The organism is Acinetobacter sp. YH12108 (assembly GCF_013419055.1).
Lineage (GTDB): Bacteria > Pseudomonadota > Gammaproteobacteria > Pseudomonadales > Moraxellaceae > Acinetobacter.
Window position 1 is genome coordinate 1 of sequence record NZ_VPAW01000002.1, and the last position, 230,686, is coordinate 230,686.

Below are 230,686 nucleotides of genomic sequence, written 5' to 3' on the forward strand. Positions count from 1 at the left end.
GCATTACTCACCCGTCCGCCGCTAGGAATCAGGTGCAAGCACCCTATCCCCGCTCGACTTGCATGTGTTAAGCCTGCCGCCAGCGTTCAATCTGAGCCATGATCAAACTCTTCAGTTAAAATCATTTCGAACTTTATAAGTAAAGTTCTTAAACTTGGCTCATCAATTTTCTGACTTAAATTTCGCTCAAATAAACTTCGAGTAATTCAAACCAATCAATCAATGAAAATAATTTCGATCAATCAACCAGTAAAAATCCACACAAGTTGTTCTTCATAATCTCTTAATGATCTCACTTAAAACCTCGTCAGTTTTAAGTTCCAACCCAATCACTTAACGTTTCGTTTCATGCATTGCGTTGGTGTGCTGCGTATTCTATACAGTTTCAGAACCAGTGCAAGAGCTTTTCTTAAAAATATTCAAAAAAGCGCATTGTACGTTTATTTTTTAATCTGAATTGCTATTTTTAGCAGTTTTAATGCTTTTTTCCAGTCATTTTCAGCCTAAAAGTTTAAGCAAATGTGAATTTCGACTGGTTTAGTTTTTATTAAAAGGGATCGTTGCATACGATCCCTTTTAATATTGAACAATAAATTTTAATTTGCCTGCTCGCCAAGCCAATTCATAAATTTTTGTCGTTCAGCTTTAGATGCCTGTTTCCACAACTGAATTAATTGCTGATCAAGCTGACCAACTGATACATTTTCCCGAACGTTTGCAGTAGCAACATTTGGTGTACTTGCAGTTTGAGTGTAGACCGCTGCCGGCTGATTTGTTGGAGTTATTACTTTATTCGTTGTCAAATCCACAGATTTTCCTAAAACGCTTTGCCCTAGTAATGGTTTCGCTGCATCTTTTGCTCCCGCCTGCTGAACCAGAAGCTGATTTTTTGCATCATATAAACCAATAATTGACTGATCTTTATATTTTTTCGCTTCATCAAAATTTTTAGGCGCGTTAATTAAAGCCAATTTATAAGCTTCACCATCTTTAAGTTCTGGAGTTTTTACAGTTACTACGCCAGATTTTAAAATGTCATGAGAATTGTCATTGTGCTGGAAAAATTCAGTATAGCGAACACTAATCGCATTCGTACCAGCATCCAGTTTATAAGTTTGATCTGAGCGTAATAGACCTGAACGTACTTCCTGATCATTCACTGCGATTATCTTGATTTCTTCAGGTACGGTTAATGTCACGGCTGAAAAAGCTGATGTGCTGCTCAATAATGCAACTACAGCTGCTGTGATACGTAAATCCATGTCACTCACTCATTCTGGTTAATATATAAAATTTTCATTGCACTATGCCGTGTATAAATGACAATTCTATGACAAATGCTTTGTCTCTACAGTACTTTACTCAGCATTTATCAGACTATCTATCTTCTGATTTCTGCTATATCACACATAAAAAAAGAAGTACTTAACAGTACTTCTTTCTCATCTCTAAATCGATTATGCAAAGGTCTTAAATCGTTCTGCATCATCCATAAAGGTTTTTTCACCCGGAGGCGCTTCGATTGAACCAAATACCAATTGAGCACGAAGCTTCCAGTTTGATGGAATACTAAAAGTTTGCGCTACTTCTTCATCAATGATCGGATTGTAGTGCTGTAGTGATGCGCCAATATTATGTTCAGCCAAAGCTGTCCAGGTTGCAAACTGCGCAATACCGCTAGCATGCTCTGACCAGATCGGGAAATTATCTGCATACAGCGCAAATTTTTCTTGCATTCCTTTAATGACATTCTGGTCTTCATAAAACAGTGCAGTTCCATAACCTGCCGCAAAACCATCTATTTTGCTATTGGTAGCCTCAAAAGCATCTGCTGACACCAGGTCGCGTAAAGTTTCACGCACAATATGCCAGAAAGTATCATGTGATTGACCAAACAAAATCACCACGCGTGAAGATTGCGAGTTAAAAGATGATGGACTATGTTTCACCGCCTCTTTAATGATGTTCTCAATTTCTGCCTGATCCAGGCTGACATTTTTCCCAATGGCATAAATACTACGGCGTTTTTTAATATGATCTAGGAATGCCATGATCTCACCTCGTTCTATTCTGATTATTTAAAACCGATAAGATCATCCTAAGCATTTTCACTGCCTAAAACAGTCTTATTTCGATAACAATGTGTTTTATTTATAGAACATTCTCAGAGATGTTAAGGTTGATCCTTTGTATCAGTCACCTTAGCACATACTAATTTCAAGAATCACAGGTCTTAGCTAAATACCTGGAAGCTGTCTGGGTTTACAGACTCAATTTTATCTTCTATTGCTTCTTCAATTGAACCGAAACAGAGCTGAGCACGTAGCAACCAGTTTTCATCAATCTTAAAATGCTCAGCTACAGGGTGATTGATCTGCGCATTATAATGTTGCAAAGAAGTACCTAGACCAGCATCTGCCAGCGCAGTCCACGCAGCAAACTGTACCATGCCAGAAGTCTGCTCTGACCACAGTGGAAAATCATCGGCACTAAATGGAATCTTTTTCTGTAATTGCTGAATGGCGCGCTGATCTTCATAGAATAAAATCGTGCCATAGGCATTTGCACATTGATCCAGCTTGATTCTAATCCCTTCATAGACCGATGCCGGCACATGCTGGCGTTGAATGTCTTTCACAATATTCCAGAATTGATGATGTGAATCGGCAAATAGCACGATAATGCGTGCACTTTGTGAATTATAGGCTGAAGGACAACTATGCACAGCTTCCTGAATCAGCTCGGTCAGATAAGCCTGACTGTAATGCACACGCTTACCTAGCTGATAGGTCCCACGGCACTTTTTTAATTTCTCAACAAAAGTGAATTCTAAATTTTCAACTGCTTTACTTTTTTTAGGAAATTTAAAATCCTTAGTCAGGTCAGTTGTTAATACCTGCCCAATTTTATTGAGTAATGCCATTTTCTACCCTCTACATATAGCCTGAACTTCAATCACCAGGAAAATCCCATACAATTATAATGGGTTTATTCAGGCAGGCAGGATTTGCTATTTTTTTATGCTGCTTTTTAGAGCATTCAAACTCCTTAAAAACAAAAAACTCCGCATTTAGCGGAGTTTATGTGACGCAAGTCGCATTAATTATTTTTCAGTTTCAAACAATGCAGCAACGAATGATTTTGCCGAGAATGGACGCAAGTCATCAATTTTCTCACCTACACCGATAAAGCGAATCGGTACATGGGTACGGCTGGCAATATTAAACAGCACACCACCTTTTGCAGTACCATCCAGCTTGGTAATGGTTAAACCCGTTAAACCTACTGCTTCATCAAACATTTCAACTTGATTAATGGCATTCTGTCCTGTACCGGCATCCACCACCAGCATCACTTCATGTGGCGCAGTCGCATCAATCTTCTGCATGACACGTTTAACCTTGGTCAATTCCTGCATCAGGTGACCTTTGTTATGCAAACGGCCTGCAGTATCTGCAATTAAAACATCCACACCTTTGGCACGTGCACTTTCGAAAGCATCAAAAATGACAGAAGCAGAGTCAGCACCATGACCTTGGGCTACGACGGCGATATTGTTGCGTTCACCCCAGATCTGTAACTGCTCAGTTGCAGCAGCACGGAAAGTATCACCCGCAGCCAGCATGACTTTTTTACCTTCGCCTTGCAGACGTTTTGCGAGCTTGCCAATGGTCGTGGTTTTACCTACACCATTTACACCCACGACCAGAATTACATATGGATTTTTGTTTGGATCGATATGCAGCGGTTTTACACGCGGAGCCAGCAGAGCGACCAGTTCTTCCTGAAGCGCTTTATACAGCGAGTGAGAATAAATCAGGTCACCGCGTGCAGTACGTTCAGTCAAATTGGCAATAATCGTTTTAGTCGCATCAACACCGATATCTGCAACCAAAAGCTGTTCTTCAACTTCTTCTAATAATTCATCGTCAATTTCTTTGCCACCAATCAGGATATTGACCATCCCATCGGCAAGATTTTTACGGGTTTTGGTTAAACCCTCTTTCATACGGCTAAAGAAACCGCCTTTTGTAGCAGGTTCTTCTTCCTGAGCTTCTGTCGCTACAGGTGCAGAAACCTCAGCAGTTGCGCTTGGTGTTTCTACAATTGGCACATTAACCGCAGGTAAACTCGGTAACGTGACATCATCATCTCCGATATCAGCATCAATCAAAAATTTGTTTTGCCCATTAGATTGCTGTTGCATGCCGAATCCTTGAAAAGCATTGCGTTAAAAAATTGAATTCTAGCATAACTTGCAGTGTTTTGAGCGGGCAATCCAATCCATGAATAAACAACCAAAAAATAACAGTGTTTGGTTGCTTTCAATACAAGATTTCTGAAAAATAATCCTAAATACAAATATCTATTCATTGGAAGACTTTGTGTCCCTATCTTTTTTTGCTATCTCCTCCTTATCCAGAATCATTAAACAACGGATTTCTCCAGCCGCTGTACTCCTCCTGAGTTTCGGTTTTAACCCCGTACATGCCGCAACCCAGAGTGAATTATCCCGCACTACCATCGAAACCTATTTAGGTAATGGCTTAAAAGTCATTATCCGGGAAGATCATCGCTCCCCGATGGTGATGACACAGATCTGGTATAAAGTCGGCAGTAGTGATGAGTCCGGCAATATTCTCGGTGTATCTCATGCTTTGGAACATATGATGTTTAAAGGCACAAGCAAGGTTCCCAATGATGAATTTACCCGGTTAAGCCGGATTTATGGCGGCAGTATTAATGCCGCAACCTTTACCAATTACACGAACTATTATCAGCTCTATCCCAAAGCCTATTTTCCGATGGCGCTAGAACTTGAATCTGACCGTATGAACAACCTGTTGTTACGCCAGCAAGATTTTGATCCGGAAATTAAAGTGGTAATGGAAGAACGGCGTCAGCGTACTGATGATAATCCGCGTGCCCAGGCATTTGAACGCTTTAGATGGATCAGTTATCCCACCAGTCACTATCGTCAGCCCGTGATTGGTCACATGAAAACGCTTAATAATATTCAGCTGAGTGATGTTAAAAAATGGTATCGAGACTGGTATAGCCCGAATAATGCCATTCTGGTGATTGTCGGTGATTTAGATGTGCAAGAAGCTCTGGTTCAGGTACAGAAATATTTCGGTGATATTCCGGCGCGTCCCACACCCTCACGTAATGATGTACTCGAGTTTGAGCGCTTAGGCTATCGTCATATGGAAATTGAGAGCAATGTTCAGGTGCCTAATCTGTATATGACCTGGAATGTGAAATCTCTAGCTACCGCCAAGAATCCTCAAGATGCCTATGCTCTAACCATTATTCGCAGCCTGCTGGATAGTGGGATTTCTTCTCGGTTGCAGGATCGTCTGGTTCGCGACCGCAAAGTGCTTACTTCTGTGAGTGTATCCTATGATCCTTATAACCGTGGAGATAGCCTGTTTGGTATTTCCGCACTTCCGGCTCCAGGCGTTAACCTGGCAGAAGCACAAACGGCCATCCAGAAAGAAATTGATTTATTAAAAACTGAAGCTATTTCTGAGTATGAACTGGCACGGATCAGCACACGCTTTATTTCAAATCTGATTTATAGTCAGGACAGTCTGAGCGGACAGGCCAAAATGATTGGAAACCTTGAAGTAAACGGATTGAGTTACCGCCTGATGGATGAACTGCCTCAGCATTATGACAGTGTCCGTGCAGAGGATATTCAGCGGGTTGCTAATGCCTATTTTGTCCGTGAAAATTTAAGTACGCTCTACCTTTTGCCTGAACAGAAAGCTCAATAATGGTTATTACAATGTCTAAAGTTCGCTCTCTTATCCTTTTAACCAGCTTAAGCCTCAGTTCAAGCCTTTGGGCAGAAAATTATTTAGATACCCAACCTGATCTGAATGATAATCCCAGTCAGCTACAAGCGATCCCTCTCCTGCAAAGTTTAAAAAATATTAATCAAAAGCAGGCATTCCAAGCACCTTTTATTCATGACTTGAACAATCGCTACAAAGTTCGTACCTTATTTGTTGAAACCCGTGATTTACCTATGGTCGATATTCAACTGACCTTTAATGCCGGATCAGCACGAGATCAGGAAATTGCTAAAGGTCTATTTGGTTTATCCAGCACAGCAGCCAAACTGATGCGTGAAGGAACAGATAAATATACGGCTGCACAGGTGGCTTCCGTCTTCGATGCCACGGGCGCACAATTTAGCGTACAGGCTTATCGCGATATGTTTGTCGTTCGCTTGCGAACTTTGTCAGATCCCAAGAAAATGGAACCTGCTTTGGCCATGATGATGGAAGTTCTCAAAAATGCCACATTCAAGCCTTCCAGCATTCAGCTAGCACTCAGCAATACTCAAGTAGGACAAAAACAGCTTCAGGAAAATCCAAGTAAGCTGATGGATATCCGGTTTTATCGAGCATTGTATGGTCAGCATCCTTATGCCGAACCCATTACCGGCACCATTGGCAGTACCAAAAAAATTACGGCTGATTTACTGAAAAAATTCCGCGACCAGTTTCTGGTGGCACAAAACATGAATATTGCCATTACCGGCAAACTCAGTCCTAAACAGGCACTGGAACTTTCTGAACGAATTGCAGGCAATTTGCCTCAAGGACAGAAAGCTGTTGCATTAGCTGAACCTGAAGAAAAATCGGGTTTTGATATCGTGCATTTGCCTTATAACTCATCCCAAGCGCATGTGACCTTCGGCCACTTAGGACCAAACCGTTTTACTGAAGATCGGCTTGCTCTAGAAGTGGCTAATCGCATGTTTGGTGGTAGCGGATTTAATGCAGTATTAATGCAGGAATTAAGGGTAAAACGCGGCTATACCTATGGTGCTTATAGCACATTCAGCTTTAGTCAAGCACCCGGTATATTTAGCTTCCGTTATTCGACTAGACAAGATCAATTACTGGATAGCATTCAGGTCGCACATCAGGCTTTTATCAACTTTGTAAATCAGCCGATTGATACTAAGCGACTGGAAGAAACCAAGGCCGGGATGTTAAGAGCATTTCCGAATAATTACAGCAGCAATGCCACAATCAATGCCCAGTTAGGCACAATGGGCTTTTATGCAGAGCAAGCCGACTATCTGTCACGCTATCCAGAACGTCTAGCCAAAATTACCGCTGCAGATGTGCAAAATGCCGTGCGCAAACATCTGCATCCAGAACGCTTGACACTGGTCGTGGTAAGCCAAGAACTAGATAAAGAAGCATTAAAACTACGATTGGAACAGAACCTGTTAGATCCTTCTACACCACTACCGAATACGATTCCAATACCTAAGGCATATCCACAGAAACCGGCGGAAGCTGACGAGCCCGTAGAGATTCCTGTTGATACGCCTGCATCAATTTAAGATATTGACCGCGATGGATGCGTTGCTGTTGCAGCAAAGTCTGAGCCATATCCTGTGTTTGGGGTAAGCTCTGCTGTTCTGCAAGTTGCTGAAGTAAATTAAATTGAGAAGTCGTCAGTGGACGATAAATGGCAAATGTAGCCAGACATAAAATTAATGCCACAATAAAAATAACAACCGCATTATAAATTTGTTCAAGCTTAATTTTATTCAGAAAATCGCTTAATTTTTTGCTATCTATAGCCATACACTACCTCAAGTTGCAGCTAGTGTATGGCTGGGCCCCATGAAGTTCAAGTCAAAGATTGAATGACCAGTATAAATACACATCTCGATATGAATATAAATCGATTAGGATTTCAACAATTCGTACACACTCCAGGCAATGACCATTGCCACCAGACCTAAGACCAGTAAAATTGCAAACTTGCTTAAGCCGGCTTCTGCTTCAGGTGGATGCAGTCGATCTTCATCTGCAATTCGGACCAATTCATCATTATAGTGACTATAAAACTCTGCACGCTGGGTTTCGTCCAGAGCGCGGGTAAAATCATAAACTTCTTTACGTTGAGCCAGACTGTAATCACCTAGATGGGTATATTTGTCATAAATTGCCTCATCCAGTTTTTTACGGTGTACATGCGCCAATTCTGTAATCTGACTGGCTGTTGGGGGCATATCAAAACTGAGCCCTTCAAGAGTTCTTTGCATCATGTTGTTCTCCTTTTCTTTTGTTCTATTGTTAAAATCTATACCAACCAAACTTCCAAGTGTGTATAGTTTGATCGTACAAACTATAAATTAAGTAAACAGGAAAGCTGATATAGTTGACTTTTCCATTATTCTGTAATATTAGTTTAATAATACTAAGTTATATTTGTATTTAGACTTAAAAGTCTATCCGAAATCATAATTAAAATTAAGGAGTTTTTATATTATGCAGAATATCTCTCAACATGATTTGGAACATCTGTATGCAGATGCAGTGAATACCATTCAATCGCAAATGAACTTTGTCGATGCAGTAAAACAATTAGAAGATGCTGCGCGCGCCGGTCACGGTAAAGCAGCTCTCTTTTTAGCTGAACTGTATTATCAGGGTTTTCGTGTAGAACGAGATTCACTCAAAGCACAATACTGGCAGAGCATGGCCACCATGCAAGCCTGAAGAAACGTCACCTCGGTGACGTTTTTTTATGCCATTTTTTCGAAATACTGCAATTAAGACATAATTTATTACGATTGCTTGCAAAGCTGAAACAGTAATTTCACTTGAACTTTCTAGAATAGAGCTGAACTCTAATAGCACTTTATTTTAACGACAATGCGAAAAATTATTCAATACGACCCGATTTGTAAAAACTTTCTTTTGAGGCTGACCATCCTCAAATCTATGATGTATTGCGGCGTTTTGTGGGGCGTCTATCATCAGGGTTGGGCGATGATGCGTGATCAGGAAGATTATATTTTTCCATTCTGGCTTAATTCTCTGGATGCCAAAAATTATGCCAAGGAACATTGGCCAGGTTATGTACCCCGTAGAATCAACCCGGAAGATTTCGAAAACAACTTGTTACCTACACTGTCCCGACTAGCCGTGACACCTACTTTATGTAGCGGCAATGGCACTAAACTAAAGTTATCCATTCCACAGATGCGTCACCTGTTTTTTTCACAACAAAGACTGCACTTTGCCTAAAAACATGTTATTTATAAAGACATAAAATAGACACCTAGAGATGTTCAGCTGGATACATACTCTAGGACTAATAATAATTAGATAAAAAGGACTCAATAGAATGACCAACGTAGCACAAGTGCTCGGTGATAAAGTACATCAGGCAGTTTATACCATCCGTCCAGACTCTACAGTTTTAGAAGCAATTAGCCTGATGGCAGAAAAAGGAATCGGGGCGCTGGTCGTTACCCACGAAGATAGTGTGGTCGGCATTTTGTCAGAGCGTGATTACACCCGTAAAATCGCATTGATGCAAAGAACCTCTTTTGATACCACGGTCAATGAAATTATGACACCTAAAGTCATAACCGTGACTTCTGCAACTTCTGTTGAAGACTGCTTAGCATTAATGACTGACCGCCATTTACGCCACTTACCTGTAGTTGAAAATGACAAACTGATTGGCCTGATTTCGATTGGTGACTTGGTCAAAGCTGCAATGGAAGATCAACGTAAGCTGATTGATCAGTTACAACAATATATTTCAGGCTAAAATTCTTTCTTAGTTGAATACGTAAATTAAGACTCAAACTCAAAATGTCATTACAAACAAATGACAATGCCATATCAAAACCAGATTAGATATAAAAAATCCCAGCCTTAAGACTGGGATTTTTTGATTATTAGATCAAATTAAAGACCGAGTTTCTCTGCGACATAGTCAGAGTCTTTATCACCACGACCTGAAAGATTCACTACAATCTTAGTCTCTTTAGGCAGTTTACCCGCTTCACGAATTGCCCAAGCCACTGCATGTGAACTTTCTAATGCTGGCACAATTCCCTCAACGCGTGACAGGGTCATAAAGGCATCCAGACACTCCTGATCTGTTGCTGTAGTGTATTCCACACGACCTAGATCTTTCAGCAGGCTGTGCTGTGGCCCTACGCCTGGATAATCCAGCCCAGAAGCAATCGAATGCACAGGTAAAGGCTCACCCTGCTCATCTTCGAGTACATAACAGGCCATACCATGCAACTGGCTTGGTTTACCCAAAGTCAGCGTTGCGGAATGCTTATCAGTATTTAAGCCATGACCTGCAGGCTCTACCCCCACCAGTTTCACGTCTGGATCATTCAGGAATGCCGTGAATGCCCCCATGGCATTTGAACCACCACCCACACATGCCACCACAAAGTCTGGGTTTGCACCGAAGCGTTCATTGGTTTGAACCTTGATTTCATCGCCAATAATGGACTGGAAATCACGCACCATCATTGGGAATGGATGCGGTCCTACCACCGAACCAATCGCATAGATATAGTTTTTCGGATCTTTCAAGTATTCTTCAAAAGCACTGTCGACTGCATCTTTAAGGGTCGCAGTACCACGCGTCACAGAAATCAGCTTAGCACCCAAGATTTTCATCTTTACGACGTTTGGATGTTCTTTTTCGATATCCACCTGGCCCATATGAATTTCACATGGAATACCCACCAAAGCACATGCAGTAGCCAATGCTACACCATGCTGACCTGCACCGGTTTCTGCAATGACTTTGGTTTTACCCATATATTTCGCCAGCAGTGCTTCACCCAGGCAGTGATTGATTTTATGTGCACCGGTATGATTCAGGTCTTCACGTTTTAAATAGATCTGTGCTCCACCTAACTGGTCAGAAAGGCGTTTAGCATGAAACAAAGGGCTAGGACGGCCGACATAGTTAGCAAACAGGTCTTTTAATTCATTTTGAAATTCTTCAGTTTGACGGATTTCCTGATAGGCAACATTGATGTCATCCATGGCCTGTTTTAGATCCGGTGGAATGAACTGACCGCCATATTGACCAAAGAAACCCTCTTCATTGGGCAACGCAATACCATTAATTTGATGAGCCATAATAATTCCTGAATATTGGAATAAGGTATAACAAGTGACTTTATACTAGAATAATTCGTTTTAAAGCACTAATAACTATAGATAAAGTCACTTATAGATAAATGGAATCAACGCGCCAGATATTTGGTCATATCCTCAATACCTTTTAAGGTCATTGGAAACATATGATCTTCAAAGATTTGCTTAATCAGGCCAATAGTATGCGTGTAATGCCAGTATTTTTCTTCTTCAGGATTGAGCCAAGCGGTTTTATCAAAATGCTGACGCAGACGCTGTAACCAGACCTGTCCTGCCTCATCATTCATATATTCGACCGAACCACCGACGGAGTTCAACTCATAGGGTGCCATGCTGGCATCACCCACTACAATCACCCGGTAATCCCGTCCATAGGTATTGAACAGATCCCAGGTATTCATGCGCGAGCTGGAACGACGGACATTATCTTTCCAGACATAGTCGTATAGACAATTATGGAAATAGAAATATTCCAGAGTCTTAAATTCGGTCTTAGCGGCGCTAAACAGTTTTTCACACTGAGCGATATGCGCATCCATTGATCCACCGATATCAAACAGCATTAGTACTTTAATACGGTTACGACGCTCCGGCACCAATTGCACATCCAGAATCCCCTGTTTGGCGGTTTCACGAATAGTACTATCAATGTCCAGTTCTTCAGCCGCACCCTGACGAGCGAACTTACGCAAACGGCGCAGTGCCATCTGCATCTGACGACTACCAAGAATCTGATCATCATCCAGATTACGGTATTGACGCTGTTCCCAGACTTTGACGGCGGAACGTTTACGCCCCGGCCCGCCAATGCGCACACCTTCAGGATGATCACCATAGGCACCAAATGGCGATGTGCCACCAGTACCAATCATCTTATTCCCGCCCTGATGTTTTTTATGCTGTTCGCGCAAGCGTTCTTCCAGCATTTTCATCAGTTCTTCCAGCGATCCGGCTTTTTTCAGTTCTTCACGCTGTTCAGGGGTTAAGTGCTTTTCCAGAAGTTCCAGATCAAACCAGTCTTTGGGTAGTTTAAGCACCTGATTCAGCAGTTCATCCAGATCAAAAGTCGCGATACCATCAAAGTAATCTTTCATGGCGCGATCGAACTTGTCGAAGTAGCGCTCATCTTTGACCATCACAGTTTTAGCAAGCTGATAGAACTCGCCCTGATCAGCAAAAACCACGCCTGCCGCCACCGCTTGATTCAGATCAATCAGCTCACGGGTGGAAACTGGTACGCCATATTTTCTGAGGGTATAAAACAATCGCACAAACATGCGTGTTTCTCCCTTAGCGACGCGACATAAAGGCTAGACGTTCAAGCAGTTGTACATCCTGCTCATTTTTGATCAGCGCGCCGTACAAAGGCGGAATCGCTTTGGACTTGTCGGTATTTCTTAAAATGTCTTCCGGCATATCATCTGCCATGAGTAGGCTTAGCCAGTCGATCAGTTCTGAAGTTGAAGGTGGTTTTTTCAAGCCTGGAATCTGACGTAACTTGAAGAAGACTTGCAGAGCTTCATTCACCAGCGTTGCTGAAATATTCTCAAAATGCACATCGATAATTTCACGCATGGTCGCTTCATCCGGAAACTCGATATAGTGGAAGAAACAACGGCGCAAAAAGGCATCTGGAAGTTCTTTATCGTTATTTGAAGTGATGATGACAATCGGACGCTGGGTCGCAGTAATGGTTTCACCCGTTTCATAAACAAAGAAAGACATCTTGTCGAGTTCATGCAACAAGTCATTTGGGAACTCGATGTCTGCTTTATCAATCTCATCAATCAGCAATACACAGCGTTCTTCACTGGTAAACGCTTCCCAGAGTTTACCCGGCTTGATGTAGTTCTTGATGTCATAAACGCGATCATCACCTAACTGACTATCACGCAAGCGTGATACTGCATCATATTCATACAGGCCCTGCTGTGCCTTGGTCGTTGATTTGATATGCCAGGTAATCAGCTTCAGTCCGAGGCTTTGTGCCACTTGTTCAGCCAACAGGGTTTTACCTGTACCCGGCTCACCTTTAACTAGCAAGGGTTTTTGCAAACTACGCGCAGCTTTCACAGCCAGTTTTAAACTGTCAGTGGCAATGTACTGATCCGTACCTGAGAATTGTTGAATATCAGCAGACATGATTGAACCTTATTTTTTTATTTACAGCGGTGAACTTTTCTTGTTTGACCCAAGACCCGTTTTACTGGATGCATAGGTCGACCAGCAATAGCCAATCACAGACCCGATACCAATGACAAATAAAATAAGTGACGCATTAATCCAAACGAGTTCATATTCCTTGGTCAGAATACCAAACAGCAGCCCGAAAATAGCAGGTGCAACTGAAGCATTACTGCCTTCAGAAACGGTTGGGGTTAATAGCACGGCAAAGGCTAACAACCATAAAAAACCGCCCATTGCCTTTGGCATGCGCTTGGTCACGCCATACCAGCAGGCTAACGCAATCAGACTGCCCAGCAGATACACTGCAAACGCAATACTCTGGTCAGGAATTGAGTCCAATACAGCTACAAAACCATTCATTTCACAACTCCTGAACTGAGCTTAAGCCCCACGAAGACCTTCTGGCGCTGGCGCATTCGGGTTAATCAAACCTTCTGGTGGCATTTGCAGGAAGAAACCACGAGTAGAAATTGAATCCATCACATGTAAAACATTGGCACGTGCCAGTTTACGCGATTCACTCAATTCAAGATGCATGACAAAAGTCGCACGACCAAAAGCAACACGTACCGGTTCAGCCAATACCTCTAGTGGTTCAAATGTTTCGGCTTCGTTCTCATCTGCAGGACGCGCCACATAAAGATACATTTCATCTTTTTTGCTAGATTTGTAGATAGACACTTGCATGTTTCAAACGACTTTTCTGAAAAAACAATCGCAAGGATACATCAAAAAAACGACAGAAACATTAGCCGCCTCCAATGCATCAGTCGTGATTTTGTATAATTGCTTTATCTTTAATCAATCCAGTAAAAATCACTCAACCACTTTCATCTGGGTCGACAGATAAGACTCATCCTGATGCAATACCTTAATTAGCGGCAGAGTTAATAACTCATAGCGCCAGCCGAGCAAGTAGTTTGGCAGATCCTGTTCATCCTTATGACATACCACATGCTGATATAAGGCATTCAGCCATTTCTTGCGCATCAGCACTTCTTTAGGTACAGAGATTTGATTGGATATATTCTGGATCATTGTTTCGACCTTCTCGCCAATCTCTCTGGATGAATGGCGGATTGGGCGTGCCAGACGTAATGGCCAGTCGGCTTGGTCAGGCAGGAATTTCAACAGATCCAAAATGGTCTTGCCATGTTCACGGACAATATTCGCCCGGATGTCTTTCATCTGACTGAGCTGGAAATTATTGCGCGGGAATTTCTCTACCAGATCAATCATGGTCGAGTTTTTCAGAATAAAACTACGCGGCTGATTCAACGCCTTGGCAATCTGCTCACGCCATACAGCCAGTTGTTGCAACTGCATTAATTGACGGCGTGAATGACGATAATTACCGACATCCTGATAAAGTAAGGCAGTCGGTGTTTCTTCACCAATTTCATGGGTCAAAAAACGGCAATCTTCAAGAGCGAAATCGAGCAGATATTTGCTTTCCAGATCTTGTTTGACTTTATCCGACAACTGCACCAGATAATGCACATCATTGGCTGCATACAGTAACTGTTCAGAACTTAAAGGTCGTGCCAGCCAGTTAGAGCGGGTCTGATCTTTTTCAATATCGACATCCAGCATCTGTTTCAAGGCATTCTGATAGCTGACCTGCAAACCATGTCCGAGGAATGACATGCCGACCTGTGTATCAAAGACATTGCTCAGGGCTTTTTTCTGGGTGTAATGATAAATCAGGTCAATATCTTCACTACAGGCATGGAAAATATTCTGTTGAGCATTAAAAATCTTTTTCAGAAATTCACTCAGATCCAGTGTTGTTCCATCCAGCAGGTAGACCTTGTTATTGACATTGATTTGAAAAACACCAAGTTTTGGCCACAAGGTGTCTACCTTAATGAATTCTGTATCCAAGCCATAGACCGGATTTTGATCCATAAGGTTCAGGACATGATTTAAGTCGTGCTGATGTTGAATAAATTGAAACATAAAGACTGAGTCTAAAATTAGATGCTCGATGAAGCTATATTACCCGATATATAGAATTTTTATATAAAAATGTGACAACCAAATCAAACTTTTTGTTCCATATTTTTCGAATATAGCTTATCTAGTAAAAATTTTATATTTTTACTAATATATTTTTTATATTATATATTAAGAGAATATAATTAATATTTCACTTAATTCGCATCCGGTTATGTACTGCCTGACTCAGAGTATGGCTATCTACATACTCCAATTCTCCACCTTGAGGCACCCCTTGAGCGATACGCGTCATTTGCACCGGTAAATGTTTACTGGCTTCAACCAGATAATGTGCGGTTGCTTGTCCTTCGACAGTCGCATTGGTGGCCAGAATCACTTCCTTGATCTGCCCCTGACTTAAGCGTTGCAGTAAATACGGAATACCGATTTCTTCAGGCCCGATTCCATCTAGAGGTGACAGATGACCGCCTAAAACATGATATTTTCCGCGAAAACTGCCGCTTTGCTCAATCGCCATAACATCTGCGGGTGACTCCACTACACAAAGCAGTTCATCATCACGCTCAAGTGAGGTACAGATATTACAGACTTCATCTTCCGTCAATGAATGGCAGATCGAGCATTCATGAATGTGATCGGTTGCTTCAGTTAAGGCATGTGCCAGACCGATCGCCCCTTCACGATTTTTCATGATTAAATGCAAAGCCATACGCTGGGCCGATTTCGGCCCAACGCTTGGCAAAATGCGTAATGCTTGAACCAGTTGATCAAAACGATCACTAAACATTGCGCATACTTCCTTAGAATAAACCAGCCAGACCAGGTGGTAAGCCCATACCTGAGTTTGCAGATTTCATTTTCTCTTCAGAGATCGCTTCTGCTTGACGCGCTGCATCATTCATCGCTGCTGCAATTAGATCTTCGATCATATCTGGATCGTCCTGTAACAGTTCAGGATTGATTTCGATACGTTTCACCACATTGCGGCAAGTCATGGTAACTTTCACCAGACCGCCACCAGCCTCAGCATGCACTTCAGTTTGCGCAAGCTCTTCTTTGGCTTTTTTCATGTTGTTTTCGACTTCTTTTTGCATGCGCTGTGCTTGCTGCATCAACATATTAATGTTCATAAAGATCTCCGAACATATATTTATAAAATTAGATTAGATCTAAACCGCGTGTAATGTCGCGAATAATATCATCAATCTCTTCCAAACCAACAGAAACGCGAATTAAACCTTCACGAATACCCGCTGCTGCTTTGGCTTCTGGAGACAATTTACCATGCGTGGTTGTTGCCGGATGAGTAATGGTTGATTTCACATCACCCAGATTACCGGTGATTGAAATGAACTGGGTATTGTCAATTACTTTCCAGGCACCTTCACGGCTACCTTTCACTTCGAAAGATACGATACCACCGAAACCGGTTTGTTGTTTTGCAGCCAGTTCATGACCGATATGCTCAGGCAAACCTGCATAGTAAACTTTTTCTACTTTCGGATGTGCATTTAAGAATTCTGCCAGTTTTTGTGCATTGGCAGAATGTTCACGCATACGTAAACGTAAAGTTTCTAGACCTTTCAGGAATACCCAGGCATTAAACGGGCTCATAGAAGGACCAGTGGTACGTACATAACCGAAGATTTCTTCAAGCAGTTTGTGGTTACCTACTACAGCGCCACCGAGTGCACGGCCTTGGCCATCCAGATATTTAGTCGCAGAATATACGACTAAGTCTGCACCAAATTTGAGTGGTTGTTGTAACACTGGTGTACAGAAGCTGTTGTCAATCGCGAGCAATGCATCATTGGCATGTGCAATATCTGCCAAAGCCTGAATATCTGCCACTTCAGCCAATGGGTTTGACGGAGATTCAACAAAGAGTAATTTGGTTTCTGGCTTGATGGCATTTTTCCATGCATCCAGATCCGTCAGATCGACAAACTCAACTGCGACACCAAATTTAGCCACGTATTTCTCGAATAAAGAAACTGTTGAACCAAATACGGCACGTGAACAGATGACATGATCGCCTGCTTTCAGGTAAGCCATCGCTACTGCCATAATCGCAGCCATACCAGAGCTGGTCGCAACAGCGCGTTCTGCGCCTTCTAAGGCAGCCAGACGCTTTTCAAACATGGCAACAGTTGGATTAGTAAAGCGAGAGTAAATATTACCCGGCTCCTGGCCTGAAAATTTCGCTGCGGCTTCAGCCGCATTTTCATAAACAAATGACGATGTTAGAAAAATCGGTTCACCATGCTCACCCTCGAAGCTGCGGGTGTGACCGGTACGGATGGCTAAAGTTTCTAATTGATAGTTAAAATCGTCTTGCTGGCTCATCACTTTACTTCAGCCCAAAGGCTGCCTTTTGTAAAAAATTGCCAACATTTTGAGCGTCTAAGCTATTTCAGGTCAAGGCATAATAAGCAATTATTGCTTAGACTTCGACCAATTCTCCTTTGTATACGGATAAATTATTTACATGATTCAGTTAAAACAAAATATTCAACGCCAGAAGAAAAAATTAAAACACCTGAATGCACGGTTATTTAACTCGTCTTCCCTGATTCTTTCGCAAAAAACGCCCTTTGAATATATTGCTGCGACTGAGTTCTGCAAAATTCGCTATTATGCAGCGCCTGAAAAAAAGTACCGTGAGCCGTTAGTCTTTGTTGCCCCTCTTGCGATTAATATGGATATTTATGATCTGTATCCTTACCGTTCACTAGTCAAGCATTTTCAGCATAGCGGTTTTGATGTCTATTTAGTGGAATGGAAACGTTTCCGTTATAAACACCGTCACTTGAATTTCCTGTCTTTTATCGACGGCGCGATTCCTCAGGCTATTGAACGAATCTGCTCGCATTCAGGCAGTCAGTTTATTTCCTTGCATGGCTGGAGTATGGCTGGAATTTTTGTCACACTTTATACTGCGCTACATTCCCCTGAACATGTTAAAAACCTGATTGTACTGGGTAGCCCGATTGACAGTTATGCATCCGGTCGCGTTGGCAAGCTTTTTAGCACCACCAACAAGCTCATTTCCAAAAATAAAACCCTGCAACAGGCGATTCATCAAGGATTGATTCCTAAGGAATATATTCATTCGCCCGGCATCATCAATGCATTGGGATTTAAGCTCCTTGATCCGATTGGCTGGTTTAAAAGCCAGAAGCAGTTTTTGATGAACCTGGAAAATGTTGAAGATGTCTATGAACATGCCACCATGGGCAATTTTTTGAACAAGATGATTGATTATCCGGGTGGAATCAATCAGGACATGGTGCTGCACTTATGGCTGCAAAATCCTTTAAAAAATGGCTCAATGACTTTAAACGGCCGAACGATTGACCTGAAAAATATTAACTGTTCCTTACTGGTCGGGGCTGGGAAAACCGATCAGATTGTTACGGAACAGTCAGCTAAACCTTTGATGGAATTGACAAGTAGTACCGATAAGACGTTTACTCTTATCCCGGGTGGTCATCTTGGACTGATGTCCAATCAGAAAACAGCCAATACATTCTGGCCGAAACTGACCACCTGGCTGGCACAACGCTCAACCCGGATAGATGCTTAATTCCGGAAGAGCCGGCAATTTTCAGGTATTTATTATTTTATTCAGAGGGTATGACATGATTCAGTCAGTGGCATTTATTGGTTTAGGCGCAATGGGTTATCGCATGGCAGCGCATTTACCCAAGCATTTTGAGACAGTTTATGTCTGGAACCGTACTTTTGCCAAGGCTGAAGAACATGCTGCTGAATATGGCACCCAAGCTGTCGCTTTAGAACAGGCAGTTCAGGCAGATATTATTTTTTCCTGCCTGCCGACCAGTGCCGATGTTGAAGCATTAGTCCAAGGCCTCAGCCTTAAAGCTGGCAGTATCTGGGTAGACTGTACCAGCGGTGTTCCTGACGCTGCCCGACGCTTAGAAGAAGCACTGGCTGAACAGGGTGTGATTTTCCTGGATGCGCCTGTGAGTGGCCAGACCATTGGTGCGGAAAATGGCACATTGACTGTGATGGTCGGCGGTAATGCGGAAGGCTTTGAAAAAGCCCTGCCAGCGATGCAGGCGTTTGGCAAATTGATCAAGCATGTGGGGACATCAGGTGCCGGCTTTGCGGTAAAAGCGGTAAATAATATGTTACTGGCTGTAAACCTGTGTGCAGCAGCAGAAGGCTTTACCACGCTGAAAGCGCACGGCGTTGACCTGAATGAAGCGCTGGATTGTATCAATGCATCAAGCGGTAAAAGCAATGTGACTGAAACCGTTTTACCACAGCGTGTTTTGAACCGTAGCTTCCCTGTTACCTTTGCCCTGCCTCTTTTAGCCAAAGATACAGGCATTGCACTTGATCTTGCGCGCGATGCCAAACTGGCAGTACCACTTCTCGCTTTAGGTCAAAGTCTGGTGCAAGCTGCTAGCAATCTGTCGGATAAAAATAGTGACTTTTCCAGTGCTGTAAAAATGTATGAATCATGGAGTAATATTACCATTGAGTAATATCTCGCCATTGAATAATAATAAACAAACCTAATATTGTGACTATAGACTAGCCACATGCAGTGATACCTGAGGAAACTCTTATGAATAAGTTATTTGTTGCAGCACTCGTCGGTTCTGCAACTTTGTTTGGGGCTTCAACATCGGTTCTTGCATCTGAACAGGAATGCAAAAAATTGAAAAATGACCATGATGTCATTTATGCATCAAAAGGTTTCTGTTTCAAGGATCCTGAAGCAAAAGCAAAGTTTAATGACAATTGCTACACAACCAAGCCAAAATTTTCAGAAAAAGAGCAGCAACGTCTTGACGCGATCAAAGAACGTCAGAAAGAATTGAACTGTAAATAATACAATTCAATTCTGCTCAAGGAATGCACTTATGACTTACGATGACCAAAATATTTTTGCACGAATTCTGCGTGATGAACTTCCAGCAATTAAAGTGTATGAAGATGACCGAGTTCTTGCATTTATGGACATCATGCCACAGGCCGATGGTCATACTTTGGTCATTCCTAAAACACCCGCAATTACCCTGCTTGACCTGGATCCTGAAGTTGCAGCCTATACCATTCAGGTGGTGCAAAAAATTGCCAAAGCGATTGAAAAAGGTTTAGGGGTAGATGGCATTGTACTGATGCAGCTCTCTGGCGCTGCGGCGGGTCAGACTGTTCCGCATGTCCATTTCCATCTGGTACCTACTTCTTTGCACAACCTTGGCAAACATGCTGCACAAATGGGTGATCAGGAAAAAATCAAGCAACTGGCAGAGAAAATTAAAGCTGCTCTTTAATTCATTCTTCGTCCTTAAAAATGGAGCTTCGGCTCCATTTTTTATGTCTTATTTTTCATTTTTTATCACCATTCATAAATACAGTATTCCTCTTAAATGACTTTATTAAAACCGCATTACTCATCTACTGGATCAGCGTTAACTAAAGCAAAAAAATCCTGCACAGAATCTTAAAAATTAAAATTGCTCCCTTTTTAGATTTCATAGATCTGCAATATTTCCTTAACCATACTGACTTATTCATCCTCAATACTGAGCACCAATACAGGATGGTAGCCAAGACCGAGCTACTGCATACACCTCAAAAGACCTAAAAAAGTCTGATTGGAGCTTTATATGAAAAAATCACTTTGCATTTTCGCAATTGGGGCAAGCGTTTTTACACCGCTCATGGCAGTCGCTGCTGATGTTAAAGTCTATGGCCGTGCACATGTGTCTTTAGATTATCTGGATGATGGCCAGGATTATAATGAAATTGGAATTTCCTCCAATGCATCACGCCTTGGATTTAAAGCTGAACAGACACTTGAAAATGGCATGACCGTATTTGGCCAGATTGAGCAGGAAATTAACTTTGCCAGTGGCTCTGCAAATGATGATGTCGAGTTTGCTACTCGTGATACCTTTGTCGGTTTAAAAGGTGAGTTCGGTCAGGCACGGATCGGCCGTTTCGACAGCCCATTTAAAGTGGCGCGCAGTCCAGTTAACTTCTTTGGAGATATGGTCGGCGATGTACGTAATGTGACCCGAGTAGGGAATCTACGTTTTGATGAACGTAATGCCAATAGCATTGAATATAAATCACCAAAATTCGGCAATGGATTTAATGTTCTGGGTGCACTTTCCCTACATGAAGCCAACAGCCCGGATGCATCTAAGGATGGTGAAAAAGATAAAGATAAGGCTTATGACCTTGCCCTTACCTACCAAAAAGATAAAGTTGATTTTGCAGCGGCATATGAACATTATGAAGAAGAAGCCAGTCGTGGTGAACGTGATGGTTTCCGGATTGCAGGTGCCTACAAAATCACGCCAGACTTGAAACTCGGTGGTCTGTATCAGTTCCTTCAGCATGACAATACCGAAGTCAATCCTGATGCTCAGGTCTTTGGCATCGCGGGTGAATATAAATTAGCAGCCAAGACCTCATTGCGTGGACAGGTCTTTCACCGTGATGTAGATGCCGATGATGCCAATGCTACTTTACTGGCGATTGGAATTGAACATCGTCTTGACCCAGCAGTCCGCATCTACAGCAATCTGGCCAGTGTATTAAATGATGAAAACTCAAATCTGACACCTTGGGCACAAGGCCGTAGCAATGCAGTGGCTGGCGCACGTGGTGAAGACAGCTTCGGACTATCGGTCGGTATGCGTTACGACTTCTGAAGCCCTCCCCAATTCCATATTAGAAAAGAGCCTGCCTGATGCGGGTTCTTTTTTATTTTTTAATTAATCCCGACTATTTTAATTAGAATAAAAACTGAATAAAAACCCCAGCAAAATAATCAGGATTAATATACTTGAAAAATAAATTCCAACCATTTTAATCAGATTAAAATAATCTATTGTTACAAAAAACAATCACAAATATTTAGAATAATTATCAAACTTTTAATTAAATATTATTAATATTTTCAATAACTTATAAATATATATTTATTTAAACTATTTGGTCTATTTATTTTTTAGTTACAATCGATTAATAATATATAACAAACCACATAATAGGCTTGTTCACATGAGCTTAGTTTCTAAAAATTTAAACCAAAAAACAGTAAGAGAGATTACTGCGATTTTAATTATCAAGATCATTCTACTTCTGGTAATTAAAAATATTTGGTTTGATGCGCCTACTATTCCAAAAGATTTTGACACTCAAGTCGCCGAGCGTATCGCCGGCAATCCTTCCCAAATCAAGGAGACACGTTGATGATTTCTGAAAGCGTGGTCGATCTTTCGCGGTTCCAGTTCGCTATGACCGCGATGTATCACTTTATTTTTGTTCCACTGACCTTAGGCCTGGCATTTCTGCTTGCCATTATGGAAACCACCTATGTGATTTCCGGCAAAGAAATTTACAAGGACATGACTAAGTTTTGGGGAAAACTGTTCGGGATTAACTTTGCCTTAGGGGTAACCACAGGCTTGACCATGGAGTTCCAGTTCGGAACCAACTGGGCATATTATTCGCATTATGTGGGTGATATTTTCGGTGCACCATTGGCTATTGAAGGTTTGATGGCCTTCTTCCTTGAATCTACTTTCATTGGTTTATTCTTCTTCGGTTGGGACCGTTTATCCAAAGTACAGCATCTGGGCGTGACCTGGTTAGTTGCACTGGGATCTAACATGTCTGCACTGTGGATTCTGGTTGCCAATGGCTGGATGCAAAACCCGGTTGGTTCAGCATTCAACTATGAAACCATGCGTATGGAAATGGTGGACTTTGCAGCACTGATCTTTAACCCGGTTGCACAGGTTAAATTCGTACATACTGTTTCTGCAGGTTATGTGACTGGTGCCATCTTCGTACTGGCGATTTCAAGTTACTATATGCTGAAAAAACGTGACTTGCCATTTGCACGCCGTTCATTTGCGATTGCTGCCATTTTCGGCTTAGCGTCAACTCTTTCTGTGATCCTGCTGGGCGATGAGTCTGGTTATGAAATTGGTGATGTACAGAAAACCAAACTGGCTGCGATTGAAGCAGAATGGGAAACTGAACCAGCACCTGCAGCATTTACTTTATTTGGCTTCCCAAATAAAGAAACCATGTCTACCGATTATGCTGTGAAAATTCCTTATGTTATGGGGATTATCGCTACACGTTCTGTAGATACGCCTGTTACCGGTATTAAAGACCTGCTGGTTGAACATGAAGGTCGTATCCGAAACGGTATGGTGGCTTATGAACAACTGGAAAAACTACGTGCTGGTGATCAGTCTCCTGAGCTGAAAGCTGCATTTGCAGAAACTCAAAAAGATTTGGGCTACGGTCTGCTTTTGAAAAAATATACTGCAAATGTTGTAGATGCTTCTGACGAGCAAATTAAGGCAGCAGCAAAAGATACTATTCCACATGTACCAAGCCTGTTCTGGGCATTTCGTGCCATGGTCGCTTCTGGCTTCCTGATGCTGGTTCTATTTGTTCTTGCAACTTTTGCGGTGGCTAAACGCAATGCAGAAAACAAACCTTGGTTATTAAAATTTGCATTATTTGCACTACCACTTCCATGGATTGCGGCACAAACTGGCTGGTTTGTTGCTGAAGTAGGTCGTCAACCTTGGACTATTGGTGAGGTTCTGCCTACACATTTATCGACTTCAAGCTTAAGCACAGGCGATGTATGGGGATCAATCATTGCATTAGCAGCGTTCTACACTGTCTTGCTGATTATTGAAATGTACCTGATGATTAAATTCTCACGCCTTGGCCCAAGTTCTCTACATACTGGTAAATACCACTTCGAGAAACTTGAAGCTGCAAAAAAGGCAAATGAGGAGGCTCAAGCATGATCGAATATGAATTACTCAAAATAATCTGGTGGGTACTGGTTGGCGTCTTGCTGATTGGTTTCGCCCTGACTGATGGCTTTGATATGGGCTCCATGGCGATCATGCCATTCGTGGGTCAGAATGATGAAGAACGTCGTGCGGCAATCAATACGATTGCCCCGCATTGGGATGGTAACCAGGTCTGGTTTATTACTGCGGGTGGTGCCCTGTTTGCTGCCTGGCCAATGGTTTATGCAACTGCCTTTTCTGGTATGTACTGGGCACTTCTGCTTGTTCTGTTTGCCTTATTCCTGCGTCCAGTAGGATTCGACTATCGCTCCAAACTGGAAAATACCAAATGGCGTAATGCCTGGGATTGGGGCCTAGCAGTTGGTGGTGCTGTGCCTGCACTGGTTTTCGGTGTCGCATTCGGCAATATGTTCCTGGGTGTTCCATTTACATTAGACGAAACAGTTCGTTCGACTTATTCTGGCAGCTTCTTTGCCCTGCTCAATCCATTTGCACTGGTATGTGGTGTTGTCAGCTTATCTATGCTGTGTGCACACGGTGGTGCATGGTTGATGCTACGTACAGATGGCGATTTACGTGAACGTTCTGCCAAAGCAACCAAAATCATGGGGATTGTTTATCTGGTAGCTTTCCTGGCAGTCGGTGCATGGTTATATTTCGGTGGTATCCAGGGTTATACCCTAGTGACTCCTTACGAAACTAACGGTATCGCTAATCCACTAGCAAAAGAAGTACTGACCAATGCCAACCCAGGCTGGATGAACAACTACAGCACTTATCCAATCACGATACTGGCACCAGTTGCAGGTATTTTAGGTGGCATTATTGTGGTATTGGCTGCATCTAAAGCCAAAGCAGGTTTGAGCTTCCTGGGTTCATCTTTAGCGGTGATCGGTGCAATTTTGACTGCCGGTTTTGCCCTATTCCCATTCCTGATGCCTTCAAGCATTAATCCGGTTGCAAGCTTAACCATGTGGGATGCGGTATCCAGCCAAAATACCTTAACTGTGATGACTGTGGCTGCATGCATTTTTGTTCCACTGATTCTGTGCTACACCACTTGGTGTTACTACAAGATGTGGGGCGTGATTACCAAAAAACATATTCAAGAGAATTCACACAGCCTGTACTAAGGCTGTGTCTTAGGAGATAAAATTATGTGGTATTTCGCATGGATTCTCGGCATTTTGATGGCCTGTTTCGCCGGTGTACTCAGTGCACTATATATTGAAAATCATCAAGACCTGGATGAGAAATAAGAGATGACAGACGCTGCAGTTGAACAAGTAAAGATAGAAAAAAAATCTAACCCTTTTGCAATGGTGATTTCTTGCCTATTGGCTTTTCCACTCGCAGCGGTGTTGCTGGTTCATCCTGCTGCAATGCTGGATGCCAACGGGGAATATAGCCACCGCGCCATGATGTTTATCATGATCGGCATTTCAGGCGGTTTTATTCACGGGGTTGGCTTTATCCCTCAGCACTGGTTCTGGAAATGGCTATTTAGTCCGTTTCTGGCTTGGCCGTTAATGCTATGGGGTTATTACACCTGGTTTCTTAATTAGGTATTAAACAGCCAAAAACAAAGCCCTCATTTGAGGGCTTTTTGTTCTTTATTTCTTTTGTGAAACACAGCCTGTTTCATAGGTAGTTCCCAAATCCTGAAGGGATTGAGTAAACTGATTATCCAGTGTACTCACAAACCGGAATTCATCCTGCGCTGTCGCAAGATGCAGATTCTGTTCTGATAGATACTTTAACTGCTTTAAACCGGTTGCATATTCACAGGCTTTAGCAATCATAAGTGCAGGATGCTCACGTCGGTCTACCGATGAGTTCAACACGGCAAGTTTTAGCTCTAACTCATCATATTTTTGTTTGGTTTGCGCCTTAAATTCAGCCTGACTCAGTGGTTTGGCCCAAGCTGAAACAGATAACCCGAAAATTCCAATGGTTATCATTAATTTATTCATTTTCCCTTCAACAATAAAAACTACATACGATTTATCTAAGTTCTTGAATATTTATAACATAAAGCTACTTTTAATAAATACGAGCAATAAAAAAGCCAGAACTACTCTGGCTTTGAAAACTTACTTCATTGAATTTTCTACCGATGAGTATGAATTGACATCACAATACCCATCCCTGCCAACATGGAAATTACGGCTGTACCACCATAACTCATCAATGGCAAAGGGTCACCCGTCACAGGTAAAATCCCACTGACCATGCCTGAGTTTAAAAATACAAAGAAGAAAAAAGTCAGTCCGATCGCACCGGCATACAAACGGCCAAAGTTATGAAAGCTATTCATACCAATAATCAAACAGCGAATAATAATGGCCGTAAACAGGCTGAATAGCAGAAACACCCCGATAAAGCCAAATTCTTCTGCATAAGTCGACATAATAAAGTCGGTATGATGTTCAGGCAGATAACCTAGATGAGACTGCGTACCTTGTGAGTAACCTTTTCCCATAATCCCGCCCGAACCGATGGCAATTTTGGACTGGATAATATTCCAGCCTGCGCCCAAAGCATCTGATTCTGGATCGAATAAAGTCAAAATCCGTTTCTTTTGATATTCCTGCAACAAGAACATCCACAGCAGCGGTACTGCAATAGCTAAAGCAGCAAAGGCTCCAGCAATTAAACGCCATGACATGCCACTTAAGAACAGTACAAAGATTCCGGGAATCACCAGACCAATATTTAAATCAGGTTGTAATGCCACCAGTACGAAAGGCACGCCTAAAATCACCAAGGCACCGACAATATCCAGAAACTTTGGAGGGAAAGGTTTACGGGCAAAGTACCAGGCCATCATCAGTGGCATGGCAAACTTCATTACCTCACTCGGCTGCATGCTCCCCACACCCGGCAACGTAATCCAGCGGGTTGCCCCCAGACGCTTTTCACCAATCACAAAGACCAGCAGTAGCATAAAGATACCGAACATATAAAAATATGGACTGGCAGCCTGATAGACCTTGGGTGGTACTTGGGCACAGATAAACATTACCACAAAACCCACACCAAAACTGATCGCCTGGCGAATCACCATCCCCGAATCTTCAGAGGTGGCACTGTAAACCACCATCAGACCCAAGATCGCATTTAAAATCAGGAAACAAAGCAGCCATGGATCAAGGTGCAACTTGGTCCATCGGGAGGCATTCTGGGGATTAATACTACGTCCATCGCGTGCGGACTGCCGCAAAAAACGATACTGCTGTGAAGGGATCATTAGCCCACGGATAGAAAATTCATGATGGCAAAATTATAAGTTAAAGTGCTCCGGAATAAATCGCCATTGACCGATTTATTCCATTTTTATTGCAATATATTTAGCGCTGGACAGCCAGAATCAACTTCGCCAGTTCCAGATCATCTGGATAGGTAATTTTAATATTATCGGAACGCCCCTGTACTACTTGGACGGGTTCATCTATATGTTCCAGTGCACTGGCTTCATCGGTAATGGTAGCACCATCTGCGAGTGCCTGCTGAATCGCACGCTTCAAAGTTCCAAGTTTCGCCATTTGTGGTGTTTGCGCCTGCCATAATGTCGAACGATCTACTGTCATTTCAATACCATGATCCTTTACGACACGTTTTAAGGTATCCCGTACCGGAATGGCCAGAATCGCAGCCTGATCAGTTTGAATTGCTGTATTGACCAGATCAATCAAAGAGCTCTGACTCACACAAGGACGGGCTGCATCATGCACCAATACCCAATCTTCTTCTGAAGCTATCTCAGATAAATATTCCAAGGCATTTAGTACAGAGTTGACGCGTTCTGCACCGCCCAAGCAAAAATGCGCTTTATCCAGACGAGAAAGTGGCAGAGTCTTGGCAACATCATCCTGTGCACCGATTGCAAGAACATAACCTGCTAATGGCAATTGATTCAGACGTGCGACCGTATGTTCAAGAACGGTCCGTTCCTGAATCATCTGGTATTGTTTAACTTCGGTTTTGGAAAATCGGCTACCGGAACCTGCAGCTGGTAAAATGACCCACAATTTATGGTGTTGTTGGAACATCAGCTGATTCATTGGTTCTCAGGTCTACTTTATTCGGATTAAGATAAATCGGTTTATATTGAGTACTAATAGTGCTCATTTGTACAAAGGTTTCATGCGGTTTGATCAAACCTAGATCGAGACGGGCATGTTCTTCGATGGCTTCAATACCATTCTTCAAATCATAAACTTCTGCAGCCAGAACGCGATTACGTTCTTTTAGCTCTTCATTCAATTCTACTTGTTGCTGGATTTTCTGGGTCAATGCCTGATGGTCATTATAACCACCCTCACCAAACCAGTATAAATATTGAAACCCTGCGATCAAAACGATCGCAAGGCCCAACAGTACTTTACTCATCAAGGAGTCGAATACATTTAACATTGACATGAGTCGCTTAGTTCAAACCTTTGAACTCAGCTTTACCGCGATATGCAGCTTGAGTCAATTCTTCGATACGAAGTAATTGGTTATATTTCGCTACACGGTCAGAACGGCAAAGTGAACCAGTCTTGATTTGACCTGCTGCTGTACCTACTGCAAGATCCGCAATAGTTGAATCTTCAGTTTCGCCTGAACGGTGAGAGATTACAGTAGAGTAACCATTTGCTTTCGCAAGGTAGATTGCATCTAAAGTTTCAGTCAATGTACCGATCTGGTTGTACTTGATCAGGATTGAGTTACCTACTTTCTCGTTGATACCGCGTTGAAGAATCTTAGGATTCGTAACGAACAGGTCATCACCCACCAACTGGATTTTATCGCCAAGGATAGAAGTCAGGTAAGACCAGCCTTCCCAGTCAGATTCGTCCAGACCATCTTCAATCGAGATGATAGGGTATTGATTTACCAGACCTGCAAGGTAGTCAGCAAACTGGTTGCTTGTGAACGATTTGTTGCCTTCACCAGCCAGGATATATTGACCATCTTTGTAGAATTCTGAAGATGCACAGTCAAGCGCAAGCATAATATCAGAACCAGCCTTGTAACCAGTTTGCTCGATTGCAGACAGGATCACAGTAATAGCTTCTTCGTTAGAACGAAGGTTTGGCGCAAAACCACCTTCATCACCAACTGCAGTGTTCAAACCTTGTTTCTTCAAAACTGATTTTAAAGAATGGAAGATTTCAGCACCAGCACGTAACGCTTCAGAGAACGAAGTGAAACCTACAGGCTCAATCATGAATTCCTGAATATCAACAGTGTTGTCTGCGTGAGCACCACCGTTCAGGATGTTCATCATTGGAACAGGCATAGTCAAAATCTTTTGACCACGAAGATCTGCGATATATTGGTAAAGCGGCGTTTTCTTTTCTTCAGCAGCAGCACGCGCAGCAGCAAGAGATACTGCCAAAGTTGCGTTTGCACCTAATTTTTCTTTGTTTTCAGTACCGTCTAAAGCGATCATCGTATTATCGATGTCTTTTTGTTCGAATACTGATTTACCCACTAACGCATCACGAATCAGAGTGTTTACGTTGTTAACCGCAGTTTTAACACCTTTACCTAGGTAACGTGCTTTATCGCCATCACGAAGTTCTAAAGCTTCACGAGAACCAGTTGAAGCACCAGATGGTGCACATGCACGGCCAACTACGCCAGATGCCAGGATAACGTCTGCTTCGATGGTTGGGTTACCACGAGAGTCCAAAATTTCACGTGCACGAATGTCAACGATTTGGCTCATGAACAATTCCTCAGTTGATTAATAACAGGATGCTTAAAACTGCATCAATGGGTATCTAATTTTTCAAATCCTTTCACTAGAGTATCCAGCTCTTTTAATTGAGCCAGGAATGGTTCTAGTTGAGATAAACGCAAGGCACAAGGACCATCACATTTTGCCACATCCGGATTTGGATGAGCTTCCAGGAACAAACCTGCAAGACCTGTTGCCATACCGGCACGCGCCAGTGTAGTAATCTGCGCACGACGACCACCGGCAGAGTCAGCACGACCGCCTGGAGTTTGTAATGCATGTGTTACATCAAAGAATACTGGCACGTTCATTTCTTTCATGATGTCGAAGCCCAGCATGTCTACAACCAGATTGTTGTAACCAAAAGCAGAACCACGCTCACAAAGAATCAGCTTGTCATTCCCTGCTTCCAGACACTTATGCAAAATGTGGCGCATTTCGTGCGGAGCAAGGAACTGGGCTTTCTTGATGTTGATAATGGCATCAGTTTTTGCCATCGCTTCAACCAGGTCAGTCTGACGACTTAAGAATGCAGGTAGCTGGATAATGTCAGCAACTTCTGCCACAGGAGCAGCCTGATACGGCTCATGTACATCAGTGATAATTGGCACATTAAAATGTTTTTTAATGTCAGCTAACCACTCGATTCCTTTTTCCAGGCCAGGCCCACGGAATGAGTTCAGGCTTGAACGGTTGGCTTTATCAAAACTTGCTTTAAAGACATATGGAATATCTAAACGTTTGCAGATATCAACATAAGTCTCTGCAATTTCAAAAGCTAAGTCTTTCGACTCAAGTACGTTCATGCCGCCGAATAGTACAAATGGCAAGTGGTTTGCCATTTGTATATCGCCTAAACGTACAATTTCTTGTGGTTTTAATTGTGACATTTAAACTTCCTAGTTGTGTCTTAAACTCGCATTATTTAGTTTTTTGGTACTGTTTTTTCGCAGCATCAATGAAACCGGCAAATAATGGATGTCCATCACGTGGCGAGCTGGTAAATTCCGGGTGGAATTGTACTGCAATAAACCAAGGATGTGCAGGAATTTCAACAGTTTCTACCAGGTGTTGCACTGGAGAATAACCAGAAATCTTCATGCCTTTTTCTTCCAGCACTGGGATATAACGGTTGTTCATCTCGTAACGGTGACGGTGACGTTCGATAATTTCATCCGAACCATACACTTCAGCAGTCTTGGTACCCGGTACCAGTTCAGACTTCTGTGCACCTAGACGCATGGTACCGCCAAGATCAGAATCTACTGAACGCTGTTGAACTTCACCGCGCTCATCTAACCATTCAGTGATCAGACCAATCAATGGAGATTTGGTTGAACGGTTGAATTCTGTTGAAGTCGCATCAGTGATACCCGCCACGTTACGTGCATATTCGATCACTGCAAGCTGCATACCTAAACAGATGCCTAAGAATGGCACACCGTTTTCACGTGCAAAACGAATCGCTTTCATTTTGCCTTCAGTACCACGTTCACCGAAACCGCCTGGTACCAGAATCGCATCCGCATCTTTCAATACTTCATTGACATCTTGGCTTTCAAGCTCTTCAGCATTGACATAGTCGATCTGAACTTTCACGCGGTTTTGAATACCGGCATGTAAAAGTGCTTCGTTCACAGACTTATAGGCATCTGGAAGTTCAACATATTTACCAACCATTGCCACACGAACGGTGTATTCAGGGTTCAGTAAAGCTTCTACCACATTATCCCAGTCAGACAGGTCTGCTTCTGGAAGATTGTCATAGCCGAAACGTTCACAGATGAGATCATCAACGTTCTGTTCATAGAAAGTACGTGGAATCTGGTAGATCGTACGTGCATCTTTACACACGACCACTGCACGCGCTTCTACGTTAGTGAACAAGGCAATTTTACGCGTCGTATCTGCATCAACATCATGTTCAGTACGGCAGATCAAAATGTCTGGTTGAATACCAATAGACAGAAGTTCTTTTACTGAGTGTTGAGTTGGTTTAGTTTTTAATTCTGCTGCAGACTTAATGTATGGGAGTAACGTTAAGTGCATCAGCATCGTACGTTTATGACCAAGTTCAACCATTAACTGACGTACAGATTCCATGAATGGGAGAGATTCAATGTCACCTACAGTACCGCCGATCTCAACGATCGCAACGTCATAACCTTCGCCAGCGCGAAGTACACGTTCTTTGATGTTGTCAGTAATGTGTGGAATAACTTGTACAGTACCACCCAGGTAGTCACCACGGCGTTCTTTATTCAGAACATCCTGGTAAACACGGCCTGATGTAAAGTTATTCAGTTTGGTCATTTTCGCACGACGCAAGAAACGTTCGTAGTAACCCAAGTCTAAGTCTGTTTCAGCACCGTCTTCTGTAACAAAAACTTCACCGTGCTGGAATGGGCTCATAGTCCCTGGATCGACATTAATGTATGGATCCATTTTTACCATGGTCACTTTTAAACCACGGGCTTCTAAAAGTGCAGCAACAGAAGCAGCTGAAATACCTTTACCTAGTGATGAAACAACACCACCAGTCACGAAAATAAAATGGGTCATTGGGTTTCTCGTACAATCGAGCCTAAATCGGCCTGCAATGTTGCGCAATTTTACTTTACCTTGTACCAATAAAGCAAAGTCAATCCGCATCAAATCAAAGAACAATAAACAATTGACTATTCTAACAGCAATTCCTGAAAAAAATTACAGTAAGTTCATATGATTTATATATTGCATTTTGCTGCTATAATAGGAACATTCACACCCTACACTATTCTGTTTGATGCAATGATGATGAAGAAACTTTTAATCTGTACCCTGATCCTGACTGGCCTTACACTGACTGGTTGTGTAAAAAAAGAAGCTCCAAAAGAAGAAGAACAAACCGAAGTTACTCCAGCATCTGAAGTGGTTGCTCCGGAACCTGTACAACTTGAGCCTGTTGAACCATTAGAATCAACACCAGTTGAACCGGTTGAAGAAGCACCAGCAGCACCGACTGTTGAAATCCAGCGCGAACAAACTGCGAATACTACGACTGAAATTCGCCGTGAAGTTAAAAAACCGGAACCTGCTCAATCAGAGCCTGCGCCTGCAGCTGAAACAAATTCAAGCACTGAGCAGCCTGCAAAACCTGCAGCAACACCAGCCGCTCCTAAAAACAACTCATCTTCTGCAAATAAGTCTGAAGATGATGCAGTTGCAGATGCAATTGCTGCTGCTATGCCAGCACTTGAAAACTAATATAATCCTTCATCAAAAAAACCCAGCTTATGCTGGGTTTTTTATGGTTTAAAAATCTCTTTCAAGCTGCCGTTAGAGTATCGGAAAGTTGCAGTAAATAATCTGCCATCAGACGAGTGGCCCATGATTCTGTCTGCATTAAGCCCTGATAAAAGCCACAATGGCTACCTTTTTTAGTGGTGACGACCACAATATTTGGCATGGCTCGAATGACATCCTTATACGGTTCCAGATTCTGGATATGACAGACCGGGTCATCTTCCGAATTCAAAATCATCAATGGAATTTTGACATTTTCAAATACATAAATTGGATTGGTGGCCTTGGTATAACTTTCATAATCTGAAAAGCCTGCCAGCTCATAGTAGCGCTGTTCAAATTCAGACAAGTCTTTCACCTCAAGCAATTGCTTCCATGAAGGATAAATCTGCCAGGTTTCCTGATAAGGATGGATAAAACGTTTGATCAGTTTTTTAGCCATGACTTTGCTATAAAACGGATGTACATAGGCAAAACCGGTTTCAGTGTTATAGCCTGGGCATAAAGCAAAGGCTGCTTTGAGTGGGGTTTGCTCGCCCTCTTCACCCAAGTAGCGAACCAACAGTCCTGTCCCCGCAGAGGAACCCACACCATAGAGATCGGATTGAGGAAACTTGTCCTGAATATAGAGCAACTGTTCACGCAGATCTTGGGTTGAACCAAACAAGTTCATTTTTGGCACAGGCATTGGCAGGTCAGCATGACCACGGCGCAAACACAGAGCAACACGCCAGCCTGTATATTTATGTAGGTCACGCACCAGCTCCCGCATGGATTCCGGAGAGCCGGTAATGGTATGCAATAGCACAATGGTAGGTGTACTTGGCGGTAAATCTAAACCATACCAGGCAATGCCAGTAATGCCGCCATCGGACATATTCAGCTGCTCAAGCACATCATATTGCAGCTTAATCGTGCGTTTTTTTATCAAGTCCAGATATAGAATGTGCGCATGCGCATTCGATAACCACGGTGTTGGACGATATTTCTGTTTTAAAAGTGGTAAACGTTCAATCACACCAGAAAATAAACCATTCGGATTATAATAAAGTGTTGGAAGATCGGCTCCGCTAAAGCGGTCCAGATATTCACTTGAAAGTTGACTCATTTTTTTAAGCCACATTTTCATCTGTATTCCCCTCTAGTTTTCTATCAGTGATGTACAAACTTCATGCCGACTTGAATCAATTTTAGGAAATTAAGTATTAGCCTGATAAGCCTGAATCCGCTGGCCCATTTCTATAGCTAAGGCTTCAAGTCCAGATTTTGGTCGTATCATTACTTCAAAATCAATGATCTGACCTTCATCATTGAACTGAATCATGTCGATTCCCTTAAGTTTCTTATCGCCGACATTGGCGGAGAACTCAAGTACAACATTGTTACCATCTTCACTAAGAAATTCGCGGTGATAACTAAAGTTTTCAAAGACCTGAATCACATTACTCAAGATAAAAAATACAACCTGTTTCCCGGGATAAGGATGAAAAGCCACGGGTGAGCGGAATACGACATCGTCCGCGAGGAGTTCATTCAATATGGACATGTCACGTGTTTCCAACATTTCATGCCAACGCATAATTGCAGTTTGGGTTGTTTGTAGTGTCATTATTATTTCCTTTTTGTTGTAAAGTCCCCCTTTGTTAAAGGGGGACTTAGGGTGATTCTGTTGTTTCAGAATAGAATCCTCTCCCTAACCCTCTCCTTTAACAAAGGAGAGGGAATGTTGCGAATCAACTTTCTTTCATGACAATTTCGTATGAAAGCAAAAACTGTCATCTTTTAAATTTTATCAATTAAATTACCGCAGCCAATTCAGCACCCTGACGGATCGCACGTTTAGCATCCAGCTCACCTGCTTCTTTCGCACCACCAATGAGATGCACGTTTTTACCGGCAGCTTTCAGTTCATCAAACATGGCAGTATAAGATTCCTGACCAGCACAGATAATGACATTATCTACGTCTAACACTGCAGGTTGATCATTTACCATCACATGCAGACCTTGATCATCAATTTTTTCATAGCTTGCACCAGCAATCATTTTGACATTACGATGCTTTAAGCCAGCACGGTGAATCCAGCCTGTGGTTTTACCCAGACTTGAACCGACAGAAGCTGCTTTACGCTGCAATAAATAAATTTCACGTTCAGGCTGTTCTACATTGGCGGTCTTGAGTCCACCAACATTTTCATAGTTAGTATCGATTCCCCATTCATCATAGAATTTTTCCGGATTGACACTACCACTTTCGGTCCCATGACTAAGCAGCTCAGCCGTATCAAAGCCAATACCCCCTGCACCAATAATCGCTACACGCTGGCCGACTGGTTTACGCTCTCTTAGTACCTCCAGATAAGACAACACTTTAGGATGATCAATTCCAGGAATATCGAGCTGACGCGGTGTCACCCCAGTGGCAACCACAATGTCATCAAATTCGGCTGAAATCAGCTGATCAAAGGTCGCGGTGCAATTTAATTTCAATTGAATACGGGGTTGCAACTCAATCTGACGTTTGAAATAACGTAAGGTTTCATAAAACTCTTCCTTACCTGGAATGGTCTTCGCAATATTAAATTGCCCACCAATCTGTGCTGAAGCTTCGAATACAGTGACATGATGACCACGACCTGCTGCATAGATGGCAAAGCTTAAACCCGCTGGTCCTGCACCAATCACTGCAATATTTTTCGCTACATTGGTTTCTTTAAAGATCAGTTCAGTTTCATAACACGCGCGTGGATTCACCAGACAGGTAGCAATTTTCATCGAGAAAATATGATCCAGACAGGCCTGATTACAACCGATACAGGTATTAATTTCATCACTACGGCCCTGTTCTGCTTTTAAGACAAACTCAGAGTCTGCCAGCATTGGACGTGCCATTGACACCATATCGGCATCGCCTGTAGCCAGGACATATTCTGCCATTTCCGGCGTATTAATACGGTTAGAGGTAATAAGAGGAATACTCACCTGACCTTTTAGCTTGCGCGTAACCCAAGTAAAGGCCGCACGTGGCACTTTGGTAGCAATGGTCGGAATACGCGCTTCATGCCAGCCAATACCGGTATTAATAATCGTCGCGCCCGCTTTCTCAATGGCTTTGGCCAGTTGGATTACTTCTTCTAGAGTTGAACCGCCTTCAACCAGATCCAGCATGGAAAGACGATAGATAATAATAAAATTCTCACCGACCATTTCACGGGTACGGCGTACAATTTCAATCGGGAAACGGATACGGTTTTCATAACTACCACCCCATTCATCATCACGATGATTGGTACGCGCTGCGATGAACTCATTGATCAGGTAACCTTCTGAACCCATGATTTCGACACCGTCATAACCGGCGTATTGAGCCAGTCTGGCACAGTTGGCAAAGTCATCAATGGTTTGCTGCACTTCAGCCGAGCTTAAGGCATGCGGTTTGACTGGATTAATCGGTGCCTGAATTGGAGACGGCGCGACATTTTCCGCCTGATAAGAATAACGGCCGGTATGCAGAATCTGCATGGCAATTTTCCCGCCAGCTTCATGTACGGCTTGAGTAATGATTTTATGCTTTTCAGCTTCTTCAATCGTGTCGAGCTTGGAACCGCCCTGAAAAGTGACGCCATGATCATTCGGTGAGATACCACCTGTCACAATTAATGCTACGCCACCCTTGGCGCGTTCTGCATAAAAGGCAGCCATCCGCTTATAACCACCTGGTGCTTCTTCTAAGCCCACATGCATAGAGCCCATCAAGACACGGTTTTTAAGCGTGGTAAAACCTAGGTCCAGTGGGGCAAGTAAATTCGGATATTTAGACATTTCAACTCCCTAGCGTGCAGATGTGCTGGCTATTTTTATTCAGGCTGACTGATTTATTTCCATCAAGCATCAGCCTTATGCAACTTGTTGCACTAATTTATAGTGCAGAATTGATTTTTATGCAACATGTTGCATAATAATCCCGAGTCACTTTTTTGAGACGTTTATGTCTTTATCACATGTTTTACTCACCAGCCTGATTGAGAAACCGAGTACCGGCATTGAGCTAGCACGCCGTTTTGACCGCTCCATGGGTTTCTTCTGGAATGCCACCCATCAGCAGATCTATCGTGAATTGAATGCCATGCTGCAAAAAGGCTGGATTTCGACCATAGAAGAGGAAGATTCTCATAGCCGTAAAAAAACCTATCAGGTAGAACGACTCGGCCGGGAAGAACTGGCTAACTGGATGCTGGAGCATAGTTCTCCTGCACAGCTTCGTGAAGAATTGATGGTTCGTCTGCGTGCAGAAGCCCAGCTTGGCGGCAACAACACCTTACCTGAACTGGAACGCCATCTAGAAATACATAAAGAAAAGCTTAAAACCTATCAGCATATTTTCGCCAAAGACTTTGCTCAAGCTGACGAAAATGACCGAACCCTGTATATTCATAAAATGATTCTGCAACTGGGTATTGATCAGGAACTGGGCTGGATTGCCTGGCTGGAACAGGTTATTCCCAGACTTAAACAATTCGATGTAGAAAAATTATAAATACGGAGATATGCATGCCCTTCTATACCATGGCAGATGGCGAACAGTTATTTGTACGTGAATACGGTCAGGGTCAACCTGTACTAGTCTTATCAGGTCTGGGCATGTTGAGCTGGCAATGGGCAGCTTTTCTCTATCCACATCAGAAAAATTTCCGCTTTATCATTCCTGAATGGCGCGGTTTTGGGGCGTCTAGTCACTGCAAAATCCCGCAAGACCTGGATGCGATTTCCAGTCACTGGCTTGATGTTCAGTCGGTGATCCAGCAGCTCAATTTAGATCAATTCATTGTAATTGCTTACTCTATGGGCGCAACCACTACCATGCATGGCTTGTGCTATGGAGATTTTTCCAAACACATAGCAGCTTATTTGCATATTGACCAAACACCGAAGATTCCGGTCGATAATGCCTGGGCATTTGGACTTTTTGGTCCACGCCATCAGGAATTTATTGAAATTTTGCAGCAGCTTTCAACATTACTTGCAGAACATCAGCATATTGAACTCATTCGGGATCTGGATAATTCAGTACGACAGCAAATTGCAGCATTATGGCTGCGCTTTATCCAGCTACAAAATGATCGTCCAGCCAGTTTGAAAGTATTTAAGTTCATCCTGAACCAACCTTGTCTGCAAAGCCTGCTCCTTCCTTCTAGCCGGGTGGATTATATGACGTGGTACATCAATAATTATTTATATCATCAGGAAGATTATCGTGAAGCTCTGGCGAAGCTTACTTGTACGGTGACTTTCTTTAGCGGTGTGCAGTCCAAACTCTATCCTGTTGAAGGTCAGCGCCTGATTGCTCAAAGCCTGCCTCAGGCTAAACAGGTACTTTTCACGAAATCTGGCCATACCCCCTTACTGACCGAACCACTCAAATTTGCCAGGGAGCTCGGTATCTTTCTGAAAGACAATTTACAGTCGAGTTCTTCAGCGGCCTAAAGATTCAGGAGAAGAAATCATGAAAAAACTGGTGGTGTTTTCAGGTGCTGGCATGAGTGCGGAAAGTGGGATCAACACCTTCCGTGATAGTGATGGGCTTTGGGAACAGTATCGTATAGAAGAAGTGGCTACACTGGAGGCTTGGGCTAAAAATCCGGAACTGGTGCAACGCTTTTATAATGCCCGACGTAAAAATATTCTGGAAGCACAGCCAAACGCAGCTCATCAACTCATTGCCGAACTTGAAGATGATTTTGATGTCCATGTGATTACCCAGAATATTGATGATCTGCATGAACGTGCTGGAAGCTCCAAGGTCATTCATCTGCATGGCAATATCCGCCTAGCCAAAACCTCAGGCCCGAATTGTCAGTACACCACCGAGTTTTATCCGATTGAAGGGACTAAATTAGATTTAACTAAACACTTCTGTAAGGAGGGCTATCCACTACGTCCACATGTAGTCTGGTTTGGCGAAGCAGTTCCTGCTTATGAAGAAGCACGAGATTGTGTACAGGATGCTGAGATTTTTGTGGTCATTGGGACTAGCTTACAAGTATATCCTGTTGCTGGTTTAATCCATGAGATTCCAGCTCACTGCACAGCTTATTATATTGATCCCAAAGCAGTTCAACAGCATTTACCCGTCCAGTTTCACAAGATTTCCCAAACGGCCACAGAAGGCATGAAGACCTTACTTAAATTACTTGAGTCCGAGATCTAGTCATCATTCAAAATTCGTATTCTATAGTTGACAGTATGCAACAATCATTTTTTAATCAGCCTATTGTTGCAGGAATGGAATTAAACGATGCTGACTGATCTGGATGATTTTTACTGTTTTGCGCAGGTCGTGGAACATGGCGGCTTTAGTGCAGCCGAACGTGCCACCGATATTCCCAAATCCAAGCTCAGCCGCCGTGTTTATAATCTGGAAGAACGCCTTGGTGTCCGCCTGATTCAGCGTAGTTCTCGCCATTTTGCAGTCACTGATATTGGCATGAATATCTATCGACATGCACAAGTGATGCTCAGTGCAGCACAGGCCGCCCATGATCTGGTGGATCATCTCAGTACTGAACCGCGTGGTACCATTAAAATCAGCCTGCCCGTCTCCATTGCCCAGAATGAAATGGCAAAAATCCTGCCGGATTTCCTGAAAAAATATCCTGAAATTAAAGTCCAGATGATGATCACCAATCGACGTGTGGACATTATTAATGAAGGTTTTGATCTGGCCTTACGGGTACGGACCAGCTTGGATGATGATCCGAATCTGGTAATTCGTCAGTTTGAAAAAATTGAACAGCATCTGTTTGCCAGTCAGGGCTATTTAAATGAATTTGGCGATCTTAAAACACCTGAACAGCTCTCTGAACATAAAATTTTAAGCATGGCTGAGGAACATACTGAACAGTTCCTGATATTGCAGAATGAGCAGCAGCAACAGAAGAAAATCCGGATCAACCCAACTGTAATGGGATCAGACCTGAATATGCTGGCACAGCTGGCAGCTTCAGGCTGTGGTATTACCTTACTGCCCGATAATGTCGTGCAGCAATATGTAGAACGTGGCGAACTGGTTCGGGTACTTTCAGACTGGAAAACCGCACATGGAATTTTTCATCTGGTTTATCCTTCCCGTCGTGGTCTGTTACCAGCTGTGCGGGTATTTATTGATTATCTGGTTGAACATCTGCATCTTGTATAAATAGACATATTTCAGGCAAAAAAATAGCTCATTCTTGGGGAAAAATGAGCTAATAAAAACGATTCACTACAGCATGAATTGAATGAAAGGAAACTACTACCGCCAAGCCAAATCTAATATACAGCAATCAGACATCTAACAAAGCAAACATCAACTAACTATAAATAGATTAAGAAGATTTGGCTGGCTAAACCACTTCTTCATGTAGTGTTTTGTAGGCTTTCGTCACCAAGAGCAAGCAAGCTGTAATTTATGTAAGCTACTGTATTTCAATGCATAACATGAAAAATAATTTAAATTTCCGGATATTCGCCAGTGCCTTCTGGCCACGGCGATAACAGCTCAAAACCTGTGTCGGTTACAACTACCATGTGTTCCCATTGAGCTGACCAGGATTTATCTGCAGTAACCACTGTCCAGCCGTCCTTCAGCTCTTTAACACGTGCTTTACCCATGTTGACCATAGGTTCAATGGTAAAGACCATGCCGGGTACCAGTTTGATGCCCTGACCTGGTTGCCCGTAATGCAGAATGTTTGGCTGTTCATGATAAATTTTACCAATCCCATGACCACAATATTCACGCACAATGGTGTAGCCTTCACGCTGTGCAACAGACTGGATTGCATAACCAATATCGCCTAGGGTTGCACCCGGTTTAACGGCATGAATCCCGGCAACCATAGCTTCATAAGTGGTTTCGACCAGACGTTTGGCTTCAGGAGTTGGTGTACCGACATAATACATCCGGCTGGTATCGCCAAAATAACCGTCTTTAATGATCGCAACGTCAATATTAATAATATCGCCGTCTTGCAAGACAGTATTCGGAGATGGAATACCATGACAAACCACTTCATTCGGTGAAATACAGGTGGTTTTGGTATAACCATAATAGCCAATATTAGCTGGCGTCACTTTTAGCGTATTAACAATAAAATCATGACAAAGGTCATCCAGATATTCAGTCGTGACACCCGGCTTGACATGCTCCCCGATCATTTCCAAAACCTGTGCAGCCAAACGCCCAGATATACGTAATTTTTCGATATCTTGTTCGGTTTTCAGAGTAATCGCTGGAGCTCGCATGGATCTATCCTCAAGGTGAATCGGGAAATTATAGTCCTTTTTCAGCCAAGATGCGCATTTGTTCGCTCTGCATGACAATTCTTAAAACTTGCTCTAGAGAATCTCAATGCTGCTTATTTATACAAACAATAAGCTTAAAATGATGAAATGGAACCTAAATGATTTATTTATTTAAAAATAAATTATAATTTTTTCAACTGAATATCAAAGATATATTTCTACCAAGCTTTTAAAGTTCATATTATCCGATCATCAAGATCAGTAAAATCAAGGCTTTCGGCATTAAATTAAACTCCAAAAATCATCATATATACACTAAAATCGCTTTCTTTTATTTATTTGTTCTCCCTCTATGACAAGTCTCCGTACAAGAGATATTGTGGCCTTAGGTTTTATGACCTTTGCACTGTTCATTGGTGCGGGCAACATTATCTTTCCACCGATTGTGGCTCAACAAGCCGGTGAGCATGTATGGTTAGCTGCCCTAGGTTTCCTGATTACGGCAGTTGGCCTACCTGTCATCACCATCGTGGCATTGTCACGTGTTGAAGGTTCCATCCAGATCTTAAGTTCTCCATTAGGTAAAGCTGCCAGTCTTTTACTGACTGTTGTGTGTTATCTGACGGTTGGACCTTTATTCGCGACACCACGTACCGCAACCGTTTCTTATGAAATCGGCTTCTCTTCATACTTTGGCAATGCACCTAGCAACCTGCTGATCTATAGTGTGATCTATTTTGCTGTAGTGACTCTGGTTTCCCTTTATCCAAATAAGATTCTGGATACGGTTGGATACTTCCTGTCTCCAGTAAAAATTATCGCATTGATTATTTTAGGCGGTGCTGCAGTGTTGATTCCTGCCGGCAAACCACCTGCTGCAGTGGGTAACTATGTTACAAGTCCGGTCACTGAAGGCATCGTTAATGGTTATCTGACCATGGATACCTTAGGCGCATTGGTCTTTGGTATTGTGATCGTGCGTGCGATTACTTCTCGTGGCGTAACGGATCGCAAGCTGATTACCAAATATGCAGTCAATGCAGCGATTATTTCTGGTATCGGTTTGACGCTGGTGTATCTCAGCCTGTTTAAACTAGGCCTAGGTAGTCACGATGTTGCCCCTAATGCTGCCAATGGTGCGATTATTCTGCATGCCTATGTACAACATGCTTTTGGTGATATGGGTGCTTATTTCCTTGCCACCATGATCTTTGTTGCCTGCATGGTGACTGCGATTGGTTTGACCTGCGCATGTGCTGAATATTTCTCGTCTATTACCAAACTGCCTTATAAAGCCTTTGTCTTTGTACTGGTCGGCTTCTCGCTGGTGATTTCAAATCTTGGTTTGACCAAACTAATTGCCGTTTCTGTGCCTGTATTGAGCGCGATTTATCCGCCTGCGATTGCAGTGATCCTGCTAAGCTTCTGCGGTTATTTCTTTAAAAAGCCTGCTCAAGTTGTTGCACCGACCACACTGGTTGCATTTATTTTCGGTATTTTTGATGGCCTTAAAGTTGCTGGCCTTGAATTACCTGAATTGCTACAGAACTTACCGCTTTCTGAACAAAATATGGCATGGCTGATTCCATCTCTTATTGTTCTTGTCATTGCCGCTGTGATTGACCGCATCAGAAATTAATCTTTCTAAGAGGTCATAAAAATCGTATTTTTACCCAAAATCCGGTTTTAGCGTGATCAATATCTGTCAGGTTTTACCCAAACCGGCATTTATTGTTTACACCCTAACCTTCTCATCATAGCCAAATTGTATTTTAGAAAGCTTTATAAACTTTTAATCAATTATTTTAATTAGCTTCTTTCTTACTTCCGTTTTCATTCTTTAGCAGAAGATCAATACAACTCTCTATTTTACTGTTTTTTAAACATATTGTTTCCTGATTAAACCAACTCACCTTCATCATTCTACATAGACTTACATTTTCTAGATTATCTCTACAAATCTTTGGCGTAGAATTTGCTTTTCCCTATGGTAGCAATGAATGATCGCTTGCACACTTCAGTCGAACTGCCCTCGCTGAAATGTTTAAGATGATGATTCGGATGCAATCATTGATAAGTACAGTAATACGACTAAAGAAGGCCTTTTTTAACTGTTAAAGTTCACTTAAATAGTTGCAAAGGTTGAAATTAAGAAGTACAACTGTATATTCAATTCAGACTAAATCAATAAGATTTACTCTTCAATAATACAAATAAACGGGAGGGATGGAGATGTTATCAGTACATTTCAAAAAGCAAGTCTTCATTGACGCTCTTAAGGCAAATACCAATCTGGTGACTTTCTTGAGCACCACGGTTGCGCTTATGCTGACCTTGATTGTGCATTGTTTAATTCAAGGCAATTTAAAATTTGAGTACGTCGGTTATGCCTTGATTGTCTCGGCAGCCTTTTTCTTATGGGCTGTGATCGACCAGAAATACCGATAATTTATTAATAAATTTATACCCCAGTGGATGATCTGGCCAGTCATCCATCTGGCAGAAAAGAAATAAATTGAGCTTAAAGCTCAAAAAATAAAATCAACTATTAAAAAATTAGAATAATCCGACCGCCGCCCCATAAAGAAGCACACTTGTTCCTCCTAATTCTGCAATAATTAAACCTAACATTGCCAAAGTCATAAGCACGCCCGGCAACTGAAATTTACCTAGTTGATGCGGTCGCTTAAACTGATTAGTGGTGTCTTTCAAAAACCCATGCAAGATATAAGCGCCAATCGAGAAACTGAAAAAGAGAACATTGATCAATACACAGATCAAATTAATCTGCGAAGATAGTGCTGAATAGTAAGCCAATACTGCCAGAATCAATGTCGCAGGGGCATAAAGCAGACTGCTGCGATGCGCAATATCCACATAATAATGCGCCCGTGAATTGACAGACTGGCGGATTTGCCAATACTTCCATACTCCGGTTAACATCCCCACCCATAAGAATATTCCACTAAAAATAATCGCGATCTTTACTGCCAGATCAAGTTCTATTCCCTGCATATTTTCTTTCCGTTTTTTATCATCGTACTGACTTTTTAGTCATTGTTTTAACAAGTTTCTTTGAAGAAGTCAGGTAAATTTAAGCATTCATTCTGATTCAAAAATATAGTGTAGCCCATGTCTGAATTCGAAACATTGACTCTAAAGTGCCAGGATGGCTATCAATTAAGTGCACGTTTTTATCCAGTCACTGAGACTGAAAGTAAGAAATCTCCCATATTAATCTGTCCTGCGACTGGCATTACCAAACAGTTTTATCATATTTTTAGCTGCTGGTTGCAAACTCAGGGTTATGCCGTAATGGTATTTGATTTTCGAGGTATTGGGGAATCTTTAAAAGGTTCGGTTAAACAGTCTAAAGCCAGTATTGTGCAATGGGGACAACTGGACATTCCGGCTGCGATAGATGCGCTATTAGCTAAAACTCAGGCAGCAAAGGTCATCTTACTTGGTCATAGTGCTGGTGGACAGCTGCTGGGTATTGTCCCAAACTATGTCAAAGTGGAAAAAGTCGTGGCAATTGCCGGATCGACGGGTCATATTAAAGGTTTAAGGGGCCGCACCAAATTACTAGCGCCAGTGATGTTCAATATCATTTTCCCATTGGCACGTATCACCAAAGGCTATGGCCCAACCCAAGCGATTGGTATGGGTGAAAACCTGCCAAAAGATGTGGCACGTGAATGGGCAGAATTTTGTAGTAAACCGGGTTATGTCATCAATGCGATTGGTAAAAAGATCTCACCGGCACATGACTATCATGCCCAGATCACCTGCCCGATCACATCAATCTGGGCTTCGGATGATGAAATCGCCACTCAAGCGAATGTCAAAGACTTGCTGCGCTTATATCCAAAAGCAGCAACAGAAATGATTGAACTAAAACCCCAAGAATATGATCATAAAGGGATTGGCCATATGCTGATGTTCAAGAAGTCACATCAAAACTTATGGCCAGTCATTGAGCAACAGTTATCTGCCTAAAGATGATTTAAATGGCTATTAATAGGTTAATGTGCTTTAATACGCTCAGTATGAGATGAGCCTCTTACAGTATGTGCCTCAGATGTGCATACGACTAGCCCCTAACCATGGGGCTTTTTAATGTCTATATGATTTTGAAGTCGTATTAAAATTTAACCGAAAAATGCAATGATACTCTGAATCACCACAGCATTCACAATATCAATAAAAAATGCACCACACAGCGGTACGATTAAAAAGGCTTTATGTGATGGACCATAGCTATTGGTGACCGCCTGAATATTGGCAATCGCAGTCGGGGTTGCTCCCATACCAAAACCACAATGCCCTGCTACCAATACGGCTGCATCGTAATTTTTTCCCATGATTCTAAAGGTCACAATTGCGGTAAATAAAATCAGTACCGCTGTCTGCGCAAACAAAATGGTAATGAGCGGGCCTGCCAAATCGGCCAGCAACCAGAGTTGCAGTGACAGTAAAGCCATAGATAAATACAGGGATAATGACGCGTTGCCAAATACATCAATGGCACGGTCGAAAATATCGACTTTCAGTACATGCTCCAGAAAGTTACGTACAATCACCCCTGTCCCTAAGGCCCAGACAAAGGTCGGTAGTTCAAACCATCTTCCCTGACTGATCTCTGTCATTTCATTCGCAACAAATATACATAGTGCAAACATCCCCAAAGTCGACACTGCATTACTGGCTGTAATCAGCCGGGTTTTCTTTGGATATTCGAAGGGTGCGGTGTTGATGCTAGTATCGAGTTGTTGTTCATTGGTCTCTTGCGCTACTGTCTCTGCCAATTGATTGCGTTTAATCAGGAATTTGGCAACCGGACCACCCACAAGCCCACCAATAATCAAACCAAAAGTAGCACTGGCCATACCAAGAACAATTGCCCCTTGGATTCCATATTGAGTTTCAAGCACTTCACCCCAAGCACCGGCAGTACCATGACCCCCTGTTAAAGTAACAGAACCAACAATCAAACCAATCAATGGATCAAGCCCAAGTGCTGTGGCTAAGCTCATGCCAACCGCATTTTGTACAACTACGAATAGAATGACGCAGACCAGAAAGATCAGAAGCGATTTCCCGCCTTCTTTGAGCTTGGTAAAGTCTGCACTTAAACCCACAGAGGTAAAGAACATCAGCATCAGAATGGTTTGAATTTCTGAGTCAAATGTGGCACTGATATTAAAAAATTTATAGAGAATAAAAGCTGTAATCGCTGCGATTAGACCACCGATTACAGGTTCAGGTAAGTTGTAGTTTCTAAAGAAGCCAATTTTACTAACAAGATAGCGCCCAATAAACAGAAAAAAAACCGCAATCACCAAGGTGCCAAAGGCATCGATTTCATAATTCATAATATTCCCTATTGGCTTTATTTTCATACAGTTTTAGGAAAATAGTATGAAAAATCAATTTTAGAAATGTTATGCAAGTTATTGTTTCTAGTAATTGTTTGATTTACAGCCTGAATAGAGACAATTAATGTGGTGGAATATCATAAACCCAGTTTTTCGCTTGCTGGTCTGTGGTGGTTTCACAGACATAGTAATCATGATCCCAAGCGTCTTGATGGAAGATTTCTTTTTTAGTGTAAGTTACTTGTTTGCCATTTTCGACACAGACAAAGCTGTCGCCTTGGTCTTTAACCTGAGTTCCATTTAAGAAACCGCCAATGCAGAGGAATCGAGATTGTTTGGGCTTTTATGACAACTTTCAATAATTTTTAATATTTGAATTGCATGATATATTTAGTAAATGTGCAATTTGTAGAAGTTTTTAAATATATGCTTATCTGAAAAATGATATTGCTTTACATCCTTCATAAAACCACATTAGTACTACTAGCATATTATTAAATGTATCTTGATAAAACGCATATTGGAAAATCTCAGGATTATCTCCTTTTCTTTTAATATTCTTAAATTTATTAAAATAGTAATCCTCCATTTGACCTTGTTGTTCTATCCAATTCTTATCAGGGATTGGTGAAAATAAAGGAGTTGAGTGTACTGAACCCTTATACCTCTTTCCAAATTCATAATAATAAAGTCCTAGAGCACAACATCTTAAAACTTCTTTCAATCTATCCCTATCTACAGTTAATTCCAAAGCTTCAAAAATATCTTCTGACTCTGAATCTTTTATTTTTACTGCTCTAGCTGTCGATATTAATTTTTCTTTTAGTTTAGATAGGCTTTGTTGCATAAAGCCAGCATGGAAGGCTTATTCAGCAATATAATTTCCAAATGAATAAGCCTGCTTCTAAAATCTACCGTACAACCAATTGGTCATCCTATAACCGAGCTTTAATCAACCGAGGTAATATTTCCATTTGGTTTGATCCAAAGACTCAGTGGTATGCACAATCACAAGGCAAGCAAGGTCGAAATCAAACCTACTCTGATACAGCGATTCAATGCTGCTTAATGATCAAATCGCTATTCCGACTCTCTTTACGCATGGTCACAGGTTTTGTTCAAAGCTTGATTAAACTCTCTGGATTAGATTGGACAGCTCCGGATTATTCCACCCTTTGTCGTAGACAAAAGCATATTGATATTGCGATTAGCTATCAAAAAAGTAGTAATGGGCTACATCTACTCGTAGATTCTACTGGCTTGAAGTTTATTGGTGAAGGTGAATGGAAATGCAAGAAACATGGGGCTGAATATCGTCGCCAATGGCGTAAGCTTCACATTGGTATAGATGCTAAAACCCTGCAAATACGTGCAGTACAACTCACCACAAATGATGTCAGTGACTCACAAGTACTCGAAGATTTACTTGCTCAAATTCCCTTGGATGAAAAAATTGATTCTGTTTATACAGATGGTGCTTATGACACAAAGCACTGCCGAGAAGTCATTTTAGATCGAGATGCATATGCGATCATTCCACCTAGGAAGAATGCAAAGCCTTGGAAAGATCAACAAGCGAGGTCTCTAGAGCGGAACGAATTATTAAAGACAGTCAAACGGCTAGGTAGGTCCCTTTGGAAAAAGTGGTCTGATTATCACCGTCGAAGTTTGGTGGAAACCAAAATGCATTGCATTAAATTATTAGGCGATAAATTAACAGCAAGGAGCTTTCCGAGTCAGGTAAATGAGATCCACGCACGCGTAGCGGTTTTGAATAAATTCACAGAATTAGGTCGCCCGCATACCCAAGTTGTCTCTTAAATTTGGATTACTTAGAGGAGTTCAGCCTTTCAAACCTTTATGCAACAAAGCCGTTTAGATATTCGATCCTTTCTACTCCAAGAACGCATTACCTTACTTTCAAAATTTAAAAGTCCATATTTACCTGTTTGAATTGTCATTGATAAAACATTCAACAGATATTCATCATCACCTGACTTCTTACAATTATGATCCACACATGAAGGTACTTTGATCAGTCCTTTTCTTAAATCTAAACTAATATCTTTTAAGTCTTTTTTTTCTGGAAATAAGCATTTTGGTGGCACGTGTTCTTTTGTTGTCGCCAAATTATCACACATATAGCAAGATTGATTATTCATATAAAAAAGCGTTCATAAGTCAGCCCTAATCATACTTCTTATTTAAATTATCTTTCAATTAAACAGTTAATTCTAAATCAATTTTTAGAGAAACTTTTTTCTGTATATCTTCTACAATCGCATTTGGTGCCACAGTAAACAATAACATTTCTAACAAATAAGGCTTACCACCTTGTCCATAGATTTCTTTAGAAAGCATTTTTATCAACTCACAATATTCATTATAAGCATTTTTATGACTACGGTATTTAGGGCTCTTTCCTGTCAGACGAAATATTGTTTGCATATCATATTTCATCAACTCACTATTTCGACTTTGTGGCTGACTAAACAGCTCCCACTCAGATGCATAATTAAATAGTAGCCAATTGAGTGAATAAATCACTCTTGAATCATAAATAACGTATTCACTGGGTTGAATGAAAGAAGCAACTTTAGAAAAAGATGAAATACGATCAAAAGATACTTTAGTAAGCGATTTTTCCTCAAGATCCTTTAAAAATTTCAAAATTTTGGCATCGTTCAGTTCATTACGTTTGAAAGAAGAAATCCCGCCCCACTCTTGAATTATCCAATAATAACCAGGTAAACAGTCACCTTTATTCAAGGCTTTATTGAAATGTTCTTTGAGATAAACATTTCTATCGAAGTTTGAGGATAAATAATCTGGAATTTGTATCGGGCAATTTTTGGGAATATCCCAATGATAATTTTTTATATCGTGTTGTGCTGATAATTCTTTTAAAATCGAAATAAGTTTGTACATCTTATAAATACTAAATAAAAAAATAAGGGCTGATAAATCAGCCCTTATTCTAAACTACTTTTTGATCAATTAAGCTAATTGAGCAGCAGCAATTTTCTTAGTATCGATGTCTTTAGCAGCATCTGTATACTCGTCCATCTTGTCGAAGTTCAAGTATTGATAGATGTCAGCAGACATGCTGTCGATTTGAGCAGCGTACTGTTGGTATTCTTCTGGAGAAGGTAATTTACCCAATACAGCAGCAACAGAAGCAAGCTCAGCAGATGCTAGGTAAACGTTAGCACCTTGACCTAGACGGTTCGGGAAGTTACGAGTAGATGTAGACACACAAGTTGTGTTTGGAGCTACACGTGCTTGGTTACCCATACACAGTGAACAGCCTGGCATTTCTGTACGAGCGCCAGCTTTACCATAAGTATTGTAGAAACCTTCTTCCATCAATTGGTGTTCATCCATACGAGTTGGAGGAGCCAACCATAGACGAGTAGATAAAGAACCACCAGGTACTTTGTCTAGAAGTTTACCAGCTGCACGGAAGTGACCGATGTTAGTCATACAAGAACCGATGAATACTTCATCAATTTTCACGCCTTGAACGTCAGAAAGAAGTTTCGCATCATCTGGGTCGTTCGGGCAGCAAAGAACTGGTTCTGTGATTGTAGAAAGGTCGATTTCATACACTTTAGTGTATTCAGCATCAGCATCAGCTTTAAGAAGTGATGGGTTAGCCAACCATTTTTCCATGTTCTCAACACGGCGCGCCATAGTACGAGCATCGCCATAGCCTTGTGAAATCATCCACTTCAGCATAGTGATGTTAGAACGTAGGTATTCAGCAACTTTCTCTTCAGAAAGCGTGATAGCACAACCTGCAGCAGAACGTTCAGCAGAAGCATCAGAAAGTTCGAATGCTTGCTCAACAGTCAGGTCAGTTTCCATTTCTGTCAGGTCGATCTCAAGGATACGGCCAGAGAAGATGTTTTTCTTACCTTTCTTCTCTACAGTCAGGTCACCTTCTTGGATCGCTACGTAAGGAATTGCATGTACTAGGTCACGTAGAGTGATACCAGGCTGCATTTTACCTTTGAACTTCACAAGAACAGACTCTGGCATATCAAGTGGCATAACACCAGTTGCTGCAGCGAACGCTACAAGACCAGAACCCGCCGGGAATGAAATACCAATTGGGAAACGAGTATGTGAGTCACCGCCAGTACCAACAGTATCTGGAAGAAGCATACGGTTTAACCAAGAGTGGATAATACCATCACCTGGACGTAGAGAAACACCACCACGGTTCATGATGAAATCAGGAAGCGTGTGTTGCATTTGAACGTCAACTGGTTTTGGATACGCAGCTGTGTGACAGAAAGATTGCATTACCAGATCAGCAGAGAAGCCTAGGCAAGCCAAGTCTTTCAATTCGTCACGAGTCATCGGACCAGTTGTATCTTGAGAACCAACTGTAGTCATACGTGGTTCACAGTAAGTACCTGGACGGATACCTTGACCTTCAGGAAGACCACAAGCGCGACCAACCATCTTCTGAGCAAGGGTGAAGCCTTTGCCAGTGTCAGCAGGTTGTACTGGAGTACGGAACAGAGTTGAAGGCTCAAGACCAAGCTCTTCACGTGCTTTAGTTGTCAAACCACGACCAATGATCAGGTTAATACGACCACCCGCACGAACTTCGTCTAGAAGTACTGGAGTTTTAAGGTCAGCTTCAGCGATTTGAGCGCCGTCTTTGAACGCAGTTACTTTAGCAGCAGCTTTGTCGATTTTAAGAGTGATTTCATCACCCATGTTCATGTTTGCTACGTCAATTTCAACTGGTAACGCACCAGCGTCTTCCATAGTGTTGAAGAAAATCGGAGCAATTTTAGAACCTAAGCAGTAACCGCCTTCTTTCTTGTTAGGAATGTGAGCGATTTCGTCACCGAAGAACCAAAGTACAGAGTTAGTTGCAGATTTACGAGAAGAACCTGTACCAACAACGTCACCTACGTAAGCAACTTTGTTGCCTTTCGCGATGAGGTCTTTAATTTGGTTTAATGGACCAACTTCACCAGGAACTTCTGGGTTGATGCCATCACGTTCGTTTTTCAGCATTGCATTTGCATGCAATGGAATATCTGGACGGCTCCAAGCGTCTTGTGCTGGAGACAAGTCATCAGTGTTAGTTTCGCCAGTTACTTTGAAAACTGTCAGTTTGATTTCTTCTGGAACGTCTGCACGGCTTGTGAACCATTCAGCGTCAGCCCATGATTGAAGAACAGCTTTTGCATTTGCATTACCTGCACGTGCTTTATCAGCTACGTCATGGAACGCATCAAATACAAGAAGCGTTTTTTTCAAAGCTTCAGCAGCAAGACCACCAAGCTCTGCGTCTTCTAGAAGTTCAACTAAAGGAGCAACGTTATAACCACCAAGCATAGTGCCCAGTAAGTAAACCGCACGTTCTTTAGAAACTAGTGGAGAAGTCGCTTCGCCTTTTGCCAATGCAGCTAAGAACGCAGCTTTTACGTATGCAGCTTGGTCAACACCCGCTGGAACACGGTTTTCAAGCAAGTCAACTAAGTATGCTTCTTCACCAGCTGGGGGATTTTTTAATAATTCAACTAATGCAGCAGTTTGAGCATCATCAAGTGGCTTCGGTGGGACTCCGAGTGCGGCACGTTCTTCAACGTGTTGGCGGTAAGCTTCTAGCACGGTGTTATTCCTCTTTTTTAAAAAATTACCTGTGAATTCCTGCTTTATAAAAGCTTCACAAATAATATGGACTCTAAAATTTTACTAAAATTCCAGTTAAAAGTTAATGCAAGTACAGTGTTTCTTTGTGATGCTCATTATTTTATAACTAAATGATGCTTATAAAGATCATTCAATAATCAAATCATCATCGCCTTGCATAATTTAAGTACAGATATGGCAACTTTTAACCAAATTCGACGCATAAAAAAGGCAACATCGATGTTGCCTGATTTACTTAGAAAAAGATACTCCACCTTAGTGGACTGTCGTCGAGTTCAAATATTGCTGAAAAGCGTCCCGACAACCCTCAAATTTTAATTCGCATTGATCTTCATAGGTCTGACTGTGGTTATTGCTGGCAAAGGAAATCTCGACCAGACAGCGTTTTTTATCCTGCTCCAAGATCTGCTTAATCACGACCTTGTCTCCTACACTCAGAACATAGCGTCCGCTACCGATAATAGCCAATCCTTTTTCATCTTCTAACAACAGATCTGAGTGATATAAATACTTCACGACGTCCATATTATTCTTCTCCTAAAGGCTTTGGAGTTAAATTCATTATTCAATATAAAGATAAGTATTTCTATATTTTAGATTTAGCAATTGTCACAAATTATATTTAATATTGCTTAGGCTATTTTTATTATTAGAAGAATATTCTTATATCTATAAAACGCCATTTATTTTTAATAAAAATTTCTTGATCGATTTTATCCAGCCCTAAAAAAACCGTTCCTTAGAACGGTTTGTAATCTGGCATTTTATCATGCGGTGTGGCGATACATTTTTCAGTAAACTCAGCGCGAACTTTCTCACGGGCTGCATCTACATCGGACTTAATTTCCTGTTCCGGAAGTGCATAGACTTCATCGATAATATTCAGGATAAAACCGCGAGTAATGTCATCATCAATCTTGTTGGCATGCTCAACAGCCTTTTCTTTCTCGATCGCATTCTGACGATCCAGCATAATGGTCCGTGCAGCATTCCCCACACTACGACAATAGCCATGCCACTGCTCTTCAGGGGTTAAAGGTTTTTTCTCTGCACAGCCGACCAGAGCAACCATCAGCGATAAAGCAAATAACTTTTTCATGAATTTCTCCTTCCGAGAGGCACTATAAGAGATCAGCACAGATTTGTCATTTAAAATGAAATTTCTACCTATTCTTATTGATACTACCTGCTCGAAAGTATCATTTCATATCTTAGCCACAGCTTGCCTGAACTACTTTCTTAGTGGCTGGATCTACAGTGACCGTCACGCGCTCTTCACGATAATCCATAGTGACAGGCTGGCCAGGTGCAACCATGCGTACCATTTGAGCTTTGGTTTTCTCTTTGATTTGTGCTTCAGTTAAATTGGATTGGCCCACCAGCGCAGCTGCCTGATCAGCAATACATTTAGACTGGTTTGCTCGGAAATATTCCCATTCTTCGACCACTTGCCCATTTTTTAAATGACAATAGCCCACTTGCCCATTAGTTTCATTACGGATTTCCAGCTTTCCACCCTGATTAATACAATAGGCACTCGCTGGATTGGCTGTTCCTAATGACGTAGAGTTTGAATCAGGCGACTGGGTTGTACTACAGCCAGCAAAAAGGATGGATGCAAACAATCCGGATAAACCAGATAAAATTATTTTTTTCATGAGCGGTATTCTTCTAAAGGAATTCACACTTAATTTAGCATATTCCATTTATAGCGTCAGATCTGAAAAGGCTTGAGTGTTTGTAATTCTGTAAAAGCGGCAGGATCATTTCTTAATATCATTAGGTTTAACCCCATTTAAGTTCTCACTATTTCCTATGATTTATATCAATCAATAATTAGCTTTTAAAAGTAATCTCTTTCTTAAACTAACTAAAATTTAGTTTTAGTTAACTATTGGAATGGCTTAAAGATGACAATGTCATTACATTATTATACAAAGTGTTTATTACCCTTCATCAACCAAGTATTATTCTAATATTTTGTTTTTAGAGTATTAAGTTAATTCTCGCCCAGTTTTTTATCCTAGTCTTCTTTATGCGCTGAGCTTAGTGTTTGTACTAGCAATCATATTGATTTAATATTTGATTGAATTTTAAACTTTATCTCGGCATGCAAGACGATCTCCAGCTTTCTTTAAAAGAATACCTTTCTACGGTTCAGGAAGTGGTTAAAATCACTTTCGATACACCGGTGTGGGTCAAAGCTGAGATTCGAAATTTAAATATCAAAGCTGGCCATTACTATCTGGAACTGGCAGAAAAAGATCCTGACAATGATCAGGTCATTGCCAGTTGCCGGGCCACCATCTGGAAATTTGCTGCACAGAAAATTGTGACGCAATTTGAACGTGAAAGTGGTATTGAGCTAAGCCGGGACCTTAAGGTTTTAATCAAAGTCAAAGCCAGCTTTGATCCGCAATATGGGTTTTCCCTAAATATTACAGAGATTGATTCTGGATATACCTTGGGTGATATAGCCCGACGTTATCAGCAGATTGTAGAGAGACTGACAACCGAAGGTCTGATTGATCGCAATAAAAATCTGCCTACACCTTTTGACCTCAACCGGATTCTGGTGATTGCTCCGGAAAAGGCTGCAGGTCTGGGCGATTTCAAGAAAGATGCTGATGCTTTACAAAAAGCTCAGGTATGCGAATTTATCTATCACAGTGCGACCTTTCAGGGAAATACGGCAGCGCAAAGCATCATGCAAAGCTTGGCACAAGCTTTAAAGCAGTGGGCACAAACTTATCATAACGCGCCTGACCTGATCGTGATCATTCGTGGCGGTGGTGCAGTCAATGATCTGGCTTATTTAAATGACTATGCATTGGCTGCCCTGCTCTGCAAACGTTCAGTTCCCGTCTGGGTTGGTATTGGTCATGAAAAAGACAGGACGATTCTGGATGAAATTGCTCATCGTTCTTTCGACACACCAAGTAAAGTGATTGCTGGAATTCGCAATCATGTCGTCGAGCTGACGCAAGAAGTTATAAATAACCTGCAAAGTATCCAGAGACTTTCTCAACAGCAAATTCAAGCTTATCAAAGCCAGAATGAGCAATATCTAAAGCTAATCCAGAATCTGGCCAATCACCAGATTATGAATGCCTTGCAACGTTTAGAGCAGCTCAAGTCCAACACCTCTAACCTTGCCCAGCAACAGACCCAACTGATTAACCAGCAGCTAGATGCCCTGATGCGGGAAACACTGCTGCAAAATCCCAAACATGTTTTGTCCAAAGGCTATGCCATTGTGCGCCAGCAAGAACATGTGGTTCGTTCAATCCATCAAATTGATGTCCAACAACCCGTTCAGGTTGAATTACACGATGGCCTATTTTCAGCACAACTTACGCAGGTAACTCCCCATGAGTCATGATACTTTGAGCTTTCAGGAAGGCTATGACATCTTGAAAAAGAATGCTGAATTACTTGAATCTCAGCAAGAACCAGATATTGATAATCTGATGAAAATCGTTGAAGAGTCTATGCAGGCGTATAAAGCCTGTAAATCTCGAGTGGAAGCTGTTCAGAATGCACTAAACGAGACCTTTAAGGATTAATTTTATTAAATACCTTAAATCAGTATAGCCTGATGATTTAAATGCTTAGGCTATTTTTAAATCTCTTGCCTATAAAAAGCCCTCATTTAGAGGGCTTTTTATTAGATTAGAATCTCCAGTTATAGAACAAGTCAATTGCACGCTCTAAAGACTGACTGGCTTCCAGATATAAACGCTGATTCATTTGATAACGTAAAGTCAGCTTGTTCACTGGGGTAAATACGCCAACCCCATAACGGATATATAAGTCTGGCGTAATATAACCGGTTACAGACACCTGAGTATCATCCCCGGTTCCCTGTGCATCCAGTGCCAGGCCGCTCAGGCCAAAGCTACGACCAATCTGGTTGGTCAAGGCACGCGTACCGCCCAAGCCCAGACTAATCCCTGCGGCTGCAATGGTGTTGTTTACATCAGATCTGAAACCTTCCGCCTGACTTAAACCTGAAGCCCCTTCATTGATACGACCAGTAATCAGGGCATTCAACGCTTCCTGTTCAGACAGACCAGCATCGTTATATACCTGAATGGCAGGACTTGAGGCTGTACCTATAACACGCACACCGACTGTGCTGCCCTGTATCGATTTATTAGCATCAATATCCAGGGTTGGATTCGATAATGGGCCATTGAAACGCGCAATCGCACGGTTCAGATCCAGACTTTGTCCATAGGCTTCAATTTTCACCCGTTGTGATACCCCGATCGCCCCATTGGCACGCATCGCAGATTCCAGACCACGTTGCGTCAGATTGACACGACCTAAGAGTGGTATACGGCTGTCAAAGCCCTGGAAGATCACCTGATTTCCTAACGACACTGCAACATCTGCGCGAATATCCCATGGACGTGCCGCTTTCAGAATGGCGAGCTGGTCATCTCCTTCACGTACAACACGAACATCAGAAGACAAGCCCACGACAGGTTCAGAGGCTTCAGGCATGGAAATCAGTGCACGAGGAACATCGACCTTGCCACTCAAGCTTAACTTTTTATTGAACGGATACATATCCAAGGTCAGGTCAGGCGTAACCACTGCAGTAATCAGCGGTGCCTGACGAATCAACAGATTTTCGCCCTGAAGTTTGAGCTGTACGCGTGGATCACCTTTCCAGTCTACAGAGCCGGTTAATTTACCAGCGCCACGGCCACTGTTAAATGCACCATTAATCGTCGCGGTATTTTGGCGGACTGATGAATAGAGCTGCACATTGGTCAGATTGACTGGCAATGAAATCATGCTGATCGCCCCGTCCTTAACCCGAATTTCACCTTCAAGTAATGGATCGGTTAACGTTCCGCTAATTTTACCTGCATAAGACAAAGTACCATCCAGATTACGCACATCCTGAATGAATGGCTTAAAGACCTTCAGCTGAACCTGGTTAAAGGCAATCTCGCCACGCATTGGTTTATTGTCACGATATGGATCAATAATCACATTGGCATAGCCAGTACCAATATCTGGTGTTTTCACATCCAGACGAATCTGTAGACCGGCAGCCACGCTTTTTGCGACCAGCCCCACTTCATCATATTTTAAGGTCGAGCCTAAATATTCCGGATCATCAGAAGATAAGCCGATCACCCCATTGCGGGTTACCAGACGTGCATCAATTTTCGGTTTAGCACCTTGTGCCCAAGCTGCCTTGGCATAACCATTCACTTTACCGGTTAATGCTATACCTTCTGGCAGGAAGGCACTAAAGTCAGCCAGATCCAGGTTACGGGTAATAAATGAAGCACTACCTCGAGTTTTATTCACTCGAATTGGCTGATCAAAGCAAAGTTGACTTTGCTGACTCATCCAGCAATGAGCGCCAACAAACAGATCCGACTGTGCAGTGTTATAAATTACAGCTGCATTTTGACGCTGAACCAGATGGGTACGCAGTGAGTCGAAATCACCGCGCTGGATCTGACCTAACCAGTTATTTTGTGCATTAAAACCACCTGCGAGCTGAACAAAAAATTTAGACAGCTTGTTTTCAGCCTGAACTTGCAGCACATGCGCGGCGCGCGTTCCAGCTAGTGAAACTTCACCGCGTACAATCTGTCTATTGCCACTACGCAACTGATCCATGGTTGCAGTCAATAAAGTCGGTGTGGTTTGTGAAGTCGGCAACTGGCCGCGTACCCGAATCTTGTCTACGCTAAACAGGTTCTTGAAGGCAAAATTATCCACTGCCAGATTCGCAGTTGCTTGTAAACGCGGTTGTGCCTGCATATTGATGTAGCCTTGTACCCGGCCTCTTAATCCTGGATAAAGCTCATATAATGCCGGTGCATTCACTTTAAGTTGCAGATTCTGTGCATTACCTGTGGCCTGGAGCTGGTTGCTGGCATAAGACAGGAACAGGTTATTGGCTTCAAACTGTTGCGGTACAAAACCACGCTGCTTGGAGTCAATCAATACAGCCAGATTACCCTTACCGCGTACCGGTTTATTATTCAACATACCGGCCAGATTTAAGCGTTGAATCTGGACACGCTTCACTGCATCTGACCAGACACCTTGGGTTTGCAGATTGCCAGACAATTCACCTTTAAGCTTGGCATTGAAATACTGAGGTTTAAAACGCACCAGAGAGGCATTTACATTCCAGCCAATACCATTTGCCAGATTCACCTGACCATTGGCATTAATTTTTCCAGCGACCCCATCATGACGCAGTTCCTTGATATTCAGCATATCAGGCGTACCCGACAAGCGTAGTTTTAACAATCCTTGACTGGCCTTGATCTGACTGGCACTTAATGCACCATCATAATTGACCGCATAACTTTTGAATCCGCCACCTGCTTTTTCATCATGGAACAACAAGGCAATATTACTATTACCTGTCAGATGAACGGTTTCATTTTGCGCAGCCAGTCGTCCGGTGAGATCTACACCGCTAAGATTAATAATTTGCTGATTCGGGCGTGCATAACCACGGGCTTTTATCCGACCATTCAAGCGGTCAATTGGTGAAGCTGCAGCCAGAGTTTGAGTATTCAGGTTCTGGGCATTTAATACTGCGGACCATTTGAGCTGACGTTTTTCTTCTGGCAGTTCAACCCGTGCATTACCTGTTAGACTGCCGGCCTGTCCATTTCCACTATATTTAAAACTTGGAACATTCAGAATATTATTTTTCAGGTTTAGTTGTGCCTGATACATTCCTGTCGGCAACAGCCCTTCTTCATGCTGAGCAACCTGAGTAGCGACATGGATATTCTGCTGGCCTTCGACCAGTACCAGATCAACATCGCCTGATTCACTTTTTAACCAGCCGATATAAGGCACAGCACGATCAATATTTTTCCAGGCCACATCCAGTAACATCGGTTGAGCTTTATTGTCTTTAACTGGCTTCTGATCCAGCTTGATATTCCAGGTTTCATAGCGGTCAAAATCCACCAGTCCTGTTAAATGCAGGCCATTTTCCAGGTTACCAGTAGAGGCAATATTACCGTCCAGACTTGGTGGCAGAAAGTCTTGCACCACCTGTGGAATTCGCTGATGTTTTGGATCAATCCCATTCATGCGACCTGTCAGATCCCAATCCACCTGATCAGCCCAGCCTACAGTACCTGCCAGGCTTACCGAACCTTTCATCAGCTGACCATTTAGATCAGTAATATTGAGCTGATTGACCAGATCGGTGTACATCACTGCGGTATATTGCCCATCCGGGATATTTTCACCTTCAATATCAGTGCGAACATTCAGATCCAGGCGCTTGGTATTCCCATTAAACTCAGCCACACCATCTTTCGTAAACAGTTTTTGCTCTGTCAGGATTGGCCAGTGATATTGCTTGAACTGGAGTTCACCACGCATGGGTACATTAGGACGCATCGGGTGCAGAACTGCCCAGCCTGTCAGCAAATCTGGCGTGTTGGTCGCGACCCCGGCCTGAATGGTATCCAGTGTGCCTCTAGCACATACTTGAATATCATGAATATTCAAGCTTTCTCTGAGTGAAGGCAGATTTAGAATACCGCGTGCATCTAGTGGATATTTACCTTCAAACTGCATTTTCCCAGTAGCTTCACGTACCGACAGATAGCCCATGTCCATGCGGGAATCTTCGAAATTCAGCTCGGTACCTGACCATAATGCTTCATTCAGTTCAATATTATAAAAATCAACTGCATTGGTCTGGGTTTTAATTACTAGGTGATCGAGAAGTAAATGATCAACCCGCAATACAAACGGTAAACGAATAGCATTGAACTTGAATGGCTCATCACTTGGCGGATTTTTATTAATAATCTGTAAATTCAGTACATCTGCTTCAGTCAGATGAATTTCTTTTTTGATAATTGCTCGCCAACCCAGCTTGACATCAGCACGATCAATTTTGACATCGACCGGTTTCAGGGTAACCAGAACATTTTTCAGGATAATCCCGCGCCACAGATTTCCGCCTTCATATTCGTAATGGATGATTTCCTGGCGCTGCATCACCTGATCGAGCAGGAATTTACTGCCTTTATCGGTAGAAAACAGGATCGCCAGTACAGACAGCAGAAAAATAAGAGAAAAAAGGACCGACAATAGAATACTTCTAAATATACGGCGCTTTTTCGGCACAACTTCAGGTTGTTGCTCTTGTTCTGGCTGTGGTTGGTTTTCGACCATGATCTACCCAAATAACTATTTTTTAATTAATAAATGTTTTATAACTGCGAGCCAATAAAGAAATGCAAACGAATCGGATAATTGTCATCCGACAGTCCGGTCGCCACATCTAAACGAATTGGGCCAATCGGTGAAGCCCAACGAATCCCCAGCCCCGCACCATATTCTGTCGGATTACTAAAATCCTCATTATAGGCATTTCCGGCATCCGCAAATACTGCAGCGCGCCAGCCCTCCCTGAACTGATAATTATACTCCAGTGAAGCCACACCCAAAGCCTGTCCGCCCACTTTAAAGCCTTCAATTTCCGGAGAAAGACTCTTATAGTCGAAACCACGGATACTTTGATCACCGCCACTAAAATAGCGCAGGTTATAAGGTACTTTGGCAAAATCTTCAGTAAAGATATAACCCAGATCCGCACGTCCAACAAACTGGTGATCGGCATTTTCACCCAGTGAATAGATAAAACGCCAGCCTGCATTCACAATCGCCATATCGGCATCAGACAATAGAGCTTCACTGCCCAATTCGACTTTATAGGTTTGCTTAAAGCCCTTGGTCGGGTTCACGCGGCGATCACTATCAGTACGGGAAACTTCATACCCCACCAGTAAAGACTGCTGTTCATCTTCAGTATTGAATCTGAATGCTTCCGGAATCTGGCTAAAATCAACCGAACCATCCTGCGTCAGACGATCCAGACGGTAACGTAGACCGTAGGTTTGTTGCCAATTAGCACGCGGATTTTTAATAATCCGGTCAGCACCAAGTACCGCGGATTCAATTAACAGGCCATCACCTTGGGCCACACCATCACGTTCTTCACGCTCATAACCACCCACGATACTGATATAGTCATTAAGTGGATGGTTGTATGGAATATTATAACGGCCATCAATTGACTGACGGATTTGTGACAATTCAAGGTTGGCATCAAATGAGTGACCACGCTTGTTTACGATCGCGCGGCGATATTGTCCACGTAAGCGTGTTCCGGTATCCGTACCATAACCCAGACCGACTTCGGCACTGTTAAGACGGTCTGCATTCAGTGTCACAATCACCGGAATTTTTTTCTCTTCACGAGCCTGAGCCTTTAAACGTTCTTCTTCGTCTTCTTTGGTCTGCTGCTGAACCCGCAAAGTTCTTAAGTTTGGATTTTCTGCATCACGACTACCGGCGAACTGATCTTCATCCACCACATCCTGTGTAACTTCCTGATCGGATGCCGGTGCAGCTTTCTTGGCTACACCTATTTCATCTTCTGAAAACTTCTGTTCTTCTATCAGACTCTGAATATCCGGTGCCAGTTCCAGCTCTCGATCAATAGGATCAGGACGAATCGCATCCACCAGCGTATAGTTAAAATAACGTGAGTTCGTCAGGTTGTTGGCCAGACTATTCACACGCCAGAAGGTGTAATCAGCACCATCTTCCCAAGTAACCAGACTTTCCAGTACATCACGATTTAGCGGAAATTCTTTTTCAGGATCACTCATCCTGAACTCTACATTACCCAGTTTATAACGCTCACCTGTTTCAAAGCGCAGGTTCACATCGGCTGTATTTTCGGGTTGGGCAATGCGCACATCATGCAAGCGCCAGTACGCATCAAAATAACCATTATTGCTGGCTGCGGTATTAATCCGGTCTTTGGTTTTTTCATAATCCCCATGGTTAAAGATATCACCTTCTTCCTGTTCCGGTAGAAGACTAATAACCTGGAACTGCGGCTGTTCCCCACCTGGCCCACTAAACTCAATATTATGGGTATTGATAATGACCGGCTCATTCGGAGTCACATAGACTCTAACCCGACTGTCAGATAATTTTTCAAATCTGAACTGGGCATTGTAATAACCTACAGCTTGGGCAGCCTGATTGGACAGATTACGGAGTTGCGGTAATGCAGATGAAAAATCTTCAAAGGATTCCTGGGTAAAGCTGGAAAGTTTAGCTTTTACATTATTTCTGAGATTCGTATAACCTTCTGACTGGGCTTTACGATTCAATCCGCCATTGCTTTGCGCAGTGCCATTTCCATTCACAATGACCACATCTGCACTGATCCGAGGCAAACTGGCGGTCATAATCTGGCGAGGTGGACGGATTTTATAAAACAGTCGTTTGAAAATATTCGGACGTTTGTCATTTTCAGGCGTTGTTGGTGCAGGCAATTCGGATAAGGTCGCACCCGACTCATTTCTTTGCACGATGATCTGACTATCGGCCTGAATGGACTGCATAAGCTGATCAACATTCACAGGTGCCTGATTGATTTCAACCAGTTCCTGCTGACTCATGTCATTGACTACGGTTTCAGTTTGCGCTGATTGGCGATAGGCTTGCGCTTCGCGTTTCGCTTCTTCTGCGACCTGATAAATCTCATTGGCCATGCTCTGGTCAATCGTTTGCACCGGCAGGTTTTCTAAATCATCAAACTCAATTGGCTGAAATTCACCCAGAGACGTTCCCATATTCTGCTGCTCTTGCAGCATTTGCATACTATCTACGGTCGAAGTTTCAGGTTCTAAGGCTTCTTCAACTTTTTCTGTCGCTTCAGCTTCGGTCGTAGCTACCCCTTGTCGAACGGCTTCCTGGGATAACTCTTCGATCATTTCTGCCTGAGAGAGTGCTACCGGAGTTTCCGTCTGCTCGGTCTGTGCCATGCCCTGATGCGATAACATCATGAAAAATATACTCATACATAGCCTAGCTCGGCCATGATACGGTACGAGAGGCCCCATACTACGATTCAGCATCGTTTGTTTAAATTTTCTCTTTGCGGGCATAGCAAACTCTAAACGAATACATTCTTTAATTGATTATTTGACCGAAAAAGATAAGCTAAAGAACTTAAATTATTGGGTTTTGCCTTTACATGGACGAAAGTATCTTACATGATTTTTCTCAATGTTTACGTATATCTCACATTTCTTAATAAATCTTAATGTAGCACGTCTTATATGAACAACAATGAACATTTGTTAGCGAGCCGCCGCTTTTTACCCATGTTCCTGACCCAGTTTTTTGGTGCACTGAATGATAATGTTTTTAAACAGGCATTATTACTGGTGATTACCTATGGTTGGATTCAGCAACAATCAGCCAGTATTAGCACACTAAATAACCTTGCCGCACTATTGTTCATTTTGCCTTATTTTATTTTCTCTGCGACGGCAGGCCAGATTGCAGACAAATATGAACGTTCCCAGCTGATTCGCTATTTAAAGATTTTTGAAATTGTGATCATGATTCTGGGGACTGTTGGTTTCCTACTCGGTCATTTATGGATTCTATTGTTCGCCCTGTTTTTAATGGGCACTCAATCCACTTTTTTCGGCCCGATTAAATATGCCATTTTGCCTGAAGTATTAAAACCGGATGAATTGATGTCAGGTAACGCACTATTTCAGTCAGGCACTTCATTAGCGATTTTATTCGGTATGATTCTGGGTGGTGCAGTCATTGCTGCTTCTACAGGCAATCTGATCTGGATCAGCCTGACGGTGTTAAGTATTGCCGTGGTTGGCTATCTCTCCAGTCGTTATATTCTGAAGCAGAGTATTCCAGCACCCGAAATCAATATTGACTGGAACTTTTTCCGGACCAGCTTTCAGACCATTAAATATGCTAAAAGTTTACCGCTGGTTTTTTTAATTCTGCTGGGTAACTCCTGGTACTGGTTTTATGGTGCGACTTATTTGACCCAGATTCCACAGCTTACCTTACAAAACCTGCATGCTTCTGAAAATGTTGCCAGTCTGCTTTTAACTTTTTTCTCTGTCGGAATCGGCTTAGGTTCTTATTTATGCCGTAGATTAGGCGGTACTGAGGTCAATATCAAAATGGTGCCGATTGGCGCCATTGGCCTTGTAGTCTTTGCCTTATATTTAGCCGCAAGTCTTGCCTTTGTACCGGAACGTACCGGTGCGTTACTTGGCCTAGCAGATGTATTCCAGCAAGGCTGGAGCTATTATCATGTGATGTTGGCGGTAACTTTACTGGGCATCAGTGGCGGTTTTTATATCGTGCCGCTGTATGCCATGATGCAAGCGCATTCTCCCCGCTCACATCGTGCACGTGTGGTTGCAGCAAATAACATCCTGAATGCCGTTTTCATGGTATCTTCTGCTATATTCTCGATTATTATTTTAAGCATTTTAGAGTTTGATCTTAAAATACTTTTCTGTATTACTGCAGTGTTGAGTGGTCTATTTACCTTATGGCTGCTCTATAGATTGAAACCGATGATCAAAACCGCAAAAGCCCCTTTGGAGGATTAATTCATGCGTCAATATACAGGTGTCGATAAGCTTATTCATTCTTTTGACCAGGCATTACGCAGTCTTGTTCCAGGAACGACTTCCTCACAACGGGAAAATCCAGCCAAACCGGTCGAAACCCAGCTTACCGTGAGTGATGCCCGTCATGTAGCTGGGTTAATGCGCGTAAATCATAGTGGTGAGGTTTGTGCCCAAGCGCTTTATCATGGACAGGCATTAACTGCGAAATTACCAAATGTACGTCGGGAAATGGAACAGGCGGCAATTGAAGAACAGGATCATCTGGCCTGGTGTGAAGACCGCTTACAAGAACTGGATAGCCATACCAGTTTACTCAATCCGGTCTGGTACGGCCTTTCCTTTGGGATGGGTGCAATTGCCGGCATTGCAGGTGACAAATACAGTCTGGGCTTTGTTGCAGAAACTGAACGCCAAGTGAGTATGCATTTACAGCATCATATTAATCAACTGCCCGCACAAGATGAACGCTCACGTCGCATTCTGGAACAGATGAATGAAGATGAACTGCATCACCGTGATACAGCTTTGGCTGCAGGCGGCGTAGATTTACCCCTTCCAGTCAAGATTGCCATGACCGGTATTTCCAAGTTAATGACTAAAACCAGTTATTATATTTAAGTATCAAATGAAGCCCTCTTTTTTGAGGGCTTTTTTTTATTCTCATGAATTCTTAAACAAGATGACTCATTGATTTTTTTGAGTGCAGGTCAATCAATTTAACCATCTATCCAATAGAATATCGGTTCACATTTTAATCAAACTCTATTCTTTTATTCAGCTGTTATAATCGAACCGGTTTCATCTCGTATTTATTAAAATTCTAGAACGATTGAGACAGGTATAACTATTAAATAGCTATGACCTATTTATCAAAAAAATAATGCTTTAAAGGTGACGTATGGAAATAGGTATTATTCTTGGCATTCTATTCGCAATTATTGTGTTGTTAGTTATTTTTTATAAAAAGAAAAAGTAAATAACAGTTTTTTGCCAAATACAGATCCCCTACTTAGATAAAACTGAAAAATTCATTAGATTAATTTCAGATACAGATTAAATTTTGACTTGTGGATATTGAAGACGGCGATCATATTCAAATGCAGGATGAGACCAGATGTCATGCATCGGGATTTTTACGTCTAGTGCAAGCGGTAATTTTTTGGGATTAAATTCCATCTGGCTTAAATCATTTCCCCATGCAATCAGGTCGACATCCAGGCTGATCTGATGCGATGGTCGAACCCGCCCTGAATCCGTTTCCATTTGCTTTAATAAATCTGTCATATCTTGAACAGAAACTTCACTGTATAGGAGGCAGGCCGCATTCCAGTAATCTGCTCCGATACTATCCCGACATGGAATGAGGTAAATTGGAGAAAACCGGACTTCCCCCAACTCACTGATCCGTTGCTGGGCAGCCTGAAAATGTTGCTGTGGATGACAATTACTCGCCAGTGCTAGGGCGAATATCGTTGCGGTGGCGTTCAAGACGTATCCCTACAGAATTGGCTTGCGCGATAATGGCAGGCTTACGGATCGTAATCATAATCGATTCTACACTTTCAAAGGTAGCAAAAAGCGCGTCTAGCACCAGTTTTGCTGCATGTTCGATCAATTTTGGCTGAGCTTCCCGAATCACCCGCGCTGAAATCTCACAGATTTCAGCATAATTCAAAGTATCTTCCAGTTCATCAGACTGTGCCGCTTGTTCTAAGTTGGTACGAATAGTTAGATCCAGCATTAAAGGCTGAATGATTTGACGCTCCCAATTAAAGCAGCCGACTACTGTATCGACCTTTAAGCCTTCAATAATAATTGCGTCCATTTTAAAACTCGGAATTTAACATTTACCAATAATCTCCCTAAATCCCTCTTTAATACAGAGGGACTTTCATCACTTTTATTTCTTCTGTAATGAAAGCCTCCCTTTGTGAAAGGGAGGTCGGGAGGGATTAAATTAATGCTTTAACAGCAAATTTGGATCCATAGTCTGAACCATCTGCAAACGCTGATCTGCATAGATGTCTGTATACGGCGCCAGAATTCGCATGAAACGGTCGAAATACAGCATTTGCTTAAACAATAAGGCAAAGTCACGTGGGAAACGGATGCCATGACGTTCACCGACTGCTACCATATCCATCATGATATCGTTGAGATCTGCAGGGCTTGAAGTTAATAGATCCTGAGGATCAGCTAACATCACACCACTAAATAAACGTTCAAGATCAGCCGCAAGCACTTTGGTATCAATCTCAACTGCAGTCATACCCATTTTCAGCATATTCTCTGCCATCAGGGTATAATTGGTATGCTGCAAGGCATCCATAAAGGCCATACACGCTGTCCAGACTTCTGGTTTAAGCTGGCCGACAATACCAAAATCAATAAAGCCCACACGACCATCTTCAAGCAGCATCAGATTACCCGCGTGTAAATCAGCATGGAAACTGTTACACATCATCAGGCTGCCAAACCAGGTGTTCATTGCAGTGATGAGAACCTGTGACGGGTCTTTAGCGACCTTTTTCACCACTTCAAAATCAGTCAGTGGCACGCCATATAAACGTTGCATGGTCAGCACACGACGTGTTGAATATTGATGATAAACCTTAGGAGCAGTTGCTGCCTTATTATTGGTGATATTCAGATAATTGACGAAATCATCCAGATTTTGTGCTTCCTCGATGAAGTCAACCTCACGCACCATTCGGGTTTTGATTTCTTCGACAATATCTGCCAATGACGCAAATTTTACTTTCGGCACTGCTTTTTCCAGCAGTTTGGTCGCCCAATGCAATACATTTAAATCGGTATATAGAATTGTTTCCACACCCGGCTTTTGTACTTTAATGACCACATCTTCACCAGAAACCAGCTTGGCCGCATGTACCTGTGCAATGGAAGCAGAAGCCAGTGGTGTTTCTTCAATTGAGGCAAAGATTTCATCCAAGTTTCGGCCAGAAAACTCTGATGCTAGCACTTCCTGGATATAGCTGAATGGCAAGGTCGGTGTTTGATCCAGACAGCCCTGAAACTCTTCCACATATTCACGCGGAAACAGCGACGGCGTACTGGCAATAAACTGACCGAGCTTGATATAGGTTGAGCCTAAAGACTCAAATGTTTCACGCATGAGTTTGGCATTACTTGGCTTTTCAGTGGCATATTTAATGCCGGCCTTCGCCGCAACTACTGCGGTTTCACCCATACGGGCAACCGAACGTATTCCATCTAACCAGATATTTTTTTTCATAATGTCTTAGGAAAAATTAATTACATGCAGTGTAGCAAAAAAATTAAATTTTGCAGGCCTATCTTGCCTGACAGACCGGGCAATCTGTATCTTTTTCGAAACTTAAAATGCGCTGTTTGAAACTCAGACCATCCCAGAGTAGAAGTTTCTGTCTAAGTGGCATTTTACCCAGGCCTAAATAAAGCAATGCATGATGAGCTTGCAAACTCGCCATCACATTCGGCGTAGTCGCCAAGACGCCTGAGTCTGCACAACGCAAACTGGTATCAGCCTGATGTTCAGGTGGAAACAGGCAGGCATAGCAAGCTGAATCCCCTTCCATCATGAACAGTTGCCCTTGCAAACCAATCGCAGAAGCACTGATTAAAGGCACATTCAGTTTTACACAGCTTTGATTGATCAGATAACGTGTCTCGAACTGATCACATCCATCCAGCACCAGATCTTGATGTTCAATGATACTTTCTGCATTTTCAGTTGTTAAAGCCTGATTAATATATTCAACCTGAACATTCGGATTAATCTGAGCCAGCCTTTTCGCGAGTATTTCTGCCTTATAAAAGCCTAAATCATTTGGCGTAAATGCCAGTTGTCGTTGTAAATTACTCATCTCGATGGTATCAGGATCAATCAGAGTAATTTTGCCTACACCCGCTCGTGCCAGAAGTTCTGCCAAGGCACAACCAATCCCGCCACACCCCACGATACAAATATTAGAAAATTTCAGCTTTTCCTGTGCTTCAATATCCCAACCATCCAGAAGAATCTGGCGACTATATAAGTGCAATTCAGCATCGGTGAGTTCAAACTCTGGGGATATGGCATCCATAGTCGATATAGACAACGTCGTTCCTTGTTTCGAAGATTTTTAAGAAGCATGTGCCAAAAAAAGTGCATTTACCGAAATTTCAATATGCTGATAAATCTCGAGCAAATTAACTTCTCTGCGCATAAACAGCAAATCAATAAATGGCTTAGCAATACTAGCGCCAAATAGCATATCAGTTAAATGCTCCGTATCAAGCTGATAGTGTCCTAATAAATATGTAATGATCATATTATGAATGCACTTAACTGATTTATATGCCACTTAATTTATTCACGTATTACATCTTCTGGCTAATCTCGTTCTTCTATTCTTTTATCACCCTGTAACTGAATTTCGATTGTTTAGCACTTCTGTAGCGGCTGCCTGCAATTCGGTAGGAAAATGTATCAGTTCAGTGAGACCCTCTGTATCCATTCCTAAATATGATTAAGCTGCTTAAGGAATAGTAATTATCCTCGCTTTCAAAAATAGTATGGAGCATATAGATGAACGAACAAAATCAGCATAATAATCGTGAAAAATTATGGGAACTAATCAAAGATGTGCGTTACACCATGATCAGCCATGTGACCGAAAGTCAGAAAATTCATTCTCAGCCGATGACCATGCTCAATTCTGAGCAAATGAATGAAGATCAGAATTTGTATTTCATCATGCGTGATACCAATGATCTGGTGAAAGCTGCCACTACTGGTCGTACTCAGATTGGTCTATCTTTTGCTAAACCTTCTGATGGTATTTATGTATCGATCAGCGCAAATGCACAGATCAGTACTGACCGTATTTTGATTGAAAAATTATGGAATCCATGGGCAGAAAACTGGTTTGAAGGTAAAGATGATCCTAGCGTGCGTGTACTGATTGCTGAAGCTGAAAGTGCAGAATACTGGAATGTCACCGATAACAAAGTAACGCAGCTATTTAAGGCATTAAAAGGTGGTGTGACTGGCGAAGCTGGGGAACCAGATGCTGAGCACAAAAAAGTTGATCTATAAGTAAATAAGAATTCCACCTTCAATTTAGCCTCTTAATAAGAGGCTAAATTTTTGATTTATTTTATTTAAAAGATGAATAGTATTACATTGTAATGACAATTATTTTCTCTGATAAATTCGAACATAAACAAATTAATCGTATAAAAAAGGCCGCAATTGCGACCTTTTCAATATATTTAAATGAATATATTAACTGACCTGTTTAATGCCTTGAATCTTAGCAATTTCCTGTTGTTTAAGCAGATTACGCTGAATTTTTCCACTAGAGGTTTTAGGTAAATCACTTACAAACTCAATCTCTTTCGGATAGGCATGTTTAGATAAACGGGAACGCACATAGTTTTGCAATTTCAGCATCAGTTCTTCACTAGCGGCATATTGTGATTTAAGCACTACAAAGGCTTTCACAATTTCGGTACGTTCCGGATCTGGTTTTCCAACCACAGCGGACTCGAGCACCTCTTCACACTCCAGCAAGGTACTCTCTACATCAAAAGGTCCAACTCGATAACCCGAAGTCGTAATGACATCATCCGCACGACCAATGAAATCTATTCCACCATGTTCATTCAGTTTTACGGTATCTCCTGTTAAATAGTACTGTCCCACAAAGGCTTTCCGATTATTACCGCCATAGCCTTCAAACCACATCAAAGGTGAGGCTGAGCAGTCCATGGCCAAAGTACCAATACCACCTTTTTCGACTTCCTGATGCTCTTTATTTAAAACTGCAAAACGATGTCCTGGAATGGCAAAGCCAGCAGAACCGATTTTCTTGTGATGCTCCAGCGCATGATGATTGGCAATCACCATTCCCAGTTCCGTCTGTCCATACTGGTCGTAGATATTGACGTCCATTTCATGATTAAACCATTGAATGACTTCAGGTGTTAATGGCTCACCTGCACTACTGACCACACGTAAACATGAGCTAATCTCAGCATCAAATTTTTCCTTAAAGCCATAGAACATCCGGAACGCGGTTGGAGAACCGGTCAGGTTATTTACCCGATATTTTTTAATGACTTCAACAGCATTGTCTACGCTAAAGGCACGTTCATCCAGAATGATGCTATGCCCCAAACTTAATGGACCTGCAATTCCATAATACAGACCATAAGCCCAACCCGGATCTGCCAGATTCCAGAAAGTATCTTCGTCACGTAAATCTACGGCGTGCAGCATATAGCCTTTAAATGCCAGTAAAGCTTTAAGTGGTACAGGCACTGATTTTGCAAGTCCCGTTGTACCCGAAGTAAACATCATCAGGAAAATGTCACTAAAACGCCCCTGAACCGGCTCAAACTCAGTTGGATATTGCTTCAGTTCAGTCCAGAAATCTGCATCCTGATTGATACTTTCAGGCGTTTGATGGACGGTTAAAATATGTGGAATATCTAGATCATTCAGTTTCGCACGCTGTTCCTGATTGGTAATAATGAGTCGGGTATGTGCGGTATTAATACGATGCTCGATTGCCTTGCTTTCAAAAGCGGTAAATAAAGGCTGATAAATCGCACCAATACGCCAGGTGGCTAGAATGGTAATTAATAATTCTGGGGTTCGTGGGAGCAGTCCGGCAATACAGTCTCCTGCTTGTAAACCCAGTGAGGTCATATAATGAGCCAATTGTCCTGAAGCCTCAGCCAATTGTTCAAAAGTCCAATATTGGGTCTTGCCATTTTTACCTTCCCAGATTAACGCGATCCGGTTTTGTCCCAGAAAACGTCCACAGCATTCTGTATAGGCATTGAGTGAATCTGGCGTTCCTGCCAGATGTTGTTGAACCATAGTGTCAAAATCAAATTCACGATACGCTTGTTCTAGTGTCTTCATCACGACAACCTCTATTCCGTTTATAAACAGACTTTATGTCTGTGTCCGTTGTATTTGTTGTTCTGTCTACCGTCTGCGAATTCCATTGCAATGCCGGTTTTATATAACATGCCCTATTGCTAGGACATGTTAGGTGTCACTCTACTGAGTCACTTTTCGCTTTATCAATAATTGACCATGTTTTATAGACCATCACAATTTCCATCTCCCTCAAATGAGCTGCAGGATTTGAACAGTCGGCTATTTCATGACTTTTAAACTTTGCTCACTTCCCGGGCAATGACCAGACGCTGAATATCTGATGCACCTTCATAAATCTGGCTCACTCTGACATCACGGTAAATACGTTCAACCGGGAAATCTGAGACATAGCCATAACCGCCATGAATCTGAATCGCATCCGAGCAGACTCGCTCTGCTATAGTCGAAGCAAACAGTTTAGCCATGGACGCTTCTTTTAAGCATGGTAATCCTGCATCTTTAAGCGTTGCTGCATGTAAGACCAGTTGTCTTGCTGCCTCAATCTGGGTGGCCATATCTGCGAGACGGAACGCTACTGCCTGATGCTGTACCAGCTCGACGCCAAAGGATTTACGTTCATTGGCATATTCAACAGCAGCATCCAGTGCAGCTCGTGCCATACCTACAGATTGTGCTGCGATCCCGATCCGGCCAGATTCCAGATTAGACAAGGCAATCTTGTAGCCTTCACCTTCTTTTCCGAGCAGGTTCTCAGCCGGAATCCGGCATTGATCAAAAATAATGGTCGCGGTATCGGAACAATGCTGCCCCATTTTTTCTTCCAGATTCGAGACGATATATCCTGGACTATCGGTAGGTACCAAGAAACATGAGATTCCTTTCTTGCCCGCAGATTTATCTGTCACTGCAAATACCAGTGCAATCTGGGCATGCTTACCGGTAGTAATAAACTGCTTGGTGCCATTTAATACCCATTCATCGCCATCACGTTCTGCCTTACATTCTAGTGCGCTGGCATCGGAACCGGCTTGAGGTTCCGTCAGGCAGAAACACCCCAACCATTCACCGGTCGCCAGTTTGGTCAGGTATTTCTGCTTTTGTTCCTCGGTACCATAACGCTGGGTAATCCCGCAAGGTAATGAATTCTGCACACTGACAATGGTCGAGATGGCTCCATCTCCAGCAGCGATTTCCTCAAGAGCCAGTACCAGCGACACATAGTCCAGGCCTGCTCCACCCCATTGTTCAGACACGGTCATACCGAGTGCACCGAGTGCACCGAGTTCTTTCAATTCTTGTGCTGGAAATTGAGCCGTTTTATCCCTTAGACCAGCGGTAGGTTTCAGTTTTTGCTGCGAATAGTTTCGCATCATCTCCTGAATCATTTTCTGTTCGTCATTTAAAAGCACTGCGTATATCCCTTACTTATCTTTTAATTTTCCATATAGAGTGAATAAACCTATCTACTCTGACTTTTGTATTTTGCTTCGTTGGCTCGAACTTATTTTGGAGCCATACGGATGGCGCCATCCAGACGAATCACTTCACCGTTCAGATAGCTATTTTCGAAGATATGACCTACTACCTGGGCAAACTCCTGAGGTTTGGCCAGACGTGGTGGAAATGGAACCATCTGCCCCAGAGCATCCTGTACATTTTGCGGCATGCCTTTCAGCATTGGGGTTTCCATAATGCCGGGTGCAATGGTCATGACACGAATCGCTTCACGTGCCAGCTCACGCGCGAGTGGCAGCGTCATCGCAACGACTGCACCTTTAGACGCAGAATAAGCTGTCTGACCAATCTGACCATCAAAGGCTGCAACTGAAGCCGTATTCACGATTACACCGCGCTCCTCTTCATCGGTTTGCAGCTCATACTTCGCGATTAAAGCCGCTGCAAAACGAAGCATATTGAATGTGCCACTTACATTGATATTCAACACTTTCTGGAACATCGCCAGTTCATGGATTCCATTGCGGCCCAGTACCTTGGCAGAAGGTGCAATACCAGCACAGTTCACCAAGCCATTGAGTTGGCCATACTGATTTTCAACATGATTAAAGAAAGCTTCAACCGCCTGCTCATCCGTTACATCCAGTTGAACAAATTCAGCCTGCTCACCCAGTTGCTGTTGTAAAGCATTGCCCTGTTCCTGGTTCATATCGACCAGAATCACTTTTGCACCCTGTTCTACCAGATGAGTCGCTGTGGCTGCACCCAGACCTGATGCACCACCAGTTACCACAATCACTTTTCCCTGAATTTTCATGTTAATGTCCTGTTCCTATTTTTATGACAAGCTACGACTTAATAGGCAGAGTAAACAGAGATTTTATTCTGTACAATTTCCAAATGTTGCATCTTGATTGATGCATTTGGACAATAAAAAAGGGATATCTGACTGGCTATGCAATTACCAGCCTTGGAATATAGTAAGGGAACCATTTCAATTGATCTGGTTCATGAAGCACTGCTGAATGCCAAAGCACAGCATTATGATATTGCTGCGATTCTAACTAAGGCCTCAATTCCCTTAGAGATTCTTCATTCCGCTAAAGCACGGGTGTCAGTGGCGCAGTATGCCGCGCTATGGACTGCACTTGCCGATAGCATGAATGACGAATTTTTTGGCATGGACAGCCATCCAATGCGCCGTGGCAGTTTCAAACTCTTGTCAAAAATGCTGTTACAGACCGATACGCTGGAAAAAGCTCTGCAGCAAATCCTGCAATTTTTTAATCTGATTCTGGATGATCTGCACAGCACACTGATGGTCGAAGAAAACTTTGCCTATATCGTGATCTATGATCAGAACCAGACCAAGCGCATGTTTAGTTATGCAACCTATCTAATGCTGATTCATACCCTGCTATGCTGGTTAAGCGGACAGCGGGTTTTACTTAATCAGATTCAACTGAAATGTGCCGCACCACTCGATGATTTTGATTATAAAGTCCGTTTTTGTGAGCAGATTGAATATCAGGCCAGTGAAAACTATATCCAGTTTGATGCAGCCTATTTGCAGCTCCCAGTAAAACAGGATCAAACCTCCTGGTATCAGTTTATTCAACAGACTCCGCATAACCTACTAGTTCGCTTTAAAAATCCTTATGCGCTAAGTGCACAGATCCGCAAACAGCTTTTAAAAGTACCTCCGGCTGAATGGCTTGAACTGAATGAGCTTGCTTTGAAAATGAATATGTCTGAAGCCACCATGCAACGGCGTCTTAAAAATGAAGGTGTGACTTATCAACAGCTCAAAAATGAGATTCGTCGTGATACAGCCATTGAACTATTAACCCGTACGGATCAAAGTTTGCAGGACATCAGTGATCAGCTTAACTTCCAGGAAGTCAGTGCTTTTCATCGTGCCTTTAAAAAATGGACAGGGGTTAGTCCAGGTGCCTATAGACAAAATATTACTAGATAATTTATATTTAATAAGACTTAAAAACGATTAAAATTTAGCATATAAATTTAAATTTATATTTTCTCAACAGTTATATTTTTCAAGGCTTACAGCCCAAAAATAGAAGACTGAACGGTCATCCATAATGCTTTGCATTCCCTATTAATATAGTTTATTTTTCAATCAATTTTTAGTGCTTCACTTTTGGCTGTACTCCCTTTCCCTCTTTCCTTGTTGAAGGTATTTTCCATGTTAAAGATGACTGATGTTCTTGGACAAAATCTTGTTCAAAACTTCGCCCAGGCTTTAGTTTCTTCGACCGATCTTAATGCAGAGCAATTGAATCAAGGCATCTTGAATGCGTCTGATTCTGCCCTCAAAGATGCTATTGTGCACTTCTTTAACCAGATTGATGCCACTGAAGCTGCGAAATCGCTTGAAATTCCGGCTGAGCGCATCGTTGCATTACAACAAGGTATTGCACTGAAAGATGAACAATATCTTGCTGATACTGCCAAAGTCGTGGCTCTTTGCCTGGCAATGGAAACTGGTAGCCTGGATCAAGTCGAGGTTTATGACTGTCTGCAAGACTACCCAATGTAAGCTATCCAGATTGATAAAATAGTGACTCAAAAAGCGATGCTAATGCATCGCTTTTTTTATGGCACTCGTTATTTATAAAACTTACTACTGCAAAGACGAATGATTAAAAAAACAGCTTATCAATTTACGCCATACCATTTTTAAAATTTTATCTAAGCAAAACCTTTCTATTCTTTATTTAATAAATTCAAATAAAAACAAATACCTATATTTAAAGCTGTTAATTATTTCATTTTTTGATTTGATTATCTTTTTTTCTTTTTTGTGTGCTTATCGATTTATCGATATGAATGTAAAAAATTTAATTCAAGTTTGATTTGATTATCTTTTTTTCTTTTTTGTGTGCTTATCGATTTATCGATATGAATGTAAAAAATTTAATTCAAGATTGAGATATTCATGAAAAAAACATTAAGAACTTCGGGTCTGACTTTACTCGGTCTTTCTATTTCTTTCTTTACCGGCTTGGCTAACGCAGCGATTCCATCTGAATTAAAATTGGATTATGCCTATTACGCACCGACCAGTCTGGTGGTTAAAGAACAGAAACTGCTAGAAAAAGCTTTGCCAAAAACCAAGATTAAATGGGTATTTAGCCAAGGCAGTAACCGCTCACTCGAATATCTAAATAGCGGTAGCACAGATTTTGCTTCTACTGCAGGTTTAGCGGCAGTGCTTAGCCGCGCCAATGGTAGCCCGATTAAAACAGTTTATATCCAGAGCCAGCCTGAATGGACAGCACTGGTCGTTAATAAAGATTCAAATATCAAATCTCTGAAAGATTTGAAAGGTAAAAAGATTGCTGCCACTAAAGGTACAGATCCTTTCTTATTTACTTTACAAGCCTTAGATACGATTGGTTTGGGCAAACGCGATGTAGAGCTCGTTCATTTACAGCATCCGGATGGTAAGACTGCGTTAGAGCGTAAACAGGTCGATGCCTGGGCAGGCCTTGATCCTTTAATGGCATCTGCGCAGGCACAGTCAGGTGCCAAATTACTGTATCGCAATGTCAGTTTTAATTCTTATAGCGTACTGAGCGTAAAAGACCAGTTTGCCAAATCCAGTCCGGAAGCGATTGAAGCAGTGATTAAAGCTTATGAACAGGCACGTCAATGGGCGAAAGCCAATCCCGACAAATTGGCTGAATTACTGGCACGTGAAGCCAAGCTTCCGATTGAAGTCGCCAAGCTTCAACTCAGCCGTACTAATCTGGATCAGAATATTCCAACCACCAAACATACCGGGGCATTACAAAAAGCTGGTCGTATCCTGACGGAAGAAGAACTGGTTCGTAAAGGAACCAATGTCAATCAGGTCGTGACTCAATTATTTGATGCCCGCTATGCTAAAAAGGTTGCAACTAAGTAATGGCTATACCGAAAAGCATCTCGGAACAGTTGAGCGTGGAAGAACAGCCAAAATCCGCTGTGCTACCACGCAGCATTTCGCTGATCAAAGCCCTCACCCTGCCTGTTATTTTTATCGTATTGGTAGAAATACTGGTCCGTAATGGCGTAATCGAACCTTATCTGTTGCCTGCACCGAGTAGCCTGTTTCAGTCCTTTACTGAACTGGCTGAGGGCGATTTATGGCAACACATCTGGACCAGTAGCTGGCGGGTTTTTCTTGGCTTTGGGATTGGTAGTGGATTGGGACTGATCTTTGCGATCCTGGTTGGGCTAAACAGACATGCAGAAGATTTTCTGGAACCAACGTTTTCTGCAATTAAATCCATTCCGAGTCTGGCTTGGATTCCGTTACTTTTACTTTGGTTAGGGATTGATGAATCTTCTAAAATCACCTTGATCGCAATTGGTGCCTTCTTCCCGACATATACCAATACTGTGGCAGCGATTCAGGGTGTGGATCGTAAACTGCTTGAAGTCGCGAAAGTCTATCGCCTGAAATACTGGCAACAGGTTCAGCAGATTGTATTGCCTGCTGCCTCACCGGGAATATTGACTGGCTTAAGGAATAGCCTGAGTTTATCCTGGATGTTTATGATTGCAGCTGAATTGATTGCTGCCACTCAAGGGATTGGTTATCTGCTCAGTGATGGTCGTGAAACTTCACGTCCGGATATTGTGATTATCCTGTTAGCAGTCCTAGGCAAAATCACCGATAGCATTATGAATTGTTCGAAACCCGCTTACTACGCTGGCGGGATGTGATTAAAAAGTCATAATTTATTGAATAAAAGAATTAAAAAAGCGACCTATCCAGGTCGCTTTTTTATTATATCAAGCTTTAAAAATTAATGTGGCCACTGACCTAAAGTTACCCGGTCATTTCCGCCATAATCTTTCACTGTACGGACCTGTTTATAGCCAGCTTGAGTAAACAGATGGCGGACCGCATCGCCCTGATCATAGCCGTGCTCAAGCACAACCCAGCCATTTACGGTTAGATGCTTTTTAGCTTGCTGAATAATCATCTCAATATCAGCCAGACCATTTTTGTCTGAAACCAGCGCACGTTCCGGCTCAGTCGCCAGATCAGGCATATGCTCATCGTCTGCATCAATATACGGTGGATTAGATACAATCGCATCAAAGAACTGCCGACCAAATGGTTTTAGCCAGGAACCAAGCACAAACTGCACCTGATCTAAATCATGCTGTTCCGCATTATATTTCGCAACTTCCAGTGTGGGTTCATAAATATCCGAAGCGGTAACAGACCAGTTAGGGCGCTCAGACGCCAGTGACAAGGCAATGGCACCGGTACCAGTTCCCAAGTCAACAACTCGTGCATCTTCCGGCAGGTCTAATTTCAGGACTGTTTCGACCAGCACTTCGGTATCCGGGCGTGGTACTAGCGTATCTTTAGTGACTTTTAGATCCAAAGTCCAGAACGGTTGTGAACCTGTGACATAGGCCAATGGCTCACCTGCAGCAATCCTCGCCAGGCTTTCGACATAGGCCTGTTCCTGTTCAGGCGTTAACTGCTGGTCTTTTTTCATTACCAGATCAAAAGCATCAATCTTGGTAATGTGTTCCAACAGCCAGGCATTTTCCTGACGTTCATAACTTTCAGGTTCACCACGTAAAGCCAGTGCTTCTTGAATGTTCATTAGCCACCATTCTGCTGTGCAAGCATGGCCAACTGATCGGCCTGATATTCACGATGCAGACTGTCTAATAGCTCAGTCAGATCACCTTCCATCACGGCATCCAGCTTATATAAAGTCAGGTTAATACGGTGATCGGTCATACGACCTTGTGGATAGTTATAGGTGCGAATACGTTCTGAACGGTCACCCGAACCGACCAGGTCACGGCGCATTTCAGAAGTCGCTGCATCTGCTGCGGCACGTTTGGCATTTTCCAGACGTGAAACCAATAAAGCCATCGCTTTGGCTTTGTTTTTATGCTGTGAACGTTCATCCTGACATTCCACCACAGTACCGGTTGGAATGTGCGTAATACGCACCGCAGAGTCAGTTTTGTTAATGTGCTGACCACCGGCACCTGATGCACGGTAAGTATCGATACGCAAGTCAGCCGGGTTGATGTCGACTGAAGTATCTACATCCACTTCTGGAAGAATTGCTACAGTACATGCTGAGGTATGTACACGACCTTGCGATTCTGTTGCAGGCACACGTTGTACACGATGCGCACCACTTTCAAATTTCAGGCGACCATAAACGCCTTCACCATTCACCAGGCAGATGACTTCTTTATAGCCACCGTGCTCACCTTCATTTTCAGACAGGATTTCAATACGCCAGCCTTGAGATTCCGCATATTTGCTATACATACGGAACAAATCACCCGAGAAGATTGCCGCTTCATCACCACCGGTTCCGGCACGGATTTCCAAATAAGCAGAGTTGGCATCATTCGGATCTTTTGGAATCATCAGGATATTCAAATCAGCCTCAAGCTGTTCGATCAGGGCTTTATTTTCCTTAATCTCTTCCTGAGCCATTTCCTTAAAGTCAGGATCAGACAGCATAGCTTGCGCAGTTTCAATATCTTCTTCAGCCTGTTTGTACTTGGTCCAAACGCTGGTAATCTCGGTTAAATCATTATGCTCACGTGATAACTGGCGAAAACGCTTGTTGTCCGAAATCACTTCAACATCTGCCAATAACGCAGTCAGTTCTTCATGACGGTCAGAGAGTTGGTCTAATCGTAAACGTAACGATTCTTTCATTTTCTAAAAAATCTCAAACATAAGGCTGTGCCTAAACAGTGATTTAGCACAGCGAAATCAAAAAATTGCGCCTAGTTTAACGATTCTCTGGGTCAATGAACATCATTATTCAGTAAGTCATTGCTTAGATGCAGCGATGTCACCGCCATTTGTTAACAAATATAAATAAAATCTTCAGTTTTGGATTTTTTCTGCTCAATTCGATCCTTATTTATTTCTCATTTTACAAATTGGCAAATAAACACATTAAATATGGAGGTAGATCTTCACATTCTTTTGGGCATGATTTGTTACATTTTCTGCGTCGAAACACACTAACATATGAAAGTCCTATCAGGGACACGGAGTTACAACATGAAACTCAATGCAATTTTACTGAGTGCTGCAATGGCTGCTGGCTCAATGATGACAGTGAGTGCGCATGCAGACAGTACTGCACGTGTGGCAGCAGCAAGTGCTTTAGGTAGCGTTGCTGGTACTGCACTGGGCAAAAACATGGGGGGCAACACTGGCGCAACAATTGGTGCTGCATTAGGTGGTGCAGGTGGTGCTGCTGTTGCAAGTAACAAGAAAAACCGTACCTCATCTGCAATTGGTGGTGCTTTAGGTGGTGGTGCTGGTTATACCGTAGGTAAAAACATGGGCGGTTCTAATGGCGGCTATATCGGTTCAGCACTCGGTGCTGCGGGTGGTGCAGCATTAGGTAATAAAATTTCTAAAGATAAAGCAGCCGATCGTGCCAAAGCGAATCGTGCTAAACACTGGAAAAAACGTCACCGTTAATTTCTTGCCCTTAGGCTCTTTAAATTCGACGCTACATTTAACATTAAAAGCACCTGTTTGGGTGCTTTTTTTATTGTATGTTCAACACATCCAAATTCATGTAATACATCAAATTATCAGAACTAGATCATGAATAAATTAAGGAGATAAAAATCACAATTCGCCAACACTGCCTCCATGCTATTTGACGGTTGCTAGATTAAATTTATCTCATCAACAAATACAGCTAGATATATAAAAGGTGTACTCATGAATTACAAATCTCTAATGATCGCTGTCGTAGCAACCTCAGCCATGGGTATGACAGCCGCCAATGCCGGAAATACAACGAATACGGCTTTAGCTTCTGCTTTGGGTGGTGTCGTTGGTGCCGCAGTGGGCAATAAAATGGGTGGTACAACTGGTGCAACAATCGGTTCTGCGATTGGCGGTGGTGCTGGTGCCGCAGTAGCAGCGAATAAACGTGACCGTAATGGTGCGATTATCGGCGGTGCTTTAGGTGGTGGTGCCGGTTATGCCGTAGGTAAAAACATGGCGGGTTCTAATGGCGGCTTAATTGGTGCTGCATTAGGTTCTGCTGGTGGTTCTGCCCTTGGTAAAAAAGTCAGCGAAGACCGTCGTTATGATGACCGTTATGACCGTCGCTATAGTTCAAAAAACTATCGTACTAGCAACTACCGTTATAACCACCGTCGCTAAGATTTCCTCTAATCACTTTTCCTCCTTGAATAAGCATCTTCGGATGCTTATTTTTTTGCCTGTTATTTTGGTTTACATATATATCGATTTTTTTCGATATACAAATACAATGCAAAGTCGTATGCTCTTAGTCATGTTTATTCAAGAGTAATATTATGCGTACGCTTACCGATATCCAGTTCTCTATTCTCGAACTGGTTCCAGTTCGTGACGATAAGACCATTCAATTCTCCCTGCAACATGCGTTGGAACTGGCCCAGACCGCAGAACGTCTAGGTTATAGCCGGATGTGGCTGGCCGAGCATCATAATATGGATGGTATTGCCAGCTCAGCGACTGCCGTTCTCTTAGGCTATTTACTGGCAAATACCAATAGCATCAAACTTGGCTCTGGCGGCATTATGTTGCCAAACCATGCACCCTTGGTAGTAGCAGAACAGTTCGGTACATTAGCGACTTTATATCCAGATCGTATTGAGCTGGGTCTAGGCCGTGCTCCTGGTACCGATCAAATGACCATGCGTGCTTTACGTCGTGGCCGTCAGGAAACTGAAGATCAGTTCCCGCAGGATGTTTTAGAAATTCTGCAATACTTTAAAGATCCGATTCCAGGCCAACGCATTGTGGCAACTCCAGGCCAAAGCACACACGTACCTGTGTGGTTATTAGGTTCGAGCCTGTTTAGCGCACAACTGGCAGCAAAACTTGGTCTACCCTATTCTTTTGCATCTCACTTTGCTCCGCGTATGCTTGGTCAAGCGATTCAATTGTATCGGGACAATTTCGAACCGTCTGAATATCTGGATCGTCCTTATGTTTCTATGGGCGTACCGACTTGTGTCGCAGATACAGATAAAGAAGCTGAATATCTGGCAACAAGTGCTTACCAGCGTGTCCTTGCCCTGATTCGCGGTCAAAGCCTGAAATTGAAAGCGCCGATTGATTCTATGGAAGGACTCTGGTCACCACCTGAAAAAATGTCTGTCGACAATTTCTTTGCCATGGCGCAAGTGGGTTCCAAAGAAACTGTTAAAGCCGGTTTGGAAGCACTCATAGCAAAATATGATGTAGATGAGTTTATCTTCACCTGTGACATCTATGACACAGAGAAACGTCTGCATAATTTTGAATTGCTGATGCAGATCAAAAACGGGCAATAATGCTGTCTTGCTTTGCCTAATTTATTCTGATCTATATACCCACTCTTAGGAATGGGTATATTTTTTAAAACTTTGTTTGAAAATTTTAAGTCTCCAAATAGATAAATCCATGTCTAAGATGGATCTCCTGCGCTTTAATACATCTATGTCTCATTAAAAATACAATAGAAAAAAGAATGACTGTCTAAGTTAAATTTTGAACTTTACCGCTCTAGGGCTTTTGTTAATATCTATAACAAAGCAAATAAGACCAATTATTAAATAATTTCAAGGAAAAACAATGTCTACCAAGCAGGATGCACACACGGGTATATTTGAGAATCGTCCCGAAAATTTCCAGCATTTTACTGGCATTAAAATGCCCTCTTCCCAGCTCGCTGAACTTGACTGTGCCGGAAAAGATATTGCGATTATCGGTACGGATCAATTTACCGTAAGCCAGCTCAACAAGATTAGCCAGCAAGCTCACTCAGTAAAAGTTTTTCAGATTAATCCGCAATTTGTATTGCCAGGTACTGAACGTGGTTTGCAGCGGTTATTAAATCACCCCTTAATCATTAAAAATCGACGCCTATTTAATAACCGCATTAAAAGCATTTTATCATTACGTTATCTGGAAAATCAGGTACAAAATTTATGGCTCAGACGCCAGCTCATGCCAAATCTTGCAGCCGCATCCAAAGTTTATCTTAAATCAGATCACTATTATGCTGCTCTGCAACGTGAAAATTGCCAGCTGATTACCTGGCCTATTGCAAAAATTTCCGAAAATAGTATTCATTGTATTAATGGAGATGAACATCAGGTTGAGCTAATTGTGCATACTTTTCAATCAGCAAGTTAATCTGTTTTTAGCACATAAGATTAAAAATTCGGAGTGTATTTGGAAAAATTTAGCTCTGCAAAATTGAATTTTTGATTTCATTGAATAGCAAAAAAGTTTAAAAAACAATCACTACATTTTTTATTAAAATATTGAATATTTCAACAACTTATAATATTCATATTTTATTTCTATGAAAGCAGTATTTTTATTAATTTTTATCTATAAATCAGAGCCAAACTGAAGTCTGGCTCTGAATTCTTTTTAGCCAATTCTACGTTTTAGTCCTGTCATCTGTAAGACACGCGTTGAGATTTCTTCAATCGACATTTCCGAAACATTCAGGTACTTTATCCCTTCCGAAATATAGATGCCTTCAATTGCACGCAGTTCCATCTGACACTGGCTAAAGCTGGCATAACGGCTGTTGGCCTTACGTTCTGTACGAATTGCAACCAGACGTTCTGCATCAATCATCAAGCCAAAAAGCTTGTTTTTATGCGGTCTTAGCACTGCTGGCAGGCGGTTATCGTCCAGATCTTCTTCAGTTAGCGGATAGTTCGCTACACGAATTCCAAATTGCAGAGACAAATAAATTGAGGTTGGAGTCTTACCGGAACGCGATACGCCAATCAGGATCAGATCAGCCTTATCATAGTGACGCGTACGCGCACCATCATCATTGTCGAGCGCAAAATGTACGGCATCAATACGTGCCTTATAAGACTCAGAATCGGTCACCGCATGGGTCTGACCGACTAAAGTCGTAGGTTCAGTACCAAGCTCTTCTGATAATTTACTGATAAGCCCTTCAAAAACATCAAGATTTACTGCATTTGCTGTATTAATGATTTCACGCACATAGGGATCCACCAACGTATCGAAAACCAAAGGTTTTTGACCGTCTTTTTGGGCACGTTCATTGATCTCTGTGACCACATTCATGGCCGCTTCTTCAGAGCTAATATAAGGGATAATATGAATGTCAAAATCCACATGCGGAAACTGCGCTAACAGTGAGTGGCCAAGGGTTTCAGCAGTAATGGCAGTACCATCGGAAATAAAAAACACACTCCGCTGAATTTGTTTACCTTCTGACATTAAAATTCTCCTCAAACATTTGTCTTAGTACTATATAATCTTTATAGTAAACCGATCTTACATGACTGTCGCTTAGTAAAATCAAAAACCTAGAAGATTTGCTATACTCTCATGCCAAGATAGTGATTAATACTGCAAAAGTGGAGTAACAACTTTGGAAGCGCGCGTAATTGGTCTAGAAAAATTAGGGAAGCACGATGTTGAGCTTGTAGGTGGGAAAAACTCATCTCTGGGCGAAATGATCAGCCACTTATCTAATGCTGGTGTATCAGTACCAGGTGGCTTCGCAACAACAGCTGCTGCTTATCGTGAATTTCTCGAGCAAAGTGGCCTAAACGCTAAAATCAATGCAGAGCTTGCTGCACTTAACGTTGATGACGTCAATGCACTTGCTGAAACTGGTGCAAAGATTCGTCAATGGATTGTGGAAACTCCACTTACTGCTGAACTGGAAAAGGAAATTCGTGCAGCTTTTGCAGAACTTTCAAACGGCAACCCTGACATCGCGGTTGCCGTTCGTTCATCTGCGACTGCAGAAGACTTACCTGATGCTTCTTTCGCAGGTCAGCAAGAAACCTTCCTGAACATTCGTGGTATCGATAACGTTCTGATCGCGATCAAAGAAGTGTTTGCATCTTTGTACAATGACCGCGCGATCTCTTACCGTGTACACCAAAACTTTGCGCATGACGTGGTTGCTCTTTCTGCAGGCGTACAACGTATGGTTCGCTCAGAAACTGGCGCAGCTGGTGTGATGTTCACGCTGGATACTGAATCAGGCTTCCGTGATGCAGTATTCATTACAGCTTCTTATGGCTTGGGTGAAATGGTAGTTCAGGGTGCAGTAAACCCGGATGAATTCTATATTTCAAAACCGCTTCTAAATGCAGGCAAACACGCTGTACTGCGCCGTAACTTAGGTTCTAAACACCAGAAAATGATTTATGGTGAAGAAGCCGCTGCGGGTAAATCAGTTGTTGTAGTTGATGTAGAAAAAGCGGATCGTCAACAATTTGCATTGAACGATCATGAACTGCAAGAATTGGCTAAGCAAGCACTGATCATTGAAAACCACTACGGTTCTCCAATGGACATCGAGTGGGCGAAAGACGGTGATGACGGCAAAATCTACATCGTTCAGGCGCGTCCTGAAACTGTGAAGAGCCGTGAAAATGTCGGCACGATGGAACGCTACCTGTTAAAACAACGTGGTACTGTAATCTGTGAAGGCCGTTCAATCGGTCAACGTATCGGTTCTGGTAAAGTCCGCATCGTAACTTCAATTAAAGAAATGGACAAAGTACAAGACGGTGATGTACTTGTATCTGATATGACTGACCCGGATTGGGAACCAGTAATGAAACGTGCTGCAGCGATTGTAACTAACCGTGGTGGTCGTACTTGTCACGCTGCAATCATTGCACGTGAGCTTGGTGTTCCAGCTATCGTAGGTTGTGGTAATGCAACCGAAGTCCTGGTTGACGGTCAGGAAGTAACTGTATCTTGTGCTGAAGGTGATACTGGTTTCATCTACGAAGGTGCATTGGATTTCGAAATCCAAACCAACTCTATCGAATCTATGCCAAAACTTCCGTTCAAAATCATGATGAACGTAGGTAACCCGGATCGTGCATTTGACTTCGCACAAATTCCGAACGAAGGTATTGGTCTTGCTCGTCTAGAGTTCATCATCAACCGTATGATCGGCGTGCATCCTAAAGCATTATTGAACATCGATAGTCTGCCACGTGAAACTCGTGCTGCTGTACTTGCCCGTACTGCAGGTTATGCATCTCCAATCGAATTCTATGTAGAAAAACTGGTTGAAGGTATCTCTACTCTTGCTGCTGCGTTCGCTGACAAACCAGTGATCGTACGTATGTCTGACTTCAAGTCAAACGAATACGCTAACCTGATCGGCGGTAAACTGTACGAACCTGAAGAAGAAAACCCAATGTTGGGCTTCCGTGGTGCAAGCCGTTATGTATCTGACAACTTCCGTGACTGCTTCGAACTTGAATGCCGTGCACTGAAAAAAGTTCGTGACGAAATGGGCCTGACTAATGTTCAAATCATGATCCCGTTCGTACGTACTGTTGCTGAAGCTAAACGTGTTATTGAGCTATTAGGTCAAAACGGTCTGAAACGTGGTGAAAATGGTCTTAAAGTGATCATGATGTGTGAATTGCCAACTAACGCTTTGTTAGCTGAACAGTTCCTTGAACACTTCGATGGTTTCTCTATCGGTTCAAACGACTTGACTCAATTAACACTTGGTCTGGACCGTGACTCTGGTATTGTTTCTCACTTGTTTGATGAACGTGATCCAGCAGTAAAAGCGCTTCTTTCTATGGCCATCCATGCTTGCCGTAAAGCAGGCAAATATGTAGGTATCTGTGGCCAAGGTCCTTCTGACCACCCAGATCTTGCACAATGGCTGATGGAACAAGGTATTGAATCTGTATCTCTTAACCCAGACTCAGTATTGGATACCTGGTTCTTCCTGTCTGAAGAGAAAGCTCAAAAGGCTTAATTCACTCTATAAGAAAAGACCCTTTCATAGGGTCTTTTTTTATGTTCTCAATATTACCTAGATACTGTCTTAATCACATTTATAGTTAAGCGGTTAATCATATGTTTTTTGATTTAGCTGAAATCAAATTATTTATATAAGCATAAGCTTCTTAGTGTAATGACAAACAAATACCAACAAACACCATGATAAAAAATTGCATAATTAAATTTAAGTGAATTTTCACATCTTGATAGCAAAATCATCAATCCTTGCTACACTGTCTCAATTATGGAGGAATTTGGTGATGAACGTTCTTGAAAATCCTAAACTTATCCATATATTACACTTATATTCTTTTATTTGTTTTCAGCCTGAAAATACTTAAACTCCTAGTTCAATTTTTGTCTAAATTTATATTTTTGAGATTCAGTTTATATGCAGATTTACTTGGCACGAAATAATCAACAAGCTGGCCCATATACGCTCGAGCAATTAAATCAGATGCTTGCCAACCAACAGGTACTTCTGACTGATTTGGCTTGGCATCAAGGTATGACCGAATGGAAAGCTTTAGGTGAACTCACCCAAGGGAAACTGATCTATCAGCCTGAAGGCTATGTAGCACCAAAAACGCCAGCGACACCAGTCTATCAGGCTCCACAGAACACAAATGAGTCAAGTACAGACCATCTTCGTGCCCGCAGTTCTCAAAATGTTGCAGCAAAAAAAGAACTGGCGAGTATTCCAAGCCGTATTTTAGCCAAGATTGTGGATCTGCTTTTATGGCTGCCTGCGACGTTTATTTTGACCGCATTTTTTACTCCTGAACAGGAAACCCAGTTTGCACAACTGAATCAGGAGTTCATGAATGTGATGTTAAGTAGTGATGCTGACCCTGCTTTGGCACAGCAACTACAGACTCAGATGTTTGACATGTTTTCACAGCAGGCCTGGATTGCGACTGCAATTTACCTGGTGATCATGCTCGCTATTCAGGCCTTTTTAATTGCCAAATCAGGTCAAAGTATTGGTAAAAAACTGACTAAAATTAAGATCGTAGATGCCGAGACTGGTGAAAAAACCAGCTTGATGCGTGCCTTCACTATTCGCAGTGTGTTCTTTATTTTCCTGAATATTATCTTCATGCCACTCAGCACAATTATTGACTGGGCGTTCGGTTTAGGGCAAAAACGTCAAACCGTGCACGATAAACTGGCAAAAACCCAAGTCGTTAAACAATAATTAGTTCTGCCATAAAATGGGATGTTTTGGCATCCCATTTTCCTACATAACTTTGAAATTACAATAAAATTCCTATAAATATTCTTGAAACCCGACCAACAAAATCAGTTTTTATTACAGTCATTTAAAGCACCTTTATATATAGCTTAGTTTGGCAATATCAGGCATAATGCCCTACAACGTAGCGGTGTATTATGATTAGAAGGGTGTTTTGTAAAAAAACGGCCTCTTTTATCATGCGACACTTTAATCGCTATCCCATATTAAATTAGGGAATGGGACTCTTCACCGAGGTTGTAAAATGAGACAAACGATTTTAGCTGTATTGTCTTTATCAACGATGGCTGCACTTTTAACAGGGTGTGGTGGTGATCTAGTACTTCTGAACTCTAAGGGTCCAGTTGCTGAAGGCCAAAGTAGCCTGATGATGACTGCGATTTACTTAATGCTATTGGTGGTAATTCCATCAATTATCATGGCATTATGGTTCGGTTGGAAATATCGCGCATCGAATAAAGACGCAGACTATAAACCTACATGGGCACACTCTACTGCGATTGAAATTGTAGTTTGGGGTATCCCTGTCATTATTATTGGTATTTTAGCTTGGTTAACTTGGTGGGGTTCCCACAAGTACGACCCATACCGCCCACTTGAGGCAGATAAAGCACCATTAACAGTTCAGGTTATTGCTGAACAGTTCAAATGGATCTTCATCTACCCAGAACAAAACATTGCGACTGTAAACGAAATTCGCTTCCCAGAGAAAACTCCGGTAAGTCTTCGTTTGACTTCTAACTTCACGATGAACTCATTCTTCATCCCTGCGTTAAGTGGTCAGATCTATGCAATGGCGGGTATGCAAACTCACCTGAACTTAATGGCAGACGAAACTAGCCCAGCTGAAGGCTACCGCGGTTTCTCTTCTAACTATTCAGGCTATGGCTTCTCACAAATGCGCTTCCGTGCACATGCTGTGACTGATGCTCAGTTTGCTGAATGGGTAGCTGCAGTTAAAGCAGGTAACGGTACTTCAGTAAATCCAGAAGCAGTTCAAAAAACTGTTTTAGACCAAGCTGAATTTGCAAGCTTGCGTGACGGTAACCGTGGTAAACACCAAATCGAAGCGATTATTGCAAAAGCTACGACTCCTGAAGAGAAGGCTGCTGCTGAAGCAATGAAGCCTTACCCAACTAAGCCACATCCAGTGACTTACTACTCTTCTGTTGAGCAAGGTTTGTTTGAATCTGTGATCAATAACTACATGAGTAACTATCACGGTGCTGATCACTCAGCGTCTTCTGTTGCTCACCAGGAAGCAGCTGCTTCTGAAGCACATGTAGATGTTGAACATGCGACTGCTTCTCAAGGAGAATAATTCATGAGCTTCTTAGGTAAGTTAGGTCCAGATGCAATTCCGTACGATCCAATCGTACTGGTAACTGTTGCAATGATGATCTTAGGTGGTATCGCAGTTGTTGCAGGTATTACCTACTTCAAAAAATGGGGCTACCTGTGGAACGAATGGTTCACATCTGTAGACCATAAAAAAATTGGTATCATGTATATCTTTGTATCAGTGATCATGCTGGTACGTGGTTTCGCCGATGCGATTATGATGCGTCTTCAGCAGTTCCTTGCAAAAGGTGGCGGCGAAGGCTACTTGCACCCAGAACACTATGACCAGATCTTCACCGCACACGGTGTGATCATGATCTTCTTCGTGGCAATGGGTCTTGTTGTTGGCTTAATGAACATCTCTGTACCGCTTCAAATCGGTGCACGTGACGTTGCATTCCCATTATTGAACTCTTTAAGCTTCTGGCTGTTCGCTGGTGCTGCGGGTCTGATGATGGCTTCACTTGCGATTGGTGAATTCGCTGCGACTGGTTGGATGGCTTATCCTCCACTATCAGGCATTGAATACTCTCCTGGCGTCGGTGTGGATTACTACATCTGGGCACTGCAGATTTCAGGTCTGGGTACGCTATTAACGGGTGTTAACTTCTTCGTTACCATCATCAAAATGCGTGCGCCTGGCATGAAACTGATGGAAATGCCAATCTTTACCTGGACATCTTTATGTACAGCAGTATTGATTATCGCAGCATTCCCAGTGTTGACTGCTACTATTGCAATGCTGTCTCTTGACCGTTACTTCGGCTTCCACTTCTTCACAAACGAGCTAGGCGGTAGCCCAATGCTTTATGTGAACTTGATTTGGACTTGGGGTCACCCAGAAGTATACATTCTGGTATTGCCAGCATTTGGTATTTACTCTGAAGTTGTATCGACTTTCGCTCGTAAAGCATTGTTCGGTTATAAATCAATGGTGTATGCAACAGTTGCAATTACAGTATTGTCATTCGTTGTATGGGTTCACCACTTCTTTACCATGGGTGCAGGTGCCAACGTTAACGCGTTCTTCGGTATCATGACCATGATTATTGCGATTCCTACTGGTGTGAAAATCTTCTCTTGGTTGTTCACCATGTACAAGGGTCGTATCGTTTACACTACCCCAATGCTATGGACACTTGGCTTCCTTGTGACTTTTGGTATCGGTGGTTTAACAGGTGTATTGATGGCAGTTCCACCAGCGGACTTCCTGGTACACAACTCTTTATTCCTGATCGCTCACTTCCATAACGTAATTATTGGTGGTGTAGTATTCGCGATGTTCGCGGGTATCATCTTCTACTGGCCGAAAATGTTTGGTTGGAGACTGAATGAGACTTGGGGTAAAGCAGCATTCTGGTTCTGGTTCTTCGGTTTCTACTTTGCATTCATGCCACTTTATATCCTTGGTTTCATGGGTATGACTCGTCGTCTGAATACATTTGATAACCCAGACTGGGATCCGTATGTAAACATCGCAATGTTCGGTGCAGTTCTTGTAGCACTTGGTATTGTATGTTTCATCATGCAAATCGTTGTTGGTTTCCTACAACGCGATCAACGTCTAGATTTGACTGGCGATCCATGGGATGGTCGTACGCTTGAATGGGCTACATCTTCTCCTGCTCCGTTCTATAACTTTGCTCATCTTCCAAAGATCAATGGTATTGATACTTTCTGGATCGAGAAAGAAAACGGTGTTGCTTATGCAAAACCTACGAAGTACGAAGATATCCATATGCCGACTAACCGTGCTGCTGGTTTCATTATCGCAATGTTCATTACTGTTATGGGCTTCGCGTTAATCTGGCACATCTGGTGGTTAGTAGCGGTTACTTTCGTAGCAGCTATCATCAGCTTCATCGTGTCCTCTTTCACCAAGAAAGTGGATTACTATGTTCCTGCTGCTGAAGTTGAGCGTATTGAAGGTGAACGTTATGCGATCCTTGAAAAACACTTGAAGAAGGACTAAGACCATGGCTGAAGTACTTCATCACGATAACCACGGACACGATGAGCATCATCATCACGATGATACTGACATCACTGTCTTTGGTTTCTGGACTTACTTGATGAGTGACCTTATCCTTTTCGGTACACTCTTCATTGCATTCGCTGTTTTAAGTAGCCACGTTCCATTAGGCACTCCAAGCGCGCGTGATCTGTTTGGTGATTCATTAGGCTTCGTTTTAACTGAAACGTTTGCCCTCTTGATCTCTTCCGTAACTTTTGGTTTTGCCGTTCTAGCTGCCTACAAGAAAAACGTTAGTCAGGTTCTTACCTGGTTAGCGATCACTTGGTTATTTGGTGCTGCCTTCATCGGTATGGAACTTTATGAGTTCAATCATTTAGTTCATGCTGGTCATGGCCCTAGCACTTCTGCGTTCCTGTCTTCGTTCTTTACGCTGGTAGGTACGCACGGTATCCACGTGACTTCAGGTTTGGTATGGATGATCGTGTTAATGATTCAAATCAAGAAATATGGTTTGACTCTGCCTAACACTCGTCGTCTTGCGTGCCTAAGCTTGTTCTGGCACTTCCTTGACATCGTATGGATCTGTGTATTCAGCGTAGTTTACTTGATGGGAGTTCTATAATGAGTCATGATCATAACGCTGCTGGCGAATCACACGGTAACATGAAGCAATATACTGTTGGCTTCATCCTGTCTGTTGTCCTTACTGTAATTCCATTCGGTATGGTCATGGCAGGTGGTTTTAGCCGCGGTATCTTGATTACTGCTATTGCAATTACTGCGGTTGCTCAGATTCTTGTGCAATTAATTTACTTCTTGCACATGAACTCTTCTTCAGAGCAACGCTGGAACGTAATTGCATTTGTGTATACCATCTTAACCATCGCTATTCTTTTAGTGGGTTCTGTATGGATCATGAACTACCTACACTACAACATGATGATCTAAACTGGTTGTCATGCTGAAAAAGTATTTATTCCTGACTAAGCCAGGAATTCTCTTCGGTAACTTTGTTACCACTTTGGGTGGCTACTTCGTAGCCACTCAAGGTTCTGTAGATTTCCTTCTCCTGCTTCTTACTCTTATTGGTACTACTCTCGTAGTGGCATCAGGATGCGTGGTCAATAACGTTATTGATCAGGACATCGACCAAAAAATGCAGCGCACGCAAAATCGCGCACTTGTCAAAAAAACTATTTCTGTACCTGTTGCTCTCACCTTTGCTTTTGTACTGGGTGTGATCGGTTTTGGCATTTTATGGTTCTGGGTAAATGCATACGCTTTCCTATTCGCAGTTATTGGTTTTGTCGTATACGTTGGTTTTTACAGCTTATGGACAAAACGAACAACTATTCACCAAACACTGGTAGGCAGTATTTCTGGTGCAGCACCGCCTGTGATCGGTTATACCGCAGTTGCAAGCCAGTTTGACCTGGGTGCCCTTTTAATTTTTCTAGGGTATGCACTCTGGCAAATGCCCCATTCATGGGGAATTGCAGTCTATCGTTTTGAAGATTACAAAAATGCAGGCATTCCAATTCTGCCTGTCGCACGTTCAATTCGACGTACCAAGATCGAATCTTTGATCTACGTGATATTGTTCGGAATTACCATGAATGCTCTATTTGTTTATGGTTATGCAAACTGGATCTATCTGGTGGTATTAAATCTGATGACGCTTTACTGGATCTATCTCAGTATTCAAGGCTTTAAAGCTGAAGATGATCAGGCATGGGCAAAACAGTATTTCATGTTCTCGGTCAAACTGATTACCGTGATCAGTATTATTTTCAGTTTTACTTCTACTGCCCCGCAGAATCCAATCATATTCTTTTAAGAAGATAGAGTTTTACTCTATCTTTTTTATTTCTCTTGCTAAATAAATAATTCCCTTAAAGCCAACTTAAAGTTACTGGTTTCTTCTAGAAATTTAACTCTTGTAAATTTTTCATTTGTTTCCGTACCTGCTTAAACATTCATCATCCGGCAAGATTTGCTTGTATTTCAGCCCCAAAACCACTAAACTTCACGCTTCGCATATTATGCGACACAACCAAGGTTGTGACTCCTTGCTTCAATTTCACTTAAATTGGGGCTGTTTAAACCGTAAGGAGCTGACAATGCGTCACTACGAAATCGTACTATTGGTACATCCAGACCAAAGCGATCAAGTTGTGGGTATGGTAGAACGTTACCTGACTCACATCAAAGAAGCTGAAGGTCAAATCCACCGTCTTGAAGACTGGGGCCGTCGTCAATTGGCTTACCCAATCAACAAGATCCACAAAGCTCACTACATTCTGATGAATGTTGAGTGTGGTCAAACTACTCTTGATGAGCTAGAAGAATTGTTCCGTTATAACGATGCAATCATTCGTAGCCTTATCATCCGTCGTGAAAACGCTATCACTGAAGAGTCACTATTGGCTAAGAGTGCTGAAGAAAAACGTGCGCGTAAAGCTCAACGTGAAGAAGCACAACAAGCTCAAGACTCTGCTGAAGCATAAGGAGAACCTAACATGGCACGTTTTTACCGTCGTCGCAAGTTCTGCCGCTTTACAGCTGAGAACGTTACGTACATCGACTACAAAGATATCGACACTTTAAAACAGTACATCACTGAAAACGGCAAGATTGTTCCTAGCCGTATTACAGGTACTAAAGCTCGTTACCAACGTCAGCTAGCACTTGCTATCAAACAAGCTCGCTACTTGTCTTTGATCCCTTACACTGACAATCATAAGTGAGGTTGAGCTGTGGATATTATCTTATTACAACGCATTAAAAACCTTGGTAAACTTGGTGATAAAGTTTCAGTTAAAGCTGGTTACGGCCGTAACTACTTGATCCCTCAAGGTAAAGCAGTTGCAGCTACTGAAGCTAACACTGCTGCTTTTGAAGCTCGTCGTGCTGAACTTGAGAAACAAGAAGCTGAAGTATTAGCTGCTGCTCAAGCACGTGCTGACCAATTGAACGAAGTAAACATCGTAATCACTGCGAAAGCTGGTGATGAAGGTAAACTGTTCGGTTCAATCGGTACGCGTGACATCGCTGACGCGTTGACAAATGCTGGTCTTACAGTTGACCGTGCTGAAGTTCGTCTTCCAAATGGCGCGCTTCGCAACACTGGTGAATTCAACATCGCAATCCAATTGCACCATGATGTTGCTGCAGAAGTTCTGGTTACTATCGTAGCTGAGTAATTTCTCACCGAAAAAAGGGCATGCTTTGGCATGCTCTTTTTTTATCTCTAAAAAATATAATCTGCTCAACAGTAGAAAATTCAATTTATTCTTCGCGTTCACAAAAAATTGCACTTCGCATTTTGGATCAGACCGCGTATCATTTCATCTCGTAGTGAATAAACCTTATTCATCTCCGACAATATTTAACCATTGTATTTAAAATCAGGGATTTATATGTCACAGGCGAATGCCAGCAAAAAGGCACCTACCGCTAAACCAGAAATTGTTGCTGATACCCAACTTAAGGAGTTCCGTACTCCCCCGCACAATTTAGCGATTGAACAGGCTGTACTTGCTGCCCTTATGACTGTGGCTGAATCTTTTGAACAAGTCGGCGATGTACTTACCGAAAATGATTTTTATGCGACCCGGCATAAATATATCTTCCGTGCCATTGAACAGCTTTCTAAGGAAAACTCGCCTTATGATGCAGTACTGGTTCATGACTGGCTGATCAAGCAGAACTTACTCGATGCGGTCGGTGGTGAAGAATATTTAATGCAGCTGATGGCTGATTCGCCTTCGAGTTTCTATAACCTGGAAACCTATGCCGGCAAAATTAAAGAGTTCTCTACTTTACGTAGCATGATCAAGGTCAGCTCTGAAATTTTACAGAATGCCTATGACACTAAAGGCCGTCCGGTGAGTGAAATTCTAGATCTGGCTGAAACTAATATTTTCTCGATTGCCGAACAACATAATAACAATGCCAAGGCTCAAGGCCCAAAAGCCATTAATACCGTTGTCGCAGACGTATTCGATAAGCTAAATGAACTTTCTCAGCTTGAAGGTTCAATTACCGGTCTGACCACCGGTTTCGTGGAACTGGACAATAAAACTTCCGGTATGCAGGCTGGCGACCTGATTATTGTCGCAGCCCGTCCTTCTATGGGTAAAACCACCTTTGCCATGAACCTGGTCGAAAGCGTGCTGTTTAACAACAACCTCCCTGCACTGGTCTATTCGATGGAAATGCCAGCGGATTCGATTGCGATGCGTTTGATTTCCTCTTTCGGCCGCGTGCATCAAGGTCACTTGCGTGCTGGTAAAATGGACAGTGATGAATGGTCAAAAGTGACTAGTACCATTGTGCATTTACAGGAAAAGCATCTTTATATCGATGATTCCTCTGCACTACCACCGACTGAGGTTCGTGCGCGTGCGCGTCGTATTGCCAAAATGCATGGCGGTAAGCTCGGTTGTATCATGGTCGATTATCTTCAATTGATGAAAGTACCGGGTATGGGTGATAACCGTGTAGGCGAGATCTCGGAAATTTCTCGAAGCTTAAAAGCCTTGGCCAAAGAGATGCAATGTCCAGTCATTGCCTTATCACAGTTGAACCGTTCTCTAGAAAACCGTCCCAACAAACGCCCGGTGATGTCTGACCTTCGTGAATCTGGTGCGATCGAACAGGATGCCGACTTGATCATGTTTATTTACCGTGACGAGGTTTATAACAAGGAATCGAAAGAAGCCGGCACTGCCGAGATTATTATCGGTAAACAGCGTAATGGTCCAATTGGTACCGTACGTCTGGCATTTGAAGGTCAATATACCCGTTTCAGTAACCTCTCTCCTGAGTTCTATGCCCAGTATGATGATGAAGAGTAAGTATTCAAGTTTGATCTGAGTGTAGAAAAGAGGCCGAAATGGTCTCTTTTTTATTTAGAATGCTTGCTGTGCATGAAATTATATAAATGAGCATGTCCATTTATAGTAGATAGGTCTACAATATTCACAATTTTGAAATGACCGCTTTTGTTTTCACAATCCTGTTATTTCTCTCCCTGTTTTGTGTGTTCCACACGATATTATTTTTGTCATCCCGCAGGAGTATCTAGGGTGCGCCAAGCTACAGTTTATATTGACAGTGAAGCACTGCAATATAATTTAAACCGTGTCAAACAACTTGCCCCAACCGCTAAAATCGTCAGCATGGTCAAAGCCAATGCTTACGGACATGGAATTAAAGACTGCTTAGCAGCCTTAAAAGATAGTGATGCCTTTGGTGTCGCCTGTCTGGAAGAAGCCCTGGAAATTCGTGAACTCGGCTACCAGCAACCCATTACCCTAATCGAAGGCATTTTCTCTGCAGATGAAATGCAGGTTGTGATCGATCAGAATATTGAAGTCATTGTGCATCATCAGCCACAACTGGACTGGTTACTGGCAAATAAAGAAGCCTATATTGCGAAAGGCCTAAAAGTTTGGGTAAAACTCAACAGCGGTATGAACCGTCTTGGTTTTAAAATTGATGTGATTAAAGATGTGATCAATCAATTAAAAGCAGAAGGTTTTACCTGCGTGCTGGCGATGCACTTTGCCAATGCTGATGCGGAACATCCTCTCAATGAACAGCAAATCCAGCAGTTCTTGGAAGTGAAGAATGACTGCGCACCTTTAATGGGTTCTTGCTGTAACTCAGCTGCGATCTATAAATATCCAGAATTGCATTTTGACTTTGTTCGTCCGGGCATCATGCTCTACGGCGCGACTCCATTTGCAGACAAGACTGTACATGATCTAGATCTAAAACCAGTCATGACTTTTACCGCTGAAGTGATTGCATTGAATAATATCAAACCTGGTGAACATGTCGGTTATGGTTCAACTTTTACTGCTGACAAAGACATGACCTTGGCCATTGTTTCTATCGGTTATGGTGACGGTTATCCACGTGCTTTCCCAAAACAGAACCATGTAGCGATTAATGGTCAGCAAACCCGTGTGATTGGCCGTGTGGCAATGGACATGATTGCCATTGATGCAACTGGTCTCAATCTGGAATTGGGTACTGAAGTCGAACTATGGGGCAAATCCCGTCTGGTCGATGATGTGGCTGAAGCCAATGGCACCATTGGTTATGAATTGCTTTGCCGTATGTCTGCCCGCCCGGTACGCAAACTGGTTTAAAGAAAAACTAGCCAAAAATAAAAAAGCCCAATATAAATTGGGCTTTTTTATAAAGTCAGCATTTAAGCCGATTTTTGCTCTTCATTTTCGATTAATGACAGTTCAAATAGTAAGGCATCTACTTGTTCCTGGTTAAAATCGCATGGTGTAAAAACTTCAAATCCCATCTCTTGGCAGAATTGTTGAATGGAACTGCGTTTAGAAATGTATTTCATCGACCAGTCGCCAAAAGTACGCTGCTCAATCTCTTTGGTTTCAAATAGTTTAATATTTTTATGGCGTGAATCTTTAGATAGTCTCTCTGTCAGTAAAGCTTTTAAAATCAGACATTCACCTTCCAGGCACTGGAAAAAATGTCCATCAGCAAAATAAAGCACCCCTGTTATTTGATTAGGATGATTAAAATCACGTGCTTCTTTAAGGATATCCGTTAAATCTTGAAGTAAGTCGGCTTTGGACGAGGTACTTTCACTGGCGTAACAAAATTGGTACATGCGGCTAACCTCTATTCTTATCTATGCAATATCGTATAGAAGTTAGCACTGTATACTAAACGGTCAATTTTTACTAATTCTTATAAGAAAAACTTATTTTCATTTTTATAAATATTATAAGAAATAATCATTCGATGGTGTAGGTAATTCCGCCAAGCCTTTCTTTAAAGTTTCTGACCACTGTCGACTGATATCAGTAAAATACTCATCGTCTTCGGCAATACGTTTACCTTTCGGCATCATTAAGCTGTCTTTTTTATAGACGAGTACATCTAGCGGCATACCGACAGATACATTTGAACGTAAGGTAGAAGCAAAAGAAATCAGAGAACAACGTAATGCCTCATCGAGTGGCATCTCATAGGTCAAGGCACGATCCAGAATCGGCTTACCATATTTACTTTCACCAATCTGGAAATATGGTGTATCCCGTGTCGCACAAATAAAATTACCTTGCGGGTAGATATGATAAAGCTGCATTTCCTGATTTTTAATCTGGCCGCCGACCAAGAAATTACAATAGTAAGTACTTTGTTCTAAACTATCATCCGTCACATTGGCAATTACTTTTTTGAGCGTATTACCCACCAGTTCCGCGACATCAAACATGGTCGGTAAACTCAGGATATTCGGTTCCTGCCTGAGCTCCAGCTGATTTCTGATATGTCCGATCACTGCCTGTGTTGTTGCCAGGTTTCCGGAGGCCTGGAGTACGATAACGCGTTCCCCATCTACCCCAAAGGTATATAATTTTCGAAATACCGAAATGTGATCCACACCAGCATTGGTACGTGTATCACTGATAAATAGCATACCTTGCTCTAAACGAAGGGCACAACAATACGTCATTTTTTGTCCTTATTAATGAATTAACATCCTAGTACCTGGACGATGGAATACATGGATTCCACACCGCCTTCTTCTCTTACACCACGTACTGGTGCAACATCCCAATAGTCGCGCCCCACCGCAACATAGACATGCGCACTAGGCGTAAATAACAGGTTACTCACATCAAAACAGTACCATGCCTGTTCAATAAATACCTCAGCCCAAGCATGACTCGCCAGATGTGAGGCATTCTGTGCATAAAGATAACCTGATATATAACGTGATGGTAAACCTAAATGTTTACACATGGCGATAAAAATATGACTGTGATCCTGACAGACGCCCTGACGTGCTTCAAAAGCATCAATCGCAGACCCCTGTACCGTAGTACTATTTGCTATATAAGGAACGTGTTCGAGTACGGCTTGGGCCAAGCTGATTAAATGTTTACGAGTTAGTGCTGGAACATGCTGCTCTGCAAAATCCTTCATCTCTGCATTACATTTTGTGGCTTCAGTCGGCTGTAAAAACAGATATGGATTTAAGGAATCATTTAAGCCCTGCTCATGCTTGAGATTTAGCTCAACGATGCCTTGTGCCATGATCATCAGGCTATGATAGGATTCACGCTGTGTACTGGTCATCCAGAGATTCTGAAAGGCATCATGCCGAATCACTTTCTGACCCGGTACACTGACATCCCAATAATGCACTTTCTGATGTTCATTGGTGGAAGGCATCATTTTGATGTACTGAATACTGTTCCTCACCTCGGCTGTGTACGTGTATTGCGTTTGGTGATTCACCATCAATTTCATACATCAGCCTCGAACAAGCGATGAATATGATCACTAAACTGATAAAACTGCTTCAGATCAGGTGCAGCACGTAACTGTGTCCAGTATTGCTTTACACTGCCCCAGCCAATCTCACAGAGCGTATCCACAATATAATCAATTTTACATAAGGTACGGGTAGTATCCTCACCGAGACGTAACTGCTGATCAAGCTGTTCCAGACATTGGCCCAGACTGAAAAACAGAAATACATCTGATGATTCTGCTTCCAGAATTTCAGCACAATCTGTCACGACATCGCAGATATAACCGGCATTCTGATCCGCAGTTTTAATCAGTTTCAGCAATTCGGAATAGGCTTTGCCAGACAATACACCACGCAATTCCTGAATATTGTCTTTTGCCACCTGAAACTGCTGGGTAAATGAAGTCGGCTGGGTACTATCCAGAACCAGCTCATTTAATGAACTGGCATCAAACGCAGGCAAACAGAAAGCATGTGCATAAGCCACAGCGGCTTCATCATCTAAAAATGGAAAATGCGAACATAAAAACTGGGTACGAGATAAATAACGGCCTAACCAAAAAATATGTTGCGCATTGGTATTTAACAAAACCATGACGTTATCCTTCTTTGGAATGTTATGAATGTAAGTTGTCGACTACCCAAGTATCTTTGATCCCGCCACCTTGCGATGAGTTGACCACCAGTGAGCCTGCCTGCATGGCTACCCGGGTTAGACCACCTGGCACAATTTCAGTGCGGTAAGGTGAGCTCAAGACAAAAGGACGCAGATCAATATGTCGTTCAGCAATACCAAAATTGCTTAAAGTCGGACTGACCGACAAATCCAAAGTTGGCTGCGCAATGTATAAATGCGGCGCAGCTAAAATCTTATCTCTAAAAATATCAATATGCTGTTGAGAGGCTTGTGGCCCAATCAGCATGCCGTAACCGCCAGAACCTTGTGCTTCCTTGACGACCAGCTGATCCAAATTTGCCAATACATAGTCCAGATCTTCCGGATTACGGCATTGGTAGGTTGGAACATTATTTAAAATCGGTTTTTCACCCAAATAAAAATGAATCATTTTATCGACATAAGGATAAATCGATTTATCATCTGCCACACCTGTACCCGGGGCATTTGCGATTACAACATTGTGCTGTAAATATGCGGACATTAAGCCCGGAACACCCAAAGTACTGTCTGGTTTAAAGCACAGTGGATCAAGATAGGCGTCGTCGACTCTTCTATAAATAACATCAACCTGTTGACGCCCACGTATTGTTTTTACATAAACCTTCGAGTTCTCAACAAAAAGATCACGTGATGTCACTAAAGGCACATTCATCTCCCTTGCAAGGCAAGCGTGTTCATAGTATGCACTATTGAAACGACCCGGGGTCAAAACCACAATGAATGGATTATCGGTATAAGCATTTTCCGCCAGAATTTCTTTTAAGAGTTTTGGATATTGTTCAATACCGGCAATATTGGATTGCTCAAACACTTTTGGCATTAACTTCTGGCTGATCTTGCGGCATTCCAGCATATAAGACACCCCAGATGGCGTTCTCAGGTTATCTTCCAGTACATAAAATTCACCTTTGGAATCTCGGATAATATCAATCCCGCTAATCTGGCTATAGATACTGCCTTTCAAATGATGCTGGTACATATGTGGCTGATACGCTTCATGGGTGAGCACCTGAAGCTCAGGGACAATATTGGCTTTAAGAATATCCTGCTGATGATAAATATCATGCAGAAACAGGTTTAAGGCTTGAACACGCTGTGCTGAACCGAGTGCCACCATATTCCACTGTTTACGGGCAATCACCCGTGGGATTACATCAAAAGGAATAGTCCGCTCAGTGCCTTGCTCATCTCCATACACGGTAAACGTAATACCGTCATAAAGAAAATGTTCTTTTGCTACTTCATTTAGCTGATTCAGTTCATCTAGTGTATGCTGTGACAGCCATTCTTCAATTCGTTGACCTGCCTGACTGTGTATTACCTGATGATCACGCATTTCATTGAAAAATTTCGAAGAAATCTCTTGGTATAAAAAATGCGGACTGTGCTTGATTGAAATATTAAGTGCTGTAGTATCTGTAAAATTTTTGCTTAAATCTGCTGCAGTATGATTTTCTACTGTTGTAATAGTATTTGTATCCTGGCTTTCTTTTAGCATACAAACCTCTTCATTGTAATCTATTATAATAAAATCAAAGCAATATCCATGCCATGACATCCGTTTCGAAGTCTGTATTAACCCAGTAAAGTGCCTATTCACTCAATATCATTTTTCGCCAAGATGTTTACGGATTGTAGGTCAATTGTTGCGCAGAATAACTTGCGAAAAAAATTCAGATTTCTTATTGTGGTAAGCTCATATTTAATTTGTTTCCACTGATTGCCAGTAAAAATACATTATGTCAGCACAAGAAAAAGAAACCTCCAATAGCCTTTACCGCCAATGGCAAATCTTGTCGCGTCTTTCTACCGGCAAATGGATGGGAACCCGTGAACTCCAGGAAATCCTGAATCGCGAAGGGATCGAGATCAGTTTACGCACCATTCAGCGTGACCTGAATCAGATTGCCCAGCGTTTTCCGATTGAGAGCAGTAAAACCACACCACAAGGCTGGCGCTGGCGTTCAGATGCCCCTATTCAAAGCTTGCCGCATATGACCAGTTCACAGGCGGTGACTTTTATGATGGTGGAAGAACATCTCAAACACCTACTGCCACCTAGTCTGATTGAAGAAATGAATCCCTGGTTTGATCTGGCTCGACGCAGCCTGTCTTCACAAAATAACGTACGACAATGGATTAACCGGGTCAGAATCGTGCCAGCTACCCAACCGCTTATTCCGCCTGTCGTTGATAAAACGGCCCAACAGGCGATTTACGAAGGCCTGTTACAGGACAAACAGCTGGAATGTGTTTATCAGGGTCGTGGTCATAATGGCGAAGAGAAAACCTATATTTTAAATCCGCTGGCATTAGTGCAAAAAGGTTCAATTATCTATCTGGTCTGTACCCGTCATGATAAATCGGATATTCAGACCTTTGCCCTGCACCGTTTTAAATCAGCAGAGGTGCTGAATTCTCGTGCCCTACACCCGGTAAATTTTGATATTGATGAATATATTGAATCTGGCGCTTTAGGATTCCGGGTCGATTTTAACCAGCCAACGGAAAATGTATTGCTTCAACTGAGCATGCCTGAATCTGATGCGCACTATTTTGAAGAAAGTCAGCTCAGCAAAGATCAAAAAATTGAAAAAATTGAAAATGGCATAGCCCTGATTAGCGCAACTGTGCCTTTTACCTCACAACTGGTTTGGTGGTTACGAAGTTTTGGCAATAAAATCAAAAATATCGAACCAAAAATAGTGGCAGATGCTGTTTACCAAGTGAATGAAACTGATTCAGTCTCTTCCAAAGAATAAAAAAGTCCCCATTTTGGGGACCTGATCAATTTATCATTTTATTTTTCTTATTGTTCTGGTGGTCTGTTACTGAGCCGGTCTGCTTTCCTCTTGCCCCAGAAAACAGACCGGATGTGTCACATTAGAAATTAAAGAGTCTGATAACATGAGCAAGCCAGCTCTGCATTATTAAAACGGATCGATTTTTTTGTCATAATTTACACTCCTGCTGTGGGGATAAAAATCACTATAGAGCGCTTAAGCCTGTTTTTGAAATAAAAAGAATGCATGCCTTTTGCACAATTTTTCCATAGAAGATTATTTGGAAAATTTATTATCTATCTAGAAGTGAGGTATAGCGGCCTACGCTCCATTTTCAGCAAGTTTATAAAATTAAAAAACAATTCTATGCTTGTATAAGCCAGGCAGCTCTGCACATTATTAAACGCTATCGTAGTGGAAATAGGGATTTAATTTCATAATGGCTAACCCTGCGCAATTAGTACGACACAAATTACTTAATACTTTCTTTTCACGGCATTCGGTCTGGTTTGCCTGCATCACCATCGCCGTTATTTTTACGATTTTTCATATCGGTTATGAGCCGCGCTATATTTATTATTTTATGCCGGCAACCTTAGTGAATACACTATGGATCGTTAGTATTCTGCTGAGCCTGCTAGGCCTATATGACGTCTTGCAGAACAGACATTCAATCTTAAAAAATTATCCGATTATGGGCCACTTTCGTTTTATCTTTGAAGAATTCCGTCCTGAAATTCGTCAGTATTTTATTGAAGCGGATCGGGATGCTTTGCCATTTTCACGTATGCAGCGCAGTCTGGTGTATCAACGGGCCAAAAATGAAAATTCAGATAAGCCTTTCGGCTCAATCATGAATGTCTATGAAGAAAATTATAAGTTTATTAGCCACTCTCTCACTCCTTGCCGACCTGCTGATCCAGAAACCTTCCGCATTCTGATCGGCAATGAGCAGTGTACGCAGCCTTATTCTTCTTCAATTTTGAATATCTCGGCTATGAGTTTCGGGAGTTTAAGTGCCAATGCGGTTCGGGCTTTAAATCTTGGTGCGCAAAAAGGCAAATTCTTTCATGATACCGGTGAAGGTAGTATCAGCCCTTATCATCTGGAACATGGCGGTGACATTGTCTGGGAAATTGGTAGCGGCTATTTTGGCTGCCGGACCTTAGAAGGTCAGTTTGATCCGGTAAAATTTGCAGAAAAAGCTAAGCTACCTCAGGTAAAGATGATTGAAATCAAGCTTTCACAAGGCGCCAAGCCTGGGCATGGTGGCATTTTACCTAAAGCCAAGATTTCAGAAGAAATTGCACAGATTCGCGGGATTAGCCGTGAACATGACTGTGTCTCACCTTCTGGACATCCGGCGTTTAAAACCCCGATTGAAATGATGAATTTCATTCAACAACTACGTGAGCTTTCTGAAGGTAAGCCAGTCGGATTCAAGCTTTGTCTGGGTCAACCTTGGCAATTTATGAGTATGGTGAAAGCCATGCTACATACCAAAATTTATCCTGATTTTATTGTGGTAGATGGATCTGAGGGCGGTACCGGTGCTGCACCAATTGAATTGATTGACTATATGGGTACTCCTTTAAGAGAAGGTCTTTTGTTTGTGCACAATACCTTGGTCGGTGCAGGATTGAGAGACAAGATTAAAATTGGTGCAAGCGGGAAAATTATCAGTGCCTTTGATATTGCTAGTACCATGGCACTTGGAGCTGACTGGGTTAATTCAGCGCGCGGATTCATGTTTGCAGTCGGATGTATTCAGGCTCAAAGTTGTCATACCAATCAATGCCCTGTGGGAGTCACTACTCAGGATAAAGAGCGTCAAAAAGCCCTGCATGTCCCGACTAAGGCCGAGCGAGTATTTTATTTCCATAAAAATACAATGCATGCCCTGTCTGAGCTAATCGCTTCAGCAGGTTTAAAACATCCTTCTGCTATTAAACCGCATCATCTGGCACAGCGAATCAGCAATCATGAAATCAAGAACTTTGCCCAGATTCATTTCTGGCTTAAAGAAGGTGAATTATTACACTGTGAAAATAAAGATGAGGAAAACTTTTATTTCCGTATGTGGAATATGGCCAAACTGGAAAGTTTTTGAGCCTATAAGAATCAAAACTTAGTCAAATTAGACAAGAAAAGGGCGTTTACTAAAACGCCTTTTTTTTAATTGAGAGTGTCACAGTCTAATAATAGGTCTTACTGCCATGCGCATGTAAAAAGGCTGGAATTAAACCTGTGAGTGCTGCACGGATATCCGCGCGTTCATTAATCAATTGATGTGAACCTTCTTCCAGCATTAGCAAAGTTTGCAGGCGGAACTTGCGCCGGATAAATTCAATATTGTAACGCCAGTCCACTGTCTGATCCTGAGCACCTTGAGCTAACCAGACAGGGATACGACAGGCTGGACGTGCTTCCATTTCCTGCATCCAGCGTGACATCGCCAGAATCCAGTCCATGCCCATCATGCGGGGTTGCAAAGGATCTTTGAGGCGGATAAAACGCAGAAATTCAGGATTATGGTTATTACGACGGAAATGACGTGGTACTTCACGCTTGATCCGGCTGATAATGCCGAGTCCGAGCGGATTATGCCACCAGGCAGTTTTAGCCGGACGAATCAACGGTGACAATAACAGCACGCGATCTACAAACGGATTTTCACGTCGTTCTGCAAATTCGAGCAAATGATGCATCCAGATCGCACCACCGGTACTCTGTCCAATACCGACCCATGGTTTAGGTAACTGCTCGGCATGTTTGACATAGCGATATACCGCATGCAAAACCTGCTGATAATGGTCAAAATTCTGGATACTGGCAGATGAACCATCACTCAGACCATGCCCCGGCAGATCATAGGTTAGAACGCTAAAACCCTGTTCCAGCAACTCACGTACGATCGGCTGATAAATTCCGCTATGTTCCAGATATCCATGTAATAGAAACGCCGTTCCCTGAATTTTGTCAAAACGGGTATTTTCTAGATTAGGTGTAAATACTTGCACATGCAGTTTAAACAGCGGCATCTGTACATAGCCCTGCCAATGCTTGCAATCCAGCAAATCGAAACCATATAGTCTGCGATAAGACAGCAGATCAATAGTCGGCTGGTCATCCCTATTCAAGTTTAAGGGCTGTAAAAGCTGTGGCGTTGTTTCCCTGCTTGGCACAGGTAAATCCAGCTGTTTCAGGATGGTCGGATTTAAAAACGGAATATCAGACATTAAGGCACCTCCCGACAGTCACTGGAGCCAAACCACATATCGCGGATAGTGGCCAGCATTTCATAATTGGCACGGCGACTATGATCATAATTTTGTCGACTTGGACGCCAACGGGTCAAGGACTTCGGCATCGGTGCTTCCACTGGAATCGTTTGAATACCATTCAGTGCAAACAGACGACGGGTACGCGGCATATGATAACGGTCGGTAATCAGAATCACAGTCGGTGCCCCACCTTTTTTTTGCAATAATAACGAGCTGAAACGGGTATTTTCACAGGTATTCATGCTGCGGTCTTCAAGCAATTTGGCATCGACATTGTAATTTTGTAACCAGCGCTGCATATACGGCGCTTCCACACCACTCAATACGATCGGTAACTGATACTGTTTTTCAACTGCGAGTGTGGTTTCCAGACGCAAACGCGTATAGTCATTGACCACAATGTCCTTACCATTTTCATGTAAAGTTAAACCACCACCTAAGACCACAATGGCATAAGGTTTAGACTGATTGACCGGTTTCTGTTGCTGCTGTTCTTGCAGTAAAGCCAGATCTTCCTTGATTTCCTCTTTCGCTGTGACCTGTACGGCACTCGCTTCTTCATCTTCCAGAGGATGAGTCGTCAAGAATTCAATATATTGCTCAATGCGTTCCTTGTTTTCATTACTGTCCCATTCCAGCAGTTCGCGGACCTTCTGAGTCGGGTCAACGGCTTCCACAGGTTCTTGCTGAGACAATAAAGGCACTTGTGCAGGTTGGTTCTGTTCTGCTTTTTCTTCCTGCTGTTCACGCTGATGTTCTTCAATCATCTGTTGCAGTATCTTGTAGCGTGCCTGAATCAGCATCAGATTGGCAGAATGATTTTTCTGGATATCCTGCTCCATCACACGCAAATAAGCCTGACGGGCAATCCACTGATCAGAACCTGGTTCGAGCGTATCATCTTCACTCAAGGAAGCCATTTTCTGGCTTTGTGCTGCGACTTCGTTAATTTCAAAAGACACAAATCGATTGAGTCCCTTAACTACAAGCTGCGAATAAAATGGCGAATAGATCAACATCACTAGACAGCCGAAAAATACAAACAGTCCTGCGACGATTTGTACTAAACGGACCATCCAATGGGTGTTTTTCATATACGTTATTTATCCTGATGAGATCGAATTAAGCCTTTACAATCAAATAATACCGGTTCAGGTTCGAGCATAATCTTGAATTTGTCCCAGACAGCCTGCTGTACTGCGCCATAGGTTTGACGGACATCCGTCAGAGAAGCATGACCATAGTTCACCAGAACCAGTGCCTGTTTATGGAACATGCCAACTGGCCCAAGCTGTTTCCCCTTCCAGCCTGCCTGATCAATCAGCCAGCCTGCCGCCATTTTAACCTGATCATTGGCCTGCGGATAATGGGGCAAATTAGGAAAATGCACAGCAATTTGGTCAAAAACCTGTTGATTTACGATAGGATTTTTAAAGAAACTTCCCACGTTTGGAAATTCTTTAGGATCAGGCAGTTTGCTCTGACGAATCCGGATCACCTGCTGCTGCAAGTTTTCTGCTGTGAGATTATCACCCACCGCTGCTTTAAGATCACCATAATTCAGTTTCAGATTTGCCTGTTTTAGTAATTTAAAAGTAACGTGTGTAATCACATAACGTGTTGGATCATCTTTAAAAATACTATGACGATAGGAAAAATGACAGTCTGAAGCAGGAATGGAATCAAATTTTTTCAGCTTACGGTCATAGACCTCTACCGCATGAATAAATTCGCCGACTTCGACACCATATGCCCCAATATTCTGCACTGGAGATGCGCCGACCAGTCCGGGAATCAGGGCCAGATTCTGTAGACCATAGAGTTTCTGTTCTGTCGTCCAGAGTACGAAGTCATGCCAAACTTGGCCCCCACCTACCCGCAGACATTGATGCTGCTCATTTCCTTCCAGCATTTCAATGCCCTGGATATCCATATGCAGGACGAGTGCATCAATCTGTTCCGGCAATAACATATTGCTACCGCCAGAAAGAATCTGCACATTCAGTTGTTGCTGCTCAGCAAACTCCAGTGCAGCAATCAGATCATCAGTTGATTGGATCCGGCTGTAGTAAGCGGCAATCGCTTCGAGATTTAGCGTATTAAAAGGTTTAAGTTGAACCTGAGTCTGAATCTGCATGACTTAAACCTTTTCTGTTTGATGTTGTTTAAAAATTTCTACCCAGGCCCGACTGCTGGACTCACATTGGTTCAGGACACGTTCAAAACCATCTGCCCCGCCATAATATGGATCTGGCAAAGCCTGTTTTGGATAGTGCTGATCATGTTCACTCATTAAAACAACCTGGGCACGCAGGCGTCCGAATTCTGCCTCTGCCTGATGCTGGAGCGCCTGAATATCTGCCAGATTTTCCAGATCCATCGCTAGAATCAGATCATAATCAATAAAATCATGGGTTTTGAGTTGACGCGCACGCAGGCCAGAAAGATCATAACCCCGTTTTAAGGCATGTTGCTGGCTACGCAAATCAGGTGCTTTCCCCGGATGGTAATTACTGGTTCCTGCTGAGTCGACCACAATATCGAGTTTCTGTTCATCACAATAATGTCTGAGTACCACTTCTGCCGTGGGAGAACGACAAATATTTCCCAAACAAACACATAACACCTTATATGGCGTTCTGGATGACATAAACAACCTCAGAGTTAATCATTTTCAAGATACTTATGTTAAGTTATTTACCTGATGAATCCTATATCACCGCCCCATAATAATTTTGTATTTGCGATAAAAATTAAAGGATAAAGACATGAATCGATTTCAGTTTCAAACCGTTCCCAACATCATCGCCGGCCTCGGCACGATTCAGGAATTATCCTCTATTCTCAAACAGGGCCGTTATCAGCGTGTTTTACTGGTCACTGATCCAGGCATGCTACAGCATCAATTACACCTGCCTATTCTGGAAATTATTGAAGATGCGGGACTAGATTATGCAATTTATTCCGATGTACAGGCCGATCCACCTGAGCATGTAGTGCTTGAAGCAGCAGATTTTGCCAAACAGGAAAATGTCGATATCGTGATTGGCTTTGGTGGTGGCAGCTCTATGGATGTCGCCAAGCTGATCGCAATCTTGAGTCATCCGGCACAGCACCAATCTTTGTCTGATCTGTATGGCGTAAATCAGGCTACTGGCCCCCGTTTGCCCTTGATTTTGGTTCCTACCACTGCAGGTACAGGATCTGAAGTTACTCCGATTTCAATTGTCACTACAGGTGAAACTACGAAAACCGGAATTGTGGCACCGATCCTGTTTGCAGATACTGCTATTCTGGATGCAACATTTACCCAGAATCTGCCGCCCTTAATTACTGCTGCGACTGGCATTGATGCCATGGTTCATGCTATTGAGGCTTATACCTCTAAAATCAAAAAAAATCCTTATTCCGATATGCTGGCCAAGCATGCTTTGAAACTGTTAAATGCCAATCTGCAACGTGTGCTGGACGATGGGCAGGATCTGGACGCACGTCAAAACATGCTGGTTGGTTCTATGCTGGCAGGTCAGGCCTTTGCCAATGCACCGGTTGGGGCTGTGCATGCACTGGCTTATCCATTAGGTGGGCATTTCCATATTTCACATGGACATAGTAATGCACTGGTATTAACTGAGGTGATGAAATTTAATACGCCGGATGCCAAATCGCTCTATGCCGAACTGATGTGCTGGTTAGATCCACAAAGCAAAGGCTGTCACGATGGCCTGACTGACCTGTTTATTGATCATTTTAATAACCATCTGGTGAAAAGTGGCTTAACCCTGAAACTCAAACAGTTAGGAATTCCTGAACATATGCTGATGATTATGGCGGAAGATGCCATGAAACAGAGCCGCCTGTTACAGAACAATCCACGTGAACTTACTCTGGAAGATGCTTACAACATCTATCAGGCGATCTATTAGATTTAGGATTATTTTCGACACAGCAGATCTAGCCACTACAAGTTATTTAAAAATATGAAAGCAGCTCTTAAACAACGCGAACATTATTCATTTTTTCTGCCGATACAGACTCGTTGGGCAGACAATGATCTGTATGGCCATGTCAATAATGTCACTTATTATAGCTATTTTGATACGGCCGCGAATGCCCTTTTGATTCAGGAAGCCGCATTTGATCCCAAATATTCTCCAATGATTGGACTGGTGGTCAGCTCGCAATGCCAGTTCAATCAGGAGCTGTCTTATCCGGAAATTATTGAGGTAGGTGTCGCCATAGAAAAAATGGGGAATAGTTCTCTCAGCTATGATCTGGCAATCTTTAAAATGAATTCTGATACGGCAGCCGCTCAAGGCAGTTTTGTGCATGTGTTTGTCGATCGCCACACACGAAAAAGCACCCCGATTCCAGCTGAAATGCGGGATGCTTTAGCGCGTTTTGTCTCAGCCTAAAATTATTTTATTTCAGCTGAATATTGTGCAATTCACCATCAAACTGTTCCAGCAAGTCACGTATAGCCGGTTCAGCATGCAGCAGCTCTTCTGCACGTTTAAAAGCGCGTACTTTACGTTCTTGCTGCATGGTATATGGCGTTAACTGCTCTACATCTTCAAACTTCACCTGGAAAATGGTCTGCGGCCATTGTTCCCGCAAAGCTGCTTCCAGATGATGTTGTAGCTGCGACAAAAGCGGCTGATAACGCTCTGGAATATGGAAGACCGATGCTGCATTAATCTGGCCGGTCATGATGCCATACTGAGCCAGTTCCTGAACTGCCGGAGATAACTGGCTATTACGGAACCAGAATTCCCATTTTTCTACCGTCCATTCACCCTGCATATCCTGTACCGGAATTTGCAGAATATCCTGAGGCATCAGATTACGGTCTGTAGAAAAATTCGTATTTGCGATCTGAGTTGATGCAACCTTAGTCTGATTAGAAATTTCTGACTGACTTTCATCTGCTTTATGAACCACTTGTTCTGATTCAGTAGCTGAAGCATCTAGGCTAAACTCTGGTTCCTGTGCTACTGGTGCGGCAATATCTTTTTCAGGAATGAATTCTTCTAAAAGAAAATCATCACTGCTGGCTTCAGGGCTGGATGGAACAGGTTCTGCAGGAACATCGTCAAAACCAAACAGGCCATCTTCCAGGTTTGGATCAAATACAATTTGATCAGACTCAGATTGTTCTACCCTAGTTGATTCAGCTTGTATAACTTGAGGCTCAGAATTGGTTTCTGGCTCGTCTTCATCCAGAAAATCATCCGAAGATGGTTCAGACTGTGCAGTGACTGGATGATTATCCTGCTCGTCTTCATAGCCAGCATCTAATGAAAAATCTTCTCCAGTAGCTTGAGCAACCGGCGCACTTTCCTGCTGCGTTATCTGATTTTGCTGTGGAGCTGATGCAGCTACAGCTTGTGATATCTGAACTGTATTGGCTGGAATTTCATTTGGCTGTAACGGACGGAAGGCTAGCAAACGTAGCACCGTCATCTCAAAGCCTTGCTCTTGCGTAACCGCAAGCTGTAGGTCAGCACGACCTTTACAGGCGATCTGATAATACAGTTGCAAATCTTGTGCTGAAATCAAAGCCGATAACTGCATGATCTTTTGATTGATCTCGGCACTGTATTTCAGGCTTAAATCCGGCAGATATTGTAATAAAGCCAGTTCATGCAGGGTAGAAATCAGCTGATCTAATACCAGTGATACATCCAGCGCCTGCTGACGGAATTGCAATAATAATTCGCTAACACGTGCTTTCTGATTCTGATGAATCGCCAGAATCAGATCGTAAATGATGGTTCGGTCGATCAAGCCCAGCATGTCTTTGACATCCTGATGTTGAATGGCACCCTGACCATAGGCAATCGCCTGATCTGTTAAGGATAAGGCATCACGAAGCGAGCCCTGTGCTGATTCTCCAATCTGCCAGATCGCATCCTGATCAGCCTGAATGCTTTCTTTCGTCAGGATATTGCCCAGATGTTCGGTAATTTCATCGACAGCCAATGGACGCAAAGTGAATTGCAGACAGCGAGAAATAACTGTAATCGGCAACTTTTGTGGATCTGTGGTTGCGAACAGGAATTTGACATGCTCCGGTGGTTCTTCCAGTGTCTTTAATAGAGCATTGAAGGAATGCGTGGACAGCATATGTACTTCATCGATCAGATAAACCTTGAAACGACCCTGAGTTGGCGCATAAGGGACATTGTCCAGCAGCTCACGGGTATCTTCGACTTTGGTACGTGATGCCGCATCGATCTCAATCAGGTCAATAAAACGGCCTTCATTGACGGCGGTACAGGTCGGACATACCTCACAAGGAGTCGAAGTAATACCGGTTTCACAGTTCAAGCACTTCGCCAAAATACGTGCAATCGTGGTTTTACCAACACCACGCGTTCCCGTAAACAAATAGGCATGGTGCAAACGGCCACGCTCCAGTGCGCTGGTTAAGGCACGTGAAACATGGTTTTGACCGACCAATTCGTTGAAATTGCGGGGACGGTATTTTCGCGCAAGTACTTGATACATGTATGCTCCTTTTTACAGGTCTAAGCATACTGTTTTTTTATAAAATAGTGAATGAATTAATCAGTTATGATCTGGAGAGATAGACCTATCAATCTGATTTAAATCAACTATCTCGAAGCTGTTTGCTCCATTTTTATGCCTGACTGAAATATCAGGATATTTTTAGTATATTTGGAAAATAAAATATCTATTGATTTTCGCTCTATTTGAGCGGATTAATACAATCTTAGAAATAAAAATTTCTGATCAAAGATAAAGGATTGGGTTGAATCTGTTTAAGCGAATCGCCCTAAAATAAAATCACTCTGCATCTGGTAGCGTTTACCGCTTTTGTCTTCACGGATTTCCAGCACATACTCTTCCAAATCAACATACAGTAAATTACGAGTCGCTACATTCACCAGTTCAATCTTCTGATGAGAATCATCCTGAAAACGAATCGGACCGCTAAAGGTTTCCACCTCATTATGACCACTCAGGCTTTCACGCTCCAAAGTATAAGTCTGATCTTCATGCAGGGTTAGCATGACAGCCATACCCGGGCAATCATCACAACGGGACAAGCAGCTCATACAAGGAGTTGTACCCTGATACTCTCCTGCCCATGCTGGAATCTGTGCCTTGGCTTCAACAATAGTATTTTTAGCTGACTGGGTTTGATCCTGACAACCGAATAAAGCACCGGTTGCCACTAAGGGAATCAGTATTACTTTTTTCATGGTTTCATTTCGCAGCGCTGGAATTTGCCACAAAATAGCATATTTTAAATGGCTGACTAAACTCCCAAATCAAGGATATTCAGTTATCGCCAGCCTTTTCTTCCCGTCAATACCGCATCAGCACAGCGCAAAGTTTCCTGCGTCAGCCCCCAAAGACGGTAATCTCCAGTTAATGAACCTGTTGGGAAGTTATGGGTATAGGCAAAACTTAAACCGCGTTCCGGATCACACCAGGCACCAGAACCGTTAAAGCCCATATGACCAAAACCTGTAGAGGCTTTACCCAATGTCAAAATACGGTGATAACCCAGACGCCAGTGCATTGGCACAGGCATCACCCGATCACGACGGGTATATTGCACCTGGCTTAGTCGCTGGAATACTGGAGGTGAAATCAACTGCTGGCCTTGCCAAGCACCGTGATTGGCCAACATCGCATAGATTTTTGCCAGACTGTCTGCAGTAAAGACCCCATTGGCTGAAGGAATAATCGCCTGTAATCCCTCATTACTAAAGAAGCTAAAATTCTTCATGCCTTTAGGAATCATGCCATCCTGAAAATCTTGGGGGCTCTGGCCACTCCAGACCAGAGCACGCTCCATTAAACCGGGTTTGCGTGTAACTACTCTTTTGCCTTTAGAAGATTGAGATGCAGACTTTGCTTTAAAGATCGGTCGCGCAACTCGAGGCAGTTCATCCATCGGCACACTAAAATAGGCACCATTTAATTGTAGAGGCTGAACCAGATATTCCTGCATTAATTGGCCTAATGATTTACCAGTTGCCTTTTCCAGTACTCCACCCACCTGCCAGCCAAAAGTCAAAGGTTGATAAGCGGCATCAGTCGTGGTCTGAAAACGTGGCTCAGCTGCCGCGATCCGCTCCAGCATGTGTGACCAGTCAGCCATTTCAGTGGCATCATCAATGATATTACGGATATCAAACAAACCACTTTGATGGCTCAGCATATGTGCCAAAGTAATCGACCGTTTACCTTTCTGAGCAAATTCAGGCCAGTATTCTGCAACTGATCTGTCATAGTCGAGATAACCCTTACTTACCAGAATGTGTGCTAATGTCGCCAGTACACCTTTGCCAGTGGAATAGCATAGTGACATGGTATCGGGCTGCCAGTTTTCAGTGACAGACTTCTTCCCGGTATAGATATCGACAACTTTTTTTCCCTGAAAATATACAACAAGTGCCGCACCACCCTGATCAGTACGTGCATCCTGTAAGCGGCTAAACTGACGAGCAAGGTCGCGAAAACGCGCATCTACATCGCCCTGATAATTATGCTGATCAGCAAACAGATAATCTTTAATTGGCTGCATCATTCTATCCATAGAATTTTGATCCCTTAAAATGAAAAAGCCTAAATCGAGTTTAGGCTTTTGATTTAGATTTAAATCGCTTTTACATGGCCGGTCACATGCGGCTTCTGGTTTTTGCTATTCCGGATCAGGAAATCTGTATCATTCTCTGCTTGAGCCGTTAGAAACTCAACTTTAGAAGGCAAGTACATCGGTAGCTTGAACCAGACATCGGCTTCATACGCATCCGGCAATGACAGATTAGCCAGCGCTTTGGCTTTGCTCCACATACCATGTGCAATCGCCTGCTTAAAACCAAAAGCCTTCGCTGTAACAGCATGAATATGAATCAGATTAAAATCACCTGAAGTCATGGCATAACGGCGGCCGGTATTTTCTGAAATTTTCCATTCAGTATTCAGCTTATAGTCTGGTGCTTTACTTTCTGCCGGTTTAACAGCCGCTTTAACATCAGTCTTTTGACGTGAAAGATAAGTCGTTAATGCCTCAACGACGACTTCATTGCCCACTTTGACTGTGGTAATAAAATCAAACTGAACGCCTTTGTCATGGGGCTGTAATTCACCAAATTTGCATGACAAGGTTAAAGTCTCATTTACACCGACTTTACGGTATTGCTTGACCTGATTACGGATATGTACCAGTCCTAAAATCGGGAACGGAAATGCTTCCGAGGTCATCATGTGCATTTGCAGACTTTGAGACAGCACGGTCAAATAAATAGCTGGAATATAACCATTATTTTTAAAGCCACATACTTCATTATAGGCTTTTAAATGTTTCTGATCGACCTTGAATGAATCCACCACATATTCAACTTGCGGTAGAACTTTTTCAGCTTTCGGCTTTTTAAAAATCAAGCCTTGAATCACTTTTGGATAGGCTAAATAAGGTTTTGGAAGTTGACTAAAATGGCGCGTATTCATACTGAACCTTTGGAAATATTATCTTTATAAAGTGACCTCTCCTGAGCATACTTCAATCATTGTATGAAAGTGAAGCACTGGAGAGGTTTTGAGAATTCTTGGAATTTTCTCTTTAGAATTTTAATCCCCCTTTATAAAAGGGAGACTTCTCCTCTCTTTTATAAAGAGAGGTCGGGAAAGATTCCATTAAGCCCCTAACAGGCTTTGACCACAGACACGAACCACGTTGCCATTTAAACCTGTTGAAGCCGTAGAAGCAAACATGGCAATTGTTTCTGCAACATCTACAGGTAGACCACCTTGGCTCATTGAGTTCATACGGCGGCCTGCTTCACGGATTGCAAATGGAATCGCAGCCGTCATTTGTGTTTCGATAAAGCCCGGTGCAACAGCATTAATGGTTATACCATTTTTTAAGGTTGGTGCTGTAAATTTCACCACACCAATCACACCCGCTTTAGACGCTGCATAGTTGGTTTGACCCAGGTTACCTGCAATACCTGAAATTGAGGATACACAGATAATGCGACCATTAGCATTTAGACCATCGTTGGAGATTAAATAGTCATTTACACGTTCAATGGCAGACAGGTTGATGTTAATCACCAGATCCCATAGCTCAGGTTTCATATTGGCCAAAGTCTTGTCGCGGGTAATACCGGCATTGTGCACAATAATGTCCAGACCGCCTTGCTCAGCTGCTGCTGCTTTGATTTTCTCACCTGCATCTGCAGCAGTAATATCGATGGCTAAAGTTGAACCGCCAATTTCGCCGGCTACACGGTCAAGGTCCGCTTGCTGCTGCGGAACATCCAGACAGATAACATGTGCGCCATCACGTGCCAATACATGAGCAATCGCTTCACCAATACCACGGCTCGCACCGGTCACTACAGCAGTTTTACCCGCTAATGGTTTAGTCCAGTCCACATCCACTTTTTCAGCAGGTGAAACACGGATCACCTGACCAGAAACATAGGCAGAACGTGGAGAAACTGCAAAACGTAAAGCAGACTCAAGGTTTGCTTCAGCACCGGCATCTACATAGATCAGGTTCGCTGCAATTCCCTTTTTAAACTCTTTACCAACAGATTTTACAAAACCTTCCAGTGCACGTTGAGCAATTGACTGACTGACTGATTTAGCAGTTTCAGGCGTAGTCCCCACTATCACCACACGGCCAGAACTTTGAATTTGACGCGCAATCGGGTTAAAGAAATCATAAAGTGATTTTAATTGTTCTGAATTTTCGATTCCTGAAGCATCAAAAATGACAACTTTGAATTTTGATTCTTTATCGCCCGGATTAAACGCGCCCAGATTCAGTCCAGCCGATGCAGCAGCCTGTTGCAGTTCAGCATTGTTACCTGCATAACTATTGGCATGAATATTTGCCAGAACCTGAGCAATAGCACCAGTCAAGGTACTTGCCGGTGCTGCTCCAAACAATACCGCACCTTTGACAACTGGTGTAGCAGACTCAAAACGGTCTAAAGAAGTTGGGGATGGCAGACCCAAATTTTTAATGACAAATTTACCAATAGGAGATTTTGCAAAAGTTTGGTACTGATCAGTCATGTTTATTATCTCTCATACAAATTAATTTTTGGTTGATCTAAAGTTATCCTTAAACTTCAGTATGATGCCAGACACTTATATTTCAATAGATCTACCAGTTTCCGCCCAATCATACTTGAGATAACAGGCAGATGACTTGACCTAAGCGCAGTCTGTAATGTCATTGTAGTCAATACAGCCTATCTTCTTCTATGCTAATGTAACCGCCAAGAAGACGATCTATTTGCCTGGTAAAGCCTTATGAGCAAAACAACTCAAGATAATCCAGCAGTCGAGAACTCTGCGACAGAAACTGTGTCAAAACCATCAACGCGTAGCAAGCGTAGCACTAAAAATCCTGATACAGCCAATGCCGCAGAAAAAAGTCCGGCTAAAACCACACGTACACGCAGTACATCTGCACGTACCAAAAAAACGACTTCAAGCCAACAAGATTCAACATCTATAACACAGACTTCTGTTCAACAGGAACCAAACATGAGCCAAAATACAGTTCGCCGCGTTGCTATTATCGGTGGTAACCGCATTCCATTTGCACGTTCTAACGGTGCTTACTTTACGGCATCCAATACTGATATGTTCACAGCAGCCCTGAATGGTCTGGTTGAACGTTTTAACCTTCAAGGTCAACGCTTAGGTGAAGTGGTTGCAGGTGCTGTACTGAAACACAGCCGCGACTTCAACATGACGCGTGAATGTGTACTAAATACGGCTCTTGCACCAGAAACCCCTGCTTATGACATCCAGCAAGCATGTGGTACTGGCCTTCAAGCGGCCTTCCTGGTCGCGAACAAGATTGCTCTAGGTCAAATCGAAGTGGGAATCGCAGGCGGTGTAGATACGACTTCTGATGCGCCAATCGCTTTCGGTGATGGCTTACGTAAAGCATTACTTGAGCTGAACATTGCGAAAACGGCGAAAGACCGTTTAAAAGCCCTGACTAAAATCAATGTAAAAGACCTGATGGACGCACCAAAAAATGGTGAGCCACGTACTGGCCTGTCTATGGGCGACCATCAGGCGATTACTACACTGGAATGGGGTATTTCCCGTGAAGCGCAAGATGAGTTAGCTGCTTCTTCACACCAGAAAATGGCAGCAGCTTATGAAGAAGGTTTCTTTGATGACCTGGTAACTCCATTCCTGGGTCTTGAACGCGACAACAACTTGCGTCCTGATTCTTCAGTTGAAAAACTGGCGAAACTAAAACCTGCTTTTGGTAAAGGCGATGCACGTACCATGACGGCGGGTAACTCTACTCCACTGACTGATGGTGCGTCTTGTGTGCTATTGGCTTCTGAAGAATGGGCTAAAGCAAATGGCCATGAAGTATTGGCTTACCTGACTTTCCAGGAAACTGCTGCCGTTGATTTCGTAGAGAAGAAAGAAGGCCTGTTGATGGCACCTGCTTATGCAGTCCCTCGTATGCTGGAACGTGCTGGTCTGAAACTTCAAGATTTTGACTACTATGAAATTCATGAAGCATTTGCATCGCAAGTACTTTCAACGCTGAAAGCTTGGGAAGATCCAAAATTCTGTAAAGAACGTTTAGGTCTGGATGCTCCACTAGGTTCAATTGATCGTGCCAAACTGAACGTAAAAGGTTCTTCTCTAGCTGCAGGTCACCCGTTTGCAGCAACTGGCGGTCGTATTATCGCAACTGCAGCAAAACTGATTAATCAGAAAGGTTCGGGTCGTGTACTGGTTTCGATCTGTGCAGCTGGTGGTCAAGGCGTAACAGCTATTATTGAAAAATAATCCAAACCTCATATAAAAAAGCCGCTCTTTATGAGCGGTTTTTTTATTGCAATATTATTAGCGAAGTATTTGAGGATTACTCTAGTAAAGACTCAAGTTAAGCTTTTCGGTAGTCTGGTTCCAGCCCCATTTTGGCCTCAAGGTGGTCATAGCACCACTGGAAGATGAAGGTATATACCAAAATACATAGCGTCATCACCAGATCCAGAAGAAAAGCCTGCGCCAGACTGATCTGTAATGCATAAGCTACCATCGGAATCGTTGCCAGCATCAAACCACCTTCAAATCCAATCGCATGAGCAATCCGCACTTTGATTGTTCTTTTCAGACGATGTTTGGCTTCAAACTTTTCAAAATAATGATTAAACAGCATATTCCAGAACATTGAAGTCACAGCCATCGCAATTCCGAGAGCGCCTGTGACCTCAAGCGGCATATGCATGAGCGTACTCAGTAATATGGCAATTACCACCAATAAAATGCCTTCATATAAGGTGGCATGAATCAGTCTTCTTTTCGAAATTAACATTTCAGTTCATCAAGTCAGGAGATAAAAGAATTTTATTTCTTTAAATTTGATTATTCGAGTTAGAATCTATCAATAAAAATGAAAGATAGAATTCATGAATATTAATCAAGAACAGCTACAGATGTTTAAACTGGTTATGGAAACTGGCTCCTTCTCTGCTGCTGCGCGTAAACTTGGTAAAGTTCCTTCTGCAGTGAGTATGGCCATTGCCAATCTAGAAATTGATCTTAATCTGGTGCTATTTGAACGCATTGGCCGTGAGCCAAAACCAACTGCACAGGCGAAAGTACTGTATGAAAAAACTGAGCAGCTTTTGGTTGAAATCAACCAATGGAAGCAACATGCCCTAGCACTTAGTTCAGGTCTTGAATCTGAACTGAATATTGTGGTGGTGTCTGAGCTCCTCCATACCCGCTGGACTGATTATATCGTTTTGCTGGAACGGGAATTTCCAGCGCTGCAAGTTAATGTCTTTAGCGCACCTCAGGAAGATGCTCATCACATGCTATTTGAAGGTTCAGCGCAGTTAGCGCTGATGTTTGAGCGGGAGCAATTAGAAACCCGGGAACAGTTTATAGAATTAAAACGTGAGGTACTGGTCGCTGTGGCGGCCAAACAGCATCCATTAAGTCAATTTCACCAGGTCAGCTATGAACAGATTTTACAAAACCGACAGATTGTTGTTGCCAGTCGTGATCGTAGCATTAAGCCAGAACTGCTCTTTTCCCGGAATTACTGGCGCACTGACAATCATCATTCAGCCTGTAACATGATCCAGCAAGGTTTGGGCTGGGGTGTACTCCCTCTGGAAATGATCAATGAACAGCTACATTTGCAGGAGCAGCTACAGATCTTGCAGCTGCTCGATTTCACCCCAAAATTTGAATATTTTGTCGATCTGGTTTGGAGTCGGGAAACTCGACTGGGTACAGCTGCTCATTTTTTGATTAATCACTTGCGTCAGCAGCGAAAAACCGACCATTAATCACAGAAATTCAACGACAGTCTACTTGGTAAGGGGATGATTTATGATATATAAGAATGCATAAGCAATAACCATAGAACTAGATCGTAATGACATTAACTGCATTAAACCAATTAAAAAACTTGACGACTATTGTGGCAGATAGCAGTGATTTAAGCGCAATTGAGAAATTTCGCCCTCTGGATGCAACCACAAATCCATCTCTAATTACTGCAGCAGCGAAACAGCCTGAAAATCAGGCCTTGATTGAAGCCGCTTTTCAACAAGCCCAGCAAGAAGGCTATGTGAATAATGCCCTGATTGAACGCACGATTGATATTTTGACCGTCAAATTCGGTGTTGAAATTTTAAAACTGATTGAAGGTCGTGTTTCGACTGAAGTGGATGCTTCCCTGTCTTTTGATACTGAAGCGACCATCGCCAAGGCTAAAGAATTACTCGCGCTGTATGATCAATATGGAATTAATTCTGACCGCATCCTGATTAAGATCGCATCGACTTGGGAAGGTATTCAGGCAGCGAAAGCATTGGAAGAAGAAGGTATCCATACCAACCTGACCTTATTGTTTGGCCAGCATCAGGCCCATGCCTGCGCTGATGCCAAAGTGACTTTAATCTCGCCTTTTGTCGGCCGCATTCTAGACTGGTACAAAAAAGCGGAAGGTGTTGAGTCGTATCCAATTGAAAAAGATCCGGGCGTACTCTCAGTGAAGCGCATTTATGAATTCTATAAAGCGCATGGGATTAAAACTGAAATCATGGGTGCAAGCTTCCGTAGTATTGAGCAGGTTTTGGGCCTCAGCGGTTGTGATCTACTGACTGTTGCACCAAACTTGCTGGAACAACTTGAAAATGATCAGCGTGAAGTTCAGGCTCAGCTTTCAGCCAAAGATATTCAATCTCAAGGTGAACTGAGTCCAATCAGTCATGCCGATTTTGATGCACAACTGAAACAGGACCAGATGGCCAGTGAATTACTGCAAGGTGGTATCGATGGCTTTATCAAGGCACGTGAGCAACTGGCGGCTTTATTAAAGGAAAGTTTTTTGAGCACCACCTAAATTCACAGCGAATTTATAGAATTTCTCCAGGCCGATGTTGCTATAATGCCGCATCGGCTTTTTTCATTTTTGCGAGTTCTTCGTGTTTGGTATCACAGATCTAACGACCTTTATTATTGGGACAACGTTAATTGTGTTACTGCCGGGGCCGAATTCCCTCTATGTCATGTCAATTGCCTCTCGTTTTGGCATCAAGACCGGTTATATGGGTGCCTTAGGGGTTTATACCGGTGACTTGATTCTGATCCTATGTACGGCGTTAGGCGCAGCCTCTCTACTTCATGCGTTTCCCGTGCTGTTTATTGCCCTGAAAATTATTGGTGCTGTTTATCTCAGTTATCTTGGTATCAAACTGATCATTGCCGCCTATCAGACTTTCTTTCCGAAACAGTCGTCACAACGTGTTCAGATTAAAAAGACTACTCCTGAAACTGTCGGGTCGATTCAGCCCTTCCGTACAGCATTAACAATCAGTGTTTTAAATCCTAAAGCGATTCTGTTCTACCTGTCTTTTTTCGTGCAGTTTGCTGATCCTGTTTACCCTTATCCGGCACTGACTTTTGCACTCTTGGCTTTAATCCTGCAACTGATCAGCATGACCTACCTTTCAATCCTGATCTTTTCCGGGGTCAAACTCGCGAGCTATTTCAACCAGAATTATAAATTGACCGCTGGCGGGGTTGCTTCAGTAGGAATTCTATTCTGCGGGTTCGGCATCAAACTGGCGACATCTACTTTCTAAGAATCAGCAGCTTTCTGGCAAGAGCAGCGCTTTCAAAAATTGTTAAAAACATTGTGTTGATATATGAAAAGCGTATGATTTAAACGCATTTAAAAATAGTGTCATGGATAATGCCTAAACTTTTACAAGATCTCTCCTTTCCTGCCATCATGGCGGGTTTTATTACCTGCATGATTGGGATCAGCGTATCCGCCGTACTGGTCATTGAAGCAGCCCAAAGCCTGGGTGCAAATGCAGCGCAAATCAGTTCCTGGTTATGGGCACTCGGCATAGGTATTGGGGTTTCCGGCTTTCTGCTTTCCTGGAAATATCGTTATCCGATTTCCACCGCCTGGTCGACAGCCGGTCTGGCGTTAATTATTGCCTCCGCAGGCCATTACAGTCTGGCCGAAGCGATTGGCGCTTTTCTGATTTGCGGTATCCTGATTGCCTGTCTGGGATTTTTCGGAATATTTGACCGGATTTTTCAGTTTATTCCACAAAGTCTGACCAGTGCCATGCTGGCTGGTGTCTTACTGAAATTTGGTATTTCAGTATTTGGCAGCCTGCAACAATCCTGGGGCTTTGTACTTACCGTACTGGCCATTTATCTCATTTCTAAAAAGCTCAGTACCCGTTATAGCATTGTCATTACCGTACTGCTTGCAATTGTACTCTGTCCGTTCTTTATCGATTTTACACTTCCCCATTTGAACTGGAGTATCGCTCAGCCTGTATGGACCACGCCAGAATTTAGCCTGCAAGCTATTTTAGGACTAGCTCTTCCGCTGATGGTGATTAATCTGGCATCGCAATATTTACCAGGCCTGGCTGTAATTAAAAGTTATGGCTATCCACCCAAGGTGAATCCAATTTTAGGCTGGACGGGCCTCACTCAGGCACTACTCGCTCCCTTTGGCTGTTTCAGTGTTAATCTTGCCGCGATTAGCGCAGCAGTCAGTCTGGATGCACAGGCACATCCTGATCCGGCTAAACGTTATATCGCGGGTATGAGCTGTGGACTATTTTATATCCTGATGGGTTTCTTCGCTGCAACCCTGACCAGCTTATTGATGGCTTTTCCGGGTATTCTGATTACGGTTCTGGCTGGCATTGCCCTATTTGGTACCATTGGCCACAACATTGCACTGGCTTTTCAGGACACTCATGACCGGGAAGCCGCACTGATGACCTTTCTGTTCAGTGCATCCAATATCCAGTTTTTCGGCATTGGTTCTGCTTTCTGGGGCCTACTGCTTGGTTTGATGGTTTATTTACTATTTAAGCTTAAACCTCAGTTGGCTTAAATTTATAAAAGTAGAGATGACTTATGTCTATTTTTTTTAATGCCCTGCTGCTTGAGAAAACAGATTTATGACCACTACACCGGAAATAATCAGGGCAATACCAATAAAAGCAGAAAGATCCAACGCCTGCTTAAATACAATATAACCGACAATGGCCGTGAGAATGATCCCGACACCGGCCCAGATCGCATAAGCAATGCCTAAAGGAATCACCTTAATCACCTGAGACAGCAAATAAAAGGCGATACAGAATAAAACAACCACCGCTAAAGAAGGCCACAAACGGGTAAAGCCTTCAGATTTCACCAGAAATGTAGAGCCAGTGACTTCGGCAATAATGGCCAAACCCAACAAAAAATATGCCCAAGTTGCAGGATTCATTTTTTCACTCTCCAAATTTATCTTTCCTAGACCAAAACTTAGTTATGTCTTAAGAAATAAATTATTTATAACTGTATGTTGAGGGGTGAAAGCTGATGCAGAAAATCCAGCGTCTTGATAAAAGTCTGCTGACTTTCTTTCTTGCCCATAAAGAACTGATATTCATGAATCAGCCAGGCTTTAGATTCGGGATAAAAAACTTCTGTTACTGGAACCTGCTGCGCTTTTAAAGCTTTGATAAAAGGCAAGGATTGGGTGTCGGTCAGAAAATCCTTGTTGCCCCCGCTAATGAATACTGGCGGATAAGATGGCGTAATATACTGGATTGGAGAAATACGTTTTAGAAACTCGGTATCATTTTTACGGTCACCTGTATAAGCCTGAATCAGGCTATATACTCCCCACTCTACGATCTTCATTTCATCAGGTGCGGTACTGGCGAATGACTCCAAGTCATAAATACCACAGTGCAGAATCAGACCTTTAAGCTGGGAAGGTTGCAGATAAGGTTGAAAATCAGATTGTTTGGCGAAGTCTGGATTTGTTAGAAGCGCAGCATAATGGCTGGCCATATTCGCCCCGGCAGAATCTCCGGCCAGATATAAATTTTCGGCATCAATCTGGTATTCGGCTGCATGTTGAGTAATGAACTCCAAGGCCTGATCAATCTGATGTAACTGGCTTGGATAAATGGCTTGAGGTGCAAACTGATATTGGACCGATACCACGTTATAACCTTGCGCAGCCAGAAGTTTAAAATAACCTCGGGCATGTTCTTTTGAACCAGAAATCCAGCCACCACCATGAATCCACACAATAGTTGGTTGAGGGCCGATATTTTCGATATTTTGTGGTTGATACAGATCCAGAGATAGTTTTTGCTGCGGTTCATAGACCATATTCTGATGCACGATGACCGAACCTGGTGCATAGCGATCCATCACCTTTTGCTGCATCCCTGTGGTCAAATTAAAAGCACTGGCAATGACCCGGCTGTTCTGTACAGTATTTTGACAGCCTGCCAGAATAATTGAACAGAACAACAATAAATGAATAGCAAAAAACCTCAAAACCTTCCCCCTCGATCAGCCCAAAAATAAGCCCAGGCAGTTTAAACCATCCCCAGAAAAACAGCGTCATTTATCCTGTTATTTTTGATCAATAAAACCTGAATCCCTAGTTTTTTGCTCTGTTTTTTCTTTCATCAAATCTCTGCATTTATGTGAAAATACCTGTAATTTAAAGATTTTTTGCCATTTTTCAGCTTTTTGCAATTGCACCCATGGGTACATTGTGCTATCAATAAATCAGAGCGTAAAAAACACACAACATGCGGAGAAAAATCATGGCTTACCAACATATTTTAGTCCCAGTAGACGGTTCAGATATTTCCTTTTCTGCAGTTCGACATGCAGCCAAAATTGCCAAGGCATTTGGCAGTAAACTTTCCCTGATCAGCCTGATTGCAGAAGACCCTTTTACTGAAGCTGACTTCTACTACAGTTCAACGATTATGAAAGAGTATTTTGCTCAGGCTCATGCCAATGCAAAAAATGCCCTAAAAGAAGCCACTGCAATTGCAGGCAGTGAAGGTATAGAAGCAGATTCCCGCATTGTGACTGGCCTGGTGAATGCCGAACATATTGCTGAGACTGCAGAGGAAACCCAGGCTGATCTAATCGTCATGGGTTCACACGGCCGTAAAGGCTTCCAGAAAATGATTCTGGGCAGCTTTGCACAGGATGTTCTTGGCGCCAGTCAAATTCCGGTGTTAATCGTTAAAAAATAATCTGATTTGCGCATCTTCAAGGTGCGCAATTTTTTCAGGCAGTGTTTCTGTCTGAACCCTTCTACAGTAAACCTCCATTTTCTAAATGATCATTTCACTGCATATTCTAAAAATGAGGAAGCACCATGCAAAACTATGAACATATTCTTGTCGCACTCGATGAATCCTCGATGTCCTATGCTGCAGCTGAACATGCCCGTGAGCTGGCCAAAGCTTTTAATAGTAAGGTGACATTGGTCAGTATTATTGCTGTAGACCCATTTAAAGGCGTGGACTTTTATAAGGTTGCTCCCGCAGTCACTGACTATTTCATGCAGGCAGAACAACATGCACTGGATCTTTTAAATGAGATTAAGGCAAATTTTGTGCATGATGGTACACAAGTCACGACCAAGATCATTCATGGTATGGCACCTTCTGAAGGAATTCTTCAGGCAGCGCAGGAAGTTCCGACCGATCTGATTATCATGGGATCACATGGCCGTAAAGGTCTGCAAAAACTGATGCTGGGCAGCGTGGCACAGAATGTCCTTTCCCAGTCCGAGATTCCGGTATTGATTGTGAGACCTTAACGTAACCCAGACAACAAAAAAGCCTGCGATGCAGGCTTTTTTTAGCGAACTTTTTGATTCAGTTCGTTCAGGAAGAGTTCAGCATCCAGCTGGCTATTAAATACTTTTTTGTATTCTCCAGCTTGCTGAATAGAATGCGGTGTATATTGAAGGGAGATTTCAAACAGACCAGTCGCAGCATTTCTGCTGACATGAACCGCAATAATATGCCGAGTATTTAAATAAAAACCATCTTCGATTTTCACTAACATCTTGAATAAGACCTCTAGTATATCAATTTGAAGATTTCTTCATGTTTAATAGAAAAGTATAGTTTTACTTTCCTGTCTAGCCTCTTACTGTAAACCTTTTATGTGACTGATTTCACATTATAGTATTTTAAATGCGCTTAAATTCACCATTTAAAATAAGTCAATAATAAAAAGCCGGATCAGTTGATCCGGCTTTTTACATAACGATCTTATACGCTTAACATGCTGTTCAATGTCTCTGAGACATTTTTCGATTTCACCTGTGGTTTTAAAGCTTCAAGTTGTGCTTTGACTTCACTGCGTTGTGGTTCAATCAGGGTATACCAGCGTGAAAGCACCTGAAGCAGACGTGAACCGACAATCGGGTTTTTCTGATCCAGATATTTCGCCAGCTCGATATAATGCTGCACACCAAAGCTCCAGGTATTGACCGGATTGGCATTCAAACCGCCACTCACCGCACGGATACGGTTTGGCACTTTCAAGTCATAATCCGCATGCTCAGTGAGTGCTTTAATTGTTTCTGCAGTCGCTTTTGGATGAGCTGCTTGCAGCATGAACCATTGATCCAGTGCCAGTGCTTCATCTTTAAAGCGGTTATAGAAATCATCAAGGAATGCTTTGGCTTGAGGCGCATCATTCCATACCAGAACACGCAAGGCACCCAAACGTTCAGACATATTGCCTGTGTTTTGGTATTGCTGCCCTGCCAGTTCAAATGCACTTTCATCACCTTGACGTGCAATCAGCATTAGCATGATATTTTTCAGTGCACGCACACCCATCGCCTGAGAAAAATCTGACTGCAGTTCAGGATCCAGACCCAGATAGATTTCTTTAGCTGTTGCTCCAAAAGCACGTGCCAATTTATGCAGCAAGGCATCACGTTTTTCTTGGATCATGGCCGGATTGTAGTCTGTATCAATCCGGCTACCCAAGTAACCTTCAGCCGGTACATCAAACAGACGGGAAGCCAATAGCGGATCTTTCTGAATCAGATCAGGCAAGGTATTCAGCATCGCCTCGATATAGATTTCAGAAGGTTGATCATCCAGCAGAATGCGTTCTAATAAAGTCTGGGTCGCCTGCCACTGGTTAAAACCATTGGTTTCATATTGCAACAAGAACGCCAGTTCTTGTTCAGAGTAATCAAAATGCAGATCAACGGGTGCAGAAAAGTTACGCAGTAAAGAAACAACCGGCTTGCTGGTCACACCGCTAAACTCGATGGTCGCTTCATCCTGATCAAACAGATACACCCCATCTTTGACGCCATTTTCAAATAAGGCATCAGAGTTCAGGCTCAGCTGCTCACCGGTATTCGCATCAAACAAGGCCAAAGCCACTGGAATCGGAACAGCTTTCAGATTCGGATATTTCGGATGCGCTTTCAGACTTTGCTTAAAGCTAAGACGATAAGTTTGTGCATCTGCATCATACTCACCTTTTGCGACCAGTTTCGGTGTACCTGGCTGGTTATACCAAGTCAGGAAGTTCGATAAATCTACCCCTGAACCGGCAGTCAAGGCAGCCACCCAGTCTTCAACCGTTACGGCCTGACCATCATGACGGCGGAAATACTCATCTGTACCTTGACGGAATTTTTCTTTACCGAGCAAAGTCGCCATCATACGGTTAATTTCTGCACCTTTTTCATACACGGTCGCCGTATAGAAGTTATTAATTTCTACAAAATGATCCGGACGCGGTGGATGCGATAAAGGGCCAGAATCTTCCGGAAACTGATGCGCTTTCAGGACTGCCACATCATCAATACGTTGTACCGCAGCAGATTGTAGATCTTCCGAGAAAGACTGATCACGGAATACGGTCAAACCTTCTTTCAGACACAGCTGGAACCAGTCACGGCAAGTAATCCGGTTACCCGTCCAGTTATGGAAATATTCATGGGCAATCACTGATTGCACACGCATGATGGCAGCATCAGTTGTATATTCTTCATCAGCCAATACACATGAGGTATTGAAGATATTCAGACCTTTGTTTTCCATCGCACCCATGTTAAATGCGCTGGTTGCTACGATCATATAATTATCAAGGTCGTATGGCAGACCATAATGCTCTTCATCCCAACGCATGGAATGTTTCAACGCTTCCATCGCGATTTTGCATTTTGGAATGTCTTTTTCTTCAGCATAGATTTCCAGTGCCACATCACGACCTTCTGATGTGGTATAGCGGTCTTTCATCACTGCCAGATCACCGATTACGCAGGCAAATAAATAGCTCGGCTTTTTGGTTGGATCTTGCCAAAGTGCATAGTGACGGTTTTCATCCACTTCGCCGGTTTCGATCAGGTTACCGTTAGCCAGTAGAACCGGATACTTTTTGTCAGCTTCGACACGAGTGGTAAATACAGATAATACATCTGGGCGGTCTGGATAGAACGTAATTTTACGGAAACCTTCCGGTTCGTTCTGAGTTACGAATAAATCTGAACTGGCCTGATACAGACCTTCCAGCATGGTATTGCTTTCTGGATGAATCTTGACCACTATTTCAATAGTCGCCTGATCTGGAGCATTGCTAATCACCAGTTGCTCAGCATCCAAAATATAATCTGATGCATTTAGTGGCTGACCATTTAACTGGATCGATTGCAGTTCCAGGTCACGACCAAGCAATACCAGATCACCTGCTGTTTGGCGCTGCATCTCCAGTTTGCTGCTGACCAGCGTATGATCGTCATAGACTTGAATATTCAGGTCGATTGAATCTACAACAAAAGAAGGTTTTTGATAGTCTTTTAAATAAATGGTTTGATCTGCTTCGATCACCGGATTCGCCGCGATATTCATATAATGTCCTGATCCTTTATTGCACAGCTTCTAAGGCAAAAGATTGTCAATGCATTGATCATACGCCTTGATCTTGAACCTGTCTGTGCGTTTCATTTGTATTGTATATGGGAATAATTACTGATCTTTTCAATTGAGCTACATCAAAATATACGATAATCGCCTTATATTTGCCCGATATCTAAAATCCCCCTCTCTAAAACAACTTAAAGATAGAATAAAAAAAGCCCTCATCTGCACTGTATGATTCCTCTATGCATGTTTCCTGCACATGCAAAGTATTATTCCAATATGAAAAATTACTGCCTGGGTTCAGGACAACCTTATATCTAATTTAGATGCTGGGCGCTGCAAAACCTGACTTCTAAAAGATTAAGTTCTGGTTAATCTGCGTTCCAAATTTCATTTTAAATGCACAAATGACATGCACCAGTTTGAATGCATTTTGCATCACCCAACAGCAATGGCAGGATTCAAAGAAAGATATATGCCAAGTTTTCGGCTAATATCATATTTTTTTACATTTTCTTATGTGCTTGATTTAAAAATATATAATTTATGATTAATAGCAATTCCGAAATATTGATTAAAAAATGAGCATAGTTTTTGCTACAGTTTAAGTGTGTTTTCTCCAAGCGCAAAGACTCCAAGAATAACGACAACAAAGAAATTGAGGTGAGCTATGTATTTAAAACAGCATGTGGTACGGATTGAAAATCTTAAAACACTTCAGGTTCTGGATCAGGCCAATATTGATCATAAAGTTATTGCCCTGTTCATGAGTTCTGAAGGCGTTCAGCTACAGGCGCATGAGGTCAGTGCGATTCTGAATACTTATGATGCACTCGGTGCCAAAAAGGTTCCATCCAAAAAAGTGCAGGCGTTGATTCAAGCGAAACATCAGGGAGAGGAAGACGAAACATTACCCTGCCCCGTTTAAAAACGATGATCCAGTTTTCTTGAATACAGGGCTACTTCGGTAGCTCTGTTCGTTTAAAGGCTCTCTTCTTCTGAAATCTGCTTTATTAAAAATATTGTCAAATGACGCGTGACTTTGATGAGCTGTGTATAATCGCAGTTTCTCTTTATTCTGGAGTTGTGCGCAATCATGGTATTCAACGTTCTGCAAAAACAGCTTGATGAAAGTACGCAGTGCCCGTTATGTAAGGCCTCCATGTACTGGATCGAGGCAGAACAGTATGATCAGGACATTACTTATCATGAATGCAGCCACTGCCAGCATCAACTCTATACCGACCAGAAACATAACTGTTATTGCGATCAGTGTCTGGCTCAGCGTAAACGTATGCTGAAAGAAGTCCGTTTACAGGAAAACCGGAAATTTCATAAAAAACAGGATCGGCATGAATATGAGCTCAATCAGCTCAGCTTTATTAATAAACTGTTTCTGCTCTCGATTCTGGATGAACAGGTTCAGGAACATAGCCAGCATCAGGAATATATTGACTGGCATGCCATTAAATATTATTCCATCAGCCCGAATTACCTGTATCAGCATGGGTTGGTCAAAAATCTGCTGAAAGACCAGATTCTAGTTCCTAGAGATATTCAACAAGAGAATCAGCAGTACTATATTAATGTACGTCTGGATGGCTATTCTGAGCCAAGCCTGTTTAGTATTACCCAGCAATTGCGTTACTGGTTCTATGAAAATCTGAGCAAAGGCGTACCTTTTAAAAGTGCGGATGAAGTCAAAGATGCACTGTATTGTCTGCTGTATCAGGAAGTCATTCAATTCGCTCAGTTCTATTGCCGTAGCTGGGGTATCCAGATTGCGGGCAATCAAAGTTTTCAGGCTTTCTGCTATCGCCTGCTCGATGTTTTGGCTGTGGGACAGATTTATTATCTCGTGCAATCGGCCCTCGAATATCTGTATCAGCAGAAAGCTTTAAAACCACGAAATGAAAATTTCATTAATACCAATTTACTGAAAAAGACTCTACAGCAATATCGGGAACGTTCAGTGAATGAAAAATGGGAAACCTCTATTCTGCCTCGTCCACCACAATTGCCTTTGAGCAAAATGAGCAGCATCCTGTTTTTTCGTTTCCTGGGTTATGATGAAAATATTTTCTTCCAGCCGATCTGGCGTTCATGGCAGAAGATTGAACCACGCCTGAAATTTTATTCACAAAAACGCTGTATGCATTGCGGCTCACAAGAGCTTACTGTTGAATATGATGCTAGCGATTATGTCAGCCTGTTATGCCGTAACTGCAAACATCAAGACCATTATTTTACCCGCTAAGCATTTAGCAGCCCTATTCATATTTGAAAGATCAGGATGATGAATACTTCCGTGCAACAATTACAAAATACTTTTCTCGATCAGATCTGTGAAGCCTGGTCATTGCTTCAAGAGCAGCAACCCTTGGTGCATGTGATGACTAATGCGGTGGCCAGCAACTATGTGGCCAATATCTTGCTGGCTGCGAATGCTTCGCCCGCCATGATTGATAATCCTTTTGAAGCAGAGGGTTTTGTCAAAATTGCCGGGGCACTCAGTTTAAATTTGGGAACACCGACTACTGAACAGGTCGAGGCAATGCAGATTGCTGCGAAAACAGCACACAGCATTCAAAAGTCATGGGTACTAGATCCTGTTGGTTATGGAAATGTACTGCATTGGCGTTCAGGTGTTGTGGATCAGCTCATGACCTATCAACCCACAATTTTACGGGGGAATGCTTCAGAAATTGGTGCTTTGGCAGGGAAAAATATTGAGTCCAAAGGCGTCAATAGCACTGTCGATAGCTCGGAAGTTTATCTACAGGCGCAGTCCTTACTGGAACAATGTGAATGTATTGCTATTTCAGGTGAGTCTGATTACATCATTTCCAGAGATTATCCGGTGATTCAGGTTTTAGGCGGTTCATATTTACAGCCGCGCGTCACAGCAACTGGATGTGCCCTAGGGGCCCTGATTGCAGCGTATAGTGCAGTAAGTTCTCCTCCGATCGCAGCGCTCTCTGCTCATGTTCATTTTGCAATCGCCGGTCAATTGGCTTTTGCCAAAGCACCGACCTTAGGTCATTTTAATGCTGCATTTATCGATGAGATCCATCAATTGAATATAGAAACGATCCGTCAATATGCAGACTTTCGGATTTTGGCAGATTAAGCATCTGTCGGGTGTTTTATAATGAATATATGGAACACCCTATTACACTATTCAACTTATTTTTTAGATAATTAAAGTCAGCCCTAATCTGGCAAAAATAATTTTTCAAGCGCTCAAGCTGAGTATTGTGTAAGCTTTGGATGAGCTTTTGTATCTCGAATTTGACTAATATCTTTCAAAATTACGTGAAATATATATTTTACCACTTAGTCAAATTCACACTTATTTTTAAACTTTATTTAAATTTGTTTAATAATTCTAAATAAAGCATGTCTGGATTTTGATACTTCAGTAAGATTTATTACTTCTAAACCTGTAAAACCTATTACGCATTCTTGGCTTCCGAAATATTCAATACTCCATTTAGCCTGAAGAATAAGCTTAGGTGAGCATTAATATCTAAGTCATAAATAATATTCAATAAAAGAGTCAGTTGCCCTTAAGCAACTGACTCAAAAAATAATCAAGACAGGCGATTAACCCTGATAATGGATACTCACCGACTTAATCCGGTTATTTTCGATTTCCATTACCTTGAATTGAATACCTTGGTAGTTCAGTTCAGTGCCTACCTCGACCACACTATTGGTTTTATCCAGAATCAGACCGGCAACACTGATATAGCCTGCATCTTCATCAATCAGATCCAGCATACCGAGCTCAAGTTCTAATTGGTACAAATCCAGCATACCAGATGCAATCCAGTGTGTATCATCAACTTTGACCAGATCCAGCTGCTCATCGGCATCCGGGAATTCACCGGCAATTGCCTCAAACACATCTAGCGGTGAAATCAGACCTTGTACATGACCAAATTCATCGCTCACCAGCACCAGAGAGCCTTTTGAGGTACGTAAGGTATTAATCGCGTCAATCACCTTCATTCTTTCAAAGATATAGATAGGGCGATGACGCTTGATCAAAGCTTTTAATTCTTCCGGTTCATCCAGTACATCTAACAGTTCTTTGGCACGAACGATGGTAATCACCTTATCCAGACTGCCCCGACAAACCGGAAACAGGCTGTGGGGTACAGACAGGATTTTTTCACGGATTTGTTCCGGACTATCCTCCAGATCGACCCAGGAAATCTGACTTCGTGGGGTCATGATCGATGCTACAGAACGCTCTGCCAAGGTCAATACCCCGCCAATCATATAGCGTTCTTCATCCGCAAAGGTTTCCTGTGCTTCATGCTGAGTAGTACTGGTGGTTTCAAGCTTAGCGCCCATCAGTTGGAGAATACTGTTAGCAGTGCGATGACGCAACGGAATCTTGGCTTCATGTTTCGCAGCATTGCGCTGACTAAACTGGTTAAAGGCTTCAACTGCAATTGCAACGCCAATACCAGAATAGATGTAACCTTTCGGAATATGGAAACCGAAACCTTCTGCCATCAGGCTGATCCCGATCAGTAGCAGGAAGCTCAAACACAGAATCACGACCGTAGGATGACGATTCACAAAGTCAGTCAATGGTTTAGACGCCAATAACATCACGGCCATCGCGATAATCATGGCTGCCATCATGACATAGATATTATCGACCATACCTACGGCGGTAATCACCGAGTCCAGTGAAAATACGGCATCCAGTATGACAATCTGAGCCACAACTGCTGTAAAGCCTGCATATGCCACCTTGGTCGTAACCTGTATTTCAGGCTTGCCTTCAATTTTTTCATGAAGTTCGGTAACAGCTTTATAGAGCAGGAATAAACCACCAAAGAGCAGAATCAAATCCCGTCCGGAGAAGGTCCAGTTAAATAATTGAATAAGCGGTTGAGTCAAGGTGACTAACCAAGAGATCGCGAACAACAGACCTAAACGCATCAGCAAGGCTAAGGATAGACCGATCACACGGGCCTTATCACGCTGTTCAGGGGGAAGTTTCTCAGCCAGAATGGCAATAAAGACTAGGTTATCAATACCTAAAACGATTTCGAGAATAATAAGAGTAATTAAACCAACCCAAATTCCGGGATCTAATAAAAATTCCATTAGAACACCATCCCATTTGAGTATGTAAGCAACGAATATGGAAGATCAACGCACGGCGAGGGATCCATTTAATTTAACCTTTTCGACTTAAGATGTATCTATTATGCATAAACTTATGATTTTTGAACAATAAAATTTATGAAAAACTGTTGCACCGCTTTGCCTCTCCTCATTCTAAAATCTTTTAATTTTCAAATCATTGGCCTGAATCTGTTATGTTCTACATAACTCATTACAAATTAAAGAAAATTTAGGCTTCTTTTTGACCCTAAGCGCATTAAATCTAACTGATAGAAGCCTGAGATATAAATTACTGTTTCTCTTAATATTCATATCTAATCATGCATCATAAAATATTGAATCATCCACTATCCGACTAAGTCCATTAAATCCACTTATCTAAAGACATATTTTAAATATGGATTTTTTTATTAAAATAGTTCATACACGTTATAAATAGTTAGTCGTGGGATCAAAAAGATGCATAAGTTTCTCATCCAAAACGGTTTTATTCGATGGGTAACCAACTTAAATGTACTTGCTCTAGCTTTCGATCAGATTTGAGAAATCCGAATCTGCATCGTGCTACAGATTAAAAAATGTATCAGAGCATTCATTTAAACAGCATCGATTTTGAATTGTATTTCCGCATACTCACCAAAAGTAAGATATGCGCAGGTCGGCCATTTATCCATATGGTTTGCCAACCCAGCTCTTATTTAGACTCTAAACCTAATCTGGAGCCTTAAGATTTGCATGTCATATCAATGCCATTCATCTGGATAAAGACAGTTACAATTTGCCCCGATTGAGCTACAACATGTAAATCGCCTGATTTTTTTGGTGTTAAGAAGATCTAACAAATGCAATCTCGTTAACATTTTAAAAATAAAGGTTGAAACATGTATAAACTTTTACATAAAATGTCAGTGCCCTAGAAAAATAAATAAAAGGAACATTTCATGACTAAAAAATATGCAAAATTTTTACCTTGTGCAGAAGACTTTAATTTAGAAAACTTTCCATACTACTGGGTGACTCAAGTTCATGCCCAATATGTCCTAAATGTAGATCATGCACTTAAAAAGTATGGTGTCGATAATTCACGTCGCCGTATCTTGCTTGCTCTTAAAGCCAAACCACATGCCAGCGTTTCTGACCTGTCAGAAATGGTCGTATCTAAAATGTCGACAACCACCAAGATCGTTTATCGCTTAAAAGATGAAGGTCTGGTTGAAACCTATTCCTGTGAAGACGATGCTCGTATTACCCGTGTCGCGCTGACTGAAAAAGGAATGGAAATGACACATAAAATTAATGACCTGACCAATGTTGTACTGGAACAGTCATTTGAAGGGCTAACCCCATTACAAATTGAAAAAACCATGGAAAGCTTACGCCATATCTTTAAAAATTTGGCTCGTTAAGTATTTTTCAATTTTGAATTTAGCTGGCGAGATCAATAACACCTTTTATAATAATTAACGATCCGCCATTGCTTTCTAGGTTTTAGGAATCAAAAAAGTTCAGCTGTGGACTGGCTTTTTTGATTCTTTCTTTTGGTACATGTGAACATTCGAACTCCTCTACTGGAAATCCCTGTACAAAGCTGCGAATATCCGGTTGCGTGAGATTCAGCCATTCATGTAAACGTTCGTGCGGAATCACAATAACTGAACGTTTAATATTCCCCGGCTCATGAAACTCTTTCATCATGGGATGGTCTATTGCATCCATCGTAATCATACTAGCCGAACGTACGATTTCATCCTGCACCCGAGCAATTTCATACAGTGCCGCAATAAAGGTCGCTTTTCCATCTTTACGCCTGACGCCCCAGCGCTGTGGTTTATTATCAAAATACTTTGACTCATAAAATTCCGAGACGGGAATCACCCCAAACTTGCATTTGGCTGTCGCTTCTGCAAAGGTTGGTTTTTGCAGCAAAGTTTCATTTCTAGCATTGTAGGTTTTTGTCCCAATCGTTTTATCCTCTGCCCATTTGGGAATAAAGCCAAAGTTAACCGAGCGCCATTCCAGACCTTGATCAGATTGAAATAACAAGGGTGTAGCATAATTCGGATAGACTTCTTCCGGATATTCAAAGGGAATTTCCGGTAAGCCCAGATCATGTATTTGCTGCGAAGTTAAAGGCTTAAAGTTGGCGCACATGCTTAATCAGACAGATCACTTGATGCTCTGATTATAGCTTGATGCCAAGCTTAAACCTGTATGGATTATGGATAAGTTTCTATCATTTAATATTATTCACTGGGTACAGTCAGCCAGTGAGTACGGGTGAATTCCTCAAAAATCCAGCGTCCATTAAAACGCCCAAGCCCAGAGTTTTTCTCTCCCCCAAACGGAGCATTAGCCTGATCTGCCACACTAATACCATTGATATGAGTCATACCGATATCCAGCTGTTCTGTAAAACTAATACCACGTTCAATATTCGAGGTACAAACCGCACTAGATAAGCCAAAACGGGTATCATTGGCCAGCTTTAAGGCATGTGCTTCATCACGAGCTTTCAGTACTGGCAGAATCGGTCCAAAACTTTCTTCCTGAGCCAGTGGAGATTCAGGTGCTACCCCAGTAAAGATATGTGGATAGACCAGATTACCTTCTATCCCCCCTTCGTATACCAGCTCTGCACCCTGCTCTTTTGCACTTTGAATAATCTGCTGATGTTTTTTGATCTGACTCTGATTGATGATCGGCCCAATGATGGTCTCTTCTAGATTTGGATCACCCACAGCAACAGTTTTCACTCGCTCTAAAAGTTTTTCCACATAGGCATCATGAATAGACGCATCGACAATGACCCGATTGGTGCTCATACAGATTTGTCCCTGATGCATAAAGCGCCCCATGATTGTCAGTTCTACTGCCAGATCAAGGTCTGCATCATCCAGAATCACCAGTGGCGCATTTCCGCCCAGTTCCAGCGCCAGACGTTTAATTCGAGGGCTGGCTAAGGCTTTACTTCCTACATTCTGTCCGACTTCAGTAGAGCCCGTGAATGAGATCATTTTTGGAATCGGATGTTCGACAAAATAGTCACCAATTTCACTGCCTGCACCTGAAACCACATTGAGCACACCTGCGGGTAAACCAGCTTCTTCAAACAATTTGCCTAATAAGGTTCCACCTGTCACTGGTGTATCACTTGCTGGCTTGAGTACCACACTATTTCCACAGGCAATCGCTGTTGCTACCGAACGCATGGATAAATGAAATGGAAAATTCCATGGGCTAATGACGCCAATCACACCCAAGGGTTTACGCAGTACCAGACTTTTACGTTGTGGATCTTTGCTCTCCAACTGTTCAGTCTTGATCTGTTCTGGAAATTTTTGACTTTCCTGAATAATAGATAAAGCAGCGCCAACTTCCAGACCAGCTTTAAAACGGGTACTTCCAGACTCAAGAATTAACCAGTCAATAATTTCATCCTGGCATGCCTGAATCACCTGTTGTAGTTTTTGCAGGATTTGCTGTCTTAACTCAACTGATTTAATAGCACCCTGCTGAAAGGCTTTATCAGCTGCAGCATAAGCCGCATCCACATCTGCTGTACTGGCAGACTGCAAAGTAAAGATCGTATCTTGGGTGTAGGGATTCAGATTCTGAATCATTTTCTGGGAACGGCCGGGTTGCCACTGACCCGCAATAAACTGCTGATCCAAATGTTGATATGCCATGCTGTTCTTCCCTGCAATTTATTGATTTGCTTTTACTTTAGCAGAGCCATTTCAGGATGGAAGTGACAGCGACGAATTGTTACGCTTTTATCTTTAGCTTTATAAGTAAGTGGAACTTACTGATGCATGATTCTCTTTTATCGCAGTTTAAATCTTCCAGTACATCAGCCAAAATACGATTCTTAGAAATTAAAAATTGAGAATTAAATTGAGTCTTAAATGTCATGATCCAAAGTTCTACAACTACCCAGCATGAGGAGCTGTAAACGCTCATAGGAATACCGACTGGCAGATATAAAGCTACTGTTTAACAGATAATTATTATTAAAGTTTTCTTCTGTGACATTGTTCTGTTTTAGGTGTTCAGTCAGTTAGTTTACCTTCCAAAAGAACATTTTTATCCTTAGATCTTTTTTAAGAGCAATAAAAAAAGCCTCCGAAGAGGCTTTTTTCAAGTTACAGGATTAGTCACCTGTATAACCTTTAAGTTTTAAACGTGCTGCGTGTAGAAGCGGCTCTGTATAACCTGATGGCTGTTCACCACCTTTGAAGATCAGGTCAGAAGCAGCCTGGAATGCAATACTATTGTCAAAATCAGCAGCCATTGGCTTGTACAGTGGATCATTCGCATTTTGCTCATCCACAATTTTCGCCATGCGTTGCATTACTTCTTCAACCTGTTCACGCGTTACGATCCCGTGACGTAACCAGTTGGCAACGTGCTGAGAAGAAATACGTAAAGTCGCACGGTCTTCCATCAAGCCCACATCATTGATGTCTGGAACTTTAGAACAACCTACACCCAGATCAACCCAACGAACGACATAACCCAAGATACCTTGACAGTTATTTTCCAGTTCTTTCAGTTTCTCTTCTTCAGACCAATTGGTATCAGTTGCAAGAGGTGGAGTTAACAAATCATCTAAAGGCAACGCTTCAGTTGCAAGCAATTCTTGCTGACGGTTTGCCACGTTAATTTGGTGGTAGTGAATCGCGTGAATCACTGCACCTGTTGGAGATGGAACCCATGCACAGCTTGCACCTGCTTCAGGATGTTCAGTCTTGGTTTTGTACATGTCTAACAGCATGTCTGGTTTTGGCCACATGCCTTTACCAATCTGTGCTTTACCACGTAGACCTGTTTGTAGACCTACCATGACGTTACGGTTTTCGTAAGCTGGGAACCATTTTTGGCCTTTGATTTCGCCTTTACGAACGAACGGACCTGCTTCCATGAAGGTATGGATTTCATCACCTGTACGATCCATGAAACCGGTGTTAATAAAGATGGTACGGTCTTTCGCCTGAGCAATACAGTTTTTCAGGTTAACCGAAGTACGGCGTTCTTCATCCATGATACCGATTTTCAGGGTTTTCGCAGGTAAGCCAAGCGCCTGTTCAGCACGTTCAAACAGTTCAACCGCAAATGCAACTTCTTCTGGACCGTGCATTTTTGGCTTAACGATATACATAGAACCGGTACGTGAGTTCTTGATCGTGTTCTCACCACGGATATCAGCCACAGAAAGCAATGGAGTGACCAATGCATCCATGATGCCTTCATAAATTTCTTCGCCATCTACAAGGATCGCCGGGTTTGTCATCAAGTGACCAACGTTACGAAGCAGCATCAATGAACGACCATGAACCTTGGTCTCACCGCCTTCAACATTTTTGAAAGTACGGTCAGCATTGAGTTTACGGGTAATGGTCTTGCCATTTTTCTCGATAGACTCTTCAAGCGTACCTTTCATCAGGCCTAACCAGTTACGGTAGCCTTCTACTTTTTCTTCAGCATCAACTGCTGCAACAGAGTCTTCCAAGTCCTGAATCGTCGTTACAGCTGCTTCAAGCACAACGTCTTTTACGCCTGCTGCATCTGTTTGGCCAATTGGGCTGTTTGCATCAATCTGGATGATTGCATGCAGGCCGTTATTTTTCAGTACGATTTCAGTCGGTGCAGAAGCTTCGCCATTGTAACCAACGAATTTAGAGCTATCCGCAACAGTTGTGGTAGAGCCGTCTTTCAGCGTTACAACCAGTGCATTACCTTCAACTGCATATTTGGTTGCATCAGCATGTGAACCTTGTGCCAGCGGGAATGTTTCATTTAAGAAGTTTTTCGCGAATGCGATAACTTTCTCACCACGTTTCGGGTTATAGCCTTTACCTTTTTCAGCACCATCTTCTTCAGAGATCACGTCGAAGCCGTATAAAGCGTCGTATAAAGAACCCCAGCGTGCATTCGCTGCGTTCAGGCAGTAACGTGCATTACGTACTGGAACTACCAGCTGTGGGCCAGCCAATAGTGCAATCTCTTCGTCTACATTTTCAGTGCTGATCTGGAAATCTTCTACTTCTGGTAATAAGTAGCCAATTTCAGTCAAGAAAGCTTTGTAAGCTTGTAATTCAAATGTGTTATTGCGATGCCATTCATCAATTTTAGCTTGAATATCATCACGCTTAGCCAAAAGTGCTTTGTTTTTAGGGCTAAGATCAACAACGACTTGTTCAAAGTTCTTCCAGTATGTTTCGCTGTCCAAACCAGAACCTGGTAGTGCTTCATTTTCGATAAAATCGTAAAGTTCTTTAGCAATCGCTAACTTGCCTTTTTGAATACGTGCAGTCATTGTCTTTCCTGATATTGCTACTTTTTATACAAGAGATTCTAGTATACCGATTAAAATCTAGCTGAATAGTACTATCACACCGCAAAATAATGAGCATTTTTCTAATAAGAATACCCTCATATTCTTATTAAATGATGTCACACACGATGCAATATCATCCTGCTAAATACCCTCATGACAGTGTATAAAGTTTTTGAAATGTAGAAATTAGACTTAAGTTCAGATTTTTGAATAAAAGTTGTCCGTTCTTTTTATACAAGGTCATATTTAGATCAAGATTAAGCCATGTTTGGCTGAGCTTGTCGATCTTTGACGCAATGGAATGCATAAAAAAGCGCCGGTCATGACCAGCGCTTGTTGTATTTATTCAGGCTCACTTGAAGCTATTTTCTCGATCTGGCGATGTTCTGAATGCAGATATTCATCTGATTGCATCTCTAGCAAACGTGAACGGGTCCGTTCAATTTCGAAAGCCAGTCGCTCACCTTTATAAAGATCAATAATATTATCTTCTGAAGTCAGCAGTAATTTGACTCCACGGTCATAAAATTCATCGACCAGATAAATAAAACGGCGTGTGGCATCATTTAGGAAATCGGTTAAATGCGGCACATTGCTGACCAATACCGTATTGTAGATATTCGCAATTTCAATGAAGTCAGCCGGACTACGCGGTTTTAGGCATAGTTCAGAGAACTCACACCACAACACATCTTCAGTATGTGCCACAGTTTCAACAATGCGGTTATTGATGATGATTGGTTCTTGAGAAGAGGTTTGGGTTTGAGTCAGTGCGGTATAGCGATGTGCCAACCAGTTTTTATTATCATGCGTTAGTGGATATTTGAATAATTGCGCCTGCTTTAAGACACGTAAACGGTAATCCACACCAGCATCTACATTCAGAATGACACAGTTTTTCTTGACCATTTCAATGGTTGGCAGAAAACGGTCACGGTGAATCCCGTTTTTATATAAACCATCCGGTGCAATGTTCGAAGTCGCTACTAGCGTAATGCCACGTTCAAACAGCTTCTGGAACAGATCACTCAGAATCATGGCATCTGTCACGTTAGATACAAAAAATTCATCAAAGCAGATCACCACAGCATCTTTATAAATCTGATCCGCTACGAGATCCAGCGGATTACGCTGACCTGAAAGCTTGTTTAACTCACGATGCACATGCTGCATAAAATGGTGAAAGTGCATACGGGTTTTACGGCGAAATGGAATCGACTCATAAAACTGATCCATGAGCCAGGTCTTTCCACGACCTACTCCACCCCACATATATACGCCTTTTGGCGAAGTCTGACGACGAAAACGGCGAAAGGCTTTTTTAGACGCTTTAAAGCGCTGAATTAATTCCAGCCAGGTACGATTCAGCTCATGTACTGCCATGGCCTGTGCATCATCAGGCATAAACTGTCCTGAAGACAAAGCCTGTGCATAACGTTCTGCAGGAGAGATCGGACTAAAAGCGGTGCTGTGCTGTGAATTAAAATCGGACATAGGTTTCGTACTATTCAGGATCTGTTTAATTATAGCGGAGTTTAGAACGCACACTATAACACTTTGGCATTAACTAACTTAGGCTATTTTATATATTGCCGAGGACTTTGCCCAAACCAACGCTTAAAGGCATGGTTAAAAGCAGCCGGTTCGGAATAACCCAATAACTCTGCAATCATTTCAATCGAATACTGTTTATATTCAATGAGTCGCAAAGCTTTATCTTTAATAATCTCTTCGCGAATCTGTTTATAACTGGTATCGAACTGCTGTAATTGATGGCGTAAAGTACGTTCTGGAATATTCAGAGCCTGAGCCGTTTCAGCCATACTCGGCATCAAACCGGTTTGCAGCTCCAGATAATCCTGTACTCGCTGTACCACAGTCGGGACATCAGCATCTTCCGCCAGACGTTCCAGTTCAGCCAGACACTTTGCTTCATAGACTGCAAAGGTCTCCGCATCTGCTGAAGGAATCCGGATATCCAAAATGGCCTCATCAAACCAGAATGCAGCTCTTGCAGCACCAAACTGTACCTGTGTTCCATAATAATCATGATAGATTTTCTGGGTAGCAGGTTGTTCCGGTGCGGCGAAAGGCAGTTCAATCTGCAAGTCAGGCTTGGACAAACCCATCATCTTGTAAATATCGCGAATGAACTTGAAAGTACCTGAAATCTCAGCTTGCGCGACCAGCATTCCCAGATGATCTTCCGTTTTCTTGGGATAATAGCAAAGCGCACTGCGGTACTCACTTTGCTCCACTCCCAACTGACCGGTAAGATGCGTCAATTGCTGAAAACGAATCACCTGATGCATCGCATCACGTACAGTTGGGCTGGTCACCAACAACATCAGCAAAGGCCCATAACCTGCCAATGCATAATGCTGGCCGATCAATAAACCCTGTTCTGGCTGGATATCCTGACCCACCACCTTGAGCACATCATATTCCACGCTTGGGTGAATAATTGAAGTCGGATCAAGCGCATCAACACGCAAGCCGATATTTTGCAGTTTTTGATCGACCTCTATGCCAGCCTTGCGCATGCCCTGGATCAGATACATCAGACTGAGAACAGAACGTTTCATAACCATACAAATACAATGTGATAGCTCTAGTTGTACTATAAAAATAAGCAGTCGGCTATTGCCGTTTAGATCAATTTTATATCTAATAGCCAGTTAATAAATCAAGATAATTATCCATTATTAAAATAAGCAAGGAATGCGAAGATGCTGGACAATACAAGCCCTACCCACAATCATCCCTATACCAAAGTGGCCATTATCGGTGCCGGTTTTGGCGGGATAACGATGGCAATACGTTTACAGCAGCAAGGCATCCATGATTTTATTATTATAGAAAAAGATAGCGATTTTGGTGGAACCTGGCGCGATAATCAGTATCCGGGAGCGGCCTGTGATGTGCAATCACACATGTATTCCCTTTCTTTTGCCCCCAAAACTGACTGGTCAAAACGCTATGCCGAAGCACCGGAAATTTTTAGCTATATTCAAGATTTAGTCAGTGATTATAATCTTCGGGCTTTTGCTCGGCTGAATACCGAAGTACTTGGGGTTCATTACCAGCAAGACCGATGCTTATGGCAGATCCATCTGCATGATCAAAGCATTCTGGAAGCCCAGTTTGTAGTATTTGCCTCTGGTCCTTTACATGTTCCTCAAATTCCCCATATTACGGGCATTGAAAAATTTAAGGGTAAAATCTTTCACTCTTCTCACTGGGATCATCATTATGATCTCAAGGGAAAAAATGTTGCATCGATTGGGACGGGTGGCAGTGCAATTCAATATATCCCTGAAATTGCACCCGAATGCAAACAGCTCTATGTCTTGCAACGTACTGCGGCTTGGGTTATTCCACGGGATGAGCGCCTATATCATGACCTGGAAAAAAAGCTATTTTCCAAATATGAATGGTTCCGCAAGTTACACCGGATTCGCCTGTACTGGTCCAATGAATCACGCGTGGTGCCTATCGTTAAACCAGCTGTCATGAAATATGCTCAGAAACTGGCTGAAGCTTATATTCGCTATCAGGTCAAGGACAAGGAAACTGCCAAGAAGTTAACTCCAGGCTACATCATGGGCTGTAAACGGATTCTGGTGTCTAATCAATATTTCCCTACCTTTAACCGTAAAAAAGTGGAACTGGTTACTGAAGGCATTTGTGAAGTGACTGAAAACAGTATTATTACAGTAGATGGTAAAGAACGTCCGATTGACTGCCTGATCTACGGTACCGGATTTATTACTGATCCAAGAATTTATCTGAAAAATTTTGACTGCACTGGCCTGAATGGCATTCACTTAAATGATGTCTGGAAAGATGGTGCCGAAAGCTATTATGGAATCTGTGTGAAAGGTTTTCCGAACCTGTTCCAGTTATTAGGGCCAAATACTGTGCTGACACATAATTCAGTCCTTTTCATGATTGAAGCGCAAGTAAGTTATATCCTGCAAATGATCGCCCTAGTGGATCAATCACATAGTGATGCAATTGTGGTCAAAGATCAGGTACAGGAAAAATTCAACCAGGATGTCCAACATATGTTGGACAATACGGTCTGGCAATCTGGCTGCGTTAGCTGGTATCAGCAGGAAGGTGGGAAAAATTTTGCCTTATGGCCTACCTATACCTGGAAATACTGGCTCAAAACCAAAACCCTTAATGCAGCAGATTATTATTTTTTAAATAAAGCCAGTTAAAAGCCCTTCACATTCATAGTGCTAGCGATGGCATAATAAAGACTGATTTATCATACTTTTTTATTATGCAATCGCTTTGGTTAGTATCCCAGCTTCTGGTCTGTTTAGTGCTTGGTTTTGTTTTTGCGAAACGGCTTCCTGCTCCCCTCACAAAAATCTGCTTTAAGGTTCTTCCGTATTTTAGTTATATTTTGCTGATTGCCATCGCTTTTGAGTTTTCTGAACTTTTAGCGGAATTACCTCATCCTGCTCAGATTCTAAATACCTCTATTACAATTGCTTTTCTCACCTCTATTGGGGCATTTGGCTGTTGTTATCTGCTCTTTAAATGGGCAGATTTTCAACCTTCTTCTGGACGAGTCTCCACTGAGCTAGTGATTAAATCACTGATCAATATCAGTTATGCGTTCTTCGCCTTAGCCGCTGGCTACTTGCTGCATTATAGTTCCACTCAAATGGGTCTTTCTATTCAAATCAGCACCTGGCATTTATTACTGGTCTTTATGTTTCTGATTGGACTGGATCTTGCCTATTCACCACTTGATCGCTCATGGTTGAACTGGAAAATCCTGCTGGTTCCGGCAGGTTGTATTGCTGGTTCATGCGTGGCAGCAATTGTCTATTCTTTCTGGAATCCAGATATTCATTTAAAAGACCTGATTATGCTGTCGCAAGGTTATGGTTTTTATTCCATGTCGGGTGTTGTCGTCACAGAACTGAGAAATGCAGAACTGGGTAGTATTGCCCTGGTGAATGACCTGTTTCGGGAAATTTTTGCGATTTTACTGATGTATTGTGCCGGCTGGCGTTACCCAAGATCAGCAATTTCTGCTGCAGGGGCGACTGCGATGGATGTGACTTTACCCATGGTCAAACAGGCCTGTGGCAATGATTTTATTCCACATGCCATGGTGAGCGGTTTTATTTTATCTGTATTGGCACCAGTGGCAGTGAGTGTGTTGGCGGTAATTTAAAAATCCCTCCCGACCTCCCTTTTTTAAAGGGAGGAGAAGTCCCCCTTTCATAAAGGGGGATTTAGGGGGATTCAATTAGAAATAAAATAAACTGCGGAATATTAAAAATTCATATCCGCCCTACCCAATGAATCTCCTACTGTCTCCATCATCTCTGAAGCGAGTTCTACAATATCTATGCTATCAAGGCCTGACATCCAGTCCCATGAACCCGACTGTGCCTGTTGTTTATATTTTTCCTGCTGTTCGAACTGATCTGCTATTTTTTCCATCTCCAGCCTTTGTTCTAGCATCTTTTGTTCTGGTGTCTTTATTATTCTCATTTGAAATTCCTTTTTATTTTTATACAGCTTTTCTCAATGTATAAAAAAAGCCTTTCATATGAAAGGCTTTTCATCAGGTAACCGGAATTACAATGTTGCCAAAATATCTTTTAGAGTCTGACGAGGATTTTCCGACTTGGTAATTGGTCGTCCAATCACCAGATGTGTTGATCCATCCAGCATTGCCTGTTTTGGTGTCACAATACGTTTTTGATCGTCTGCATTTGAACCTTCAGGACGAATCCCAGGAGTGACCAGTGCAAAGTCTTTTCCAATAGTTTCACGCAGCATTTTCGCTTCTTGTGCGGAACAGACCACCCCATCCAAGCCACTATCTTTGGTGAGTTGAGCCAGACGTTTTACATGTTCATTAGGCTCAATATCCAAGCCAATATCTTTCAAGTCTTCACGCCCCATTGAAGTCAACACAGTTACCGCAATGAGTTGAGTCTTATAGTTACCTGCTTTTAAACGCTCAACACAGGTCTCCATCATTTTACGACCACCTGAAGCGTGGACATTGACCATCCACACGCCCAAGTCTGCCGCAGCACATACCGCTTGTGCAGTGGTATTCGGAATATCATGGAACTTCAGATCTAAAAACACGTCAAAACCTTTGTCTTGAAGTGCTTTTACAATGATAGGACCTTCATGAGTAAATAACTCTTTGCCCACCTTTACTCGACATAAGGCAGGATCGAGCTGCTCTGCAATCGTTAAGGCATCAAATTGACTTTTAGCATCCAGTGCAACGATGATACTCATGAGAAGACCCTTCAAATTGACAAAATTAAACCATTATACGGACTAGCCCTATAACAACCAAGAATATTTTCGCAAAAATGATTTTTTGATTCAAATTAAGTCATTTATTTATATAATTTTTATATATTTCTTCTAAATATAATTTAGCAATAAAAAACGCCTTAGAAGCTAAGCTAAAAGGCGTTTAATCAAAACAGGCGAAGTAAAAAAATCAGTAGATTACTTCGACTTCTCATTTTTGTCTAAAGCGGTGCCGATGGCCTGTCATTAGAATTAATATCTAATACTGTTTTCTCATGTCGTGTATGAGCTGCCGCTTCTGCTGCCATCATCTTGGCAGTATTCAACTGTTCCTTACGTAGATGTTCAATATCTTTACGTAGTCGTTTAATTTCCCAATTACTCTGAAAAACGCGGAAAACCTGCACACCGAGTAACAAGCCAACCACTATTCCTAAGGAAAGAGTCAAAAGGAGCAATAACCCTAAGCGCATTGCAGGAACTTGAGTAAATAACAAGTCCACTGAGACCTCAGTCCCGTTTTGCAACACCAAAGCTAATGAATAGCCAAAGACGAGCAATAAAAGAATGACCAGAACGTAACGCATGAACACCCCGTAAATATCTTGTTTATTTGTTTGCAGATTCGTTTACTGCATCACGAAGTGCTTTACCTGGCTTAAAGTGTGGAACAGCTTTTGCTGCAACTTCAACAGATTTACCAGTTTTAGGATTACGACCCACACGAGGCTCACGATGATGCAATGCAAAGCTGCCAAACCCGCGAATCTCAATACGGTTATCAGATGATAAAGCTTCAATCATTTGATCAATCATAATTTTAACTGCTTCTTCCACTAAAGGTTCAGCCAAATGCGGATTCTTTAGCGCGATGCGCTCTATTAAGTCAGACTTATTAAGTGCTTCAGTAGTCATCTGCGACCTCTTTAATTATCAAGCTACTCGGGATCTATTTTCCGATAATAACCTGTTTAAATACAAAACGGTAGCGCAATAATTAAATACTACGCTACCGTTTACAGTATTTGTGTAAAAAGTATTACTTAACTTACATTAACAATACAATTCACCATCTACTCTTAGTGATTCATTTGCGCTTTGATCAAGTCACCAATAGTTTTAGGACCATTGTCTTGACCAGCAGCAGCTGTTTTCAGATTTGCAACAGCTTCTTTCTCTTCAGCTTCGTCTTTCGCTTTGATAGACAAGTTGATAGAGCGAGATTTACGATCTACATTGATGATCTTAGCTTCAACTTCTTGACCAACTTCAAGGAATTTAGTCGCATCTTCAACGCGGTCGCGGTTGATTTCAGATGCTTTAAGAGTTGCTTCAACTTCATCAGCTAACTTAACAGTAGCGCCTTTAGCGTCAACTGCAGTTACAGTACCTTTAACAAGCGCACCGCGTTCGTTAGCAGCTAAGAAATCGTTGAACGGATCGCTGTTCAATTGTTTGATACCAAGGCTGATACGGTTGCCTTCAGCATCTACAGACAGGATAACTGCTTCAACAGTGTCACCTTTCTTGTAACGACGGATCGCTTCTTCGCCTTGTTCGTTCCAAGAGATGTCAGACAAGTGAACTAGACCATCGATACCGCCTGGTAAACCGATGAAGATACCGAAGTCAGTGATTGACTTGATAGTACCTGAAACTTTTTCACCTTTGTCGTGGTTCTTAGCAAACTCTTCCCATGGGTTAGCACGAGTTTGTTTAATACCAAGAGAAATACGACGACGCTCTTCGTCTACTTCAAGAACCATAACATCAACTTCGTCACCGATCTGAACTACTTTAGATGGGTGGATGTTTTTGTTAGTGTGGTCCATTTCTGAAACGTGTACTAAGCCTTCAACACCTTCAGCGATTTCTGCGAAACAGCCGTAGTCAGTAAGGTTAGTTACGCGAGCTTTAACGATAGAACCTTTAGGGTAACGGCTCATGATCGCTAACCATGGATCTTCGCCTAATTGTTTAAGGCCTAAAGATACGCGGTTACGTTCGCGGTCGAATTTAAGTACTTTAACAGTAACTTCTTGACCCACTTCAACAACTTCTGATGGGTGCTTGATACGTTTCCAAGCCATATCAGTGATGTGAAGAAGACCGTCGATACCGCCAAGGTCAACGAATGCACCGTAGTCAGTAAGGTTTTTAATAGTACCAGTAACTGTTTGACCTTCTTCAAGCTGAGCAAGAAGCGCTTCACGGTCAGCTGAAGATTCAGCTTCCATAACAGCACGACGTGAAACAACAACGTTGTTACGTTTAGCGTCAAGTTTGATTACTTTGAATTCTAACTCTTTACCTTCCAAGTGAGTAGTATCACGGATAGGACGAGTATCAACTAAAGAACCTGGAAGGAACGCACGAACTGGACCGATGTCAACAGTGAAACCGCCTTTAACTTTACCAGAGATAACACCAGTAACGATTTCGCCGTCTTCAAAGATTTTTTCAAGTTTAGTCCAAGTCTCAGCGCGTTTAGCTTTTTCGCGAGAAAGAACTGTTTGACCCATACCGTTGTCAAGTGCTTCAACAACTACGTCTACAGTGTCGCCAACTTGAACTTCAAGTTCGCGCTGTTCATTTAAGAACTCAGCACGGTCAACAACGCCTTCAGATTTAAGGCCAGTGTCAACAGTTACCCAATCAGAGTCGATGCTTACTACAACGCCTTGGATGACTGCACCCTTTTCAACGTTGAGGTTTAATTCGCTTTCTTCAAAGAGGGCTGCAAAAGATTCGGTCATGATATATCCGATAAAGTCAGCGGTCTTGGATCAGACAAGGCCGGTTTAATTAAGCATCTACATAGTCCATATAAAACTGATCAAGCTATGCGTCTGCTGAAATAATAGGGTTATTGAGCTAATTGCTGATCCACATATGTGGTCATCAGTTTGAATACTTCATCGATATTCAGATCTGAACTGTCGATGATGTACGCATCAGCAGCAGGTTTGAGCGGAGCAACAGTGCGTTCCATATCTCGTTTATCCCGCGCTTCGATATTAGCTAAAATGTCGTTTATTTTAACATCCAGCCCCATACCCTGCAACTGCTTTACACGTCTTTGCGCACGGGATTCAGCCGAAGCTGTCAAATAAATCTTGGCTTGTGCATCTGGGAAGATACTGGTCGCCATATCGCGGCCATCTGCCACCAGACCAGGAGCTTGAGCAAAAGCATGTTGACGGGCCACCAGAGCAGTTCTAAGTTCAGGAATTGCAGCAACTTTTGAAGCATACTCACCCACCCGTTCGGTACGGATAGTTTGGGAGACATCTTCACCATTCAGCCATACCTGAACACCTGATTCAGTGCTGACAAATTGGATATCCAAATTTGTTGCAATTTGTACGCATTCAGCCAGTTTAGTATCCAGTTCATCGAGTAAATTATGGTGATGCAATGACAGTCCTAATAAACGATACAAAGCCCCTGAATCCAGTAAATGAAAATGGTAATGTGCTGCAAGTTTTGCAGCCAGTGTGCCTTTGCCAGATCCACTTGGACCATCAATGGTAATAATTTGAACTGTCATTACTTTCCCGTTATTTATACAGATTTTGCAAGTTTTGCGAGGCCTAGTTTAATCCCTGTCTTGAGCTGTGCAAGAATTAATTTACTGACAAATGGAAGACGTGCCTGCAATTCTATCGTATAAGTCACCAGACTTTTGTTATCGTCCAATGCTTCAAACTCAATAATACCCAAATGATGTTTAATCAAAGGATTCTTTACGATCTTGTATTCAATACGGGAGTTCGGCTCTAGCAAGGTAATTTGCTCTTTTAGCGGCTTGACTGGACCTAAACCCATGCTACGCACAGAACCCACACCATCTGGGCGCTCAGGGTCTGCCGAATCCTTAATCCGTTCCACCTGCATTGGTGCAAAAGCCACGTTATAAGCATCGTGTTTAGACAGCAATTCAAAAACCTTATCAATCGCTGCTGGGAATTCTTTTTTTACCTGAATCGCATTTTTCATTTTTCTTTTTCCTGAAAATAAATGATTTTAAAGTGAGCAAAGTTTAACGAATTAGATTCGATTTATTTATGAGCATTCAGTAATTTTTCTTGCAATTTCAGCTGGCGTTTTTGTTCACGACGCAACTTGAAAAATGCACTCAACTGCTCAGCACACTGCTGCTGCATACAGCCCGAGTCAAATAGAAATACATGATTATAGTAGCCAGTCTCAAAAAGCTTGCGTGCACTCACCAAAGAACCTGCTTTGGGCTCATTTGTACCAAAAACGACCCGTGAAATACGCGAATGCACCAATGCACCTACACACATGGTGCACGGTTCCAGAGTTACATAGAGGACAGCATCTTCAGGCAGGCGGTAGTTTTTCAGGTTCTGACAAGCTTCACGTAATGCTACGATTTCAGCATGGGCAGTCGGATCATTTAAAGAAATAGGCGCATTGTAGCCACGGCCAATGACCTGATTTTGGCTGACAATCACGGCACCCACAGGAATTTCACCCTGCTCAGCAGCAAGTGCAGCCTGCTCATAAGCAAGCCGCATCCAGTATTCATCGGTAAATTGTGTTTCGGACATTCAGACTTAAATCACATCATAGTGCTTGAGTAGCTCATTCCAGCTTTCAATGGTGGTTACCGGTGGATTCTGAGACAGAATGCCTTTCAGGCTTAAATCACTACCCTTTTGCCATTCTGGAGACAGATCTTTATCAACCAGACGAGCACGTACGCCTTCAACAAAGTCAGGATGACGGATTTTCCAGTCTGAAATATGAGTTTCCAGTTCAAAAATTTCATTCCAGGAATGAACCTGTTTACCCCATTGCCATAATAACCAGCTTAGAGCAGCGGTTGCAGGTGAACCTTTTTGCAGGTTTTCGCTGGCCTGACGTAACCAGTCACTGCGCGCATCACTTAGACCGATAATCGATTCATAGTCATGTTCAAAGTTCATTCCACGACATACACTGTGGATTACATCCAGTGAGTTTTGCAGAGGACCCGGGCCTACCGGACGATGCATACTATTCAAGGTATCATCAATCGCACGGAAATCGCCAGCTGGATAATGTTCCCAGTCTATATTTACGACCTTATCTAATACTGAATCACGCTGTGCATCACAGATATGAGTCGCCCAGCCAATACCGTAAGCACCAGCAGCGGTCATGATTGAACCCGTTAAACCCGTAAACAGACCAATCGCTCCACGGTCTGCCAGGAAGCGGGTCGCACCCACATCTGGATATAAACCGATATTAATCTCAGGCATCGCCAGACGTGAATACGGCGTTACCAAACGGAATGGAGCCGCCATAAACAAGCCTAAACCGCCACCCATGACATAACCTTCACCCCAGACCAATACCGGTTTGGCATAGTTATGCAGCAATAAATCTAGCGCATATTCCTGTTCAAAAAACTTATTGGCCGTTGCCACTTCATCATTAATTACTAACTGACGTAGCTTACGTACATCCCCACCGGCACAAAATGCTTTCGGGGTTGTTGAATCCAGCCAGATCGCTTTTACGCTGTCATCTGTATGAAAGTCCTGAAAAACTTCCAGTAGTGCAGAAACCAGAGATTCATCTAAAGCGTGTAATGATTTTGGACGATTCAGGCGTACAATGCGCCAGCCATTGTTGGCTTGTTCAACAATCAGGTCCGGATGGTAAGGTTTAGTTACAGGAGAATAAGTCATGCGTCCAGCTGCCAATCTATAGGCTCAATGCCATGTTGTTTGAGATAATTATTCGTTTTCGAAAAAACTTTACAACCAAAAAAACCACCCCGGTTTGCTGACAAAGGCGAAGGATGTGCTGCCTTTAAGACCAGGTGTTTATTTTGATCAATGCGCTGTCCTTTACGCTGTGCGTATGCGCCCCAAAGAATAAAAACGATATGTTCACGTTGTTCATTCAATACATCAATGACGTGATCTGTGAATTCTTCCCAACCACGTTTCTGATGTGAAGTTGGCTGTGCTGCCTCTACGGTCAGTACGGCGTTGAGCAGAAGTACACCCTGTTCCGCCCAATGAGTTAAATCACCATGTTTAGGGATTTTTACGCCTAAATCATTATGTAACTCATGAAAAATATTACGTAAAGATGGAGGTAATGCAACTCCTTTTTGCACCGAGAAGCTTAAACCATGCGCCTGATTCGGACCATGATAAGGATCCTGACCAATAATCACCACTTTAACCCGGTCTAATGGCGTCGTATTCAAAGCATTAAAAATCAGGTGATTCGGTGGATAAATCACCTTGTCTGCTTTTTTTTCTTCAATTAAAAACGTTTTTAACGCATCCATTTTTGGACTCAATAAAAACTCACTGAGTCCATATTTCCAGCTGTCATCTAACTGAACTTTATTCAGTTTCGCAATTTGCTGTTCATTTAAAGACATGCTTCAATCCTAAATCTATGTCAGTCTGCGTTTATATTCGAATTTTTAAGGCTGGACTTGCAGATCCACAGCCGGATTATGAAATGGAAGACCCTGTTTCAGTTTCGCAAACATCTCTGGATCTGTCCACTCTGCCCGCACCTGCTCCGAGAATTCAATCTGTTCCAGGCTAAGTGGACCCATCTGTTCATTCTGGATATCTTCCAAGAAGCTTTGCGCATAGCCGGTATCAGTTTCATGAACAATCACAGAATAAACTTCAACATCCCCTTCACCATTCTGAGTAATGGTGGATGCCAATACCTGTTGAGCCAGGAAGAAGAAAATACGTGAAAACTGTTCTGCAGATGGCGAAACCGGCAAAGATACCCAGCGTGCACTAAAATTCTTGCATGCCTGAATATATTCAGGATCATCTTTTTGCCAAAAGCAGATCGCATGGTCAAAAGAATCAAAAAAATCCTTAATCACCCCTTTGAGCAGACCAAAATCATATACCATCTGGCCATGATCCAACTTCGACGCTTTCAGCAATAACTCAACTTTATAACTGTGACCATGAATCGAACGTTTACAGCGATCCGAGGTGCAGTTACGCACAATATGAGCATTTTCAAACTTAAATAACTTACGAATTAACATATGCCGTAATGTCGTCAAAAAATAGGTGAATTAATTTCAATTATAAAGCAAAAGTAAACCAATGAGGATTAATTTTGCAGTTCGTCATGATAGGCAAAAAGGATTGAAGCGAAAACAGATTAAATTCCAAAAAATGAGATTATTTAAAAATGGTGGAATTTTAAAAAGGTGCCATGCTACGATAGGCAACATACACCTTTTTGTCCTGCCGCACCAGATCACTACTAAACTGACGTTTACGCTCACTCAGCATCACTTCGATACGTGCTTTAAAGTGATTGGATTGCACCCCAAGCAGGTTATTAAACAGGTTGTGTTTGGCTGCATCCACCTGAGCAAAGGGTTCTAGTGTCCAAAGATCAGCTACATTGGAAAAATATTCCAGATTTGCCTGACGGCGATCCAGCAATTGCTGCACGGCATTCACATCCAGCTTTTCATCCATGCTCGCCAAAAGAAATGCAGATGCGGTATTAATATTGACCGTAGTATCTGCTACAGGCGCAGTACTTAGATAAGGTGCGATTAGTTTGTACTTGTTTTCTTCAAAGCCTCGTACCAGTTTCAGCTCTTCAACGCTATGAAATTTGACATTCGGAGGTAGAGAACCATTCGGCAAGCCCTGATAATAATTGGATTCTGCGCCCATTGGTCCACTTGGCATTTCATCTTCATCCTGCCAGTCGATCACGGCTTCACTCAACTGCTCTGGCAATCCAGCACGTTTTAATATCAGCTCAAACCAGGCTTTAGCATTTTCATTCACCGTACCTTCTGCTGTAATCAGGCTATTTAAATTAAACTTACCCGACTCATCTTGCAGTATTCCCGAAACATAACCATCTTCAACCGGAAAAGCTGGCATCGGCTGCGCCCAGGTTTCATTTAAATGATCAACTTCTGCTGCATTCTCTGCGTCATCGACCAGCAATTCAGAAAAAAACGCTTCAGCACTTTTGGCATACATCAAAGACTGGTTTTGTCGCATTAAATAAGCGGTACTTTCAACAGTTGCAGCCTGACGTTTAGCAATAGTCGCAGCCAAAATAGTTGCAAGCGCCACCATCACTAGAATGGTAATCAGAGCAATCCCCTTCTGCTGTTTGATCATCATTGCTTTGTTCATCTGCATTTTATTATTCTTTGTCAGGTTAACTTTTGGGTTTCAAGCAGGAAATCTGTATTCAATAAACTAAAAATCCACTCATAACTGACCCCATTAACCATTAAGTTGATTTTAATGCCTTTGGGTAGACGCTGTTTTTGCTCAATCCGATTTAAATCAAAAGATGAGTCTGGCCATTGGGTCATTTCATTTGGATTAAGTACTACGATCTGAAACTGCTCAACATCGGACAACAACACACTGGATTCAGGTTGATCACGCCCGGTCTGGTTTAAATTCCGGTATTTCAGGCGATAGAGTTTTTGTTCATCCGCCCGGTACTGATATTCAACCCGTTCATCTGGAGAAATCCCCTCTTCCAGAGGATCGGTGACTCCAGTCTTACTAAAGTTAAAACGTCCGTTTTGCAAAACCAGTGCCGGCTGAATATCACCATTAATATTGGCCGTCAAAGGCACCGCCTGCACCGTATCACGCAAGATCTGCTGATAAGTATCTTGTAACTGACTTAAGCGCTGTTCATGCACCGCATTACGGTCTTTGGTTTGCACAATATAATCAAATACTTTCCAGCCGAGAGCAGATAGTACGGCAAAAATAGCAATAGCAACCAGCAGTTCGACCAGCGTAAATCCCTTTGACTTCATGGCGCTTCATTCATCCGGTGATTAAAGAACATCAAGCTGCTAATTCCATTTTCTGCCTGACCGGTTTCAGTATTAACCAGACTTACCTGTAACTCAATACGCTGCACATTAGGACTTACAGTAGGCTCACTGCGCTTATCGATTTGCCAGGTTTCGCCCTGTTGAGTGAGTTGTTTAGATTCAGTACCAGTGAGCCACTGCTGATTGATTTCCATTAGTGCTGCTTCATTCAAGGCAACGAACTGGGCTTGGGTTCTCAAAATGGCATTCGAAGTCGATTGGGTATATTGCATAGCAACTTTAGTCAGGGTCATGGCTGCTGTAGCAAAGATCGCAAGTGCAACCATTACTTCCAGCAAGGTAAATCCTGAGGCACGCTTAAGTCGAGTAATCCTCGACCTGAGCGGCATTGTCGCGCAAGAAAGTCCCAAAGCTGTGCTTGAGGAGCCGCGATGAATGAAACGCTGTTTCACCGCTGCGCAAGACGAAGAGCTACGCTCAGATTGCGAACGATCAGCATCTGACTTAAACGGCTTGATTACATCAGCACCGGCACTCTGTTTAAAGACCCTAGCTTTCATGAACTTTACCCAAATGATCAATATCAATCGGATTGCCTACTTCACGATCTTCCAGATAGAACTGGATTCTGACCGGTTTAACTTCACCATTGCCTAACCAGATCAGCTTGGGTGCATTGGCTTCAGTAAGATCCCGATTTTGGGCATTATTATAATGTTGCTCTAAAGGCTGAATCCGGAAAGAGACCTGCTCTGGTAAACTACGCAGATTAAACCCCGCATAACTTTGCCATTTCTGCTGATTTAAAGTTGATTCTGCCTGATTAGGTGAACGATATTCCACGATCCCGTAACGAAATGGTGAAACATCAGTGGCAGCCTGAACATCAAGCGCAAGAATACGGGATTGATCATTAGCTTCCCGCAAGATCCGCTGCAAATCCAGTAACAGTACTTCCCGTGCCTGCATTGCCTTGCGCTGATCTACCCCACCAATATTCAATACAACCAGTGACGCCATAATACTCATAATCACAATCACCACCATCACTTCGATTAGAGTGAATCCACGAATGGAGGCGTGATGTGATCTGATCATAGGCAACTCTTAGGCGAACTGCTCGGCAGGATGGACCTGTTTCGGTAAAGCTAAAGCTTGATCAATAAGGGCAACGCGCAAGGTATCGCGTGAACCGAGATAGCGCTGATAAAAACTGGAGTTCAGAATCGCAGCTGCACCATGGGTCATCGACCAAATTGAGGCCAGATAATCACGCACCGACATGCTGCTATTGATTGAAGCCAAATAGCTTTCAGTCATACGGATAATCAAACGTAAGCGCTGTTTGCGCACCTGATAAAGTTCGCTAAACAGGTGCTGAATTCCAACACCTGTTGTAGAAAGACGTTCTTCAATCTGATGAAAAAGGACAGTACGTTCAGGGTGATGCAGATGATGCAACATAAAGAATGCCAGATGTTCAGGAAAAGCCTTATCACTATCCTGGATCATTTCCAGCAACATGCGCTCATTACGGATAATCAGCAATATGTACAATTCATCTTTACTCTGGAAATGCTTATAAAGAGTGCCTTTGGCCAGATCTAGTTCTGCTGCCAGTGCATCCAGGGTCATCCCTGCTTCACCATTTTCTAGCAGTAACTGCTCTGCAACTTGAAAAATCAAGGTTTCTCTTGCTCGAAACTGAGCCTGACGATCCATCTTCACCCTATAACTCTCTTGTACTCTTATCTAACTTTACTTACTTTGAATTCAGAAGATTCTCAAAGTTCTGCTTTGTGATATAAGCCATTTCTTCTAGCGACTTATCATATACATCGCAAAGCGCTTTGGCTACATAAGGAACGTATTTTGGTTCATTAGATTTGCCACGATATGGCATTGGAGCAAGGTAAGGACTATCCGTTTCGATTAAAACCCGATCAAGTGGAACCTGTTTGGCAACGTCACGCAAATCCTGGGCATTTTTAAAAGAAACAATACCGGAGAAAGACACATAGTAACCGCAGTCTAAAACAGCTTTAGCGGTTTCCCAATCTTCGGTAAAACAGTGCAAAATGCCATGGGTAGATTTTTCTGCACGGATAATATCAACCGTGTCATGCTTGGCGGAACGGGTATGCACGACGACAGGTTTTTTCACGATTTGTGAGGCATGGATATGACGGGCAAAACAGTCTTTTTGCTCGGCAATAAAATCGGTGCTGTGATAATAATCGAGCCCCGTTTCACCCAGCGCCCAGACTTTTTCTGGCTGTGCCAGTTCAACCAGATATTCAGTGGTCGCACGCGCCATTGTCGCCGCATCTTCGCAAGGATGTACACCAACGGTATAACCGACATCAGGATGACGGGCCGCGATTTTAGCCAACTCGATATGATCATCCAGATCCACCGAGATACTCATAAACTTGGATACGCCTGCTTCACGGGCCTGAGCGAGCGCCTGATCCAGATCACCGTTATAAGGTGTTAAATCAAGCAGCGTTAAATGGCAATGAGTATCTACAAACACAATGAGTTCCTACCGAAGGTAAATTAACTACATAGTGTAACTTTTACGTCCATCAGATTTAAGACCCGCAACCAGACGATCTGCTTCATTTTTGAAGAAAACGCCTTTTTCACCGGTGAGCTGAATCCCAAAACCTTGTGGCTTGATGCCATTCTGCTTTTGAGATATCCAGATTACTTTTCCGGTTAATGGAATTTTCTGCGTCTGTTCAGGTAAAGTCGTCAAAACAAAAACTTCTTCACCTAATTTTACTGGCTGCTTGGAAGGAATAAAAAGTCCACCACCTACAACATATGGCATATAACTGGCAAATAACGTTTCAATATCCGGAATATTGGCCTGAATAATACCGCCCATACGTGGTTGCATCTTGTTTTCCCCTTAAGCTAAAGATTCATCAGCTTGATACACAATTCATCGAGCACCAAATTACTTTGTACGTTCTGCTCTAGATATTGCTTGGCTCGCTGAAAATCCTCATAAATTTTAAAAAGTGTTTCCAATGAATATTGTTCGGCCAATACATTAAAGTCCAGATCAATGTTTTTTACGGCCTGATTTAGCTTGACACAAATTAAATCGGACAACAAGTATTCAAACATTTGACCAAATTCACCAAAACTCAGGCTTTTATTCCATTTGGTCGCAATTGCCATTGGCATATTTTTTTGAATGACCAGTTTTTTCCAGTCTTCCATGAATTCCTGACGTAATGGCAACCAGGAACTTTGTGCAACCTCAATCGCTTGCAAAGGCATCTGATTGGATAAATTCATTAATAGCTGCTGCTGGCTCGAACCTGCTTCAGGTAACTGCGCCTCTACATATTCACTAAATTGCGCTGATGAAATCCGGTCTAAAGCAAAATGCTGTAAACGGCTGCGAATAGTTGCAGGCAATTTCAGATAATGATCCGCAAGCAGAATAATGACAATATTTTCACCCGGTTCTTCCAGAGTTTTCAGCAAAGCATTAGAAGAAGCAATATTTAATGCTTCAGCGGGTTCAATGACAATGACACGCCAGCCATCGACGGTCTGCTGTACAAAAGGCAGAAGATCACGGATCTTTTCAATTTTAATTTTGGCATTCTGTTTTTTATTGTCTTCATCAGTGCTGATATAGACGTAATTCGGATGGGTATCCGCTTTCAGCCACTGACAACTGCCACACTCACCGCATGGCCCCTTAGGCTGACGGTTCAGGCATAAAACCCAGGCCAGAAACTGCTGGGCAAAGGCTTCTTTACCACAGCCTTTTTTTCCATAGAACAATAAACCATGCCCAAGCTTAGGAAAACGCCCGGTTAGCGTATCCCAAACCTGTTGCTGCCATGGATAAATCTGTGCATTGACATCAAGCGGCATGGAGAATTCTCAAATTAAGCAAAAGAAGATGGATCCATCTGGTTCAAGCGATCTAGATCTTCCTGCGTATCGACACCTGGCGGTAAATTGGCTTCTGCCACAGCAATGGCAATACGGTGACCATTTTCCAGTACACGTAACTGTTCTAAAGATTCCAGTTTTTCCAGCACACCCATTTCCCAGGTTACATATTCCTGTAGCAGTTTCACGCGGTAAGCATATAAACCCAAATGACGATAAGCCTGATCATGCAGTTTCTGTTCAGCTAGCTTGGCACCATCACGGTCATAAGGAATCGTAGCACGACTAAAATACAGTGCCTGATTGTGCTTAGACATCACAACCTTAACGATACTGTCACGCTTGAATTCCTCTAAATGATGAATTGGCTCACACAGAGTCGACATTGAGCAAGCCGGTTGATCTTCTAAGAGTTGCGCGACCTGTTTAACTAACTGAGCTGGCAATAAAGGTTCATCACCCTGTACATTCACAATAATGTCATCACTCGCCCAGCCCTTGATTCGAGCTACCTCGCTTAGACGATCGGTACCTGATGGATGATCTGCTGAAGTCAGGACCACATCAACACCTTCAGCACGGCAAACTTCGGCAATACGTTCATCATCTGTTGCCACACACAGGTCATCAAAGCCCTGTACTTTTTTGGCCTGATCCACGACACGCAGAATCATCGGACGACCATGGATTTCCAGCAAAGGTTTACCCGGCAAACGTGAACTGGAGAAGCGTGCAGGAATAACTATATGTTTCATCGTAAATAAACCTTAGGAAATAGAAATACCCTGTTGCTCTAATTGCTGCTGCAATATTGTATAACAGGCAGGTGACAAGACTGCATCGACCGGCACCACCCAGATATCCCGCTGATAATCTGGATACTGTTTGAGTAATGCCATAATTTTAACTGCATCTTTTTCAGTAGTAATGATCGGACTATTGTCATCGAATTGCAGATCTTCAATTTCATAATCATGATGATCTGGAAATTCATGACACTGAAATTGCTGCAGCCCCAGATGTTCTAGTGTTTGATAAAAACGCTGTGGAAAACCGATGCCGACTACTGCATAGAAAGCCGCAGTTGGATCAAAGCTTTTGATAACATCCTGATTTAATAAATACGGCTGAGAGGCTGCAAGATGCATATGCAAAGGCGAAACTGGATTTGCTGCATGTTCAATCACGGTACCTTTTTCCAACCGGGTAACGGGTTCACGCAGATAACCTTCTGGTAAAAGTTTCTGGTTGCCCAAGCCTCGGTTATTATCCAGCACAATCCATTCAATCTGACGATTTAAAGCCCAGTGCTGCAAACCGTCATCACAAATAATTAAATCCAGTGCATGCTTTTCTAGCAGAAGCTCAATGCTCTTTTGACGATTTGGCCCTACAGCCATCGGCACACCAGTCGCTTGGACAATTAAGGCTGGTTCATCACCTACCACTTCAGGCAAGGTATTTAAATCTACATAAGCAGGAAAAGGACCTTTACCACCATAACCTCGACTGATTACACCAATCCGTAGGCCTTTTTCAGTGAGGTAATCCACCAGATGAATCAGTAAAGGTGTTTTACCACTCCCACCTACGGTAATATTTCCAATCACCATTACTGGAATAGGTGCGGTATAGCTTTTTTTAATCCCTTTACGGTAAAGCCAGTGGTTACTGACAAAACCCAAGCGGTAAAGCCAGGACAAAGGACGCAGCACAACCAGCCACTTTGCCTGTGTATTCCAAGCATCCTGAATGATCTGTGCCAAAGCCATGACTTAATGTTCCTCGAAATTACGTTGGTACAGCTGATAATAAGCACCTTGACGTGCAATCAGCTCAGCATGATTACCCTGCTCTATAATACGACCTTGATCCATCACTACAATGCGGTCGGCATTTTCAATTGTTGATAGACGGTGGGCAATCACAATCGTAGTCCGATCTCGCATCGCCTGATCAAAGGCACGCTGAATAAAGTATTCAGATTCATTATCCAGCGCACTGGTCGCTTCATCCAGAATCAGAATCGGTGCATTTTTCAGAATAGCACGGGCGATCGCAATACGCTGACGCTGACCACCTGACAGATTCAGACCTTGAGCACCCAGTGGCGTATCATAACCTTGTGGCAAGGCCATAATGAAATCATGTGCATAGGCAGCTTTTGCCGCTGCAATGATTTCTTCATCACTCGCATTTTCTAGCTGGCCATAAGCAATATTTTCACGAACAGTACGGTTAAACAGCACTACCTGCTGGTTTACCATCGCGATCTGGGTACGTAAAGCAGTCAACTCATAATCAGTAATCGGTTTTTGATCCAGTAAAATTTGCCCGGATGAAGTTTCCTGATAACGTACCAACAGATTCACCAGCGAGGTTTTACCTGCTCCTGAACGCCCAACCAATGCTACAGTCTCGCCCGCTTTCACTTCTAGGTTAAAGTCATGAATCGCATGGTGACCATCGCCATAAACCAGATTGACATCTTTAAATTGAATGTTGCCTTTTAAGGCATCATTGAGTTTGCCGGTATTATGCTCTTCAGGCATATCTAGCAATTCAAACACAGAATGTGCGGCCGCCATACCACGCTGAATTTTTTCATTCACATCAGTTAATGTCTTGATTGGTCGCGCCAACATGCCAGCAGCTGTAATATAAGCAACAAATTCACCCGCAGTCGTATCTCCCAAAATTTGTGGGCGCAATGCAATATACATCACGATACTGAGTGAAACTGACATGATCAGCTGTACCACTGGACTGTTCAGCTGCTGTACTGCCACCATTTTCAAGCCACGGCGTAGATTTTCCAAAGAATTCTGTTTAAAGCGTTCCTGCTCATAAATCTGACCACCAAAACCTTTGACAATCAGATTGGCATTTACCGTTTCCTGAACCACATGGTTCACATCACCCATAGTGTCCTGAACCTGTTGTGATAGCTTGCGCATCCGTTTTGAAGCTTTACTGATCACAAAACCAATCACGGGTCCAAAGATCAGAATACACATGGTTAAACGCCAGTTGGTATATAAAAGATATCCCAATAAGGCAATTGTGATCAGACCTTGCTGAATGATCGTTCTAAGTGCTTCAGTTGAGGCTGCGGTGAGCTGCTCAACATTATACATAATTTTGGCCGTAATATGACCGCTGGTATTGTCCAGAAAATATTGCGCAGGCAAACGCAATATTTTGGCAAAGACTTCCTGACGAATATTAAATACCAGATTACGGGAGATGACCGCCGTATAATACCCACCGAGGAATAGACCTAAGCCCCGGAAGAACATCAGTACTACCACTAAGAATGGGAAAAGTAAGGTGAAACCCTGGTCTCTGTTTTGTATCGCCTCAATGATATATTCCAGTAATTTGGCTACAGAAACTTCTGTCGCCGCATTTATAGAAAAACCAAGCAGGACAATTAAGGCTGTGCCCCAAAATGGTTTTAAATAGCTTAAAAGGCGAAGATAGACCTTAAAATCGTGCTTCACTAATAACCTCGAGTTGGTACTTTCGTACTGATGTTGACATTGACAAAGCCAAGTTGCCCTGCAACGTCCATGACACGAATAACATCCTGATGTGTCGCTTTTGCATCAGCGGCAATGACAAACATTAAATCACGACGTTCATTCGAAATCTGTTTAATTGCCGTATTTAAATCTGCTGCATCTTTACTGGCAATAGACTGACCATTCACGGCATAGTGGCCATTGGAATCCACAATCACTTCAATTTTCTGATCAAAATTCTTGGGCGGTACACCTTGCGCATCTGGAAGCGTCAGGTTCATTCGGCTCATCTGGTTAAACGTGGTTGAAAGCAGCAGAAAGACCAAAATAAATAGCAGGCAATCAATCATGGGCGTCAGATTGATATGTACATCTTCCACCTGGTTACGTTTAAATTTCATGCCCCTGCTCCTAACTTGCTTTCTTGATGCGTTCTTCTACATCATCTGAAGCATTTAAATAGAACAGGTTGGCATGAAATAACGTTGCTTGCTGTTCAAGTTCCGCCACATATTCCTGAACCAGACGCTGGAAATAACGATGTGCAAATAAAGCAGGAATAGCAATCAGCATACCCGCTGCTGTCGTGATCAGTGCTTTGGAAATACCCGGCATCATTAATACTGGGTCACTATTAGTACCGACATCAATCATTAAGAATGATTCAATAATCCCAATCACTGTACCCAGCAAACCGAGTAGAGGCGCTACTGCACTCAAAGTACCCAGAAAATTAATATTCTTTTCCAGATAGCCAATTTCCTGTGAAGCTACCACTTCCATCTGGGCACGAGCATATTGCTCAGACTGGTGACGCGCTTCAAAACCAGCTGTAAATACACGACCCAAAGTACTGTTTTTCAAAGCTGAACTTTGTTGCAGCTTTTTCATAGCTTGTTCTGCATTTTGTGCAGGACCCATCAGAAGTGAGTTGGGCAGTACCAGACTCTTTTTTAAACGAATGAAGCGCTCGACCGAGATCGCTAGCATAAATATCGAACACAATACCAGCGGCAGCATCAACCAGCCGCCTGCTTTAACCAATTCCCACATCTGATTTATTCCCCAATAAAAACAAATTTTAAATTAATTATTCGTCGCCCAGGATCGAAAGAATCCCGTCCAGCTCTTCTAAAGAATGATAGCTAATGACCAGTTTGCCTTTCCCTTGCTTGTTGTAGTCAATTTTAACATCCGCACTAAAGCGCTCAGACAGACGTTGAGTCAACTGCTGAATGTCCGGCGCAATCGCTGCTTTTGGTTTTTCTGTTTTCGGTGCATTGTAGTCGCGTACCAACTGTTCAGTTTGGCGTACTGACAGGCTCTTTTCAATGACCATCTCAGCAACTTTAAGCTGATCTTTAGCCTTCAAAGTCAGGATGGCACGTGCATGTCCCATATCCAGCAGGCCCTGCTGCATAAAGTCTTTTACTTCTTCAGCCAGAGTTAGCAGACGCAGTAGATTACTTACTGTAGTACGTGCCTTACCGACGGTATCGGCAATTTCCTGATGGCTTAAACCAAACTCGTCATGGAAACGCTGCAAAGCCATCGCCTGATCAATCGGGTTCAGGTCCTGACGCTGAATGTTTTCGATTAAAGCTAATGCAATTGCGACCTGATCATTCAGCTCACGCACAATCGCAGGAACTTCAGTCAGACCTGCTAACTGTGCCGCACGCCAACGACGCTCACCCGCAATAATCTCGTATGGATAGCGTTCATCATCGACCGGACGGATCACGATTGGCTGCATGATGCCATGCTTCTCAATCGATGCGGCCAGTTCCTGCAGATCCTGCTCATTGATATAGCGACGTGGCTGATATTCACCACGTTTCAGCAGATTGACATCAATCTGTTTCAACTGACCATGATCAAGACCTTGTGCTTCGAGTTGTAATTTTTCTTTTTGAATTGATCCCAGCAAGGCATCTAAACCACGACCTTTGGCGAGTCCACGTTTCTTGACGGTCATGCTTTACTTCCTTTTTTCACTTTGCTTTTCTTTAATACTTCAGCTGCCAGATTTAAGTAAGCAACTGCACCCTTTGAACTTTTTTCAAAATAAATAACCGGTAGACCATGTGCCGGCGCTTCAGCTAGACGGATATTACGTGGAATCACGGTTTCATAAAGTTTTTTACCAAAATATTGCTCTAACTCTTCTGAAACATCACGGGTCAAGGCATTTCGAGCATCATACATGGTACGCAATACACCCACGATCTGCAGATCTGGATTAAGTGCTTGCTGAATGCGGTCAATGGTTTGTGTCAGATCAGCCAGGCCTTCGAGAGCATAATATTCGCATTGCATCGGAATAATCACGCCATCCACTGCTGCCAGTGCATTCACGGTAATCAAGCTTAAGCTTGGTGCACAATCAACAATGATATAGTCGAATGAGGATTCAATTTCCTGCAAAGCTTCACGCAAAATAAATTCACGGCCTTTTTGCTCAGCAATCGCCAGCTCCACACCAGCCAGGTCACGGTTTGCCCCTAAAACCTTGTATCCAACTTCAGCCTTGGTGATCGCAGTTTCAATCGGCACTTCACCCAGCAATACATCAGTCACTGAATACAGCAGGTCATTTTTCTGAATCCCCGACCCCATGGTCGCGTTACCTTGAGAATCCATATCCACAAGCAAAACGCGTTTTTTTAGCACAGCGAGAGATGCCGCCAAATTTACTGCGGTTGTGGTTTTACCGACACCACCTTTCTGGTTGGCAATCGCAATAATTTGTGCCATGTTGACCCCGATCCTTCAAAAATTTTAAATACGTTTTAATAGAAGTAAATGACGTTGTTCGTCCAAGCGCGGAACCTTCAGTTCAATAATCTGACAGCTAAATTCATCTTTTAATGCTGCCACTTCCTCTTCAGGAATCAAACCTTTCATGGAAGCAATAATACTCTGCTCATGCATATACGGTTTAGACGCATTCACAAAATCTGTCAATGAAGCAAATGCACGACTGGTAATCACATCAAACTGACCCAGCTCATTGATACTGTCTTCATTTTCCACACGGGTTTGTACTGCAATGACATTTTTTAATTTTAGGTCTGCAATAAACTGCTTGAGGAAACGAATTTTTTTACCATTTGAATCCAGTAGTACGCAATCACGCTCAGGCTGACATAAAGCAATGATCATGCCCGGCATACCACCACCAGTCCCGATGTCGAGCAAACGACCTGCAGGCAAATCCTTTAGAATGCTTAGACTGTCAAGCAGATGCTTAACCAGCATTTCCTTAGGATCACGGATTGCAGTCAAATTGTATGCTTTATTCCACAGTACCAAAGCATCCTGGTACTTGAGTAATAAATTTAAAGCTTCATCCGACAGCTCTAAACCTAAAGCCTGGCTACCCTGCTTTAGTTCTTGAAAAAACGTGTGCATAAACAATCAACGCTCGAAAAAGTTAAGTGGAAGTATACCGTTTTCTCTATATTGGCACAGTAGGGAGTGCTTAGTGAATATTCACTTAAGCAGACTTCCCTTCACGGATCATTGAATCCAGTGCATTCAAACGCTCAGGCGTTCCTACATCTACCCAAATGCCTGTCAATTTAGAGGCAGCAATCTTATTTTCCAGCATTGCTGCTTTTAATAATGGTGCCAAAGGACGCTTTCCAGCCTCTAAGCCTGCAAACATTTTCGGATGAATCACTGATACACCGCTAAAAGTCAGATTTTCACCACTGATCTGCTGATCAAAGGTATAAGCCTTGCCGTCAGCAAGTGTGAAATCACCGTTTGGATGCTGTTCCGGGTTTTGTACCAATACCAGATGCGCCAGATTTTCACCCAGCTCAACATTCAATAAAGGTGCAAAGTCCATAGTCGTCCAGACATCGCCATTGACCAAAATGAAAGGCTCATCACCAAGCAGTGGTAAAGCATTAATAATGCCACCGGCTGTTTCCAGACCTTCACCTTCATGTGACCATAAAATCTTGACACCAAACTGTGAACCATCACCCAACGCCTGAGCCAATTTTTCACCTAACCAAGCCGTATTAATGACAACTTCATTCACGCCCATCGCAGCCAGTTTTTCAATATGCCAGACAATTAGCGGCTTACCACCCACTTCTAGTAAAGGTTTTGGGGTATGCAAAGTTAAAGGACGCATGCGGTTGCCCAAGCCAGCCGCGAGAATCATCGCTTTCATTTAGGCCGCTACCTCGTATGAACCATATTTTGCTTCAAAAGCTGGCATCACTTTTTCATGAATGAACTGCATAAATGGCTGTAATTCAGGATAGTCTTTGGTTTCTTCCAGCAGATACCACATCACACGTGGCAGGTCTTTTAGATAGCCAGATTTCCCATCTCGCTCAAACAAGCGGACAAAAATACCTAAAATCTTGATATGGCGCTGAATGGCCATCATATCCGCATCTTTTTTGAACTGTTCGAAATCACGGTCCTGTTTTGCCGCTGCTGGTAACAGGTCATAGAACACTTTAAACCAGCGATACACCCGATCTGCATTCCACTGCACATAGGCATCACGGGTAATCGAAATCAGGTCATAGGTATCAGCACCGATTACTGCATCCTGAAAATCAATCACACCCAGTTCGGTTTCATTTTCGATTTTCATCAGGTTACGGCTATGGAAATCACGATGCACAATGACTTGTGGTTGTGCCAAAGCAGCATTCGCCAGTATCGCAAATGTGCGCTTGATCAGAGCGGACTCTGATTCTGTTGGCTGAATTTTTAGAGCAGGCAGCATCCAGTCAGTCAGCAGCTCCATTTCAGAAATAAGCTTCTCATAAGAATAAGCAGGAAACTGACCTTCTCCAGGAATGGACTGCAGCTGAATCAGCTGTTTAAAACTTTGCTCATAATAGGCATCAACCGTCTGATCATTTAGCAGATTTGATAACAGCACATCACCAAAATCTTCGAGCAGCAAAAAGCCATTTTCCAGGTCTTTGGCCACAATGTGTGGAACACGTACGCCATGGGCATCAAAAAATTCATCAATCGTCACAAAAGGCACACAATCTTCTTTTTCTGGTGGTGCATCCATGAGCATAAATGTTTTATTATTCAGTTTGATTCGTGCATAACGACGAAAACTTGCATCGCCTGCTAAAAAATGTGTTTCAAATTGATCTGAACCGAGTACAGAAGCAATCCAAGATTGTATCAATTGTTCGCGTTGAGTATTCATTTGCAATAAATTCTAGTACAGGCTGAGTTTTTAAAGTGCTAAGTGTAGCTACTTATCAACTTTTTCTCTATGATGCGACAATAATTAATTGCGATAAAAGCATGATTGGTTAATGAGACAAATGAAGCATCACTTTAAAATAAACCCTCTAGCGACTGCGATCTTAACCCTTTTATGTAGTAGCTCGGTCTCAAGCTATGCTGCATCAAATGACTCATCCAATGTAAATGCGGAACAACTCAAACAGCGCATTAATGAGACCTATCCCGGTGAAGCATTCTTCTCACAATATTATGTGGATAAATCTTCACCAGAAGCACAGCAGCGTCAAGGTAAATATCTCAGTTCAGCCTATTGTGAAGGTGCCTGGGTCACTCCTATTGCACCTGATGCACCGACGATTGACCCTGAACAGGCAACTTCAACCATTACTGCAGACTATGGTCATTATAATCCGGCCGGTGATTCCTACTTAGAAGGCAATGTGGTCATTGATCAGGAAGGTCGCCAGATTCGTGCGGAACGCGTGACGATTGATCAGACTCAAACTTATGCTAAGGCAGAAGGTCAAGTCCAATTGGCTCAAGGTGGCTTGATTTCGCAAAGCGATGATATCAATTACAACCTGAAAACCCAGCAAGGTGACTTAAACAACAGTTTCTTCATTGCCGAAGAACAGCATGCGCATGGTCGTGCTGAAAAGATTGCCAAAACCTCTGACGATACGCTTGAACTGGAAAATGCCACCTATTCCACCTGTCCACCTGAACAGAAACCGACCTGGAAAATTCAGGCAGATCAAATCAAGCTGAATCAGGAAACCGGTCGCGGTGAAACCCGTAATACCAAGCTCTATGTGAAAGATGTTCCGGTACTCGCTGTTCCTTATTTTAACTTCCCAATCGATGATCGCCGTACCACTGGGATTCTGACGCCAACTTTCGGATTTACCAATGATGGCGGCCTGGAATTAGGTGTGCCGGTTTATCTCAATTTGGCACCACAATATGATGCGACCATTACGCCACGTTATATTAGTGACCGTGGTGCGATGCTGGATGGCGAGTTTCGTTATCTAACAGAAAACTATGGTGAAGGCCGGATTTGGGGTGGCTACCTGCCATCTGATGAAAGTTATAGCAATAAAGACCGTAAAGACCTGCACTTCCTGCATAACTGGCAAATCAACGATCAGTTCTTAACAAATCTTGAATATAATTACGCATCAGACAAGGACTTTTTTGCCGATCTGGATAATAACCCAGATTCAAAAACAGACCTGAACTTGCGCCGTGCTTGGGAAGTTAATTATAAAAATGGTATCCCCGGCTTAAAAGCTCAATTTAAAGTTGAAGATTTCCAGACGCTTGATCCTGCCGTTCTGGATGAAGACCGCCCTTATGCGCGTTTGCCGCAGCTTTTGGTGAATTATAAGACCGGTAACCCACTGGGTTTACAATACGAATTTAATAACGATACAGCTTATTTCCAGAAAGACATCAGAAATATCGAAAATATTGATACCGGTGATGAAGCCATCTATCAACCAAGTGGTACACGCATCTATAATGATTTCTCGGTACGCTATAATCACTTTACCCCTTGGTCATTCTTCATTCCTCAGGCAACATTACGCAATATCAATACTTTCTATGATCAAGATACTATTGATCGTATTAATAATAATCAAACCAGCTCATCAAGTGAAAATCATTCTATCGTAGTGCCACAATTTACGCTGGACACCGGTTTAATTTTTGAAAAAGATGGTCGCTATTTACAGACCTTGACGCCTCGCCTGTTTTACGCTTATTCACCGTATGAAAATCAGCGCAATCAGCCAAACTTTGACTCTGTCGTAGCCTCAATTAATTATGACCAATTATTTAGTGCACGCCGCTTCTATGGTAATGACCGCTTAGAAGACAATAACTTCGCTTCTTTAGGTCTTAGTTACAGTTTATTTAATGAAGAAGGTTTAGAGCGATTACGCGCCAGTGTGGGACAAAGTTTCTTCTTTGAAGATCGCCGTGTCACATTAGATCGTGAAGCAGATAAATTTGACCGTGAAAGCCATACTGGTCCAGTTATTCAGCTTAGAAGTCAGTTAAACAAAAACGTGCATGTCAACCTGAATTCTAGCTGGATGTCGAATGGCTCCAATGCCCAGCGTGATGTACAGGTTTATTATACGGGCGATCAGGGCAATCTGTATAACGTAGGCTATTTCTATCGTAAAGATATTCCAAACCGCCAGGAAAGTTATGATCAGGTGGTTGGCTCATTTATCCAGCCAATTGCCAATAACTGGCGTCTGGTCGGCCATGCGCAATTTGACCTGGATAATAGTGTCGCACGTGAATATTTACTTGGCGTAAACTATGAGTCATGCTGTTGGGGAGTATCTGTTTATGGCCGCTCATACTACAATGACCTAGACGATATCAATGACCCAGATGTGAAAGCGAAACGTGCAGTAATGGCTGAAGTAACGCTTAAAGGTCTTGGCGGGTTGAGCAACAAGCTAACCTCATTACTAGAAAATCGTATTCTAGGTTTTAACAATATCAATCAAACTTGGACAGAACGTTAATGAAGACAAAACAGTTAAAACAAATTTTTAAAGCGACCGCACTTGCGCTATGTCTTTCTTCAGCGATGACGACTTTTGCTGTTGCCCAACCTAAAGATGAAGTTGTAGCTGTTGTCGACAATAGCGCTATTCTGCGTAGTGATCTGGCACAAAGCGTTGCTGAAATTTCTCACCAATTGCAAAAGCAAAACAAGCCTGTTCCCCCGCAACCTTATCTTGAACAACAAGCACTTGAACAGTTAATTGTACGTCAGGCTCAACTGGAACAGGTCAAACGCTACAATATCCGCCCAGATGAAAAATCTTTAAATGAAGCAGTGCTTAAAGTAGCACGTGATTCAGGCTCCCCTAGCTTAGAAGCTTTTCAGCAAAAACTGGATGCTATCGCGCCGAATACTTATGCCTCTTTACGTAACCGTATTGCTGAAGATCTGGCACTTAGCCGTTTACGCCAGCAAGCCGTAAATTCACGTATTCAAATCAGTGATCAGGATGTGAAAAACTTCCTGAATACACCGCAAGGTCAAGCTTTGTTAGGCAGCCAGGTACATGTTCTGCATTTACGTATAACCGGAGAAAATGCACAACAGGTTGCAGCACAAGTAAGAAATGATTTAAGCAGCAGCAATGATATTCAGGCGATCAGCAAAAAATATTCAACTGGCGATATTAAAGTAGATGCGTCTGATATGGGTGTTCGGAACCTGTCAGAAATTCCTGGAGAACTCGCTGCACGTGTTTCTACTTTGCAAGCGGGTCAAACATCTGAACTGATTCCTGCTGCAGATGGCGTGCATGTCCTGAAACTTCTAGAGCGTAAAGGTGGTGAGCAAAAAGCACTGGTTCCTCAGTACCAGACCCGTCATATTCTGATTCAAACATCAGAAGTGGTTAGCCCAGAAAATGCCAAACAGATGATTGATAGCTTGTATACGCGTCTTAAGCAAGGTGAAGATTTTGCAGTATTGGCATCTACTTTCTCTAATGACACAGGTTCAGCACGTGATGGCGGAAGTTTGGGCTGGGTCAGCCCAGGTGTCATGGTACCTGAATTTGAACAGCGTATGAAAAGTACGCCAGTAGGTCAAATTAGTGAACCGTTCCAGTCACAATTTGGCTGGCATATCCTGCAAGTGACCGATACACGTCAACAGGATATGACTCAGGAATATCAGGAACGTATGGCACGCCAGATCCTGGGTGAACGCCAGTTTGATGCTGAGCTAGATAGCTGGTTACGTGAAACCCGTAGCAATGCCTATGTAGAAATCAAAGATCCTCAGCTAGATCCTAAACGCGCTCGTTAATTTAAGAAAAGAAAGCCAGCATAATGCTGGCTTTTTTAATGGCTCAATTTTTTAAGCAATAAAAAAGCCTCTTATTAAGAGGCTTTTTTATTTCAGATCCGATTAACGATTGTTTTCGTCGTCAGAAGAATCTTCAAATTTTGAATCGTTGTCAAAACCAGCGCCTTGACCACCAAAACCAGCACCTTGACCACCAAAACCAGCACCTTGACCACCGAAGCCACCTTGACCGCCGAAGCCACCTTGACTACCGAAGCCGCCTTGACCGCCGAAGCCAGCGCCTTGACCGCCGAAGCCAGCGCCTTGACCGCCGAAGCCACCTTGACCGCCGAAGCCACCAGCAGCGCCTTGACCACCGAAGCCACCTGCGCCGCCTTGACCACCGAAGCCAGCACCTTGTGGACCAGCAGGAGCACCAGCTGGACGAGGGTTACGTGCAGGTACAACTGTAGAAATCGCGTGTTTGTAAACCATTTGGCTTACTGTATTTTTTAATAATACAACGTATTGGTCAAAAGACTCGATGTGACCTTGTAATTTGATACCGTTTACCAGGAAGATAGAAACTGGAATACGTTCCTTACGGAGAGAATTCAAGAATGGATCTTGTAAAGTTTGACCTTTAGACATGTTATAACTCCAAAAATTTAAAAATCAGCGCAAAAAACTATCTCTATTTTTCAATTAAAAATTATAAAAAAGATAGTACTCAAATTTTGCTTTATCCGTGACAGTTTCGCAAGTCTTCTTGGGCCTGCTCGAGCGTAAAATATGTTGTAAATTTATGCTTTTCTTGCAAAGATCTCAACCAGGTATATTGACGTTTGGCAAGTTGTCGTGTCGCAAATAAAGCCTTATCCTCCATTTCCCGTTGTTTTTCATGACTTAGGTCACCTTTTTTTAAGAATTCTATGGCTTGGCGGTAACCTACTGAACGCATTGAGGGTAAATTTTCGTCAAAATCGTATTTTCCCATTAATCCTTTAACTTCATTTAAAAATCCGTTTTTCCACATAATTTCAAGACGTTTTTCAATACGTTTGTGCAATTCTAACCGATCGGGCATTAAGGCATAATTATGGAAACTGTAACGATATGGTAAATTTTTTGGTTGTTCTGCTTGTAGTTTTGTAATCGGCTCACCTGTTAGCTTAAAAACCTCTAATGCACGGATAATTCTCTGTTTATCACTGACTTTAAATTTCTGACCTGCTAAGGGATCTACCTGACATAATTCAGCATACACCGCTTCCCACCCTTCACGAGCGGCTTTCTCTTCGATCTGGGCACGTACTGCGTAATCTGCACTTGGCAAATTGTCAGATAAGCCTTCAAGTAAGGCCTTAAAATACAGCATGGTGCCACCCACCAAAATTGGTGTTTTACCACGCGCATGAATATCATCAATCAGACGGCAAGCATCTTCGACAAAGTTTGCTGCAGAATAGACTTCGAGCGGGCTAATAATATCAATCAGATGATGCGGATAGCGCCCTAATTCCTCTTTAGATGGCTTCGCTGTACCAATGTCCATTTCCCGATAAACTAGCGCAGAATCGACAGAAATCAGCTCAAAATGACCTTGCTCGTATAGTTCACATGCCAAAGCAGTTTTACCGCTTGCAGTTGGTCCCATTAAATTGATGACCGGCAGTTGATTGGACATGTAAGGCTACTCTCCTCGAGCGAAAAGTTTATCAAGTTGAGACAATGGAAATGCTCGCCAGGTTGGACGACCATGATTACATTGGCTCGCAAATTCAGTTTGTTCCATCTGGCGCAGCAAAGCGTTCATTTCTGACAGACTCAACATTCGATGTGCACGTACTGCACCATGACAGGCCATACCTGCAAGAATCTGGTCACGTTTCTGCATTAAACCCTGTCCCTGATCATTAGGATCCAGATCATTCAATAATTCAGGGATCAAGGCATCAAAATCAGCCTTATGTAAAATAGCCGGTACGCCCCGTACAATGACCTGTTCATCACCATACTGGTCAATTTCCAGGCCTAAACGAGCGAGTTGATCTTTGAGTTCGTCAACACGCATGGCTTGCATACGACTAATGCTCACCACTTTAGGAATCAGCAATTGCTGGGATATCCAGAATTCCGGTTTATCCCAAGCCATTTTCATCTGTTGCAGCAGAATACGCTCATGCGCCGCATGCATATCTACGATGATTAGGCCTTCCGTATTTTGCGCCAGAATATAAATACCATGCAGTTGAGCGATCGCAATCCCCAAAGGATGCTCATCTACTTTACTTTGTAAATGTGACTGAAATGTATCCGATGCTGAAGTATTGGTTTCCTGTTCAGTTTCTCTTAAAGGCGCGAGATAACTTTTCAAGGCATTATTCAGCTGCTGTGAACCCGAATATGATTTGCTGTAATCCTGCGCATAATACACAGTTTGTGGACCAGATGACTCAAAATCCGTTAACACATCAGAAGTTTCTTCTTCACGCTGATGATACGGAGATGTGGCTGGAATAACCGGTTGAGTGGTTACAGCCTGATGCAGGCTAAACTGCTCCTGATAGCGTGGCTGAGGTGTAATCGCAACAGCTTCAGACTCAGGTTTCATCGCCTCAGCCAGATCAGCACTCGCAGTCTGAAATTGCGCCAGAGTTTCCTTGGCATAGTGACGTACAAATTCATGTACTTCACGCTGGTTCAGGAAACGAATTTCGTGTTTGGTCGGATGTACATTAACATCGATGCTTTCTGGATCGATTTCCAGAAATAGTAAATAAGCGGCATGCTGATGGCCATGCAGAATACCATCATAAGCCATACGCAAAGCGTGCGAAATGGTCTTGTCTTTAACGATCCGGCCATTCACATAGACATATTGCAGATCGGCTTGAGCCCGTGCATCCGAAGGATGTCCGAGCCAGCCTGATAAACGCATATTGATACTGTCTGCATCAATCCAGTAAGCATTTTCAGTAAACTGACGGCCAAGTAATTGTTGCACACGTTGAAAACGCAAAGCACCACTATCGGCAACCGGCAAATTCAGCTTGATGGTTTGGTTATGTTCCAATACAAAGCGAATATCGAAATGCGTTAAAGCCATACGGCGAACAATTTCTTCGATATGTCCAAATTCAGTGCCTGGCTTTTTCAGAAATTTGCGCCGCGCCGGAACATTGAAGAATAAATCCTGCACCCGGATCTGGGTTCCTTTAGATGCCGCGACCGGTTGAATATCCTGATGATCAAAAGCCGTGCCGTTCACTTCGACCTGATAGCCAATGCCATCTTCATTCCGGCTACTGGTTAAAGTCAGACGAGACACTGCGGCAATCGAGGCCAGCGCTTCACCACGAAAGCCCAAGCTGGTAATCGCATGCAGCTCTTCAGCCGTTTGAATCTTACTGGTCGCATGACGCATCACGGCCAGTGGCAAATCCTCATGATGAATGCCTCGGCCATTGTCAATGATTTCAATCAGCGTACTGCCGCCCTGTTCCACCCGGATGATCAGCTCGGTCGCACCTGCATCAATCGAGTTTTCCAGCAACTCCTTGACCACAGATGCAGGACGTTCAATCACCTCACCTGCGGCAATCTGGTTCGCCAGCGCAGGATCAAGTGCACGGATACGGCGTATGCTTAAATCATCAACCATTTGGGAATTCACGCTCCAAAGCTTGCTGTAATGCCAGATTAGAAGAAATCAGACTTGCAGTACGGGTCAGCTCATCTTCTGATTTTAAAATTTCAATAATTAAATCGGCTTGTGGGATTTCATCGCCACCCTTAGAAGGCCATTCAAATAAAAATAGCGCATTGGGAGTTTCTAAATAATCCCGAATTCCCATCAATTCAAGTTCATAAGGGTCATTGAGACGATATAAATCAAAATGAAAGATATCCTGACCATTCACCTGATACGGCTCCACCAGCGTATAAGTCGGACTTTTTACTGAGCCTTTATGACCGAGTTGTTGTAAGTAATAACGCGTCAGCGTGGTTTTCCCCGCACCCAAGTCACCAATCAGATATATAACGCCCGAAGAAAAATTATTTGCCAGAACTTTGGCCAGATTTTGGGTGTCATCTTCATGTTTTAAAGTGACATTAAATGAATAAGGCATATTACTCACGACATGATGAAAAAGAATAATTATGATAGCATCGCAACGCTTTAAAAGCCTATTCACCTCTGTGAGAAACTGTATTTTTTCACAGCATCCGTTCCAGACCAGAGATAGATCCACGTTGTGATGACTTCGACTGTTGAATTTAGCCCACCCATGCTGAATGGGGTTACGGCAAGTAAAGTATTCCTGCAAGCGACAGCTGATTCACCCAAGACAGTCTATTCCTATCTCTGTGCACAATTTCCACATATTGAGTCGAGCGAATGGCAATCCCGTTTCGATAATGGTCTGGTTTATGATGCTCAGGGCAACACCTTAAGCATCGAAAGTTCTTTTCAAGCAAATACTCATTGTTTTTATTATCGTTTTTTGGCACACGAAGTGCATGTTCCTTTTCAGCATCAGATTCTATTTGAAAATGAGCATCTGCTGGTCGTAGATAAACCGCATTTTCTGACCATGAGTCCTACTGGACAATATGTACAGGAAACCTTGCTGGTACGCCTAAAACAGCAAACTGGAAATGAACATCTTACTCCGATTCATCGATTGGATCGTGAAACGGCAGGTGTGGTGCTGATTTCAAAATGTGTGCAATCGCGTGGCGTTTATCAGCAAATGTTTGCGACTCGGCAGGTACAGAAAACCTATCATGCGATTGCGGCTTATCGTGATGATTTAAGTTTTCCGCTCATCACAAAGTTGAAAATGGAGAAAGGCCAGCCCTTTTATACCATGCAGGTGGTAGAAGGAGAACCTAATAGCGAAACCGAAATTCAATTGCTGCAACATGATCAGCAATGGGGCAAATATGAGCTAAAACCACATACAGGAAAGCAGCATCAGTTAAGGGTACACTTAAGTCATTTGGGGATTCCGATCCAGAATGATCCTTTTTATCCGCAGGTTTCCCATAAGGCGGATGATGATTTTTCTGCACCGTTACAGCTACTGGCCAAACACATTCAGTTTACGGATCCAGTTACCCAAAAGCAGATGCAATTTAGCTCTAAACTTGAATTGACACTGTAAATCTCTTGTCATTACAGATTATTTTCTAAAAACGGCAACTTGAGGATTGAAATCCCGAAGTTATCGATTAGAATAAGGCGAAAAGTTAAGTAATTTAAAGCTTTGAAAATATTATGAGAAAAACTGAAGTTTATCAAATTCGCCTGGATTCCCAAGAAAAGAAACAGGCATTTGCAGTATTTAAACAATTGGGGATTACGCCGGCTCAGGCAGTTCGTCTTTTTTTTAAACAGGTGGTTCTGACCAAATCAATCCCCTTCTCGATTGAAAATCAGAATATTAATCTGGAACAGCTGATCAAGTTACGCAAGCAGAAACAGAATGAAATTAAGGCAGAACAAAGCTCAAGTCCAAGTGCTACAGCGATTCCAGCAGATCATCAGGAAATGAATCTGGATGATGATCATTTTGATTTATTTGAAGAACTGAATGCCATTTTAGGTGAAAGCGACAAAATTTAACATTGTTGCATTTACGAACAATTCTTAAGTTTCTCTCCTTTCAAACTTCGCTATGCTTGATGTTAATGATAAATAATAAAATTAACATGGAGTAAGCCGATGATCGTGCGACGCGCCCAGTCAGAAGATCTACCTAACCTGGCCGTTTTATTTGATGAGTACCGTCAATTTTATGGTACTTCTTCCAATCTGGATTTATCTTACGAGTTTCTGAAACAGCGTTTTGAAGATGGTCAAACTGTCATTTTTATCAACACTAAGGATGATATTTTTACCGGATTTATTCTGCTGTATTTAAGATTTTCCTCAGTCGCATGTTCTACCTATTATGTGCTGGACGATGTCTATATTAGCCCGCCTTATCGCCGGCATGGTGCAGCCAAGCAACTGATTGATACTGCTATTTTATTTGCCCGACATGAAAATGCGCTTCGAATCAGCCTGGAAACGCAAAAAACCAATTATCAGTCACATAAACTTTATGAGTCACTTGGATTTATTCAGGACAATGAATTCGTGACATTCCATTGTTTCCTGAAATAAATACTAGACTTTATCCGGTACGGAATTTTGCCTGTGCCACTTGTTCTGCGTCCAGATAGGTCCATTCCCCTATTGCCAGCTCATTCAAGGCCAACGCACCAATCTGGGCACGATGCAGCTGTTCCACTTTATTGCCAACAGCTGCCAGCATACGTTTCACCTGATGATAAACCCCTTGATGAATGGTCATTTGCAGACGATTGTCATCCAGACGAACAATATCTGTAGCAGCAAAGGTGCCTTTTTCATTTCTCAATTCCACACCCTGTTCAAGCTGTTGAATCTGCTCATCTGTTACGGGATCGGCAGTAGTCATCTGATAGACTTTCGCTACATGTTTCTTAGGATGGGTCAACGCTTGTAAAAACTGACCATCATCCGTCAGCAATAACAGTCCGGTGGTGTCCTGATCGAGACGACCTACACATTGGATTCCACGGTTTAACAAGGTATCATCAAACAGATCAAATACACTGAAATGATGGGTAGCCTGATGTGAGCATTCATAATCTTGAGGCTTATTGAGCGCGATATATACTTTTTCCCGATAGCGATACTCATGACCATAGACGCTAAAAGTCAGATCTTGCAGATTCAGCTTATGCTTGGGGTTATCGATGAGTTCGCCCTGAATCGAAACAGCACCATTTTTAATCAGTTGCTGACAATGTTTTCGTGAACCGAAACCTTGTGATTGCAACATTTTTTCCAATAGCATCTGTCTGAACCTGTTTATCGAAAGATAGGCGCATTCTATACTGAAAACTAACCAGATTCATTTCTTGTAGAGCATTCTCCCTTTAAATGGCTAAAAAGCCTATAATCCTGTGACTTTTCATTTTTTTATCTCCTCATGTCCCAACTTGATCTGAATCTGCTTGTTCTTCTGGTTCTACTGGCTTGCGGTATTTTTAGTCATAATACTGCTGTGACCATTGCTGCGGCCGTGTTGATCGTATTAAAAATCACGCCTCTCAATGAACTCTTACCTTATGTACAGCAACATGGCCTAAATATCGGGATTATTATTTTAACCATTGGCGTATTGACTCCGATTGCTAGCGGGAAAATTCCTGGTGACAGTATTCTTAAATCATTTCTGAGCTGGAAATCTTTACTGGCAATTGCAATCGGTCTATTCGTTGCCTGGCTTGGTGGACGTGGGGTGAAACTGATGTCGAGTCAGCCTGATGTCGTTGCAGGTCTATTAATTGGTACAGTCGCAGGTGTCGCGGTACTTCGTGGTGTTCCTGTCGGGCCATTAATTGCGGCCGGGATTTTATCGTTATTGATTGGAACGCAATAAGCCTTTAACCATGATTGTGCAATATTCTTAAAAATTAACATTCTAAAATTATGAACTGCAAAGTATTAAATCACATGATCAGCGACATGGATGTCGCTCGTTGGATTGAGGTACAGGATGTACCTTCAATCCAACAAAAGATTTTTGTTACTTTTGATCTCTCAAAAGTAAAAGCTCACGTTAAATACTAAAATTTAAAAACTCAAATTTTATTCCACAAACAGCAAAGCCAAACGTACCTGATCATAACCCATACGCGGACTGGTCAGTTCCACGATCGGACGTAATTTAATACTGCCGTCATCATTGAAATGATCTGAGTTTTGACGTTTAGTCAGACGCTTATAAATCTTGCGGACTTGTTCAACAACTTCCTCACCCGGATGAGCTACTGAGATATCCAGCCCTTGCTCTTTATGCAAACGTCCTAAATGATTAATAATAGTGGCAGGTGTCAAGCCACGTTCAGTGGCAATATCGGAAATCTCATAACCTTCTTCAAACAATTCACGGGTTTCATCCAAGGTTGCAGTCGCGTAGTTTTGCTTGCCACCATTTTTGGCAATTTTCTTCTCATTACGCTGGATCTCGACTTCATTCAAAGTGCCACCACAATGACGGATAAAGGCCTTATGCTGTACAGTCAAATCCACGTTTTCAAAATTCGCTTCTGCTTCATCTGACAGTTCCTGAAAACGGCGATCAGCCTTAATGGCAAGACTATCCAGTTCCAGAGCCTGTTCATTAAAGCCTTTCAAGCGTAGACCATTTAAGCTTTTTAAACGGGATAATGCTACATAGCCCTGACCTTTTTCAAAGGTATGGCTCAGGTCAATCTCAGCAGCTTCTAGCGTCATGCCTTGAGACTTATGAATGGTAATCGCCCAAGCCAGACGTAGTGGAATCTGCTGGAAACTGGCAATGGTTTTGCCTGCTTCATTATCCACTGACCAGGTTTCAGGCTCTACAATTAATGTAGTTCCATCTGTCAGTTTGACCTTTGGCAGAACACCATGCTCATCATCATCTTCAAAGCCGATCACTTCACCTAAGCTGCCGTTGATATAGCCCATATCGAAATTATTTTTCACGAACATGACTTTGGCATGTTTTTTCAGGGTTAAGGCTTCGGGTGCACGGACTGAAGACTTCAAGGTTTCTATCAGTTTTTCATTACCATCACATTGCGCATCAAACTGGCGGGGATCCTGATCAATTTCATTCAGATGTTTAAAGTTAATGCTGTCGACATCCATATTGTGGGTATAGAGACGTGTATAAGTATCGCCAATATCCTGCTGACGTGTGGCCTGTAGTGCTGAACGATGTTCAGGTGAAATGGCCTGCGCACGAATGGCATTCAGAATATCATTCAGATAATCATTACCCTGACGATGCTGCTCGGTCAGATAACAAATCCGAAACTTGGCTTCAACCCAGGCATCCGACATAAAGCAGAATTTATCGCGGTTACGCTCATCATTTTTTCCAACAGGCGGTAACTGGAAAAAGTCTCCTGCAACAATGACTTGAATCCCGCCAAAAGCTTCATCGCTTTCCTTGAAATATTTTAGCACCTGATTGACCAGATTGAGCTGCTTGGCATGCAGCATAGAAATTTCATCAATAATCAGAACTTGCGCATTTTCCAAGTGTTCTTTCAGGTATTTACGCTCTTTCATCCGCTTCAGGTCTTCTTCAGACAAAAAGTCTTTGATCCCGATCCCTGCCCAAGTATGAATGGTCATGCCATTCATATGCGTTGCCGCAATACCAGTCGATGCAGTAATGGCGACCGACACCTTACGGGCTTTCAGATAATTAATATATTGATTGAGCGTATAAGTTTTCCCTGCACCCGCAGAACCGGTTAAAAAGACATTTTCCCCTGCTTTTAAGAGTTTAAGTGCAGTTTCCTGTTTCATAAAAGAGATACCGTAAAAGAACGGCTATAGCCTAACGATTTTTGCCGGAAAAGTTAAGCTTCACGGACAGAAAAGCATTGAATCAGGTCAAGCCTGCAGGTTTAACCAGTTAATAAAATGCTGGGCAATATTGATATATTCAACTTCCGCTTTTTGATTATTTGGATACTCAAGCTGGTCAAAGATGACTTGGTCATTCTGCAACTGACAGCCTAAAATCAGAGGTAATTTGATTGCAGGATGTGACATGCGAAAAGCCACATATTCACCTTCGACTATACGCTGTGCATAACTTGCAGCCAGACAGTTCCGGAATATTCTGGCCTCTTCAATAATCCGCTCTAGTGTTTTCAACTCCTCAAAACGCCAATTAAAATACAGTAGAAAATGTGCCTGTGTCAGCGGCCTCCAGCTGGCTAAAGCAAAGTCTTTTTTGAGCTTGGCAATAATTTCCTGCTTCTGAATCTGCTCATGCCAGGCAACTGCCTGCATAAATAAACTGGTCCAGCTTAAATTCTTAGGCACTTCTGTTTGAGTAGAAAAATACTCCGGCAGATAATCGCGGATATAACCGTCAAAACAGGATTCCCGCACATGCCGGGCGTGTAAATAAAAACGCTTCCTGAACTCTACAAATGGAATCTGGTTACGTTGTAGCACGTTATAAAAATTACGGTCTTGCTGAGTTTGAGGCCGAATATAAGCCAACACATCCTCAGGCAAATCACAGGTAATCTTATACAGATGCTGCATATAAGCTTGCATCACTCGGCTTAAGTTGGCATAGACCCTTTTAGTTATCTGATCATCCATTGCCACTACATCCCGCAATAATCCGATCCATTCATCCAGATATAAAATCGATGGACTAATCGCAATACGATGATCCTCAATAGCCTGACGCGTCCCTTTGAGAACAACTGTTCGATTCCGCTCATGCTCAAACCAGCAATGCTGAAGAGCATATTGATGAACATCATCAATAAACAGACGTGCTGCGATATATTGAAAATATTGCAAGGTAGCTAAAACAATCTGCGGATGAACATGATGCGTATCGATAAAGCTTAAAGCTGTTGCCGCCACCCGCACACTGCTATGTTGAATATTGCTGCTCAGCCAATCCAAAATTTCCGCAGGCTGTTTAAATAACCAGTTCACTACCCGATGACAGTCAAATAAAGGAAGTTTGGCGACTTTTTTCTGCCATAAATAAGGATTATTTTCCAGAAAATTGCGTTTGGATAGCAGATCACTCCGATGCCAGCTATCACGATTCATCAGCCGTACAAAGCCCAGTAGATGACTTTGCTCTTCGGCATGCCGATACAGCAAACGGATATCGTCAATATGGTCATTCAGCTCATGCAGATTGAACCGGTTTTCAAAGGATAAGGAGATAATCCGGAAAGTCGCTGGGTGCAGAAACTCGGGCGCACTGAAACAGAATGCATCCAGACTGTCCATCACTGACTGAATCGATAGAAACTCATCTAGCTGCAAATATTGCAAGGAAAAGATTTGCTGTAGCTGTTTTAAAACATGCGCCGGAATCTCATGTCCACTTTGAAGACAATTACTGATACAAGGCTGAGTATAAACTTCGGCTTTAATCATAAAGGAGTCGATGATTTCAGCCTGCACAAGCGACATCTGTTTTAAGCAATTAGCAACTCGGTCAGGCGCATTAACCCATATATAGACTTGATCAATAATAAGTTGACGGAGCTGTTTGGCTTTATCACGTAAAAACAGGGAATGCTGGGGCTTTAAATCGCCAGTCAGAAAGTAAATATCCTGAAAGAAAAACTCTTCCAAAGCCTCTGCTTTAGCCAGCCTGGAATCAATCTGCATTTCTGCTAAGGCATGGGGACTTTCCAGATTTAAATCTTGAGGTGTATATAGCTGTATATTTAATAAGCCATTAAGCAGATCAATTCGATGCTCATCCTGATGAATCCTGAACAAATTCTGGGCATTCACATGACCAATAAGCGCCATTTGATCCAGATACAGCTGATTTAACTCAGGAAAAATAATGAGGCATTGTTCAGCGAGCTGTCTGAATGGCAGTAACAAACCCTCCTGTTCCATATTTCCCCCTTCGTTTTAACCCTATTGAGTTACAGACCTACTGAATTTCAATCCTTTAAAATCGCTTTTTCCTTTCTATTACAGAAATTGAAGCATGGTGATTTTTTAGACGATTCGATCTCAATGTAAAGCAAAGCAGGAATGATGAAAAGACCTAGACTTCATCTTGCCGACGTCTGTCAGCCAACAGTTCTAGCCCCTGATAGATCTTGTGTTGTAAATACTCACGAAAATCAATCAGATCATTCTCGTGCTGCACATGATGAATTGGCTGCCGCGGCATAAACTGAAAATAAAAAGGCAAGCGTTTGGGAAACAGATTTTTAGGTAAGGAAGGAATCACGTCACCATGACGTAATAATTTATTGAGTTGGGGAATTTTTAATAATTTTTGAAAATACTTATGTTGAATGATCTTATTGGCATCAAATCCAATCTCATAGATTTCATCACCGCCGAGTGCAGCAAAAGGGACTATATCGTATTGAAACTCTTGAGCCAGCTTAAGGAAGCCATAACGCTCTTTCCAAATCAGCTGATACTGCTCACCTTCCCGTTTCAGCACTTCACGGCCACCCCCCGGAAAGACCAGAATCGAGTAGCCTTGCTGCATGGCCGAGCGGACATAGTCCTGTATGCCATCAATAGCACCAAATTTCTTCACTGCTTCACGCTATAGCGGCACATAAAAATGGCTATGATCAGCAATACTGACCACAGCCACTTGATGTTCATTGTACAGGTAATCAATCAGCATTGGCGCATCAAAGATGCCATACATGGAATGATTACCGACATACATTGCAGGTCGACTGGCATCAATATTTTCAGCCCCTAAAAAAGTAGGCGTGAAATACAGTTTGGATAAGGCACTTAAGCGCCTGATCCATGCTGCGTCATGCTTGACCTGCAAAATATACTCCCGGCTTACGCCACGCGTTTTTGTACCAGGATTGAACCCACTGAATAGCCTGCACCAAATGAACACAGTACGCCATATTCGCCGTCTTCAACTTCATTTGCAGTACGATGTAAGGCAATAATGACACCTGCGGAAGAAGTATTGGCAAACTCATTCAGAATGATAGGTACCAGACCTGGTTTGGCATTTTCTTTACCCACTACCAGTTTCAGAATCAATTCATTCATGCTGGCATTGGCTTGGTGCAACCAGAAGCGTTTTACATCTGTAGGTGCAATATGATTTTTCTCAAGTTGAGCAGTAATCATCTTGGCAACCAGTGGACACACTTCTTTAAATACCTTACGACCGTCCTGACGGAAACGTTTGTCGTCAATATCTGCATTTTCAGACGTATTCAGGAAGCCGAAGTTATTACGGATATTGTTTGAGAACTGGGTAAATAATGATGTATCCAGAATCTCGAAACCGGTTTTAGTTTCAGTATCTTCAATGATCGATGCAGTTGCGACATCACCAAAAATAAAGTGACAGTCACGTGAACGGAAATCGGTATGTGCAGAGGTAATTTCGACATTTACCAGCAATACACGACGTGCACCTGCTTTGATGGCATCGGCAGCCTGTTTTAAACCAAAAGTTGCTGCTGAACATGCGACGTTCATGTCATACGCATAACCTTGAATACCCAGAGCAGTCTGGATTTCAATCGCAACCGCAGGATAAGCACGTTGCAGATTTGAACATGACAGGATCACAACATCGATATCTTCAGCAGTGACACCAGCATTTTCCATCGCCTGTTTTGCTGCGATCACGCCCCATTCTGCCTGAAGGGAAATTTCATCATCTGAACGTTCACGTAGATTTGGACGTAAACGTTTTGGATCGAGGATGCCAGTTTTTTCTGACACATAACGGCGTTGTACGCCTGACGCTTTTTCAATAAATTCTGCGCTAGAACCACGACGCGCATCTAATTCGCCTGCAGCGATTTTATCTGCATTTTCGTGATTATACAGTTCCACATAAGCATTTAAACTTTCAACTAACTCTTCATTGGTAATGACATCTTCCGGATGGAACAAGCCAGTACCCGTAATACGGATGCCCATGTAAAACTCCTTCTCAAAATGACCTATATCTTAACTGATTCCAAGACGTTCCCATACTTTTTGCAGGCGAGTTGGAGAAACGGGTGTTTTCGTTTTCATCGGTTGAGAAAACAATGAGATCCTTAACTCCTCAACCATAAAATACAATTCTTTAAGGCGAGCGTCATTTTTAAACTTAAATAATTTTTCCATCCACGGATCAATTTGGTCAATGGCGGAATCATCCCTCTGTAGGTTATTTGGCAAGCGCTCTAAACGCAAGATCAGGGCTTTCAAATAACGTGGAAATTCTGACCATACGTCGGAAGGTTTCCGATAAACGAAGTCAGAAAGATTCATCAAATCAAGCTGATCCTCAATGTCATCAATATTTTTTCCAAATATAGATGGGTCTAAAACCAGTAATTTACGACGGATTTCCTGCCACTGGATATAAATATCCGTGATTTCTTTCAGTGCAGTCTGGCCATGAGTCAGGAAAGATTTTTTTACATCCTCTACCAACTTTTGGAACTCTTGCATATTGACAGGCAGCTCATTAATTGACAGGTGCAGTGTGGCATAAACTAACATTTGCTCCAGTTGGGCCTTATCGCCAAGCGGTGAATATGCCAGTGCCAGCGGTTTGGAAATCTGTTTTTTCAGCTGACGCACCAGATCTCCGAGCTGCATATGCACCAGCCGAATGATCCCTTCACGATGCTGTTTGACGGCTTCAGCCTGATCATTAAAGGTCTGAATCACGACACCAGATTCATCTTTCTGTTCCAGTGCAGCAAAGTCTTTGGTAGGAACCAGTGCCTGATATTGCTTAACGACTACACCCGTCACTTTCTGCGATGCTTCAAAGACAAAGTTTTCCGGGAAGGTTTTAAATTCACCTTTTAACTGTTTCACCGGGCTATGAGTTTCAGTACGGCAACGGGCTTTTAGCTCGGCCAGATCACGGCCTTGTTCAATCACGTGACCTTTTTCATCTATCACCTTGATCAAAGGCAAGAGATATTGCTCAACCCGATCCAGACTAAAATCTTTTTCTGTAATCTGCTCGCCACGCAACTGGAAAGCCAGAAAACTGAAAATATGCTCACGTAAATTTACCGCATCAATACGGGCTGCCAGCTTTTTCGCAGTATCTGGAATCGGCACCAGACTACGGCGTTTATCTTTAGGCAAAGTCTTTAATAAAGCTTCGATCAGTTCCAGACGCCAGCCTGGAACCCCCCATGACCAGATATTTTCATCGACCTGCGGCAAAGCCTGCAGCGGAATTTTAACCGTTGCACCATCTTCATCATGACTTGGGTCAAAACGATAGCTGGTCGCCAGACGCAATTCACCATTACGTAAATAATCCGGAAACTGTTGTGTGGTTGGACGATCATTCAGCCACAGTGCATCATCATCAATAAACAGATAACGTGGATCATGTGGCTCTACCGTGGCACGCCAGTCTTCAAAACTGCGGCGACTCGCCACTTCTGGTGGTACTTTGGAGGCATAGAACTGGTAAATGGTTTCTTCATCCACCACCAGATCACGACGGCGCAGTTTGTCTTCGACCCGTTCCACTTCTTCCAGTTTCAGCAGATTATGCTTCAGGAATGGGGGATTAATACCGAGATTGCCAGTAGTCAGTGCATCACGCAGGAAGATTTCATGTGCAGCTGGCTGATCCACTTTCTCATAATTGACCGGACGTTTCGGCTCGATGATCAGACCGAATAACGAAATCTGATCATAGGCATTGACTACACCCGCTTTTTTCGACCAGTGCGGTTCGAAATAATGATGTTTCAGCAAGTCACGCGCAGCTAGCAGAATCCATTCCGGCTCAATTTTCGCTAGAGTCCGTAAATACACTTGTGAGGTTTCAACCATTTCAAAAGCCATCACCCATGGGGTATTGGTTTTGTGCAGCGTTGATGCCGGGAAAATTCGTGCTTTCTGCTGACGAACTGCCATAAACACATTACGTTCATCAGTCTTGTTGGCAATAAAAGACAGTAAGCCAGTCAATAAAGCGCGATGCAGATTTTCATAACTGGCTTTCTTTTCATTAAAGGACAGTTTTAAGCCTTTAGCCAGATCCACCAGCTGCTCATGAGTTTTCTTCCATTCACGCAGACGTAACCAGCTCAGGAAATGATTCCGTGCAAAAGTACGACGTTTGTTTTCGCTCATACTTTCACAGTTATTATGCAGGGTATCCCAGAGCTTGATATAAAACAGGAAATCTGAATCTGCTTCACGGAACAAGGCATGTTTCTGATCAGCCTGCATCTGCTTATCCGCAGGACGTTCACGTGGGTCTTGTACTGCCAGCGCCGCGACAATTACCAAAGCTTCATTCAGTGCACCAAAATGGGCACCGCCAAGAATCATTCGCGCCAGACGTGGATCAATTGGCATTTTTGCCATTTGCTGACCGATCTTGGTTAATCCCCCTTGTGTTCCCCCTTTATTAAAGGGGGAAGAAGTTCCCGACTGCTTTTCGTCGGCAACTTTAGGGAGATTTTTCTCTGTCATTGCCCCAAGCTCAATCAAGAGCTTGCGACCATCATTGACCAGGCGGTGATCTGGTGGCTCAATGAAATCAAAATCTTCCAGTGAACCTAGGCCCAGACTTTGCATCTGTAAAATAACGGATGCCAGATTGGTCCGTTTAATCTCAGGTTCGGTAAATTCAGGACGACTTAAAAAGTCCTCTTCACTGTACAGACGAACACAGACGCCTGGCGCAATACGGCCACAACGGCCTTTACGCTGATTGGCAGCAGCTTGAGAAACCGCTTCGATCGGTAAACGCTGCACCCGTGAACGATAGTTATAACGGGAAATACGGGCAAAACCGCTATCAATCACATAACGAATATTCGGAACAGTTAATGCTGTTTCTGCTACGTTGGTGGCGATAATAATCCGTCGACCGCCGCCCGATGGATTAAAGATTTTTTGCTGTTCAGCCAGTGCCAGACGCGCATACAAAGGAAGTACTTCAGTATGGCGTGGACCATGCTTGATCAAGGTTTCCTGCAGTTCACGAATTTCCTGTTCGGTACTGGCAAAAATCAGGATATCAGCATGTTCCGGATGACCTTTTTCCTGTGCATCCTGAAAACATTCTTCTACTGCTGCAACCACTGCACGGGGCAGATTTTCTTCAAAATCATCAAACTCGTCGTCATCACTGCCGACAATGCTCATTTCAGAAATTGGACGATAACGCACTTCTACCGGATAGCTACGTCCTTCCACTTCATAGATCGGCGCACCATTGAAGTAGTTACTAAAACGGTTTACGTCCAGCGTTGCCGAGGTAATGATCACTTTTAAATCTTTACGACGCGGCAACAGCTGCTTGAGATAACCCATGATGAAATCGATATTCAGCGAGCGTTCATGGGCTTCATCAATAATGATGGTGTCGTATTTGGTCAGGAACCGGTCATTGGCCAACTCTGCCAATAAAATACCATCCGTCATCAAACGGACGATCGAATCCTGTGAGCCCTGTTCATTAAAACGGACTTTAAAGGAAATTGATTCACCCAGTTTCTCGCCAACTTCTTCTGCAATACGCTGTGAGACGCTACGCGCAGCTAGACGACGTGGCTGGGTATGGCCAATCAGACCAGTCAGGCCTCGACCTGCCAGCATGGCGATTTGTGGTAATTGCGTAGTTTTACCGGAACCGGTTTCACCAGCCACAATAATGACCTGATGTTGCTGGATCGCTTCAATCAGCTTGTCTGCATACTGGGTAACAGGCAGATCCTGATTCAGCTTGATATTGGGAATGCGTTCGATACGCTGCATGACTTTGGCATGCGATTTTTCAAATAATTCTTGATATTGCTTTTGGTTGGCATCTTTACCTTTTTGGAGTCGATTTAAACGATGACGGTCACGCGCCATAACGAGCTGATCTACATTTAAAGGACTCTGCACTGAGAAAACACCTGATATAAAAAAAGACAATAGGCAGCTATTTTACGCTGTATTGCCCCTAAGCGAAAGAACAGCCATTTTGAATATTTTTATAATTTTTTAATTTTTGCCCTTGAATTTTACTGCTTGCGGCATCATGTCTGAAGAGGCATTAAATCGGGGTGAGTCTTGTCATGATGTATTCACCATTCTACGGTTGAATCATTTATATCAAGAGCAATGCTGTTTGTGCTGATGGTGTTTTATTTTTAGCTTAATTCGGTTTTTCCGATGTATGTTATGTAAAAATACTGTTTCAGCAAGAAAAATAATTTCTGTACCCTATCGGAAATTAAATACAAACCTCAATCATGGAGACAATGATGAGCTTAATTAATACTGAAGTTAAACCGTTCAAAACAACTGCGTTCCAAAATGGTAAATTCATCGAAGTAACAGAAGCTGACCTTAAAGGTAAATGGTCTGTAGTATTCTTCTACCCAGCTGACTTCACTTTCGTTTGCCCAACTGAACTTGGCGACCTTGCTGACAACTACGAAGAATTCAAAAAATTAGGCGTTGAAATCTACTCAGTTTCTACTGACACTCACTTCACTCACAAAGCTTGGCACGATTCTTCTGAAGAAATCAAAAAAATCCAATACGTAATGGTTGGCGATCCTACTTGGACTCTTGCTAAAAACTTCGACGTACTAATCGAAGCTGACGGCCTTGCTGACCGTGGTACTTTCGTGATCGATCCAGAAGGTAAAATCCAAATCGTTGAAATCAACGCTGGCGGTATCGGTCGTGATGCTCAAGAACTTCTTCGTAAAGTTAAAGCAGCTCAATATGTACACGCTCACCCAGGCGAAGTTTGCCCAGCTAAATGGAAAGAAGGCGACGCAACTCTTGCTCCTTCAATCGACCTAGTTGGTAAAATCTAATCTGTATTAGATTGAACTGATTTAAAAAAACCACGCTTTTAGCGTGGTTTTTTTATTTGAACATTTATTTGATTGCTCTATTGGCCAAACGTTTTATTTTCCTTTTTCTTCTATCTAAAGCCATCCTGCCAAATCTTTATTTTTCACTTTAAAGATCATATAAAAATCAGGCATGCATATTGCATCCTCTCCATAACAATCCCCTACTTATGCTTACAATTCAGTTATACATCTTCAATGTCAGTTGGCATAAGTTCAAGACATAAGATAATAATATTCAGTGGAGGAAAACGTATGCAAAAACTGCTAACCGTGATCTCATGGGCTTATAGTCCTTCTAGCCGCCACCTGAAAATCATTTATAGCAATGGCGATATAGAGCTCTACCATCCTGTTCCCGAATTTGTTTATGACAACCTGTTAAGACGACAAGATAAAATGGCCTTTGTACAGAAATATCTTGAATACAACTTACATTTCGACCGAGTTTGCCTGTTTTAATTTAACTAATTTCTGCTTAACGATAAGTCACTATGAGTAAGCCAGCTCCAATCGGCAATGTACTCATGATAAAACGTGAATCCTGCTGGATCAGCTGAACAAATTCTTCTACTTCCGCAGCATGTGAAATCACATTATCCACCAGCAATACTCCACCTTTTGGCTTGAGCAATCGGGCCAAATGGGTCCAATAATCCACATAAGCATCACGTTCCGCATCTAACAATATAAAATCAAATACGTCCTGCTCAGCTTGCAGATAATACAAGGCATCTGTCACTTTAAAATCAATCAAATCCTTTAAGCCTAGCTGATTTGCATACTGCTCGGCCTGCGCAACTCTTTCTGCATCTATTTCTAATGTTGTAATCATCGCTTGAGTCTGCCGGGCAGCTTCGGCCAGCCATAAAGTGGAATAGCCTGTAGAAGTCCCAATTTCCAGAATACGTTTGGACTGCTGGGCACGAATGAGTAATGATAAAAATCGGCCTGATTCAGGCTCAATATTTCGATAGCGTTGCAGACGTTCAGTTTGCTGAAGATCATGCGCATGAAAGGTCTTATACAGCTCCTGCATGAAACTTTCAAAATGTTGTAATTGATTCATTGCTCTTCCCTGAGGTTATCTAAATAAATTTTTTATGGATTGATTAAAGTGCCTGAACCAATTTAAAGCGTTCTACTTCACGATTATCACTGGTATTAATACTTTCCGTAAACATGGATAGCGGTCGAACCCAAATCGAATAGTCACCATAAAGACATTGATAAACCACCAGCTTTTCCTCCGTTTCACTATGTGTTGCCACATGCAGGACCTGATAAAGTTTACCCTTATAATGTTGATAAATACCGCGTTGTAATTCCATCGTTCAACTCTCAAATGCAGAATTCCAATCTTAACTGAAAAAGACCAATCACACTTTAAACTACTTGAAAATTCATGCTAAGCACCCATATATAAGCTTGAAATTAATCATGAATTTTTCAATACATTTGCAAAACCGATCAAATTTATAAGAACAAACTGTTTTATCTATTTATCGATTTAGCTTAGTATCTACTTATCGAATGAATTCTTACTCCTTTGGAGACGTTAGCAATGTTAGATCAAAATACTTCAGCTCAATTAAAAACACTACTTGAACGTTTGGAAGGCCCGATTGAATTAGTGGCAACTCTGGATGGCTCTGACAAATCAGCCAAAATCAAAGAACTGGTTGAGGAAATCGCGCAACTTTCTGATTTAGTCACTGCGCGTTTTGATGGTACCAACAAACGTGCACCAAGCTTTGGTGTGGCAAAAGCCGGTGAACAGCCTCGTGTGTTCTTTGCAGGCTTGCCGATGGGCCATGAGTTTACTTCCCTGATTCTGGCATTGCTGCAAACTTCAGGCTATGCACCAAAAGTCTCTGCGGAAGTTCTGGAATCGATTAAAGGCTTAGGGATCAAATCTGACTTTGATGTATTTGTCTCACTCAGCTGTCATAACTGTCCGGATGTTGTTCAGGCATTGAACCTGATTGCTATCTATAACCCGGGTACAACAGCAACCATGATTGATGGGGCTTTCTTCCAGGACGAAGTGGAAGAACGCAAAATCATGGCCGTACCAATGGTCTTCCAGGACAATGAACATATCGGTCAGGGTCGTATGACACTGGAAGAAATCATTGCCAAATTGGATACCAATGCCGCAGCCAAAGATGCTGAAAAACTAAATGCCAAAGATGCATTTGATGTGTTGGTGATTGGTGGTGGACCTGCAGGGAATACTGCAGCGATCTATGCAGCACGTAAAGGCATCAAAACTGGGATCGTGGCTGAACGCATGGGCGGTCAGGTCATGGATACCATGGACATTGAAAACTATACGTCAGTGCAAAAAACCCAAGGTCCAAAATTTGCGGCTGAAATGGAAGCACACGTTCGTGAATACGGTGTTGACATCATGAATCTGCAACGTGTCTCAGATATCAAAGGTGCAGATAGTACAGCGAATGGTCTGGTAGAAGTAACTTTAGAAAATGGTGCGAAACTTGAATCTAAAACCGTGATTCTGTCTACTGGTGCACGCTGGAGAGAAATGAATGTTCCAGGTGAGGCAGAATACAAAACTCGTGGTGTAGCGTACTGCCCACACTGTGATGGTCCATTGTTCAAAGGTAAACGTGTAGCGGTAATTGGTGGCGGTAACTCGGGTGTAGAAGCTGCGATCGACCTTGCGGGTATTGTTGAGCATGTAACGCTAGTTGAGTTTGATACAAAACTGCGTGCGGATCAGGTACTTCAAGATAAATTGAACAGCTTGCCAAACACCACCGTAATCAAAAATGCGCTTTCTACCGAAGTGATCGGTGATGGTTCACAAGTCACAGCGTTGAAATACAAAGACCGTGCAACTGATGAAGAGCACACTGTTGAGTTGGCTGGGATCTTCGTTCAGATCGGTTTGTTGCCAAACACCGACTTCCTGAAAGGAACCGATGTTGAGCTAACTAACCGTGGTGAGATCATGATTAACGAGCGCAATGAAACCAATGTCAAAGGTGTGTTTGCTGCAGGTGACTGTACCACTGTTCCTTACAAGCAGATCATCATCGCGACTGGTGAAGGTGCCAAAGCATCATTATCTGCCTTCGACTACATCATCCGTTCTGGTCAGTAATCCTTAAAATTCATGAATTAAAAAAAGCCCGCACAATGCGGGCTTTTTACTATCTCAAAGCTGATTTATTCCTGTAAGAGTTGAGCTGCCAGTTTTTCAATATTTCCCATTTCAGGATGTACAGCAGCGACATTGGCTAAAATCGTCACTGCCTTTTTCTTGTTTAAATCAATCATCAAAATAGCAGAATGCCCTGCGGTATTTCCCCCATGCCAGATGATTTTGGTGCCATTTTCCTGTTCTCGCACAAACCAGCCCAATCCCAATTGGTAGCTACCTGCTTGTTCTGTGGTTGCTTGCTGAGTTAATTGTACTGCCGCATTTTTTGCATCGAGTTGAGCTTGTGCAAATCTGGTTAAATCTGAAGCTGTAGAGAGTACACCGCCCGCAGGTAAAAAGGTATCAAATGCCCAGGTGGTGATTTCTTTTCCTTGGGCATCAAATGCAGACACAAGTTGCTTAGCTGCTTGATCAGGCGAGGTATAGCTATGTTTCATCCCATACTTTTTAAAGACATATTCATTGAGTAACTCAGCAAAATCCTTATTTTGCGATTGACTCAAACTCTGTCCCAATAAAGCCACAGCCAAATTAGAATAATGTGGCACTTTTCCACTGTTATTTGCATGTTCAAGCTCTAAGGAATTTTTTAAATATTCTTCCAGTTTAGCTGCATCATATTCCTTATATGGATCAGTATCATCATCTACTTCCAAATTACTCGGTAGTCGTGGCAGTCCAGACGTATGATTGGCTAAATCCTGAAAGCGAACCTGGATATTGTCCTTGAATGGAAAGGCATAATAAGGATTAATCTTGTCATCCAGTTTAATTTTATTTTGTGTCACCAGTTCAGCCAATATGGTTGATGTCATCACTTTGGTCAGAGAACCAATTGCAAAGATTTTATCCTGATTGGCCTTGGCCTGGATTTTGTCCTTATGCTTCTGTACTCCATAGTAATGGGGTTTGTCCTGATCTAATACCGCTATCGCTACTTGAGTTTGTTCTGGAAAAGTACGAGTAACCTGATAAATTTTCTCTGCAATCGCTTTTGGATAGCCTTGAATAGCATTGACTGTCTTATTATTTGCTGCGGTAGATTCGATATAGGGCGTAAATAAAAGGCCGGAAATCTGTTGATCATTATTCAAACTCATGCTGAGTTTCAGACGATCTTTTTCAAAGTTGGCCTTATAGACTGCAGTCTCTTTGCCTTTAGACTCTATATACTCAATACTTTGGATTGTGCCGAGTTGCTGCTGCAAGTCTTTAGAGACTTTTTCAAACATATTTAAAGGAATTGCCTTTTTCGCTTCAGGTGAAAACTTTTCAAAAATTGCTGCATAATTTTGCGCATTAAAATCCTGCTGAAACTGGGCAATAACTTCCTTTTCAATATCCGATTGTGCATAAAGACTGCTCATATAGAGCAAGGATGATAAAAACAGTGATATTTTCTTCATGAGATCAGTATTGTTCCTTAAGTTTATAATGCACTTTCATAAAAATTATTGAAATTAAACATTTTTATAGACTTAATACAGTGCAACGAATAGTTAAAAAATAAGCAAAATATATTCCATATCATTCTATTTTTTAGGGCAGATCAATTCATCCAAGTTTTTGCCCTGTCTATTTCCCATTTTATACTTGTTGTTCTTAAGCTCCACTCGAACTGGTTCAAAAATTGCTTATGAATTGATAGATAGCATAGTTAATTATTCCAGAGAAATTTCTCGGAATAACTTAATGATGTTATGTACTTAGCCAATTATTATTTGTTTTCCTCACTGAGACTTGGGTAACTTTTTGTTATATGACTTGTCAGCGTCTAATTGCATCATTAACATGACATGCAGACCTGAAATATAAGTCCGTGAAAGATAACAAAAAAAATATCAGAAATGTAATGGAGCTTAGCAATGTACTATCAATATCACTGTGCGTGCTGCGATAAAGTTGTGGAAGCTGGCCAAAAAGAATGTCATGCCTGTGGCTCACATAATATTCGCAGCCCTTATGGTTTTTGGATTTTATGTCTGGTGGCCTGTCTGGTTACTGCAATCGCGTTCAAGGTAATGCATGTTTATATCCAGTCACAGCAGCAGGAAGTGCCAGCTCAGTCGTCTTTATTTGATGTGCTGCAACAAGATAATAAACGTCCGCGCTAATTTTTTATCCTCCAGCAAGACCTGACTTGGATCAGGTCTTTTTTATGCGTTTTTAACTTGAATATGAAACGCTGCCAGAATAGAAAATTTGAATTACAATAAGTCATCTTGCAGTGAGAGATGAAAATGGTTCAGTTAATTAAAAAAGGCGGCTTACGTGAGCGTGCCAATCGCAGTCGCAGTTATCAGGGTTCGGAAAATACTGAGGCCACCCTTAAACCGAATCGTTATCAGTCTCCAGTGCAGAAACAGGATCATCCAGTTTCTGACGCTTCCGCTGCACAGCAGCTTTCTAACGAAAACTCCTCTGTCACTCCATCAAATTAAGATTTTTAGTTCATTAGAACTAGCGCGTCATACCATAACCAGACTGCAAAAATCAGGAATAATCCGCCTGAAATCATATCGATATAACTTCCTGATCGCTGGTAAGCCTCTTTAATTTTAGGATGGGAAATTAACAGCATCAGTAAAGTAAAAGTGATAAATGTTTGCAGCGGAATAATCACTGCCAGTTGCGCTTTTAAATAATCAGAAGCTGATGAACTCAGTGCAAGTGAAAATACGCTACTGAAATAGATCAGGGTTTTAGGATTCGACAGATTAGTCAATAAACCCTGCATAAAATAACTTTTTGGTGCTTCTACCGTATTTAAATCATCTTGAGTTTGATGTCTGTTCTGAAAACTTTGCCAGCCACTTTTTAGCATGGCCCAGCCCATTTTGGCCAAAAATAGCCCACCGATGACCATCAATACTTGCTGAATCCAGGGAAACTGATCGATCAGTACGGTAAAGCCAGCTAGCGTCAATATCACCCAAACCACGATCCCCGCTGAAATTCCGGCAATCACCTTTAAGGCATTCATACGTGTCGTAGAAGCAGCACTTTTTGCGATAAGTAAAATGTCAGGACCCGGGCTTAATTGAGCAACAAAATGCAGAAAACAGATGGTAAAAAGCAAGGACATTTAAAAAAGATCAAATGGTAAAAAAACTATTATAACTTTTGTTTAATGAAATTAGAAAGTTCCAATAAAAAAGCCGAATCATGAGATTCGGCTTGAAGCATTTATATTGAAAGCGTGATTTTATTTCTTGTTCACATCTTTCATTTCAATTTTCTTGGCTTCCGGGGTCACTTCACGAGCTTCACCATCAATAATGGTTGAATCGCCATGCCCCCCCTGCTGGTTCTGCATATCCTGCATTTGACGCATCATTTCAGCAAACGGGTTTTGGCCTGCACCACCACCGACATCGCCCATCATGCCACCCATCATTTTTTCCATCATGGCTTGCTGACGTTTCATCATCATTTTCATCATGGCTGCCTGGAAAGCACGTTGTACAGGTGGAATCAGCATTAATACCGCAAGCACATCACTAATCAAACCAGGAATCAGCAGGAAAAAGCCGGCTAAGATTTTAGGCAAATTATTTGATAATGCCGGATCTGCACTCATCTGTCCCATCTGCATTTGCTGCATTTGTGGCATTACACCGGCCGAATATTTCCGGATCAGGTTCATACCGATAAAGAAAGCCGCCACGAACCAGAAAAATACGTACCACATGCTCCCGACAAGGTCACCCACGCCAATCCATACAAATACTTCGAGGACTAAGCCGGCCAGGATAATAAGAAATAATTTCATGAAAATTAATCTAATCTCAGTAAAATAAATATTAGGATGCTGTAATCAACTGCTTCATCAGGATCAAGCTTTTTTGATACGCTTATGTAACAATATGGGCATTATTTTATTTTTAAAGTGCAGGCATGTCATTAATTATTGGGATTGATCCCGGTTCGCGTCTAACAGGTTACGGTATCATCCAGAAAGAAGGTTCAAAACTCACTTTTGTTGATGCAGGAACGATTAGAACTGAAACAGCGGAAATGCCTGAACGTTTAAAACGAATCTTTGCTGGTGTCGAACGAATTGTCAAATTTTACGGCCCGACCGAGGCTGCTGTGGAACAGGTGTTTATGGCACAAAATCCGGATTCTGCTCTCAAACTGGGTCAGGCTCGTGGTGCGGCAGTCGCAGCCTTGGTGAATCTGGATCTGAAAGTTGCCGAATATACGGCACGGCAGATCAAACAGTCTGTTGTGGGCTATGGCGCTGCAGACAAAGAACAGGTTCAGATGATGGTTATGCGTATTCTGAACCTGACAATCAAACCGCAACAAGATGCTGCCGATGCACTTGCTGCTGCGATTTGTCATGCTCATGCTTCAGGCAGCATGAGTAAAATGGCCGTATTGAATGCCTTAGGCGGTATGGCACGCGGACGCAGCCGGGTCAGCACCCGTCGTCGTTAGTCTTTAGTTAATACTTTAAAATCCTGAAAATCCGCGTCTTGAAGATTCAAACTCTGCTGATGAATTGCAGTGACTTCTGCACGTTGTGATCCAGTTCTGCTGAGCTGGATCATGTCCTGAACAATCGCTTCCTTCCCAACAATGACAGCCTCGACTTCGCCTGTTTCCAGATTACGCACAAAACCCTTTAAACCTAATTGAATTGCCTGTTGTTCAAACCAGCGACGGTAGCCCACGCCCTGCACTTTGCCCTGAATGATCAAATGAATGGCCTGCATTTTTATTGTCCTTAGTGGTTCACAACCTGGTAAATGGCATGTTTCATATCTTGCGCCTGCAAGCCACGTTCACCTTTTTTCGCCAATACATCACCGGCAAGTGCGTGCAAAGTTACGATTTCATGTAAATGGGTGGCATCTTTAAATTGGGCTTTCAAACTTGCGATCATGCCAGCAAGTACATCTCCCATTCCTCCGGTTCCCATACCGGCATTGCCTGCGGTACAGATGAAAAGAGCATCTTCTAAAATCAGGCTACCTGAACCTTTGAGCACCCATTGTCCCTGATATTTTTGCTGGAGCTGTTGAATTGCCTGAATACGATCTGCTTCGACTTCTGATGCTTTCATTTCTAACAAAGTAGCCGCTTCACCCGGATGTGGTGTTGCATAAGTATGGGCATTCAACTTTTGTGGTGATTTTGCCAGAAACCACAAGGCGTCTGCATCGAGAACTGTCTCCAGTTCTGATTGCTGAATCAGGTCAAACCAGTATTTATATTGCTGTTCAGCCCAAGTATCTCGTCCTAACCCCATACCAAAACAGACAGCATCCACATGACGAACTAAAGCTTGGCGTTGCTCAGCATCTAGCGCATTAATATCACGCAGCATGATATTCGGAGCACGTGACAAAATGGCAGTATGATGTTTGGCATCACAAACCACAGTGACCTTACCTGCACCGGCAGCAAAGGCTGCCTCAGCTGCCATAATGACCGCACCGCCCATATCGGCATGCCCCCCAATCACGAGCACATGCCCATAACTGCCCTTATGTCCAAAAGCTTCACGTTTAGGCAGATGAATTTGAGTCGAGGAAAGTTGAGCTATGGGTACAAGTTCAGCATCGGAAGGAATAGCCGAGATGATCTCTACCTTACCGGCATATTCTTTGCCTTGTCCGGTAAATAGTCCTGCCTTTAAACCTAAAACACTAAAACTATAATCTGCCTTAATGGCGACTGGCAAAGGCTGGCCTGTATTGGCATGCAGTCCGCTTGGAATATCTACTGCGATTTTGAATCCTTGCTGGGCATTAATACTTTGAATAATCTGTTGCCAATTTTCATTCAGATCACGGTTCAAGCCGATCCCAAATAAGGCATCAATATAGACATCATATTGTTTCTGAAAATTAAAACCTGAATAAGTGGCTATACCGATTTCCTGAGCTTCCTGGATTGCTTGAGCCAGATCCTGTGATGGACCGGGTTCTGCTGCGTAAATATCTATTTCAAAACCGGCCTGTTTTAAATATTTACCTACCAGATAGCCATCACCGGCATTATTACCCTGACCGCAACACACAGCGATTTGAGTCAATTGCTGTTGTTCCAACAAAGGGACGAGTCGCTGCGCAATCGACCATGCCACCTGTTGCATCAAACCATAAGAACTATTTTGCTTGCCAAACCACCGCTGCTCCCATGCTTGTATATCGTGGCTATGATAAACTTGCTGCTGCATTTCTTATTTCCTGTTTCTGGTTTATGACAACACCCGATTCCCAAGCGCAAATTCAAGTTTATCAACAAGATCCAAATGAACTGAAAGCGTGGATCAAAGAGCAGGCACGAGAGCTGGGTTTTTCTGATTGTGTCATTGCCAAACCGGATGCTCAAGCAGAATTAGTGCGCTTGCAGGAATATTTAGACCGCGGCTATCACGGTGATATGAAGTTTCTGGAAGAAAATCTGGAAAAACGTGCCGATCCCACACTGCTTATTCCCAATACCAAATCCGTGATCTGTGTACGAATAGATTATCTGGTCGATCTTCCAGAACCGCGCTTAGTGCCCTATGCACCAAATTCTGCAATTATCGCCCGTTATGCCCGTGGTCGTGATTATCATAAAACCATGCGCGGGCGCCTAAAAATACTGGCTTCTAAAATTCGGGAAAAAGTCGGTGAATTTGAATCCCGCCCCTTTGCAGACTCTGCACCTGTATTTGAAAAATCTCTGGCCGAGAGTGCGGGTATGGGCTGGACTGGCAAACATACTTTATTAATCCATAAAAAATCCGGATCTTTTTTCGTTTTAGGAGAACTGTTTAGCTCACTGGAACTGCCTTTTGATGAGCCTGCAAGCAAACATTGTGGCTCATGTACAGCCTGTATTGATATTTGCCCGACACAGGCTATTGTTGAACCTTATATGCTAGATGCACGTCGCTGTATTGCTTATTTAACCATTGAGTATAAAGGGATCATTCCAGAAGATTTACGTCGAGGGATTGGTAACCGGGTCTTTGGCTGCGATGATTGTCAGTTGATTTGTCCATGGAACAGTTTTGCTCAAAAAACCAATATTGAAGATTTTCACCCCCGACATGGACTGGATCAAGTGAGTTTACTGGATCTCTGGCAATGGGATGAAGCTACATTTTTAAGCTCAACTGAAGGCAGTCCATTACGCCGTACCGGCTATCAAAGCTTTATGCGCAATATTGCGATTGGCTTAGGTAATGCGCCTTTTGATCCGCAGATTGTTCAAGCCTTACAAGCTCAGCAGAATCAACATGATGAGATTGTACAAGTTCATATTGACTGGGCCATACAGGAACAACTGGCAAAATCCCGGTAATTTTCAATTTTTACTTCGGTTCACATTTTCTCGTCAAAGCCTTACACAGTTACTGTGCAAGCTATGGCATAAAGGAAAAAGAATAGAAATAAAGCCGGAGGTGGATATGCAAAAGTCATCTGATACACAACATCAAAATCAGGAACAGCTTGAAGAGTTGCAACATCAACACCAGAAGCAGCAACAACAGCAACAGCAGCAGTCACAACATGGCCCGCTTGGCTCTCCAAAAAATAACCAGCACGAACAAGATGAACGTGTATTAAACAAGCAACATCGTAGTGATTTACAAAACCAGAATATTCACGGAAATCATCGTGAATAAACTCCGATCAAGAGTTCAACTACAAAGCTCACCTTGTGTGGGTTTTGTTTTTTCTATAAGGTCATATTTTGCTAATGAAGATGGCGATACTTTTACTTAAGATGGAGCCTGATAAATAAATATGAACAAGGATGGACAGATGAACAGTATTGATCCAATACGTAATGATTGGTCTCGTGCAGAAATTGAAGCCCTATATCAACAACCTTTAATGGATTTGCTCTTTCAGGCTCAACAGGTTCATCGTCAATATTTTGATGCCAATACCGTTCAGGTCAGTACCCTGCTCTCTATTAAAACCGGTAAATGCCCAGAAGATTGCAAATACTGTTCTCAGTCCGCACATTATGACTCCAAACTCGAAGCGGAAAAACGAATCGCAGTAGAAAAAGTAATTCAGGAAGCAAAAGAAGCTCTTGCCTCTGGCAGTTCACGTTTCTGTATGGGAGCAGCATGGCGTAATCCGCATGAACGTGATATGCCTTATGTACTGGACATGGTACGTGAAGTCAAAGCACTGGGACTCGAAACCTGTATGACTTTAGGCATGCTGAATGCCTCACAGGCAGAACGCCTGAAAGATGCAGGACTGGATTATTACAATCACAATCTGGATACGTCACGTGAATACTATTCACATATTATCAGTACCCGCAGTTTTGATGACCGATTGGATACACTGGATCATGTGCGTCAAGCGGGTTTAAAAGTGTGTAGTGGTGGCATTGTCGGCTTAGGTGAAAGTCGTAATGACCGGATCGGTTTATTGTTTGAGCTTTCTACCCTTCCAATTCATCCGGAATCTGTGCCTATCAATATGCTGGTGCCAATCGAAGGCACACCGATGGCAGATGTTGAAAAACTGGATGTGATTGAATGGATTCGAACTATTGCAGTGGCCCGCATTCTGATGCCAAAAAGTTATATTCGTCTTTCGGCAGGCCGTGAATCACTGACTGACTCAGATCAGGCATTGGCATTTATGGCAGGCGCCAACTCAATTTTCTCAGGCGAAAAACTTCTAACGACTCCAAATACAGCCAAAGGTCGTGACCAACAGCTCTTTGAAAAATTGGGACTGGTAGCAGAACAACCAAAGCCAAGCATCCGCGCATTGGCGACTGATGCAATGGCAAGTTAATTGAAATAATTCAAGATGCTGAAAAGTTATGCGCAGTAATTAAAATGCCATAACTGGCATTGAGATAATCACCGATCCGGATCTGGTCTGTTCCATTGGCATGATGTACGACCAGTTCCTGCGTCAGTGCATCAAAACTAAAAGAGTCATAACAGTCCTGATGCAGGCTTAACCAGTGTAAAGTGTCAGCCAGATTTTCATCTACAATATAGGTTTTGGCATGGAAATCTTTGCTCATTTAAGCCTTCTCATCATGTGGTACTGGTAATGATTTTAATGGATATGAGTTTAGATTAAATATAATGGATATAAAAAAGTGAGCATATCGCTCACTTTTTCTTGCAGTATTTTTTAATCTCTTTGGGTACCACATTTGCGGCATTCCCAATCTGCCCCAATTTCCTCCATTTGCTGGTATTCATAAATGTGCAAGCAGAATAGTTTTTTCAGTAGTTGAAGCATTATAAAACTCCCGTTTCATCATTTTTAAAATACGCTTCTTTAGGCACCCTTCCTGAGTGTCGATTTGTTGTTCTGGATAAAAACCACCTCTAACTTATAACCAGAATTTTTCAAAATGTAAAACCTATTTCATTCATTTTTTCAACTTTCCGATAAAGTTAAATTTCAATTGATTCATGCTTTTAATTAGCATCTGTGATCTATATCTCAAATACCACTTATTAAAGATTCTCTACTATAAAAAAAGCGAACCGAAGTTCGCTTTTTTGCTTTTATTTAGAAGAAACCAGCTGGCTTGGTTGAATAACTCACCAACAGGTTTTTGGTCTGCTGGTAATGATCCAGCATCATCTTGTGGTTTTCACGACCGATCCCAGATTTCTTGTAACCACCAAAGGCTGCATGGGCCGGATAGATATGATAGCAGTTGGTCCAGACACGACCCGCTTCAATGGCACGGCCAGCGCGATACGAGGTATGTGCCGAACGTGACCAGACACCAGCACCTAGGCCATAAATCGTATCGTTGGCAATCTTGATGGCATCATCAAAATCTTTAAAGGTGGTTACTGCCAGTACCGGCCCAAAAATTTCTTCCTGGAAGGTACGCATATTATTGGTGCCTTTAAAGATGGTCGGTTCAATGTAGAAGCCTTGCCCGACTTCCTGACGTACACCGCCACCAACAAGCACTTCTGCACCTTCGCCGCGACCTGTTGCAATACACCCCAGAATCTTGTCCTGCTGTTCCTGCGATGCCTGCGCACCAATCATGGTTTCAGTATCGAGTGGATGACCAGTTTTAATACGTTTAACCCGATCGATTGCCAGTTCCAGGAACTGATCAGCAATACTTTCCTGGACCAAAGCACGTGATGGACAGGTACAGATTTCCCCTTGGTTCAAGGCAAACATGGTGAAACCTTCCAGTGCTTTTTCCAGATAATCATCCTGCTGCGCCATGACATCTTCAAAGAAAATATTTGGTGATTTACCACCAAGTTCCAGTGTCACCGGAATAATATTTTCAGTGGCATATTGCATGATTTGCTGACCTACAGCAGTCGAACCAGTGAAGGCAATTTTGGCAATACGCGGATTCACAGCCAGTGGACGGCCGACTTCAACACCATAGCCATTCACGATGTTTAATACACCTTCAGGTAACAGGTCCTGAATCAGTTCAGCCAGTACCAGAATACTGACCGGGGTCTGCTCTGCCGGTTTCAGAACGATACAATTGCCTGCGGCCAAAGCCGGTGCCAATTTCCATGCTGCCATCAAGATCGGGAAGTTCCATGGAATGATCTGACCAACCACACCTAAAGGCTCATGGAAATGGTAGGCAATGGTATCTTCATCAATCTCAGAAATGCCGCCTTCTTGCGCACGGATACAGCCGGCGAAATAGCGGAAGTGATCAATCGCTAAAGGAATATCAGCAGCCAGGGTTTCACGGATTGGCTTGCCATTGTCCCAGGTTTCAGCCACCGCCAGCAGTTCCAGATTGGCTTCGAGACGATCAGCAATTTTGAGCAGAATGTTAGAGCGAGTCGTTGGAGATGATTTATTCCATTGTGCTTTAGCTTTATGCGCAGCATCCAGCGCCAGTTCGATATCTTCCACGCTAGAACGTGGCACTTTGGTAAACAGCTTGCCATCTACAGGAGAAATATTATCAAAGTATTCGCCTTTGACTGGCGGCACCCATTGCCCACCAATAAAGTTGTCATACTGGGCTTTGAAATGAACTTTTGAGCCAGGCTGGTTCGGATCGATATAACGCATATGTATTTCCTTTGCTTATTTTAATCTTTAAAAATGCTGCATCTACAGCTTTGGTATAAGGTACATCCGTACTCTATTTAGTTAACATACGCGTTATAAGGTTGGAGAAAGGTTGGCACTCAACCGATTTACATTTCTTTTGATTCCTCATAAAAACAATAAAAATTACATTTGGATGTAAATCATGAATTATTGTGAGAATAAGGAATGATGACAGAACAGAGCTTGATACAACAAAGGCAAAAAATTGATCAGCTTCGTCAAAGCAGCAGTTTATCGCCTTCACATGCAGCACAACTCGAACAGAGCATCGTTAGCTCCTGGCAACGCTCTTCTTTAGCCGAGATTCCCAAAAATCGTCTGGCTGCCCCATTAACAGATATAAAACAAATCAGCACTTCTTCGGCTTTAAGTCATGCCTTGGAACATTGTGCTGAAAGTTTGAGGCATATTGCCGAACAGTCCTCTATGGTTTTGGCCGTTGGAGATATTGGCAGTACGGTACTATGGCGGGCCTCCTGCCCTGAATTGCGCACAATTGCTGATAATATTCACTTAGTTGAAGGCGGTCAGTGGCGTGAGGAACTGGTCGGGACCAATGCCCTTGCCCTGTCGATCAAAACCCAACAATCGAGCTGCGTGTTTTCCAGCGAACATTACATGCCTTCCGTGCAGGATCTAGTCTGTTATGCCTCCCCCATTATTGATCCTTATTCCAAACAGATTCTAGGGGTTATTGATCTGTCCACCCACTGGCAAAAACATAATAGCTTAGGGCTATTAGCAGCCGAACGTTGTGCATCCATCATTCAATCTGCTTTACTGGAATCGCAAAAACAGCGTTTATATATTCGTGCCTTTTCTGTCCCGCAGGTCATTTTTAATGGTAAAACCCTGACCATAACCCCACGCCAGACTGAAATTCTCGCTATTCTGGCTTTATTCCCACAAGGTTTAAGTCTGGATCACTTGCATCAGGCACTTTATGGCGAACGTAAAGTCAGCATGGGTACGCTAAAAGCTGAAATGTCACAGTTACGAGATATTCTGGGCGGTATGCTTGGTTCGCGCCCTTATCGATTGCTGGCGCATGTTGAAGCAGACTTCCTGCAAACCGAACAGTCTTTAGATGCAGGTTATATCGATTCAGCCTTAAAACTTTATACTGGAGTTTTTCTGGCAAAAACTGAAAGCCCATTTTTATGTGCATGGCGGGATTGTCTGGAATCACGTCTCAGTGATGCTATTTTCAAAGCCAATGAAACTGATGTGCTGCTGAAACATGTAGCACGTTTTCCTGAAGCAATTGATGCGGTTGAACGTCTGATTGAACTGATGCCAAAAGGTCATCCAACACATCAAACCCTGCTTAAATTTCAGGATATTTAAAAATCAGATCATTTCTTGTTTGGCTTCTTGTTAGCAAGATAATTACGGCTATCTTCCATTGAGAAGATTCCAACTTATAAAAATATAAAAAGCATTTAACTACTTTAGAATTATAATTTTTTATTATAACATTTTATTGATTTAGCTCATGCTACGAATAAGCTTTTAGCAATACTCTGCTCATTCCAGTATTTTATTATTATCGAGTTCATTCAGTTAATTTTAATAAGCTATACCCTGATGAATTAACTGCCCAAATATATTTTTTGAAAGCAAAAATTTAGGCAAAAAAAAAGAGCAACGCCTGCTCTATATCCTTATCAAGGGTGTAAGGATCAGCCAAGAATATCGCATGGGGATACATTTATCTTGGCGCACTTCACTAAGAAGTGCGAACAGGGTTGCATAAAATGTAAGTCTGTCGAGTGGAGAGAATCGACTTACATAGAGGCTTACAGCGCCGCTTTAAAAATCTCTACGACTTGTGCATGGCTAGCCTTACGCGGGTTGGTCAGCATACAGGCATCCTTTTGCGCATTTTCTGCCATAATGGCAAGGTCTTCCTCTTTAACCCCTAAGCCTTTCAGACCAGATGGAATTCCAATTGAAGCTGAAAGCTGGCGAATGGCATCAATCGCTGCATAAGCTGCTTCAGTCACAGTTAATCCTTCAGTATTTACACCCATCAACTGGGCAATTTTTGCATAGCGATCCGGACAGGCAATCAGGTTAAATTCGCATACGTGCGGTAGCAAAATCGCATTACATACACCATGTGGCAGGTTATAGAAACCACCCAGCTGGTGTGCCATCGCATGCACATATCCGAGTGATGCATTGTTGAATGCCATGCCTGCCAGATACTGTGCATAGCTCATAGCATCACGTGCTTCAATATTTTCACCATTTGCTACTGCCTGACTCAGCCATTCACTGATCATGGTAATGGCCTTTTCTGCACAGGCATCCGTAATCGGATTGGCTGCCGTAGAAACATACGCTTCTACCGCATGGGTTAAGGCATCCATACCAGTCGCGGCAGTTAAGCCCGCTGGCTTGGCAATCATCAATTTAGGATCATCGATCGCGATCAATGGTGTACAACGCCAATCCACAATTGCCATTTTGACATGGGTATCGGTATTGGTAATGATACAGAAGCGTGTCATTTCCGACGCTGTACCCGCTGTGGTATTGACTGCAATAAGCGGTGTCATAGGCACAGTACTTTTATCAATACCTTCATAGTCGCGGATATGACCACCACCGGCAGTCACCAGGCCAATACCTTTGGCACAGTCATGTGAAGAACCGCCACCGAGTGATACAATAAAATCGCAGCCGTTGTCATTGTAGACTTGTACGCCATTATGAACGTTAATATCTGTTGGGTTTGGTTCTGCACCTGGGAAGATATGGCTGTCAACACCAGCCTCTTTTAAATAATTTGCGATGGTATCTGCGACACCAAATTTGTATAAGCCTTCATCGGTCACAATCAGAGCTTTCTTGGCACCTAAATTTTGTGCTTTAACGCCAATTTCTTTGGCACAGCCTGGACCGAAAAGTGAAACACAAGGGATATAAAAACCGTTTGTTTGATCTGCAATATTCTTAAAAGCCATGGTTCGATTCCTTCTACCATTCATCTTATTATCGGTGACCCTCACCGTGATTTAAGTATTCAATGAACGATAAAAGAATCCCACCTACTAAAAGCCTACCTTATGATAAGAGATTGAAATTTTAGTTATTTTTGAAGATAGATAGTGCTTAAATGAATTCAAAAAATAAAAAAGCACCTAAGAGTATTGCTCCTAGATGCTTGATGTATTTGGTGGGCCCAGACAGACTTGAACTGTCGACCAACGGATTATGAGTCCGCTGCTCTAACCAACTGAGCTATAGGCCCTATATAGACTGAATTTGTTATATTTCAACTAGTTCAGGCGCATTGAATACTAGCCAAGATTAGATCAAAAAACAAGTACTTTTCTTTCTGCTTGCACACTTAGCCAGCAACCATTTTTTATCCTTAATAACTGCCCTGTTTAGGATTTAAGACTTCAGTCTAATTTGAGTTAGCAAAGCCCTAATATGACATCTATATTTTCTATCTAAAATAAAGAGAGCTACGCTAATTATTCGAATATCAAATCGATAAATTGATCGCTTTTACGTCTCAATATATCCATAATCAATAAAAATACCAACTATTATATATGGAAATATAATCACAGGAAATATTCTTTAAAAATCTATAAAGGCTAAAATTCTGATTCCAATTTCTCGTCTTTACGCAAATCCATATAGATTTCGATTAAAGACCATACAATAACCAGTGCTAAAAGAAGCATTGAGAACATGAAAGCTGTAATATACGTCATAGGTTTCAATCTCAGAGAGAAAATGACCAGAAAATAGAAAAGACACAATTTCTTCTTTTCTTCGACAAAAGTCTAATAACTAAAATTTGTGCTGGATAGTCATTTTTTCATCATTTTAAGACTTATTTTATATAAGATGATATTTCCTAAGGATTATTAAGTATTTATTTATATCTTTCAGGTCTTAAAAAACTATTTAATATACATTTTTAATTTTGGATTTTTTATATTATTAATGAATTTTAATTAAAGCCTATTGACTGTGAATAAGAACAGGAAGAAATTATGCAGTTCATACCGTTAGCTCTTATTTCTTTCTACTTATGCTAAACAAATTTATTGGCGAATCTGCATTTAAACTTGCCGGTTGGCAATATCATGTCGAACCCGATGTACTCGAAGATAAACAGGTCATTGTCGGATTTGAACATACATCCATGATGGATGCAGTTCTATCTTTGGCACTCTTTAAAATGTATGACATCAAAATTCATACCCTGATCAAGAAAGAACTGTTCAAAGGCCCAATGAAACCAATTCTGGAAGCCATGGGTGGTATCGCGGTCGACCGTAAAGCCAATAAAGATATTGTCAGCGTAATGGTTGAACATTTTCAGAATAATGAAAAATTCAATCTGGTGATCGCACCTGAAGCCACCCGTGCCAAAAATGGTGAAGCGCGTAAACCGATCCGTACCGGTTTCTGGCATATTGCCAAAGCTGCCAATGTGCCAATTGTGCTTATGTACGCCAATTCCAAGACCAAGCAAGGCGGGATTTTTGGCAAAATCTACCCGACTGATCTCGCGCATGATCTGGCTTTAATCAAGCAGCTCTATAAAGAGAATGTTGGTCTGGATATCATTATCCCGGAATAAACTTTCCATAAAAGGGCTTGAGAATAATGTTTCACCTGCCCTTTTATTATTTAGGCATTTTCTCAGCAAACATTTTCTTAAGTTTTTATTTACATTTATTGCTTTGCCTTTCTATTTTATTGCCTATTTTTTTGGCATTAGCATTAAATCTCAAATCCAGACTCTTTTTTCAAAAAAAGAGCTTATGGTAGAATCGGCGCAATTCGATAGGCATACAGCCAATCTACAAGGAGCATATTTCGCATGGCGGGTCATTCCAAGTGGGCCAATATTAAGCATCGTAAAGCAAAACAAGATGCCAGTCGTGGTAAGTTGTTTACCAAATACATTCGTGAATTAACAACTGCTGCCAAACTCGGTGGCGCTGATGCGGGTAGTAATCCTCGTCTACGTGCTGTTGTAGAAAAAGCATTATCTGTAAACATGACACGTGATGTGATCAACCGTGCAATTCAGCGTGGTGCCGGTGGTGAAGATAACGATGATCTGAAAGAAGTAACCTATGAAGGTTATGGCGTAGGCGGCGTTGCGGTTATTGTTGAAACCATGACAGATAACCTGAACCGTACGGTTCCTGATGTACGTCACTGCTTTACTAAAACTGATGGTAACCTCGGTACCAACGGTTCAGTATCCTTCCTATTCACTAAACGTGGCGAAATTACTTTTGAAGATGTGTCTTTAGAAGATCAAATCATGGAAGTGGCGCTTGAAGCGGGTGCTGAAGACATCGAAGTGGATGAAGATGAAATCCTGGTGATCACTACGCCTGAAAGCTTCGGTACAGTACAAGATGCTTTAGCTGCTGCAGGTTTAAAATCTGATAACGCTGAAGTGGTGATGAGCCCGTCTACCAAAGCTGAAATCACAGATATCGACCAAGCGAAAAAAATCATGAAAATGATCGATATGCTTGAAGACCTAGACGATGTTCAAAACGTTTATACCAACGTTGAATTCTCTGATGAAGTTTTAGCGCAACTCGATGCCTAATCTTCTATGAGATCAAAACGCACCTTCGGGTGCGTTTTTTATATGTGTTAAAAAATGCCTGGAATTTTAAACCTTATTTAAAAGACCACTACAGTTAAAAACATTATATTCCTTGATCACAAAGCTGGAATGCAGTGCTACGACATGCTCGATCTTGCCGATTCGGCTTAATAGAATCTGACTATAATTTTCCATATCACGTGCCACAACTTCAACAATAAAATCTGCAGACTGCCCTGTCACCAGGAAAGCGTTAATGACTTCCGGAATATTTTCTAATTCTTCTAAAAATTTGGCAAAAGTATCGCTATCATGCTTACTCAAGGAAACCTGCAACAGTACATGCAGGCTAAAGCCCAATTTTTGATAATTAATCTCGCGCTTCAAGCCACTGATAATATTATGATCGATCAAATGCTTGATCCTGCGGTGTACCGAACTCACAGATAAATTTACTCTCTCCGAGAGTTCATTCAGATTGACATCTTCATGGGTCAAAATTTCAAGAATGTGCTTATCAAAACGATCTAATTCCATCTTTAATCTCTTGCCATTTTATTCAAATACATCATTGTTTTGCTGATAGTATTGATAAATTTTTCATAAATTACCAGTTATTTGAAAAAAAATGCCAGACCCCTCTCAATGACCAGTTTTAAGTCATGCTTATGGTCATTCGTCGTATAAAACAAATTTTCGATAAGCGACGCTTTTAAATAAATCATTCTTATTTATCACTAAACTATTTATGAATAAATACTATGACGCTGATAACTGGATTTTCAAAGCATGATTAATTCAACTTAGATTTACACTTGTATAGAAATTGAATAAGAATTGAGCGTTTTATCTAAAACACATAACAAACATAACAAGATAAAAATTCGCAAGGAACGGTTATGGCTTTTAGTATTCTTAGTTCAATTAAAACTAAACTCAGTCCAGTGCTCACGACAGAGACACAAAATACGAGTTTACTTGGTGGTTTATTGGGTGGCAGTCTTTCTGGCATTATTGGTTCTATTACAGGTTCTACCGCCTCTACCCCTTCCCTAGATTCTCTCTTAAACAGCCTGCTTTCTGGCAAAAGTTTAAATTCCAGTTCCCTCACTGATTTAATTAGCCAATTTACAGGCTCAAATGCTTCTAAACTTGATATCAATAATTTAATTAGCCAGTTAACAAAAGCCAATGGTGGCAGTTTTGATATAGGTTCAATCAGCAATCTGCTTGGCAGTTTAATGGGTGGTAATACATCAACCCTGGATTTAAATGCGGTTATCAAATTAGTAAGTGGATTGATGGGTGGCAGTACTGGCAATGTAGACCTCGGTAAAATTGCTGAACTGGCTAGCAACTTATTGCAAGGTGGCGACCTTGATCTTACCCAAATCACTCAACTGCTGAGTGGCCGGATTGGAGGTACTGGTGGTCTTGGTGGAACAGACATTGGTGCCATCGTCGGTATCGTCAGTGGTCTCATCCAAGGTGGTGATATTGATATCGCACAAATTGCTGAACTGGTTAGTGGCTTAATTGGTGGTTCTGGCGGACTTGGCGATGTAGATATTGGTCAAATTGCCAATCTAGTCGGTGGTCTCATCAGTGGCAATGCCGCTAGTGATCTCGACATCGGTGCAATTGTTGACTTGATCAGCGGATTGATCGGTGGCTCAACAGGTAGTTTAGATACCAGTTCAGTCAATCTGTTAGCCAGTAACCTAATGAGCAATGCAAGCAGTGACCTTGATATCGGTGCTATTACCAATTTGCTCAGTGGTCTAATCAGCAATTCAGGCAATATCGATACGGGCACCATTGCGCAAACTGTAACGCAAAGCCTGATGCCACTGCTTGCATCGATTGATACAGGTAACTCATCCATTGATATGGATCAACTTACCCAAGTTTTACCAACAGTGGTTGGTAGTGTGACTACATTGGTATCTGCAATCAGTTCTGCAGGTTCAGGTAATGTGCCAGACACCATCGCGGATGTACTAAAAGGCATCAATCCACTGTTGAATCTATTAGCGAATAGTGACGTTCTTGACGCTGATCAGGCAGAAATCGTGAATTCTCTTTACGATGTCTTGAATGGCGTACAAGTGGTGCTGGATTTTGTGAATAACCCATTACTGCTCACCTTATCCAGCGACCTCAACAATGTGATTACAGCACTAAAACCAGTGATTGCGCTGATTGATAGCGAAGGTCAATTCTCGGATCTTCTGGATGGTGTTCAGTTTCCTGAAATTGGCGACCTGCTCGGGTCACTCGGTTCTGGCGTGCCAAGCTTAGAGAGTTTAGGTTTGGATGCATTCACGGATAGTCTTGGCAATTTAGTCGGTAACAACTCGTCCCTACAACTGCCTGATCTTAGCGAATTGATTTCCGGCATTAGTAATACTGATACGGCTACGAATATCAGCATTACTGAAATCCTCCCAACCATTAAAGAAACTATTACCAATATCTCAAGTGGTAGTTCCCTGCCGAAGTTTGACTTTAGCTCACTGCTCAGTGGCTTCAGTAAAACAAGTGATATTGATCAAACCAGCCCTTGGAGTTAGTTCTAATCTCATAAAAAAACGCGCTTTATGCGCGTTTTTTTATTTCATTTTTAATTTTATACACCGCGCCAATCAACACGGGCATTGCGCTCATTACGATACATCTTTTGAATATATTGCCCTAATGGCAACTCAGCCAGATGACTTTGATATTCCCGGTATTCATCCGACATCGATTCAAAGCTTTCCCTCTCCCACGGCGTTCCCGGAATAGCCAATAGAGGGGCCAAAATAGAACAAACCGCAATATCGGCCAGAGAGAAACGCGAACCGACGAGATAAGGTCCTTCTTTTTCCATACGGATCTGATTAAGCTGCTCAACCGAATCCTTGATAAATTGTTTGGACTGTTCCAGTGTTTCTTCAGTCAAGGCATAACCCTTGGTCAAAATGGTTTTTAGCAATGGCTTGGAGAATTTTTCAAACTGGCGCAGATAGCCTTTTTCTCCAATCAGAATATCCATCGATTCATGGTCATGCGATAAAGCCTGAGCCAGCATCCAGCGACGCACATGGCGGCCTAATTCTTGGGTGATTTCATCAATATCTAGTGCCTGCTGACGCAAGCTTGCTTCTGCAGGTAGCAGACGGTGTTCAGGATATTGCTCATCCAGATATAGAGCGATTTTGGTCGAATCCGCAATCCACCGTTCCTGATCACGCAGAATCGGTAAACGGTTTTGTCCAGTTTTCAGGCGGGCAAAGGCACGATGGGCACCCGGCATGAGGTTTTGCGCGACATATTCCAGCTCTTTGTAATCCAGCATCCAGCGTGCCTTTTCACAAAAATGAGAAAGTGGAAACTGGTATAAGATGCGCATAAATTCTCCATGCTTGTTTTTAGGTTAGATCGCATTAAAACCATCTAATTTAGTCGGATACTTTAGTCACCCTAGCCTGGAAATACAATGAACTTTTTATTCCAAATAAAGATGTTGCTTATTCAGCACGACGATGAGTATTTTTATACATTTTTTTGTCTTGATTATCTATAAAGCAGATATGCACTGCTTTAAAAACATCTATTAAAATTAAGAAATTATTCAAAATCTATTTAATTTTAATCAGTTACTATATTCCAAATTTATAAGAATCTAGCAGTTTTTATCTTAAAGAGCTTTTTTTATAAGCTTTGCAAAAGCAATTGCTTAATTACATAAAGCTTTCGCTGTAACGTTTTGGCATCGATTTAGGATGTCATTATGTCTCGTTTAACTTCTGAAAAAGTTCATATCATCGAAAATGATCTCGACGCGATTAATGCTGCTTATCAGGTTGCAGACTTTGCCCTGGAAGGCCGTAATCAGCGTGATCAGCAACGTCTATTACCTTTTGCTGAGATTGACCTGTTCAGCCAGAAAGGCCTGGGCGGCATGCGTATTCCGAAACAGTACGGCGGTGCATTTGTTGCCAATAAAACCCTGGCTCATGTATTCCGGATTATTAATAAGGCTGACTCAAGTGTCGGGCAAATTCCGCAGAACCAGATCGCATTACTCAACATGATCGAGATCATGGGCACAGAAGAACAAAAACAGTTTATTTATAACGAAATTCTAAAAGGTAAGCGTCTGGCGAATGGCGGTCCAGAGCGCAATACCAAAGATACCAAGACGCTTGCCACCACTTTAACATTTGAAAATGGCCGCTATTTTGTGGATGGCGAGAAATTCTATTCAACTGGTAGTAGCTTCGCGCACTGGTTAGCGATTAAAGCGATTCATCCAGAAGGCCATGTAGTACTAACCATTGTCGACCGCAATGCTGAAGGTGTGGAAGTGATCGACAATTGGAATGGCTTTGGTCAACGCACGACTTCGAGTGGTACCGTCAAACTTCAGCATGTCGAAGTTGATCCGCTATTGATTTTTGATGAGCGTCTGTTAGGAAATCAACCAAGCTACCGCGGTGCCTATTCCCAATTGATGCAGGTCGCGATTGATGTCGGCATTGCCGAAGCTGCTTTTGCCGATACGCTGACTGCCGTACAAAAAGCACGTCCAATTGTCGATGCTCAAGTCGAAAAAGCCAGCTTAGAACATTATACCCTGCAGGAAGTTGGCAAATCTTCTGTGCTGCTCGATGCCGCGATTTTACTGCTGGATGAAGCCGCTGAATATCTGGATGAACTGGATCAGCTGGAATCTGTGACTGATGAGCAGGCAGCCAAAGCCTCAATTCTAGTGGCTGAAGCCAAGGTCTATGCCAACGATGCTGCGCTACATATCTCGGAAAAATTACTGGAATTGGGTGGAAGTCGCTCCAGCCTCAGTCAGCACAATCTGGATCAGCATTGGCGTAATGCCCGTGTGCATACCTTGCATGACCCGATCCGCTGGAAGCTGCATGCACTTGGGGGTTATTACCTAAATCATAAACTCCCTGCCCGCCACGCCTGGATTTAAGGATATTTGCCATGACTTCATTTCAAAACATTAGTCCATTGCAGTCAGAACAGCTGGCACATGCGCACATCATCAAATCTGATGAAGAAGCACTAGAAATTGCCCATAATCTGGCAGAGCAGTTCAAGATTAATTCAGTACAACGTGATGCTGAACGTATTCTGCCTTTCGAAGAAATCGAGGCTTATAGCCAGTCCGGACTCTGGGCGATTACTGTACCTAAAGAATATGGTGGTGCAGAAGTGTCTAGCTATACGGTGGCACAAGTCATTGCCCTAATGAGCGGTGTGGATGGATCAATCGGTCAGATTCCGCAAAACCATTTCTATGGTCTCGAAATCCTGCGCAATAACGGCACGGAGGAACAAAAACAGAAACTCTATGCCGAAGTCTTAAAAGGTGCTCGTTTTGGTAATGCCCTAGCTGAATTCAAGACCAAGACTGCTGCACAGCGCCAAACTGCGATTCGCAAAACCGAGCAAGGTTATGTCATTAACGGCGAAAAATTCTATTGCACCGGCAGCCTGTTTGCGCACCGCATTCCGACACTGGTCGTGCATGAAAGCGAACAGCAATTCCTGGCCTTTGTCCCACGTGACAGTGAAGGTCTGACCCTGATTGATGACTGGAGCGGTTTTGGCCAGCGTACCACTGGCAGCGGCACGGTGAAATTCGACAACGTGCAGGTGCTTGAGGAAGATGTGGTACGTTTTGATACGGCCTATTCCCGCCCAACCATTTCCGGTCCTTTCGCACAATTGCTACATGCCTCCATTGAAACCGGCATTGCCCGTGCTGCATTTGAGGAAACCTTGGACCGTGTACGTCAGGCGCGTCCGTGGATTGATTCTGGTGTGGACAAGGCCACCGATGATCCGCTGACCAAACTTGAACTGGGCCGTGTGGTAGCTGATGTGCGTGCTTCTGAAGTGTTACTCAAACAGGCCGCCCGCTCTGTCGATACTGCCAAAGCCAATCCGACTGAAACCAGCGTGGCCAGAGCTTCTCTGGATGTGGCTAAAGCGCGTGCACACAGTTCTGAAACCGCATTAAAAGCATCATCGAAGCTGATTGAACTGGCTGGCAGTCGTGGTAGCCAGCGCGAAGATGGCTTAGACCGCTTCTGGCGTAATGCCCGCGTGCATACCCTGCATGATGCTTCACGATGGAAATACTATTTTATCGCCAATTATTTGCTGAATGGTGTTCTGCCTCCACGCCGGGGGACATTGTAATGACAAAGACTACAACAAACTCGAAAACTAAAAAAATCCTGCTGAACGCTTTTGATATGAACTGCGTGGGTCATATCAATCATGGCTTGTGGGCTCATCCGCGGGATGAATCACACCGTTTTAATGAACTGAGCTACTGGACTGATCTGGCGAAAACGCTGGAAAAAGGTCTGTTTGACGGCCTGTTCATTGCCGACATTACCGGAGTCTATGATGTCTATCAGAACGGCATTGACCTGCCTCTAAGAGAATCCATTCAGTTACCTAGCCATGACCCAAGCACGTTGGTATCTGCCATAGCAGCAGTCACTGAGAATCTCGGTTTTGGTGTCACGGTGAATCTCAGCTATGAATCGCCATATCAGTTCGCCCGCCGTTTTGCCAGTCTGGATCACCTGACCCATGGCCGTATCGGCTGGAATATTGTCACCGGTTATCTGGACAGTGCACAACGTCTGATTGGTGAAAATGGCCTGAAAGACCATGATCTGCGCTATGAACAGGCCGAGGAATTTTTACAGCTGTGCTACAAGTTCTGGGAAAGCTCCTGGGAAGATGATGCTGTCTTAAAAGATAAGCAGCAGCGTATCTTTACTGATCCAGCCAAGGTGCATCAGATAAATCACCAAGGCCAGTTCTATCGTAGCCAGGGTGTATTCCAGGTTTCCCCTTCTGCTCAGCGTACGCCGGTACTGTTCCAAGCCGGTGCTTCCCCGCGTGGCATGGCTTTCGCTACCCAGCATGCTGAAGGTATGTTTATTGGTGGTGATCATCCGGACAAGATCAAGAAACAGGTCAATCAAATTCGTCATCAAGCGGTTGAACAAGGTCGTGATCCTGAAGCGATCAAGATTTTTGTCGGCATTGCTGTGGTCACCGGAGAAACGGATGAACTGGCACAGCAAAAACTGGATGAATACCGTGCTTATGCCAGCCCTGAAGCCGGTCTTGCGCATTACTCCAGTTCTGTTGGCATTGACCTGTCCAAATTTGCCGATGATGAGCCAATTCCTTACAAGAAGACCAATAGTATCGCAACGGTCAATCAAAAATTTAAAGAGCAGCAGATCACGCCAAATGACCTAAAAGCTCAGCATGTGTTAGGTGGGCGTTATCCACTAATTGTTGGCAGCGGCGCAACGGTGGCAGAAAAGCTAATTCAGCTGATTGATGAAACTGGTATCGATGGCTTCAACCTGACCCGCACGGTGGCACCTGAATCACATCAGGATTTTATCCAATTTGTGATTCCTGAATTACAGCAGCGCGGACGCTATAAAACTGAATATGAACAAGGCAGTTTCAGACACAAACTGTTTCAGCAAGGTGACCGCTTACCTAGCGCGCATCCAGTACAGCAATTCCGATGTCAAAACTCTGCCTCTACCGCGAACACAAACTTAAAGCAAAAACAATCAGCATAAATTTATTTTGAGGTGCAACATGGCACAAACAGCTAAAACAAAATTCACCATGATTGGGGTGATTATTGCCGCCGTGATTATCGGCTTGGTGATCTGGAATCAACAAAAGAAATCCGGTTCGGATGAACTGGTGATTGGGATCAGCCCGTCCTTCGCTAAACCTTTACAAGTCGCAGCCGAAGAGGCCAAACAGCAAGACATCAATGTCAAACTGGTCGAGTTCTCAGACTGGAACACACCAAACATCACCCTGAATCATGGTGACATTGATGCTAACTTCTTCCAGCATCAGCCATTTTTGGATAATGCGAAGAAAGAAACTGATTTTAAAATCAAGGCGTTTGCCAAAGGTGCAGCAACTCATGTTGGTCTATATTCCAAGAAAATTAACAGTCTGGATGAACTTAAAGACGGCGCGAAAGTTGTAGTGCCAAACGATCCAGTCAACCAAGGCCGTGCTCTATTGTTATTACAACAGGCTAAACTGGTGACTTTAAAAGATCCGAATAACCACCTTTCTAGCCTAAAAGATATTGCAGTGAATCCGAAAAATCTGCAATTCGTTGAGGTTGAAGGTCCGCAAACTGCACGTGCCATTGATGATGTTGATCTGGCTTTCGGTTACCCGCACTATCTACGTCTGGCTAAAACAGCTGATCCAGAACAAGCGTTGTTATTTGACTCTAACAAAGACAACCGTTACGCGATCCTATTTGCGGTACGTGAGGACTATCAGGACAAAAATGACAAGCTGAAAAAATTTGTTGAAATCTATCAGAACTCACCTCGCGTGAAGGAAGCATTAGATGCTGACTTCGGTGCGAAGCTCTGGTTCCCAGGTTGGAAATAAGGTGCGATGATGACACAAGTAAATTCGTCAAATTCGAATGCAAAGAAGTGGATCATTGACGGTGTCATTTTGGCACTGATTCTCGGTCTGGCGGCTTACCGTTGGACCAAGGGTCAGCAGCAGGAGGATGTACTGACCATTGGCATTAGCCCATCTTATGCAGACTTATTGCAAAGTGTGGCTGATGAACTGAAACCGCAAGGTATTAATGTGAAACTGGTTGAATTTTCCGACTGGCATGCACCCAATGTCGCGGTACAGAATGGCGACATCGATGCTAACTTTTTCCAGCAAAGTGTGTACTTAGGAAATGTCATTCGCGAAACCAACTTCGATCTACATAGTTTCGCGCCCGGTACGGGTAGCCATGTCGGTTTATATTCTAAGAAATATAAATCGCTGGATGAGTTACCACAAAATGCCCGTGTGGTCATTCCAAATGATCCGGTGAATCTGGCACGTGCCTTGATCCTTCTTAACCGTGCAAAACTGATTGAACTGAAAAATATCAACAATGAATTATCAACCGTTAAGGACATCAAGAATAATCCTAAACAGTTGCAGTTTATTGAAGTTGAAGGCCCACAAACGGCACATGCCTTGAATAAAGCTGATCTGATCTTTGGTTATCCACATTATCTAAAACTTGCTAAAGCAGCAGATCCACATGATGCTCTGTTCCTGGATCCAATCGACAAGAAATACGCCATTCTGTTTGTGACACGCAAAGACTACGAAGATAAAAACCAGAAACTGGCGACTTTCGTAAAAGCTTTCCAGAATTCTGAAAAAGTCAAAGCAATTCTGGACCAGGATTTTGGTACTGGTATGTGGTTTGAAGGCTAGAAATAAGGTGAATACTATGGTGAGTTTTGGTTCTCAGATGGCGTTTTCCGTCCCACATATCAAAATCCGTGACCTGAATAAATACTATGAGGTACAAGGCAAATCGGTACATGCCTTGAAAAACATCAATCTGGATATTCCTGAAGGCAAGATCTTCGGGATTATCGGGAAAAGTGGTGCGGGGAAATCCTCGCTGCTACGTACCCTAAATGGTCTGGAACAGATCAGCGAAGGTCATATCCATATCCATCAGCAGGATTTGGCTGGCTTAACCCATGCTGAACTGATCCAGCTTCGTCAGCGTATTGGCATGATTTTTCAGCACTTCAACCTGATGTCTGCCAAAACCGTCTGGGAAAATGTAGCTCTGCCTTTAAAAGTTGCAAATTATAAAAAATCAGACATTGATGCGCGTGTAAACGAAGTGCTGCAACTGGTCGGCTTAAGCGATAAGGCTCAGAACTACCCTTCTCAGCTATCCGGTGGCCAAAAACAGCGTGTCGGTATTGCCCGCGCGCTGGTGCATCACCCGGAAATTCTACTCTGTGATGAAGCCACTTCTGCACTGGATCCGGAAAGCACTTCCGTGGTGTTATCACTGTTAAAAGAAATCAATCAGAAACTTGGTATTACCATTGTGCTGATCACCCATGAAATGCAAGTGATCCGTGAAATTTGCGATCAAGTCGTCGTGATTGAAAAAGGTGAAATTGTCGAATCCGGTGAAGTCTGGTCTGTATTCTCTAACCCACAGCAACAGATCACCCAGGAACTGCTGAATCTGGAACAACTGGAATTACCATTTGCGATTAGTCCTGAAGTAACAACAGATACCACGCATAGCATTATCAAACTGCGCTATGCCTCTAGTGTTCAGCATTCCCCAGATTTGAAAGTGATTTTCGAACAGTTCGAGCATCCGGTGCATCTCTATCAAAGTCATATCGACAGCATCCAAAATCATCTGGTCGGTAGCCTGATTGTCGCAGTTGCCGATCTAAACCTGGATACTGACTTACTTCAGCAAAAACTAAAACAACACATTGCACAGATTGAGGTGATTGGCTATGCACGACCAACTCATTGATTTATTACTAACAGGAACCACCGATACCCTCATCATGGTTGGTGTATCCGCAATCGTTGCCTTTCTGATTGGTTTACCGATGGCAGTAGTACTGGTCAGTACATCTGAACACGGGATCTATCCATCCAAACCCATTAATCAGGCTCTGGGCTGGATTGTAAATATTACCCGTTCGGTGCCTTTCCTGATTTTAATGGTCGCTTTAATTCCCCTTACCCGCTGGATTGTAGGCACCAGCTATGGCGTCTGGGCAGCAGTTGTACCTTTAACGTTGGCCGCGACTCCTTTCTTTGCGCGTATTGCTGAAGTGAGTTTACGTGAAGTCGATCAGGGACTGATTGAAGCGGCTCAAGCGATTGGCTGTAACCGTAAGCAAATTATCTGGTATGTGCTATTACCTGAAGCTTTACCAGGGATTGTGGCCGGTTTTACCGTCACTTTGGTGACCATGATTAACTCATCAGCAATTGCCGGTGCTATTGGTGCCGGTGGTCTGGGCGACATTGCCTACCGTTATGGCTATCAGCGTTTTGACATGCAGATCATGCTGGCGGTGATTGTGGTGCTGGTGATTCTGGTCATGCTGGTTCAGGCCACTGGTGACACCCTGTCGAATCAGCTCGACAAACGTAAAATTTAAAAACATCTATTTCATAAGTTTTCAACAAAGCACCCAGCCATGACCTGACTTTGTCATGGCTTTCATGTAAAATCACTGGCAATTTTTATATAACGCTTTGTGAGTTATTTCATGGGTTTTAATTGTGGTATTGTAGGCCTGCCTAACGTTGGTAAATCTACGCTTTTCAATGCATTAACTAAAGCTGCAATTGCTGCGGAAAACTTCCCATTCTGTACGATTGAACCAAACACCGGTATCGTGCCTGTACCAGATCCACGCTTGGATAAACTTGCTGAAATCGTAAAACCACAACGCGTGGTACCAACTACCATGGAATTCGTGGACATCGCGGGTCTGGTTGCTGGTGCATCTAAAGGCGAAGGTCTGGGTAACCAGTTCCTGGCGAATATCCGTGAAACTGATGCAATTGCTCATGTTGTTCGTTGTTTCGAAGATGAAAACGTGATTCACGTCAACGGTAAAATTGATCCGCTTGATGACATCGCAACCATTAACACTGAACTTGCTCTAGCTGACCTTGAAACTGTGACTAAAGCAGTGACTCGTCTGGCGAAGTCTGCAAAAGGTGGCGATAAAGAAGCTGTAGCCACTAAAGCCGTTCTTGAAAAAATCCTACCTTTGCTTGATGAAGGCAAACCTGCCCGTGCAGCAAATCTGGATGATGACGAACGTAAACTGGTACGTGGCTTTGGTCTGTTAACGCTTAAACCAACGATGTACATCGCTAACGTGGCAGAAGACGGTTTTGAAAATAACCCGCACCTCGATGCGGTACGTGAACTGGCAGCTGCTGAAAATGCAATCGTGGTTCCGCTTTGCAACCAGATCGAAGCTGAAATTTCATTGCTTGAAGATGAAGACCGTGCTGAGTTCCTGGAAGCAATGGGTATGGAAGAGCCAGGTCTGAACGTGGTAATCCGCGCAGGTTATTCACTGCTTGGCCTACAAACTTACTTCACTGCCGGTGTACAGGAAGTTCGCGCCTGGACGGTTAAAGTCGGCGCTACTGCGCCTCAAGCAGCGGGTGTCATTCACACTGACTTCGAAAAAGGCTTCATCCGTGCAGAATGTATTGCTTATGATGATTTTGTGCAGTACAACGGCGAAGCTGGCGCTAAAGAAGCAGGTAAATGGCGTCTAGAGGGTAAAACTTATATCGTTCAGGACGGTGACGTTCTGCACTTCCGTTTCAACGTATAAGTTGAAGCCAAAGAAAAGCCCCAAATCTGGGGCTTTTTTGTTACTAAATTTGGCTTCTTGCTATTCTCATACGCATCTTTACATCCTATTTATAAAAATCTCTTCCCATAACATTAATGATAATAATTCTCATTGTATTTAATACAACTCAAGCGTATTTTAAAATTTAGTCGAGAATTCCACTCACTCAATCACGCTTAAGGACAATTAAAAATGAGCTATACCCTTCCCGAACTCCCTTATGCTTATGATGCATTGGAACCTCATATTGATGCTAAAACCATGGAAATTCACCACACTAAGCATCATCAAACTTATATCAACAACATCAATGCAGGTATTGAAGGCACAGAATGGGAAGATCTTTCTGTGGAAGAACTGGTGAGCAAAGCCAATCAGGTACCTGAAGATTTAAAAAATAATGTGATTAATAATGGTGGCGGTCATGCCAACCATTCCCTGTTCTGGACAGTAATGAGTCCAGATGGCGGTGGTAATCCTGAAGGTGAAATTGCACAAGCGATTGACAAGGAGTTTGGCGGCTTTGAAGCCTTTAAAGAAGCTTTTACCAAGGCAGCCCTGACCCGTTTTGGTAGCGGATGGGCCTGGCTCAGCGTGGCACCCGATCAAACCATTATCGTAGAAAGCAGTGTCAATCAGGACTCACCGCTGATGCATGGCAATACCCCGATTCTAGGACTGGATGTCTGGGAACATGCGTACTATTTGAAATACCAGAACCGTCGTCCTGAATATATTGCCGCTTTCTTTAATGTGGTGAACTGGAAGGAAGTGAATCGCCGTTATCTGGAAGCACTTTAAATATAAATGAATACAGTAGGACGAAATCTCATGTCTTGGCACTCTTTACGCTTGATCTGCGGCCTCAGTATTCTTTTGGGCGGAGCAGTGTTGTATCTAGAACGTCTGTTCATGTTGCTTTAAGACATGATCGTCTAACTGTATGGGAAGCCTTATTCTGAGGCTTCTTTTAATTTTTGCTGTTTGAATTTTCTATAGGGAGATGGATTTAAAATTTAAGAAAGCAATTCACAAACATTGACGCTATCAAAGCCATTGGTACATGATGCCACTTCACACGCATAAGAAGCTTGTACTGCACTTACTAAAACAGTACTTATACTTATCGCTAAAAACAATTTATTTAACATTTAAAATTACTCCAAAAGTTAACTTTTATCTCTAAATCGCTTGATTATGAGTCAATTATAGGACTTTTTTAATGACTCAGGGGCAATATTTCTTGATTTTAATTATTGTTTATTTATATAAATAGAATCGTTTTTTATAACAAAAAAGCGGAACCGAAGTTCCGCCTGAAGATTATAAAACCCGATTAAGACTGTTCAGCTACTGCATTACCTTTCTGCTTTGGATCAGTATTTCCCAGTTCAGGATGAGCAATAGCTCCCTGACATTGCTGTTTATCACGCTCATAGTCGGCCTGTTTCTGTGCCACACTACTGCTATTTTCAACGGTGCTACGTGCCCAGATTTCCAGACTGGTTAACGCCTTGCGACATAAGGCATATTTTCCTTCCGTCACTGAGTCAGTCATTTTCACATTAATGCGCCAGTCAGTACTCAATTTACGGGCCGGTTGACGTACCTGAGCATCTATCTGTTCCATTTCCTTGTTATAAACCAGCGGATCGACTTCATTCATGAATTGCCATGCAGCATTGGCATAAGTGGTCGCATCATTAGAGAGTTTAGGTGCCGCTTTAATTTCGGCTTTTGGCGCTTGACTGTCATTTCCACAAGCTTGAAGAAATAAGGTGCTGCCGATTAAAACACCGACCAGCATTGCACGTGTCTTGAACATCAACATATCAGAATCGCCAGTTAAACATTTCGGCACTATGCTAGTAAATTCGCGTACAATACACAATCTTGATTTAATCCCTGTTTTAACTCTCTCCCTCAAGGTGTTTTGTGTCTGACCACAATCCAGTAGCGATGCAACCTGCCGGTTTCTGGCAAGGTGCCAAAGATAGCCAGGCCATTATATTTACTTACCTTCCGGTCTCCTTTGCCTTTGGCGTTTCTGCCACCCAGTTCGGCTTTACTGCCTGGGAAGCCTTATTTCTGTCCTGCTCCATGTATGCCGGTGCCAGTCAGTTTTTAGTTGTAGCGTTACTTGGTAGCGGTACTTCGATCTGGATGACTGCATTGACCGTGATTGCCTTGGACATTCGTCATCTTTTATACGGCCCAGCTTTACAAAACCTGATTCAAGATCGTTTAAATCTGAAGAAAACCGCAGTCTGGGCTTGGGGTCTTACTGATGAAGTCTTTGCTTCAGGTATGATCAAGCTGTCGCAACGGCGCCAAGAATGGTCAGAATCATGGATGCTCGGTCTGAGTCTATTTAGCTGGCTGTCTTGGGCGACAGGTTCATTTTTAGGTGGATTATTTGCTGATCAGGTCAGTAATTTGCCACAATTCTTGCAGGCGGCTTTAGATTTCCTGCTACCTGCCCTGTTCTTAAGTTTCTTATTGGCAGCCTTTGAAAAGAAACACACCTTTGTGGTGACCATCACGATTATTGTCTCAGCAGTTGCCTGTTATTTTATCGATCTGTCCGCTGCGATCTTTATCGGCATCAGTTCCGGCATTTTGGCCGGCCTGTTCAAGCACTATGTGCTGAAAAAACCAGATCCTGAATATGCAGGAGATCAATCATGAATCTTGAAATTATCTTGGTCGGAATTATTGTCGGGATTGCCAATTTTGCCTCACGTTTTGGCCCTTTCTATGTAATTCAAAAATTTCAGCAGGGTTCGCAAAAACGTGGTGCGCTATGGCTGAAAATTGCTTTGGGTTCAATTGGGATTGCTGCTATCAGTTCCATGCTGGTTGTGGCGACCTTACCGCCCTTATTGGAAACGCCAGATAAAAGCTTTGCCATGCTGATCGGTTTTATTGTACTCGCTGGACTGTATTTCAAGTTCAAGAAAATTGTCATGGCGACCTTAACTGCAGCTTTAACTTATGGCCTGATCTATACCTATATCTCTGTACCTTTTTAAGCCTTTTAGAAAATTAAAAATCTCATTCAAGACTTATGCTAAATTAATTGCATAAGTCTTTTTTATATAAGAAAAAAAGTAAGGAAAATATTGGCATGTTCGAGCCAAAGCAAATAATTGAAGGTAAAATATTTATTCATTATCGACGTGATGAGATGTTAGCTATTTTTAGCCAATATGAATTACCCGGCTGCTATTTTGAATGCCTTATTAATACACAGAATTTTACTGGTCATTTTGTAGAAGTGGTTGCTGACCCGCAGATCATATCTGTGTCATTTATATTCAGAAGCATGGCAAAAATAAAATCATTGCCCTCTACAATCAGACTCAACAGGTGATCCATCTGCATCCTAAACAAATCATTTTTAGCCGATGGAGCCTGTTACATAAAGGCATTCCAAATCTCATTTATGTATTTTGCTTTAGTATAATTTTACTGTTTCTATTTTTTGCACTTGTCGCAGTGTCAAATCATCAATTCCACTTTTTCACTGTATTCTTAGATGCACTGCAATTTTCAGGATTTGGTTTATTGCTATGGATATTTGGTTTTATCTGTCCTTTTGTCATTCCCTTTTACGCCTTTAAGAGAATACAGAGTCTGAAACTTCTCCATCAACTTCAGCTCAATGACAAGCAAATTTTGCATATGGAAAAACTCAATCCGCAAAACCGGATTTATCATTTAAACCCGGTGAAAAATACAGTAAAGCGAACTGCCTGATTTCAGATGCAATTCTCTATAAACTTTTATAAATAAAACTGCTGGCTAATATCACAATTTTGTATGAAACTCGGCTTATCTCGGCATTGAGTTCTGTTATGCTAAAAGTCCATAAAATCAAGCATGGATAATACACATGAACGTGACTATTGGTACTCCTCTTCAATCTTCAGCTTTTAAAGTTCTATTGCTAGGTTCAGGAGAACTAGGTAAGGAAGTGGTGATTTCCTTGCAACGTTTAGGTGTAGAAGTTCATGCTGCAGATCGTTATGCAGATGCTCCTGCCATGCAGGTGGCACATTTTTCTTATGCCTTAAATATGGCAGATGCAGCGGAACTCAAACAGCTTATTCAAAAAATTCAGCCGCATCTCATTGTTCCTGAAATTGAAGCGATTGCGACCGAAGTGCTGGTTGAAATTGAAGAACAGAATATTGCAACCGTAATTCCTTCAGCTAAAGCAGTTAACCTGACCATGAACCGTGAAGGCATTCGTCGTCTGGCGGCTGAAGAACTAGGCTTACCGACCTCTGCTTATCGCTTCGCCGATTCTCTGGAATCTTTCCGCGCAGCCTGTGATGACATTGGCTATCCAAACTTTGTGAAACCGGTGATGTCTTCTTCAGGTAAAGGTCAATCCCGCGTGAAAAGTTTTGAAGAAGTCGATGCTGCCTGGGAATATGCGCAAACAGGTGGTCGAGTTAATCAGGGCAAAGTGATTGTCGAATCACAGATTGATTTCGATTTTGAAATTACCCTGCTTACTGTGCGGGCTAAGAATCCTCAAACTGGCGAAATCGAAACTTCTTACTGTGATCCGATTGGACATCGTCAGGACTCAGGCGACTATGTAGAAAGCTGGCAGCCTCAGCCAATGAGTCCCGCTGCTCTGGAAGAATCAAAACGTATCGCCAATAAAGTCACCACGGCATTGGGCGGTTGCGGCATTTTTGGTGTAGAACTCTTTGTCAAAGGCGACAAAGTATGGTTTAGTGAGGTTTCACCTCGCCCGCATGACACTGGTCTGGTCACTTTGGCTTCCCAGTTCCAGAGTGAATTTGAACTGCATGCCCGTGCTATTTTAGGCTTACCAGTCAATACAGCTCGTCATAGTGTAGCTGCCAGTGCCGTGATTTACGCAGGTGTCGATGATCGCAATCTTTCATTTTCTGGCCTGAATCTTGCTTTAGCCCATGCCGATACCGATTTACGCCTGTTTGGTAAACCTGAAGGCTTTAAACGCCGCCGTATGGGTGTCGCGACTGCGCGTGCAAAAAGCATTGAACAGGCTCGCGAGCTGGCTCAACAGGTTGCTGACCAAGTTAATGTTCATCAAAATTAAGTAAATACAACGGACCACTGTTCATGATCAATACCTCCCCGCTGCTGAATTACATTAAAAGTCACAATGACATCAAAGCGATCAATCAATGGCGTAGCGATGTAGAAAATCAGCTTCAGGAATGTTTTGAAAATGGACAATCCATCCGTGACATCATTCAGGCCCGTTCTAACCTGATTGATGAGGCTTTGCAATTCTTATGGAATCATGCTGAACTAGATCAGACTGATTTGGCGCTTTTCGCTGTTGGCGGTTATGGCCGCCGCGAAATGCTGCCATATTCAGATGTCGATATCATGATCCTGTCTGAAGATGATTTCACTCCAGAGCAGGAAAAGCTGATCTCCAGCTTTATTTCCTCTCTTTGGGATGTGGGCAATTTCAAACCGGGCATCAGTGTCCGTACTATCAATGAATGCGTCAATCAGGCCAGCAGCGACCTTACTGTAGCGACGTCCTTGATCGAGGCACGTCTGATCATTGGCAATGAAAATTTGACCAAGTGGCCACGCCGGATCGTGTCACAAACCTGGACCGATAAAACCTTTTTTGATGCGAAAATGGACGAGCAGCACAAACGCTATGCTCAGCACAACAATACTGAAAGCAATCTGGAACCGGATATTAAAAATGCACCGGGCGGTATCCGCGATATCAACCAGATTGGCTGGATTGCCAAACGTCATTTCCGCGTCAACCGTATTTATGACCTGGTGCATCTGGGCTTTATTTCAGAGTTTGAACTTGCCGTACTCGAAGAAGCCGAAAGCTTCCTCTGGGAAATTCGTCATCATTTACACCGCCTGACCAAGCGCGATGAAAACCGCCTGTTGTTCGATTATCAACGGGATATTGCGGCGATGTTTGGCTATACCCGTGAAGAAGGTCAGCCACCGAACTATCCAATCGAACAGTTCATGAAGCGCTATTATCGTAGCGCGCAGCAGGTTTCAACTCTGAATGAAATGCTGCTGGCTTATTTCAATGAATCAGTGATTACTCCGCGTTTACCTCAATATGAACGCCAGATTGAAGAAATCAATGAAAATTTCAAACTGGTCGATGGCAAGTTAGCAGTTCAACATCACAAGATTTTCTCGGAAAAGCCAAGTGCCATTCTGGAAATCTTCTATTTGCTGGCCAATCGTCCTGAAATTGAGGGCATTCGCGCGCGTACTTTACGTCTGCTTACTCTGGCAGCTAAACGTATTGATCAGGATTTCCGTGATAATCCGGTACACCAAGCCCTGTTTATGGCCATCATTCGTTCACCGCATCGCCTGTATGAAACCTTGGTGGCAATGAAACGTTATGGTGTCCTAGGCAAATATATTCCGGCTTTCGGACAGATTACCGGTCTGATGCAATATGACTTATTCCACATCTATACCGTGGATGCACATACCCTGCTCTTGATCCGCAATCTGAACCGCTTCAAGGAACCCGAATTTGCCAAAGAATTCCCTGTGGTCAGCTCTGTGTTCCAGCGATTAGCACGTCGTGACATCGTTTATCTGGCGGCTATTTTCCATGATATTGCCAAAGGTCGTGGCGGTGATCATAGTGAGCTTGGTGCAGCCGATGCGATTCAGTTCTGCCGTATCCATGGCTTTACCGAACGTGAATGCAATCTGGTTGCCTGGCTGATTGAAAACCATTTGTCCATGTCAGTGACCTCACAGAAAAAAGACATTTCCGATCCGGATGTGGTCAAAGAATTTGCTGAAAAAATGGGAGATATGGAGCATCTGGATTATCTGTATACCCTAACCGTGGCAGATATTAATGCGACCAATCCAAAACTCTGGAATACCTGGCGTTCATCTTTGATGCGTCAACTCTATACGCATGCGCGTGATGTGATTCGTTCTGGCTTGGGCCGTCCGGTTGATTACCAGATGCTGATTGAAGATACCAAG

At 42.6% G+C, this 230,686-nt stretch carries 223 protein-coding genes, 1 tRNA gene, 1 rRNA gene and 2 pseudogenes (1 of these 227 cut by a window edge); 98 read left to right on the forward strand and 129 right to left on the reverse strand.

Going from position 1 to position 230,686, the window contains the following annotated elements; genetic code table 11:
• From FTU46_RS01470 to ftsY, 5 genes are all read right to left on the reverse strand, one after another.
• Nucleotides 1-118: ribosomal RNA gene (locus tag FTU46_RS01470) — 16S ribosomal RNA — on the reverse strand; the annotation flags it as partial.
• Between the two features lie 478 nt (nucleotides 119-596).
• Nucleotides 597-1,262, reverse strand: coding sequence for a DUF2057 domain-containing protein (locus tag FTU46_RS01475; protein ID WP_180104200.1), 666 nt, complete (start codon nucleotides 1,260-1,262; stop codon nucleotides 597-599).
• 195 nt (nucleotides 1,263-1,457) lie between these two features.
• Nucleotides 1,458-2,051, reverse strand: a complete 594-nt coding sequence (locus FTU46_RS01480) for a nitroreductase family protein (RefSeq protein WP_166134838.1) — start codon at nucleotides 2,049-2,051, stop codon at nucleotides 1,458-1,460.
• A gap of 182 nt (nucleotides 2,052-2,233) precedes the next feature.
• Nucleotides 2,234-2,923, reverse strand: a complete 690-nt coding sequence (locus FTU46_RS01485) for a nitroreductase family protein (RefSeq protein WP_180018752.1) — start codon at nucleotides 2,921-2,923, stop codon at nucleotides 2,234-2,236.
• 180 nt (nucleotides 2,924-3,103) lie between these two features.
• The gene (gene ftsY / locus FTU46_RS01490; RefSeq protein ID WP_034171087.1) at nucleotides 3,104-4,207 is read right to left on the reverse strand and encodes a signal recognition particle-docking protein FtsY; all 1,104 of its coding nucleotides are present in this window, start codon (nucleotides 4,205-4,207) and stop codon (nucleotides 3,104-3,106) included.
• A 232-nt stretch (nucleotides 4,208-4,439) separates the two neighbouring features.
• On the opposite strand from ftsY, the gene FTU46_RS01495 reads away from it, so the two are divergent.
• Both FTU46_RS01495 and FTU46_RS01500 read left to right on the forward strand, forming a co-directional pair.
• On the forward strand, nucleotides 4,440-5,780 hold the full coding sequence (locus tag FTU46_RS01495) for a M16 family metallopeptidase (RefSeq protein ID WP_373686576.1): 1,341 nt from the start codon (nucleotides 4,440-4,442) through the stop codon (nucleotides 5,778-5,780).
• An 11-nt stretch (nucleotides 5,781-5,791) separates the two neighbouring features.
• A complete protein-coding gene (locus FTU46_RS01500) occupies nucleotides 5,792-7,369 on the forward strand; it encodes a pitrilysin family protein (protein ID WP_180104202.1) in 1,578 nt (525 codons plus the stop codon).
• Here FTU46_RS01500 and FTU46_RS01505 read toward each other — a convergent pair.
• Nucleotides 7,293-7,616: a hypothetical protein gene (locus tag FTU46_RS01505; RefSeq protein ID WP_125279147.1), complete on the reverse strand. Its 324-nt coding sequence runs from the start codon at nucleotides 7,614-7,616 to the stop codon at nucleotides 7,293-7,295. The two genes, FTU46_RS01500 and FTU46_RS01505, sit on opposite strands and share 77 nt — an antisense overlap.
• Before the next feature lie 104 nt (nucleotides 7,617-7,720).
• Complete coding sequence (locus FTU46_RS01510; RefSeq protein WP_081402667.1) at nucleotides 7,721-8,083, reverse strand: hypothetical protein; 363 nt, start codon at nucleotides 8,081-8,083, stop codon at nucleotides 7,721-7,723.
• 220 nt (nucleotides 8,084-8,303) lie between these two features.
• Here FTU46_RS01510 and FTU46_RS01515 point away from each other — a divergent pair, with 220 nt between their 5' ends.
• The 3 genes from FTU46_RS01515 to FTU46_RS01525 all read left to right on the forward strand — a co-directional run bounded on the left by FTU46_RS01515 (nucleotide 8,304) and on the right by FTU46_RS01525 (nucleotide 9,600).
• Entirely contained in the window at nucleotides 8,304-8,537 is a 234-nt protein-coding gene (locus FTU46_RS01515; RefSeq protein ID WP_180104281.1) for a hypothetical protein, read from the forward strand.
• Nucleotides 8,538-8,693: 156 nt separating this feature from the next.
• On the forward strand, nucleotides 8,694-9,068 hold the full coding sequence (locus FTU46_RS01520) for a DUF2750 domain-containing protein (RefSeq protein WP_034171083.1): 375 nt from the start codon (nucleotides 8,694-8,696) through the stop codon (nucleotides 9,066-9,068).
• A 100-nt stretch (nucleotides 9,069-9,168) separates the two neighbouring features.
• Nucleotides 9,169-9,600, forward strand: coding sequence for a CBS domain-containing protein (locus FTU46_RS01525; protein ID WP_125279146.1), 432 nt, complete (start codon nucleotides 9,169-9,171; stop codon nucleotides 9,598-9,600).
• A gap of 140 nt (nucleotides 9,601-9,740) precedes the next feature.
• Here the strand turns inward: FTU46_RS01525 and trpB are convergent, their stop codons facing one another.
• The 9 genes from trpB to FTU46_RS01570 form a co-directional block, all read right to left on the reverse strand.
• Nucleotides 9,741-10,946, reverse strand: coding sequence for a tryptophan synthase subunit beta (gene trpB, locus FTU46_RS01530; RefSeq protein WP_180104203.1), 1,206 nt, complete (start codon nucleotides 10,944-10,946; stop codon nucleotides 9,741-9,743).
• 107 nt (nucleotides 10,947-11,053) lie between these two features.
• Nucleotides 11,054-12,241 carry a VWA domain-containing protein gene (locus tag FTU46_RS01535; RefSeq protein WP_180104204.1) on the reverse strand — a complete coding sequence of 396 codons (1,188 nt, stop codon included), beginning with the start codon at nucleotides 12,239-12,241 and terminating at the stop codon, nucleotides 11,054-11,056.
• Nucleotides 12,242-12,254: 13 nt separating this feature from the next.
• Complete coding sequence (locus FTU46_RS01540; protein ID WP_180104205.1) at nucleotides 12,255-13,106, reverse strand: MoxR family ATPase; 852 nt, start codon at nucleotides 13,104-13,106, stop codon at nucleotides 12,255-12,257.
• A gap of 21 nt (nucleotides 13,107-13,127) precedes the next feature.
• The gene (locus tag FTU46_RS01545; RefSeq protein WP_180003755.1) at nucleotides 13,128-13,511 is read right to left on the reverse strand and encodes a hypothetical protein; all 384 of its coding nucleotides are present in this window, start codon (nucleotides 13,509-13,511) and stop codon (nucleotides 13,128-13,130) included.
• Between the two features lie 21 nt (nucleotides 13,512-13,532).
• Nucleotides 13,533-13,838, reverse strand: coding sequence for a YcgL domain-containing protein (locus tag FTU46_RS01550; protein WP_004783715.1), 306 nt, complete (start codon nucleotides 13,836-13,838; stop codon nucleotides 13,533-13,535).
• A gap of 129 nt (nucleotides 13,839-13,967) precedes the next feature.
• A complete protein-coding gene (locus tag FTU46_RS01555) occupies nucleotides 13,968-15,110 on the reverse strand; it encodes an HRDC domain-containing protein (protein WP_180104206.1) in 1,143 nt (380 codons plus the stop codon).
• A 190-nt stretch (nucleotides 15,111-15,300) separates the two neighbouring features.
• Entirely contained in the window at nucleotides 15,301-15,897 is a 597-nt protein-coding gene (gene recR / locus FTU46_RS01560) for a recombination mediator RecR (protein ID WP_125279141.1), read from the reverse strand.
• Between the two features lie 13 nt (nucleotides 15,898-15,910).
• The gene (locus FTU46_RS01565; RefSeq protein ID WP_125279140.1) at nucleotides 15,911-16,240 is read right to left on the reverse strand and encodes a YbaB/EbfC family nucleoid-associated protein; all 330 of its coding nucleotides are present in this window, start codon (nucleotides 16,238-16,240) and stop codon (nucleotides 15,911-15,913) included.
• A 28-nt stretch (nucleotides 16,241-16,268) separates the two neighbouring features.
• Entirely contained in the window at nucleotides 16,269-17,456 is a 1,188-nt protein-coding gene (locus FTU46_RS01570; RefSeq protein ID WP_180104207.1) for an O-succinylhomoserine sulfhydrylase, read from the reverse strand.
• A 142-nt stretch (nucleotides 17,457-17,598) separates the two neighbouring features.
• Here FTU46_RS01570 and FTU46_RS01575 point away from each other — a divergent pair, with 142 nt between their 5' ends.
• The 10 genes from FTU46_RS01575 to FTU46_RS01620 all read left to right on the forward strand — a co-directional run bounded on the left by FTU46_RS01575 (nucleotide 17,599) and on the right by FTU46_RS01620 (nucleotide 25,512).
• A complete protein-coding gene (locus tag FTU46_RS01575; RefSeq protein WP_034171075.1) occupies nucleotides 17,599-18,696 on the forward strand; it encodes an alpha/beta fold hydrolase in 1,098 nt (365 codons plus the stop codon).
• A gap of 55 nt (nucleotides 18,697-18,751) precedes the next feature.
• Nucleotides 18,752-19,624: an NAD(P)-dependent oxidoreductase gene (locus FTU46_RS01580; protein WP_166134859.1), complete on the forward strand. Its 873-nt coding sequence runs from the start codon at nucleotides 18,752-18,754 to the stop codon at nucleotides 19,622-19,624.
• 83 nt (nucleotides 19,625-19,707) lie between these two features.
• On the forward strand, nucleotides 19,708-19,974 hold the full coding sequence (locus FTU46_RS01585) for a YARHG domain-containing protein (RefSeq protein WP_159124442.1): 267 nt from the start codon (nucleotides 19,708-19,710) through the stop codon (nucleotides 19,972-19,974).
• Between the two features lie 31 nt (nucleotides 19,975-20,005).
• Nucleotides 20,006-20,419 (forward strand): HIT family protein, encoded by a 414-nt coding sequence (locus FTU46_RS01590; RefSeq protein WP_180018324.1) that lies wholly within the window; start codon nucleotides 20,006-20,008, stop codon nucleotides 20,417-20,419.
• Between the two features lie 336 nt (nucleotides 20,420-20,755).
• A complete protein-coding gene (locus FTU46_RS01595) occupies nucleotides 20,756-21,808 on the forward strand; it encodes a porin (protein ID WP_159124444.1) in 1,053 nt (350 codons plus the stop codon).
• A gap of 352 nt (nucleotides 21,809-22,160) precedes the next feature.
• The gene (gene cydP, locus FTU46_RS01600) at nucleotides 22,161-22,352 is read left to right on the forward strand and encodes a cytochrome oxidase putative small subunit CydP (RefSeq protein ID WP_004783737.1); all 192 of its coding nucleotides are present in this window, start codon (nucleotides 22,161-22,163) and stop codon (nucleotides 22,350-22,352) included.
• Nucleotides 22,352-23,938: a cytochrome ubiquinol oxidase subunit I gene (locus tag FTU46_RS01605; RefSeq protein ID WP_125279135.1), complete on the forward strand. Its 1,587-nt coding sequence runs from the start codon at nucleotides 22,352-22,354 to the stop codon at nucleotides 23,936-23,938. The genes cydP and FTU46_RS01605 overlap by 1 nt, the downstream gene beginning before the upstream one ends.
• Nucleotides 23,935-25,080, forward strand: a complete 1,146-nt coding sequence (gene cydB / locus FTU46_RS01610) for a cytochrome d ubiquinol oxidase subunit II (RefSeq protein WP_180003736.1) — start codon at nucleotides 23,935-23,937, stop codon at nucleotides 25,078-25,080. The genes FTU46_RS01605 and cydB overlap by 4 nt, the downstream gene beginning before the upstream one ends.
• Nucleotides 25,081-25,104: 24 nt before the next feature.
• Entirely contained in the window at nucleotides 25,105-25,206 is a 102-nt protein-coding gene (gene cydX / locus FTU46_RS01615) for a cytochrome bd-I oxidase subunit CydX (protein ID WP_004783742.1), read from the forward strand.
• Between the two features lie 3 nt (nucleotides 25,207-25,209).
• The gene (locus FTU46_RS01620; RefSeq protein WP_159123153.1) at nucleotides 25,210-25,512 is read left to right on the forward strand and encodes a cyd operon YbgE family protein; all 303 of its coding nucleotides are present in this window, start codon (nucleotides 25,210-25,212) and stop codon (nucleotides 25,510-25,512) included.
• A gap of 48 nt (nucleotides 25,513-25,560) precedes the next feature.
• On the opposite strand, the gene FTU46_RS01625 is transcribed toward FTU46_RS01620, so the two are convergent.
• The 7 genes from FTU46_RS01625 to FTU46_RS01655 form a co-directional block, all read right to left on the reverse strand.
• Nucleotides 25,561-25,920 carry a hypothetical protein gene (locus FTU46_RS01625; protein WP_257224580.1) on the reverse strand — a complete coding sequence of 120 codons (360 nt, stop codon included), beginning with the start codon at nucleotides 25,918-25,920 and terminating at the stop codon, nucleotides 25,561-25,563.
• A gap of 137 nt (nucleotides 25,921-26,057) precedes the next feature.
• Entirely contained in the window at nucleotides 26,058-27,197 is a 1,140-nt protein-coding gene (gene rodA / locus FTU46_RS01630; protein ID WP_034171070.1) for a rod shape-determining protein RodA, read from the reverse strand.
• 100 nt (nucleotides 27,198-27,297) lie between these two features.
• The gene (gene ispD / locus FTU46_RS01635) at nucleotides 27,298-28,011 is read right to left on the reverse strand and encodes a 2-C-methyl-D-erythritol 4-phosphate cytidylyltransferase (RefSeq protein WP_180104208.1); all 714 of its coding nucleotides are present in this window, start codon (nucleotides 28,009-28,011) and stop codon (nucleotides 27,298-27,300) included.
• Nucleotides 27,980-28,369 carry a septum formation initiator family protein gene (locus FTU46_RS01640; RefSeq protein WP_004783752.1) on the reverse strand — a complete coding sequence of 130 codons (390 nt, stop codon included), beginning with the start codon at nucleotides 28,367-28,369 and terminating at the stop codon, nucleotides 27,980-27,982. Before FTU46_RS01640 ends, ispD begins: the two co-directional genes overlap by 32 nt.
• A 7-nt stretch (nucleotides 28,370-28,376) precedes the next feature.
• The gene (gene eno / locus FTU46_RS01645; RefSeq protein ID WP_034171067.1) at nucleotides 28,377-29,666 is read right to left on the reverse strand and encodes a phosphopyruvate hydratase; all 1,290 of its coding nucleotides are present in this window, start codon (nucleotides 29,664-29,666) and stop codon (nucleotides 28,377-28,379) included.
• A gap of 44 nt (nucleotides 29,667-29,710) precedes the next feature.
• Nucleotides 29,711-30,568, reverse strand: coding sequence for a 3-deoxy-8-phosphooctulonate synthase (gene kdsA, locus FTU46_RS01650; protein WP_004783756.1), 858 nt, complete (start codon nucleotides 30,566-30,568; stop codon nucleotides 29,711-29,713).
• A 31-nt stretch (nucleotides 30,569-30,599) separates the two neighbouring features.
• A complete protein-coding gene (locus FTU46_RS01655; protein WP_104426986.1) occupies nucleotides 30,600-32,240 on the reverse strand; it encodes a CTP synthase in 1,641 nt (546 codons plus the stop codon).
• A 228-nt stretch (nucleotides 32,241-32,468) separates the two neighbouring features.
• Between FTU46_RS01655 and FTU46_RS01660 the strand changes: the two genes are divergently transcribed.
• Nucleotides 32,469-32,924 (forward strand): hypothetical protein, encoded by a 456-nt coding sequence (locus tag FTU46_RS01660; RefSeq protein ID WP_373684945.1) that lies wholly within the window; start codon nucleotides 32,469-32,471, stop codon nucleotides 32,922-32,924.
• A 61-nt stretch (nucleotides 32,925-32,985) separates the two neighbouring features.
• On the opposite strand, the gene FTU46_RS01665 is transcribed toward FTU46_RS01660, so the two are convergent.
• The 3 genes from FTU46_RS01665 to FTU46_RS01675 form a co-directional block, all read right to left on the reverse strand.
• Entirely contained in the window at nucleotides 32,986-34,092 is a 1,107-nt protein-coding gene (locus FTU46_RS01665) for a YheT family hydrolase (RefSeq protein WP_180054053.1), read from the reverse strand.
• Between the two features lie 69 nt (nucleotides 34,093-34,161).
• The gene (locus tag FTU46_RS01670) at nucleotides 34,162-34,572 is read right to left on the reverse strand and encodes a nuclear transport factor 2 family protein (protein ID WP_180104209.1); all 411 of its coding nucleotides are present in this window, start codon (nucleotides 34,570-34,572) and stop codon (nucleotides 34,162-34,164) included.
• Between the two features lie 187 nt (nucleotides 34,573-34,759).
• A complete protein-coding gene (locus FTU46_RS01675) occupies nucleotides 34,760-36,784 on the reverse strand; it encodes an NADPH-dependent 2,4-dienoyl-CoA reductase (protein ID WP_180104210.1) in 2,025 nt (674 codons plus the stop codon).
• Between the two features lie 166 nt (nucleotides 36,785-36,950).
• On the opposite strand from FTU46_RS01675, the gene FTU46_RS01680 reads away from it, so the two are divergent.
• From FTU46_RS01680 to FTU46_RS01695, 4 genes are all read left to right on the forward strand, one after another.
• Nucleotides 36,951-37,499, forward strand: coding sequence for a PadR family transcriptional regulator (locus FTU46_RS01680; RefSeq protein WP_125279125.1), 549 nt, complete (start codon nucleotides 36,951-36,953; stop codon nucleotides 37,497-37,499).
• 14 nt (nucleotides 37,500-37,513) lie between these two features.
• On the forward strand, nucleotides 37,514-38,446 hold the full coding sequence (locus FTU46_RS01685) for an alpha/beta fold hydrolase (RefSeq protein ID WP_180104211.1): 933 nt from the start codon (nucleotides 37,514-37,516) through the stop codon (nucleotides 38,444-38,446).
• Between the two features lie 19 nt (nucleotides 38,447-38,465).
• On the forward strand, nucleotides 38,466-39,170 hold the full coding sequence (locus FTU46_RS01690; protein ID WP_180104212.1) for a Sir2 family NAD-dependent protein deacetylase: 705 nt from the start codon (nucleotides 38,466-38,468) through the stop codon (nucleotides 39,168-39,170).
• Between the two features lie 87 nt (nucleotides 39,171-39,257).
• Entirely contained in the window at nucleotides 39,258-40,157 is a 900-nt protein-coding gene (locus FTU46_RS01695) for a LysR substrate-binding domain-containing protein (protein WP_180104213.1), read from the forward strand.
• A 293-nt stretch (nucleotides 40,158-40,450) separates the two neighbouring features.
• Here FTU46_RS01695 and map read toward each other — a convergent pair whose 3' ends face one another.
• Complete coding sequence (gene map / locus FTU46_RS01700; protein WP_180012926.1) at nucleotides 40,451-41,245, reverse strand: type I methionyl aminopeptidase; 795 nt, start codon at nucleotides 41,243-41,245, stop codon at nucleotides 40,451-40,453.
• Nucleotides 41,246-41,597: 352 nt separating this feature from the next.
• Here map and brnQ point away from each other — a divergent pair, with 352 nt between their 5' ends.
• Nucleotides 41,598-42,884, forward strand: a complete 1,287-nt coding sequence (gene brnQ, locus FTU46_RS01705) for a branched-chain amino acid transport system II carrier protein (RefSeq protein ID WP_180104214.1) — start codon at nucleotides 41,598-41,600, stop codon at nucleotides 42,882-42,884.
• Between the two features lie 593 nt (nucleotides 42,885-43,477).
• Entirely contained in the window at nucleotides 43,478-43,693 is a 216-nt protein-coding gene (locus tag FTU46_RS01710) for a hypothetical protein (RefSeq protein WP_004783783.1), read from the forward strand.
• Nucleotides 43,694-43,801: 108 nt separating this feature from the next.
• On the opposite strand, the gene FTU46_RS01715 is transcribed toward FTU46_RS01710, so the two are convergent.
• The gene (locus FTU46_RS01715; RefSeq protein WP_166134903.1) at nucleotides 43,802-44,260 is read right to left on the reverse strand and encodes a hypothetical protein; all 459 of its coding nucleotides are present in this window, start codon (nucleotides 44,258-44,260) and stop codon (nucleotides 43,802-43,804) included.
• A gap of 117 nt (nucleotides 44,261-44,377) precedes the next feature.
• Here FTU46_RS01715 and FTU46_RS01720 point away from each other — a divergent pair, with 117 nt between their 5' ends.
• Nucleotides 44,378-45,244 (forward strand): alpha/beta fold hydrolase, encoded by an 867-nt coding sequence (locus FTU46_RS01720; protein ID WP_180104215.1) that lies wholly within the window; start codon nucleotides 44,378-44,380, stop codon nucleotides 45,242-45,244.
• A 152-nt stretch (nucleotides 45,245-45,396) separates the two neighbouring features.
• On the opposite strand, the gene gltS is transcribed toward FTU46_RS01720, so the two are convergent.
• The 3 genes from gltS to FTU46_RS01735 all read right to left on the reverse strand — a co-directional run bounded on the left by gltS (nucleotide 45,397) and on the right by FTU46_RS01735 (nucleotide 47,470).
• Nucleotides 45,397-46,620 carry a sodium/glutamate symporter gene (gene gltS, locus FTU46_RS01725; RefSeq protein ID WP_104484060.1) on the reverse strand — a complete coding sequence of 408 codons (1,224 nt, stop codon included), beginning with the start codon at nucleotides 46,618-46,620 and terminating at the stop codon, nucleotides 45,397-45,399.
• 124 nt (nucleotides 46,621-46,744) lie between these two features.
• Nucleotides 46,745-46,939: a hypothetical protein gene (locus FTU46_RS01730; protein WP_180104283.1), complete on the reverse strand. Its 195-nt coding sequence runs from the start codon at nucleotides 46,937-46,939 to the stop codon at nucleotides 46,745-46,747.
• Between the two features lie 114 nt (nucleotides 46,940-47,053).
• Entirely contained in the window at nucleotides 47,054-47,470 is a 417-nt protein-coding gene (locus tag FTU46_RS01735) for a hypothetical protein (RefSeq protein ID WP_257224581.1), read from the reverse strand.
• Between the two features lie 41 nt (nucleotides 47,471-47,511).
• On the opposite strand from FTU46_RS01735, the gene FTU46_RS01740 reads away from it, so the two are divergent.
• Complete coding sequence (locus FTU46_RS01740; protein WP_180051326.1) at nucleotides 47,512-48,444, forward strand: IS5 family transposase; 933 nt, start codon at nucleotides 47,512-47,514, stop codon at nucleotides 48,442-48,444.
• 29 nt (nucleotides 48,445-48,473) lie between these two features.
• Here the strand turns inward: FTU46_RS01740 and FTU46_RS01745 are convergent, their stop codons facing one another.
• The 6 genes from FTU46_RS01745 to FTU46_RS01770 form a co-directional block, all read right to left on the reverse strand.
• Nucleotides 48,474-48,785, reverse strand: a complete 312-nt coding sequence (locus FTU46_RS01745; protein ID WP_257224582.1) for a hypothetical protein — start codon at nucleotides 48,783-48,785, stop codon at nucleotides 48,474-48,476.
• Between the two features lie 58 nt (nucleotides 48,786-48,843).
• The gene (locus FTU46_RS01750) at nucleotides 48,844-49,551 is read right to left on the reverse strand and encodes a hypothetical protein (RefSeq protein WP_180104216.1); all 708 of its coding nucleotides are present in this window, start codon (nucleotides 49,549-49,551) and stop codon (nucleotides 48,844-48,846) included.
• A gap of 69 nt (nucleotides 49,552-49,620) precedes the next feature.
• Entirely contained in the window at nucleotides 49,621-52,260 is a 2,640-nt protein-coding gene (locus tag FTU46_RS01755) for a bifunctional aconitate hydratase 2/2-methylisocitrate dehydratase (protein ID WP_180104217.1), read from the reverse strand.
• Nucleotides 52,261-52,557: 297 nt separating this feature from the next.
• Nucleotides 52,558-52,827 (reverse strand): hypothetical protein, encoded by a 270-nt coding sequence (locus FTU46_RS01760; protein ID WP_180104218.1) that lies wholly within the window; start codon nucleotides 52,825-52,827, stop codon nucleotides 52,558-52,560.
• Between the two features lie 214 nt (nucleotides 52,828-53,041).
• The gene (locus FTU46_RS01765; RefSeq protein WP_125279919.1) at nucleotides 53,042-53,401 is read right to left on the reverse strand and encodes a hypothetical protein; all 360 of its coding nucleotides are present in this window, start codon (nucleotides 53,399-53,401) and stop codon (nucleotides 53,042-53,044) included.
• A gap of 112 nt (nucleotides 53,402-53,513) precedes the next feature.
• Nucleotides 53,514-53,960: an I78 family peptidase inhibitor gene (locus FTU46_RS01770; RefSeq protein WP_180104219.1), complete on the reverse strand. Its 447-nt coding sequence runs from the start codon at nucleotides 53,958-53,960 to the stop codon at nucleotides 53,514-53,516.
• A 452-nt stretch (nucleotides 53,961-54,412) separates the two neighbouring features.
• Between FTU46_RS01770 and xseA the strand changes: the two genes are divergently transcribed.
• Together xseA and xseB are read left to right on the forward strand one after the other, a co-directional pair.
• Nucleotides 54,413-55,684, forward strand: coding sequence for an exodeoxyribonuclease VII large subunit (gene xseA / locus FTU46_RS01775; RefSeq protein ID WP_004783810.1), 1,272 nt, complete (start codon nucleotides 54,413-54,415; stop codon nucleotides 55,682-55,684).
• Nucleotides 55,674-55,868 carry an exodeoxyribonuclease VII small subunit gene (gene xseB, locus FTU46_RS01780; protein WP_005235956.1) on the forward strand — a complete coding sequence of 65 codons (195 nt, stop codon included), beginning with the start codon at nucleotides 55,674-55,676 and terminating at the stop codon, nucleotides 55,866-55,868. Before xseA ends, xseB begins: the two co-directional genes overlap by 11 nt.
• A gap of 106 nt (nucleotides 55,869-55,974) precedes the next feature.
• On the opposite strand, the gene FTU46_RS01785 is transcribed toward xseB, so the two are convergent.
• Nucleotides 55,975-60,498: a translocation/assembly module TamB domain-containing protein gene (locus FTU46_RS01785; protein ID WP_180104220.1), complete on the reverse strand. Its 4,524-nt coding sequence runs from the start codon at nucleotides 60,496-60,498 to the stop codon at nucleotides 55,975-55,977.
• A 38-nt stretch (nucleotides 60,499-60,536) separates the two neighbouring features.
• Nucleotides 60,537-63,293, reverse strand: a complete 2,757-nt coding sequence (locus tag FTU46_RS01790) for an autotransporter assembly complex family protein (RefSeq protein WP_180104221.1) — start codon at nucleotides 63,291-63,293, stop codon at nucleotides 60,537-60,539.
• Nucleotides 63,294-63,467: 174 nt separating this feature from the next.
• Between FTU46_RS01790 and FTU46_RS01795 the strand changes: the two genes are divergently transcribed.
• Together FTU46_RS01795 and coq7 are read left to right on the forward strand one after the other, a co-directional pair.
• Nucleotides 63,468-64,787: an MFS transporter gene (locus tag FTU46_RS01795; protein ID WP_180104222.1), complete on the forward strand. Its 1,320-nt coding sequence runs from the start codon at nucleotides 63,468-63,470 to the stop codon at nucleotides 64,785-64,787.
• A gap of 3 nt (nucleotides 64,788-64,790) precedes the next feature.
• Nucleotides 64,791-65,426, forward strand: a complete 636-nt coding sequence (coq7, locus tag FTU46_RS01800; RefSeq protein ID WP_004783823.1) for a 2-polyprenyl-3-methyl-6-methoxy-1,4-benzoquinone monooxygenase — start codon at nucleotides 64,791-64,793, stop codon at nucleotides 65,424-65,426.
• A gap of 435 nt (nucleotides 65,427-65,861) precedes the next feature.
• Here coq7 and FTU46_RS01805 read toward each other — a convergent pair whose 3' ends face one another.
• The 5 genes from FTU46_RS01805 to FTU46_RS01825 all read right to left on the reverse strand — a co-directional run bounded on the left by FTU46_RS01805 (nucleotide 65,862) and on the right by FTU46_RS01825 (nucleotide 69,121).
• Nucleotides 65,862-66,296: a 2-amino-4-hydroxy-6-hydroxymethyldihydropteridine diphosphokinase gene (locus FTU46_RS01805; protein ID WP_004783827.1), complete on the reverse strand. Its 435-nt coding sequence runs from the start codon at nucleotides 66,294-66,296 to the stop codon at nucleotides 65,862-65,864.
• A complete protein-coding gene (gene folB / locus FTU46_RS01810) occupies nucleotides 66,253-66,633 on the reverse strand; it encodes a dihydroneopterin aldolase (protein WP_180104223.1) in 381 nt (126 codons plus the stop codon). The genes FTU46_RS01805 and folB overlap by 44 nt, the downstream gene beginning before the upstream one ends.
• A 132-nt stretch (nucleotides 66,634-66,765) precedes the next feature.
• Nucleotides 66,766-68,064 carry an AarF/ABC1/UbiB kinase family protein gene (locus tag FTU46_RS01815; protein ID WP_159123174.1) on the reverse strand — a complete coding sequence of 433 codons (1,299 nt, stop codon included), beginning with the start codon at nucleotides 68,062-68,064 and terminating at the stop codon, nucleotides 66,766-66,768.
• 58 nt (nucleotides 68,065-68,122) lie between these two features.
• A complete protein-coding gene (locus FTU46_RS01820; protein WP_166135057.1) occupies nucleotides 68,123-68,893 on the reverse strand; it encodes a HesA/MoeB/ThiF family protein in 771 nt (256 codons plus the stop codon).
• Between the two features lie 39 nt (nucleotides 68,894-68,932).
• Nucleotides 68,933-69,121, reverse strand: coding sequence for a hypothetical protein (locus FTU46_RS01825; protein WP_180104224.1), 189 nt, complete (start codon nucleotides 69,119-69,121; stop codon nucleotides 68,933-68,935).
• A 257-nt stretch (nucleotides 69,122-69,378) separates the two neighbouring features.
• On the opposite strand from FTU46_RS01825, the gene FTU46_RS01830 reads away from it, so the two are divergent.
• Nucleotides 69,379-69,888: a pyridoxamine 5'-phosphate oxidase family protein gene (locus FTU46_RS01830; RefSeq protein WP_180104225.1), complete on the forward strand. Its 510-nt coding sequence runs from the start codon at nucleotides 69,379-69,381 to the stop codon at nucleotides 69,886-69,888.
• Nucleotides 69,889-70,077: 189 nt separating this feature from the next.
• On the opposite strand, the gene FTU46_RS01835 is transcribed toward FTU46_RS01830, so the two are convergent.
• From FTU46_RS01835 to FTU46_RS01845, 3 genes are all read right to left on the reverse strand, one after another.
• Nucleotides 70,078-71,724, reverse strand: coding sequence for an AMP-binding protein (locus tag FTU46_RS01835; RefSeq protein WP_180104226.1), 1,647 nt, complete (start codon nucleotides 71,722-71,724; stop codon nucleotides 70,078-70,080).
• A 254-nt stretch (nucleotides 71,725-71,978) separates the two neighbouring features.
• Entirely contained in the window at nucleotides 71,979-73,115 is a 1,137-nt protein-coding gene (locus FTU46_RS01840; RefSeq protein ID WP_180104227.1) for an acyl-CoA dehydrogenase family protein, read from the reverse strand.
• A gap of 92 nt (nucleotides 73,116-73,207) precedes the next feature.
• Complete coding sequence (locus FTU46_RS01845; RefSeq protein ID WP_180104228.1) at nucleotides 73,208-73,978, reverse strand: 3-hydroxyacyl-CoA dehydrogenase; 771 nt, start codon at nucleotides 73,976-73,978, stop codon at nucleotides 73,208-73,210.
• 138 nt (nucleotides 73,979-74,116) lie between these two features.
• Here FTU46_RS01845 and FTU46_RS01850 point away from each other — a divergent pair, with 138 nt between their 5' ends.
• The 4 genes and pseudogenes from FTU46_RS01850 to FTU46_RS01865 all read left to right on the forward strand — a co-directional run bounded on the left by FTU46_RS01850 (nucleotide 74,117) and on the right by FTU46_RS01865 (nucleotide 77,909).
• Entirely contained in the window at nucleotides 74,117-75,139 is a 1,023-nt protein-coding gene (locus FTU46_RS01850; protein ID WP_180104229.1) for an AraC family transcriptional regulator, read from the forward strand.
• A gap of 228 nt (nucleotides 75,140-75,367) precedes the next feature.
• Nucleotides 75,368-75,721 (forward strand): hypothetical protein, encoded by a 354-nt coding sequence (locus FTU46_RS01855; protein WP_004783846.1) that lies wholly within the window; start codon nucleotides 75,368-75,370, stop codon nucleotides 75,719-75,721.
• A gap of 399 nt (nucleotides 75,722-76,120) precedes the next feature.
• The gene (locus FTU46_RS01860) at nucleotides 76,121-77,092 is read left to right on the forward strand and encodes an aliphatic sulfonate ABC transporter substrate-binding protein (protein WP_180018571.1); all 972 of its coding nucleotides are present in this window, start codon (nucleotides 76,121-76,123) and stop codon (nucleotides 77,090-77,092) included.
• Nucleotides 77,092-77,909, forward strand: a pseudogene (locus FTU46_RS01865) (ABC transporter permease). Before FTU46_RS01860 ends, FTU46_RS01865 begins: the two are co-directional and overlap by 1 nt.
• A 69-nt stretch (nucleotides 77,910-77,978) precedes the next feature.
• Here FTU46_RS01865 and prmC read toward each other — a convergent pair.
• Both prmC and prfA read right to left on the reverse strand, forming a co-directional pair.
• Nucleotides 77,979-78,797 carry a peptide chain release factor N(5)-glutamine methyltransferase gene (gene prmC / locus FTU46_RS01870; protein WP_180104230.1) on the reverse strand — a complete coding sequence of 273 codons (819 nt, stop codon included), beginning with the start codon at nucleotides 78,795-78,797 and terminating at the stop codon, nucleotides 77,979-77,981.
• Nucleotides 78,797-79,885 (reverse strand): peptide chain release factor 1, encoded by a 1,089-nt coding sequence (gene prfA / locus FTU46_RS01875; protein ID WP_004783856.1) that lies wholly within the window; start codon nucleotides 79,883-79,885, stop codon nucleotides 78,797-78,799. Before prfA ends, prmC begins: the two co-directional genes overlap by 1 nt.
• 354 nt (nucleotides 79,886-80,239) lie before the next feature.
• Between prfA and FTU46_RS01880 the strand changes: the two genes are divergently transcribed.
• The 4 genes from FTU46_RS01880 (at nucleotide 80,240) to FTU46_RS01895 (ending at nucleotide 83,371) form a co-directional block, all read left to right on the forward strand.
• A complete protein-coding gene (locus tag FTU46_RS01880) occupies nucleotides 80,240-80,668 on the forward strand; it encodes a glycine zipper domain-containing protein (protein ID WP_034171622.1) in 429 nt (142 codons plus the stop codon).
• Between the two features lie 249 nt (nucleotides 80,669-80,917).
• Nucleotides 80,918-81,367, forward strand: a complete 450-nt coding sequence (locus FTU46_RS01885; protein WP_004783858.1) for a hypothetical protein — start codon at nucleotides 80,918-80,920, stop codon at nucleotides 81,365-81,367.
• Between the two features lie 155 nt (nucleotides 81,368-81,522).
• Nucleotides 81,523-82,527: an LLM class flavin-dependent oxidoreductase gene (locus tag FTU46_RS01890; protein ID WP_180104231.1), complete on the forward strand. Its 1,005-nt coding sequence runs from the start codon at nucleotides 81,523-81,525 to the stop codon at nucleotides 82,525-82,527.
• A 280-nt stretch (nucleotides 82,528-82,807) separates the two neighbouring features.
• Nucleotides 82,808-83,371 carry a flavoprotein gene (locus FTU46_RS01895; protein ID WP_180017546.1) on the forward strand — a complete coding sequence of 188 codons (564 nt, stop codon included), beginning with the start codon at nucleotides 82,808-82,810 and terminating at the stop codon, nucleotides 83,369-83,371.
• A 243-nt stretch (nucleotides 83,372-83,614) separates the two neighbouring features.
• Here FTU46_RS01895 and FTU46_RS01900 read toward each other — a convergent pair whose 3' ends face one another.
• Complete coding sequence (locus tag FTU46_RS01900) at nucleotides 83,615-84,451, reverse strand: pyruvate, water dikinase regulatory protein (RefSeq protein ID WP_166134959.1); 837 nt, start codon at nucleotides 84,449-84,451, stop codon at nucleotides 83,615-83,617.
• Between the two features lie 154 nt (nucleotides 84,452-84,605).
• On the opposite strand from FTU46_RS01900, the gene ppsA reads away from it, so the two are divergent.
• From ppsA to alr, 12 genes are all read left to right on the forward strand, one after another.
• Nucleotides 84,606-86,984, forward strand: coding sequence for a phosphoenolpyruvate synthase (gene ppsA, locus FTU46_RS01905; protein WP_004783865.1), 2,379 nt, complete (start codon nucleotides 84,606-84,608; stop codon nucleotides 86,982-86,984).
• A 417-nt stretch (nucleotides 86,985-87,401) separates the two neighbouring features.
• Nucleotides 87,402-88,208: an RDD family protein gene (locus tag FTU46_RS01910; protein ID WP_180104232.1), complete on the forward strand. Its 807-nt coding sequence runs from the start codon at nucleotides 87,402-87,404 to the stop codon at nucleotides 88,206-88,208.
• A gap of 301 nt (nucleotides 88,209-88,509) precedes the next feature.
• Entirely contained in the window at nucleotides 88,510-89,586 is a 1,077-nt protein-coding gene (cyoA, locus tag FTU46_RS01915; protein ID WP_005236020.1) for a ubiquinol oxidase subunit II, read from the forward strand.
• A gap of 3 nt (nucleotides 89,587-89,589) precedes the next feature.
• Nucleotides 89,590-91,578 (forward strand): cytochrome o ubiquinol oxidase subunit I, encoded by a 1,989-nt coding sequence (cyoB, locus tag FTU46_RS01920; protein WP_166134966.1) that lies wholly within the window; start codon nucleotides 89,590-89,592, stop codon nucleotides 91,576-91,578.
• A gap of 4 nt (nucleotides 91,579-91,582) precedes the next feature.
• Nucleotides 91,583-92,203, forward strand: a complete 621-nt coding sequence (gene cyoC, locus FTU46_RS01925; protein WP_166134969.1) for a cytochrome o ubiquinol oxidase subunit III — start codon at nucleotides 91,583-91,585, stop codon at nucleotides 92,201-92,203.
• Nucleotides 92,200-92,529: a cytochrome o ubiquinol oxidase subunit IV gene (locus FTU46_RS01930; protein WP_171064814.1), complete on the forward strand. Its 330-nt coding sequence runs from the start codon at nucleotides 92,200-92,202 to the stop codon at nucleotides 92,527-92,529. Before cyoC ends, FTU46_RS01930 begins: the two co-directional genes overlap by 4 nt.
• A gap of 10 nt (nucleotides 92,530-92,539) precedes the next feature.
• A complete protein-coding gene (gene cyoE / locus FTU46_RS01935) occupies nucleotides 92,540-93,418 on the forward strand; it encodes a heme o synthase (protein ID WP_166134971.1) in 879 nt (292 codons plus the stop codon).
• Nucleotides 93,419-93,701: 283 nt separating this feature from the next.
• Nucleotides 93,702-94,088: a 30S ribosomal protein S6 gene (gene rpsF, locus FTU46_RS01940; RefSeq protein WP_004696436.1), complete on the forward strand. Its 387-nt coding sequence runs from the start codon at nucleotides 93,702-93,704 to the stop codon at nucleotides 94,086-94,088.
• A gap of 12 nt (nucleotides 94,089-94,100) precedes the next feature.
• The gene (gene rpsR / locus FTU46_RS01945; protein ID WP_004278792.1) at nucleotides 94,101-94,328 is read left to right on the forward strand and encodes a 30S ribosomal protein S18; all 228 of its coding nucleotides are present in this window, start codon (nucleotides 94,101-94,103) and stop codon (nucleotides 94,326-94,328) included.
• 9 nt (nucleotides 94,329-94,337) lie between these two features.
• The gene (rplI, locus tag FTU46_RS01950; RefSeq protein WP_004783880.1) at nucleotides 94,338-94,784 is read left to right on the forward strand and encodes a 50S ribosomal protein L9; all 447 of its coding nucleotides are present in this window, start codon (nucleotides 94,338-94,340) and stop codon (nucleotides 94,782-94,784) included.
• Nucleotides 94,785-95,000: 216 nt separating this feature from the next.
• Complete coding sequence (gene dnaB, locus FTU46_RS01955; RefSeq protein ID WP_004783882.1) at nucleotides 95,001-96,440, forward strand: replicative DNA helicase; 1,440 nt, start codon at nucleotides 95,001-95,003, stop codon at nucleotides 96,438-96,440.
• 231 nt (nucleotides 96,441-96,671) lie between these two features.
• A complete protein-coding gene (alr, locus tag FTU46_RS01960; RefSeq protein ID WP_179992464.1) occupies nucleotides 96,672-97,742 on the forward strand; it encodes an alanine racemase in 1,071 nt (356 codons plus the stop codon).
• A 62-nt stretch (nucleotides 97,743-97,804) separates the two neighbouring features.
• Here alr and FTU46_RS01965 read toward each other — a convergent pair whose 3' ends face one another.
• The 5 genes from FTU46_RS01965 to FTU46_RS01985 form a co-directional block, all read right to left on the reverse strand.
• Nucleotides 97,805-98,236, reverse strand: a complete 432-nt coding sequence (locus FTU46_RS01965; RefSeq protein WP_180104233.1) for a BLUF domain-containing protein — start codon at nucleotides 98,234-98,236, stop codon at nucleotides 97,805-97,807.
• Nucleotides 98,237-98,350: 114 nt separating this feature from the next.
• Nucleotides 98,351-99,085: a proteasome-type protease gene (locus tag FTU46_RS01970; RefSeq protein WP_180002230.1), complete on the reverse strand. Its 735-nt coding sequence runs from the start codon at nucleotides 99,083-99,085 to the stop codon at nucleotides 98,351-98,353.
• 20 nt (nucleotides 99,086-99,105) lie between these two features.
• The gene (locus FTU46_RS01975) at nucleotides 99,106-99,885 is read right to left on the reverse strand and encodes a transglutaminase family protein (protein ID WP_180104234.1); all 780 of its coding nucleotides are present in this window, start codon (nucleotides 99,883-99,885) and stop codon (nucleotides 99,106-99,108) included.
• Nucleotides 99,882-100,484: an alpha-E domain-containing protein gene (locus FTU46_RS01980; protein WP_004783892.1), complete on the reverse strand. Its 603-nt coding sequence runs from the start codon at nucleotides 100,482-100,484 to the stop codon at nucleotides 99,882-99,884. Before FTU46_RS01980 ends, FTU46_RS01975 begins: the two co-directional genes overlap by 4 nt.
• 22 nt (nucleotides 100,485-100,506) lie before the next feature.
• Nucleotides 100,507-102,066, reverse strand: a complete 1,560-nt coding sequence (locus tag FTU46_RS01985) for a circularly permuted type 2 ATP-grasp protein (RefSeq protein ID WP_180104235.1) — start codon at nucleotides 102,064-102,066, stop codon at nucleotides 100,507-100,509.
• A 241-nt stretch (nucleotides 102,067-102,307) separates the two neighbouring features.
• On the opposite strand from FTU46_RS01985, the gene FTU46_RS01990 reads away from it, so the two are divergent.
• A complete protein-coding gene (locus FTU46_RS01990) occupies nucleotides 102,308-103,330 on the forward strand; it encodes a YafY family protein (RefSeq protein ID WP_166134987.1) in 1,023 nt (340 codons plus the stop codon).
• Between the two features lie 460 nt (nucleotides 103,331-103,790).
• Entirely contained in the window at nucleotides 103,791-105,461 is a 1,671-nt protein-coding gene (locus tag FTU46_RS01995) for an FMN-binding glutamate synthase family protein (protein WP_125278993.1), read from the forward strand.
• 85 nt (nucleotides 105,462-105,546) lie between these two features.
• Here FTU46_RS01995 and FTU46_RS02000 read toward each other — a convergent pair whose 3' ends face one another.
• Genes FTU46_RS02000 through FTU46_RS02015 form a run of 4 tightly spaced genes read right to left on the reverse strand, consistent with a single transcriptional unit; the run spans nucleotide 105,547 to nucleotide 109,285 of the window.
• Complete coding sequence (locus tag FTU46_RS02000) at nucleotides 105,547-106,590, reverse strand: alpha/beta hydrolase (RefSeq protein ID WP_004783902.1); 1,044 nt, start codon at nucleotides 106,588-106,590, stop codon at nucleotides 105,547-105,549.
• Nucleotides 106,590-107,729 (reverse strand): YdcF family protein, encoded by a 1,140-nt coding sequence (locus tag FTU46_RS02005; RefSeq protein WP_180068760.1) that lies wholly within the window; start codon nucleotides 107,727-107,729, stop codon nucleotides 106,590-106,592. The genes FTU46_RS02000 and FTU46_RS02005 overlap by 1 nt, the downstream gene beginning before the upstream one ends.
• A gap of 5 nt (nucleotides 107,730-107,734) precedes the next feature.
• Nucleotides 107,735-108,772, reverse strand: a complete 1,038-nt coding sequence (gene murB / locus FTU46_RS02010) for a UDP-N-acetylmuramate dehydrogenase (protein WP_180104236.1) — start codon at nucleotides 108,770-108,772, stop codon at nucleotides 107,735-107,737.
• Between the two features lie 3 nt (nucleotides 108,773-108,775).
• Nucleotides 108,776-109,285, reverse strand: a complete 510-nt coding sequence (locus FTU46_RS02015; RefSeq protein WP_180104237.1) for a low molecular weight protein-tyrosine-phosphatase — start codon at nucleotides 109,283-109,285, stop codon at nucleotides 108,776-108,778.
• 118 nt (nucleotides 109,286-109,403) lie between these two features.
• Here FTU46_RS02015 and FTU46_RS02020 point away from each other — a divergent pair, with 118 nt between their 5' ends.
• Both FTU46_RS02020 and FTU46_RS02025 read left to right on the forward strand, forming a co-directional pair.
• Nucleotides 109,404-110,561: an iron-containing alcohol dehydrogenase gene (locus tag FTU46_RS02020; RefSeq protein WP_166134994.1), complete on the forward strand. Its 1,158-nt coding sequence runs from the start codon at nucleotides 109,404-109,406 to the stop codon at nucleotides 110,559-110,561.
• A gap of 54 nt (nucleotides 110,562-110,615) precedes the next feature.
• Entirely contained in the window at nucleotides 110,616-111,050 is a 435-nt protein-coding gene (locus FTU46_RS02025; protein ID WP_004783911.1) for a thioesterase family protein, read from the forward strand.
• A 7-nt stretch (nucleotides 111,051-111,057) separates the two neighbouring features.
• On the opposite strand, the gene dnaX is transcribed toward FTU46_RS02025, so the two are convergent.
• The 5 genes from dnaX to FTU46_RS02050 all read right to left on the reverse strand — a co-directional run bounded on the left by dnaX (nucleotide 111,058) and on the right by FTU46_RS02050 (nucleotide 117,702).
• A complete protein-coding gene (gene dnaX / locus FTU46_RS02030) occupies nucleotides 111,058-113,145 on the reverse strand; it encodes a DNA polymerase III subunit gamma/tau (RefSeq protein ID WP_180104238.1) in 2,088 nt (695 codons plus the stop codon).
• 275 nt (nucleotides 113,146-113,420) lie between these two features.
• Nucleotides 113,421-113,864: a copper resistance protein NlpE N-terminal domain-containing protein gene (locus FTU46_RS02035; protein ID WP_180104239.1), complete on the reverse strand. Its 444-nt coding sequence runs from the start codon at nucleotides 113,862-113,864 to the stop codon at nucleotides 113,421-113,423.
• An 83-nt stretch (nucleotides 113,865-113,947) separates the two neighbouring features.
• Nucleotides 113,948-115,210 carry a serine hydrolase gene (locus FTU46_RS02040; RefSeq protein ID WP_180104240.1) on the reverse strand — a complete coding sequence of 421 codons (1,263 nt, stop codon included), beginning with the start codon at nucleotides 115,208-115,210 and terminating at the stop codon, nucleotides 113,948-113,950.
• 59 nt (nucleotides 115,211-115,269) lie between these two features.
• Nucleotides 115,270-116,124 (reverse strand): MaoC/PaaZ C-terminal domain-containing protein, encoded by an 855-nt coding sequence (locus FTU46_RS02045; protein ID WP_180104241.1) that lies wholly within the window; start codon nucleotides 116,122-116,124, stop codon nucleotides 115,270-115,272.
• A gap of 186 nt (nucleotides 116,125-116,310) precedes the next feature.
• The gene (locus tag FTU46_RS02050; RefSeq protein ID WP_004783922.1) at nucleotides 116,311-117,702 is read right to left on the reverse strand and encodes a 3-oxoacyl-ACP reductase; all 1,392 of its coding nucleotides are present in this window, start codon (nucleotides 117,700-117,702) and stop codon (nucleotides 116,311-116,313) included.
• Between the two features lie 240 nt (nucleotides 117,703-117,942).
• Between FTU46_RS02050 and FTU46_RS02055 the strand changes: the two genes are divergently transcribed.
• Nucleotides 117,943-119,460, forward strand: coding sequence for an acetyl-CoA C-acetyltransferase (locus FTU46_RS02055; RefSeq protein WP_004783924.1), 1,518 nt, complete (start codon nucleotides 117,943-117,945; stop codon nucleotides 119,458-119,460).
• A 97-nt stretch (nucleotides 119,461-119,557) separates the two neighbouring features.
• On the opposite strand, the gene aceI is transcribed toward FTU46_RS02055, so the two are convergent.
• Nucleotides 119,558-119,989, reverse strand: a complete 432-nt coding sequence (aceI, locus tag FTU46_RS02060; protein ID WP_180017578.1) for a chlorhexidine efflux PACE transporter AceI — start codon at nucleotides 119,987-119,989, stop codon at nucleotides 119,558-119,560.
• A 94-nt stretch (nucleotides 119,990-120,083) separates the two neighbouring features.
• On the opposite strand from aceI, the gene FTU46_RS02065 reads away from it, so the two are divergent.
• From FTU46_RS02065 to FTU46_RS02080, 4 genes are all read left to right on the forward strand, one after another.
• The gene (locus tag FTU46_RS02065) at nucleotides 120,084-120,974 is read left to right on the forward strand and encodes a LysR family transcriptional regulator (RefSeq protein ID WP_179992455.1); all 891 of its coding nucleotides are present in this window, start codon (nucleotides 120,084-120,086) and stop codon (nucleotides 120,972-120,974) included.
• Between the two features lie 89 nt (nucleotides 120,975-121,063).
• A complete protein-coding gene (gene tal / locus FTU46_RS02070) occupies nucleotides 121,064-122,035 on the forward strand; it encodes a transaldolase (RefSeq protein WP_179992454.1) in 972 nt (323 codons plus the stop codon).
• Between the two features lie 82 nt (nucleotides 122,036-122,117).
• Entirely contained in the window at nucleotides 122,118-122,777 is a 660-nt protein-coding gene (leuE, locus tag FTU46_RS02075) for a leucine efflux protein LeuE (RefSeq protein ID WP_180104242.1), read from the forward strand.
• Nucleotides 122,778-122,887: 110 nt separating this feature from the next.
• Complete coding sequence (locus tag FTU46_RS02080; protein ID WP_179992452.1) at nucleotides 122,888-124,063, forward strand: benzoate/H(+) symporter BenE family transporter; 1,176 nt, start codon at nucleotides 122,888-122,890, stop codon at nucleotides 124,061-124,063.
• A 36-nt stretch (nucleotides 124,064-124,099) separates the two neighbouring features.
• Here FTU46_RS02080 and FTU46_RS02085 read toward each other — a convergent pair whose 3' ends face one another.
• The 3 genes from FTU46_RS02085 to FTU46_RS02095 form a co-directional block, all read right to left on the reverse strand.
• Nucleotides 124,100-124,444 carry an SMR family transporter gene (locus FTU46_RS02085; protein WP_180104243.1) on the reverse strand — a complete coding sequence of 115 codons (345 nt, stop codon included), beginning with the start codon at nucleotides 124,442-124,444 and terminating at the stop codon, nucleotides 124,100-124,102.
• A 65-nt stretch (nucleotides 124,445-124,509) separates the two neighbouring features.
• On the reverse strand, nucleotides 124,510-125,514 hold the full coding sequence (locus FTU46_RS02090) for an alpha/beta hydrolase (protein WP_180104244.1): 1,005 nt from the start codon (nucleotides 125,512-125,514) through the stop codon (nucleotides 124,510-124,512).
• Nucleotides 125,515-125,592: 78 nt separating this feature from the next.
• The gene (locus FTU46_RS02095) at nucleotides 125,593-125,736 is read right to left on the reverse strand and encodes a hypothetical protein (RefSeq protein ID WP_166135019.1); all 144 of its coding nucleotides are present in this window, start codon (nucleotides 125,734-125,736) and stop codon (nucleotides 125,593-125,595) included.
• A gap of 53 nt (nucleotides 125,737-125,789) precedes the next feature.
• Here FTU46_RS02095 and FTU46_RS02100 point away from each other — a divergent pair, with 53 nt between their 5' ends.
• Both FTU46_RS02100 and FTU46_RS02105 read left to right on the forward strand, forming a co-directional pair.
• On the forward strand, nucleotides 125,790-126,233 hold the full coding sequence (locus tag FTU46_RS02100) for a universal stress protein (RefSeq protein WP_125279008.1): 444 nt from the start codon (nucleotides 125,790-125,792) through the stop codon (nucleotides 126,231-126,233).
• A gap of 125 nt (nucleotides 126,234-126,358) precedes the next feature.
• Entirely contained in the window at nucleotides 126,359-126,805 is a 447-nt protein-coding gene (locus tag FTU46_RS02105; protein ID WP_104425970.1) for a universal stress protein, read from the forward strand.
• Nucleotides 126,806-126,846: 41 nt separating this feature from the next.
• On the opposite strand, the gene FTU46_RS02110 is transcribed toward FTU46_RS02105, so the two are convergent.
• A complete protein-coding gene (locus tag FTU46_RS02110) occupies nucleotides 126,847-127,056 on the reverse strand; it encodes a hypothetical protein (protein ID WP_004783945.1) in 210 nt (69 codons plus the stop codon).
• A 209-nt stretch (nucleotides 127,057-127,265) separates the two neighbouring features.
• A complete protein-coding gene (pepN, locus tag FTU46_RS02115) occupies nucleotides 127,266-129,875 on the reverse strand; it encodes an aminopeptidase N (protein WP_180104245.1) in 2,610 nt (869 codons plus the stop codon).
• 682 nt (nucleotides 129,876-130,557) lie between these two features.
• Between pepN and FTU46_RS02120 the strand changes: the two genes are divergently transcribed.
• The 3 genes from FTU46_RS02120 (at nucleotide 130,558) to thiM (ending at nucleotide 133,017) form a co-directional block, all read left to right on the forward strand.
• Entirely contained in the window at nucleotides 130,558-130,815 is a 258-nt protein-coding gene (locus FTU46_RS02120) for a hypothetical protein (RefSeq protein WP_004783954.1), read from the forward strand.
• 168 nt (nucleotides 130,816-130,983) lie between these two features.
• Nucleotides 130,984-132,144 carry a hypothetical protein gene (locus FTU46_RS02125; RefSeq protein WP_180053403.1) on the forward strand — a complete coding sequence of 387 codons (1,161 nt, stop codon included), beginning with the start codon at nucleotides 130,984-130,986 and terminating at the stop codon, nucleotides 132,142-132,144.
• Nucleotides 132,145-132,183: 39 nt separating this feature from the next.
• Complete coding sequence (gene thiM / locus FTU46_RS02130) at nucleotides 132,184-133,017, forward strand: hydroxyethylthiazole kinase (RefSeq protein ID WP_180104246.1); 834 nt, start codon at nucleotides 132,184-132,186, stop codon at nucleotides 133,015-133,017.
• Nucleotides 133,018-133,493: 476 nt separating this feature from the next.
• Here thiM and FTU46_RS02135 read toward each other — a convergent pair whose 3' ends face one another.
• A complete protein-coding gene (locus FTU46_RS02135; RefSeq protein WP_179992446.1) occupies nucleotides 133,494-135,017 on the reverse strand; it encodes a TerC family protein in 1,524 nt (507 codons plus the stop codon).
• A 962-nt stretch (nucleotides 135,018-135,979) separates the two neighbouring features.
• On the opposite strand from FTU46_RS02135, the gene FTU46_RS02140 reads away from it, so the two are divergent.
• Entirely contained in the window at nucleotides 135,980-136,444 is a 465-nt protein-coding gene (locus tag FTU46_RS02140; RefSeq protein ID WP_004783963.1) for a MarR family winged helix-turn-helix transcriptional regulator, read from the forward strand.
• Nucleotides 136,445-136,526: 82 nt separating this feature from the next.
• Here FTU46_RS02140 and FTU46_RS02145 read toward each other — a convergent pair whose 3' ends face one another.
• The 5 genes from FTU46_RS02145 to FTU46_RS02165 form a co-directional block, all read right to left on the reverse strand.
• Nucleotides 136,527-137,189, reverse strand: coding sequence for an SOS response-associated peptidase family protein (locus FTU46_RS02145; protein WP_004783965.1), 663 nt, complete (start codon nucleotides 137,187-137,189; stop codon nucleotides 136,527-136,529).
• A 92-nt stretch (nucleotides 137,190-137,281) separates the two neighbouring features.
• Nucleotides 137,282-138,724 (reverse strand): aldehyde dehydrogenase family protein, encoded by a 1,443-nt coding sequence (locus tag FTU46_RS02150; protein WP_180053400.1) that lies wholly within the window; start codon nucleotides 138,722-138,724, stop codon nucleotides 137,282-137,284.
• A 464-nt stretch (nucleotides 138,725-139,188) separates the two neighbouring features.
• Nucleotides 139,189-141,354, reverse strand: coding sequence for a malate synthase G (locus FTU46_RS02155; RefSeq protein ID WP_034702314.1), 2,166 nt, complete (start codon nucleotides 141,352-141,354; stop codon nucleotides 139,189-139,191).
• A 363-nt stretch (nucleotides 141,355-141,717) separates the two neighbouring features.
• Entirely contained in the window at nucleotides 141,718-142,869 is a 1,152-nt protein-coding gene (zapE, locus tag FTU46_RS02160; RefSeq protein ID WP_104425963.1) for a cell division protein ZapE, read from the reverse strand.
• Between the two features lie 83 nt (nucleotides 142,870-142,952).
• On the reverse strand, nucleotides 142,953-143,960 hold the full coding sequence (locus FTU46_RS02165) for an AraC family transcriptional regulator (RefSeq protein WP_180068789.1): 1,008 nt from the start codon (nucleotides 143,958-143,960) through the stop codon (nucleotides 142,953-142,955).
• A 144-nt stretch (nucleotides 143,961-144,104) separates the two neighbouring features.
• Between FTU46_RS02165 and FTU46_RS02170 the strand changes: the two genes are divergently transcribed.
• Both FTU46_RS02170 and FTU46_RS02175 read left to right on the forward strand, forming a co-directional pair.
• Nucleotides 144,105-145,601 carry an NAD(P)/FAD-dependent oxidoreductase gene (locus FTU46_RS02170; protein WP_180104247.1) on the forward strand — a complete coding sequence of 499 codons (1,497 nt, stop codon included), beginning with the start codon at nucleotides 144,105-144,107 and terminating at the stop codon, nucleotides 145,599-145,601.
• 65 nt (nucleotides 145,602-145,666) lie between these two features.
• Entirely contained in the window at nucleotides 145,667-146,575 is a 909-nt protein-coding gene (locus FTU46_RS02175) for a lysine exporter LysO family protein (protein WP_180104248.1), read from the forward strand.
• A gap of 101 nt (nucleotides 146,576-146,676) precedes the next feature.
• On the opposite strand, the gene FTU46_RS02180 is transcribed toward FTU46_RS02175, so the two are convergent.
• From FTU46_RS02180 to FTU46_RS02320, 29 genes are all read right to left on the reverse strand, one after another.
• Nucleotides 146,677-146,898, reverse strand: coding sequence for a hypothetical protein (locus tag FTU46_RS02180; RefSeq protein WP_180104249.1), 222 nt, complete (start codon nucleotides 146,896-146,898; stop codon nucleotides 146,677-146,679).
• Nucleotides 146,899-146,985: 87 nt separating this feature from the next.
• Nucleotides 146,986-147,666: an orotidine-5'-phosphate decarboxylase gene (gene pyrF / locus FTU46_RS02185; RefSeq protein WP_373686378.1), complete on the reverse strand. Its 681-nt coding sequence runs from the start codon at nucleotides 147,664-147,666 to the stop codon at nucleotides 146,986-146,988.
• Nucleotides 147,667-147,908: 242 nt separating this feature from the next.
• Nucleotides 147,909-148,274: a lipopolysaccharide assembly protein LapA domain-containing protein gene (locus FTU46_RS02190; RefSeq protein WP_005236124.1), complete on the reverse strand. Its 366-nt coding sequence runs from the start codon at nucleotides 148,272-148,274 to the stop codon at nucleotides 147,909-147,911.
• A gap of 22 nt (nucleotides 148,275-148,296) precedes the next feature.
• Nucleotides 148,297-148,602 carry an integration host factor subunit beta gene (locus FTU46_RS02195; RefSeq protein WP_005097312.1) on the reverse strand — a complete coding sequence of 102 codons (306 nt, stop codon included), beginning with the start codon at nucleotides 148,600-148,602 and terminating at the stop codon, nucleotides 148,297-148,299.
• A 164-nt stretch (nucleotides 148,603-148,766) separates the two neighbouring features.
• On the reverse strand, nucleotides 148,767-150,443 hold the full coding sequence (rpsA, locus tag FTU46_RS02200) for a 30S ribosomal protein S1 (protein WP_004783987.1): 1,677 nt from the start codon (nucleotides 150,441-150,443) through the stop codon (nucleotides 148,767-148,769).
• A 110-nt stretch (nucleotides 150,444-150,553) separates the two neighbouring features.
• On the reverse strand, nucleotides 150,554-151,237 hold the full coding sequence (gene cmk / locus FTU46_RS02205; RefSeq protein WP_179992441.1) for a (d)CMP kinase: 684 nt from the start codon (nucleotides 151,235-151,237) through the stop codon (nucleotides 150,554-150,556).
• A gap of 14 nt (nucleotides 151,238-151,251) precedes the next feature.
• A complete protein-coding gene (locus tag FTU46_RS02210; protein ID WP_004783989.1) occupies nucleotides 151,252-151,686 on the reverse strand; it encodes an SRPBCC family protein in 435 nt (144 codons plus the stop codon).
• A 62-nt stretch (nucleotides 151,687-151,748) separates the two neighbouring features.
• Nucleotides 151,749-152,264, reverse strand: a complete 516-nt coding sequence (gene tadA, locus FTU46_RS02215) for a tRNA adenosine(34) deaminase TadA (RefSeq protein WP_104425959.1) — start codon at nucleotides 152,262-152,264, stop codon at nucleotides 151,749-151,751.
• A gap of 6 nt (nucleotides 152,265-152,270) precedes the next feature.
• Nucleotides 152,271-153,392, reverse strand: a complete 1,122-nt coding sequence (locus FTU46_RS02220) for an enoyl-CoA hydratase/isomerase family protein (RefSeq protein ID WP_180104251.1) — start codon at nucleotides 153,390-153,392, stop codon at nucleotides 152,271-152,273.
• Nucleotides 153,389-154,102, reverse strand: a complete 714-nt coding sequence (gene ung, locus FTU46_RS02225; RefSeq protein ID WP_004783992.1) for a uracil-DNA glycosylase — start codon at nucleotides 154,100-154,102, stop codon at nucleotides 153,389-153,391. Before ung ends, FTU46_RS02220 begins: the two co-directional genes overlap by 4 nt.
• A gap of 45 nt (nucleotides 154,103-154,147) precedes the next feature.
• Nucleotides 154,148-154,744: a 6-carboxytetrahydropterin synthase gene (locus FTU46_RS02230; RefSeq protein ID WP_159123992.1), complete on the reverse strand. Its 597-nt coding sequence runs from the start codon at nucleotides 154,742-154,744 to the stop codon at nucleotides 154,148-154,150.
• 160 nt (nucleotides 154,745-154,904) lie between these two features.
• Nucleotides 154,905-155,876: a type II secretion system minor pseudopilin GspK gene (gene gspK / locus FTU46_RS02235; RefSeq protein ID WP_180104252.1), complete on the reverse strand. Its 972-nt coding sequence runs from the start codon at nucleotides 155,874-155,876 to the stop codon at nucleotides 154,905-154,907.
• 14 nt (nucleotides 155,877-155,890) lie between these two features.
• The gene (gene gspJ, locus FTU46_RS02240) at nucleotides 155,891-156,517 is read right to left on the reverse strand and encodes a type II secretion system minor pseudopilin GspJ (protein WP_180104253.1); all 627 of its coding nucleotides are present in this window, start codon (nucleotides 156,515-156,517) and stop codon (nucleotides 155,891-155,893) included.
• Complete coding sequence (gspI, locus tag FTU46_RS02245) at nucleotides 156,514-157,098, reverse strand: type II secretion system minor pseudopilin GspI (protein ID WP_257224587.1); 585 nt, start codon at nucleotides 157,096-157,098, stop codon at nucleotides 156,514-156,516. Before gspI ends, gspJ begins: the two co-directional genes overlap by 4 nt.
• On the reverse strand, nucleotides 157,088-157,636 hold the full coding sequence (locus FTU46_RS02250) for a Tfp pilus assembly protein FimT/FimU (RefSeq protein WP_180104254.1): 549 nt from the start codon (nucleotides 157,634-157,636) through the stop codon (nucleotides 157,088-157,090). The genes gspI and FTU46_RS02250 overlap by 11 nt, the downstream gene beginning before the upstream one ends.
• A 9-nt stretch (nucleotides 157,637-157,645) precedes the next feature.
• Nucleotides 157,646-158,260 (reverse strand): TetR/AcrR family transcriptional regulator, encoded by a 615-nt coding sequence (locus FTU46_RS02255; RefSeq protein ID WP_125279027.1) that lies wholly within the window; start codon nucleotides 158,258-158,260, stop codon nucleotides 157,646-157,648.
• Between the two features lie 40 nt (nucleotides 158,261-158,300).
• Nucleotides 158,301-159,074, reverse strand: coding sequence for a TatD family hydrolase (locus FTU46_RS02260; RefSeq protein ID WP_004783999.1), 774 nt, complete (start codon nucleotides 159,072-159,074; stop codon nucleotides 158,301-158,303).
• 27 nt (nucleotides 159,075-159,101) lie between these two features.
• The gene (locus FTU46_RS02265) at nucleotides 159,102-159,443 is read right to left on the reverse strand and encodes a PilZ domain-containing protein (protein ID WP_005236142.1); all 342 of its coding nucleotides are present in this window, start codon (nucleotides 159,441-159,443) and stop codon (nucleotides 159,102-159,104) included.
• Nucleotides 159,444-159,460: 17 nt separating this feature from the next.
• Nucleotides 159,461-160,441, reverse strand: coding sequence for a DNA polymerase III subunit delta' C-terminal domain-containing protein (locus tag FTU46_RS02270; RefSeq protein WP_180002197.1), 981 nt, complete (start codon nucleotides 160,439-160,441; stop codon nucleotides 159,461-159,463).
• A 14-nt stretch (nucleotides 160,442-160,455) separates the two neighbouring features.
• Nucleotides 160,456-161,217, reverse strand: coding sequence for a 3-deoxy-manno-octulosonate cytidylyltransferase (kdsB, locus tag FTU46_RS02275; RefSeq protein ID WP_104425952.1), 762 nt, complete (start codon nucleotides 161,215-161,217; stop codon nucleotides 160,456-160,458).
• Nucleotides 161,218-161,229: 12 nt separating this feature from the next.
• Nucleotides 161,230-162,234: a tetraacyldisaccharide 4'-kinase gene (gene lpxK, locus FTU46_RS02280; RefSeq protein ID WP_125279030.1), complete on the reverse strand. Its 1,005-nt coding sequence runs from the start codon at nucleotides 162,232-162,234 to the stop codon at nucleotides 161,230-161,232.
• Nucleotides 162,235-162,237: 3 nt separating this feature from the next.
• Nucleotides 162,238-163,965: a lipid A export permease/ATP-binding protein MsbA gene (gene msbA / locus FTU46_RS02285; protein ID WP_180104255.1), complete on the reverse strand. Its 1,728-nt coding sequence runs from the start codon at nucleotides 163,963-163,965 to the stop codon at nucleotides 162,238-162,240.
• A complete protein-coding gene (locus tag FTU46_RS02290; RefSeq protein WP_159124000.1) occupies nucleotides 163,965-164,387 on the reverse strand; it encodes a biopolymer transporter ExbD in 423 nt (140 codons plus the stop codon). Before FTU46_RS02290 ends, msbA begins: the two co-directional genes overlap by 1 nt.
• Before the next feature lie 10 nt (nucleotides 164,388-164,397).
• Nucleotides 164,398-165,039 carry a MotA/TolQ/ExbB proton channel family protein gene (locus FTU46_RS02295; RefSeq protein WP_180104256.1) on the reverse strand — a complete coding sequence of 214 codons (642 nt, stop codon included), beginning with the start codon at nucleotides 165,037-165,039 and terminating at the stop codon, nucleotides 164,398-164,400.
• Between the two features lie 37 nt (nucleotides 165,040-165,076).
• Nucleotides 165,077-165,964, reverse strand: a complete 888-nt coding sequence (locus FTU46_RS02300) for a ParB/RepB/Spo0J family partition protein (RefSeq protein WP_004784018.1) — start codon at nucleotides 165,962-165,964, stop codon at nucleotides 165,077-165,079.
• Nucleotides 165,961-166,743, reverse strand: coding sequence for a ParA family protein (locus FTU46_RS02305; protein WP_004784019.1), 783 nt, complete (start codon nucleotides 166,741-166,743; stop codon nucleotides 165,961-165,963). The genes FTU46_RS02300 and FTU46_RS02305 overlap by 4 nt, the downstream gene beginning before the upstream one ends.
• 24 nt (nucleotides 166,744-166,767) lie before the next feature.
• Nucleotides 166,768-167,400 (reverse strand): 16S rRNA (guanine(527)-N(7))-methyltransferase RsmG, encoded by a 633-nt coding sequence (gene rsmG, locus FTU46_RS02310; protein ID WP_166139427.1) that lies wholly within the window; start codon nucleotides 167,398-167,400, stop codon nucleotides 166,768-166,770.
• An 85-nt stretch (nucleotides 167,401-167,485) separates the two neighbouring features.
• Nucleotides 167,486-168,175, reverse strand: coding sequence for an N-acetylmuramate alpha-1-phosphate uridylyltransferase MurU (gene murU, locus FTU46_RS02315; protein WP_180068812.1), 690 nt, complete (start codon nucleotides 168,173-168,175; stop codon nucleotides 167,486-167,488).
• On the reverse strand, nucleotides 168,176-169,189 hold the full coding sequence (locus tag FTU46_RS02320; protein WP_159124004.1) for an aminoglycoside phosphotransferase family protein: 1,014 nt from the start codon (nucleotides 169,187-169,189) through the stop codon (nucleotides 168,176-168,178).
• 121 nt (nucleotides 169,190-169,310) lie between these two features.
• Between FTU46_RS02320 and lptC the strand changes: the two genes are divergently transcribed.
• Nucleotides 169,311-171,782 carry an LPS export ABC transporter periplasmic protein LptC gene (lptC, locus tag FTU46_RS02325; RefSeq protein ID WP_166139457.1) on the forward strand — a complete coding sequence of 824 codons (2,472 nt, stop codon included), beginning with the start codon at nucleotides 169,311-169,313 and terminating at the stop codon, nucleotides 171,780-171,782.
• Complete coding sequence (locus FTU46_RS02330) at nucleotides 171,782-173,089, forward strand: peptidylprolyl isomerase (protein WP_004784026.1); 1,308 nt, start codon at nucleotides 171,782-171,784, stop codon at nucleotides 173,087-173,089. The genes lptC and FTU46_RS02330 overlap by 1 nt, the downstream gene beginning before the upstream one ends.
• 102 nt (nucleotides 173,090-173,191) lie before the next feature.
• Here the strand turns inward: FTU46_RS02330 and hfq are convergent, their stop codons facing one another.
• The 4 genes from hfq to tsaE form a co-directional block, all read right to left on the reverse strand.
• Nucleotides 173,192-173,719: an RNA chaperone Hfq gene (gene hfq, locus FTU46_RS02335; protein WP_180104257.1), complete on the reverse strand. Its 528-nt coding sequence runs from the start codon at nucleotides 173,717-173,719 to the stop codon at nucleotides 173,192-173,194.
• A 91-nt stretch (nucleotides 173,720-173,810) separates the two neighbouring features.
• Nucleotides 173,811-174,755 carry a tRNA (adenosine(37)-N6)-dimethylallyltransferase MiaA gene (miaA, locus tag FTU46_RS02340; RefSeq protein ID WP_180017625.1) on the reverse strand — a complete coding sequence of 315 codons (945 nt, stop codon included), beginning with the start codon at nucleotides 174,753-174,755 and terminating at the stop codon, nucleotides 173,811-173,813.
• A gap of 6 nt (nucleotides 174,756-174,761) precedes the next feature.
• Complete coding sequence (gene mutL, locus FTU46_RS02345; protein ID WP_180104258.1) at nucleotides 174,762-176,732, reverse strand: DNA mismatch repair endonuclease MutL; 1,971 nt, start codon at nucleotides 176,730-176,732, stop codon at nucleotides 174,762-174,764.
• A complete protein-coding gene (gene tsaE / locus FTU46_RS02350) occupies nucleotides 176,725-177,201 on the reverse strand; it encodes a tRNA (adenosine(37)-N6)-threonylcarbamoyltransferase complex ATPase subunit type 1 TsaE (RefSeq protein ID WP_034590094.1) in 477 nt (158 codons plus the stop codon). Before tsaE ends, mutL begins: the two co-directional genes overlap by 8 nt.
• A 129-nt stretch (nucleotides 177,202-177,330) precedes the next feature.
• On the opposite strand from tsaE, the gene FTU46_RS02355 reads away from it, so the two are divergent.
• From FTU46_RS02355 to FTU46_RS02365, 3 genes are all read left to right on the forward strand, one after another.
• Entirely contained in the window at nucleotides 177,331-178,239 is a 909-nt protein-coding gene (locus tag FTU46_RS02355; RefSeq protein ID WP_180104259.1) for an RluA family pseudouridine synthase, read from the forward strand.
• Between the two features lie 113 nt (nucleotides 178,240-178,352).
• A complete protein-coding gene (locus FTU46_RS02360; RefSeq protein WP_159124009.1) occupies nucleotides 178,353-178,700 on the forward strand; it encodes a type II toxin-antitoxin system RelB/DinJ family antitoxin in 348 nt (115 codons plus the stop codon).
• A gap of 99 nt (nucleotides 178,701-178,799) precedes the next feature.
• Entirely contained in the window at nucleotides 178,800-179,243 is a 444-nt protein-coding gene (locus FTU46_RS02365) for a GNAT family N-acetyltransferase (protein ID WP_004784033.1), read from the forward strand.
• 10 nt (nucleotides 179,244-179,253) lie between these two features.
• Here FTU46_RS02365 and FTU46_RS02370 read toward each other — a convergent pair whose 3' ends face one another.
• On the reverse strand, nucleotides 179,254-179,961 hold the full coding sequence (locus FTU46_RS02370) for a pseudouridine synthase (RefSeq protein WP_166139411.1): 708 nt from the start codon (nucleotides 179,959-179,961) through the stop codon (nucleotides 179,254-179,256).
• Nucleotides 179,962-180,096: 135 nt separating this feature from the next.
• Here FTU46_RS02370 and FTU46_RS02375 point away from each other — a divergent pair, with 135 nt between their 5' ends.
• Complete coding sequence (locus FTU46_RS02375) at nucleotides 180,097-180,549, forward strand: DUF441 domain-containing protein (protein ID WP_159124011.1); 453 nt, start codon at nucleotides 180,097-180,099, stop codon at nucleotides 180,547-180,549.
• Between the two features lie 209 nt (nucleotides 180,550-180,758).
• On the opposite strand, the gene FTU46_RS02380 is transcribed toward FTU46_RS02375, so the two are convergent.
• From FTU46_RS02380 to hrpA, 5 genes and pseudogenes are all read right to left on the reverse strand, one after another.
• On the reverse strand, nucleotides 180,759-182,474 hold the full coding sequence (locus FTU46_RS02380) for an AAA family ATPase (protein WP_180104260.1): 1,716 nt from the start codon (nucleotides 182,472-182,474) through the stop codon (nucleotides 180,759-180,761).
• Between the two features lie 87 nt (nucleotides 182,475-182,561).
• Complete coding sequence (locus FTU46_RS02385; protein WP_180104261.1) at nucleotides 182,562-184,568, reverse strand: hypothetical protein; 2,007 nt, start codon at nucleotides 184,566-184,568, stop codon at nucleotides 182,562-182,564.
• Between the two features lie 154 nt (nucleotides 184,569-184,722).
• Nucleotides 184,723-185,481, reverse strand: a pseudogene (locus FTU46_RS02390) (1-acyl-sn-glycerol-3-phosphate acyltransferase).
• Nucleotides 185,482-185,495: 14 nt separating this feature from the next.
• Nucleotides 185,496-186,605 (reverse strand): beta-ketoacyl-ACP synthase III, encoded by a 1,110-nt coding sequence (locus tag FTU46_RS02395; RefSeq protein WP_004784039.1) that lies wholly within the window; start codon nucleotides 186,603-186,605, stop codon nucleotides 185,496-185,498.
• Between the two features lie 30 nt (nucleotides 186,606-186,635).
• Nucleotides 186,636-190,556 (reverse strand): ATP-dependent RNA helicase HrpA, encoded by a 3,921-nt coding sequence (hrpA, locus tag FTU46_RS02400; protein ID WP_180104262.1) that lies wholly within the window; start codon nucleotides 190,554-190,556, stop codon nucleotides 186,636-186,638.
• 362 nt (nucleotides 190,557-190,918) lie between these two features.
• Between hrpA and ahpC the strand changes: the two genes are divergently transcribed.
• Together ahpC and FTU46_RS02410 are read left to right on the forward strand one after the other, a co-directional pair.
• On the forward strand, nucleotides 190,919-191,482 hold the full coding sequence (gene ahpC / locus FTU46_RS02405; RefSeq protein ID WP_004784041.1) for an alkyl hydroperoxide reductase subunit C: 564 nt from the start codon (nucleotides 190,919-190,921) through the stop codon (nucleotides 191,480-191,482).
• Nucleotides 191,483-191,776: 294 nt separating this feature from the next.
• Nucleotides 191,777-191,983 carry a KTSC domain-containing protein gene (locus tag FTU46_RS02410; protein ID WP_004784043.1) on the forward strand — a complete coding sequence of 69 codons (207 nt, stop codon included), beginning with the start codon at nucleotides 191,777-191,779 and terminating at the stop codon, nucleotides 191,981-191,983.
• Between the two features lie 16 nt (nucleotides 191,984-191,999).
• Here the strand turns inward: FTU46_RS02410 and FTU46_RS02415 are convergent, their stop codons facing one another.
• On the reverse strand, nucleotides 192,000-192,590 hold the full coding sequence (locus FTU46_RS02415) for an O-methyltransferase (protein ID WP_180104263.1): 591 nt from the start codon (nucleotides 192,588-192,590) through the stop codon (nucleotides 192,000-192,002).
• Nucleotides 192,591-192,633: 43 nt separating this feature from the next.
• On the reverse strand, nucleotides 192,634-192,852 hold the full coding sequence (locus FTU46_RS02420) for a DUF1653 domain-containing protein (RefSeq protein WP_180104264.1): 219 nt from the start codon (nucleotides 192,850-192,852) through the stop codon (nucleotides 192,634-192,636).
• A gap of 233 nt (nucleotides 192,853-193,085) precedes the next feature.
• Between FTU46_RS02420 and ahpF the strand changes: the two genes are divergently transcribed.
• Nucleotides 193,086-194,651 carry an alkyl hydroperoxide reductase subunit F gene (gene ahpF, locus FTU46_RS02425; RefSeq protein WP_005236514.1) on the forward strand — a complete coding sequence of 522 codons (1,566 nt, stop codon included), beginning with the start codon at nucleotides 193,086-193,088 and terminating at the stop codon, nucleotides 194,649-194,651.
• 65 nt (nucleotides 194,652-194,716) lie between these two features.
• On the opposite strand, the gene FTU46_RS02430 is transcribed toward ahpF, so the two are convergent.
• Nucleotides 194,717-196,117: a serine hydrolase gene (locus FTU46_RS02430; RefSeq protein ID WP_180104265.1), complete on the reverse strand. Its 1,401-nt coding sequence runs from the start codon at nucleotides 196,115-196,117 to the stop codon at nucleotides 194,717-194,719.
• 459 nt (nucleotides 196,118-196,576) lie between these two features.
• On the opposite strand from FTU46_RS02430, the gene FTU46_RS02435 reads away from it, so the two are divergent.
• Both FTU46_RS02435 and FTU46_RS02440 read left to right on the forward strand, forming a co-directional pair.
• Nucleotides 196,577-196,825, forward strand: a complete 249-nt coding sequence (locus tag FTU46_RS02435) for a hypothetical protein (RefSeq protein WP_004784054.1) — start codon at nucleotides 196,577-196,579, stop codon at nucleotides 196,823-196,825.
• Between the two features lie 126 nt (nucleotides 196,826-196,951).
• Complete coding sequence (locus FTU46_RS02440; protein ID WP_005236199.1) at nucleotides 196,952-197,152, forward strand: hypothetical protein; 201 nt, start codon at nucleotides 196,952-196,954, stop codon at nucleotides 197,150-197,152.
• Between the two features lie 5 nt (nucleotides 197,153-197,157).
• Here FTU46_RS02440 and FTU46_RS02445 read toward each other — a convergent pair whose 3' ends face one another.
• Both FTU46_RS02445 and FTU46_RS02450 read right to left on the reverse strand, forming a co-directional pair.
• Entirely contained in the window at nucleotides 197,158-197,796 is a 639-nt protein-coding gene (locus FTU46_RS02445; protein ID WP_159124496.1) for a LysE family transporter, read from the reverse strand.
• 120 nt (nucleotides 197,797-197,916) lie between these two features.
• A complete protein-coding gene (locus FTU46_RS02450; RefSeq protein WP_159124495.1) occupies nucleotides 197,917-198,483 on the reverse strand; it encodes an FxsA family protein in 567 nt (188 codons plus the stop codon).
• 125 nt (nucleotides 198,484-198,608) lie between these two features.
• Between FTU46_RS02450 and ruvC the strand changes: the two genes are divergently transcribed.
• Nucleotides 198,609-199,154, forward strand: a complete 546-nt coding sequence (ruvC, locus tag FTU46_RS02455; RefSeq protein WP_004784062.1) for a crossover junction endodeoxyribonuclease RuvC — start codon at nucleotides 198,609-198,611, stop codon at nucleotides 199,152-199,154.
• Here ruvC and FTU46_RS02460 read toward each other — a convergent pair.
• Together FTU46_RS02460 and FTU46_RS02465 are read right to left on the reverse strand one after the other, a co-directional pair.
• Complete coding sequence (locus FTU46_RS02460) at nucleotides 199,151-199,432, reverse strand: acylphosphatase (protein WP_180002180.1); 282 nt, start codon at nucleotides 199,430-199,432, stop codon at nucleotides 199,151-199,153. The two genes, ruvC and FTU46_RS02460, sit on opposite strands and share 4 nt — an antisense overlap.
• Nucleotides 199,433-199,443: 11 nt before the next feature.
• Nucleotides 199,444-200,901 carry an NAD(P)H-hydrate dehydratase gene (locus tag FTU46_RS02465; protein WP_180104266.1) on the reverse strand — a complete coding sequence of 486 codons (1,458 nt, stop codon included), beginning with the start codon at nucleotides 200,899-200,901 and terminating at the stop codon, nucleotides 199,444-199,446.
• A 23-nt stretch (nucleotides 200,902-200,924) separates the two neighbouring features.
• Between FTU46_RS02465 and queG the strand changes: the two genes are divergently transcribed.
• From queG to bioB, 3 genes are all read left to right on the forward strand, one after another.
• Nucleotides 200,925-202,019, forward strand: coding sequence for a tRNA epoxyqueuosine(34) reductase QueG (queG, locus tag FTU46_RS02470; RefSeq protein ID WP_180104267.1), 1,095 nt, complete (start codon nucleotides 200,925-200,927; stop codon nucleotides 202,017-202,019).
• Between the two features lie 106 nt (nucleotides 202,020-202,125).
• Nucleotides 202,126-202,344: a hypothetical protein gene (locus tag FTU46_RS02475; protein ID WP_005236211.1), complete on the forward strand. Its 219-nt coding sequence runs from the start codon at nucleotides 202,126-202,128 to the stop codon at nucleotides 202,342-202,344.
• A gap of 139 nt (nucleotides 202,345-202,483) precedes the next feature.
• Nucleotides 202,484-203,485 (forward strand): biotin synthase BioB, encoded by a 1,002-nt coding sequence (bioB, locus tag FTU46_RS02480; protein ID WP_180104268.1) that lies wholly within the window; start codon nucleotides 202,484-202,486, stop codon nucleotides 203,483-203,485.
• A 10-nt stretch (nucleotides 203,486-203,495) separates the two neighbouring features.
• Here the strand turns inward: bioB and FTU46_RS02485 are convergent, their stop codons facing one another.
• Nucleotides 203,496-203,723 carry a hypothetical protein gene (locus FTU46_RS02485; protein ID WP_125279759.1) on the reverse strand — a complete coding sequence of 76 codons (228 nt, stop codon included), beginning with the start codon at nucleotides 203,721-203,723 and terminating at the stop codon, nucleotides 203,496-203,498.
• A 500-nt stretch (nucleotides 203,724-204,223) separates the two neighbouring features.
• Nucleotides 204,224-205,735: an aldehyde dehydrogenase family protein gene (locus tag FTU46_RS02490; RefSeq protein ID WP_180014192.1), complete on the reverse strand. Its 1,512-nt coding sequence runs from the start codon at nucleotides 205,733-205,735 to the stop codon at nucleotides 204,224-204,226.
• Between the two features lie 207 nt (nucleotides 205,736-205,942).
• On the opposite strand from FTU46_RS02490, the gene FTU46_RS02495 reads away from it, so the two are divergent.
• Nucleotides 205,943-207,124 (forward strand): helix-turn-helix domain-containing protein, encoded by a 1,182-nt coding sequence (locus FTU46_RS02495; RefSeq protein ID WP_180104269.1) that lies wholly within the window; start codon nucleotides 205,943-205,945, stop codon nucleotides 207,122-207,124.
• A gap of 452 nt (nucleotides 207,125-207,576) precedes the next feature.
• Here the strand turns inward: FTU46_RS02495 and FTU46_RS02500 are convergent, their stop codons facing one another.
• Complete coding sequence (locus FTU46_RS02500) at nucleotides 207,577-208,749, reverse strand: iron-containing alcohol dehydrogenase (protein ID WP_159123263.1); 1,173 nt, start codon at nucleotides 208,747-208,749, stop codon at nucleotides 207,577-207,579.
• 210 nt (nucleotides 208,750-208,959) lie between these two features.
• Nucleotides 208,960-209,036 (reverse strand) — tRNA-Ile (locus FTU46_RS02505).
• Nucleotides 209,037-209,834: 798 nt separating this feature from the next.
• Between FTU46_RS02505 and FTU46_RS02510 the strand changes: the two genes are divergently transcribed.
• Both FTU46_RS02510 and FTU46_RS02515 read left to right on the forward strand, forming a co-directional pair.
• On the forward strand, nucleotides 209,835-210,389 hold the full coding sequence (locus FTU46_RS02510) for a 1-acyl-sn-glycerol-3-phosphate acyltransferase (RefSeq protein ID WP_166136149.1): 555 nt from the start codon (nucleotides 209,835-209,837) through the stop codon (nucleotides 210,387-210,389).
• Nucleotides 210,390-210,632: 243 nt separating this feature from the next.
• The gene (locus tag FTU46_RS02515; RefSeq protein ID WP_004784089.1) at nucleotides 210,633-211,382 is read left to right on the forward strand and encodes a YebC/PmpR family DNA-binding transcriptional regulator; all 750 of its coding nucleotides are present in this window, start codon (nucleotides 210,633-210,635) and stop codon (nucleotides 211,380-211,382) included.
• 66 nt (nucleotides 211,383-211,448) lie between these two features.
• On the opposite strand, the gene FTU46_RS02520 is transcribed toward FTU46_RS02515, so the two are convergent.
• Nucleotides 211,449-211,919, reverse strand: a complete 471-nt coding sequence (locus FTU46_RS02520; protein ID WP_004784091.1) for an Lrp/AsnC family transcriptional regulator — start codon at nucleotides 211,917-211,919, stop codon at nucleotides 211,449-211,451.
• A 362-nt stretch (nucleotides 211,920-212,281) separates the two neighbouring features.
• Here FTU46_RS02520 and FTU46_RS02525 point away from each other — a divergent pair, with 362 nt between their 5' ends.
• On the forward strand, nucleotides 212,282-213,955 hold the full coding sequence (locus tag FTU46_RS02525; protein WP_180104270.1) for a hypothetical protein: 1,674 nt from the start codon (nucleotides 212,282-212,284) through the stop codon (nucleotides 213,953-213,955).
• 56 nt (nucleotides 213,956-214,011) lie between these two features.
• Here FTU46_RS02525 and FTU46_RS02530 read toward each other — a convergent pair whose 3' ends face one another.
• The gene (locus tag FTU46_RS02530; protein WP_166136146.1) at nucleotides 214,012-214,776 is read right to left on the reverse strand and encodes a glutathione S-transferase family protein; all 765 of its coding nucleotides are present in this window, start codon (nucleotides 214,774-214,776) and stop codon (nucleotides 214,012-214,014) included.
• Between the two features lie 381 nt (nucleotides 214,777-215,157).
• On the opposite strand from FTU46_RS02530, the gene FTU46_RS02535 reads away from it, so the two are divergent.
• The 9 genes from FTU46_RS02535 to FTU46_RS02575 all read left to right on the forward strand — a co-directional run bounded on the left by FTU46_RS02535 (nucleotide 215,158) and on the right by FTU46_RS02575 (nucleotide 224,467).
• Nucleotides 215,158-216,360 carry an SfnB family sulfur acquisition oxidoreductase gene (locus FTU46_RS02535; protein WP_180104271.1) on the forward strand — a complete coding sequence of 401 codons (1,203 nt, stop codon included), beginning with the start codon at nucleotides 215,158-215,160 and terminating at the stop codon, nucleotides 216,358-216,360.
• Nucleotides 216,361-216,371: 11 nt separating this feature from the next.
• Nucleotides 216,372-217,595 (forward strand): SfnB family sulfur acquisition oxidoreductase, encoded by a 1,224-nt coding sequence (locus FTU46_RS02540; RefSeq protein ID WP_180104272.1) that lies wholly within the window; start codon nucleotides 216,372-216,374, stop codon nucleotides 217,593-217,595.
• The gene (locus FTU46_RS02545; RefSeq protein WP_180104273.1) at nucleotides 217,595-219,019 is read left to right on the forward strand and encodes an LLM class flavin-dependent oxidoreductase; all 1,425 of its coding nucleotides are present in this window, start codon (nucleotides 217,595-217,597) and stop codon (nucleotides 219,017-219,019) included. Before FTU46_RS02540 ends, FTU46_RS02545 begins: the two co-directional genes overlap by 1 nt.
• Nucleotides 219,020-219,038: 19 nt before the next feature.
• Nucleotides 219,039-219,869 carry a MetQ/NlpA family ABC transporter substrate-binding protein gene (locus tag FTU46_RS02550; protein WP_180053872.1) on the forward strand — a complete coding sequence of 277 codons (831 nt, stop codon included), beginning with the start codon at nucleotides 219,039-219,041 and terminating at the stop codon, nucleotides 219,867-219,869.
• Between the two features lie 9 nt (nucleotides 219,870-219,878).
• Nucleotides 219,879-220,715 carry a MetQ/NlpA family ABC transporter substrate-binding protein gene (locus FTU46_RS02555; RefSeq protein ID WP_180104274.1) on the forward strand — a complete coding sequence of 279 codons (837 nt, stop codon included), beginning with the start codon at nucleotides 219,879-219,881 and terminating at the stop codon, nucleotides 220,713-220,715.
• A gap of 16 nt (nucleotides 220,716-220,731) precedes the next feature.
• Nucleotides 220,732-221,802: a methionine ABC transporter ATP-binding protein gene (locus FTU46_RS02560; RefSeq protein WP_180002243.1), complete on the forward strand. Its 1,071-nt coding sequence runs from the start codon at nucleotides 220,732-220,734 to the stop codon at nucleotides 221,800-221,802.
• Entirely contained in the window at nucleotides 221,783-222,442 is a 660-nt protein-coding gene (locus tag FTU46_RS02565) for a methionine ABC transporter permease (RefSeq protein WP_163169519.1), read from the forward strand. Before FTU46_RS02560 ends, FTU46_RS02565 begins: the two co-directional genes overlap by 20 nt.
• 111 nt (nucleotides 222,443-222,553) lie before the next feature.
• Nucleotides 222,554-223,645, forward strand: coding sequence for a redox-regulated ATPase YchF (gene ychF / locus FTU46_RS02570; protein ID WP_179993080.1), 1,092 nt, complete (start codon nucleotides 222,554-222,556; stop codon nucleotides 223,643-223,645).
• A gap of 213 nt (nucleotides 223,646-223,858) precedes the next feature.
• Complete coding sequence (locus FTU46_RS02575) at nucleotides 223,859-224,467, forward strand: superoxide dismutase (protein WP_180104275.1); 609 nt, start codon at nucleotides 223,859-223,861, stop codon at nucleotides 224,465-224,467.
• Between the two features lie 535 nt (nucleotides 224,468-225,002).
• On the opposite strand, the gene FTU46_RS02580 is transcribed toward FTU46_RS02575, so the two are convergent.
• Nucleotides 225,003-225,497, reverse strand: coding sequence for a hypothetical protein (locus FTU46_RS02580; protein ID WP_159123256.1), 495 nt, complete (start codon nucleotides 225,495-225,497; stop codon nucleotides 225,003-225,005).
• Between the two features lie 128 nt (nucleotides 225,498-225,625).
• Between FTU46_RS02580 and FTU46_RS02585 the strand changes: the two genes are divergently transcribed.
• The 4 genes from FTU46_RS02585 to glnD form a co-directional block, all read left to right on the forward strand.
• Nucleotides 225,626-226,354 carry an AzlC family ABC transporter permease gene (locus FTU46_RS02585; protein WP_171505577.1) on the forward strand — a complete coding sequence of 243 codons (729 nt, stop codon included), beginning with the start codon at nucleotides 225,626-225,628 and terminating at the stop codon, nucleotides 226,352-226,354.
• Nucleotides 226,351-226,698: an L-valine transporter subunit YgaH gene (ygaH, locus tag FTU46_RS02590; RefSeq protein WP_159123254.1), complete on the forward strand. Its 348-nt coding sequence runs from the start codon at nucleotides 226,351-226,353 to the stop codon at nucleotides 226,696-226,698. Before FTU46_RS02585 ends, ygaH begins: the two co-directional genes overlap by 4 nt.
• An 854-nt stretch (nucleotides 226,699-227,552) precedes the next feature.
• Nucleotides 227,553-228,767, forward strand: a complete 1,215-nt coding sequence (gene purT / locus FTU46_RS02595) for a formate-dependent phosphoribosylglycinamide formyltransferase (protein ID WP_171505576.1) — start codon at nucleotides 227,553-227,555, stop codon at nucleotides 228,765-228,767.
• Nucleotides 228,768-228,790: 23 nt separating this feature from the next.
• Nucleotides 228,791-230,686: the 5' portion of a [protein-PII] uridylyltransferase gene (gene glnD, locus FTU46_RS02600; protein WP_180104276.1), read on the forward strand. The gene runs 771 nt beyond the window's last position; the window shows 1,896 of its 2,667 coding nt (coding positions 1-1,896); it begins with the start codon at nucleotides 228,791-228,793; its stop codon lies beyond the right edge, outside the window.

Excerpts from the sequence above, each read along its gene's own strand:
- FTU46_RS01475 (WP_180104200.1), bottom strand. The coding sequence starts at position 1,262 with ATGGATTTACGTATCACAGCAGCTGTAGTTGCATTATTGAGCAGCACA.
- FTU46_RS01480 (WP_166134838.1), bottom strand. The coding sequence starts at position 2,051 with ATGGCATTCCTAGATCATATTAAAAAACGCCGTAGTATTTATGCCATT.
- FTU46_RS01485 (WP_180018752.1), bottom strand. The coding sequence starts at position 2,923 with ATGGCATTACTCAATAAAATTGGGCAGGTATTAACAACTGACCTGACT.
- ftsY (WP_034171087.1), bottom strand. The coding sequence starts at position 4,207 with ATGCAACAGCAATCTAATGGGCAAAACAAATTTTTGATTGATGCTGAT.
- FTU46_RS01500 (WP_180104202.1), top strand. The coding sequence starts at position 5,792 with ATGTCTAAAGTTCGCTCTCTTATCCTTTTAACCAGCTTAAGCCTCAGT.
- FTU46_RS01505 (WP_125279147.1), bottom strand. The coding sequence starts at position 7,616 with ATGGCTATAGATAGCAAAAAATTAAGCGATTTTCTGAATAAAATTAAG.
- FTU46_RS01510 (WP_081402667.1), bottom strand. The coding sequence starts at position 8,083 with ATGATGCAAAGAACTCTTGAAGGGCTCAGTTTTGATATGCCCCCAACA.
- FTU46_RS01520 (WP_034171083.1), top strand. The coding sequence starts at position 8,694 with ATGCGAAAAATTATTCAATACGACCCGATTTGTAAAAACTTTCTTTTG.
- FTU46_RS01525 (WP_125279146.1), top strand. The coding sequence starts at position 9,169 with ATGACCAACGTAGCACAAGTGCTCGGTGATAAAGTACATCAGGCAGTT.
- trpB (WP_180104203.1), bottom strand. The coding sequence starts at position 10,946 with ATGGCTCATCAAATTAATGGTATTGCGTTGCCCAATGAAGAGGGTTTC.
- FTU46_RS01535 (WP_180104204.1), bottom strand. The coding sequence starts at position 12,241 with ATGTTTGTGCGATTGTTTTATACCCTCAGAAAATATGGCGTACCAGTT.
- FTU46_RS01540 (WP_180104205.1), bottom strand. The coding sequence starts at position 13,106 with ATGTCTGCTGATATTCAACAATTCTCAGGTACGGATCAGTACATTGCC.
- FTU46_RS01545 (WP_180003755.1), bottom strand. The coding sequence starts at position 13,511 with ATGAATGGTTTTGTAGCTGTATTGGACTCAATTCCTGACCAGAGTATT.
- FTU46_RS01550 (WP_004783715.1), bottom strand. The coding sequence starts at position 13,838 with ATGCAAGTGTCTATCTACAAATCTAGCAAAAAAGATGAAATGTATCTT.
- FTU46_RS01555 (WP_180104206.1), bottom strand. The coding sequence starts at position 15,110 with ATGTTTCAATTTATTCAACATCAGCACGACTTAAATCATGTCCTGAAC.
- recR (WP_125279141.1), bottom strand. The coding sequence starts at position 15,897 with ATGTTTAGTGATCGTTTTGATCAACTGGTTCAAGCATTACGCATTTTG.
- FTU46_RS01565 (WP_125279140.1), bottom strand. The coding sequence starts at position 16,240 with ATGAACATTAATATGTTGATGCAGCAAGCACAGCGCATGCAAAAAGAA.
- FTU46_RS01570 (WP_180104207.1), bottom strand. The coding sequence starts at position 17,456 with ATGAGCCAGCAAGACGATTTTAACTATCAATTAGAAACTTTAGCCATC.
- FTU46_RS01575 (WP_034171075.1), top strand. The coding sequence starts at position 17,599 with ATGATTCAGTTAAAACAAAATATTCAACGCCAGAAGAAAAAATTAAAA.
- FTU46_RS01580 (WP_166134859.1), top strand. The coding sequence starts at position 18,752 with ATGATTCAGTCAGTGGCATTTATTGGTTTAGGCGCAATGGGTTATCGC.
- FTU46_RS01585 (WP_159124442.1), top strand. The coding sequence starts at position 19,708 with ATGAATAAGTTATTTGTTGCAGCACTCGTCGGTTCTGCAACTTTGTTT.
- FTU46_RS01590 (WP_180018324.1), top strand. The coding sequence starts at position 20,006 with ATGACTTACGATGACCAAAATATTTTTGCACGAATTCTGCGTGATGAA.
- FTU46_RS01595 (WP_159124444.1), top strand. The coding sequence starts at position 20,756 with ATGAAAAAATCACTTTGCATTTTCGCAATTGGGGCAAGCGTTTTTACA.
- cydP (WP_004783737.1), top strand. The coding sequence starts at position 22,161 with ATGAGCTTAGTTTCTAAAAATTTAAACCAAAAAACAGTAAGAGAGATT.
- FTU46_RS01605 (WP_125279135.1), top strand. The coding sequence starts at position 22,352 with ATGATTTCTGAAAGCGTGGTCGATCTTTCGCGGTTCCAGTTCGCTATG.
- cydB (WP_180003736.1), top strand. The coding sequence starts at position 23,935 with ATGATCGAATATGAATTACTCAAAATAATCTGGTGGGTACTGGTTGGC.
- cydX (WP_004783742.1), top strand. The coding sequence starts at position 25,105 with ATGTGGTATTTCGCATGGATTCTCGGCATTTTGATGGCCTGTTTCGCC.
- FTU46_RS01620 (WP_159123153.1), top strand. The coding sequence starts at position 25,210 with ATGACAGACGCTGCAGTTGAACAAGTAAAGATAGAAAAAAAATCTAAC.
- FTU46_RS01625 (WP_257224580.1), bottom strand. The coding sequence starts at position 25,920 with ATGAATAAATTAATGATAACCATTGGAATTTTCGGGTTATCTGTTTCA.
- rodA (WP_034171070.1), bottom strand. The coding sequence starts at position 27,197 with ATGATCCCTTCACAGCAGTATCGTTTTTTGCGGCAGTCCGCACGCGAT.
- ispD (WP_180104208.1), bottom strand. The coding sequence starts at position 28,011 with ATGAATCAGCTGATGTTCCAACAACACCATAAATTGTGGGTCATTTTA.
- FTU46_RS01640 (WP_004783752.1), bottom strand. The coding sequence starts at position 28,369 with ATGTCAATGTTAAATGTATTCGACTCCTTGATGAGTAAAGTACTGTTG.
- eno (WP_034171067.1), bottom strand. The coding sequence starts at position 29,666 with ATGAGCCAAATCGTTGACATTCGTGCACGTGAAATTTTGGACTCTCGT.
- kdsA (WP_004783756.1), bottom strand. The coding sequence starts at position 30,568 with ATGTCACAATTAAAACCACAAGAAATTGTACGTTTAGGCGATATACAA.
- FTU46_RS01655 (WP_104426986.1), bottom strand. The coding sequence starts at position 32,240 with ATGACCCATTTTATTTTCGTGACTGGTGGTGTTGTTTCATCACTAGGT.
- FTU46_RS01660 (WP_373684945.1), top strand. The coding sequence starts at position 32,469 with ATGATGATGAAGAAACTTTTAATCTGTACCCTGATCCTGACTGGCCTT.
- FTU46_RS01665 (WP_180054053.1), bottom strand. The coding sequence starts at position 34,092 with ATGAAAATGTGGCTTAAAAAAATGAGTCAACTTTCAAGTGAATATCTG.
- FTU46_RS01670 (WP_180104209.1), bottom strand. The coding sequence starts at position 34,572 with ATGACACTACAAACAACCCAAACTGCAATTATGCGTTGGCATGAAATG.
- FTU46_RS01675 (WP_180104210.1), bottom strand. The coding sequence starts at position 36,784 with ATGTCTAAATATCCGAATTTACTTGCCCCACTGGACCTAGGTTTTACC.
- FTU46_RS01680 (WP_125279125.1), top strand. The coding sequence starts at position 36,951 with ATGTCTTTATCACATGTTTTACTCACCAGCCTGATTGAGAAACCGAGT.
- FTU46_RS01685 (WP_180104211.1), top strand. The coding sequence starts at position 37,514 with ATGCCCTTCTATACCATGGCAGATGGCGAACAGTTATTTGTACGTGAA.
- FTU46_RS01690 (WP_180104212.1), top strand. The coding sequence starts at position 38,466 with ATGAAAAAACTGGTGGTGTTTTCAGGTGCTGGCATGAGTGCGGAAAGT.
- FTU46_RS01695 (WP_180104213.1), top strand. The coding sequence starts at position 39,258 with ATGCTGACTGATCTGGATGATTTTTACTGTTTTGCGCAGGTCGTGGAA.
- map (WP_180012926.1), bottom strand. The coding sequence starts at position 41,245 with ATGCGAGCTCCAGCGATTACTCTGAAAACCGAACAAGATATCGAAAAA.
- brnQ (WP_180104214.1), top strand. The coding sequence starts at position 41,598 with ATGACAAGTCTCCGTACAAGAGATATTGTGGCCTTAGGTTTTATGACC.
- FTU46_RS01710 (WP_004783783.1), top strand. The coding sequence starts at position 43,478 with ATGTTATCAGTACATTTCAAAAAGCAAGTCTTCATTGACGCTCTTAAG.
- FTU46_RS01715 (WP_166134903.1), bottom strand. The coding sequence starts at position 44,260 with ATGCAGGGAATAGAACTTGATCTGGCAGTAAAGATCGCGATTATTTTT.
- FTU46_RS01720 (WP_180104215.1), top strand. The coding sequence starts at position 44,378 with ATGTCTGAATTCGAAACATTGACTCTAAAGTGCCAGGATGGCTATCAA.
- gltS (WP_104484060.1), bottom strand. The coding sequence starts at position 46,620 with ATGAATTATGAAATCGATGCCTTTGGCACCTTGGTGATTGCGGTTTTT.
- FTU46_RS01735 (WP_257224581.1), bottom strand. The coding sequence starts at position 47,470 with ATGCAACAAAGCCTATCTAAACTAAAAGAAAAATTAATATCGACAGCT.
- FTU46_RS01740 (WP_180051326.1), top strand. The coding sequence starts at position 47,512 with ATGAATAAGCCTGCTTCTAAAATCTACCGTACAACCAATTGGTCATCC.
- FTU46_RS01745 (WP_257224582.1), bottom strand. The coding sequence starts at position 48,785 with ATGAATAATCAATCTTGCTATATGTGTGATAATTTGGCGACAACAAAA.
- FTU46_RS01750 (WP_180104216.1), bottom strand. The coding sequence starts at position 49,551 with ATGTACAAACTTATTTCGATTTTAAAAGAATTATCAGCACAACACGAT.
- FTU46_RS01760 (WP_180104218.1), bottom strand. The coding sequence starts at position 52,827 with ATGGACGTCGTGAAGTATTTATATCACTCAGATCTGTTGTTAGAAGAT.
- FTU46_RS01765 (WP_125279919.1), bottom strand. The coding sequence starts at position 53,401 with ATGAAAAAGTTATTTGCTTTATCGCTGATGGTTGCTCTGGTCGGCTGT.
- FTU46_RS01770 (WP_180104219.1), bottom strand. The coding sequence starts at position 53,960 with ATGAAAAAAATAATTTTATCTGGTTTATCCGGATTGTTTGCATCCATC.
- xseA (WP_004783810.1), top strand. The coding sequence starts at position 54,413 with ATGCAAGACGATCTCCAGCTTTCTTTAAAAGAATACCTTTCTACGGTT.
- xseB (WP_005235956.1), top strand. The coding sequence starts at position 55,674 with ATGAGTCATGATACTTTGAGCTTTCAGGAAGGCTATGACATCTTGAAA.
- FTU46_RS01785 (WP_180104220.1), bottom strand. The coding sequence starts at position 60,498 with ATGGTCGAAAACCAACCACAGCCAGAACAAGAGCAACAACCTGAAGTT.
- FTU46_RS01790 (WP_180104221.1), bottom strand. The coding sequence starts at position 63,293 with ATGCCCGCAAAGAGAAAATTTAAACAAACGATGCTGAATCGTAGTATG.
- FTU46_RS01795 (WP_180104222.1), top strand. The coding sequence starts at position 63,468 with ATGAACAACAATGAACATTTGTTAGCGAGCCGCCGCTTTTTACCCATG.
- coq7 (WP_004783823.1), top strand. The coding sequence starts at position 64,791 with ATGCGTCAATATACAGGTGTCGATAAGCTTATTCATTCTTTTGACCAG.
- folB (WP_180104223.1), bottom strand. The coding sequence starts at position 66,633 with ATGGACGCAATTATTATTGAAGGCTTAAAGGTCGATACAGTAGTCGGC.
- FTU46_RS01815 (WP_159123174.1), bottom strand. The coding sequence starts at position 68,064 with ATGAAAAAAAATATCTGGTTAGATGGAATACGTTCGGTTGCCCGTATG.
- FTU46_RS01820 (WP_166135057.1), bottom strand. The coding sequence starts at position 68,893 with ATGGATGCCATATCCCCAGAGTTTGAACTCACCGATGCTGAATTGCAC.
- FTU46_RS01825 (WP_180104224.1), bottom strand. The coding sequence starts at position 69,121 with ATGATCATTACATATTTATTAGGACACTATCAGCTTGATACGGAGCAT.
- FTU46_RS01830 (WP_180104225.1), top strand. The coding sequence starts at position 69,379 with ATGAACGAACAAAATCAGCATAATAATCGTGAAAAATTATGGGAACTA.
- FTU46_RS01835 (WP_180104226.1), bottom strand. The coding sequence starts at position 71,724 with ATGAAGACACTAGAACAAGCGTATCGTGAATTTGATTTTGACACTATG.
- FTU46_RS01845 (WP_180104228.1), bottom strand. The coding sequence starts at position 73,978 with ATGAAAATTCAGGGAAAAGTGATTGTGGTAACTGGTGGTGCATCAGGT.
- FTU46_RS01850 (WP_180104229.1), top strand. The coding sequence starts at position 74,117 with ATGCAATTACCAGCCTTGGAATATAGTAAGGGAACCATTTCAATTGAT.
- FTU46_RS01855 (WP_004783846.1), top strand. The coding sequence starts at position 75,368 with ATGTTAAAGATGACTGATGTTCTTGGACAAAATCTTGTTCAAAACTTC.
- FTU46_RS01860 (WP_180018571.1), top strand. The coding sequence starts at position 76,121 with ATGAAAAAAACATTAAGAACTTCGGGTCTGACTTTACTCGGTCTTTCT.
- prmC (WP_180104230.1), bottom strand. The coding sequence starts at position 78,797 with ATGAACATTCAAGAAGCACTGGCTTTACGTGGTGAACCTGAAAGTTAT.
- prfA (WP_004783856.1), bottom strand. The coding sequence starts at position 79,885 with ATGAAAGAATCGTTACGTTTACGATTAGACCAACTCTCTGACCGTCAT.
- FTU46_RS01880 (WP_034171622.1), top strand. The coding sequence starts at position 80,240 with ATGAAACTCAATGCAATTTTACTGAGTGCTGCAATGGCTGCTGGCTCA.
- FTU46_RS01885 (WP_004783858.1), top strand. The coding sequence starts at position 80,918 with ATGAATTACAAATCTCTAATGATCGCTGTCGTAGCAACCTCAGCCATG.
- FTU46_RS01890 (WP_180104231.1), top strand. The coding sequence starts at position 81,523 with ATGCGTACGCTTACCGATATCCAGTTCTCTATTCTCGAACTGGTTCCA.
- FTU46_RS01895 (WP_180017546.1), top strand. The coding sequence starts at position 82,808 with ATGTCTACCAAGCAGGATGCACACACGGGTATATTTGAGAATCGTCCC.
- FTU46_RS01900 (WP_166134959.1), bottom strand. The coding sequence starts at position 84,451 with ATGTCAGAAGGTAAACAAATTCAGCGGAGTGTGTTTTTTATTTCCGAT.
- FTU46_RS01910 (WP_180104232.1), top strand. The coding sequence starts at position 87,402 with ATGCAGATTTACTTGGCACGAAATAATCAACAAGCTGGCCCATATACG.
- cyoA (WP_005236020.1), top strand. The coding sequence starts at position 88,510 with ATGAGACAAACGATTTTAGCTGTATTGTCTTTATCAACGATGGCTGCA.
- cyoB (WP_166134966.1), top strand. The coding sequence starts at position 89,590 with ATGAGCTTCTTAGGTAAGTTAGGTCCAGATGCAATTCCGTACGATCCA.
- cyoC (WP_166134969.1), top strand. The coding sequence starts at position 91,583 with ATGGCTGAAGTACTTCATCACGATAACCACGGACACGATGAGCATCAT.
- cyoE (WP_166134971.1), top strand. The coding sequence starts at position 92,540 with ATGCTGAAAAAGTATTTATTCCTGACTAAGCCAGGAATTCTCTTCGGT.
- rpsF (WP_004696436.1), top strand. The coding sequence starts at position 93,702 with ATGCGTCACTACGAAATCGTACTATTGGTACATCCAGACCAAAGCGAT.
- rpsR (WP_004278792.1), top strand. The coding sequence starts at position 94,101 with ATGGCACGTTTTTACCGTCGTCGCAAGTTCTGCCGCTTTACAGCTGAG.
- dnaB (WP_004783882.1), top strand. The coding sequence starts at position 95,001 with ATGTCACAGGCGAATGCCAGCAAAAAGGCACCTACCGCTAAACCAGAA.
- FTU46_RS01965 (WP_180104233.1), bottom strand. The coding sequence starts at position 98,236 with ATGTACCAATTTTGTTACGCCAGTGAAAGTACCTCGTCCAAAGCCGAC.
- FTU46_RS01970 (WP_180002230.1), bottom strand. The coding sequence starts at position 99,085 with ATGACGTATTGTTGTGCCCTTCGTTTAGAGCAAGGTATGCTATTTATC.
- FTU46_RS01975 (WP_180104234.1), bottom strand. The coding sequence starts at position 99,885 with ATGAAATTGATGGTGAATCACCAAACGCAATACACGTACACAGCCGAG.
- FTU46_RS01980 (WP_004783892.1), bottom strand. The coding sequence starts at position 100,484 with ATGGTTTTGTTAAATACCAATGCGCAACATATTTTTTGGTTAGGCCGT.
- FTU46_RS01985 (WP_180104235.1), bottom strand. The coding sequence starts at position 102,066 with ATGCTAAAAGAAAGCCAGGATACAAATACTATTACAACAGTAGAAAAT.
- FTU46_RS01990 (WP_166134987.1), top strand. The coding sequence starts at position 102,308 with ATGTCAGCACAAGAAAAAGAAACCTCCAATAGCCTTTACCGCCAATGG.
- FTU46_RS01995 (WP_125278993.1), top strand. The coding sequence starts at position 103,791 with ATGGCTAACCCTGCGCAATTAGTACGACACAAATTACTTAATACTTTC.
- FTU46_RS02000 (WP_004783902.1), bottom strand. The coding sequence starts at position 106,590 with ATGTCTGATATTCCGTTTTTAAATCCGACCATCCTGAAACAGCTGGAT.
- FTU46_RS02005 (WP_180068760.1), bottom strand. The coding sequence starts at position 107,729 with ATGAAAAACACCCATTGGATGGTCCGTTTAGTACAAATCGTCGCAGGA.
- murB (WP_180104236.1), bottom strand. The coding sequence starts at position 108,772 with ATGCAGATTCAGACTCAGGTTCAACTTAAACCTTTTAATACGCTAAAT.
- FTU46_RS02015 (WP_180104237.1), bottom strand. The coding sequence starts at position 109,285 with ATGTCATCCAGAACGCCATATAAGGTGTTATGTGTTTGTTTGGGAAAT.
- FTU46_RS02020 (WP_166134994.1), top strand. The coding sequence starts at position 109,404 with ATGAATCGATTTCAGTTTCAAACCGTTCCCAACATCATCGCCGGCCTC.
- FTU46_RS02025 (WP_004783911.1), top strand. The coding sequence starts at position 110,616 with ATGAAAGCAGCTCTTAAACAACGCGAACATTATTCATTTTTTCTGCCG.
- dnaX (WP_180104238.1), bottom strand. The coding sequence starts at position 113,145 with ATGTATCAAGTACTTGCGCGAAAATACCGTCCCCGCAATTTCAACGAA.
- FTU46_RS02035 (WP_180104239.1), bottom strand. The coding sequence starts at position 113,864 with ATGAAAAAAGTAATACTGATTCCCTTAGTGGCAACCGGTGCTTTATTC.
- FTU46_RS02040 (WP_180104240.1), bottom strand. The coding sequence starts at position 115,210 with ATGGATAGAATGATGCAGCCAATTAAAGATTATCTGTTTGCTGATCAG.
- FTU46_RS02045 (WP_180104241.1), bottom strand. The coding sequence starts at position 116,124 with ATGAATACGCGCCATTTTAGTCAACTTCCAAAACCTTATTTAGCCTAT.
- FTU46_RS02050 (WP_004783922.1), bottom strand. The coding sequence starts at position 117,702 with ATGACTGATCAGTACCAAACTTTTGCAAAATCTCCTATTGGTAAATTT.
- FTU46_RS02055 (WP_004783924.1), top strand. The coding sequence starts at position 117,943 with ATGAGCAAAACAACTCAAGATAATCCAGCAGTCGAGAACTCTGCGACA.
- aceI (WP_180017578.1), bottom strand. The coding sequence starts at position 119,989 with ATGTTAATTTCGAAAAGAAGACTGATTCATGCCACCTTATATGAAGGC.
- FTU46_RS02065 (WP_179992455.1), top strand. The coding sequence starts at position 120,084 with ATGAATATTAATCAAGAACAGCTACAGATGTTTAAACTGGTTATGGAA.
- tal (WP_179992454.1), top strand. The coding sequence starts at position 121,064 with ATGACATTAACTGCATTAAACCAATTAAAAAACTTGACGACTATTGTG.
- FTU46_RS02080 (WP_179992452.1), top strand. The coding sequence starts at position 122,888 with ATGCCTAAACTTTTACAAGATCTCTCCTTTCCTGCCATCATGGCGGGT.
- FTU46_RS02085 (WP_180104243.1), bottom strand. The coding sequence starts at position 124,444 with ATGAATCCTGCAACTTGGGCATATTTTTTGTTGGGTTTGGCCATTATT.
- FTU46_RS02095 (WP_166135019.1), bottom strand. The coding sequence starts at position 125,736 with ATGTACCCATGGGTGCAATTGCAAAAAGCTGAAAAATGGCAAAAAATC.
- FTU46_RS02100 (WP_125279008.1), top strand. The coding sequence starts at position 125,790 with ATGGCTTACCAACATATTTTAGTCCCAGTAGACGGTTCAGATATTTCC.
- FTU46_RS02105 (WP_104425970.1), top strand. The coding sequence starts at position 126,359 with ATGCAAAACTATGAACATATTCTTGTCGCACTCGATGAATCCTCGATG.
- FTU46_RS02110 (WP_004783945.1), bottom strand. The coding sequence starts at position 127,056 with ATGTTAGTGAAAATCGAAGATGGTTTTTATTTAAATACTCGGCATATT.
- pepN (WP_180104245.1), bottom strand. The coding sequence starts at position 129,875 with ATGAATATCGCGGCGAATCCGGTGATCGAAGCAGATCAAACCATTTAT.
- FTU46_RS02120 (WP_004783954.1), top strand. The coding sequence starts at position 130,558 with ATGTATTTAAAACAGCATGTGGTACGGATTGAAAATCTTAAAACACTT.
- FTU46_RS02125 (WP_180053403.1), top strand. The coding sequence starts at position 130,984 with ATGGTATTCAACGTTCTGCAAAAACAGCTTGATGAAAGTACGCAGTGC.
- thiM (WP_180104246.1), top strand. The coding sequence starts at position 132,184 with ATGAATACTTCCGTGCAACAATTACAAAATACTTTTCTCGATCAGATC.
- FTU46_RS02135 (WP_179992446.1), bottom strand. The coding sequence starts at position 135,017 with ATGGAATTTTTATTAGATCCCGGAATTTGGGTTGGTTTAATTACTCTT.
- FTU46_RS02140 (WP_004783963.1), top strand. The coding sequence starts at position 135,980 with ATGACTAAAAAATATGCAAAATTTTTACCTTGTGCAGAAGACTTTAAT.
- FTU46_RS02145 (WP_004783965.1), bottom strand. The coding sequence starts at position 137,189 with ATGTGCGCCAACTTTAAGCCTTTAACTTCGCAGCAAATACATGATCTG.
- FTU46_RS02150 (WP_180053400.1), bottom strand. The coding sequence starts at position 138,724 with ATGGCATATCAACATTTGGATCAGCAGTTTATTGCGGGTCAGTGGCAA.
- FTU46_RS02155 (WP_034702314.1), bottom strand. The coding sequence starts at position 141,354 with ATGACTGCACGTATTCAAAAAGGCAAGTTAGCGATTGCTAAAGAACTT.
- zapE (WP_104425963.1), bottom strand. The coding sequence starts at position 142,869 with ATGTCCGATTTTAATTCACAGCACAGCACCGCTTTTAGTCCGATCTCT.
- FTU46_RS02165 (WP_180068789.1), bottom strand. The coding sequence starts at position 143,960 with ATGAAACGTTCTGTTCTCAGTCTGATGTATCTGATCCAGGGCATGCGC.
- FTU46_RS02170 (WP_180104247.1), top strand. The coding sequence starts at position 144,105 with ATGCTGGACAATACAAGCCCTACCCACAATCATCCCTATACCAAAGTG.
- FTU46_RS02175 (WP_180104248.1), top strand. The coding sequence starts at position 145,667 with ATGCAATCGCTTTGGTTAGTATCCCAGCTTCTGGTCTGTTTAGTGCTT.
- FTU46_RS02180 (WP_180104249.1), bottom strand. The coding sequence starts at position 146,898 with ATGAGAATAATAAAGACACCAGAACAAAAGATGCTAGAACAAAGGCTG.
- pyrF (WP_373686378.1), bottom strand. The coding sequence starts at position 147,666 with ATGAGTATCATCGTTGCACTGGATGCTAAAAGTCAATTTGATGCCTTA.
- FTU46_RS02190 (WP_005236124.1), bottom strand. The coding sequence starts at position 148,274 with ATGCGTTACGTTCTGGTCATTCTTTTATTGCTCGTCTTTGGCTATTCA.
- FTU46_RS02195 (WP_005097312.1), bottom strand. The coding sequence starts at position 148,602 with ATGACTACTGAAGCACTTAATAAGTCTGACTTAATAGAGCGCATCGCG.
- rpsA (WP_004783987.1), bottom strand. The coding sequence starts at position 150,443 with ATGACCGAATCTTTTGCAGCCCTCTTTGAAGAAAGCGAATTAAACCTC.
- cmk (WP_179992441.1), bottom strand. The coding sequence starts at position 151,237 with ATGACAGTTCAAATTATTACCATTGATGGTCCAAGTGGATCTGGCAAA.
- FTU46_RS02210 (WP_004783989.1), bottom strand. The coding sequence starts at position 151,686 with ATGAAAAATGCGATTCAGGTAAAAAAAGAATTCCCAGCAGCGATTGAT.
- tadA (WP_104425959.1), bottom strand. The coding sequence starts at position 152,264 with ATGTCCGAAACACAATTTACCGATGAATACTGGATGCGGCTTGCTTAT.
- FTU46_RS02220 (WP_180104251.1), bottom strand. The coding sequence starts at position 153,392 with ATGACTTATTCTCCTGTAACTAAACCTTACCATCCGGACCTGATTGTT.
- ung (WP_004783992.1), bottom strand. The coding sequence starts at position 154,102 with ATGTCTTTAAATGAACAGCAAATTGCGAAACTGAATAAAGTTCAGTTA.
- FTU46_RS02230 (WP_159123992.1), bottom strand. The coding sequence starts at position 154,744 with ATGTTAATTCGTAAGTTATTTAAGTTTGAAAATGCTCATATTGTGCGT.
- gspK (WP_180104252.1), bottom strand. The coding sequence starts at position 155,876 with ATGCAGATGAACAAAGCAATGATGATCAAACAGCAGAAGGGGATTGCT.
- gspJ (WP_180104253.1), bottom strand. The coding sequence starts at position 156,517 with ATGAAGTCAAAGGGATTTACGCTGGTCGAACTGCTGGTTGCTATTGCT.
- gspI (WP_257224587.1), bottom strand. The coding sequence starts at position 157,098 with ATGAAAGCTAGGGTCTTTAAACAGAGTGCCGGTGCTGATGTAATCAAG.
- FTU46_RS02250 (WP_180104254.1), bottom strand. The coding sequence starts at position 157,636 with ATGATCAGATCACATCACGCCTCCATTCGTGGATTCACTCTAATCGAA.
- FTU46_RS02255 (WP_125279027.1), bottom strand. The coding sequence starts at position 158,260 with ATGGATCGTCAGGCTCAGTTTCGAGCAAGAGAAACCTTGATTTTTCAA.
- FTU46_RS02265 (WP_005236142.1), bottom strand. The coding sequence starts at position 159,443 with ATGCAACCACGTATGGGCGGTATTATTCAGGCCAATATTCCGGATATT.
- FTU46_RS02270 (WP_180002197.1), bottom strand. The coding sequence starts at position 160,441 with ATGCCGCTTGATGTCAATGCACAGATTTATCCATGGCAGCAACAGGTT.
- kdsB (WP_104425952.1), bottom strand. The coding sequence starts at position 161,217 with ATGAAACATATAGTTATTCCTGCACGCTTCTCCAGTTCACGTTTGCCG.
- lpxK (WP_125279030.1), bottom strand. The coding sequence starts at position 162,234 with ATGGCTTTGGCACAGATCATTCAGGATGCTTGGAATACACAGGCAAAG.
- FTU46_RS02290 (WP_159124000.1), bottom strand. The coding sequence starts at position 164,387 with ATGAAATTTAAACGTAACCAGGTGGAAGATGTACATATCAATCTGACG.
- FTU46_RS02295 (WP_180104256.1), bottom strand. The coding sequence starts at position 165,039 with ATGTGGGAATTGGTTAAAGCAGGCGGCTGGTTGATGCTGCCGCTGGTA.
- FTU46_RS02300 (WP_004784018.1), bottom strand. The coding sequence starts at position 165,964 with ATGACCGTCAAGAAACGTGGACTCGCCAAAGGTCGTGGTTTAGATGCC.
- FTU46_RS02305 (WP_004784019.1), bottom strand. The coding sequence starts at position 166,743 with ATGGCACAAATTATTGCGATTGCCAACCAGAAAGGTGGTGTCGGTAAA.
- rsmG (WP_166139427.1), bottom strand. The coding sequence starts at position 167,400 with ATGCACACGTTTTTTCAAGAACTAAAGCAGGGTAGCCAGGCTTTAGGT.
- murU (WP_180068812.1), bottom strand. The coding sequence starts at position 168,175 with ATGAAAGCGATGATTCTCGCGGCTGGCTTGGGCAACCGCATGCGTCCT.
- FTU46_RS02320 (WP_159124004.1), bottom strand. The coding sequence starts at position 169,189 with ATGAATACTCAACGCGAACAATTGATACAATCTTGGATTGCTTCTGTA.
- lptC (WP_166139457.1), top strand. The coding sequence starts at position 169,311 with ATGAAGCATCACTTTAAAATAAACCCTCTAGCGACTGCGATCTTAACC.
- FTU46_RS02330 (WP_004784026.1), top strand. The coding sequence starts at position 171,782 with ATGAAGACAAAACAGTTAAAACAAATTTTTAAAGCGACCGCACTTGCG.
- hfq (WP_180104257.1), bottom strand. The coding sequence starts at position 173,719 with ATGTCTAAAGGTCAAACTTTACAAGATCCATTCTTGAATTCTCTCCGT.
- miaA (WP_180017625.1), bottom strand. The coding sequence starts at position 174,755 with ATGTCCAATCAACTGCCGGTCATCAATTTAATGGGACCAACTGCAAGC.
- mutL (WP_180104258.1), bottom strand. The coding sequence starts at position 176,732 with ATGGTTGATGATTTAAGCATACGCCGTATCCGTGCACTTGATCCTGCG.
- tsaE (WP_034590094.1), bottom strand. The coding sequence starts at position 177,201 with ATGCCTTATTCATTTAATGTCACTTTAAAACATGAAGATGACACCCAA.
- FTU46_RS02355 (WP_180104259.1), top strand. The coding sequence starts at position 177,331 with ATGACTTCGACTGTTGAATTTAGCCCACCCATGCTGAATGGGGTTACG.
- FTU46_RS02360 (WP_159124009.1), top strand. The coding sequence starts at position 178,353 with ATGAGAAAAACTGAAGTTTATCAAATTCGCCTGGATTCCCAAGAAAAG.
- FTU46_RS02365 (WP_004784033.1), top strand. The coding sequence starts at position 178,800 with ATGATCGTGCGACGCGCCCAGTCAGAAGATCTACCTAACCTGGCCGTT.
- FTU46_RS02370 (WP_166139411.1), bottom strand. The coding sequence starts at position 179,961 with ATGCTATTGGAAAAAATGTTGCAATCACAAGGTTTCGGTTCACGAAAA.
- FTU46_RS02375 (WP_159124011.1), top strand. The coding sequence starts at position 180,097 with ATGTCCCAACTTGATCTGAATCTGCTTGTTCTTCTGGTTCTACTGGCT.
- FTU46_RS02380 (WP_180104260.1), bottom strand. The coding sequence starts at position 182,474 with ATGAAACAGGAAACTGCACTTAAACTCTTAAAAGCAGGGGAAAATGTC.
- FTU46_RS02385 (WP_180104261.1), bottom strand. The coding sequence starts at position 184,568 with ATGGAACAGGAGGGTTTGTTACTGCCATTCAGACAGCTCGCTGAACAA.
- FTU46_RS02395 (WP_004784039.1), bottom strand. The coding sequence starts at position 186,605 with ATGGGCATCCGTATTACGGGTACTGGCTTGTTCCATCCGGAAGATGTC.
- ahpC (WP_004784041.1), top strand. The coding sequence starts at position 190,919 with ATGAGCTTAATTAATACTGAAGTTAAACCGTTCAAAACAACTGCGTTC.
- FTU46_RS02410 (WP_004784043.1), top strand. The coding sequence starts at position 191,777 with ATGCAAAAACTGCTAACCGTGATCTCATGGGCTTATAGTCCTTCTAGC.
- FTU46_RS02415 (WP_180104263.1), bottom strand. The coding sequence starts at position 192,590 with ATGAATCAATTACAACATTTTGAAAGTTTCATGCAGGAGCTGTATAAG.
- FTU46_RS02420 (WP_180104264.1), bottom strand. The coding sequence starts at position 192,852 with ATGGAATTACAACGCGGTATTTATCAACATTATAAGGGTAAACTTTAT.
- ahpF (WP_005236514.1), top strand. The coding sequence starts at position 193,086 with ATGTTAGATCAAAATACTTCAGCTCAATTAAAAACACTACTTGAACGT.
- FTU46_RS02430 (WP_180104265.1), bottom strand. The coding sequence starts at position 196,117 with ATGAAGAAAATATCACTGTTTTTATCATCCTTGCTCTATATGAGCAGT.
- FTU46_RS02435 (WP_004784054.1), top strand. The coding sequence starts at position 196,577 with ATGTACTATCAATATCACTGTGCGTGCTGCGATAAAGTTGTGGAAGCT.
- FTU46_RS02440 (WP_005236199.1), top strand. The coding sequence starts at position 196,952 with ATGGTTCAGTTAATTAAAAAAGGCGGCTTACGTGAGCGTGCCAATCGC.
- FTU46_RS02445 (WP_159124496.1), bottom strand. The coding sequence starts at position 197,796 with ATGTCCTTGCTTTTTACCATCTGTTTTCTGCATTTTGTTGCTCAATTA.
- FTU46_RS02450 (WP_159124495.1), bottom strand. The coding sequence starts at position 198,483 with ATGAAATTATTTCTTATTATCCTGGCCGGCTTAGTCCTCGAAGTATTT.
- ruvC (WP_004784062.1), top strand. The coding sequence starts at position 198,609 with ATGTCATTAATTATTGGGATTGATCCCGGTTCGCGTCTAACAGGTTAC.
- FTU46_RS02460 (WP_180002180.1), bottom strand. The coding sequence starts at position 199,432 with ATGCAGGCCATTCATTTGATCATTCAGGGCAAAGTGCAGGGCGTGGGC.
- FTU46_RS02465 (WP_180104266.1), bottom strand. The coding sequence starts at position 200,901 with ATGCAGCAGCAAGTTTATCATAGCCACGATATACAAGCATGGGAGCAG.
- queG (WP_180104267.1), top strand. The coding sequence starts at position 200,925 with ATGACAACACCCGATTCCCAAGCGCAAATTCAAGTTTATCAACAAGAT.
- FTU46_RS02475 (WP_005236211.1), top strand. The coding sequence starts at position 202,126 with ATGCAAAAGTCATCTGATACACAACATCAAAATCAGGAACAGCTTGAA.
- bioB (WP_180104268.1), top strand. The coding sequence starts at position 202,484 with ATGAACAGTATTGATCCAATACGTAATGATTGGTCTCGTGCAGAAATT.
- FTU46_RS02485 (WP_125279759.1), bottom strand. The coding sequence starts at position 203,723 with ATGAGCAAAGATTTCCATGCCAAAACCTATATTGTAGATGAAAATCTG.
- FTU46_RS02490 (WP_180014192.1), bottom strand. The coding sequence starts at position 205,735 with ATGCGTTATATCGATCCGAACCAGCCTGGCTCAAAAGTTCATTTCAAA.
- FTU46_RS02495 (WP_180104269.1), top strand. The coding sequence starts at position 205,943 with ATGATGACAGAACAGAGCTTGATACAACAAAGGCAAAAAATTGATCAG.
- FTU46_RS02500 (WP_159123263.1), bottom strand. The coding sequence starts at position 208,749 with ATGGCTTTTAAGAATATTGCAGATCAAACAAACGGTTTTTATATCCCT.
- FTU46_RS02510 (WP_166136149.1), top strand. The coding sequence starts at position 209,835 with ATGCTAAACAAATTTATTGGCGAATCTGCATTTAAACTTGCCGGTTGG.
- FTU46_RS02515 (WP_004784089.1), top strand. The coding sequence starts at position 210,633 with ATGGCGGGTCATTCCAAGTGGGCCAATATTAAGCATCGTAAAGCAAAA.
- FTU46_RS02520 (WP_004784091.1), bottom strand. The coding sequence starts at position 211,919 with ATGGAATTAGATCGTTTTGATAAGCACATTCTTGAAATTTTGACCCAT.
- FTU46_RS02525 (WP_180104270.1), top strand. The coding sequence starts at position 212,282 with ATGGCTTTTAGTATTCTTAGTTCAATTAAAACTAAACTCAGTCCAGTG.
- FTU46_RS02530 (WP_166136146.1), bottom strand. The coding sequence starts at position 214,776 with ATGCGCATCTTATACCAGTTTCCACTTTCTCATTTTTGTGAAAAGGCA.
- FTU46_RS02535 (WP_180104271.1), top strand. The coding sequence starts at position 215,158 with ATGTCTCGTTTAACTTCTGAAAAAGTTCATATCATCGAAAATGATCTC.
- FTU46_RS02540 (WP_180104272.1), top strand. The coding sequence starts at position 216,372 with ATGACTTCATTTCAAAACATTAGTCCATTGCAGTCAGAACAGCTGGCA.
- FTU46_RS02545 (WP_180104273.1), top strand. The coding sequence starts at position 217,595 with ATGACAAAGACTACAACAAACTCGAAAACTAAAAAAATCCTGCTGAAC.
- FTU46_RS02550 (WP_180053872.1), top strand. The coding sequence starts at position 219,039 with ATGGCACAAACAGCTAAAACAAAATTCACCATGATTGGGGTGATTATT.
- FTU46_RS02555 (WP_180104274.1), top strand. The coding sequence starts at position 219,879 with ATGACACAAGTAAATTCGTCAAATTCGAATGCAAAGAAGTGGATCATT.
- FTU46_RS02560 (WP_180002243.1), top strand. The coding sequence starts at position 220,732 with ATGGTGAGTTTTGGTTCTCAGATGGCGTTTTCCGTCCCACATATCAAA.
- FTU46_RS02565 (WP_163169519.1), top strand. The coding sequence starts at position 221,783 with ATGCACGACCAACTCATTGATTTATTACTAACAGGAACCACCGATACC.
- ychF (WP_179993080.1), top strand. The coding sequence starts at position 222,554 with ATGGGTTTTAATTGTGGTATTGTAGGCCTGCCTAACGTTGGTAAATCT.
- FTU46_RS02575 (WP_180104275.1), top strand. The coding sequence starts at position 223,859 with ATGAGCTATACCCTTCCCGAACTCCCTTATGCTTATGATGCATTGGAA.
- FTU46_RS02580 (WP_159123256.1), bottom strand. The coding sequence starts at position 225,497 with ATGTTGATGTTCAAGACACGTGCAATGCTGGTCGGTGTTTTAATCGGC.
- FTU46_RS02585 (WP_171505577.1), top strand. The coding sequence starts at position 225,626 with ATGCAACCTGCCGGTTTCTGGCAAGGTGCCAAAGATAGCCAGGCCATT.
- ygaH (WP_159123254.1), top strand. The coding sequence starts at position 226,351 with ATGAATCTTGAAATTATCTTGGTCGGAATTATTGTCGGGATTGCCAAT.